The sequence below is a fragment of the Amycolatopsis acididurans genome, assembly GCF_012328925.1.
GTDB classification, from domain to species: domain Bacteria; phylum Actinomycetota; class Actinomycetes; order Mycobacteriales; family Pseudonocardiaceae; genus Amycolatopsis_E; species Amycolatopsis_E acididurans.
The window spans coordinates 1-167,358 of sequence record NZ_JAAXLS010000014.1 but is presented as its reverse complement, the minus strand read 5'-3'; the positions used below and the strand labels follow the sequence as shown (position 1 = coordinate 167,358).

The following is a 167,358-nucleotide window of genomic DNA, read 5'->3' as shown; positions in this document are numbered from 1 at the left end:
CTTCAACCAGCTCAAACACTGGCGCGGCATCGCCACCCGCTTCGACAAACTCGCCACCGTTTACCGCGCGGCCGTCGTACTCCACGCCGTGATCACCTGGACCAACACATTGTCAGACATGACCTAGGCCTGTTCGGCGTCGACGACCAGTACCCGAGCACCGAAGAGGTCAGGCAACTGTCCGCGGAACTGGAACGGCACGGCAAACCGCACGAGTTCCACACCTACGAAGGTGCGGGCCACGCGTTCTTCGCCGTGGACCGCCCGTCCTACCGGCCGGAGGCCGCCAACGAGGGCTGGCGGCGCGTCTTCGACTTCTTCGGCACGAATCTCGCGACGGCGTAAGGGGAACAGTCATGTGCACGTACCAGACCGAGAAGATCGAGATCGACGGCAGCGGCAAGGCGGCCAGGGGCTGGTTCTCCCTGTCGCACGCGACGGTCTACGTCGACCACCCCGTCCACGCGCCCTACGCGCACACCGTCAACATCGACTTCATCAACCCGGGCGAGGGCCCGTCAGCCCGGGTTCCGGTGGAGCTGACGGAGGAAGCGGCACTCGCGCTGGCCGACGCGATCCACCGCGCGCTCGCCGCGGCGCCGGCGGGGCTCGCGTCGGCCGGCCAGAAGTAGCTACGAGTACCGGGCCTGCAGTTCCCGTTCCAGGCTTTCCAGCGAACGGCCCCGCGTCTCGGGTACGCACTTCGTCACGAAGGTGATCGCGCCGACACCGAGCACCACGAAGATGAAGAACGTGCTGGAGATGTGGATCGCGTCCACCAGGATCGGGAACAGCAGGCCCACCGCGAAGTTGGCCAGCCACAACACAAGCGCGCACAGGCCGAAGCCGAAACCACGCAGCCGCAACGGGAAGATCTCCGACAGCATCAGCCAGGTCACGGGCGAGACCGCGCCCTGCTGGAAACTGAGGAACGTCACGGTCAGGGCCAGCACGACGAACGCGCGGCCCACGCCCTCGGGCAGCAGCAACGAGAACACGCCGATCAGCAGCAGTGCGCTGGTGGTGCCCACCAGCCCGACGGCGAGCATCGGCCGTCGGTTCACCCTGCCCAGCAAGTAGATTCCGACGAACGTGGCGAGCACCGAGATCACGCCGTTCGCGATGTTCGCCGTCAGTGCCCCGTTCGCGGAGAACCCTGCGTCGGTGAGGATCTGCGTGCCGTAGTACATGATCGAGTTGACGCCGGTGATCTGCTGCACGATCGCGATCCCGACGCCGACGAGCACCAGCCGCTTGATCCACGGCGTGGCCAGATCGGCCCAGCCGCCGGCCTGCGTTTGCTTGTCGGCCAGTGCGAGGCGTTGCACCTCGGCCAGTTCCGCTTCGGCGCGTTTGGCCGAGCGGACCTGTTTGAGCACGTCGAGCGCGTCGCCGAAGCGTTCCTTCGACGCCAGCCAGCGCGGGCTTTCCGGCAGCACCAGCGCGCCGAACCACAACACGACGGCGGGCAGCGTCGCCAGCACGAGCATCCAGCGCCACACGCCGCCGGACTCGCCGAACGCGTTGCCGATGATCGCGTTGAACGTGAACGCGAGCAGCTGACCGGACACGATCATCAGCTCGTTCTGGGTCACCAGCCGCCCGCGTCGCTCGGTGGGCGAGACCTCGGCGAGGTAGGTCGGCACGGTCACCGAGGCGCCGCCGACGGCGAGCCCGAGCACGAACCGGCTGACCACCATGACGGCGGTGGACGGGGCGAACGTGCAGCCGAGCGTGCCGACGAGGAACACGACCGCGAGCAGCAGGATCGTGCGGCGGCGCCCACGCCGGTCGGAGAGCCGCCCGCCGAGCACCGCGCCGAGTGCGGCGCCCAGCAGCAGCGAACTGGTGACCAGGCCTTCGGTGAAGGCGGTGAGGCCGAGGTCGTCCTGCATGTAGGGCAGCGCGCCGTTGATCACGCCGGTGTCGTAACCGAACAGCAGCCCGCCGAAGGTCGCCATGACGGTGACGAGTTTCAGCCTGCGGCTGTGCGGCCCTTTTTGGTCGAGCGGGACCGCCGGCGCTGTGACGGCGTCGTCTTTGACGTAGGACATATGGTTCTTTCTCTTAGGCGGCCAATTCCTTGGTTACGCGGTCGAGCATGAACTTGGCGGATTCGACGGCGCGCTCCTCCCAAGCGAAGACGCAAACCGTTGCGATGCCGTCGAAATTGATTTCACGGAGGGTCGAGAAGAACTCGTCCCAGTCGACCTCGCCCTGTCCGATGTCGAGGTGCTGGTGAATCCGCGCGGGGGTGCCCGGCGGGTTCATGATGTACCGCAGCCCCGAGGATCCCTTGTGGTTGAAGGAATCCGCGATGTGCAGGTGCCGCAGCTTCGGGCCGGCGTAGTGCAGCATCTCGGCGATGTTGCCGGCACCGTCGGAAAGGTGGAAGGTGTGCGGGGCGCAGTAGAGGTAGTTCACCCACGGCTTGTTGATGGCGCGCACCAGATCCACCGCGGGATCGTTCAGCTCGCAGAAGTCGTCCGGATGCGCCTCCAGGTTGAGCGCGATGCCCTCGCGCTCGAAGACCGGCAGCAGTTCCTCCATCGACCGCCAGAACGCGGCCTCGCTTTCCGCGGCTCTTTCCGGGCGCCCGTTGAACTCCGAGTTCATCAGCGGGCAGCCCAGTTCGGCGGTCACCTCGATCATCCGCTTCCAGTACCGGACCGCCGCCTGCCGCTCGGTCTCGTCGGTGCTGGACCACCGGTACAGCGGCAGCACACTGGACAGCCGCACCCCGGTCTCGGTCAGCACCTTCTTCAGCTCGGCGACCTTCTCGTCGTCGGCACGCGGGTGCAGGAAGAACGGCATGAACTCCTCGCGCGGCGAGAGTTCGATGTATTCGTAGCCGATCTCGGCGACCGTGCGCACCATCTCGGTCATGGGCAGCTTGCGCAGCATGTACGGATCGAGTGCGATCTTCATGTCAGCTCCCGTAGAACGCGGGCCGGTCCTTGAGCGTCACGGCGACGACCCGGCCGGAGTGCAGTGCTTCGGTGGTGGCGTCGGTGATCACGGCGGCGGCGTAGCCGTCCCACGCGCTGGGCCCGGCCAGCCGCCCGTCGTGCATCGAGGCGACCCACTCCACGAACTCCAGGTCGAACGCCGCGGCGAAGCGCTGTTCCCAGCCCTGCAACACGTTCGTGCGCAGCTGGGCGGAGCTGCGCAGCCACACGTCCGCCGGATCGGGCAGCCGCACGACACCGGTCTCGCCGACGGTCTCGCACTGGATGTCGTAGCCGTACTGGCAGTTGACGAATACCTCGAGGTCGATGCGCGCCCCGCTCGCCGTCTCGAACAGCATGATCTGCGGGTCCTGCAGGTGCTCGAACCGCTTGGTGGTCTTGCGGGGCTTGATGACCTGCGCCGAGACGATCTCGTCGTCGAGCAGCCAGCGGACAGTGTCGATCTCGTGCACCGCGGTGTCCTGCACGGCCATCTCCGAGTGGTAGCTCTCGGGCACGGTCCGGTTGCGGTGTGCGCAGTGCATGACCAGCGGCGAGCCGATCTCACCGCCGTCGATGACCCGCTTCATCGAGCGGTACCCGGCGTCGTACCGGCGCATGAAGCCGACCTGCACGAGCCGCCGTCCGAAGGCCTGCTCGGCCTCGATGATGCGCAGGCAGTCCTCGGCCGTGGTGGCCAGCGGCTTCTCGCAGAACACGTACTTGCCGGCCTCGATCGCGGCCAGCACGTACTCGGCGTGCGTCGGTCCCCACGAGGTGACCACGACCGCGTCGACCAGCGAATCGTTGATCACGTCGTGCCCGGTCGGCAGTGCGCGGGCGTTGATCCCGGACGCGACCTCCTCGGCGCGGTCGAAGTCCACGTCGGCCACCGCGACCACGTCGGCGCCGGTCACCACGTCGGTGATCCGCCGGATGTGGTCCTGGCCGATCATGCCTGTCCCGACCACTCCGATGTGGATGGTCATGCGGAGCCTCCAGGGCGGTCGGTGCGGGCGAGGCCGCGGCTGTTGAGGTACTCCCGGGTGCGGACCGCGATCGGCAGCGGCACCTCGGGTGCGCAGGGGTAGAGGTCCTGTTCGACGATCACGAAGAGCTCGGCGTCCAGTGTGGACAGCGCTTCGATCACGTCGGCCGGGTTGGGCACCCCGGCGGGCGGTTCGACGCAGACACCGAGCTTGACGGCCTCGCCGAAGCCCAGCTTTTCCGTCCAGGCCCGCTCGATGATGTCCGGGTCCATCTGCTTGATGTGCACGTAACCCATTCGTTCGCCGTAGCGGTGGATGAGGTCGACCGCGTCGCCGCGACCGTAGGCGACGTGCCCGGTGTCCAGGCACAGGTTCGCGTAACGCGAGTCGCTTTCGTTGAGGTAGCGCTCGATCTCGTCCTGCGTCTGCACGTGGCTGTCGGCGTGCGGGTGCAGCACCAGCCGCACGTCGTACTCCTCCAGCAGGATCTTGCCCAGCTCGCTCGCGCGGGCACCGAAGGAGTTCCACTGCTCCGCGGTCAGCTCGGGCGGCTCGGTGAAACCACCGGTCTTCTCGTCGCGGTACATCGTCGGAAGGAACACGAGGTGGTGCGCGCCTGCCGCCGCCGTCAGCTCCGCGACCTTGCGGGTGTGCGCGAGCATCTCGTCCCACTCGTGCAGGCGGTGCAGCGCGCCCCAGGTGGTGCCGCCGGAGACGTTCAGCCCACGCGAGCCGACCTCCTCTGCCAGCTGCTTCGGGTCGGTGGGCAGGTAGCCGAACGGGCCGAGCTCGAACCACCTGTAACCGGCCTCGACCAGTTCGTCGAGGAAACGCGTGTACGGAACCTGGTGCTCGTCCTCGGGGAACCACACGCCCCAGGAGTCGGGCGCGCTGCCGAGGCACAGGTTGCCGATGATCGTTCGCGGTGACGCCGTTGTCATGACAGCTCCTAGTTCGCGGTGGGGAAGTTGAAGGCGGCTTCGGTGTGGGGCCAGCGGGTGGTGACGGTCTTGGCGCGGGTGTAGAAGCGGACACCGTCGGGGCCGTGGATGGGGCTGTCGCCGATGAGGGAGTCTTTCCAGCCGCCGAAGGAGTAGTAGGACATGGGGACGGGGATGGGGACGTTGACGCCGATCATGCCGACGGTGACCTCGCGCTGGAACTTGCGCGCGGCTTCGCCGCTGGCGGTGAAGATGGCGGTGCCGTTGCCGTAGGGGTTGTCGTTGATCACGGCGATGGCTTCGTCCACGGTGTCGACGCGGACGATGCCGAGGACGGGCCCGAAGATTTCCTCGCGGTAGGCGTCCATGTCGGTGGTGAGGTGGTCCAAAAGGGAGGGTCCCACGAAGAAGCCTTCCTCGTGGCCTTCGACGGTGAGGCCGCGGCCGTCGACGACGACGGTGGCGCCCTGTCTCGCGCCGGATTCGACGGAGTTGATGACGCGTTCGCGTGCGGCCTGGGTGACGACGGGGCCCATGTCGTTGGAGGCGTCCTGGCCCGGCCCGACCTTCACCTCGCCGGCTTTGCGTCGGAGGATCTGGACGAGATCGTCGCCGGCGGAACCGACGGCGACGCCGATGGAGATGGCCATGCAGCGTTGCCCGGCGGAGCCGAACGCGGCGGCGGTGAGATGGTTGGCGGCGTATTCGAGGTCGGCGTCGGGCAGCACGACGGCGTGGTTTTTCGCGCCGCCCAGTGCCTGCACGCGTTTGCCGGTGGCGGTGCCGCGTTCGTGCACGTACTTCGCGATGGGGGTGGAGCCGACGAAGGAGACGGCGGCGATGCCGGGGTGGTCCAGGATCGCGTCGACGGCGGTCTTGTCACCGTTGACGACGTTGAACACGCCCTCCGGAAGCCCGGCCTCGGCGTAGAGTTCGGCGACCAGGCGGGAAGCGGAGGGGTCGCGTTCGCTGGGTTTGAGGATGAAGGTGTTGCCGGTCGCGATCGCGATCGGGTGCATCCACAGCGGCACCATGATGGGGAAGTTGAACGGGGTGATCCCGGCGACCACGCCGAGCGGCTGGCGGAAGTTGTGCACGTCCACGTCGCGGGAGACCTGGTCGGAGAAGCTGCCCTTGAGCGCGTCGGCGATTCCGCAGGCGTACTCGACGACCTCCCGGCCGCGCACGATCTCACCGCGGGCGTCGTCGATGACCTTGCCGTGCTCGGAGGAGATGATCTTCGCGAGGTCGGTTTCGTGTTTCACCAGCAGCTCGCGGAAGGCGAACATCACCCTGATGCGCTGGGTGAGCGAGGAGTTTCCCCACGCTTGGAATGCCTTGCTCGCGGCGGCGACGGCGGTGTCCACATCGGAGGCTTCGGCGAGCAGGACCCTGGCCTGCTGCTGTCCGGTGGCCGGGTCGTAGACCGGCGCGGTGCGGGTGGATCCGGCGGCGGTGGCGGCGCCGTTGATCCAGTGTTCGATGGTTTTCACGCTGCTCCTAGAGGTAGTGCTTCTGGTTCCGCTTGGTCGCGGAGTAGTTCTCGTAGGCCTTGCGGGTGGAGTCGAGTTCGGAGACCTGGCTCACCGGCACGTCCCACCAGGCGGAGCCGGGCGGGTTGGGGCCGTAGAGGTCGGTTTCGACGTGCACCACGGTGGTGGTGTCCTTCGCCTTGGCCTGGGCGATGGCCGCCGTGAATTCGTCCACTGTGGACGCGGTGAGCACGGTGGCGCCGAGACTGCGCGCGTTGGCGGCGAGGTCGACGGGCAGGGTGGCGCCGTCGAGCAGGCCGGAGTCGCTGCCCCGGTAGCGGTAGGAGGTGCCGAACCGTTGCGAGCCCAGGGATTCCGACAGCGAGCCGATCGAGGCGAACCCGTGGTTCTGCACGATCACGATGATGACCTTCAGGCCCTCGGAGATCATGGTGACGATCTCCTGCGACATCATCAGATACGACCCGTCGCCGACCAGCACCACGACCTCGCGGTCGGGGGCGGCCAGCTTCGTGCCCACCCCGGCGGCGATCTCGTAGCCCATGCAGGAGTAGGCGTACTCGACGTTGTAGGCCTTCGGATCGCGGGCCCGCCACAGCATCTGCAGATCACCGGGCATCGACCCGGCCGCGTTGATCACCACGTCGCGGTCGTCCAGCGCGTCGTTGAGGGCGCCGAGGATCTCGGTCTGCGCCGGCAGCGGACCATGCCCGAGATGGAAACACGCCTCGGCCTTGCGGTTCCACTCGTCGGCCAGCAGCCGCACCCGCGACCGGTAGGCGTCCTCGACCTGCCAGCCGGCGAGTGCGTCGTGCAGGGCCTTGATGCCGAGTTTGGCGTCGGCGAGCAGCATCTCCGCGGAGTGCTTGGCCGCGTCCAGCCGCGTCACGTTCAGGTTGATGAAGGTGGGGTCGCCGAAGAGGGTGTGGCTGGCGGTGGTGAAGTCGGAGTAGCGGGTGCCGATGCCCAGCACCACGTCGGCCTCGGCGGCGAGCGCGTTGGCGGCGGAGGTGCCGGTGGAGCCGAGCCCGCCGACCGCGCACGGGTGATCCCACGGGATCGCGCCCTTGCCGGCGTGGGTGTCGGCCACCGGAATGCCGGTGGCCTCGGCGAAGTCCCGCAGCTCCTGCTCGGCCTCGGCGTACACGACCCCGCCACCGGCGACGATCAGCGGTTTCTTCGCTCCGCGCAGCAGAGCGACCGCGCGGTCGAGTGCGGGGGTTTCCGGCACCGGGCGGCCCACGCGCCACACCCGGCGCCGGAAGAACTCCTCGGGCCAGTCGAACGCCTCGGCCTGCACGTCCTGCGGCAGGCACAGTGTCACCGCCCCCGTTTCGACCGGATCGGTGAGCACCCGCGTCGCGGCCAGCGCGGCCGGGATCAGCTGCTCGGGCCGCGCGATCCGGTCGAAATACTTCGACACCGGCCGGAATGCGTCGTTGACCGACACGTCCCCGCCGCGGGTGTCCTCCAACTGCTGCAACACCGGATCCGGGGTGCGCGTGGCGAACATGTCCGAGGGCAGCAGCAGAACCGGCAGCCGGTTCGTGGTCGCCAGCGCCGCCCCGGTGATCATGTTGGTGGAGCCGGGACCGGTGGAGGCGGTGCAGGCGAAGGTCTGCAACCGGTTGCGCATCTTCGCGAACGCGGCCGACGCGTGCACCTGGCCCTGCTCGTTACGCGCCAGGTAGTAGGGCATCAGCTCCGGATACTGCAGCAGCGCCTGGCCGATCCCGGCGACGTTGCCGTGCCCGAAGATCCCCCACATCCCGGGGATGAACCGCTGCTCGACGCCGTCCCGCTCGGAGTACTGGGCGGCCAGGAAGCGCACGAGCGCCTGCGCCGTGGTCAGTCTCATCGGTTCCTCCCGAAGGGCAGGCGCGCATCGACGTCCTGCGATTGCCAGGTCTGGCGCACCCAGCCGTGCGCGGGGTCGTCGCAGATCAGCCAGGCCCGTTCCGGCCCGGGGCCGGCCATCACGTTGAGGTAGTAGAGGTCGTAGCCGGGGGTGGCCATCGACGGGCCGTGCCAGCCGTGCGGGATCAGCACCACATCACCGCTACGCACCTCGGCCAGCACCTCGATCGGCCGCGCCGGGGTGCCGTACACGCGCTGATAGCCCATGCCCTCCCGCGCGACCTCGAAGTAGTAGATCTCCTCCAGCACGCTCTCCCCGTCGCGGGCCTCGTCGTGCTTGTGCGGCGGATACGACGACCAGTTCCCGCTGGGCGTGAGCACCTCACACACCAGCAACTGGTCGGCCTCGAAGGTGTGCGGCAGGCAGTAGTTGTTCACCTGCCTGCTGCAGTTCCCCGCGCCGCGCAACTCCACCGGAGTCTTGCTCGCCGGCTGATACCGGGCAGGTAAGCGCTTTCCGGTCTTCGCCGCCGGCAGGGCGAACCGGCCCCGGCCGGTGATCGTCGCCTCCGCGTCCCTGGGCAGATACACGAAATCGGTGACCGTATCGAACACGCCGGTGCGGCCCGCCAGCTCGAAACTCTCGCCGTCCGCGCTGACCGTGCAGCCGCCGGACAACGGCAGCACCAACGTCTCGGAGTCCTCTGTGGACACATTCACGCTGCCGTCCAGCGTCAGCACCCGCAGCCCGGAGTACCCCCAGCCCGCGGACTCCGGGGTGATCACGACGTCGAACGGTCCTTCGGCGGTGCTTCCCGCCTCGCGATACAACTTCATAGCAATCCCACCGCTGTGTCGACTGCCCCCGCGACATCCCCATCGTGTGGATAGAGCAGCGAACGCCCCACCACCAGCCCCTGCACCGTCGGCAGGGACAGCGCTTTCTGCCAGGACGCGAACGCCGCGTCCACGTCGGTGACCTCCCCGCCCAGCAGCACCGCCGGCAACGTCGAGGACGCCAGCACCCGCTCCATATCGGCCACCACCGGCAGCTTCAACCACGTATAAGCCGAGGTCCGGCCCAGCCCGGACGCGATCGTGATCGAGGTGATCACCGCCTCCGGCGACAGGTCGTTGACCAGCTTCCCGCCCGACCACGCCGACAGGAACGGCTCCACCATCGCGATCAGTTTGCGCTCGGCCAGCGCGTTGACCGCCTTCGCCGAGTCCTCCAGCACCCCCGGGGTGGCCGGATCATCCAGCGCGATCCTGGTCAGCATCTTGCCGCCGTCGAACCCCATCCGCGCGATCGATTCCGCGTCGTAGCAGGCGAACCGATCATCGATCTCGAAACTCGACCCCGCCAGGCCGGTGCGGTTCATCGATCCGAACACCGACTTGCCTTCCAGCGCCCCCAGCAACAGCAGGTCGTCGAGAATGTCCGCGGTCGCCAGCACCCCCGTCACGCCCGGGCGTTCCAGCGCGATGCACAACCGCTCCAGCAACTCGCCCCGGTCGGCCATCGCCAGCGGGTCCGCGCCGACCTTGTTCGCCCCCCGTGCCGGATGATCCGCCGCGATGATCATCGTCCGGCCGTGCGGCCCGAACAACGAACCCGGCGCGCGCCGCCCGGCCGCCTCCGCGATCGCCTCCGGGTGACCCACCCGCTGCGCGACGATCCTGCTCACCGTGTCAGACACTCCGCTCGAGCCTCTCCAGTACTTGTTCCTCCGTCGGCATCGCGTCCGAGCACGCGAGCTCACCCGCCACATGCGCCCCGGCGGCGTTGGCGAACCGCATCACCCGCTCGGTATCCCAGCCCGCCAGCAACCCGTGGCACAACGCGCCACCGAACGCGTCCCCCGCGCCCAGCCCGTTGACCACCTCCACCGGCACCGGCGGCACCTCCACCTCGCCGGAATCGTCCACCGCCAGCACACCCTTCGGGCCCTGCTTCACGATCGCGAGCGAAATACCCCGCCCCCGCAACGCTTTCGCCGCCTCCCGCGGCTCGCGCGTGGCCACCGCCGTGTCCACCTCATCGAGGTTGCCCACCGCCACCGTCACGTGATCCAGCGCCTTGCTCACCCACTCCCGCGCCTGCTCACGCGAGTCCCAGAACATCGGCCGGTAATCCAGATCCAGCACCGTGATCCCCCGGCGGCCCCGGGCCTCCAACGCCTCGAGCGTCGTCGAGCGGCTGGGTTCACACGACAGACCCGTCACCGTGACCCAGAAAATCCGCGCCTCCCGGATCGCGTCGAAATCCAGATCCTCCGGACGCAGATCCAGATCCGGCGCCTTCGGAAAACGATAGAAATACAACGGAAAATCATCCGGCGGAAAAATCTCGCAGAACGTCACCGGCGTCGGCAGATGCTCACTGGTGCCCACGAACCGGTCGTCGACCCCATAGCCACGCAACGCCCGGCGAATGAACCGGCCGAAGGGATCCGCGCCCGTCTTCGTCACCACCGCCGACGAGCGCCCGTACCTCGCCGCCGCGACCGCCACATTCGTCGCCGTACCACCCAGATACTTGCCGAACGAAGTGACATCCTCCAGCCCGACACCCGTCTGCAACGGGTAGATATCCACCCCGATCCGGCCCATCGTGACGAGGTCGAAGCTCGCGGTCACCCGTACACACCTCCTTGTGCTGGCCCGGTTAGCGCGCTCTACTAGCGCGCTCTAGTAGTCGCTACTATGGAGCGGGCACCGGCCGGTGTCAATACCCGCAGGGGGCGCGCATGACAGCAGGACGACCGACGATGGCGGACGTGGCCGCCAAGGTCGGCGTGTCACGAGCGCTGGTCTCGCTGGTCTTCCGCAACGAACGCGGGCCGAGCGAGGAGACCAGGGCGAGAGTCTTCCAAGCCGCCGAGGAACTCGGCTATCGCCCGGACAGCGCAGCGCAGCTACTGGCGCGCAGCCGCAGCAGAGTGCTCGGCGTGCTGTTCACGCTGCGCCACCTGTTCCACGCCGATCTGATCGAGGCGATCTATCCGGTCGCGCAGGAACTCGGCTACACCGTGCTGCTGTCGGCCACCGCGCCCGGCCGCGACGACCTCAGCGCGCTGGAGGCGCTGCTCGGGCACCGTGCGGAGGGGATCATCCTGCTCGGTTCCAGCGCCGATCCGCAGCTGCTGGCCCAGGCCGGTACACCGGGTGTCGTCGTTGGACGCAGGTATCGCGGCCTCGACGCGGTGCACGTCGCCGAGGCCAGCGGTGCCCGCCAGGTCGTCGACTACCTGGTCGAACTCGGCCACAAGGAGATCGTGCACATCGACGGCGGTGCGGGGGCGGGCGCGGCGGAACGGCTGCGCGCCTACCGTGCCGCGATGCGCAGGCACGGGCTCGCCGACCACATCCGTGTCCTGCCGGGTGACCAGACCGAGGATTCGGGTTCGGCCGCGGCGCGCCGGCTGCTCGCCGAGGGCCTGCCGACCGCGGTGTTCGCGAGCAACGACCGTTGCGCGGTCGGGCTGATGGACGCGCTGCGCCGCGCCGATGTCGACGTGCCGGGCGAGTTGTCCGTCGCCGGCTTCGACGACAGCCCGCTCGCGCAGCTGTCGCACATCGATCTGACCTCGGTGCGGCAGGATCCGGTGCGGCAGGCCGAACTGGCGGTGCGCGCACTCGTCGACCGGCTCGACGGCGACGCGGGAGATCCGAGGGATCTCATTGTCCAGCCGAAACTGATGGTCCGGGGCACGACGGGTAAACCGCGTACGTAGTCAATTAAGTGGAACTACGGGTTCACTCCCACGAGGCCATCGACAATCGTGGGCGGGTGACCGTACCGGTGTTCGAGCCGTTTCTCTACCGTGCACTGCAGCAAGTGTCGCGGGACGAGATCGGTGCCACCAGCGTGACCGGGGCGCTGCGGCACCGCACGATGGACCTTCCGCCCCGGCTGGTCAGCGCGCTTTTCATGCTGTACCGGGACGGCCTGGTGACGCTGCGGGACACGCGCGCGTGGGACGGTTGGTTCTCGGCCGAGCTGACCGCGCCCGGCAAGTGGCTGCTGGGCGAATGGGAGCGCCGGGTGATCGAGGCGCAGGCTCAGGCGGGCTGAAGGCCCGATTCGGTGGGCGTCGGCGGAACCAGTTCGGCCGAGTGATCCGGTCCGAGCTGTGTCCACAGCACGACCTCGCTGCCCTGCTCGGCGCCCGCCGTCGCGACCGGCGCCTGCGCGACGACCACGCCGGTGACCGGTTCCGGCTCACCCTCGGGACCGCAGGGCACGAGACCCGCACGACGGACGATGTCGCACGCGTTCTCGGCGCCCAAGCCGATCACATCGGGCACCTCGGTCACCGGGCGATGTCGGCGCATGTGTCGAGTCTAGGTCAGCCGCGCCGATCCACGAGTCGAACGAGGACACGGCTCATCGAGGGGTGAGCACGACGACCGGGATGGGGCGTGTGGTGGCCTTCTGGTAGGCGCGGAACCGGTTGCTGTTGACGGCGTTGACGATGTCCCAGAGGCGCTCGTACTCGTCGTCGCCCGGCACCACGAAACGGGCCGTGACCTGTTGTTTGCGCGTGCCGACCTGGATCTCGGCAGAGGGATTCGCCCTGAGGTTGTGGTACCAGCCGGGTGCCTTTGGCGCGCCTCCCTTGGACGCGACGACGAGGTAGTCCGACCCGTCGCGCCCGTAGGTGAGGCTGTTGGTGCGGGTCAGACCGGTCTTGGCGCCCACGGTGCGGAGCAGAAGGCACGGAACCCCGAGGATCCGGTGCCCGATTCGGCCGTCGGTGCGCTCGTAGACCCACTGATGCACCGCAAGCAACCGGACGCCGGCCGCCTTGACGATCGGTATCTGCTCGATCGGTCCCAGAGTCATGGGTTCCTCCGGAAGTACTGTCACTATCGGGGCACGTCGAACACTACCGGCCGCAGCCACCCGCAGCGGCTTCTGACCTCGGCCGACCCACCGCGCCCGGCCTGTGTAGAAGGCCCCGCCCCTGCCGTCCCACCCCGCACGCGCGTTGCGTAAACTCTCGCCGTGAGGGCCGTTAGCTCAATTGGTAGAGCTGCGGACTTTTAATCCGTAGGTTCTGGGTTCGAGCCCCAGGCGGCCCACTCTTTCGCCTGGTCAGAGGCTTACACGGTATCGTCTGTTGATCTTGGTGCCCCTTTAGTGCCCCCATTCGATCGTCCGAGGACGCCGAGCACGACTGCTGGTCGACGGGAAACAGAGCCCCGACCGACATAGGTGTCGGTCGTCTGAGACACACGAGAATGACCCAGCAAGTCGCTGGCTTCGCGGGCAGGCAAGGCATCGGTTACTAGCGTCGCCACAGTGCGGCGGAACGTCCGGGGCGTGAACCAGTCACCAATGCCGTGGCGTTCGCGGAAGGCCCGCCAGTCGCGGCGGAGGTTGCTCGTCTCGCGTAATCCGCCGATGCTGTTCGGGAAGACCCAGCCGGTCAGCTCTTGGGGCTCGACGCCGCTTTCAGCCGCCACACGGGCTCGGCGATCGAGGAGCATGGTCACAAGCCAGTCAGCCAGCGCTACACCGCGCCGAGCAGTGCGGGTCTTTCCTCCGTTGATCTTGGCGCCATCGGCTTTCGTGCGGACCATGTTGCCCTCGACCCAGGCCACCTTCTCGTCAAAGTCGATGTCTTCCCAACGCACCGCGATCGCTTCGCCGGTCCGCTCGCCGGTGCCCCCGTAGAACCTCATGATGTCGGGCAAATCCTGCCGACGGGCGGTCTCATCACCGTCGACCTTGACAAAGATGTCGAGCACTTCATCCGCCGTGAGCGCACGAGACTGCCTCCTGCGCTTGCCGTTCTCGACCGGGCGAGCATCCCGCACCGGGTTCGTCTTCAAAGCGCCATGACGGACCGCGAGACCGCACAAGCCGGAGATGATGGCCCGTGCTGTTTTCGCTGTGCTGGCCGAGTACTCCTTGTTGAGACCCTGCAAGACACGATCGATCTGACCAGCCGATAGCTCGCCGATGCTCAGTCCTTCCACGCGTGGCTTGACCAGCGTCCGCCACCGATGTTCGTACGTGTCGAGGGACGTGCCGCTGCGGTTGCCCAGCTCGACCTGGTCGCGGAACTCGGCGAGCCAACGCTCGGCAACCACCACAACCTTCGTGTTCACCTTGATCTGGCCTGACACGCTCTGCCGGTCCACGAGACGCTCACGAAGCTTGCTTTCCGCCTTGGCCTTGGTGTCGGCCCAGCATCGAACCTTGCGGACGTGACCATCGGTGTCACGGTATTTGCACCAGGCTTTCCACCGTGAGCCATCGCGCTTCGCGGTGATCTGGCCGTAGGTGCCGACGGGCAGCGGCGGGCGTCCCAAGGTGAGGGTCCTTTCTCAGGCGGCGTCGGTGTCCAGCGAGTCGAACCAGGCGATGACGTCGGCGGCCCGGTAGCGCAGGTATTTGCCGACACGCTTGCCCGGAGGGCCATACTGGCGAGTCCGCCAGTCGTAGAGAGTGTTGATCGGCACGCCGAGGTATTCGGCGACATCTTCGACGGTCCAAAGCCTTTCCATCTCGTGCGTCCTTTCAATTACAGGCCAAGGGTTTCCTCCATCTCTTCGCGGGCGATGCGTTTGTGCTCACGAGCCTTAGCGGCGGCGGTGTTGGCCAGGGCGGCGTCGCCAATGGTGAGCCAGCCGACGCCGTCGAAGATCCAGGTCAGGGTGACCGCTGAGTCGTCGCCGTCGGCATCGGAATCGGCCGGCGCGGCGGGCTCGGGGTGGTCGGGGTGTTCGCCGAGCTGGAAGGCGCGGCGGACGGCGCGCAGGGCGCCGAGCGTGGTGGAGTACCGGCGGCTTTTCGTGGAGAAATGCCCGCCGAAGCCGAGCATGTGCGCCCACTTCTGAAGCTTGCCCCACCCGTCGGCCCAGGCTTCGCGCTGTGCCTTGCTGGTGTAGTGCTGGGGGCGTTTACCGAGGTACCAGCAGGCCACGAGTTGCCGGGCGATGTGGGTGTCTTGGTCGGCGTAATAGTTGGCGGCCTGCTGGGTGAGCTTCCTCGGGGTGTGCCCGGCTTCCTCGGTGGCTTTGGTGGCGTACTTGGCGAGGTACGCCGCCACGGCGGCGGTGGTCAGGGCGCCGTGGTCGTCGTGGTCACCGGCGTGGAGGTGGACGCGGCGGATATCGGTCTGTCGACCCCAGGCGATCGTCCAGCCGGTGCGCCGCCACGGGTGCGGCTCGGTAGTGAACCGCGTGATGTGCGCGGCGGTGTCCAGGTAGCTGGCCAGCAGCTCCGGTGTGAGAGATGCATCCGGCGCGATGATGCTATCCGGGTCGTCGGGGTTAACGCCATCCAACCGGATCAGGGCATGGAAATGCACCGTGCCGCGCCGCTGGTACTCGGCCACCTTCGCGTAGGACAGCCGCACCCGCACGCCCCGGTCTTTAGCCGCGGCTTTGAGGTAGCGGTTCAACGTGATGGTGGTGCGCCGCCACAGTTCCCCGGCGTGGAAGTTCCATGCCGCTTGGGCTTCGTAGTCGTAGCAGTCCCGGCAGATCGGCTCCCCGACACGCGGGTCGTCGGCGGCGTGGCGGTCCCGGCATTCGGTGGAACGACCGTGGGGGCACAGCGGGGCGAACCGGCGAGGGCGACAGGGCCGCACCTGCCCGTTGCCGCCGACCACGCGGGTGTGCACCGGCCCGAACGCGGGGGCGGTGAGGGTGACGAAGAAGCACGGGTGCTCGGTGACGGTCTCCGGGACACCTTTACCGCCGACCAGGCCCGCTTTGACGAGCTGGTAGGTGTCGGCGCGGTAGGTCTCCGCGCAGGCGGGGCAGATCGAGGCGCGGCGGTTCTTGCAGGCGACGTAGAGCATGCCGTCGGGCATGTCGTCGGTGACCCGCTCGACCTCACCGCCACCCCAGTCGGCCTCCACACGCAGCCGGATCGGGCGCGAGCAGGCGGCGGCGGGCATGACGTGCGAGAGCCACCACTGGTAATCGGGGCGGGCAGCACGGGCCACGGCCGAGAGCCGCAGCTGAGAGTCTGGCGAGGTGCGCTCGGCAACGGCTCCCAGCCCCACCACATGCTGGATGGTGGGGCTGAGGGTCATGGTCGAGACAGACACCAGAATGGATTCCTTGCGGGTTAGGCGGTGAACAGGTCGGCGTTGGCGTCGATGTCGGCGGTGGTGGCCCACCGGAACCCGTCGACGAGCTGCCCGGTCGGTGTGTAGGTGGGCAGCAGCGTGTCCGGGTTGAACGCCTCCACCGGCAGCACGGCGAACCGGTCGGTGCTGGGCGAGTAGGCGACCCGGCCGACGTCGACCGCACCGGTCTCGGAGGCGATGAACACCCACGCCTCATCCGGCGAAGTCACCAGCGGCGGTGTGAAGGTCAACATGATGTAGACAGTCCTCTCCTGCGACAGGAATTCGGGATATAGCGGGAAATGCGGGTTACGCGGCGGTTTTGCGGGTACGTAACTGGCGTGCGTATTCCACGAGGGAATAGATGTCCGCGTCGGTGAGGTACGCGGTTTTCATGCGGCGGGGGAGGCCGCCTTCGGCGAGCAGGAGCGCGACGCCGCGTTCTTCGGGGGCGATGTTGGAGGCGTCGTAGCCCTGCACGGCCCAGCCCCGGCCGAGGATGATGTCGGAGCTGGAGTCAGTGGTGCAGCGGTAGGCCAGCCGGTAGCCGAACAGGTCCCGCAGGCTGGTCGGGATGATGTCGGCTGAGGGGCGTTGGGTCGCGGCGACCACGATCACCCCGGCGGCGCGGCCACGGGCCACGAGATCCCGCAGTAGCCGCACAAACTGTTCTTGCTGGTCCTTGGTGCCCATCGTGGCCGAGAACAGGGCCAGCTCATCGATGACGACCATGATGACGTCCACCCGGTCATGCCGGTCGATCTTGCGGCGCCGGACCCGGTCCAGTTCCCGGTAGCGGCGGTCCATTTCGGCCTGCAACCGTTCCAACGCGAGCAGGGCGCGCTCGATGTCCGGGCCGACGAACAGGTCGGCCACCTCACGCCACAGACCAAGCTCGACCTGTTTGCCGTCGAAGAGCCACAGCGACACATCCGGGCACAACGCGGCATGCGCCACGATGTTGTTCAGCCCCACGGACTTGCCCGCGCCGGGCTCCCCGGCGAGCAGGATGTTGCGCCAGATCAGCTCGATATCCACACCGAAACCGTCTTCATAAATACCCAGATGCACCGGGTCGTAGATCGTGAGACCGGCGACCGGAACCGTGTCCGGGCGAGTCTTCTTGCGGGTCAACATGCCTGATGTCCTTTCCTCCCAAGGGGAAACCCCGGTGACCGCCGCACCACGTCGGGGCGGCGGCCGATCGCCGGGACTAGTCGATGTAGTCGGAGAGGTCTTCTCCGTTGACCACAACCGGTTTCACAGCAGCCTCAGAGGGCTTAGCGGCAGTGGTCGTCTTGCCGGACACGGGCTTGGCCTCACTCGAGGCGTTCCGGTTGACCGGCAGCGGGGTGATCGTCGCCCCGGTGATCGGTTCCGCGCCCTCACCGGCCGTCTTGCCGCCGAAGAGGGACCCGATCTTGGCCAGTGGCGAATCGATCGGCGTGGAACGGTCCAGCGGGTCACGGCGAACCACGTCCACCGCGAACAACGTGGACAGCTTGCGCACCTTGTACACCCGAGCATCACGGGCGTAGCAGGCCGGAGCGATGTACTCCAGCGCCGCCTCCAGATCCCCGGAGGACGAGCCCGCGCGGGACCACATCCAGATCCGCTCCCCCGTCTTCGTCGGGCGAGACCACAACATGAACGGCAACGCGCCATCCAGATTCATCGTGCGCGCCCGAGCCTGCCGCAAACACGTCCGCAACCGGTGACGATCCACCAGACACCAGAACCGGGACCACACAAACCACCGCGTCTGCGGAACCAGCAGAACCAGCACCACAGCACCCGCCATGATCAGCCACGCGTAAACGCCGCCGACCTCGTTACCCAGCCAGACACGCGCGGTGACCAGCACCGCGACCAACACAATCTCGGCACGCCAGCGAATCAGCACACCCAAGACCAGCGCCACCCACGACTGCTTCGGGGTGTGCCACACTTCCATCACATCAACACGTCGCGCACCACGCGACCGGCGACTAGACTTAGCCATTGACTACCGCACCTCCAAGGCGGATACGTCGAGAAACGAGAGGCACGAGACCGGACTGGAACCGCCAAGAACCACACCGGTCCCGTGCCCTCTCACAGGGAATTACCGCTGATCGCGACGAAGATCAGCCACGATCATTTCCAGCGAAACACCTTGCCGCTGCGCCGAATGCAGCGCGAACGCGGCATTGACCTCTGCGGAACAGACGTCCCATGCCCGGTCCATCTCATCGTGAACCCGGCGCCATTCCTCGTAGGAAACCTTGCCAACATCACGATCACGAGTGACCTGGAGACAAACCTCGTTCGTCAAACCAGCCCACGCGTTCGCTACCCTGGCAACATTTAGCCAATCGGCTTGTTCCTCAATGCTTGGCATCCTCAACCCCTAGAACGGTTGCTCACACAAGAGGATCAGGAAGCAGAAGCCGCCGAACCCGACTTCGAACCAGCCACAGCCTTGATCTCGGAAGCGCGAAAAGCCACACCATTACGGCCGTTCTGTGCCCACGGAATCGCCTGCAACTCAACCGGGGTAACAAGGGAACCAATCGCAACCTTCGGCGGCTGGGGAGCCGCCACAGTCACATTGATCACCTCAGCCCCGCCGTCATCCATGGCAACCAGCTGCACAGACCACATAGGAATGTTCGTATTGCGCTCCACCCGCTGCACACCGTTCTGATCCGTCCTCGGCTGAACATCACGACCCACCGTGAACGTCACCTTCGAAGTATCGATAACCAGACGCATCTCTTCGCCCTCCAAGGCAATCACTTCTCTGACAAGCGCCCCGCTCAGCGGCGCGTGAACCAATAGATTGCCGCCGAAGCCGGGGACAGCTTCACCACAAGGAGGGACATCTTGGGACGTCTCTGGTAAACTGGGGACGTCCCAAGTCGTACTGCCAAGGGAGGGAACTTGGGTAACGAGCGGCTCCGCGATGCGTTGCTGTCCCAGGGAATCACGCCCGACGAGTTGGCGGAGCGTATCACCGTCGACCCGAAAACGGTCGAGCGCTGGATTACGCAAGGGCGCACCCCGTACGCAAAGACCCGCCACAAAATCGCCGCGATCTTGCACGAGAGCGAAAGCTATCTGTGGCCAGCCGCCATGACCGAAGCCAAGGCCTCGGAAGTCAGCGGCTCTGAGATCGTGAAGGTCTACGCACACCGCAACTCTGTACCGTCCGACCTTTGGGATCGACTGCTGGCACAGGCCACGACCTATGTGGACATGCTGGTGTACGTCGGCATGTTCATGACGGAAAAGCCTGGGCTGCTTGAGAGCTTGCAGGAGAAGGCCGCGAACGGCGCTCGAATCCGTCTGCTGTTCGGAGACCGCGACGCACCCGCCGTGATCCAGCGCAGCACCGACGAAGGGATCGGCCCGCGCACGATCTCCGCGAAGATCGACCACGCGCTGGCGTATTTCCGCAAGCTCGAGGGAACACCCGGGATTGAGATTCGAACGCACGGCACGGTGCTATACAACAGCATCTTCCGGTTCGATGACGAGATGATCGCCAACCCGCACGTGTACGGCAAGATGGCCGCTCACGCACCCGCCCTGCACCTTCGTCGGCTGTCCGCTGGCGATCTGTTCACGACCTACGCGGACAGCTTCACGGCCGTGTGGGAGTCCGCGAAACCACACACGTCGAAGGGCTGAACATGCCAAAGAAGGACTACTACGACGACCCGAAAGCGCCGGCGCCGAACAGCATCGTCCCTGCGGTTACTGCGATCGTTCGCAATGACGCGGGCGAACTGCTGATGATCGAGCGCACTGACAATGGACTATGGGCCTTACCAGGCGGAGCCCAGGACCTGGGCGAGTCCATTCCGGACGCGGTCCGACGTGAGGTGCAGGAGGAGACCGGTCTAGACATCGAGATCACCGGCATCAGTGGCGTCTACTCGGACCCCAAGCACGTTATCGCGTACGACGATGGCGAGGTACGGCAGGAGTTCTCCCTTTGCTTTCACGCACGACCTAAGGGCGGCGAGTTACGTACCAGCTCGGAGTCGCGCCAGGTGCACTGGGTGGCACCTGATCGGCTCGACAGTCTCAAGATCGACCCCTCAATGCGGCTCCGCATCGACCACGGGATCAAACACTCTGCGACTGTCCACCTTGGATAGACGCGTCAACCGCGACCATCCGCCGTCGAGTCCTTTCAACCGCCCCCAGCAGTTCCGGTGTCGCGCCGGTGATGAACCGAGTGACGAGGTGTTCAGGCCCGTACCGAGCCTTGATCTCGGCAATCCGATGCTCGGCGGTCACCTCGTCGCCGTCCGGTGACGTTGTGATGTCGCAGTACCACAAGGCATCACGGACCGAACCGCGCTCATCCTCGAAATCCGAGAGCTCGTCTTCGAGTCCGCGTAGTTGTGCCTCGTAGATCGCGAACGAATGATGCGCGACCAAATGGACAAGTCGTTGTGGTGCGCCAATTTTGGCTAGATACGTAGCACCGTCAATCGGATGGAAACCTGTATCGGCCAGGTCCGGCGCGTAGCCGATGTCATGGAGAATGGCGGCCGACTCGAGAAGTTCAGCGTCCGAGCCAGCCATTGCCCCGAGCGCACGAGCCTGACGCGCGACCCCTTGGACATGTGCCCAGCGTCGCGGCAGCGCTTTAGCGAGCTTCGCCGCTGAAGTCTCGTACGCCCACGATGTCATTGACATGTCCACACGGTATCGAGTGACGAAGGGGTTCACACAAGGGCCAATCGGGCACGTGAGAACTTTCTTTACGTCTTCAAGCCGCCCTACCGGGCGGGCGCGCGGGCCGAACTGGCGCGCGGCCATGCTTGGCCGCTCCGCTTGGCATGGCCGCGCCGGACGCCGTCGGCCGCCGCGCGCATGTCACGGAGGGCACCAGAAACGTGAAACTTGCTCAACGTCGGCCGCTGGCGGACGGCACACCTTCCCCGCGATCGCCGGATGGTCAAAGCCGGGCCAAGCACTGTCAACCCCGCTTCGCGCCGATCACGCCCCGGTGGTCCCGATGCGCACATACAGTCACGGAACGTACGTCGCCATTAGGGCGTGATCGGTTACAGGGTTGACAGCACTCGTCCCGGCTATGTTCGGCTAGGGATCGCGGGGAAGGTGGCGCCTGGTGGGTGCGCCGTGGGCTCGGACCGCGCGTCCGACGTGGAGCAGCGGCGGTACTGTCCCGTAACTGCCCCCAATCGACCGACTGCGCCGACGCTCGACCCTGAACAACCGGCGTTTGCAGTCGAGAACAGACCAGGTGAGCACGGATGACCGGGGTTGTTCCCGCAGGTCGACAGAAGTTGATCTTCCATCCGTAGGTTCTGGGTTCGAGCCCCAGGCGGCCCACTCTTTCGCCTGGTCAGAGGCTATATTGCCTGGGTTCGTCTTTCTCGCTCATCGTGTGGAGTTGCTGTTCCAGTCGGGTCCAGAGCCCGGCGATGTCGTGGCTCGTGGCGGCGGAGAGACTGAACCAGCCGTTGGTGTCGCTGACCGCGAGGAAGCGTCCGGTGTCGGTGTCGATCCACAGCGGCGGGGTGGTGGTGCGTACTCGCCGCCCGTTGCCGTCGCGGATCCCGGCATACAGCTGCCCGGCGTTGCGGCGGGGCAGCCGCATCAGGGACAGCATGCGTTTCGCGTCCGCGACGCTGGGGCTGGTGGGCATCGACTTGCCCTTCTCGACCGCCTCGTAATCGGCTTGGGAACACGACATCGAGTGCACCCCGGCCGCCGGTGGTATGTCCGGCAGCTGTGCGGCAAGGTCCAGCGCGACCGTATCGGGATGACTGGGCCGCAGATACAGCATGTCGGAATGTGCGGCGACAATGACGGCCTCGCCGCGGCCACGTACGGCCCGCAGGGTGACCTGCCGACCGTCGATCCCGGCGAACGTGTAGTACTCGGCCGGTGGGTTCTGGATCAGCTGAATGGTGTCGAGGAACCCCTCATCCAGACGGCCACCCCGCAACAGGCCGGTGTCGGTCAGTTCCTCGGCGGTCACCGCCTCCAGACGAACACGTTCCTCCGGCGGTAACCACTGCTCCCCGCCGACCAGGGTCGGATGCGGTGCGCCGAGCTGGTAGCGCGCGAGCATCGCCTTATAGGTCTGCAGACTGATCTGCACAGGACCCCGCAGCACAATGAAATCCCCTCGTCTCAGCGCTTATTCGCCGATCACCGGCGGCACGGTCGGAGGCAGGTCCCCGGCGAACACGTCGTCGGGATCGGCCACCGGGATCACGAACTTCCGCTCGTGTTCCTCGTCCTCTCCGCCCTGGCCCTTACCGCCGTGACCCATGCCGCCCATCCCGGAAGCGCCCCGCCCGCCGGAGGCGGCCGTGCCTGCGGCGGCACCCCCGCGAACTGCCGCGCCCTCGACGGCCCCGCCGGCACCGCCGGCACCGACCCGGTTTCCGGCCCCCAGCGCGGATCCGCTGCCCGCTGCCGAACCCCCACCCGAGCCGCCGCCGGAGCCGTAGCCGCGACTTGAGCCGCCGCCGTACGCACTGTCACCACCAGAGCCGCCGGCGCCCAACGGCCCGAATCCGCCGACCGGACCGAATCCGCCGGACGCGGCGATGCCGCCGCTACCGGTCGGACCGAACCCGCCGGAGGGCGATGTGTAGCCGCTCGTGTTGTTCGGAGAGCCGTACCCGGAGGAGTGAGTCGCCTGATCCACGCTCCCTGTGCCCGCGGCCGGTGCCACCGGAGTACCCGAGCCGCCTGGGTGACCGGTCGGGGTGCCACCAGTCGGAGCGCGGTAGGGCTGGGACGACGCGTAGCCGCCGCTGGCACCCGTCGCGGTGGAGGAGCTTCGCCGACCCGTGCCACCCGTCGGGCCGGAATAGGCGCCTGCCGCCACCCCACCGCTGACCGAGCCGACCGACTGCGCGGGCGGCGGAGTCGTCGGGGACGGTGTTTGCGTTGGGGCGGCTTGGATTGTGGTCGGTAACTGTTGCGCGTTGGTGGAGCTGGAGTCCATGTAGCGGTCGTACCACTGGATATTGGCCTGGTTCTGAGCGTCCCAGTTCGAGGCGGCCTTCTCCGCGTCCGTGGTCCACGGCACCAGGTGGGAGTCGTACCACGGCACATCGGGCTTGCTGGCGGCGATCTGCACCACGTTGTTCTTCACGCCGATGAACGCCGCTGACTGGTTCTGTAGCGAACCCTGCGCCTGCGTCAGCGAGCCCTGCGCCGCGTTCATCGAGGCGACCACCGTGCCCAGCGAATTCGTCGCCGCCTCCGACGCACTGCCCGTCCACACCGCGGACATCCCGCCCTGCACCTTCGCCAGCGCCTGCGCCGCTTCGGTGTAGAGCTGCTGCGCCTGCCCGGCCTGCCCTCCGGCGTAGTCGATGCTCTGCGGCCCGCTCCCGCCGTGGATCGCGTCATAGATTTGCGCGCCACTCATCCCCGTGCATACCGGAGCAACCATCAGATTCCCCCTCCACCCTGCTATCCCGTTTTGCTAACGACCACAGTTCGGCGCGTATTTGCTCGAGGGGCAGTAACCGGAGTCCGATTCGCATTCGCCCGCTGAAACATGTTCACATCCCCGAGGGCCGGTTCACTGGTGGGCCTTCAGGTATTGGATCGCGAAGTCCGTCATTTTTGCCGCCGCGTCGCACGGCTTGGGGTAGTAGGGATTGTCGGGACCCAGTTGGGTCTTGACGAAATAGACTTGGGTGTTGCTCAACCCGGTGGCCGTGATGCAGTCCCCTGGTCCCTCGTAGCCGAAGGTGCTCTGGATAGTGGGATAGCCATCCACCGCGGGGAGTTCGCGGAGTGACGGCGGCTTTCCCTGCGAGACATCAGCGGCGTTGCCGCGGTAGAACTCGGTCAAGCCGTATTTCACCGACTGGCCGGGGCCGCCGCCGATCACTCCGAGGCCGTTGGCGAAAACGAAGGCGCAGCCCTCGTTCGGGCCGGTCGTCTGGACGAGTCCGGAGTTGGGACGAACTTGCTTGACTGGGCCGCCGAGTGTCTCGATCTGGGCTTGGCTGGGCGCGGCGCACATGTCCTTGAGTAGCGGTGCCGGGTCGAGGGGGTTGGTCACGTTCGGTGCCCCGCCCTGCGGCAACGCCGTGCTCGACGCGGCCGACGATGAGGTCGTGGTTGACGACTGGCCGCTCACTGCATTGCTGCCGCAGGCCGTGATCGCCGTCAACGCCGCGCCCGCCGCGACCGTTGCCGTCAGGGTGCGATACCGCATTCAGTCCTTCTCCTTGTTGAGACCGGCAAGCGCGTCGAGCGCTTCATGATCCTGCCGCTGATAGGCGTCCCGTACCTGGCCCAACGCCTGCACGTAGCCTCTCAGGTACTGCGTGATTCCCTCATGATGCTGGTTGAACATGGTCAAATACGCCGTTGCGCCGCCCGCTCCCTCGGCATAGCCCCTGCTGGCGTACTCGTTGCCCGGCGGATCCACCCTCGCAGGGACGTTGACGTTGTATAGCGTGCCATCCAAAATGTCCTGAATGTCATTGATCTGCTTGGCCAGGCCGTCGATGTTGACCTCATAGCCCTTGCCGGTATGGGACTGCGCCAAGCTCGCAGTCGCCGCAGCACGACCCGCGGCCATGGCTTGCTGGGGGTCGGTCGGGATCCCAGCTGGCGCGGGCGGTGCACCCGACGGCTGGGCAGGTGCGGGCGCTCCCTGGGTTGTCTGCACGGGTCCGGTCGTGGGCAGTGGGAGTGGCGGGCTGCCTGCCGGTTGTTGCTGGGCCGGTGTGGTACTGGTCAGGTCCCCGATGATCTGACTCGGCCCGTTCGGCTGCGACATGCCTCCCCCTCGGATGCTGTCCCACCTATGTCGTGGAGCAGATTAGCAGCACCCAGGGCGCCCGGGGGGTGACTGAGAGTTTCTTGGCAGATAGACGTCAACCGTTGGTGTCTGCGGTCATGTGCTGTGTCGTTGAACGGCGTGTGCTTATCCGTATGTCCTGTCAGGAGGGTGTCATCGGGACCGACCCATCACCGGATCCACACGTGTCGCGATTGTCCTAATAGGTTTACTCGTTGACGTCTGTCCCGCTGGTGCCCGCCGATCCGATCACTGGTGAGCCTTCAGGTATTGGATCGCGAAGTCCGTCATTTTCGCCGCCGCGTCGCACGGCTGGTTGTAATAGGGGTTCAGGGTGCCGAGCTGGGTCTTAACGAAATACACCTGGGTGTTGCTCAACCCGGTCGCGGTGATGCACGCACCCGGCCCTTCGTAGCCGAAGGTGCTCTGGATGGTCGGGTAGCCGTCCACCGCTGGGAGTTTACGGAGTGACGGCGGCCTCCCCTGTGAGACATCGGCGGCGTTGCCGCGGTAGAACTCACTCAATCCATACTTCACTGATCGCCCAGGGCCGCCGACTATTCCGCCGAGGCCGTTGGTGAAGATGAATGCACAGCCGTCGTTCGGGCCGGTCGTGGCGACCATGCCGTTGTTCGGCCTGACCGTCTTGACCGGGCCGCCGAGTGTCTCGATCTGGGCCTGGCTGGGCGCGGCGCACATGTCCTTCAGCAGCGGTGCCGGGTCGAGAGGGTTGGCCACGTTCGGTGCCCCGCCCTGCGGCAACGCCGCGCCCGCCGCGACCGTTGCCATCAGAATGCGATATCGCATTTGTTCGGCCAGGCCGTCGATGTTGATCTAGTAGCCCTTGCCGGTATGGAACCGCGCCTAGGGGTCAGGTCCCCGACGATCTGAGCACGCCCGTTGGGCTGCGACATGCCTCCCCCTCGGATGCTGTCCCACCCGTGTCGTGGAGCAGATTAGCAGCACTCAGAGCACCCGGCGGGTGACTGAGAGTTTCTCTGTGCAGGGGCGGTCGCAGCCAACCTCACTCTTGCGGCGTGAGCAGGACGATCGGGATCACACGGCTCGTCTTCTGCGCGTATTCGTCGTACAGCGGGAAGATCCGCGCCATCTGCGGCCAAAGGCGCTCGCGCTCATCCAGGGAAGCGACGCGGGCGCGACCGGTGAACCGGCGGGTCCCGACCTGCATCCCGACGCTCGGCTCCGCATGGAGGTTCTTGAACCACGCCGGATCCTCGTCCGCGCCACCCTTTGACGCGACGACGACGTAGTCATCCCCTGCGGTGCCGTAGATCAGACAAGTGCGACGTGGCACGCCTGTCTTGCGTCCGGTTGTGACGAGCACGAGTGTCCGCACACCGTCCGATTCGTGTCCCTCGGTGCCGCCCGAGGCCAGATACCTACGGGTCTGCTCAGCGACCCAGTCCCACTGCGAATCGGTGGCGCGATCGAGATCGTCGGCGACAGCCATGGCTCTGATCCTTTCCTCGGTGCTGGTCGCTTCAGTCGAGCGTCGCGGCGAGCCCGACGATGATGCCTTCGGGTCCGCGGACGTAGCAGAGCCGATGGCTGTCCCCGTACCGCACCACCTCGCCCACGAGCTCGGCGCCATGGGGGCGCAGGCGGGCGATAACGTCCTCGATGTCCTCGACCGCGAACATGATCCGGCGAATGCCAAGGGTGTTGACCGGCGCGTTCGGTTCAGCGGTGCTGGCCGCCGGCGTGTGGTATTTCGTCAGCTCGAGCCGTCCGTGGCCGTCCGGGGTCCGTACCATGGCCACGTCGGCCCGGACGCCCTCGAGTCCGACGATGCGGTCCACCCACGACCCCTCGACCGGTGCCTCGCCCTCGAGTTCCAGGCCGAGTTCGACGAAGAACGCGACAGCCGCCGCCAAATCGTCGACGACGATGCTGATGTTGTCCATGCGCTGGATCGTCATGATTGCCTCCTGTGTCGCTCGTACCCCTGGGACGGAGCCGGCGCCACGTTTTCGACATGCCCGCCGAGGCGGGTTTCGCTCAGGCCGTCCGCCGGAGCCAGTACAGGCCGATGATCGGCAGCACCAGCGGGATGAACAGGTAACCCTGCCCGTAGACCGACCACACGGTCGCGTCCGGGAAGGCCTGGCGGTCGAAGATGCTGAACGTGCCGACGGTGAGCACGCCGACTAGTTCGATGCTGCAGGACACCAGTGCCACGCGCCTCGACGTCGAGCCCGAGCGCGCCAGCGCGATCGTGGCGACGATGTAGAACACCGCGGCCACCGCGGAGAGCACGTACGCCAGCGGCGCTTCGTGGAACTTGGTCGCGATCTGCACGCCGGCGCGCGACGTCGCGGCCAGCGCGAAGATCGCGTACACGGCGACGAGGATCCGGCCGGGGCCGGTCGCGGTCTTCTCAGGCACCGGCCCCACCCCAGATCTGCTGCAGCCGCAGCACCATCACCGCGACCGCGATCCCCGCGATGCCGAGGACGGCCGTACTCGAGCGGCTCCGCTCGGCCAGCGACCACAACGTGCCCACGGGCAGCACCACCGGCGAGATGATCAAATACGCCAGGTATGTGGCCAGGCTCCCCGGCTTCTCGCCCTCGACGAGCAGCACGATGCCGACCACGAGCTGCGCGATCACCAGCAGCTCGACCACAGCCAGCCCGGCGAGCAGTGGCTTTCCCGGCTCCCGGTTCCGCGCGGCGAGTACGAAGCTCCATGCCGCCACGAGCAGCGCGGCTGCCGCGACCGTCACCGCGAACCAAGAGATCACGGTCCGCAGCTTAGTTGCGTGCGAACGACTGACGGCGGGCGGCCGAACCGGGCAGCCTAGGCCGGGGCGTGGCCGGGCGCCAGTTGATGGTCCGGACCACCGCGCGTTCGGCCACGGAGAGTGATCATCGCAGGAAATTAACCCACGGGACGGCCGGTTGACCGATCGGCTGAACGGCTGCGAATTGCACGCTGGTCGGCTCAGCAGGCAGGACGAGTCCGGGATGGAATGTTACATCTCGAACGAGTGATGACACCTCACGCTCGGTTTGGTTACTTCTCGGTAATTGGCATTAATCGCTACCTCGAACAGCCGAGTTGTAAACCCTGGTTGGCGGATTGGCTCACGGGGGGCCGGTAGGGGGAAGATTGGCCATCGCGAAAAAAATGAGGGGCGGTGCCGGATGGATCTGGAGTACGAAGCGTACTGCTTCGCGGATCCGCTGTTTTTCGACGAGCAACGTGGTGCCAGTCACGCCGAAGACGATTTCGCCGCCGTGCTCGCCCCGCTGGCCCACGATTGGGTGACATCCGAAAGTGGCGTATGGCGCCATCTTTGCCCGGTGTGGCACGAACTTCCCGACCAGGGATGGAAAATCCACGTCTCGGGCACGCCGTCCAACGTGGATCGCGTGCTCGCCGTCGTGCACCGCCACTGCCTCGCCCGCGACATCGCCTTCAAACATCTCCGCACTCGCGCGATGGTGCTCGCGCACAATTCCAAATACGCGCCGCGCGAGGGAAGTGGAAAGCTCGCGACGATTTACCCGAAAGACGAAAAGGAACTGGAAAGCACTCTTCTCGCGCTCGATGCGGAACTGAGCGGCGAACCGGGCCCCTACATTCTCAGCGACCTCCGATATGGCGCCGGACCGCTCTACGTCCGGTACGGCGGATTCGCCGAAAGGTGGGTCGAAGCCGGTGGCCGGCGCGTACTGGCGGTCCGCAAACCCGACGGCATGCTGGTGCCCGACGAGCGGCGGCCGGTTTTTCACCTGCCGGATTGGGTCGAACTGCCGGAATGTCTGGCGCCGCACCTGGCCGCGCGGCGGTCCGGTGATCCCCGGCAGTTCCCGTACCGCGTGACCTCTTCGCTGCACTTCTCCAACGGCGGCGGTGTTTACCTCGCCGAGCACAAGGAGACCGGCCGCGAGGTCGTGCTCAAGGAGGCCCGGCCGCACGCCGGCCTCGACCGCGATCACCGGGACGCCGTCGCCCGGCTGCACCGCGAGCACGAGATCCTCGAACGGCTCGAGGGCATCCCGGGCATTCCGGCCGCATACGAGCGCTTCGTCGTCTGGGAGCATCACTTCCTCGCCATGCGCCGGGTCCGCGGCAGGCCGCTGGGCTCGTGGCTCGCCCGCAACTACCCGCTGACCAGGCGCGACGCCGACGAACGCGATCTGCCCGCCTACGCCGACCGTGCGCTGGCGCTGCTCGCCCGGCTCGAGGGCCTGCTCGATGCCGTGCACGAACGCGGCATCGTCTACGGCGACCTGCATCCGATGAACGTGCTGGTCGACGACGACGATCAGGTCTCGCTCGTCGACTTCGAACTGGCCTTCGAGGCGGACGGGCCGGGCAGGCCGACGCTGGGCGCGCCGGGGTTCAAGGCACCGGCCGACCGCTGCGGTTTCGCGATCGACGAGTACGCGCTCGCCGCGCTCAAGCTGTGGATCTTCCTGCCGCTCAACGCGATGCTGGAGTTCGCGCCGGGCAAGTTGCCCGGTTTCGCCGACTTCGCGCGGCGCCGTTTCGGCCTGCCGCCCGCGTACGTGACCGCGGCGCTGGACACCCTCGCGCCGCGCGAGGGCCGCGCCGACACCGAACTGGACAAGGCGGACCCCGACTGGTCGCTCGTGCGCAGGTCGATCGCCGCCGGAATCCTCGCCAGTGCCACCCCGCAGCGCACCGACCGGCTGTTTCCCGGCGACATCGAGCAGTTCCGGGTGGGCGGCGCGTGCTTCGCCGTCGGCGCTGCCGGGATCCTGCACGCACTCCACATCGGCGGCGGGGGACGGCATCCGGAGTACGAGCGGTGGCTCATCGAGTCCGTCCGCCGCGAACCGCCGACGCGACCCGGTTTTCACGACGGCGCACACGGCATCGCGTACGTGCTGGAGAACTTCGGTCACCACGGCGAGGCCGACGAACTCCTGAAAGCCTCGGCCGGGCTGGTCGCCCAGACCGACGACCACGGCCTGTACTCGGGACTGTCCGGCATCGCGCTCAACCTGCTGCACTTCGCCGAGACCAGGGAAGACAAGGGCTTTTTGGCCCAAGCCGTCCGGATCGCCGCGCGGATCGCGGGCCTGCCCGCCGAACCGGTGGGCAAGTTCGCCGAGGCGGGACTGACCAACGGCTGGTCGGGCCCGGCGTTGCTGTTCGTGCGGCTGTACGAGCACACCGGCGACCAGGCCTGGCTCGACCTCGCCGACCGGGCGCTGTGCCGCGATCTCGAGGAATGCGTGACCGGCGACGACGGCTCGCTCCAGGTCCGCGACGGGCAGACCCGCACCTTGCCCTACCTCGGCGTGGGCAGCGCGGGAATCGCGGTCGTCGCCGGTCTGCTCGCCGCCCACCGGCCGGACGCGGAAAGCGCCGCGAAGCTGCCGGGCCTGCGGGAGTCGTGCCGTGGCGAGTTCGTGATCCAGCCCGGCCTGCTGCACGGGCGGGCGGGGCTGACGCCGGCGCTCGGCCGGGACGAGGCCGAGGCGCAGCTGGCCCGGCTCGCGTGGCACGCCGTGCCCTACGGCGGGGGCATCGCCTTCCCCGGCAACAGGTTGCTCCGTTTGTCGATGGACGTCGCCACCGGCGGCGCGGGTGTGCTGCTCGCGCTCGCCGCGCTCGACGGCGCCCCCGCGCTGCCGTTCCTCGGCGGCCCAAGGACTCCGGCCGTGTCGGGCCGGGGAAGGTGAAAGAAGAAAGGTAAGAGAGATGGATCTGGTTCTCGACCTGCAGGCCATGGAGGCGCCGGAAGCGATGGAGGGCCACGGTGGTCACGGCCATGGCTGCCCGATCAGCAACCTGAGCCTGCTGGCGGCATGCGCGCACAGCACGTTGAGCCTGCTCGGCTGTTACTGACATCTGCCCGGAGGCGGGAGCGGCGCAGGCCAAGTGCGCCGCTCCCGCGCCCATTCTCGCACCGGTCGGGTGCGGAACCCCGCGAGATACGGAAAGGACGAACGCGATGAGCCGCGGCCGCGATCGGTTGTCCACCCGACCGGCGCCGCGACCGAGACACCGCGAACCGTCGCGCCGAGGGGGCGCGACGGCCGTGGGGTGGCCGCGGTGAGCCGCGCAGGCGACGGGCTGCTGTCCGAGGTCGCGCGTCTCAACCGCGGCCGAACGGTGCTCATCGTGCTGATCACGGTGCTCGCGGCCGGGGCGGGACTGCTACTGCCCGGCGCGCTCGCCGCCGCCGTCGACTCGGCGATCTCCGGACGGCTCAGCCGGCCGCACGTGTCGTGGGTGCTCGCGCTCGGGCTCGCCGAAGTCCTCGCCGAGGTCATCGGCGGCATCCTCACCGTCCGCGCGACCAGCAGCGCCACCGCCTGGCTACGCCGCACGCTCGCCGACCGCCTGCTCGCGCTCGGCCTGCGCTCCCGCTTCAGCGAGGGCGACGCGCTCAGCCGCCTCACCGGTGACTGCCACAGCGCGGGCGCCCTCACCTCGATCCTCGTGCAGCTGGGCTCGTCGGTCGTGGTCAGCGCCGGGGCGGTGACCCTGCTCGCGCTGCTGGACCTGCGGCTCGCGCTCGTGTTCGTCGCCGGTGTTCCGGTCGCGATGTTCATCGCCCGCTCGCATCTTCGCCACACCGCCGACGACATCCTCACCTACCAGGAGGTCTCCGGCGAACTGTCCGCCCGGCTGCTCGACGCGATGCACGGCCGGCGCACCATCGCCGCGTCCGGCACCGCCGACCGCGAGGCCGGACGCGTCCTGCGCCCGCTGCCCGACCTGGCCGCCGCGGGTGCCGGAATGTGGCGCACGCAGGCCCGCATGGTGTGGCGCGCCGCGCTGCTGTTGCCCGCGGTCGAACTGATCGTGCTGATCGCGGCCGGTCTCGCCGTCTACAACGGACGGCTCACGATCGGCGAGATGCTCGCCGCGCTCGGCTACGTCGCGCTCGGCATGAGCCTGGTCCGCCAGATCCCGCTGCTGACCATGCTGACCAGAGCGCGCTCGTGCGCGCATCGCATCGCCGAAGTGCTCGCCGAACCCGTGTCACCGGCGGGAAAGCTGCTGGGCCCGCTGGGCACGGGCACGATCGCCACCGAGGACATCACGATCCCGGGTGGCACCTTCGTCGCCGTGGTCGGCCGTTCGGGTTCCGGAAAGTCCACTTTGGTCGCCCAGCTCGGCGGCCTCGTCCCGGCCCACGTCCGGCTCGACGGCATGCCCCTCGAGCGCATCCGGCCGGAGGAACTGCGCACGCTGATCTCCTACGCGTTCGAACGGCCCGCGCTCATCGGCGCCACGGTGGCCGACGCGGTCGGCTACGGCACCTGGTCCGGCCGCACCGCGGTACGCGAGGCGTGCCGTGCCGCGCAGGTGCACGACCTCATCGTGCGACTGCCCGGCGGCTACGACACTCCGCTGACCGAAACCCCGTTGTCCGGCGGGGAAGCGCAGCGCATCGGCCTTGCCCGCGCGCTCGTGCGGCAGCCGAGGGTGCTGATCCTCGACGACGCCACCGCGAGCCTGGACACCGTCACCGAGTCCTTTGTGGACGATGCCATCACCGGGCTCGGCTGCACCCGGATCATGGTCACCCACCGCCCGGCGACCGCCGCGCGGGCGGATCTCGTGCTGTGGATGGAAAAAGGCCGCATCCGCGCGATGGCGCCGCACGAGCGGCTGTGGGGCAACCCCGGGTACCGGGCGGTGTTCGAATGAGGCTCTACCGGACCACACTGGCCGCGCAGTGGCGTGGCGCGCTCGCGCTGGCCGCGTGCTCCATCGCCGAGGGGCTGCCCGCGTTCGTGTCCGGCAGGCTCGTGCAGCAGTCGGTGGACCGCGGTTTCGCGGCGCGCGACCCCTACACCGGTGTGCTGTGGCTGCTGGTGTTCGGCGTGGTCGCGCTCATCGGCGCGTTCGGCACCCGGCTCGTCTGGCGGCAGCTCGGCACGCTCGTCGAACCCGTGCGCGACGCGCTGGTCACCGCCGTCGTGCGCGGGGTGTTGCACGATCCGTCGCCGCCGCGCAACCAGCCGGACGCGAGCGCGGTCGCGCGCATCACCCAACACGTCGAGGTGGTCCGCGACGCCACCGCCGGACTGCTGGTGCAGGCGCGGGGCATGCTCGTGACCACGGGTGCCGCGCTGATCGGGCTGCTCACCATCGCCGGGGAGCTGGCATGGCTGGTCGCGATCCCGGTCGTGCTCGCGCTCGTGCTGTTCGCGTGCCTGCTGCCGACGCTGACCCGGCGGCAGCGTGCCGTCACGATGGCCGACGAGGGCACCGCGGAGGTGGCCGGGACGGTGCTCGTCGGCATGCGCGACGTGGTGGCCAGCGGCGGCGAGTCGGTCGCGGCGCTCGAACTGCACGACGTGATCGACCGGCAGGCGAAGGCGGCGACCCGGATGGCGAACGCGACCGGCTTGCGCACGCTGGTGATCGCGCTCGGCGGGCTGGTGCCGCTGGTCCTGGTGCTGCTCGTCGCGCCGGGCATGGTCGCCGCCGGCAGGCTGACGGCCGGTGCCGCGCTGGGCTCCCTCGTCTACCTCTCGACGAGTCTCCAGCCCGCGCTGCAGGGGCTCGCCGCGACTTCGAGCACCGTCATCCTCCGGCTGATGGTGGCGCTGCGCCGGATCGAGGAGGTCACGGTCATCCCGCCGGAACGCGCGGGCACCGGCACCCCGAGGGACGAGACGGTCGAGGCGCGCGGGCTGACCTTCGGCTGGGGACGGCATGCCGAACCGATCGTGCGCGATCTCGACCTGCGGCTGCGCGCCGGCGATCATCTCGCGGTCGTCGGCCCGAGTGGAATCGGCAAATCGACATTGGCCGCATTGCTGACCGGCATGGTCGCGCCGCAGGCCGGACTCGTGCTGCTCGGCGGGGTGCCGGTGCGCGAGGTGCGGCCGTCGTTGCTGCACAAGCTGGTCGCGCTGGTGCCGCAGGAGACCTACCTGTTCGCGGGCACGGTGCGGGAGAACCTGGCGTTGTTCGCGCCGCGCGCCACCGACGAGCAATTGCTGGAGGCCGTGCGCGCCGTGCACGCGGACGAGGTCGTCGCGCGCCTCGGCGGGCTCTATGGCGGAGTCACCGACCTGTCCGCGGGCGAGGCGCAGTTGCTCGGGCTCGCGCGGGTGTACGCGAGCCCGGCACTGGTGGTGATCCTCGACGAGGCGACCTCGAACCTCGATCCCGCCGCCGAAGCACGCGCGGAACGCGCCTTCACCGAACGCGACGGCATCCTGATCGTCATCGCGCACCGGCTTTCCTCGGCGGTTCGGGCGAAGCGGGTGCTGGTCATGGACGGCCGGGAGACCCTGCTCGGCAGCCACGAGGAGCTGCTGAACAGCTCGCCCCGCTACGCCGCGCTCATGCGGGCGTGGACGGATCCGGTGGCGGTTTGAGCGCCTCCAGGCAGGCTCGCAGCTGACCGTCCACGCGCACCGGCCGCCGCGTCGACCGGTCCACGAAGACGTGCACGAAATGCCCCTCGGCGATGACCCGGCCCTCGTGGTGGATGCCGATCTCGTACCGCACGCTCGAATTGCCGAGGTGGGCGACGCGCAGGCCCACGGACAGGACGTCCGGGAACGACACCGAGCCGTGGTAATTGCAGTGCGACTCCACGCACAAGCCGATCACCGGGCTCTTCTCGATGTCGAGCCCGCCCCGCTCGATGAGCCACGTGTTGATCACCGTGTCCATCAGCGCGTAGTGCACGACGTTGTTGACGTGCCCGTAGACGTCGTTGTCCTTCCAGCGGGTCGGGACCTGCTGCCAGTGCTGATATCGGCTCACCACAGGCTCACAGACCGCCGGAAGATGCCCGCCAGGTCGTCCTCGGTGGTCGCACGCGGTGCCGTCGCCAGCAGCCGCTGCTGCTTGACCGTGCCTTCGACCAGACTGTCCACGTCGGACTCGCTGTAGCCGACGGCCCCGATCCCGTTCGGGATCCCGATCCGCGACATCAGCGAACGCAGCACCGTCGGCAGGTAGTCGGCGTCGTCGTTCGGCCGCTCGACGTCGGGCCCGAGCAGTCGCGCGACCCGCAGGTGCCGCTCCGGTGCGGCCTCGAAGGTGAACCGGAACGCCTCGGGCGCGGTCAGCGACACCGCCATTCCGTGCGGCACAAGCGGTTCCTCCGGCGGGTAGCCGTCCGGCACGAAGTCACGGACCTGGCCCGCGATCGGATAGGCGTTGGCATGCGGAATGTGCACACCCGCGTTGCCGAAGCCCATCCCGGCGAACGTGGCCGCGAGCGAGAGGTTCTCGCGCGCCCGCAGATCGTCCCCGTTCGCGACGGCCGCGGGCAGCGCGTCCCGCAGCAGCGTCAGCGCACGCTCGGCGAACATGTCGGCGACCGGGTTCGCCCCGCAGTAGGGCACGCGCTGCTCGGGCTTCTTGCGCTCGAACTGCGTGTACTCCTTGGCCGTGTAGCTCTCCGCGGCGTGACAGAGGATGTCCATGCCGCTCGCGGCGGTCACCCCGGCCGGCTGCGTGATGGTCAGCTGCGGATCGACCACGGCGAGCGTCGGCCGCAGCTTGAGGTGGCTGATGCCGGTCTTGACGCGCAGCGACAGCACGTCCAGCACGCACACCGTGGTGCTCTCGGAACCGGTGCCGGTCGTGGTCGGCACGGCGACCAGTGGTTTGAGCGGGGCGCTCGGTGCCCTGCCGCCGCCGACCGGCGGGTTGATGTAGTCCATCAGCTCGCCGTCGTTGCTGGTCAACAGGTTGACGGCCTTCGCGGTGTCGATGGTGGACCCGCCGCCGACCGCGACGAACGCGTCCCACGGGCCGGTGCCGCGCGCGTACTCGACGGCCTTGCTCATGCTGACGTCGGTCGGTTCGACGTGGACGCCGTCGAAGACCTCCGCGTGCAGTCCGTAGGACTCGAGACCGGTGACTATCCGTTGTGGCCAGCCCGTGGCGGCTATCCCCGGATCGGTGAGCACCAGAACCCGGTTCGCACCGGTCTGCTTGAGGTCGTACCCGATTTCCTCGCTGGCGCCGTTGCCATATTTGAGGGCGGGCGCCCCGTAAGTGAACACGGTTTCGTTCGGCACTCTTCCGAGCTTAGGGGGTTCGGCGCTCTACTCAGAGATGATCGCTTGCCACGGTCGATACCACGATGTCACTTGACCGGACTATTGAACGCTGATTACCTATGACCCATCACGTATCAGCACGCGGGGACCGTTGCGCGCATGGCGGTCCGGGTTTTGGTTCAGGCAGGGGTGCGGCGCGCGTATACCGTGCCCGGCGACTCCTTCCTCGAACTCTTCGACGCCATCCAGGGCGACCCGCAGATGACGCTCGTCCACGCACGGCACGAGCTGGCTTCGGCGTTCATGGCCGAGGCCGAGGGCAAGCTGCGTGACGTGCCCGCTCTGCTGCTCGGCCATCTCGGGCCCGCGGTGATGAACCTGGTCGCCGGGGTGCACAGCGCGTACGAGGACGAGATCCCGCTGCTGGTGGTGATCGCCGATCCACCGTCGCTGAACCTCGTCGGCGGTGGCGGCGACGGTCCCGACCAGCTGGGACTGTTCCGGCCGTACACGAAGTGGATCGCGCGTGCCGAGACCGCGAGCGAGGTGCCGGCGCTGATCGCGGAGGCGCTCGGCGAGGTCCAGCGTGGCCGCCGGGGACCCGCCGTGCTGTCCGTGCCCATGGACTTCTGGGTCGCGCCCTACGACGCCGCGCCGCCCGTCACGGCGCCGCCGCCGAACCGCACGGGCGCGTTGCTGCGCTCGGCGGACGAGGTGGCCGCCCTGCTCTCCGAGGCGCGCTATCCGGTGGTCATCGCGGGCAGCCGCGCCCGGCCGGCGCGTGACGAGCTGATCGCGGCGGCCGACAAGCTGAACTTGAGCGTCTACAACGCGTTCCGCCGGCAGGACGCGTTCCCGGAGACCCATCCCCGCTACGCCGGGCACCTCGGCATCGGCATCCCGCAGCAGCAGCTCGACGCGCTCGACCGCGCCGACGTCGTGCTCGCGATCGGCACCCGGCTGGACGAGGTGACCACGCAGAACTACCGGTACCCCTCGTCGAGCCAGACCCTCGTCGTCGTCGGTACCAGCCCGGTGCCGTCCCGGCGGCGCGGGCTGACCCTGCGTATCGAGGCGGAAATCGGCCCGTTCCTGCGTGAGCTGTCCAACGTCGCCGAACCGCGGGCACGCCGCAGTTCGGCGGCGAACGCGGGCACGCACACGTTCATGACCCCGCCCGACACCAGCGGCAGCGTGCTCGTGCAGCCCGCGGAGGTGGTGCGCGCCGTGCGCAACGCGGTGCCCGAGGACACCGTCGTCACCTGCGACTCCAGCAACTTCGCGCAGTTCGTGCACCGGTACTGGTGCTTCACCGAGCCGCACACCCAGCTCGGTCCCGCCGCGCGCACGATGGGCTACGCCGTGCCCGCCGCGGTGGCCGCGAAACTCGCCGCGCCGAGGCGCACGGTGGTGGCGATGGTCGGCGACGCGAGTGTGATGATGACCGGCCAGGAGTTGGAGACCGCGGTGCGGTACCGGGCGCCGGTGATCGTCGTCGCGATCCAGAACGGCCTGTACGGCGAGATCGCGATGCACCAGGCCCGCACGCACGGCCGGCTGTCCGGGGTGGCGGTGCCGACGGTGGACTTCGCGTCGTGGGCGCGTGCGTTCGGCGCGGTCGGCTACACAGTCGAGTCCCCGGAACAGCTGGAGCCGACGGTCAAGCGCGCGTTGCAGCACCAGCGGCCGAGCGTGATCGACGTGCGCACCGATCCCGACGTGGTCAACCCGGACGTCCGGCTGTCCACGCTGTTCCGGGCGAGCCGCTCCGGTTAGCCGTAGACGAGCTTGGCGAGCAGGCGGGTGAGCTGCTCGCGTTCGGTCGTGCTCAGCGGGGCGAGCAGTTCGTCCTCCAGGCCGGCCAGCAGTTCTTCCAGCGTCCCGAGCCGCTCGTGGCCACGCGCGGTGAGCGTGATGATGTTCTGGCGCCGGTCGGCGGGGTTGGGGGCGCGCTCGACGAGCCCGCGTTCGGCGAGTTCGTTGATCACCGCGACGAGATCGCTGCGATAGATGCCGGTGCGTGAGCTCAGCTCCGCCTGGCTCGCGGGACCGAACTCGGCAAGCGTGGCGAGCGCCGCGTAGTGCCATTTCCGCGCGTCGGCGCGGGTGAGCTCCTCGTGCACCCGGCGGTCGGAGCGCGTGGCGGCCAGGGACAGCAGCCGGGTGGGCAGCCGTCGCAGCCGGGCGGCCACGCGCTGCTGGTCGCTCGGGTCGCTCGGTCGTCTTCCTGCACGGCAATCCCGGCTCGTCTCACCTGTGGCGCAAGGTGCTCGCCGCGCTCGACGTGCCCGTCCGGCTGCTGGCACCCGATCTCGTCGGAATGGGCAGATCCGGCAAGCCGGACATCGGCTACCGGTTCACCGGCGGCGTGCTGCGTCCCGTCGCCGAAGCCGATCTGGCCACCTACCTCGCGCCCTACCCGACGCGGGCGAGCCGCCGTCCGATCCTCGAATGGGCGCGGTCGATGCCGCTGGACGGGCAACCGCCGGATTGTCGCCGAGCGTGTCGCCCGGTACGGCAAGTGGCTCGCGAACAGCGGCGACGTGCCCAAGCTGCTTCTCACGTTCGACTCGTCACCGACCTTGTCGATCGGACAGGACATGGCCGCCTGGTGTGCCGCGAACATCGCCGCCTTGACGACGCATCATTGCGGTCCCGCAGGTCATCACGCCCCCGAGGACCAACCGGAGGCCGTCGCGACGGCGATCGCGGCGTGGTTCGCCGAAAAGATGATCCTTACTTGAACTGTACAATCCGTGTGTGGGCTGCTCGCTTTCGCGCGAGCGCTCCCGTACCGTCGGGATTTCGTTGCGAATTCCCAAAATATGAAACTGGTCTCGCCGCATGTCTGTGGAAACCCCCGTCCGCAAACCCAAACCGATCATTTCGGGTACCCGTTCACTGCCCGAGCACATTCTGGTCAAAGTATTCGTTCTGCTGCCGCTGGTCGCGCTCACGGCCGCGGTGCCATTCGCCTGGGGATGGGGGCTGTCCTGGCTGGACATCGGGCTCGGCGCGGCCTTCTTCGTGGTGTCCGGACTCGGCGTGACCGCCGGGTACCACCGGCACTTCACGCACGGCTCGTTCAAGGCGAAGCGGCCGCTGCGGATCGCGCTCGCGATCGCGGGGAACCTCTCCGCGCAGGGCCCCGCGATCACCTGGGTCGCCGACCACCGGCGTCACCACGCGTTCTCCGACCGGGTGGGCGACCCGCACTCGCCGTGGCTGTTCGGCACCGGCCCGAAGGCACTGGCCAAGGGCTTCTGGCACGCGCACATGGGCTGGCTGTTCGAGCGTGAGGTGACCAACGCCGAGCGGTTCGCCCCGGACCTGCTCGCCGACCGCGACGTCCGCACCGTCGACCGGCTCTTCCCGCTGTGGATCGCGCTGACCTTCCTGCTGCCCGGCATCCTCGGCGGCCTGCTGACCTGGTCGGTCTGGGGCGGGGTGACCGCCTTGTTCTGGGCCGGGTTCGTCCGCGTCGCGCTGCTGCACCACGTCACGTGGTCGGTGAACTCGATCTGCCACATGATCGGCGAGCGCCCGTTCGCCAGCCGGGACAAGGCGGCGAACTTCTGGCCGCTGGCGATCTTCTCCTTCGGCGAGTCCTGGCACAACCTGCACCACGCCGACCCGACCTGCGCCCGGCACGGCGTCAAGCGCGGTCAGATCGACATCACGGCCCGGCTGATCTGGATCTTCGAGAAGCTCGGCTGGGCGAGCCAGGTTCGCTGGCCGACCCCCAAGCGACTCAGCCGGTTGGCGCTCGAGCCCGATCTGTGATGTACTGGTCACGGTCTCAAGCTTTTGTGTTCGTGTTAAACCCACGCTCGCAAGACTTAGCGGGCGTAGTGGTTTCCCATTCGGGAGAGCAAACCGTCTCGCAGTGACCCGGAGCATCGAAACGGTGCTCTGTTGCTTGCTGTATTTGGAGAATATTTTTATGGTTCAGGGCACTGTGAAGTGGTTCAACTCCGAGAAGGGGTTCGGCTTCATCACTCCCGACAACGGTGGCGGCGACGTCTTCGTGCACTACTCGGAAATCGAGGGTCGCGGTTTCCGCAGCCTCGAGGAGAACGCGCGCGTTCAGTTCGAGATCGGCCAGGGCCAGAAGGGCCCGCAGGCCACCTCGGTCTCAGTTCTCTAAGGTAAGACTTCGAGATTGGGCGAATCCTGCTCGCGCAGGCGCTTCGCCGGTATCTCTTCACCGAGCCTTCTGAGGGTCGAACCCCCAGACCCCCGCCAGGGGGCAAGCCCCCTGGATCCCGGGGAAAGGCCGTAGGCTTCGAAACCGGCCCCCGTCTCAGCTGAGGCGGGGGCCGGTTTCGTGCTGCAACCCCGTGCAACTCTTTCGTCCCGCGCCGGCGAGGTGTCCCATTGAGGTGTGACACCGAGCACAGTCGGCATCGTGGCGAACCCGGCCTCCGGACGCGACATCCGGCGGCTGGTCGCCAAGGCGTCGGTGTTCCCGACCGCCGAGAAGGCCAACATGGTGCAGCGCACGCTCACCGCGCTGCACTCGGTCGGCGTGTCCCGCGTGCTGCTGTCCACCGACCTCGGCGGGATCTCCGCGGCGGTCCTCCGCGCGCTGCGCACCCGGCGCGATCCCTGGCCCGACGTCGAGTTCTGTGATCAGGATCCGCTGACCGAGTCCGCGCAGGACACCACCAACGCCGTCCACCGGATGATCGCCGCCGGCGCCCGCGTGATCATCTGCCTCGGCGGCGACGGCACCGCGCGCGTGGCCGCCGCCGCGTGCGGGGACGTGCCCCTGCTGCCGCTGTCCACCGGCACCAACAACGCCTTCCCGCAGATGCGCGAGGCCACCGTCGCGGGGCTGGCGGCCGGCCTGGTCGCGAGCGGCGAGGTCGACGCGACCCGCCGCGCCGCCGTCCTCGAAGTGACCGCGGGTGACCAGGTCGAACTCGCGCTCGTGGACGTCTGCGGTGCGGTCTCGCCGTATGTCGGGTCCCGTGCGCTGTGGGAACCCGGCGGGCTGACCGAACTCTTCTGCGCGTTCGCCGAACCGGACGCGATCGGCCTGTCCAGCGTCGCCGGTCAGCTGTGCCCGAGCGCCCGCGACGATCCGGACGGTGTCGCGATCCGCTTCGCGCCGCCCGAGCGGGCGCGCTGGGTCGTGCACGCGCCCATCGCGCCCGGCCTCGTCGTCCCCGTCGGCGTGCGCGAGTGCCGCGCGCTGCCCGCCGGCGAACGGGTCGACCTCGAACCGTGCGGAGTGATCGCCGTCGACGGCGAACGCGAGATCGAGCGCACCGCGGGCGCCTCGGTCCGGCTGCGGCTGGACGGACCCCGCTGTGTGGACGTCACCGCCGCTTTGACCGAAGCGGCGTCGAAGGGGTTGTTCACGAGAGAAAGGACTGTCAACGATGACGGATACCTTGCCGACGCCGGCGGCGCCCGGCCTTGACGCCGACGCGCTGCTCGACGCCTACCGGATGATGCGCACCATCCGCGCCTTCGAGGAGCGGGTACACGACGAGTTCGCGACCGGTGAGATTCCGGGCTTCGTGCACCTCTACGCGGGCGAGGAGGCATCGGCGACCGGGGTGTGCATGCACCTCGACGACCGCGACTCGATCGCGAGCACGCACCGTGGCCACGGGCACTGCATCGCCAAGGGGGTGGACGTCAAGGCGATGATGGCCGAGATCTACGGCCGCAAGACCGGTTCCTGCCACGGCAAGGGCGGCTCGATGCACATCGCCGACCTGTCCAAGGGCATGCTCGGCGCGAACGGCATCGTCGGCGGTGGCCCGCCGCTGATCTGCGGCACCGCGCTCGCCGCGAAGCAGCAGGGCACCGGCGGCATCGGCGTCGCGTTCTTCGGTGACGGCGCGAGCAACCAGGGCACGACGCTGGAGGCGCTGAACCTCGCGTCGGTGTGGAACCTGCCCGCGGTCTTCGTCGCCGAGAACAACGGCTACGCCGAGGCCACCTCGTCCACCTGGTCGGTGGCCGCGGACAACATCGCCGACCGCGCCGCCGGGTTCGGGATGCCGGGTGTGATCGTGGACGGATTCGACTTCTTCGCGGTGTACGAGGCCGCAGGCGAGGCGATCCGCCGGGCGCGCGAAGGCGGCGGGCCGACGTTGATCGAGGTCAAGTTCACCCGTTACTTCGGGCATTTCGAGGGTGACCAGCAGACCTACCGTGCCGGCGAGGTAGCCGACGCCCGCGACCGGCTGGACTGCCTCAAGCGGTTCCGCGGCAGGGTCACCGAGACCGGTCAGCTCGAAGAATCCACTTTGGACTCCGTGGACACGCAGGTCGCCGACCTGATCGACGCCGCCGTCGAGGAGGCCAAGGCCGCCCCCAAACCCACCTCCGACGATCTCGAAACCGACGTCTACGTCTCGTACTGAAAGGCACGGTCATGGCACGCACGATCAGCTACCGCGAAGCGATCAACGAGGCGCTCACGCAGGAGATGGAACGCGATCCGGCCGTCATCATCATGGGCGAGGACAACGCGGGCGGCGCGGGCAGCCCCGGTGACGACGACGCCTGGGGCGGCGTTCTCGGTGTCACCAAAGGGCTTTACCACCGCTTCCCCGGCCGGGTGCTGGACACGCCGATCACCGAGTCGGCGTTCATCGGTGCCGCGATCGGCGCCGCCACGCGCGGAATGCGGCCGGTGGCCGAGCTGATGTTCATCGACTTCCTCGGCGTCTGCTTCGACCAGATCTTCAACCAGGCGGCCAAGTTCCGCTACATGTTCGGTGGTAAGGCCGAGACACCGGTGGTGATCCGCACCATGTACGGCGCCGGTCTGCGCGCGGCCGCGCAGCACTCGCAGGCGTTGTACCCGATCTTCACCCACATCCCCGGGCTGAAGGTGGTCGTCCCGTCCAGCCCGTACGAGGCGAAGGGGCTGCTGATCCAGTCCATTCGGGACAACGACCCGGTGATCTTCTGCGAGCACAAGGCCATGTACGACACCTCGGGCGAGGTGCCGGAGGACAGCTACACGATTCCCTTCGGTGAGGCAAACGTGGTGCGCGACGGCGACGACGTGACGATCGTCGCGATCGGCCGGATGGTCTCGGTCGCCGAAGCGGCCGCTGCCGAACTGGCGAGCGCCGGGGTCGAGGCGGAGATCCTCGACCCGCGCACGACGAGCCCGCTGGACACCGACACGATCCTGGAAAGCGTCGAGAACACCGGGCGGCTCGTCGTGGTCGACGAGGCGACACCGCGGTGCAATCTGGCCACCGACATCTCCGCGCTGGTGGCGAAGGAGGCCTTCGGTGCGTTGCGCGCACCGATCGAGATGGTCACCGCGCCGCACACGCCGGTGCCGTTCTCCGATGCGCTGGAGGACCTCTACATCCCGGACGCGCAACGCGTCGTCAATGCGGCCAAGGCGGTCATGGAGTGGCAGCGCTGATGGACGAACGCATCGCGAAGGTCGTCATGCCCAAATGGGGCCTGTCGATGACCAGCGGCAAGGTCACCGAGTGGATCGCGAGCGAGGGCGACGAGATCGCCGACGGCGACGAACTCGCCGACATCGACACCGACAAGATCACCGGCTCGCTGGAGGCCTCCGACGAGGGCGTGCTGCGGCGGGTGATCGCCGGGGTCGGCGAGGACGTACCGGTCGGCGGGACGATCGCGCTGATCGCGCCCGCCGACGTGCCGGAGGAGGAGATCGAGCAGGCCGCGCGCCTGGCCCGCGAGGAGATCGACTCCGGTGCGGTCGCCGAGGTCGCCGGGCCGGTCACCGGCACCGTGCAGGTCGACGGCAGAACGCTGTCGTACGCCACCCTCGGCGAGGGCGAGGAACAGGTCGTGCTCGTGCACGGGTACGGCGGCGACAAGAACTCCTGGCTGTTCGTGCAGGAACCGCTGTCCGAAGGCCGCACCGTGCACGCGCTCGACCTGCCCGGGCACGGCGAGTCCACCAAGGACGTCGGCGACGGCTCGCTCGACACGCTGGCGAACGCGGTGCTCGGTTTCCTTGCAAAGAAGGAGATCCCGCGGGCGCATCTGGTCGGGCATTCCCTCGGTGGTGCGGTCGTGGTCGCCGTCGCGGCCAAGGCGCCGGAGAAGGTCGCGTCGCTGACACTGGTGGCACCGGCCGGTTTCGGCAAGGACGTCAACGCCGACTACCTGCGTGGTTTCGCCGCCGCGTCGTCACGGCGTGCACTGAAGCCGCACCTGACGGCGTTGTTCGCCGATCCGTCGCAGGCCACCCGGCAGCTGGCCGACGACCTGATGAAGTACAAACGGCTCGACGGCGTCGACAAGGCGCTCAACACCTTGCTCGACACGTTGCTGGCCCCGCTCGACGTGACCCCGCTCATGTCCAAAGTGGACGTGCCGGTGCGGGTGGTGTGGGGACGGCAGGACGCGGTGCTGCCCGCGGCGCACGGGGCCGCGCTGGCGAACGTGCGGTACGTGGAGGGCGCCGGTCACATGGTGCACATGGAGTCCCCCAATTCCGTGGTGGAGGCATTCACTAGCCCTAACGAGTGACTCAAGCAGGAAACCGGCGAGACACAAACGAATAACGGCTGCTGCGATCCGGCGAAGATCCACGTCAGCGCCAGGGAACCGATGGGAGTCGATGGCGGCCCACATGTCGACTCGGATACCTTCTCCTGGGTGTCCCGCATTGGCACTGGGCGAGGGGTGGATTTCTGATGACGAGCACCGTGACGCGGCCGGGTGCGCCGGGCGGTCCCGGCGTCCAGCCTCCCGTGCCGCTGTCACCTCCACCACAGGAGCCCAGCCGCAGTGGCCTGGCCGGCCTGCTCGACCTGCCGGTCGCGGCCTTCCGTGGAGTGCTGCGCTCGGTGCGCACCAGCCCGGGCAGGCTGACCGCGATCGGTGTCGGGCTGGTCGTGCTGGCACTGGTCACCGGCGTCGTCGGCACCATCGCCGTGCAGGGCAAAAAGGACACGATCAACGACCTGATCGACCGGCGCGAACCGCTGACCGCGGCCTCGCAGGAGGTCTACCGCTCACTGTCCGACGCCGACGCGACCTCGGCCAACGCTTTCCTGGTCATCGGCACCGAACCGCCCGAACTGCGCTCCCGCTACGACGTGAACATCGCGCGGGCGGGCGCGGCGCTGGCGAAGGCGGCGTCGGACTCCGAGGGAGTCGCGGACGCGGCGGTCAAGGTGGACATCATCGCGCGCAACCTGCCCGTCTACACGGGCCTGATCGAGCGCGCGCGGAGCAACAACCGGCAGGGCTTCCCGGTCGGCGCTTCCTACCTGCGCGAGGCGTCGAACCTGATGCGCTCGACGATCCTGCCCGCGGCCTCGGACCTCTATCACATCGACACCGACCGGCTCTCCGCCGAACAGGACGACGCGTCCGGCTTCCCGTGGTTCACCACGATTCTGGTGCTCGGGCTGCTCGGTTCGCTGATCGCGACACAGATCTATCTGACACGCCGCACCAACCGCCTGCTCAACGTCGGCCTCGTCGTCGCCACCGGCTCGACCGTGCTGATCCTGCTGTGGGGCGTGGTCGCGCTGACCGTGCAGAGCCTGCTCGTCGGCACCGGCGACGACGACGGCAGCCACCCGGTGGACGTGCTGGTGCGGGCGCGCAGCGCGGCGGTGCAGGCGCGCGCGGACGAGATGATGACGCTCGTGGCCCGCGGCGACGGCTCCGCGTACGAGACCAACTTCCAGCAGCTCGCACCGATCTTCACCGGCCTGCTCAACGAGGCGCGCGGCCTGCTCGACGGCGCGGCGGGCGCGCAGATCGACGCCGCACAACTGAACGCGAACGCGTGGCTGGCCACGCACAAGGACATCCGCGCGATGGACGACGGTGGCGCGTACGGCGACGCGGTCAAGAAGGCCGTGGACACCGCACTGGCCGACGGGTCCGCGGCGACGTTCGGCAAGCTCGACGAGGCGCTGGTCAACGCCATCAACATCGGGCGGCAGAGCTTTCTCGACGACACCCGCGACGCCGACCGCGCGCTCATCCTGCTGGCACCGGGGGTCGCGGTGCTGGCCGTGGTCGCCGCCGGCGGCGTCACCATCGGCATCCGCGACCGCCTGAGGGAGTACCGGTGAGAAGTTCTGTCCGGAAACGTCTGGCCGTTCTGGTCGCGGGCGTGGGACTGCTCGTCGCGGGCTGCGGCAGTGCGGGTACGCCCGTCGACCCGGCGCCGGTGGGCAGTGTCCAGGCGCCGCAGCCCGCCAACGTCGGCGGCATGGAGGGCGCCGGTGGCGGCGGCCAGGCCGGCAACTGCGACACCCGCAGTCTCGCGCCCAATCCGGCGATCCCGTCCGGTTCGACCATGGCCAAGATCAAGCAGCGCGGGCGGCTGATCGCCGGGGTCGACCAGACCACCTACCTGTTCGGCTTCCTCAACCCCTCCACCGGCAATCTCGAAGGCTTCGACATCGAGATCGTCAAACAACTCGCCACCGTGTTGTTCGGCAGCTGGCAGGGCCACGTGCAGTGGACGGCCATCCCGTCGTCGCAGCGCGAGAACGTGCTGAAGAACAACACCGTCGACGTCGTGGTGCGCACCTACAGCATCACGTGCGCGCGCCTGAAGGACATCAACTTCTCCTCCACCTACTACCAGGCGGGCCAGCGCGTGCTCGTGCCGAGGAACTCCGGCATCAAGGACATGGCCGGTCTCGGCGCGAAGAAGGTGTGCGCCACCAAGTCCTCCACCTCGCTCACCGCGATCGCGCAGGCCCCGTCGCGGCCCATCCCGGTTTCGGTGAACAACTGGTCGGACTGTCTCGTGATGTTGCAGCAGGGCCAGGTCGACGCGATCTCCACCGACGACGTGATCCTCGCCGGAATGGCCAAACAGGACCCGAACCTCGAGGTCGTGGGCGACCGGTTCACGCAGGAGAACTACGGCGTGGGCATCCCCAAGGGGCAGGACGACATGGTCCGGTGGGTCAACTCGGTGCTGGACAACGTGCGCTCCAACGGCACCTGGCAGCAGAACTACAACACCTGGATCGCGCCCGTGCTCGGCCCGGCCGCGCCGCCGAGCGTTTCGTACCAGTGAGGGTTTGAGGAATGACCGAAGAGCCAGGCCGGCCGAGGCACGCCGCGCCGGAACACGAGCCCATCTCGGGCCGGCTGGACGAATCGCCCGTCGAGCGCACCCAGTACATCGCCCCGGTGCGACCCCAGCAGCCACCCGTCCAGACCCCGCCGCCGGTTCCGCCCGCGATGCCGGCCGAACCGCAGGCGACCAGCGTGCTGGCCGCGGCGCCGCCGACCCAGAGCATCATGCCGCCGGCGCCGGTCGCCCAGCCGGACGGCAACGTCGAACTTCCCGACCCCGGCACGGAAAGCGTGCTGCCCGAGAGCACCAGCGGGCGGCAAACCGGTTCGGGCAGCGGCCCAGGCACCGGTCCCGGCACGGGATCCGGCGCTTTCCCCGGCACGTCGCGGCGCACCGGCCGGCGCACCTCGCGCCGCGGCCGTCTCGGTGCCGGTCTGGTCGAGGTGCCGCCGGTGCCCTACCGCGATCCGGCGTCGGCGGTGCTGACCAATCCGGTTGTCTCGGAAGAGAAGCGCTACTGCGGCAACTGCTCGGCGAAGGTCGGCCGCGGCGACGCCGGGCCCGAGGGCACCTGCGAGAAATGCGGGACGGCCTATTCCTTCCTGCCCAAACTCCAGCCGGGCGATCTCGTCGGCGGGCAGTACGAGGTGCTCGGCGCGCTGGCCTACGGCGGTCTCGGCTGGATCTACCTCGCGCAGGACCACAACGTCAACGACCGCTGGGTCGTCCTCAAAGGACTGATCGACACGGGCGATCCCACGGCGACGGCGGCCGCGGTCAACGAGACCAGGTTCCTGGCCGAGGTCGAGCACCCGAACATCGTCAAGATCTACAACTTCGTCCAGCACCCGGACCCGACGACCGGGCATTCGGTCGGCTACATCGTGATGGAGTACGTCGGCGGCCAGTCGCTGCGGCAACTCGCGCTGCAGCACTACCGCGAGGCGGGCAGGCCGGAGCCGCTGCCGATCGGCCAGGTCATCGCGTACGGGCTGGAGATCCTGCCCGCGCTGGGCTATCTGCACAGCCAGAACCTGCTCTACTGCGATCTCAAGCCGGACAACGTGATCCAGACGCACGAGCAGCTCAAGCTCATCGACATGGGCGCCGTGCGGCGAATGGACGACTACTCCAGCCCGCTGTTCTTCACCACCGGTTACAGCGCGCCGGAACTGGCCAAGCAGGGCGCTTCGGTGGCGTCGGACCTCTACACCGTCGGCCGCACGCTGGCCGTGCTGAGCTTCGAGTTCAACGGCTACACCACCAAGTACAAGGACTCGCTGCCGAGCGCGGACGAGGTGCCGCTGTTCAAGCTGTTCGGCTCCTACCACCGGTTCCTCAAGCGTGCCACGCATCCCGATGCCGACCGACGGTTCATCGCGGCCGAGGACATGGCCGACCAGCTGGCCGGGGTGCTGCGCGAAATCATGGCGCTGGGTACCGGAAAACCGCGTCCCGGTGCGTCCACCGTGTTCGGTCCGGAGACCAACAGCTTCGGCGTGGACATCGTGGTGCCCGAACCGGGCGGGCCGGTTCCGCTGCCCGCCGGGACGGATGTGGTGGGTGGTCTGCCGATCCCGCAGGTCGACACGAGCGACCCCGCGGCCGGTGTGCTCGCGACGACCACGGCGCTGGACCCGCAGGGTGCGATCGACGCGCTCGCCGGTGCGCCGCGGCAGTCCATCGAGGTGCGGCTGCGGATCGTCCGCGCGCGCATCGAGCTGGGTGAGCTGGCGGAGGCGCAGCGGCAGCTGCAAGCGGCGCAGTACCTCGCGATCAGGGCCGGTTACCCGCACGACTGGCGGATCGACTGGCACCGCGGCCTGATCGAGCTGGCAGGCGGGCGGCAGCGGGTCGCGCAGATGGCGTTCGAAGCCGTGTACGACGACCTGCCCGGCGAGATCGCGCCGAAGCTCGCGCTCGCGGTGAGCGCCGAGGGCGTCGGCGACCATTTCGCCGCCTCGCGCCTGTACGAGCTGGTGTGGCGCACGGACCGGTCCTACGTCAGCGCCGCGTTCGGCCTGGCCAGGGTCTATCTCGCACAGGGCGCGCGGACGAGTGCGGTCGAGGTGCTGGAGTCGGTGCCGTCCTCGTCGACGCACTACGTGGCAGCGCAGGTCGCCGCGATCAAGATCAAGACGCGTGCGGTCGGCAACGGCTCGGTGTCCGAGGGCGATCTCGCGGACGCCGGGGTGCGGCTGGAACGGCTCAGCCTCGACGCGGAGCGGCGCACCCGGCTGTCCGCGGAGGTGCTGGAGGCGGCGTTCGGCTGGGTGCGCACGGCGCCCTCCGGCTACCAGACCCGGACGAAGGTGCTGGGTTGCGCGCTGGAGGAGCGGGACGTGCGGTTCGGGCTGGAGCGCTGCTACCGCGCACTGGCCCGCCTGGCGCACACCTCCGACGAGCGGATCGACCTGGTCGACCGCGCGAACGCCGTCCGCCCCCGCACGCTGACCTGACGGCCGGCGCGCAGGGCTCAGGGGTTGATGTCCCAGTCGCCTTCGTGGCTCCGGCGGAGCTTCTCCAGCGCGTCGGGGTGCCCGTGCTTGGTGAAGTGCTCGACGCCGACCTGCACGAACAGGCCGCGTGCCCGGAGCGCGAGCGGACCGTCCTCGCCGTCGAGGCGTCCCTCGGCGCTGGCGTAGATCTTGCGGCCGGCGACGCCGTCCACGATCGTGGCGATGAACAGCGTCGAGCCCACCGGCACCGGCCGCAGGAAGTCGGTCTCCAGCTTCCCGGTGACCGCGGGCCGGTGCAGCAGATTGCCGACGGCGGCGCCGAGCGCCTCGTCGAAGGCGCAGGCCAGCAGCCCGCCGTGAGCGAGCCCCGGCGCGCCCTGATGCGCCTCGGTGACCTTGAACTGCGAGAACACCCGCTGCTGCTCGCCGACGGTGGACTGGATGTGCAGTCCGCTCTCCACCTCGCCGCAGCCGAAGCACTCGACGTAGTGCATCGGCAGCTTCGTGCCAGGGCCTGGCGCGTCCGGATGGACCTCGACGGGGTCGGTCGCCACGGGCGGCCACGGGGTGGCCGGCCGGGATCTGGATGCCTCACTCACGAAAACAAACTTAACTCCGCGCGTGTATGAGACCCCCTCAGGGCTGTCTACGAAGAGACAAGAACCACGAGAAGCGCGAAAATTACTACCTAATGCGACGAAGCGACTAGGGTCGCAACCTTGATCGCTGGCACGGAACCGTAGAGGAGGAGGTCGGGGCGCATGGCAGAAGCGACTCAAGAAACGGAAATCGACCAGAGAACGGTCAAAAGGGCGGTCATCGCATCCGCGATGGGTAACGCGACCGAATGGTACGACTACGGTGTGTTCACCTCCGGTGCTATCGCGACGAGCATCGGCACGGTGTTCTTCCCCGGCGAGGGGAACGCGGTACTGAAGTCGTTGGCGCTGGTCGCGATCGGTTTCGTGGTACGGCCGTTCGGCGGAGCGTTCTTCGGTCCTTTGGGCGACAAGATCGGCCGCCAGAAGGTCCTGGCGATCACGATCCTGCTGATGTCGGGCTGCACCTTCCTCGTCGGCTGCATACCCACGTACGCGGCGATGGGCATCGGCGCGCCGGTACTCGTGTTGTTGCTGCGCCTTGTCCAGGGTTTCTCCACCGGCGGCGAGTACGGCGGTGCGGCGACGTTCATCGCCGAGTACGCACCGACGAAACGCCGTGGCTTCTTCGGCAGCTTCCTCGAAATGGGCACGCTGTTCGGTTATGTGCTGGGCAACGTAGTCGTGCTCGCTGTGACGCTGTCGTTCAGCTCGGCGCAGGTCGACTCGTGGGCGTGGCGGATCCCGTTCTTCGTCGCACTTCCGCTCGGCCTGATTGGTCTGTACCTGCGGTCGAAGCTCGAGGACACCCCCGAGTTCCGGCGCATGGAGAAGGCCGGTGAGAAGTCGGAGAAGGCGCCGCTGAAGGAGACGCTCACGCGGAACTGGCGGATGATCCTGAACCTGATCGGGATCGTGCTGCTGCTCAACATCGCGGACTACATGTTGCTGACCACGATGCCGACGTACTTCACGGATACGTTGAAGATCAACGACAACACGTCGACGGTGATCATCATCGGGGTCGAGATCGTGCAGATCGCGTTGATCGCGCCGCTCGGCGCGCTGTCCGACCGGATCGGCAGGAAACCGTTGCTGCTCACCGCGGCCATCGGCTATCTGGTGCTGAGTTACCCGTGCATCAAGCTGATGCAGAGCGGCAGCCTGGCGTTGCTGATCGTCGGTTTCGGCGTGGTGGCCCTGCTGCTGGTGCTGATGCTGGCGGTGATCGGCTCGACGTTCCCGGCGATGTTCCCGACGCGCGTGCGCTACGGCTCGTTCGCGATCGGTTACAACGTCTCGACGTCGCTGTTCGGCGGTACCTGCGGCGTGATCGTCACGGCGCTGGTCCAGGGCACCGGCAACGAGGACTGGCCGGCGTTCTACCTGATGATCGCGGCGGCGATCGCGATCGTGCCGATCCTCAGGATCCCGGAGACGTCCAAGGTGCCGATGTCCCGGATCGAGGAGCTGCACACCGCCCCGGCCGGGGTCGGTACCGCGGCCGGCTGAGCTGCGGGCAAAACGAAAGGACCGCGTCCTCGGCGAGGGCGCGGTCCTTTTTTGTGTCCACTACTCGGCGACCTCAGCGACGGCCTCGGGGCGAGGAGTGAAGCGACGCCGGGACCATGTCACCAGCGCCGCAGCAATACCAACCGCAAGGCCACCTTCCATGAGCAGCGTGGTGAACACCATGGGCTTCCTCCTCAGGATGATCGTCCGGCCGGAGCACGGCCGGTTGCGGGATTGTCCGGACCAAACGGCCCACGTATTTCATCGCCGCAGACCCTCCGTGTATTTCGTGCCAGGGGCGGCGTTGAGCGGTGATGTGCACCACGGCAAGATGGGCGCCCCGCACACGAGGAGACGGCGGCGACATGAGCGACAGAGAGGCACCCGACGTGGCCGAGGCCGCGCGGCTGCTCGACGACATGACCCAGCAGATCATCCCGGTCCCGCCTTTTCTGGACCAGGAAAAGGAAAAGAGGCCCGCCGAGGCCGCGCGGCCAACTGACTCGCGGCTCGACGGGCACGTGCTGTGAAGCCGGGGACGAACCCGCCCCCGGCTTCACGGCATCAGCTGTTCAACGCGGACATCCGGGTCCAGTCCGCCCAGGAATAGGTCCAGTCCGCGTAGTCACCGTCCTTCGCGGACAGTTGCTGCGTGCTGCCGGTGATCTCCACCGGGTCACCGGGAAGCACGCTGTCGTAGTAGATCTTCGCGTTCGCCGGCGAGAGGTTGAGGCAGCCGTGCGAGATGTTCTTCTTGCCCTGCGCCCAAACCGACGCCGCGAGGCCGTGGATGAACTCGCCGTTGTTGGAGATCCGCACCGCCCACGGGACGTTGACGTCGGTGTAGCCGTAGCGCGGATTGCTCATCGAGTAGGTCGCGTGCTTGGACATCACGACGTGGATCCCGCTGTGCGTGACGCGGCCCGGGTCGGAGTCGAGGCCGTAGCTGACCGGGTAGTCCGCGATCTGCTGGCCGTCGCGGATCACCTGCATCCGGTGCGTCGTGGTGTCGCCCTTGACGATCTGCGAGCGGCCGATCGTGAAGGAGGCGTCGACGTCCTGCCTGCCGTAGGTCCCGTCGCCCATCTTGACCCCGTAGATCGCGGCCGTGACGGTGACCTTCGTGTTCGGCTGGAAGTACTCCTTGGGGCGCCAGTGCACCTCGGTGTCGGACAGCCACGCCCACGAGCCCTCGGTCTTCGGCGTGGTCTCCACCGACAGCGCCCGTTCCGCGGCGGCCTTGTCGGTGACCTTGCTCGTGAAGGTCAGCGCGATCGGCATCGCGATGCCGTAGGTCTGGCCGTCACCGACGTTGAGGCTGCCGGAGACCTGCCGCTTCGGCGTGACGGTGCTGAACGAGCCGGACAGCGGAACCGGCTTGCCGTCGGTGCCGGTCGCCGAGCCGGTCCAGGTGTAGGTCTTGCCGTAGCCGAGCGGTTCGGTGGCCGACCAGGTGTGCTTGTCGGCGGACAGTTCGCCGGCGACCTGCTTGCCGTCGGCGTTGGTCAGCGCGATGGACTGGATCTCACCGCTGGCGACGGTCACCCGCACCGGTTCGCCAGGCGCGAAATCCTTGGTGCCCACGGCCGGCTGGACGGTGAACGACGCGGGCGCCGTGGCCTGCCCCGCCGAATCGCCGGCCGCGGGCGTCGGCCCGGCGGCGGCGGTGCTGGTGTCCGGACTACTGGTGCACGCGCTCAGCCCGAGCGCGGCGGCCACCCCGAGGCCGATCAGTGCTACCGGAAGCCGACGTCTGATCTTGAGTTTTCTCACCTGCGCTTGCCCCTTTTCCCCATTTGCCACCCAAGACGCACGACTTGCGCCGAACGTTGACACTCAGGTGTGTGACAGAGCTCACGTTTGGCGAAGCGGCCCGCGTGCTGACCAGCCTATCGGGTAGATCGTTGATCTTTCCGGTCAAGCGTTGGGACATTTTGGTGACATCTCGGATCGGTGGTTTTCAGGGGTTCAGATTTCGCGAGATCCCGGTACGCTGCCCACTAGGCCGTCGTTTTGCGTGTTAGTGGCTTCACACTCGCGGAACTTCTGACGCGGGCTCGGAGCCGCATACGCTCTTTGCTCATCTCGTTGGAACCGCCCGGGGCGGCCCGGGTGTCGCTGCGGTGGCCCCCGATTTTGATGTAACGAGGAGTAAAGCGGTGGCGCAAGGCACTGTGAAGTGGTTCAACGCCGAGAAGGGCTTCGGCTTCATCGCCCAAGATGGCGGCGAGGGCGACGTGTTCGTGCACTACTCGGAGATCGATGGGCGCGGGTTCCGCACCCTTGAAGAGAACCAGCGCGTCGAGTTCGAGGTTGGGCAGGGCCAGAAGGGCCCGCAGGCCCAGAAGGTGCGCGTCATCTGAGACGCTGCCTGCAACGAACGTCGCAAGCCCCCGGCGGGATCTCCCGCCGGGGGCTTGTTCGTTCGCGCTGTGTTTCTACTGGTTCCAGTCCTGGTTGAAGACGTGCTGGTCGGTGTCCGCGGCGCCGGTGTGGTCGGCGAACTGCCGTCGCTCCGACGAGGCGGCCTGGGCCTCCCAGGACAGGCGCTCCAGGATCCATTCCCTGGCCAGGGCCTGCGGGGAGGTGCCGCGCGCCTCGGCGAGGTCACGCAGCTGCGCGCTCGCGACGAGGTTCATCCGGAGCTGGTAGACCTGCGCTTCGCCGAAACGCTTTCCGGTACCGGTGCTCTCCGGTCCCGTTTCGGGTGCGAGGGCCTTGAGGTAGCTCGTGAGCTCGTGGTCCTCGGCAGGCTCCTCGACCTTTTCCGCGTTGCGATGACGCCCCGGGTTCACCGGCTTGAGGTTGGTCCGGGTGTTTCCCCGACGACCGAGTGATGGAAGAGGCACGCGGCCACCATAACGTTTAGATCTCGTAACCCGGCCAACTGTGACCCGCGACACACGGTCGTGCGGCGAAACTACTCCACCTGGCGGACAGTCTCACTCGCACGTCGTAGTCGGCCAGGCAACGCAGCGTAGTCCGCCCAGCTGACCGGACACGTGTCAGGACAGGTTGCCCAGGATGGCCTGGGATTCGATGAGGCCCTCGTCGCTGGGCGCCAGGTGCCGGCCGAACACGCGCTCGCGCTGCTTGGCGCGCAGCGTGTGGTGGGCGTCGGCCGGCTTGTCGTAGCCGTACCGGGCCCGTGCCTGGGCCGGGGTGAGGACCTCGTCCGACTGCGGCGGAATGCCGAGGGCGTAGGGCGCGACCACCGGCACCGCCGACGGGGCGAGCCGGCGAAGCACCGCGAGCTTGACCCGCGGATCGCGTTCGATCCTCGCGTAGCCGAACCTGAGGATCGGGCGCACGAGCAGGTCGACGAAGCGGGGCTGGTCGAAGCCGCTGAGGCGGCGCATCCAGCGCGGCATGGTGGCGATGCAGCCGGCGCGCAGGACCCGGTTCATCAGGCCGACGAGCGGCCGCGCGATCGGCGGGGTGGGCGGCAGGACGACCTTGGCGTTGAGCAGGTGGTCCATCATTCGCCGGGCGGCTTCGCTGACGGCCAGGCGGGGCCGCATCTTCTCGAAGTACTCCCGGACGCCCTCGCTGGTGCGCGGGACGTCGGCGGGGTCGCAGGTCTGGAACTCGGCCGCGATCGCGCACTCCTCCCAGTACCGGTTCTCCTCCTCCCGGGTCAGCCTGCCGCCGCCGTACATCTCGTAGGCGGTGAGCACCGAGTGCCAGCCGGTGAGCAGGATCCACAGCTGCGACCCCGGGTCGTTCGCGTCGTAGGGGCTGCCGCTGACCGGTTCGGTGCCGATCGCCTTGGAGTGCACCTTGACCAGCACGTCGGCGGCCTTGGACACCGACCGGCTGTCGGCGAAGGCGACCATGGCGAAGTAGCGGATCGTGCGGTCGTAGCGGGTGCGCGGGCGGTCGTAGTTCGCGCCGGTGGCGTCCACTGCGGCGATCAGGCCGGGGTCGAGTTCCTCGATCACGACCGCCCGCTGCAGCCCGGTGACGGCGCTGGACGCGCTGCCCCAGACCTTCCAGGTCACCGAGCCGGGGCCGAAGAAGCCGTAGTCCTGCATCGGAGCGATCTCGGTCTTTCGCTTGGTCATGGTCGTTCCCTTCAGGAGTTCATCTCGTAGGCGCCGTCCAGCGCGACGGCCTGCTGCCAGACCCGTTCGAACGCCGCGTCGTCGGTGACCGGTTTGCGCACCGCCGACACCGCCCACCGCTGCTGGGCCTCGGTGGACGAGCGCTTCCCGTGCAACTCGGTCGCGTAGCCGGAGAAGTCCCGGATCAGCACGTCGAACACCGCGCCCAGCACGTCGTCGTCCAGGCCGGTGATCTCGGCCTGTTCGAGGATCAGCTGCCCGTAGACGACGAGGGTGAACAGTTCGCCGAGAGTGAGCGTGAAGTCCATGTCGCCCGCCTGCGTGCCGTCCGGAGGAGCGGTTCGGAGCAGGTCGAGGAAGGCGTCGGCCTGCGCAGTGAACTGGGCGACGTTGGGAATGTCGGCTCGCCGGGCGTAGGTGGCCCGCCAGTCGTGGAAGCGGATCTTGCCCAGTCCGCGGGCCGGGCCTTGGCGGAACAGGAACTCGTCGTCGGCGGCCTCGGTGCGGGCGGGCACCGGCGGGTGGTCCTGCGGCTGGAAGAGATAGGCGGGCATGAACTTCAGGATCAGCGCGAGGTTGACCGCGACGGTGCCCTCCAGCTTGGGCAGCCCGGTGACGTCCTGCTTGGCCAGCGTCAGGAAGTTGTCCGCCTCGAACCCCTTGGCGGCGGCGATCTCACCGAGCAGCGTTATCACCCGCTCGGCCTCGGTGGTGACCTTCATCTTGGTGATCGGGTTGTAGAGCAGGTACCGGCGGTCGTCCGGGTTGGCGCTGCGGAAGTAGTCCACGGCCCGGTCGGAGAACAGCCGCATGCCGATCAGCCGGGCGTAGGCGTCGACGAACTGCCTGCGTACGTGCGGGAACGCGGTGACCGGGTTGCCGTAGAGGATCCGGTTGTGGGCGTGCGTGATCGCCTCGTAGAAGGCGTGGGTCGCCAGGCCGAGCCCGCCGAAGCACAGGTTGAACTTGCCGATGTTGACCGTGTTCAGCGCCGCGCTGAAGGCCTCCGCGCCGGTGTGCAGGATGTCCTCGGCGCGCACCGGGTAGTCCTCCAGGCGGAACTCGGCCACGTACATCTGTGCCGGCACCACGTTCTTCACCACGTGGTAGTTCGGGTGGGTGGCGTCGGCGTAGAAGAACACGTACTGGTCGGGGCCCTCGACGCCGTCGATGCGACCGAACACGGACACGGTCGTGGCGCAGTTGCCGTTGCCGATGTAGTACTTGCCGCCGGTCGCGGTGTAACCACCCGTGCCGTCGGAGGTGAGCACCATGTCCGAGGCGTAGATGTCGGCGCCGTGCTCCTTCTCGGACAGCCCGAACGCCGCGACGCCGCCCGCGTCCAGGGCCGCCGCGGCCCGCCGCCGCGCGCCGGCGTTCTCGCTCTGCCACACGGGGCCGAGGCCGAGCACGGTGACCTGCCACGGGTACCAGTAGTTCAGCCCGTAGAAGCCGAGGATCTCCGACATCGCCGCGATGCGCGCGGTGTCCCAGCGCTTGGCCGGGTGCCCGTCGCCGTCGCGCCCGGGAGTCAGGAAGGTCGCGAAGATGCCCTCCTTGGCCACGAACTCCAGGAAGTCGGCGTAGAAGACCTTGGCGTGGTAGTCCTCGATGAGCTTGCGCTTGCCACGCTGCTCGAACCAGTCGATCGTCGCGCGCAGCAGCCGCCGCGTCTCGCCGTCGAACCACTCCGGGTCGTACCGGTGTGGGTCCAGCAGCCGCGCGCGTGCGTCGCCCTGACCGTTCACGGAACCTCCAACGCCGTCAATTGCTACGTTCGCGTAGTAATATCCTACGGTAGAGTAGCTTTGTCTAGGACGAGTTCACCCGGCCAGAGGGGTTGATGTGGCGACAGGCGCCCGAGCGGGTCGCAAACGCCGCCCGTACGCTGCGCGGGTTCCCGCTGAGCAGCGCCGAGCGCAGTTGCTGGACGCCGCGCTGCATCTGATCGTGACCCAGGGGCACAACGCGGTCACGATGGAGGCGGTCGCCGAGCAGGTGGGGGTCACCAAGCCGGTCGTGTACGGGGTGTTCGCCAACCGGGCGGACCTGCTGGCCGCACTGTTGCGCCGCGAACAGCAGGAGGGGCTTGAGCAGCTGCTCTCCGTCCTGCCCGAGCGGTTCGACGAGCACGAGGAGCCCGCCCGGCTGATCGCACAGGCTCTGGACCGGTTCTTGCAGGCGGTTCGCGATGCGCCCGAGCGGTGGTACTGCATCGTCATGCCGATGGCCGACATGCCGGTCGAGTTCCACACGGCCCGCGAACAGGCCCGCGCGGTCGCACTGGCGCGCGCCGAAGACATGACGCGCCGGCTGCTAGGCGTCCTCGGTGCGGCTCCGGGCCTGGATCCCGAGATCGCCGCGCACACGCTGGTGACGGTGTTCGAGATGGCCGCCCGCCTGGTCCTGACCGACCCGGACCACTTCCACCCCACCCGCTTCACAACCACAATCCACGCCACACTTGCCACCCCCACCCAGACGGCCTAGGGACGTAACGACCACTTTGCGTGGCAAGACGGATGCTGGTGACTACCCAACGAAACCACGTCGCCAACGCAAGAAGCTCACACCGCGGGGGTCCGGGGGCTCGGCCCCGGGAGACACAAGGAACCCTGCGAAGACGCAAAAGCGTCGAGCAGGAATGGAGAGGCCCCCGCGCCAGGGGGAGGAACGCGGGGGCCGGAGGGGATCTCCACAGGCGCTGACCGGGGGTGTGTCAGCAAGTCGATTGTTACACGAGTTCGGTTGCGGATGCGAGTGGTGGACGGCAAAAAATCGGCGGACCCGTTACGCACTGGTCGTCGTTCGTTCATCTCGTGTCGTGGCTGTGCGTGGGCATCGCGGTCGCGCAGGTTCACTCTGCGGGGGGCTGTGGCTGGGCGATTCCGCTCGCTAGCCTCGCGGCCAGATTGCTTGCACCGACAAGGTTTTGGAGGAGCTATGAACGGGTCTGTGGAAGTTCGACAGTTCCTCCTTCGATACGAAGGCGGCGACTCGGGTGGCGGCGGTCTGGCCGGGCTTCCGTCGCAGCGGGCGGGGCAGGCGGATGCGCCGCGGGTGTCGGACGATCAGGTTCGGCGGGCGCGGCTGGCGGTGGCGGCCGGCGCGACGGATGCCGCGGACTGTGCGCAGTTGCTCGACATGCTCGGTCTGCTGCCGGATGACGAAGGTCAGATCCCGGCTCAGCGTTGATCAAGAGGGTCGGCGTGCGGGGTGCACCCCCTGGTGGCACCTCGCAGCCGACCGCGTCGGGAAACTTACCGGCGTGTTCGGGGCCCGGGCAAATGATTTGACTGTCGGCGACAGTCTGTGAAGAAATTTCTTCGGTCGGCGGGGCTTGTCATGGCTCGGCGCCGATGCCTCTCGGGACGACTCCGCGTGACCGGAGGGGCCGATCTTGTGCAGAAGGTCGACGTGACCGGGGACACAGCGCATGTTCGCAGGTCAGACCCGGTTTTCGGGTTTAGGGGATACCGGTTTTGAGAGCGATGTTGGTGTGCCCTATGCTAGTAATCGCTCCCAGGGGGACCTGAGAGCGCGGTCGGTCGGTTCGCCGAAACCGGCCGGGCTCCCATCGTCCAGCGGCCTAGGACTCCGCCCTTTCAAGGCGGCAACGCGGGTTCGAATCCCGTTGGGAGTACGCAGTATTGCAAAGCAAGGCCCTGTGGCGCAGTTGGTTAGCGCGTCGCCCTGTCACGGCGAAGGTCGCGGGTTCGAGTCCCGTCAGGGTCGCAAAAGCGTCTGGCTCGCAGCCGGCGTACGCGGCCAGGTAGCTCAGTTGGTACGAGCGTCCGCCTGAAAAGCGGAAGGTCGCCGGTTCGACCCCGGCCCTGGCCACCCCGATAAGAACCGTTCTGGCGCAGGTCAGGGCGGTTTTTTCATGTCTTGGTTCGATCATGGCCCTGTCCGGTGTTGACCCTGGTTGACCGCCGATCGCCGTCGCTAGTTGCACGTGGGTTGCACGACTGGCGACCCCTCGCTCCCCCATGTCTCCCCCGGCTGAGGTGATCTCCTCGCGGCGCGGGTTCCACCCCTGCCGGGCCGGGTGGTGCCGGTCAAGGGTTTGCCGGAGGCCGCGCAGCGCCCTTGATCGGTGCCGCCCGGTCTGGCAGCCCTCGGGCGCGCTGCGGGGAGATCACCGGACTGGTCCGTTCGGCTGATCTCTGAAGCGGTGCCGGGGTCTGGGGCGGCGCCCCAGGGGTTTCTGGCCCTTGGAGGGCTCGTCGGCTGTATCGTCCGGTGCCTGGTCGTTGGACGGAGTTGAGGCGAGCGAGGAGGAGCAGGACCGCATGACCGCGGATGCCAGCTTCCGAGTCGCCGTGCTCCGGGTTAGCTACCAGACTGAACAGAAGCTGATCCACAAGCATCAGATCACCGTCGACGAGGTGGAAAGTGCCCTTGTCAACGTTCCCGGCTTGCGAGGTAGCTGGGATGATGACCCGGACCGGGGCCTGCGACTCGTGGTTGCGGTAACTATCAGAGGGCGTCGAGCGTTAGTAGTTCTGTATCCGACAGAAGACCCAACGGAGTGGAACCTCGGAAGTGCATACTTCCGGCGCTAGCAATGTCGAGCTGCGGAAGGAAGTGTGGAGGCATGGCGAGGCAAGGCAACTTTTACGAGGACGACGAGCCGTTGCACAAGCTCGAGGCTGCCTTTGAGCGCGGGCGGAAGACCGTGAGCACGGCCGTCGTTGGAGAACTAAAGCAGGGCTGGAACACCACTATCTCACTTCCCGAGGGCGAACCCAGCGACTGGTCGCGGCTCGGCGACACGCAGGCGGCGATCGCTCGATAATGGCGTCACCGATCGAGGCGCAGTTCATCCTCTGTGATGCGGCGCAAGCTGACCCAAGTGGCAAGATGCACATGCTCGGTGCTGGGTGGTCGGTCACGCACACCCCGACGCCGCCGCACGCGTTGGCGATCATGCTAAGGATTCCGTGGGACCGCGCGAACCAGCAGATTCAGGTGAGCGCGGTATTGGAAGACGGCGACGGCAAGCCAGTGCTATTAGGTACCCCACCTGTGCCACTCCGGCAAGATGCACACGTTGAGGTTGGCCGCCCTCCGGGTGTCGCACCAGGCTCGATGCTTCCGGCGTCGTTCGCAGTGAATGTGCCGCCACTCCCGTTGACGCCGGGCCGGTACGAGTGGCGAGTAAGAGTGGCTGAAGAGGAGTCCACGGCGTCGTTTCAGGTGCTGCCACAGCCGCAAGTTCTACCGTCGAGCCGTTAGGGTATGAGACCGAGCGGCTCTTGCGGGGTCGCCGGCCGGAGCGGAGCGGCAGGCCGAGCGACCACAGCGGCGCGCAAGCGCGCCGCTCTTGATCCCATAGAGGCAAGTTCGGCAGGTGTGCAAGCGTCACGACGCAAACGGTCCAACTGCGCGTTACGGTCGCTACTCGAATAACTGGCCTTGCTTTGTGGCGTCGTCTTGGTATAGCTCAACGATCTCTACGTCAGCAGCATCGTAGAGCCAGTAGTAGTTCCCGCTCCGTTCCTGGCGACCGGTAACTCTGATGGCTTCCATGCGGCGATGGGCATCAAGCGCCAATTCGTATTTTTCTGCGGGTAATCGAACCCGCACTTTTCTTGCTGACGTGCCGCGGAGAACGTTTATGGCCACAACCCCGACAGTGCCTACTTTTCGCGTAAGGACTTCAACCGAGCCTACGACTGTTACCGTCGAACTATCGCGAGTGTCAGCCAATCGAATCGATGCGCGTTCAAGGATTGGATAGTCGCTTGGAGTGAACTCTACTTCGGTGATGCCAGTACGCGCGGATTCTTGAGGGAGCACGAGACTATCAAAATCGGTACTCCATTCCACGCTTACCGAGGCCGCATCTACTCCGCGAACCAATTGTTGAATCGCGGTGGTGAGCTCACGAGAAACACCGTGTTCCACTGCATCATCGAACTCTTCGACTCGCTTGGATCGCTGATACAAATCAATTGCCTCACGAGTAACCTTGAGCGCACCGGTCATCACCTCGATAACTTCGCGCCCGGTATGAATCCCCTCTGAGGATCGACGATTAGAAGTCTGCTTCTGACTCTCGCGCTCAAAAAATTCTCGATCCGGCGGAGTGTAGGCGGTAACCACGTAACTACCAACCTCAGTCTGACCCATCAATACTGATTGCAGGAAGTCGCGCGCAATGAACCAATTAGAATTTCGGAACGCTGGCCTTCTGTCGCTTGTCGCCTTGGCGGATGCACTGAGAGTTTCGGTTGCGGCGCCAATTAAACTTTGACCAAGATCCCAGGCGATGGTCCCGATAGGACTATCCGTATGTTTGCGGAATTTCAATTCATCGCCGGGGCGCGACGTTAATGTTCGAAGTACTTGCCGCGCGGAATCGATGTGCAATGCGGCCAGTGACGTCACAGCATCAGTAATGAGTTCGTCGAAGTCTGGCTTGGTCGCATCGAGTGGCACAAGTACACGAGTTGAGCGGTCGTCCCCGTGAAGCCACCGTGTGTACAAACCATCCTTGCCGCCAACCACACGCCAACCGAACTTGCTCAGGGCAGCACTCAGTCTCGTTGGAGTAACCCGACTACGATCGAGTGACGCGGCGAGATCACCGGCGCTGGTCACGGCCTACCTCCCGAACCGATTCGACCCATGATACCGCATAATGCCTCGTCATCGAACACTTGATTCGTTGGTACTCGCACGGTAGTTCGCTTCTCTCCGGAAATCGCTTCACCGGAGAGATTTACCCAGTAGCAACAGTGTCGAAGTTCCAAGTAGTCGCCGCGAGCGACAATCCAATCTTCAATCTTGGGCGGCAACAGCATCACCACCATTATTCGATTCACGGTGGGATTGATATAGTTCAAATACTCAAGATGTTCGTTTTTTAGAGTAAATGGGAATGAGTCGCCTTTTGGGCTGGCCGCCACTTGCTTCGTAGCCTTTAGCGCCAACTTGAGCGTAACTTCGTCGTCTCCGGCGGTATGCGCACTTGATTGATGTGTAACAATCCAGTCAAGCTTCTTGTCCGGATTCGGCGTCGCAATGCTACATTTGGCAGCCGCCGCAACTGCGTGCAAGTACCCAATCTGGAGAATTTCCATTGAGGCGGTGTCAGCCAATTCGCCACGAAGTAGCGTTATTTCTTGTCGTCCTTCGTCCAAGGCGCTCACGCCAGCCGCCCCCTCTGGGTGCTCAAGCTCCGCCAACTCGGATTCATTCACTCGGCAGAGTGAACATCCAAGGTCAAGTATCGCGACGGGGCGTTGGGTGTTACAGGTCCGAGTGGCTGACGATAAGTGACCTCTGCAATCACGCCGTGAAACGCGCGGTCGCGATAGCTTTGTCGTCGTGTTGTTTCGCGCGCGGGAGGAAGCGGGCGCTGGGGTCGCGCACACGCTCCCATTCATGGCACTGTTGCAAGAGGTCGCCGAGGCGACTTGTGTCGGCGCTCGCATATCCTGACCAGTCAGTAAGGCCTACGCGGTCCATCGTGTTGTAGGCGCCATCGGTGGTGAGAACAGCCCAAGCCGTTGATCGTCGATCCCGCGTGAGCGTAATCGAGTGCTGGGCGGCGTCTTGGTCGGCCTCGGCGATCCAGTACCCGTCCTCCCGGTTCCGAAGTTCCGCCTGCTGCGTCTGCAACTCTCGCAACAGCGCCCTGTGTTCGTCGTCGTAGCCGTGCCCGGCCGCCAGGCGTTCGCGATACTTACGGCGGGGTTCGAGGTTGAGGCGGTCCATGCGGTCGTCGGTCAGAATCTCACCGCCGGGGAGGATCACGGTGTTGTCGCCCAAAACGAGCAGGTCCAGATAGTCGTCGCGTTCCCGGGCGATCGTGACCGTGCTGGAGGGGGACTCCCCCGCGCGCAGGTCGAAGTGCGAAGCGGTGGAGCGGATGGCTTCGGCCAGGATGTCGGGCAGGTCCGCGGTGGGGTCCGCGGTGGGGTCGGTGGTGAGGGCGTTGGCGAGGAGGCGGCCGAGGTGGTCGGCGTAGTCCGATGCGGGCACGGGGACGGGGACGAACGCGGAGGCGCCGTCGAGCATGATCACGGCGTGCGGGGTAACAAAGATCTTGTCGGCGCTTTCCTCCATCGGCGGGAGCTGGGCCGTCGTGACGCGCATGTGTTCACCAAACGTAGGGGCCTGCTGCAAGTTCGCTGCCGGTGATCGCCAGCCCGTCGTAGGTCGCTCGCACGACCAGCGACAGGGGCTGGGGCCCGACCTGCCGGAACACTTCGGCGAGATGCGCCCGGAGGTAGTGCGTCGCGCCGAGTGATCCGATGCCGTGGATACCCGCGATGTGCACGATCACACGGTCATCGATCATGTGCCGCGCCACATACGCCACGTCGGCGGGCTGCGGCTGCTGCAGGTCGTCGGCGGGTGAGCCGAAGCGGGTGCCGTCGGTACGGTGCTCGATCCACCAGCGGCCCTCGTCCTCGACCATGCCCAGCACGGGGTCCTTGGCCATGAGGTCGGCGCCCAAGGGTGCGGACTTCGGGCCGCACACCACGATCACGTCACCGGTCGGCGGATCAGTGCGGTCCGGTTCGATCTGAAACCGCGAGGATGCCAGCGACAGGGCTGCGAGCAGGGCTTCGAGCTGGTCGCCGGTCTCGGCGTCCTCCGCTGCGATCAGCGGGCGCTCGCGGTCAGTGGTCTGGTACCGGTACGGCACGCCGACACTGACCGGGCCGACGCCGAAAAACGCGCGCTCGGCAACCGGCGCGGTACTCCTGATCTGCGTGATCCGGCCCTTGGTGATGCCCAGCGCACCGGCAATCTCGGTATAACTCATACCCAGCTCACGATGAGCTTGTTCAATCGCTGCCTTGCGCAGGCGCGCCAGCTCGGCGGCACGTTGCTGATACGTCGTGAGCAGGGCCGTAGCGCGCTTACCCCGCCTGATCGGGTCGGGGTCGCGCCGTACAGCGTCGAAGTCCTCCACATCGCTCACGACACGTAGTTTAGACCCCCTTGACGATCCACTCCACGCTCGCCTACAGTCGTGTTTACACCCCCTAGACACGACAGGGAGCGGCATGCCGCAGGTGTTTAGGGGGCTAAACGGCCCAGGTGGGGCACAACGTGAGGGAGAACCAAGTGGCGATCAGTAGGGGACATCGGTTTCCGGTGGAGTTTGATGAGGCGTTTCCGCAGGGCCTGGTGATGGTCGGCGAGGTGGCGCCGGACAACGAGTATCAGTCGCGTGAGGATCGGGCGGCGGGTCGTCCGGCTCGGCAGCGCGTGGACGAGAGCACGGGTAAGCGGCAGTGGAAGGTCAACGTGACCGACCCGTCGGAGCCGAATGCGAAGCGGGCTTCGTTCGAGGTGACGTTTCTGGCGGATGTGCAACCGGTGCCCACGACCAGTGAGGCGCTGCCGGGGATGCGGCCGATCGAGCTGGAAGGGCTGACGGCAGAGCCGCGTGTGGCTGGGAACGGGGAGTTCAAGTACCAGTCCTACGTCTATCGCGCGACGGGGTTCAAGGCGGCTGCGAATACCGGTGGTCGTTCGGCGAAGTCGGCTGGGGCTGGCGAGCAGCCCTCGGCCAAGGCCGCATGACAGGGGCGGTGAGGGTGATGGAGAACGTGCGGTTGCTGGTCGAGAGTGACAGCACGGTGCACGTCGCGCTTCAGGTCGAGCGCGCATCGCGACTGTATGAGCTGCTCGATGATGCGGTTTCGACGCTCAACGACGTGGAGCGGGCGGTAGCCGAGGTGGGCCGGGACGATCTCGTTACCGACGCCTCGATCGAGATCGAGGAACTCGAAGACCTACGGGTCTGTGTGGATGCGGCGGCACTGGCTACGCGGAATGCCATCCGCGTGACGCTGCCGTACCTCGCGCGGGCCCGGAAGGTGGCAGCGTCATGAGCGCGGCGTGTTTCGATCCGGACCCGGCCCGCTACGTCTATGACGAGTTGGCTCGTCATCTCGCGGGGCGGATCGAGGCGGGCGAGTTCCAGGCGAACACGCGGCTGCCCAGTGAACAGCAACTGGCCGAACAGTACGGCGTATCGCTGGGCACCGCGCGGCATGCGACGCAACTCCTGCGCGAGGCGGGCTTGGTGATCACGGTTCCTGCCAAGGGAACCTACGTCACCGGACGGCGCCCCGACACGGCGAGTGAGTGAGTCCAGCGCGGGGGCGGATGCGGGAGTTGCGGCCTGCCCGTCCCTGCGCTCCACCTCGACGTTGCGAGGGGAGGTGATTGCGGTGACCGCCAGATCAGGGTCTTATCGGCGTCGGTGGCTGGTGCGGCGACGGTGCTTGCTGTGCGGTCGGCAACATCGGCTGATCCGCGACAAAGTCCATGTGTGCCGGGCGTGTTCTGTGCGCCCGTTCGAAAACCTCTAACTCCGAATCCACAGTAGACAGAAACGCACGCGGGAACGTGTGGCGGTGAAGCACGTCCTCGTGCGGGCAAACGCAGAAATGTAAGGCGCAGAAGCGGAATCCGGGCTACCAACCATGATCCGCTCCTGCGCTGTCCACCCCGTGGGAGTAGACAAGTGGCAACCATAGACAACGCGAACCAACGCGTGTCAACGGAGCGCACCCGGACGCGGTGCGCCGCATGCAAGAAATTCGCCCGTCTGGCACCCGGCGACAGCACGTGCGCCGCGTGCGCCGGGCGGCTCGACCTTCCGATCACCCTGCCGACGAGCGGGGGTGGTCGCTGATGAACGCGCACACCTTCGGCGTCCTCTTCCTCGGCGGCGTCGGGCTGGCGGTCGTGGTGTGGGTGCTGCACAAGCTCGGCCGTGCCCTGGCCTCGATCGCGGAAGCCTTAGCGGCCGCGGCCGTGGTGTTCATCGCCCTGTGGTGGCTGCTCAAGGGCCTGGGCTGGATCGTCAAGGAGATCGTCACCCATCCCCGGACCGCGCTCACCGTGCTGGCGGTGGCGGCGTGGCTGCACTGGTGGGGCTGGCTCTCGCTCCTGCTCACCACCTCGACCGTGGCGGCGGTCCTCGGCGTGTGGCGGCTGATCGATCTCGTGTCCTTCGACCAGTGGGCCGGGCGAGTGCTGCGCACGTGGTGGCAGAAGTGGGCCATCTACGTGCCCAAGCTTCCCGGCTGGCTGCACGCTTGCGGGCTCAGCGTCAAGGACGACACCATCCCGGTCGATCTCACGGTGACGCTGGTCGGCCGGAAGAAGATCAGCCGCGACCGGCAACAACCCGGTGTGAGGCTGCCCAAGGTCAAGCACGTGAAGTCCGGGCCGTCGTGGGATGAGGTGCGGGTGGAACTCGTGCCCGGTCAGAAACCCGAGGACTACGACGAGGCCGCGCGGGCGCTGGCGTCGGCACGCAAGGTCGCACGGTGTCAGGTGCGGGAGGTCGCACCGAACGTGGTGTCGATCGACTTCCAGCGCCGTGACCTGCTCGCTCACCCGATTCCGTGCCCGGAGCTGGACGAGGGCGCGGTTGATCTGCGGCGGGTGTGGGCCGGGCGCACCGAATACGGGCAGGACTGGCGGATTCCGCTGCACGGGTCGGGCAGCCACACCCTGACCGCAGGTGCCTCGGGTGCGGGCAAGAACTCGGTCATGTGGTGCCCGCTGGTCGCCATCGCCCCGGCGATCCGGGACGGGCTGGTGCGGGTGTCCGGGATTGACCCCAAGGGCATGGAACTCGCCTACGGGCGCGGGATCTTCCACCGCTATGCCGTCACGCCGAAGGACGCAGTGGCATTGCTGGACGACCTGGTGGCCGCGATGGACGCGCGCAAGGGCGAGTTCGCCGGCCGGGTCCGCACCGTGCCCGTCACGCGCGAGAACCCGCTGGAACTACTGGAATTCGATGAGATCGGGGCGCTGACGAAGTACTGCGACCGCAAGACCCGCGAAGCGATCGTGGAAAAGGTCGCGCTGCTGACCACCCAGGGACGCGCGCTCGGATTCACCGTGCGCGGCTACGTGCAGGAACCCACCAAGGAGACCGTGCCGGTCCGGGAACTGTTCCCGCGCCGAATCTGCCTGCGCGTTACCGCCAAGTCCCACGTCGGCATGGTCCTCGGCGATCAGGCCTACGAACGCGGGGCGTGGGCCAACCGGATCGAGGAATCCGCGGCCGGTGTCGGCTACGTCTGGGGCGAGGGCCTGCGCGAACCGCTTCGGGTGCGGGCCGGGTGGGTGCCGGACGAGACCGTCAAGGCGCTGGAAACCTACGTGTCCAACCCCAACGTCGTCGTCCTGCCGGAACGTCCGGCGGCCGAAGGCGAGGTGGCGGCATGAGTCTGCACACCCAGTTGGAGCGGCTGGCCTCGGCGTTCTGGGCGCACCTGCGTGCCCACCCGTTGCCCGACCCGTGCATGGTCTCGCTGCGGCCTGCCGATGGGGAGGTTGACGTACAGGTCGCTGCCACGGCGGCAGTGATGCATCTGTCGGAACTGCTCGTGTGGGCCTACACCCTCGAATCGGTCACGGCCTCGTGGTGGCGCACCGACCACGGCTCACTCCACCTCACCGTGGAGGGCCGTGCCCAGGGCGTGCGATTCCACGTCTACGGCGGCATCGGATTCCACCATTGCGCAGGACTCGTCCCGCTCGCGGTCGACGCCTCCGAAGGCGTGTCTATCGACGAGCTGTACACCCTGCGGGATCTGCTCGCCCAGGAAACGGAGGTGGCGGCATGACTACCCGAGCAGAACGGATGCGGCTGCCGCTCTCCGGCGAGGTCATGAAGGCCACGGCGGAGAAGCACGGAGTGTGCGTGCGGCCGTTCACGATGGAGGTCGGCGACCCCGACACCGGAGAACTGCGCTACGTGGCCGTCCCGTGCGGCTCCACTGTGGAGAGTGTGTGCGCGCCGTGTGCGAAGAAGGCCAAGGCGCTGCGGATGGCGCAATGCCGGGAAGGCTGGCACCTCACCGAGGAACCCGACTTCACGCCGGAACCGTCGTCGGAGGATCAGAAGGAGTTGATGGCCTTCCGCGCGGACCTCGTGCAGGGCTACCGGCACGCGGTCGAGACCGGGGAAGAGGGGCAGGCCGATGAGCTGCGCGAGGAGATCCGCGGGGTCGATGAGGAACTTCGGCAACTCGGGATGCGCGGCCGACTGCCCTCGCCCGACCTGCCTGGCAAGACCCCCGTCAAACGGTCCACGAAGCGACGGCAGGACGCACCCAACCTGCCCCGCCGCAAGGTCGCCAAGACCACCCTCGGGCGGGAGTTCGCGGGCAAGTTCCGGCCCTCGATGTTCGTCACCCTGACCTGCGACACCTACGGCCGCGTCCGCGACGACGGCACACCCGTCAATCCGGCCGAGTACGACTACCGCAGGGCCGCGCGGGATGCCGTGCACTTCTCGGCTCTGGTGGATCGGTGGTGGCAGAACCTGCGCCGCGTCGTCGGGTGGGATGTCCAGTACTTCGCCACCGTCGAACCCCAGAAACGCGCGGCCCCGCACCTGCACACCGCGTTGCGCGGATCGGTGCCCCATGAGGTGATCCGGCAGGTCACCGAAGCCACCTACCACCAGGTCTGGTGGCCCAACCACGACCAGCCCGTCTACGGCGGGACCCACTTACCCGTGTGGGACATGCGCACCCGGTCCTTTGTGGACCCGGACACGCGGGAACCGTTGACATCGTGGGAAGAAGCCGTGGACGCGGTGGAACAACCGGCGCACGTCGTGACCTTCGGACGGCAAGTGCACTCCAAGGGCATCCTCGGCGGAAGTGAGGAGGCCGGGCGGCACATCGGGTATCTGACCAAGTACCTCACCAAGTCCACCGGGGAAGTGGTCGAGGCCTCGTCGGCGCGGCAGCGGGACCACCACGAGCGGCTCCACGCCGAGCTGGCCCTCACCCCGTGCTCGCCCCGGTGCCCGGTGTGGCTGCTGTACGGGATTCAACCCCTCGGTGCGTCCGTGAAAACCACGCCGGGTCACTGCAAAGGCCGTGCGCATCGGCGGACCACGCTCGGCCTGCCCGGGCGGCGGGTGCTCGTCTCCCGCAAGTGGTCCAGCAAGTCCCTGGCCGACCACAAGGCCGACCGCAAGACCTTCGTCCGGGAAATGCTGGCGGCGGTCGGGATCGAGAAGCCCGAGCAGGACACCTCGCGGCTGATCTGGCGCAAAGTCGCTCCCGGAGACCGGGACGCACCACCGAGGGCACACCTGCTCATGCACGCCATCGCCGAACGGATCACCTGGAAGGCCGAATACGACCGGGCACTACTCGCGGCAGGGCCACCAGGGCGGCCAGAAACTTCGGCAACTCCGCAAGCGGCCTGATCAGAGGGGGAGAAGACCTTGGAAACCAAGTACCTGACTGTCGAAGAAGCCGCGTCCTACCTCAACACCGGGGTGCGGTTCATTCGTCGGCTCATCGCCGAACGGCGCATCGCCTTCCACAAGGTCGGCGTGCACGTCCGGCTTGCCGTGGACGACCTGGAAGCCTTCGTGGAAGCCGGTCGGATCGAGCCGATCGAGGTTCGCTGGTCTGGTGGGAGGGCTGCGTAGTGGCGAAGAAGCCCGCTCGCCGTCGTTTCGGCAACGTGCGGAAGCTGCCCTCCGGTCGTTGGCAAGCCTCGTTCATCGGGCCGAACGGCAGGCGGCAGTACGCGCCGGACACATTCCGCACCAAGACCGACGCTGACCGGTGGCTCGTCGGGGTCGAGGCCGACATCAGTCGCGGCGCGTGGCTGGATGACAAGCTCGGCCGTGAGACGTTCGGCAACTACGCCGATGCCTACCTTCGCGACAACCCGGAGGTTGGGGAGCGCTGGGAGGAAACCTGTCGGCGGAACATGCGGCTGCACATGACGGATCTGCTCGACCTGCCTCTGATCGGGATCACGCCTCCGGTCGTGCGGAGCTGGTATGGCAAGGCCCTTGCTGGCGACGGCGGGAAGACCTCTATCGCCCAGTCGTACCGGTTCCTTCGGGCCGTGATGAACCAGGCCAAGCGGGACGGTGCGATCCAGGTCAACCCGTGCCAGATTCCGGGCGCAGGGTCCGACAAGGCCAAGGAACGGGGCATCGCCACGCCTGCCCAGGTTGCTGAGCTGGTCGAGGCGATCACTCCTCGGTATCGGGCGGCGGTGCTCCTGGCGGCCTGGTGCGGGCTGCGTCGCGGGGAAGTCTGTGGCCTGCGAACCGAAGACGTGGACCTGGTCGGCGGCATGATCACGGTGCGCAAGAACCGCGTGGAGCTGCTGGAGAGTCCGAAGAAGTACGACAAGGACCCGAAGACGGACGCCGGTCGGCGGGAGATCGCGTTCCCGCCGCACCTCAAGCTGTTCTTGGTCGAGCACATGGCGGAGTGGGCGGGAGCGGAGCGATTCTTCGTCGGCCGAGACGGTCAACCGATGCGCGGCAATGCGGTTTACCAGGCGTTCGTCCGTGCTCGGAAGCGGATCGGGGTGGAGGTGTCCTTCCACGACTTGAGGCACACGGGCCAGACCTTGGCCGCGAGTACCGGCGCGACGCTGGCCGACCTCAAGAAACGGCTCGGGCACTCGTCGGCGGCTGCGGCGTTGCGCTACCTCCACGCCGTCGAGGGGAGGGACAAGGAGCTGGCGGGGGAGCTGAGCAAGTTGGCCGAACGTGGCGACGCGATCAAGCTGCCCAAGACCATCATCGTGAAGCACTGATGTTGCACGGGGGTTGCATGACCGGCCCGTGTAACCCCCGTGACCTGCTAAAACGTCTGCGCCTGAAAAGCGGAAGGTCGCCGGTTCGACCCCGGCCCTGGCCACTTCCACTACCAGCGCAAACGGCCCTCACGGTCCCTCCGTGAGGGCCGTTTCGCGTCTGGGGGTGCTCAGTTTGGGTCTCAGTTGGCCTTGAGCGCGAGATACTGGCGGACTAGGTGTCGCGCTCGACAGGTGGTTGTCGGGCGGCGAGTCGGGCTGATCGGTGGTCGGCCCGCGAGGGTGGCGTGGCCGCATCGAGTGTTGTAGTGGTGGACGAATCGGTCAAGGTCGCGGCGGCGGGGGTTGTGTTGGTGGTCCAGGGGCAGCCGGGTTGAAGCGGCGTTTGAGGCCCCAGGCCGTGCAGACCCAGTCCCAGTCGGTGCCGCGTCGGTAGACCAGGATGTCGTCGGTCAGGACGGGCCGCGAACGGATGTTGCGGGCGGCGAGTCAGGCCAGCGCGCGGTGCAGGTGTGGTCCTTCTCGTCGGCGAGGACCTCGCTGTAGGCCAGGCGGGTGTGGTCATCGATCGCGGCCAGGTGCGGCACGCCGTGGCGGGCCAGGATCCGTCCGACCGTCGAGGGGCTGAGACCGAGTTCGCAGGCGAGCGCAACCGCGCCGCGACAGCGGCGTCGCCGCGCGGCCAGCACTCGTTGCTCCACCCGTTTCGGGTTGCCGACAGCTAGCTACCATCTCGGTGGAGCCCCTGGCCTCCGGGGAGTTTGAGGATCGTGCGCGTCTTCTGTGGCGGGTTGGCGGTGCCTGTGGCAACCGAGTGCAGGATCCCGTTGTAGACGAGATCCCGTAGTTCTTGGTTGCGCTGTACGTCCTTGAGCTTGAGCGATCCGATGTCGCGGCCGCTTGAGTCCCGTAGTCGCAACAGCATGTTGACGCCGCTGGCTTGCACGTCGACGACCGTCAGGCTGTAGGTGTTGACCCACTTGACCTTGTTCTGCACCCAGCGTGCACCGGCCGCTAACCACCCACCGCGCGTGATGAGCCAGATCAGCACGCCGGCGAGTGCGATGAATGGCCACCAATACGGTGTGGCAGCCCAGGAGAATCCTTGTGTCTCCAACGTGGGTACGACAGGACGATGACGGCGGCGATGATGCCCGACTGCAGTGCGCCACGTCCGGTGTCTTGCCGCCATTCCAACAGTGGTCCTGCTTCGTCTGGGCTGGGCGGATGCTTTCTCGGGGGCCGGTCCGTGGGCGTAGTCTCGTTTGCCGCGAAATTCGTCGGTGCATGTGGCGGGCGTGGTTGTCCGGTCTCGACGTCTGGTTGCGGCGGCAATCCGGAGGTAGTCATGGCTGGTTAACCTTCGCGCTAGAAGATCGAGGAGAAGAAGTGGCCACGCCGACGCCGACCGCCGCCAGGGTCACTGGACCGCCGGCCAGTCCCACGGCGGCGAAACCGGCCAGCGTGCCTTCAGGAGTACAGCCTGTTACGACTTCTGGTCGAGGGCGGCCGGTGGACAGACTGAAAGATGGCGCCGAGATAGGGCGGTTCTCTTCATGTCTGGGGCCTGCTGCAGGTCGGGGCCTTGCCCGGCTACGGTGGGGCATGGCGCGATATCGGTTCCTCGACGGCATGGGCGACGTGATGGACGAGCGTGACTTTCCCGACCATGCCGCCGCGCTGGCGTGGGCGCGCGACGAGGACGAGCTCGACGACGACGTGCAGCGCGTCGAGTACCTGGGGCCCGAGGGTGACTGGCGCTGGGCCGGCGCCCTCGAAGGCTGAGACGCGACGATGTCTATACCGTCTACCTCATGACAGCTGACTGGCGAGCGGAGACCGTCGACCGCGTGCGTGCGCTCATCGTCAAGGCCGAGCCCGGCGTTGCCGAGGAGGCGAAGTGGCGCAAGGCATCGAATCCGGACGGCGTGCCCACGTTTTCGCACTCGGGTCTGATCTGCACGGTTGAGACCTACAAGGACAAGGTGAAGATCACCTTCGCCAGGGGCGCCTCGCTTGCCGACCCCGGTGGGCTGTTCAACGCGAGCCTGGACGCCGGCAAGCGGCGCGCCATCGACATTCGCGACGGCGACGACCTCGACGAGGACGCCTTCCTCGCACTGGTGCGTGAGGCGGTCGCGCTCAACGAGTCGTGACGTGTTCCGCGTCACACTGGACGCTGTCACGTTCAGCGGCGCTGATCGGTCAGTCGGGTGCTCACCGGCAAAGGAGAAGCACCATGGACAAGCCGATCATCTCGCGCCGAGCCGATCACGAGGAGCTCGGGGCGGCGCCCAACTTCACCTGGTTGATCGCTGATGCCGACCAGACCGACGGTGTGATGAACGTCGTCCGGACCGTCCTTGGCGAGGGCGTGGACGGCCCGCCGCCGCACTACCACAAGCAGTCGCCCGAGATGTTCTACCTGCTCGACGGCGCGTTGCGCGTGCTGCTCGACGACGAGGTCGTGACCATCGAGAAGGGCGACTACCTGCTGGTGCCGCCGCTCACGCAGCACGCGTGGGGCACCCCGATGGGCGTCGGCGCGGACGTGTTGATCGTCAAGGCACCCGGCAACAACCGGTTCGACTACTTCCGGCTCGGCGACCGCATCCGGCGCGGTCTCGCGAGCCCAGGGGAGATCCTGGAGACCGCGGAGCGGTTCGACAACTGGTTCGTGGAGAACGCGGCGTGGCGCCACGAGCTCGCGGTCAGGGAAGGTGAACGCGCCGAATACGTCCCGCTGGACGGGGTTTTCCGCTGAGCACGGGAACGACGGCCGCCGCGTGGCGGACAATCGGGATCGTGGACGAACGGGGCCTCGCGGAGTTCCAGACCCACCGGGCGCGACTGCTCGGGCTGGCCTACCGGATGCTGGGCGAACTGTCCGAGGCGGAGGACATCGTCCAGGACGCCTATCTGCGCTGGCGCACCGCCCACGATGTGGCCACACCGGCCGCCTGGCTGACGACGGTCGTCACGAACCTGTGCTTGAGCCGCCTCACGTCAGCCCGTGCGCGGCGTGAGCGGTACGTGGGTCCGTGGCTGCCCGAGCCGCTGCTCACCGACGACGCGCACGACCCGCAGGACATGGCGGCGCAGAAGGACACGCTGTCGCTCGGATTCCTTGTCCTGCTGGAAAAACTGTCACCACCGGAACGGGCGGCGTTCGTGTTGCGCACGGCTTTCGACTACACCCACCGCGAAATCGCCGACATACTGCGGATCGACGAGGCCCACGCCCGCCAGCTCTACCACCGGGCGCGGGCCCGCGTCGGTGACCCGCGCCGCCGGTTCACGACCTCACCCGAGCAGAGCGCGAAGCTGGTGGAGCGGTTCCTGGCGGCCAGTGTGGACGGTGACGTCGCCGGGCTGGAGCGGGTGCTGACCGACGACGTGACCGTATGGGCCGACGGCGGTGGCAAGGTTTCGGCGGCCGCACGCCCGATCGCCGGCCGCGGCGACGTCGCGCGCTACCTCGCCGGCCTCGCGTCAACGGCACGGGGCCAGGCCGCCACCTTCACGATGGCCGAGGTCAACGGCGCCCCTTCGATCTTCGTGTGGGAGGGCGAGGCGCTGACCGCGGTGCTCGTGCCCGAGGTGCACGGCGAGCGCATCGGCGGGGTCCGCGCGATCCTCAATCCCGACAAGCTCGCGCACCTGGTCAGGCGGTCACGTCAGCTCCTCCACTCCGCACGCTCGGTGCCGAGCAGGTCCTCGAACACGGCGCGGTAGTTCACCAGTGCCTGCCGGTACGCCTCTGTGTCCGAAGTGGACCCGTGCAGCGTCTCGCGGGCGGTGCGGTAGTGCTCCAGCGTCCGGGCGTGCTCGACCGACAGGTCCGCGAGCTGCTGCTCATAGCCCTCGGTCGGGTAGCCGCGCTCGGCCATCAGGTTCGTCAGCACCCGGTCCGCGTCGCTCATCGCCTCGCCGGGGTGGTCCACGAACCGCTGCTGGATCAGCGACCACTGCCGCAGATAGTGCTCCCGAGCGTCTTCCGAAAGCGGGCGGATGTTCAGCTTGTCGTGCCTGCGCTCGCGTTCGGCCAGTTCACGCTCCGCCTTCAACCGGCTCGAGTTGTCCTGCACGGCACGGTCGTACTCCGGGCCGAACCGCTCGCGCAGGTGACGGTGCCGCTGATACCGCACCACCAGCGCCGCGGCGATCAGCACCACGGCCGCGATCACCACGATCAGAATTGCCGTCGACGGGGACATGAAGGGTCTCCTCGATTCTCGGAACCGGCCCCCCGGAACAGGGAACCGGATGCACCGCGGCGGGCGGGGAAAAACGCCGCGGTGCCCGTGAATCGATAAAGGCTCACCTCTGGTGTACATCCAAATCAGTACGCCCGGCCGCCAAATGGGGTAACAGCACAAGATCGGAGTCGTAGTCCCCGCCGTTCTGCGCACGGTACGGGATCGGCTCCGTCGTCTCCAATCTGGCGAGCCGCTCCCGCAGCCCCGACGCCGCCGCGGTGAACTCGGCCGCATCGGTCCGGTCGGCGCTGTACACGACGAACGGCGGCAGCGCGGCCATGCCGGTGTACCAGAAAGTCCCGTGCTGCAACGGAAACAGCAGCTGTTCCAGGTTCCCGTTCACGCCGCGCGGGCCGAGGCTGGACGCGCGTCCTCCGGCCGTCGTGACGATCATCGCGCGCTTACCGGCCAGCATGCCCTCGCCGTACCGCAGAACCCGGCCGTTCTCGTCCTTCAGTCCGTATCCGAAGCCCTTCACGAAGACCCGGTCGAACCACCCCTTCAGAATCGCCGGCATGCCGTACCACCACAGTGGAAACTGCACGACCAACGTATCCGCCCAGCTTATTTTCTCTTGCTCAGCAACGACATCCGGGTCGAACGACGCGATCTCGCGCACGATCGGATCCCATTTCATCTCGTACAGATCGGACTGCACGTACTCGTGCCCCAGTTCGCGCAGGGCGCGCAGGCCCTCGTCGCGCAGGGCCGCGTTCAACGATGCCGGTTCCGGATGAGCGAACAGCCACAACACCTTCATGACCCCAGGATCGGTTCGCCGCCGCACAAGATCGAGTGGCCTGATGGACAACATGTGAAAGAATCGGGCCATGCATCGCATCGTCACGCTTGTCCGGGACGGCGTGCTGCCGATCGAGCTGGGCATCGTGCACCGGCTGTTCGGACAGGCCCGCTCGGCGGAGGGCAACCCGCTTTATGACGTCCTGACCTGCGCACTCGTTCCTGGCGAGGTGCGCACCGACGCCGACTTCACCATCTGCGTGAGGCACGGACCAGAGGTGCTGGCCACCGCGGACACGGTCGTGGTGCTCTCTTCCGACGAGGACTACGAGCCCCAGACCGGCGGCCGGCTGCGGGGCGCGATGGCCGAGGCATTCGGCCGGATCCGGCCAGGCACCCGGATCGCCTCGATCTGCACCGGCGCGTTCGTGCTGGCCGCTGCCGGTCTGCTCGACGGGAAACGCGCCACCACGCACTGGCGCTCCGCCGCGGACCTGCGCGAGCTCTACCCCGGCGTCGAGGTCGAGGAGAACGTGCTCTACACCGACTCCGGCGACGTGCTCACCTCGGCCGGTGTCGCGGCGGGCATCGATCTGTGCCTGCACATGATCCGGCGTGACCACGGCGCCGCGGTCGCCAACGAGGTCGCCCGCGGCACGATCGTCGCGCCGCACCGGGAAGGCGGGCAGGCCCAGTTCATCCAGCGTCCCGTTCCCGAACCGCGGATCTCGTCCACCGCGAAGGCCCGCGCGTGGGCGCTGGAACACCTCGGCGAACCGCTGACGCTGCGCGAACTCGCGGCGCGCGAATCCATGAGCGTGCGCACCTTCACCCGCCGTTTCCGCGAGGAGGTGGGCATCTCGCCGGTGCAGTGGCTGACGATGCGGCGGCTCGAGCGCGCACGGCAGTTGCTGGAGGAGACGGATCTGCCGGTGGACCGGGTCGCCGAAGACGCCGGATTCGGTACGGCGGCGTCGCTGCGCCAGCATCTGCAGGCGGCACTGGGGGTTTCGCCGCGGACTTACCGGGCGACCTTCCGCGGTCCCGCGCTGACGGCAGGCTGAGCCCAGTCCGGCACCCACCCGTCGCCCGGCGAGTACCCCGCGCGCAGGTAGTCCAGGAAGCTCGCGAGCACGGGATGAGGATTGTCCGCACGCCAGACCACGCGCAGCGGGTAGACCAGGGCGGGGCCGGTGATCGGGATCCGGCGCAGGTCGTAGCTTTCCGGCCAGAGGTAGCGCGAGCCTTCGCCGACGAGAGTGGACAGCCGCACCGAATCCGCGATCTCGGCCAGCATCGTCTCGTTGCCGAAGACCGGCCCGACCGTGTCGATGGTGAGCCCGAACGCGTCCGCCAGATCGCGGTAGTAGCCCACCACCTCTGGGTCGGACGGGCCGGGCATCCAGATCGGGTGGCCGGCGAGTTCGGCGGGCGTGACGCTCGCCGCGTCCGCCAGCGGATGGCGAGGGCCGACCATGAGCTGGTGCCGGTCGTCGATGACCCGCGCCGACCGCACGCCGTTCGGGACCTCACGATCGCGCAGGGACCGGAAGGTGGCGTCGAGGGTTCCGGCGTCGATCTCGGCGAGCGCCGAGGTGGCGTCCGGCAGCGTGACGACGTCGAGTTCGATATCCGGATTCCGCTGGTAGAAGGCGTGCAGGAGATTCGAGGGTGCGATCCTGCGGTTGACGACGTCGACCCGCAGCGCCCGGCGGCCCGGCGTCACGGCCGCGGTGGCGCGGTCGGCGACGCGGAGCAGTTCGCGCGCGTGGGGCAGGAACGCCTGCCCGTCGACGGTGAGCCGCACGCCCCGCGCGAACCGCGCGAAGAGCTGAACGCCGAGTTCGCGCTGCAGGGTGGCCACGCGTTTGGAGGCGGCCTGCTGCGTGATGCCGAGATCGTCGGCGGCGGCCTGGAACTGACCGGTCCCGGCGACGTTGACGAAGGTCCGAACCGCATCGAGATCCACGACGGAAGAACCTACTCGCACAACGGAAAGTTGTGACACGCCGTTCGTTCCGTTGTTGGCGGGCCGGGCCGTCGATCGGCTTTGCTTCCCCGGTGCGTACACGTTCGCTGGGCCCGTCGTTTCGCTGGTTGTGGGCCGCCTTCGCGGTCAGCGCCTACGGCAGCGGGCTCGGGTTCGGGGCGCTGTCGATCGTGGCCATCGAGGTCTGCGGCGCCGGTTCGGCGGAGGTGGCGGCCCTGTCGTCGGCCGGGCTGGCGATGGGCGCGCTGCTGGCGGTCCCGCTCGGGCCGTGGATGGAGTTCCGGGCGAAGCGGCCGGTCATGATCACGATGGACATGGTGCGCTTCGGGGCACTGGCGTCCATCCCGCTGGCCTACTGGCTCGGCGCGCTGTCCTTCACCCAACTGCTGGTGGTCTCCGTCGTCGCCGCGGCGGCGAAGATCGCGTTCACCGCGGCCAGCGGCGCCTACCTCAAGACGATCGTGCCCGCCGACGGGCTCGTGGTCGCCAGCAGCCGGTTCGAGTCCACCACCTGGTCGGCCACGATCATCGGGCCGCCCGCGGGCGGTGCGGCCATCGGACTGCTGGGGCCGGTGATCACCGTCGTCTGCGACGCGGTGAGCTATCTCCTGTCCGCGCTCGGCATCCTGGCCATCAGGGAACCGGAGCGGGCCCCGAGCCCGCGAAGCGTCCAAACGCGACGGTGGAGCGACCTCGCCGAGGGATGGCGCTACATCCTCGGTCACGACACGCTGCGCTGGTTCTTCTTCAACACGGTGCTCGTCAACGCGTTGATCATGGCGACGGAACCGCTGCTGTCGGTGCTGATGCTGGCGCACCTCGGCTTCCCGGTGTGGCAGTACGGGCTGGCGTTCGCCGTGCCGTGCATCGGCGGGCTGATCGGGTCACGGCTCGCCCGCCGCGTCGCGTCCCGCTACGGCGAAGGACGGGTGCTGCGGGTCTTCGGCGTGCTGCGGGCCTGCTGGTCGGTGGGGCTCGCGTTCATCCAGCCGGGCTTGGCCGGGCTGCTGATCGTGATGGTCACCGAGTTCGGACTGATCGTCTGTATGAGCATCTTCAACCCGGTTTTCGCGGCGTACCGGCTGAACAACACCGGTGCCGGCCGCCAGGCCAGGGTGCTGGCCTCGTGGTCGATCACCAGCAGCGCCACGATCGCCGCGACCACCATGGTGTGGGGGCTGCTGGCGCAGCTCACCGGCCCGCGAGCGGCGATCGCGCTGGCCGCGGTGCTGCTCGTCGGTACGTCGTTCCTGCTGCCGGCTAGGGCCAGAGTTTGTGCGCGGGCTGAGGTTTCCCGAAGTAGTAGCCCTGCGCCTGATCGCAGTCCAGCGCCTTGAGTACTTCCAGCTGTTTCTCGGTCTCCACACCCTCGGCGACGACCGTCAGGTTCACCGCGTGCGCCATCGCGATGATGCTGGTCACGATCGCCTCCGCGTCGGCGGACTCGCCGAGGCCGGTGACGAACGAGCGGTCGATCTTCAACGTGTCCAGGGTGAGCTTGTGCAGCTGCGCCAGGGACGAGTAGCCGGTGCCGAAATCGTCGATCGCCAGCCGGACGCCCAGATTCCGTAGCGCCGCGAGGGTTTCGCCCGCCAGCGCGGCGTCGCGCATCAGCGCGCTCTCGGTGATCTCCAGGCACAGCGCGGACGGCGGCAGCCCGGTGCTCGCCAGCGCGGCTTCGATGGCCAGCACGAGGCTCGCGTCGTCGAGCTGGCGGGTCGACAGGTTGATCTTCAGATCGACGTCGATGCCGTCGGCCCGGCGGGCCGCGACCTCCTTGGTGGTCTCCCGCAGCACGTGCGCGCCGAGCAGGTTGATCAGGTCGCTCTCCTCGGCCATCGGGATGAACTCGGTGGGCGAGACCGGCCCGTGCACCGGGTGCGTCCACCGCAGCAGTCCCTCGACCGCGACCGTCTCGTTCGTCCGCAGGTCCACGACCGGCTGGTAGGCCGCCCACAATCGCCCGCGCCGCACGGCGTCGCGCAGGTCCTGCTCCAGCCGCAACCGCCGCTGCAACCGCATCCGCAGCTCGACGTTGAAGAACTCGTACCGGCTGCGGCCGAGCGTTTTCGCCTGGTACATGGCCACATCGGCGTCGCGCAGCAGCTCGTCCGCGGTGCGCTGGTCGCCGGGGGTGGCCAGCACGATGCCGATGCTGGCGTCCACGTGCAGCTTCCGCCCGTCCGCCGACACCGGCCGGGTCAGCGAATCGCGTAGGTTCTCCGCGAGCGCCCGCACCTCCGGCTCGCCACGCATGTCGGCGGCCAGCACGACGAACTCGTCGCCGCCGAGCCGTCCCACGACGTCGGTGCTCCGCACGGCGCGGCGCAGCCGGTCGCCGGAGATCTTCAGCACGGTGTCGCCGATGGAATGGCCGAGCGAGTCGTTGATGACCTTGAACTTGTCGAGGTCGATGAACAGCACCGCGGTCGGCTTGCGATCCTGCCCGTGCAGCAGGCCGGTGAGCTTGTCCAGCACGAGCGAGCGGTTGGCCAGCCCCGTCAGCGGATCGTGGGTCGCGTCGTGTTCGAGACGCTCCCCGATCGCGCGGCGTTCGGTGATGTCGGTGAAGGACAGCACGTACGAAGTGGATCCGATGTCTTCGGGGTTGAGCGCGCGGCAGGACAGCGACAGCCACACTTCGCGCCCGTCGCGCCGCCGCACCCGCAGCACCCGGCCCTGCTGCTTGCCTCCCGTGCGCCGCAGTTGCGCCGACGGGTAATCGACCGGGTCGAGCCGCCGCCCGGCTTCGTCGTAGAGCGGCCATTCGTGCGGCGAGGAGCCGAGCATCAGGGACTCGGGCGCGCCGAGGATGCGTTCGGCGGCGGGGTTGGCGGAGACCACGAGGCCGTTCGGGCCGATCACGAGTACGCCTTCGTCGAGCGAGGCGACCACGGTGCTGTACTGCTGCTCGGCCCGGCGGCGGGCGGTTTCGTCCGCGCACACCAGCACGTACCCACCGTCCATTTCGGACGCCGAAACCCGCACCGTCAGCGCCCGGCCGTCGGCGGCGCGATGCGTCGTCTGCACGACACCGCCGTCGGCGACCACGGCGGAGGGATCCAGCGCGGTGCCGACCAGCTCGCCGACCGGATGCCCGCGTGCCTCGTCCGAAGGCAGTCCGTAGATCGCCTCCGCCGCCGGGTTCCAGCTTCGCACCCTGCCCTCGGCGTCGGTGGCGATGATCGCGTCGCTGACGTGCTCGACCAGCGCGGCCTGGTAACGCAGCGCGGCCTCGGCGGCACGCTGTGCGCTGACGTCGCGCATGATCACCTGGTAGGCGGGCTGTCCGGCCCAGGTGGTGCGCACCGACACGACCTCCATGGGGAAGGTGATTTTGTCGGAGCGCACGAAGATCGCCTCGGACGGTTCGCTGGTGGCGCCGGGCACGGTCAGCTTGGCGAGCCGCCCCACCATCTCGGGCACCGACTCCGGCGAGACGAAATCGGTGATCGGCCTGCCGATCAGGTCGTTCCCGGTGGCCAGGCCGGCGAACTTGCCCGCGGCGGGATTGGCGTAGGTGACCAGCCCGTCCTGGTGCACGGCGATCGCGTCCGGGCTCAACTCGATCAGCAGGCGATAGCGGTCGGCGAGGTCGGCGAGTTCCTGGCGGTCCTCGTGCCGGTCGGTGACGTTGTTCACGATGCCGATGAGCTTGTCGTCGCGCCGGCGGGCGCGGAACCGCAGCCACTGCGGCTTGCCGGCCGGGGTCCGGTACTGCTGCTCCAGCTCCAGGTCCTGCCAGGTCTCGGTGGTACGCGCGGCGACCATGAGGGGTTCGGTCAGCCGGATCAGGGTGGTACGCAGCTGTTCCTCGGAAGCACCGGGAAGCTCCAGCAGGGAGTCGAGCCCGTCCCGCCAGGACAGCACATCGGTGGTGAAGTCCAGCTGCCAGATGACCGCACGCTCGGCGGACAGCGCCAGGTCGATCACCTGTTCGTGATCGATGCTGTTGGCGTTTGCCTCCATCGTCCGTCCGATCCGCCGATTACCGCGTGAGCCGCTGCTACTCCGTTTGGAGGAAGCCCTGTGGGTTGAACGCACCCTTCCCGTCGATACCAGCTTGCCACGGCAAAAGCCCCGAAGCCGCTGGTCGTTGGCCCTATAGGTCCATTCGGTCCCGAATGGATCGTAGAGGTAACCACAAGGAGGGGCGAGTGTGATGGACTCGCAACAAGTTGGAATCTGCGGTATCGGCACCGTCACCGGCTACGGCTGGGGCCGGGAGTTGTTCTGGGACGGGTTGACGGAGGGTAAGCACGCGGCCACTTTGGAGGGTGGCTACGGAGCCGACCGGAGCGAATCCGTGTGGGTTGCGAAGGTTGCCGACGGTGGCGACCCGATGGACGGCCCGAGCCGGTTCTCGCGGGCGATGCGGGCCGCGGCGCGGGAGGCGATCGCCGACGCGGGCGACCGTGGCTGGCAGCCCGGAAGGCGCGTGGGCCTGCTGCACGCCGTCGTACTCGGCGAAGTGGACCTGTGGAAGGACTTCTACCTCAAGCGTGAGACGAGCCTCAAACCGAGGGAGTATCTGGCGCTCATGCCGTCGACTCCGATGTCGACGTTCATGCAGGAGTTCGGTTTCCACGGGCCCGCGATGAACGTGTCCGCTATGTGCGCTTCCGGTAACGCAGGGTTGCTCACCGCGAAGGCCTGGCTGGACGCGGGAATCGTGGACGATGTGGTGTTCGTCGCAACCGACCTGTCGGCCACCCCGGAGAACGTGCTGCACTTCGTCCGGCTCGGCGTCGCGGTGGTCGACGACGAACCGCTCGAGGTCTGCCGTCCGTTCCAGGAGGGCAGCCGCGGGTTCCCGGCGGGCGAGGCGGCCGTCTCGTTCGTGCTGTCCCGCCGGGCGAGCCGTCCCTACGCGCTCACCCTCGGCGGGGCGATGTCGCACGACGCGCACCACGTGACGTCGGTCGATCCGGAACTGACCCAGGTCCGCGGCTGTTTCCGGGACGCGCTCGACAACGCGCGCGTGCCGGCATCGGCGATCCGCTACCACAACGCGCACGGCCCGGGCACCGCCCAGTGCGACCGTGCCGAGGCGACGATGCTGGAGGAGTTCTTCAGTCCCGAGACCGGGCTCTACTCGGTGAAACCGCTCGTCGGGCACTGTCAGGGCGCGGCGTCCGCGGTGGAGGTGGCGGTCACGGCGATGAGCTACGACCGCGGCTACGTCCCGGCACCCGTGCCGGTCGCCCCCGGTCATCCGCAGTTGCTGAACGGCCGCACGCCGGTCGGCGACGGGCTCACCGTGAAGTCCTCGCTCGGCATGGGCGGCCACAACTCCGTGGTCGTCATCGGCCCGCCCGCCTGATGAGGATGCCGTGTGGACCCTCTCACACCGCCTGCGTGGTGAGGGGGTCCTCACGGACCTCAGCGGGGACCGGGCGCGGGTGGTAGGTGTGAGGCGTGACAGTGCGGGAATGGCTGCTCGAAGGCGAGCACAAGCGCGCCCAGCAGTTCAAGGGCAGCGGACGCGAGCAGCGGACCGAACGTGACCATCCGTGGTGGAAGGTCATGTGCCTCACCGGCGTCGACTACTTCTCCACACTCGGCTACCAGCCGGGCATCGCGGCCCTCGCGGCCGGGCTGCTCTCGCCGGTCGCGACGATCGTGCTCATCCTCCTGACGCTCGCCGGCGCACTCCCGATCTACCGGCGCGTCGCCGCCGAGAGCCCGCGTGGGCAGGGGTCGCTGGCGATGCTGGAACGCCTGCTGTCGCGGTGGAAGGGCAAGCTGCTGGTGCTGGCCCTGCTCGGCTTCGCCGCGACCGACTTCGTCATCACCATCACGCTGTCCGCGGCGGATGCGGCCGCGCACGCCGTGGAGAACCCGTTCATCCCGAGCTTCCTGCGCGGCGAGAACATGCTCATCACGCTCGTGCTGATCGCGTTGCTCGGCGCGGTGTTCCTCAAGGGGTTCGCCGAGGCCATCGGGCTCGCGGTCGGGCTGGTCGCGGTGTACCTGGTGCTGAACCTGGTCGTGGTGACCGACGCGCTGATCCACGTCATCACCAGCTCGCACCTGATCGTGGACTGGCAGAACATGCTGGTCAGCCAGCACAGCAGCGTGTGGGCCATGATCGGGGTCTCGCTCATCGTCTTCCCGAAGCTCGCGCTCGGCCTGTCCGGCTTCGAGACCGGGGTGTCGGTCATGCCGCTCGTACGCGGGCAGAGCGGCGACACCGACGCCGAGCCGCGGGGCCGCATCCGCAACACGCGCAAGCTGCTCACCACGGCCGCGCTGATCATGAGCGTGTTCCTGATCACCAGCAGTTTCGTCACGACTGTGCTGATCCCGCAGGAGGAGTTCGGCGAGGGCGGAAAGGCGAGCGGCCGCGCGCTGGCTTATCTCGCGCACAACTACCTCGGCAGCGCGTTCGGCACGGTCTACGACGTCAGCACGATCGCGATCCTGTGGTTCGCCGGTGCCTCGGCGATGGCGGGCCTGCTCAACCTCGTTCCGCGGTACCTGCCGCGCTACGGGATGGCGCCCGACTGGGCGGCCGCGACCCGGCCGCTGGTCATCGTGATCTCGGCCATCGCGTTCGTGATCACCTGGATCTTCGACGCGAACGTCGACAAGCAGGGCGGTGCCTACGCGACCGGGGTGCTGGTGCTGATCTCCTCGGCGGCGCTCGCGGTGACGCTGGCCGCCTACCGGCAGCGGCAGCGTGGCGCGTTCATCGCCTACCTCGTGATCACACTGGTGTTCTTCTACACGACGATCGCGAACGTCCTGGAACGGCCGGACGGCGTCAAGATCGCCGCGTTCTTCATCGTCGCGATCATCACGACCTCGCTGGTGTCGAGGGCGACCCGCTCGCTGGAACTGCGCGTCGAGCAGGTCAGCTTCGACGCGGCGGCGAAACGGATCATCGCCAAGGCCAAGGGGCGCGGCAACATCCGGATCATCGCGAACGAGCCGGACGCGCGCGACGAAGCCGAATACCGCGACAAGGCGCGGGAAGCGCGGGAGAACAGCCACATTCCGCGCGATTCGGAGCCGATCTTCCTCGAGGTGACCGTCACCGACGCCTCGGAGTTCGAGTCGACCCTCTACGTCCAGGGCGAGAAGCGGTACGGCTACCTGGTCCTGCGCGTGCAGAGCGCGTCGATCGCCAACGCCATCGCGGCGATCCTGCTGCAGATCCGCGACGAGACCGGGCTGCGGCCGCACGTGTACTTCGGCTGGACCGAGGACAACCCGTTCAAGGCGATCGGCCGGTACCTGATCTTCGGCGACGGCGACATTCCGCCCGTCACGCGTGAGGTGCTGCGGCGCGCGGAGAAGGACCCGGAGCGCAGGCCCCTCGTGCACGTCGGTTGACAAGGGGTTTGCCGCCCCGTGGAAGGCGGGTTGCCCCGGGCCGTGCGCTGTTCCAGGATCGGGCCATGACTGCGCGCACGACACCGCCGTTCCGGGCCGACCACGTCGGCAGCCTGCTCCGCCCCGCCGAACTGCACCGGGCTCGCGAGGAGTACGCGAAGGGAGTGATCACCGCCGAGGCGCTGCGTGAGGTCGAGGACAGCGCCATCCGCGACGTCGTGGAACTGCAGCGTTCCGCCGGGCTGCGGTCGGCCACCGACGGGGAGTTCCGGCGCGCGTCGTGGCACATGGACTTCATCTACCAGCTGCACGGCGTCGGCAAGAGCGAGGAGAAGCTGCACGTCAAGTTCCACAACGCGGCCGGCGACATCGAGTTCAGCCCGGCCGGGCTGAAGGTCGACGACAAGGTCGGCCTCGACGGCGTGATCTTCGGCGAGTACTTCTCCTTCCTGAAGTCCATTGTGGACCCCAGCGTGACGCCGAAGCAGACGATCCCCTCGCCCAGCATGATCTATTACCGCGGCGGCCGGGCCGCGGTGTCGCAGTCGGTGTATCCCGACCTGGAGGAGTTCTACGACGATCTCGCCGCGGCCTACGCCAAGGAGATCGCGGGCATGGCCGAGCTGGGCTGCACGTATCTGCAACTCGACGACACGAGCCTGGCCTACCTCAACGACCCCGAACAGCGCGCGCTCGTGGCGAAGATGGGCGGCGATCCGGACAAGCAGCACGTGCGCAACATCAAGACGATGAACGCCGCACTCGCCGGCCGGCCTGCCGGCCTGACCGTGACGACGCACCTGTGCCGCGGCAACTTCCGGTCCTCCTGGGTCGCCTCCGGCGGCTACGACTTCGTGGCCGACGCACTGTTCAACGAGCTGAACGTGGACGGCTACTTCCTGGAGTTCGACGACGAGCGCTCCGGCGGCTTCGAACCGCTGAGGTTCGTGCCGAAGGGCAAGCACGTGGTGCTCGGCCTGGTCACGACGAAGCGCGGCGAACTGGAGACCGTGGACTCGCTGCGCGCGCGAATCGAAGCCGCGGCCAAGTACGTCGACATCGACCAGCTGTGCCTGTCCCCGCAGTGCGGCTTCTCCTCCACCGAGGAGGGCAACGACCTCACCGTGGACCAGCAGAAGGCCAAACTGGAACGCATCGTGGAGACGGCTCGATCGGTGTGGGGCTGATCTAGCCTGAATCAATGCGGCACAACTCGGCACAGGCGCCAACGGTTGTCGACCGGGTGCTGAACGTTCTCGGGGCGTTCAGCACGGACCGGCCCGCGCTGAGTCTGTCCGAGTTGAGCCGCCGGGCGGGGCTCGCGCTGTCCACGACGCACCGCATCGTCGGCGAGCTGGCCCGGCGGGGTGCGCTGGAGCGCCAGGACGACGGGCTGTACCGCGTCGGCCTGTGGTTGTGGGAGGTCGCCTCGCTCTCGGCGCGGGGGATGGGGCTGCGCGAGAGCGCGATGCCGTTCCTGGAGGACCTGTACGAGGCCACCCACGAGAACGTGCAGCTCGCGGTGCTCGACGTGCCCGATGTCGTCTACGTCGAGCGCATCTCGGGGCGGCATGCGGTGAGCGTGGTGTCCCGGGCGGGCGGGCGTCTCGCCGCGCACGCGACGGGAGTCGGGCTCGTGCTGCTCGCCAACGCGCCGGTCGACGTTCAGGAGGAGTACCTCGGCCGCCCGCTGAAGCGGTACACGCCAAGGACGATCTGCTCGTCCGAACAGTTGCGGCACGCGCTGGCCGACGTGCGCCGGGACGGGTTCGTGATCAGCGACCGGCAGGTGGAGATGGTGTCGATGTCGGTCGCGGCTCCCGTCTACGGCTCGGAGGACGACGTGGTCGCCGCGATCTCGATCGTCGTGCCCGCGGAAGGATTCGATCCGCGCACGCTGGTGCCCGCGGTACGGGCCGCGGCGCGCGGCATTTCCCGCAATCTCGGCGCGCCGCGCGCGGTGCGCCAGCCCGCGTCGTAGTCGGGCCGGCCGCATCGTCGCGACCGGCCCACCCACCCGTTACAGGGCGTTCAGGATGGCGCTGATCGTGTTGATCAACCCGATGACCAGACCGTTGAGGTCCATGACGAATTCCTCCCTCGCTGTTTCCGCGCCCAAATCCGGACGCGGGCATGCAATCGGAGACGTGTTACCGACGAGTTAAGTCACTTTCGAGAAAGTTTCACATTACCCATGACGTGGCTCACAGCACCGGGGCGCCTGCCAGTGTCCGCTTGAGCAGTTCGAGCGCGTCGAGCACGCGGCGCCGCTCGTCCTCGGTGAGGCCGCCGAGCAGCGCCACCTCGATGCCGAGCTGTTCCGGGAACATCGCGTCCACCACCCGCTCGCCCTCCGGCGTGAGCCGCACCAGTGCGGCGCGCCGGTCGGCCGGGTTCGCCTCGCGGCCGACGAACCCGCGATTTTCCAGTCGTGCCAGCGTTTTGCTCATCGCGGCGCGGGAAAGGCCGAGCTGGGCGGCGAGCGTGCGCGCGATGCCGGGCCGCTGCGCGTGCCGGAGCATCATCATCGCCTCCAGCTCGGGCTGGGTCACCGGCGCGCCCTCGTACAGCGGTTCGACCGCCACGCTGTGCAGGGCGAGCAGTTGCTTCAGCAAGCCGATCACGTCCATGGGGGAGGTGTCGAGATCGGGTCGTGCGCGCTGCCGACTGGGAAGGGTGTCATGACCACGGCGGTAAAGGCTCGGCGCGGACCGCGCTGTTGATGATCGTGCTCGCGGGGCTGTCCTCGGTGGCCCCGTTCGCCACCGATATGTACGTGCCGGGATTTCCGGCGATGGCCGATTCACCGCACACCGACAGCGCGAACGTGCAGTTGTCCATGACCACGTTCCTGGTCGGCCTCGCGCTGGGGCAGATCCTGTTCGGGCCGGTCAGCGACTCGCTCGGGCGGCGTCCCGTGCTGCTCGCCGGCAGCGCCGCCTTCGTGGTGTTCTCGGTCGCGTGCGCGGTCGCGCCCAACGTCGAGGTGCTCATCGCCGCCCGCCGGCGCCACCGGCATCGTCGTCTCGCGCGCCGTGTTCGGGGTGCTGCTCGTGCTCGGCGTGTTCGGTGCTGTGCGGGAGTCGCTGCCCGCGGACCGGCGGCACGCCGGCGGTATCGGCGCGACCTTCCGGGCCATGGCGGGGCTGCTCGGGAAGCGGGCGACGATCGGGTACGTCGTGGTCGCCTCCTTCGCGGGGTGTCGCGTTGTTCGGCTACATCGCCGGTTCGACGTTCGTGTTCCAGGATCTCTACGGTGCCTCGGAAACGCAGTACAGCCTGATCTTCGCGACGAACGCGCTCGGCATGCTCGCCAGCGCCACGGTCTTCAACCGGCTCGCCGGGCGAGTGCGGCCACGCGCACTGCTCACCGGCGGTGTCCTTTGTGGACTCGTCCCGTCGGCGGTGCTCGTCGTGCTGTTGCTCGCGGGGTGCCGGCGGGCTCGTTCTCAACTGGGTGCTGCTGTTCCTCGCCGTCGGCTCGCTCGGGTTCGTGCGGCCCTCGGTGACCTCGCTCGGGCAGGAGGCCGGACGCGAGGCCGCCGGCGCGGCGTCCGCGCTCATCGGTGGCGGGCGGTTCGTGTTCGGCGCGATCGCCTCGCCGCTGGTCGGCGCGTTCGGTTCCGGTAGTGCGGTGCCGATGGCCGCCATGGTCCTCATCGGGTTCGCCGGTGGCGTAATCGGGCTCATGGTGTCAACCAAAGGTTGACGACACTGCGGCGTCAACTTAGGGTTGACGCATGACGACACCACTCCGGCTCGACGATCTGATCGAGTCCGTGCGCAACCAGAACCCCGGCGCGGACGCGCTGCAACAGCTGTCCGGCGCGATGCTCATGGCGGAGAAGGTCGGTGAGGTAGCCGATCACCTCATCGGCCACTTTGTCGACCAGGCAAGGCGATCCGGTGCCTCGTGGGCCGATATCGGCGCCAGTATGGGAGTTTCGAAGCAGGCCGCACAGAAACGCTTCGTACCGAAGGAGTTCGACACCGACGCGGCCGAGGCCAAGTTCAGCCGCTTCACCGAGCGGGCGCGGCACGCACTCGTACGCGCCGAGCGCTCGGCCCGCGGCGTCGGCAACGAGCAGATCGACACCCCGCACCTTTTGCTCGGCACGATCGGCGATCCCGAAGGCCTTGCGGCCAAGGCGATCGCCGAGCTGGGCGTGACTCCGGCGCAGCTCGGCGAGCGGATCACCGCCGTGCTCCCGGAACCCGCCGAGCACGTGCCCGAGGTGGTGCCGTTCAGCCCGCGCGCTCGCAAGACGATCGAACTGACCATGCGCGAAGCGTTGCGGCTGGGCCACAACTACGTCGGCACCGAGCACCTCCTGCTCGGCCTGCTCGATCAGGCCGAGGGGCCCGCATATGACGTGCTCACCGAACTCGGCATCACCAAGGATGCCGTGGACGCGCAGATCCGGGCCTATCTGAAGAAGAGCTATCCAGACCTGGCGTGAAGAAGGGCGCTCTCCCCGATGCGGTGAGAGCGCCCTTCGGCCATGAACTCAGGCCGGATGCTCGGCCCGCTCCGGCGTGGCCCACGCCGTGTGGAACGAGCCCTCGCGGTCCACCCTGCGGTAGGTGTGCGCGCCGAAGTAGTCGCGCTGTCCCTGCACCAGTGCGGCGGGCAGGCGCTCCGCCCGCAGCGCGTCGTAGTACGCCAGCGCGGTGGAGAAACCCGGGGTCGGAATGCCGAGCTTGACCGCCGTCGCCACCACCGAACGCCACGCGTCCTGCGCGTCCTCGACCGCCTTGCGGAAATCGCCCGACGTCAGCAGCGTCGGCAGACCCGGCTCGGCCGAGAACGCCGCGGTGACATCGTCGAGGAACTTCGCCCGGATGATGCAGCCGCCGCGCCAGATCTTCGCGACCGCACCGAGGTCGATGTCCCAGCCGTACTCGGCGCCGCCCGCCTGGATCTGGTTGAAGCCCTGCGCGTAGGCCACGATCTTCGACGCGTACAGCGCGCGCTCCACGTCGTCGGCGAAGCCCGTCGCGTCGGCGATCGGCACGCGCGTCGGGCCCGGCAGGCCGCGGCTGGCGGCGCGCAGCCCCGCGCTGCCGGACAACGACCGCGCGAACACCGCTTCGGCGATGCCGCTGATCGGCACGCCGAGGTCGAGCCCGATCTGCACCGTCCAGCGGCCGGTGCCCTTCTGCTCGGCCTGGTCGGTGACGATGTCCACGAAGGGCTTGCCGGTCGCGGCGTCGGTGTGCGCGAGCACCTCGGCGGTGATCTCGATGAGATACGAGTCGAGCCTGCCGGTGTTCCAGGTGCGGAAGACCTCGGCGATCTGCGCGGGCTCGTAACCCAGCGCGCCGCGCAGGAGGTCGAAGGACTCCGCGATCAACTGCATGTCGGCGTACTCGATGCCGTTGTGCACCATCTTGACGAAGTGCCCGGCGCCGTCCGGCCCGATGTGGGTGCAGCACGGCGCACCGTCCACTTTGGCCGAAATGTCCTCGAACAGCGGGCCGAGCGACTCATAGGATTCCTTCGACCCGCCGGGCATGATGCTCGGCCCGTGCAGCGCGCCCTCCTCGCCGCCGGAAACCCCGGTACCGACGAAGTGCAGCCCCCGCTCGCGCAGCGCAGCCTCCCGCCTGCGCGTGTCGGCGAAGTGCGCGTTGCCCGCGTCGACGATGACGTCGCCCGGCTCCAGCAACGGCGCGAACTCCTCGATCACCGCGTCCGTGGGTGCGCCGGCCTTGACCATGATCACGATCTGGCGCGGCCGGTCCAGCGCGTCGACGAACTCCTGTGCGGAGTAGGTCGGAATGAAGTCGCCCTCGTCGCCGAACTGCTCGACCAGTTCGCGAGTGCGCTGCTCGGACCTGTTGTGCAGGGCGACCGTGTGCCCGTGCCGGGCGAGGTTGCGGGCCAGGTTGCGGCCCATCACCGCCAGCCCGGTGACGCCAATGCTCGCCTTCTTGCTCATGAACGTCCTCGTTTCCTCGTGACCTAACCGAACCCTAGCGCTAGACGTTGAACGCGCGAGTAACTAGCGTTCGAGGGCGATTACTGGCATCGTTTCGCTGTTACTGTGGCTATCCGGTGCGTGATTACGGTGAGATCAGCGGCTTACAATCGAGAACGAGAGCGGATGGGGAAGGGCGAGGACCGGGAAGTGAGCAATGGCTAGCACCGTCACCTCCCGGCGAAAGCAGCTCGGCAACGAGCTCCGCCACGCCCGCACCGCCGCGAAGATGACGCAACAACAGGTCGCCGACGTTCTCGGCTGCACCCAGGGCAAGGTCAACAAGATCGAGTCCGGTGCCGTCGGCGTCAAGCTGGGCGACGTGCGGACGATGCTCGACGCGTTCGGCATCAACGGCGAAGAGTCCGAGACGTTGATGAACCTCGCCCGCGCGGCCGCCGGACAGCGTGGCCACTGGTCCGGCTACCGATCCGTGGTGCCGCACTGGTTCCGCACCTTCACCGACCTCGAACCCGCCGCGGCCGAGATCATGACCTGGCACGGCGAGCGCATCCCCGGCCCGCTGCAGTCCGAGCACTACATGCTCAAGCAGTTCACCGAGTTCGGGGCGACGGACGTCACCTCACTGGTGCGCAACCGGCTCGACCGCAAGTCCGTGTTCGACCAGCCGCAGCCGCCGTACTACCGCTTCATCCTCAGCGAGGCCGCGTTGCGCCGCGCGCCGGGCGGGCGCGCGCCCGCCGTGATGCTGGACCAGATCGAGCATCTGATGGAGCTGGACCGGCGGCAGCGCGTCTACATCCACGTGCTGCGTTTCGACGCGCGGCTGGCCGCCGTGCCCAACGACTTCACGATCATGCGTTTTCCCGACCGCACAAGGGATTTCGTCTACATCGAGCATTCGGCCGGTGGTATCTACCTCGACGAGCAGAAGGACTTCCAGCTGTTCGTCGACGCGTGGGACCGGCTGCGTGGTGCGGCGATGGAACGGCAGGAGACCCGGGAGTTCCTCAAGGAGCTCGCCGGAGCCTACCGCGAGCAGCTCGGCGACCGGATCTGAAACCCTTGCCGGGCAACGGTTTGTCAGGCGAGTGACTTCCGCAGCGCGGAGTCGAGGTGGCTCAGCCAGGTGAAATGCTGGGTGCGCTGCGGGAAGCGCGGGCGCCGACGACGGCGGGGAGCAGCGGGTTCGATCGGGCTCTCTTCCCGGCTTTGCGGCACGTACACGGTTTCGCCGATCCTGACGGTCATCGGGGCAGTCCCTCCAGTCTCGGGCGCGTGTCGCTGAGCGCGAGGCAGCATTCGCATGGCATGCCCTGGCCGACGCTCAACCATTCGATCTCCTGCAGGTACAGCTCTGCCCCGCAGCGAGCGGTGACCGAGCCGTAGAGCACTGCACCCGGTTCGAGCGGAAACAAGTGCGCCGTCCGGCGTACCTCGCCGATGAGCCCCGGCGCGGGCCTGCCGACGAGAGTGACCGGCGCGGGCCAGTCCTCGCGCAGGTACCACACGGCGGCCGCGTCGTCGTCCTCGTCGAGCCAGGCGAGCATCGCGTCCAGCGCCTCGGCAGGGGTCTCGGCTCTGGCCGCCCGTTCCTGCTCGCGCACCCGGCCGACGACCATGAACGGCGAGATTCGCCGCGAGATCGCCGGCTCGGTGCAGGACGGCATGTCCCGCCGGGGTGGCGTGAGCACGCTTCCGGCGCTGGCTCCGAGCACGGTGACCTCCCTCGAGAGGCTTGGTTGCAGGTGGCCCAGCCGGGTGCCGCGCCCCCAGGAGCACCCCCGGCCGTTGGAATAATCCTACTACTGGAATAATCTTGGTGTCGAGTGGTCAAGCGTTGCATCACTCAACTGGACCCGGCCCTTGTCCAGTGAAGTAGGGAGTTTGCTCGTTTACGCACGTCAACGGGCTGCTCTCGGCACTCACGGAGGTACCACCTATGACGGAATATCCTCGCCGGCTGGATTACGATCCGGAGACGGCCGCTGCGCTGTTCGACGAGGAAAACTGGGAGAAGTCCTTCGCGAGTGAGCCCAACGGCGGCAACTGTGTCGAAGTCAACATCGGCAGCGCCGGCCTCGTCGGTGTGCGCGACACCAAGCTGCCGAGCAGCCCCGTGTTCGTCTTCGACGCCGGGGAGTGGGAAGCCTTCCTGACCGGCGTCAAAGCGGGTCAGTTCGATCTTCGCGCCTGATCCCGATTAACCGCGTTCGTGTGTTATTGACCACAGTGCGGCAGGCGCCGAAAAAAGTGCGGGCCCACCATCGCCCTCGATGGTGGGCCCGCACGTCGAACGGGAACTACGCGCCCTGGCGCTGTCCCTGACCTGGGAAAGCGGGCATTCCCCCCTGCTGGCCGCCGTTCATGCCGCGGCCGCCGCCGGGCATCCCGCCCTGGCCCTGGAACGAGTTCGAATCGGTGATGGACGTCGCCGTCGCCGAGTTGCCGGAGACCTTCGCCAGCACCATGACATTCGTGCCGGTGGCCAGGTTGTTCGCCTTCTGCGTCGACGAGTCGATCGCGTAGGTCTGCGTGTAGCCGTCGGTGCTCTTGACCGTGATCGACGTGGCGGACAGCGCCGTGACCTGGCCGTTCTGCATGCGCTCGGTCACGTAGGAGCCGTTCTCCGACACCGTGAAGTCGCCGTGCAGCGCGTCACGCATCACCGACATGGCGCCGGTCTGCCCGCCGAAGCCGCCCATCCGGCCCATGCCGCCGCCGGGGCCGCCGAAGCCCTGCTGGTTGCCGGCATTGGACGAGGTTCCGGCGTAGATCGCGACGGCCCCGATGGCGGCGATCGCGATCGCCACGGCCGCGGCCACCAGCGTCTTTCTGCCGGACCACTTCGGCGCCGGGGGCTGCGGGTCACCCCAGGCCGGAGGAGCCTGTTGTGTGGTCGTCGGCTCGGTGCTCATTTGTTCCCTCTCACGAGTGCGCTTACGGCGACCAGGTTTCGCACCCTTTCTGTGTGCGAGCTGTGAACGACATGGGCTGTTGCTGTGTCATCCGTTCACAGCGAGAGCACAGCGTTTCCACAGGCGAACCCAACGCGCGGCCCGCAAGATGGGACCATGAGCAGCATGAACGCCGCCACCTCCGGGCAGGGCAAGGCCGACCTGCAGCGTGCCGACGGTTCGCCGGTGCGCGTCGTCGTCGTCGATGACGAGGAGACGCTCGCCGAACTGGTGTCGATGGCGCTGCGGATGGAGGGCTGGGAGATCCGCAGCGCGGGCAACGGCACGGACGCCGTGCGCGTCGCGCGCGAGTTCCGCCCGGACGCCGTCGTGCTCGACGTCATGCTGCCCGACTTCAGCGGGCTGGAGGTGCTCGCCAAGCTGCGGGCCGAGCTGCCGAACGTGCCCGTGCTGTTCCTCACCGCGCGCGACGCGGTGGAGGACCGGATCGCCGGGCTTACCGCGGGCGGCGACGACTACGTCACCAAACCGTTCAGCCTCGAGGAGGTCGTGCTGCGGCTGCGCGCGCTGCTGCGGCGCTCGCACGCGGTGTCGGCCAGCGCGGGCTCCACGCTCGTCGTCGGCGACCTGACGCTGGACGAGGACAGCCGCGAAGTGCATCGCGCGGGCGAGTCGGTCTCGCTCACCGCGACCGAGTTCGAGCTGCTGCGCTTCCTGATGCGCAACCCCAAGCGCGTGCTGTCCAAGGCCCAGATCCTGGACCGGGTGTGGAGCTACGACTTCGGTGGTCAGGCCAACATCGTGGAGCTCTATATTTCGTACCTGCGGAAAAAGATCGACGCTGGCAGGGAACCGATGATCCACACGATGCGCGGCGCGGGGTATGTCCTCAAGCCCGCGACCTGAGCGACGCAAGCGCTCCGTTCTTCCTTCCTCGCTTCGCGGGAAGCTGATCGCGCAGGTCATCGTCCTGCTCGCGATGGTGTGCCTGGTCGTCGGCCTGGTCACCGACCTGGCCCTGCGCAGCTTCCTGGTCCACCAGCTCGACGACCGGCTGTCCGCGGCGAGCGAACGCGGCCGCAGGCCGCCGCCTCCCGGCACCCCGACCTTCCCGTCCGGCCAGCATCCGCCGGACTCGCTGCGCGTACCGGGACAGGGCATCGGCACGCTCGGCGTGCTCATCCAGCCGAACGGCAGTGTCCGCTCCGGTGTGCTGCTCGGCGGGGTCGCGCCGACGGAGACGAACCCGTTCCCCAGCGAGCAGGTGCCGGCCAAGCAGTTGTCGACGTTGGTCAATCTTCCGCCGGACGGCCAGAAACGCAGCGTCGACCTCGGCGTGCTCGGCGAGTACCGCGTCGTTTCGGTCCGCAACGACGTGGGCGACGTGCTGATCACCGGACTGCCGTTGGACGAGGTCTCGGCGACGCTGTGGCAGCTGTCGTTCATCTTCGGCGGGGTCGCGCTCGGCGGGCTGCTCATCGCGGGCGGCGTCGGTGCCGTGACGATCCGGCGCACCATGCGCCCCCTCGACCGGCTGGCCAGTACCGCCGCGGAGGTTTCGGAACTGCGGCTCGACCGCGGCGAGGTCGCGTTGTCCGTGCGGGTGCCGGAGGTCGACACCGATCCGCGCACGGAGGTCGGCAAGGTCGGCGCCGCCTTCAACCGGATGATCGGGCACGTCGCGGCGGCGCTGACCGCGCGGCACGCGAGCGAGAGCCGGGTCCGGCAGTTCGTGGCCGACGCCAGTCACGAGCTGCGCACCCCGCTGGCCGCGATCCGCGGGTACGCGGAGCTGACCCGGCGCAGCGCCGAGGAGGTTCCGCCGGACATCGCGTTCGCGATGGGCCGGGTGGAATCGGAGTCGGCGCGGATGACGACCCTGGTCGAGGACCTGCTGCTGCTCGCGCGCCTGGACGCGGGGCGGCACCGCGTCCACGAGCCGGTGGATCTGACCCGGCTGGTCATGGACGCCGTCGCCGACGCGCACGCCGCGGGACCGGATCACCGGTGGCTGCTGGACGTGCCGCCGGAGCCGATCACCGTCGTCGGCGACTCCGACCAGCTGCACCAGGTCCTGTTGAACCTGCTCAACAACGCCCGCACGCACACCCCTCCCGGCACCGAGGTGACCACCGCACTGTCCTTATCGGACGGTTCGGTGACACTGACCGTCACCGACAACGGGCCGGGAATCCCCGAGGAAATCCTGCCCGAGGTGTTCGAAAGATTCGCTCGCGGAGACACGTCGCGGTCCCGCGCGGCCGGCAGCACGGGGCTCGGGCTCGCGATCGTGGCCGCCGTCGTGGCGGCGCATTCGGGAGAAGTCGGCGTCCGCAGTCAACCGGGACGAACGGAATTCACGGTGCGGTTTCCGGCGGCGAAACCCGCGGACGATTTCGCACACGTTAATTAGTGCCCAACTAGCGGTACGACATAGCCCGTCGGTGTCGGGCTCACAGGTCGCGCACAGCTAGGCCACATGGTTGACACAACGGTCCGGGCCACGGTTGTTGGCATGACGACCTCCGCAGACGCTTCTCCCGCAGCGCCGCGGGCGCATACCCCCGAAGGCAGCGCCACTCCCGTTCTCGACATCGTCATCCCTGTCCACAACGAAGAAAAGGACATCGCACAGTGCGTGCACAGACTGCACGCCTATTTGCGTGACACCGTTCCGTACAAGTTCCGGATCACGGTGGCGGACAACGCCAGCACCGACGCCACGCTGAGCATCGCGGCCAAGCTCGCGGAGGAGATTCCCGAGGTCGAGGTGGCGCATCTGGACGAGAAGGGCCGTGGCCGGGCGCTCAAGGCGGTCTGGTCGGCATCCGACGCGCAGGTGCTGGCGTACATGGACGTCGACCTCTCCACCGACCTGGCGGCGCTGCTGCCACTGGTCGCGCCGCTGATCTCCGGGCATTCGGATCTGGCGATCGGGTCCCGGCTGGCCAGGGGCGCGCGGGTGGTGCGCGGGCCGAAGCGGGAGTTCATTTCGCGGTGCTACAACCTGATCCTGCGCGGCACGCTCGCGGTCAAATTCTCCGACGCCCAGTGCGGGTTCAAAGCCATCCGCGCGGATGTCGCCAAACAGCTGCTGCCGCTGGTCGAGGACACAGGCTGGTTCTTCGACACCGAACTGCTCGTGCTGGCGCAGCGCGCGGGACTGCGCACGCACGAGGTGCCGGTGGACTGGATCGACGATCCGGACTCCTCGGTCAACATCGTCGCGACCGCGACCGCCGACCTCAAGGGCGTGGCGCGGATGATCAAGGCGTTCGCCACGGGATCGCTGCCCATCAGCGAGATCCGTGCGCAACTGGGGCGGGAACCGATCGGGGTGTCCACCCCCGGTGTGCCGCCGCGGCTTGCCACACAGCTGGTCCGGTTCGCCGCCATCGGCGTCGGCAGCACGCTCGCCTACCTGCTGCTGTACGTGCTGCTGCGGGTCGGGATGAGCGCGCAGGCGGCGAACCTGATCTCGTTGCTGATCACCGCGATCGGCAACACGGCCGCCAACCGGCGGTTCACATTCGGTGTGCGAGGGTCGAGCGGTGCCGGGCGGCACCAGTTCGAGGGGCTGATCGTGTTCGGTCTCGGCCTCGCGCTCACCAGTGGGTCGCTCGCGCTGCTGCACTCCGGTGGCGAGCCGGGAACGGCGGCGGAGCTCATCGTCCTGGTGCTGGCCAACCTGGCCGCGACGGTGTTGCGCTTCCTGCTGTTCCGCAACTGGGTCTTCCGTAAGAACCGATAGGAGAAACTCGCAGATGACGACTGCGTCCGCCGCACCGCCCCTCGACAACGTGGGGTCCGGCCCCGTCGCAGCCACCCGCCGAACGGGCAGACCACGATGGGTTCGCCCGTCGGTGGCCCTGCTGCTGCTCGTGACCGCGGTGCTTTACCTGTGGAACCTCGGCGCGTCCGGCTACGCCAACGACTTCTACGCGATGGCCGTACAGGCCGGCACGAAGAGCTGGGAGGCCCTGTTCTTCGGCTCGCTCGACCCCGGCAACGTGATCACGGTCGACAAACCGCCCGCCGCGATGTGGCTGATGGGGCTCTCCGGCCGGATCTTCGGGTTCAACACCTGGAGCATGCTGGTTCCGGAGGCGTTGTGCGGCGTGGCCTCGGTCGCGCTGCTCTACGCCGCCGTGAAGCGGCTGTCCGGCCCCGCCGCCGGACTGCTCGCCGGTGCGGCGCTCGCCTTCACCCCGGTCGCGGCGCTGATGTTCAAGTTCAACAACCCGGACGCGCTGCTGGTCCTGCTCGAGGTCGCCGGCGCGTACTGCACGGTGCGCGCGCTGGAAAAGGCGAGCACGAAGTGGCTGCTGCTGGCCGGGGTCGCGATCGGGTTCGGTTTCATCACCAAGTCGCTGGCGGCATTCCTCGTGCTGCCCGGCTTCGCCCTCGCGTATCTCGTGGCCGCGCCGACCTCGCTCGGCAAGCGCATCGCACAGGTGGTGGGCGCGGGCGTCGCGGTGCTGGTGTCCGCGGGCTGGTATGTCGCGGTCGTCGCGCTGTGGCCCACGTCCTCGCGGCCCTACATCGGCGGATCGACGGACAACAGCGCGCTGGAACTGGCGTTCGGCTACAACGGCCTCGGCCGGATCTTCGGCGGCGAGGGCAATCGCGGCGGCGGTACAGGCGGCGGCGGTGGTGGCATGTTCGGCGGATCGACCGGCCTCACCCGGATGTTCGGCGCCTCGTTCGGCTCGGAGGTCTCCTGGCTGCTGCCCGCGGCGCTGATCGCGCTCGTGGCCGGACTGTGGTTCACCCGGTACGCGGCCCGCACCGACCGCACCCGCGCCGCGCTGCTGCTGTGGGGCGGCTGGACGCTGGTCACCGGGCTGACGTTCAGCTACATGAGCGGCACCATCCACCCGTACTACACGGTCGCGCTCGCGCCGGGCATCGCCGCGCTGGTCGCCATCGGCGGGGTGGAGCTGTGGCGTGGGCGGCACAACTTCGGCGCCCGGATCTGGCTGGCGGTCATGATCGCGGCGACCGGGGTGTGGGACTTCATCCTGCTGGAGCGGAACTCCTCGTGGCAGCCGTGGCTGCGCTACCTCGCGCTGGTGCTGACCGCGCTCGTGGTGCTGGCGCTGCTGTTCGGGCTCGACCGGTTGCGCAACACCGGCGTCGTGCTGGCGGCCGGGGTGATCTGCGCGGTGATGCTCTCGCCGGTGGCCTACACCATCGTGACCGCGAGCCTCGGGCACAGCGGTTCCATCCCCGCGTCGGGCCCGGTGTCCGCGAGCGGGTTCGGCGGCATGGGCGGGCCCGGTGGCAGTGGTCGTGGCGGTGAGTCCAGCACCGAGGTGATCTCGATGCTGAAGGCGACCAACACCAAGTGGTCGGCCGCGGCGAACGGGTCGATGTCGGCGGCCTCGCTCGCGCTCAACTCGGACACGGCGGTGATCGCGATCGGCGGCTTCAACGGCGGCGACCCGGCTCCGACGCTGGAGCAGTTCAAGCAGTACGTGGCCGACGGCGACATCACGTACTACATCTCCGGCGGAACGGGCGGCTTCGGCGGCGACCGGGGCGGCTCGGGCTCGATCGCGTCGTGGGTGGAGCAGAACTACACGGCGACGACGGTGGGCGGGACGACGGTCTACGACCTGACGAAGCCCCTGTCCCGGTCTTGACCTACACTGGACGGCGGACCCCCGCGGCGTCCACCCTGTGAACCTCCCCAGGGCCGGAAGGCAGCAAGGATAAGCAGGCTCTGACGGGTGCGGGGGTCCCCTTATATCCACCACCCACCTCCGCGAGCCGACGCCAGCCGATGCGCGAGTCGAGCCCAGCGTGCGCCCGAGTCGGGGTCAGCTCGTGCGCGAGTTGGGCTTTCCGTGCGCGCGAGTCGGGGTCAGCGGGCGTGCGAGTTGGGCCGAGCGTGGGCGTGAGTCGGGCTGAGCGGGTGCGCGAGTTGGGCCGAGCGTGGGCGTGAGTCGGGCTGAGCGGGTGTGCGAGTCGAGCTTTCCGTGCGCGCGAGTTGAGGTCAGCCGGAGCGCGAGTCGGGCCGAGCCGGTGCGCGAGTTGAGGGGTCACCTGCGGGTGTGTCCTTGTCAGAACCCCCCGGTACGCTCGCGGCGTGGCTCTGGCTCTTTACCGCAAGTACCGTCCGGCGACCTTCGCCGAGGTCGTCGGGCAGGAGCATGTCACCGAGCCCCTGCGCACGGCTCTGGCGTCGGGACGCATCAACCACGCGTACCTGTTCTCCGGCCCGCGCGGCTGTGGCAAGACCTCCAGCGCGCGCATCATGGCCCGCTCGCTCAACTGCGTGGAGGGGCCCACGCCCGACCCGTGCGGCAAATGCGACTCGTGCAAGGCGCTTGCGCCCGAGGGGCCCGGCAGCATCGACGTCACCGAACTCGACGCGGCCAGCCACGGTGGTGTGGACGACGCCCGCGAACTGCGCGACCGCGCCTTTTACGCGCCCGCCGAGTCCCGCTACCGGGTGTTCATCATCGACGAGGCGCACATGGTCACCACGCAGGGCTTCAACGCCCTGCTCAAGATCGTGGAAGAGCCGCCGGAACACCTGATCTTCATCTTCGCCACGACCGAGCCGGACAAGGTGCTGCCCACCATCCGCTCGCGCACGCACCACTACCCGTTCCGGCTGATCCCGCCGAGCTCGATGCGCGAACTGCTGGAGCGCAACGTCGCGGCCGAGGGCATCGCCGTCGAACCCGCCGTGTACCCGCTGGTCATCCGGGCCGGCGGCGGTTCGGCGCGGGACACGCAGTCGGTGCTGGACCAGCTGCTGGCCGGTGCGGGCCCGGAGGGCGTCACCTACCAGCGCGCGGTCAGCCTGCTCGGGGTCACCGACGTCGCGCTGATCGACGACATGATCGACGGCCTCGCCGCGGAAGACTCGGCAGCGGTGTTCGGCACGGTGGAAAAGCTCGCCGAAGCCGGGCACGACCCGCGCCGTTTCGCCTCCGACCTGCTCGATCGGCTGCGTGACCTGGTGCTGGTGCGCTCGGTGCCGGACGCCGCCGCGCGCGGGCTGGTGTCCGCGCCCGAGGACGAGCTGAGCCGGATGGCCGCGCAGGCCGAACGGGTCGGCCTCGGCACCCTCACCCGATACGCCGAGATCGTCCACAATGGACTTCTGGAGATGCGGGGTGCCACCGCGCCCCGGCTGCTGCTGGAACTGCTGTGCGCGCGGATGCTGCTGCCCGCGGTCGCGGACGACGAGGCCGCGATGCTGCAGCGGCTCGAACGGCTGGAACGCCGGGTCACGCTCGGCGGCCCGGTCGCCGAGGCCCAGGCGCCCGCTGCCTCGGCGCCCGCCGCTTCGGGGCCGGCCCGTGCCGCCGCCTCCGACCGGTTCCAGCGGCCCTCCCAGCGGCAGGCGGAACCGGCGCGCCCCGCTCAGGAACCGGTCCGGCAGGACGCACCCGCGCAGGCACCCGCCCGGCCGCCGCAGACGCCCGCGCGTCCGGCGCCGGAGCCCAGCCGCCCGGCGCCCGAACCGGCACGTGCGCCGGAACCCGTTGCCGTGCAAGAGGAACCGGTGCAGGAGCCCGGCCCGCCCTCACCCGGTGGCGTGGACGCGACCGCGATCCGGCGGGTGTGGCCGGATCTGCTCGCGGCCATCCGCAAGACCAGCCGCAGCACCGAGGCCATGCTCACGAACGCGACGGTGCAGAGCGTCGAAGGGTCGCTGGTGGTGCTGGCGCACACGGCGGAACCTTTGGCGCGCAGGCTTTCCGAGCCCCGCAACGCGGACTTCATCGCCGGGGCGCTGCACGAGGTGCTCGGCGGGACGTGGCAGGTGCGGTGCGTGCACGGCGGCGGGGGCGGCGGTGGTTCCGCGCGCCCGTCGAGCCCGCGCCCGCAGCCGAACCCGCCGCAACGTGAGGCGCCGCAGCAACAGCAGCGGACCTACCAGCGCCCCGCGCCGGCGGCCCAGGCACCCGCCGCGCCGCCGAAGGTCACTCAGACCGAGCCGGACATCCCGTTGCCCCCGGAACCGGAGGACGACGAGGAGGCGATGATGGCCGCCGAGGACGCCAACTTCGCCCCGGTCCCGGAGCTGGCCCCCGCCGTCGATCCGGAAGAAGTGGCGCACAAGCTGCTCGCCGAGCACCTCGGCGCGCGTCCGCTCGACTGACCGTCACCGCTTCGCGGCCCGCCGTTCGTAGCGGGCTCGCGCCCGGCCGTGGGCGTCGCGGAGCAGTTCACCGAGCCGCTCCACAGTGCGCGGACCGGGGTTGACCACCGACAGCCATCCCATCCGGCCGTACAAGGGATGCGGGAACACGACGTCGGCCCCACGGTAGTCGACGTCTTCGTCCATGGTCTTGGCCTTCGCGTCCACGTTCACCCGGAACACACCGGGGCGGTCGAGGCCGGACACGGTGTCGTCCGGGTAATCCTTCGTCACGATGGTCGCGAACGGCTGCGCCTTCGGCACGACCCCGTCGGGTGCGTAGTAGAAGAACACGTCGCCCCAGCTGACCTCCGGTGAGCCGTCGCCGGGCCCGGGACGCAGGGTCAGCACGCCGCCGAGGTTCCCGACCTGGGCGATGATGTCGTCGATCGTCATGTGTTCTAGCGTCACATTGAAGTTTTTGTGGAGACTTCACCTGCGAGGAAACGTGAAAAGTCGCAAGTCGGTGCTCCGGACGGTCGATGTCGCGCGCGGGGCCGGCTACTCGGTCCAGCAGGTGCGCGATCTCGAACGGGCCGGGGTGCTTCCGCCGGCCGCGCGGACGGAGTCGGGCTACCGCGTCTACGCCGAGGAGCATCTGTGCGCCGCGTTCGCGTACCGGGCGTTCGCGAAGGGGCTCGGCCCGGTCGAGGCGAGGAACCTGATGCGAGCCGCACACCGGGCTCCCGCCGCCGACGTGCTCGCCCGCCTGGACGCCGCACACGCGAACCTGCACGCCGAACGGCAGGAGCTGGCGCTGGCCAAGCACGCGGCCTCGTTGATCGCGGGAGAGCCGGTCTCCGACACTCGCCCGTCGGACTCGATGAGCATCTCCGAACTCGCTGACGCGCTCGGGATCCGTCCGTCCACGCTGCGGCACTGGGACGCGGAGGGGCTCGTGGTGCCCGGTCGCACCGGCAACGCCCGCACGTACTCCCCCGAGGCCGTCCGCGACGCCCGCATCGTGCACCAGCTGCGCCTGGCCGGGTACCGGATCGAGCCACTGCGGGCGCTGCTGCCGCGCCTTCGCGCCGGGCGTCGGTGGGAGGAGGTGCTGACTGCGCTCGCGGCACGGGACGCCGATCTCACGACCCGCTCACGGGCGCTGCTCGACGGCGCCGCCGCGCTCGCCGGGGTGCTCGATCAGCCGAGGTAGGACAGGATTCCCGCGGCGATCGAGTCGGCATACCGCTGGCGCCCGTCCGATGTGGACATTTCGGCGGCCTCGGCGGAGTTGCGCATGTTGCCGCATTCGATCAGCGCCGCCGGCCGGGTGGACAGGTTCAGCCCGGCCAGATCGTCGCGCGGGGCGAGCCCGTCGTTGCCGAGGTAGTTCGAGACCGGGAACGTCTCGCGCAACGCGTCGCGCAGCGTTCGCGCCAGGGACATCGACGGCTCGCCCTGCGCGGCGTTGAGCGCCGGGCTGGAGTAGGCGACATGGAAGCCGTGCGCACCCGCCGAGGTCGAACCGTCGGCGTGGATCGAGACCACCGCGGCGGCGTTGGCCTCGTTGCCGATCTCCGCGCGCTTGTCGACGCACGGGCCGACGCCGTTGTCGTCGGCGCGTGTGTAGACGACGCGGATGCCGCGCTCGGTCAGCTTCGCCCCGACCCGCCGCGCGACGTCCCAGGTGAAGGCGTGCTCGGTGTACCCGCCGTTGGTCGCGGTACCGGTCGTGTTGCACGGTTTCGTCCGGCCGCGGCCCGCCGGTACCTGCTTGTTGATGATGCCGGGGTTGCTCGCGTTGCCGCCGTTGTGGCCGGGGTCGATCACCACGACGAGGTTGTGCGCCACCGGGCTCGGCGCCGGTGACGAGGACGACGGAGCCGGAGCCGGCGCCGACGAGGAAGGCGGAGCCGCCGCGGACGTGGCCGCCACCGACGAGGGCGCCGGCGCCGCGGCGCCACCACCACCGGAACACCCGCCGAGCAGCGCGGTACCCAGCAACACAACGAAGAGATGCCATCGCACGGCGAACACAGTGTCACAGCCGGGGCGACTACGCTGGCGGACACGTGTGCAAGTCCCTCGAGGATGGGAAGCGGCAATCATGGTCCAACCCGGTGGTGGAATGCCCGACATGCAGGCCATCCTGCAGCAGGCGCAGCAGATGCAGCAGCAGCTGGTGGCCGCGCAGGAGGAGCTGGCGCGTACCGAGGTGACCGGTAGCGCGGGCGGCGGACTGGTCACGGCCACCGTGTCCGGTGGCATGGAGCTGAAGAGCCTCAAGATCGACCCGAAGGTGGTCGACCCCGAGGACACCGAAACGCTGGCCGACCTCGTGGTCGCCGCCGTGCGCGACGCGTCGAAGAACGCGCAGAAGCTCACCGAGGAGAAGCTCGGCCCGGTGGCGGGCGCGCTCGGCGGCGGCGGCATGCCCGATCTCGGCAACCTCGGCCTGCCCGGGCTCGGCTAGAAGGCGACAAGCTTGTACGAGGGTGTTGTTCAGGACCTGATCGACGAGCTGGGCCATCTGCCCGGCATCGGGCCGAAAAGCGCGCAGCGGATCGCTTTTCATCTGCTGGCCGCCGATCCTGCCGATATCGCTCGGTTGCAGGACGTGCTCGGCAAGGTCCGTGAGGGTGTGCAGTTCTGCGAGATCTGCGGCAACGTCTCCGAGCAGGAGCAGTGCCGGATCTGCCGGGACACGCGCCGGGACGCGTCGCTGATCTGCGTGGTCGAGGAGCCCAAGGACGTGCTCGCGGTGGAACGCACGCGCGAGTTCAAGGGCCGCTACCACGTGCTCGGCGGTGCGCTCGATCCACTGTCCGGCATCGGGCCGGACCAGCTGCGCATCCGCGAGCTGCTGACGAGGATCGGCGGCGAGGAGGTCACCGAGGTGATCATCGCGACCGATCCGAACACCGAGGGCGAGGCCACCGCGACCTACCTGGTGCGGATGCTGCGGGACTTCCCCGGCCTCACCGTCACCCGCCTGGCCTCGGGGCTGCCGATGGGTGGCGACCTCGAGTTCGCCGATGAGCTCACGCTCGGCCGCGCGCTGTCCGGCCGTCGTGCTCTCTGAAGTCGCCGACGCCGCACTCGCCGAGCCCGCACGGCTCGGCGACGTGCGCGTCGTCGCGGTCGACGGTCCCTCCGGTGCGGGCAAGTCGACCTTCGCCGCGCGGTTGTGCGCGGAATTCCGCCGCCGTGGCGTGCGCACGGTCTTGATCAGCTCGGACGAGTTCGCCACCTGGGACGATCCGGTGTCGTGGTGGCCGCTGCTGGCCGACGGCGTACTGGGGCCGCTCGCCCGCGGCGAGTCCGGTCGCTACCGGAAACTGGACTGGACCAGCGGCTTTCCGGTGCCCGGCGAGGAGGTCGCCGTGGCGCCGCCCGAGGTGCTCGTACTCGAAGGCGTTTCGGTCGGCCGAGCGTCGTTCCGATCGCGGTTGTCCATGTTGTGCTGGGCCGGTGGTCCGGACGAGCGAGCTCGGCTGGAGCGCGCTGTCCGGCGCGACGGTGAGGCGTGCCGGGCGAGTCTTCGCCGCTGGCAGGCGTTCGAGCGGGGCTGGTTCGCAGTGGATCGACCCGACGCCGCAGTTCACCCAAAAGGGTTAGTACCACTGGTCTGAACCGGTCCAATTCTCGACGCAGAGCTACCTGGAACCACCTGCGTGCGATGGTTTCATGTTTCGCTGTAGCGCGATCGTAACCTTCGGTCCTCAAAGTTTGACCGCAGTTGGGGCTAGGGTCGTCGGTCACCAACAGCAATTTCTACAAGGAGTTCACATGCTCCCTCAGCGGGTGGCTCGCCTGCGCCGACTCGCCCTGATCGGGCTCGCCGGCGGTCTCGCGGTGGCCATGTCGGCGTGCGCTTCCGAACGCGGTTCGGGTGGCGGCGCGAATGACACGTTCGTCTTCGGCGCCGCCGGCGCGCCGAAGAACTTCGACCCGATCTTCAACGACGATGGAGAGAGCTTCCGCCCCGCGAGGCAGATGTTCGACACCCTGGTCACCTACAAGCCGGGCACCACCGAGCTGGAGGGCGGCCTCGCCACGGCCTGGACCCCGAGCTCGGACGGCAAGTCCTGGACCTTCACCCTGCGCCAGGGCGTGAAGTTCCACGACGGCACCCCGTTCAACGCCGCCGCGGTCTGCTTCAACTTCGACCGTTGGTACAACATGAAGGGCGCCGCCGCGCAGAGCCAGATGATCTACTACGGCGACGTGTTCGAGGGCTTCGCGAAGAACGAGGGCGACGCCAGCGGCCAGCCGGTGTACAAGTCCTGCGAGGCCAAGGACGACCACACCGCCGTGATCAACCTGAACAAGGCCAAGGGCGCCTTCCCCGACGCGTTCGGCCTGACCTCGCTGTCCATCTCCAGCCCCGACGCGCTGAAGAAGTACAACGCGGACAACGTGACGCAGAGCGGCGAGTCCTTCGCCTATCCCGCGTACGCCACGGATCACCCGACCGGCACCGGGCCGTTCAAGTTCGACAGCTTCGACAAGACCAACAACACCATCACCCTGGTGCGCAACGACGACTACTGGGGCCCGAAGGCCAAGGTCGCCAAGCTGATCTTCAAGATCATCCCGGACGAGAACGCGCGCAAGCAGGAGCTGGCGGCCGGCACGATCGACGGCTACGACTTCCCGAGCCCCGCCGACTACTCCTCGCTGGAAAGCAGCGGTAACAAGGTGCTGATCCGCCCGGCGTTCAACATCCTGTACCTGGGCATCAACCAGAAGAACAACCCGAAACTGGCCGACGTGCGGGTCCGGCAGGCGATCGAGTACGCGATCAACAAGGAGCAGCTGGCGAAGAACAAGCTGCCCGCCGGCGCCTACCCGCAGGACCAGTTCCTGCCGAACAACGTTCCCGGCTACACCCAGGCGGTCGAGAAGCACGCCTACGACGTGGCCAAGGCCAAGCAGTTGCTGGCCGACGCCGGCGCGACGGGCACGACGCTGAACTTCTACGTGCCCACCGAGGTCACCCGCCCGTACATGCCCAACCCGGTGGACATCGGCGCGGCGGTCGCGGACGACCTCAAGGCCGCCGGGTTCACCGTCAACGTCGTGCAGGAGCCGTGGAACGGCGGGTACAAGGACGACGTGCAGAAGGCGGGCAAGCAGGACATCCACCTGCTGGGCTGGACCGGTGACTACGCCGATGCCGGCAACTTCATCGGGACGTTCTTCGGCAGGCAGAAGGCGGAGTTCGGGTTCAACAACCCGCAGATCTTCGATGCGCTGTCCAATGCGGACAAGCAGGTCGACCCCGGTGCCAAGGCGAAGGCCTACGAGCAGGCCAGCGTGCTCATCTCGCAGTACGTGCCCGCGGTGCCGTTGACCTCCTCGCCGCCGGCGATCGTGGTCAAGAAGAACGTCAACGGTCTCGTCGCGAGCCCGCTGACCGACGAGCGCTTCTACACGGTCTCCAAGGGCTGACGCACTCGCGGCGGGGGCGGCACCGGGCACACGTCCGGTGCTGTCCCCGTGCGGGCGTCCCGACCAGGGCACGACTTCATGCTGCGATTCACTGTTCGTCGGTTGCTGCAAGCGATTCCGACACTGCTGGTGCTGTCCATACTGGTGTTCGCCTGGCTCCGGGTCCTTCCCGGCGGCCCGGCGGGCGCACTGCTCGGTGACAAGGCGACCCCGGAAAGCCTGGCCGCGATGCGGCGGCTGATGGGGCTGGACGAGCCGATCATCGTGCAGTACTTCAAATTCCTCGGCCGGGTGTTCACCGGCGACTTCGGCAACTCGCTGGCCAGCGGCGACGCGGTGATCAGCGAGATCGGCCGCCGCTTCCCCGCGACGATCGAGCTGTCCGTCTGCGCGCTCGTGCTGGCCATCGTGTTCGGCATCCCGATGGGCTATCTCGCCGCCCGCTACCGGGGCAGGCTGCTGGACAACGCCGCCGTGATCACCACGCTCGTGGGCGTCGCGGTGCCGGTGTTCTTCCTCGGCGTGCTGCTGAAGTACATCTTCGCGCAGAAGCTGGGTGTCCTGCCGCCGTCCGGACGGCAGGACGTGACGATCGACGCCACGCACGTCACCGGCTTCTTCGTGCTCGACGGCCTGCTCACCGGCGAGTTCGACGCCGCGTGGGACGCGATCAAACACCTGATCCTGCCCTCGATCGCGCTGGCCAGCATCCCGTTCGCGGTGATCGTGCGGATCACCAGGGCCTCGGTGCTGGACGTGCAGCAGGAGGACTTCGTGCGCACCGCCGAGTCCAAGGGCCTGACCACGCAGGTGATCCGGCGCCGGCACGTGCTGCGCAACGCGCTGCTCCCGGTGTCGACGACCATCGGCCTGCAGACCGGGCTGTTGCTCGCCGGTGCGGTGCTGACGGAGAAGGTCTTCAACTGGCAGGGCCTCGGCTCGCTGCTCGCCGAGGGCATCGAACGCCGCGACTTCCCGCGCCTGCAAGGGCTTCTGCTGCTGGCGGCCGCGGTGTACGTGCTGGTGAACCTGCTGGTCGACATCTCCTACGCGATCATCGACCCCAGGGTGCGTGTCCGATGACGAAACTGCTGACACGCAAGGCCGAGCGGATCGACGAACTCGCCGAGTCCGGCGGCACCAGTCTGGCCAAGGACGCGCTGCGGCGGATGCGCCGCAGCCCGGTGGCGATCGTCGGGGCCGTCATCACGGTGCTGTTCGTACTGCTGGCGATCTTCTCGCCGCTGCTGGCGCCGAAGGACCCCTACGTCCGCTACGACCAGTTGCGCGAGAACCTCACGCCGAGCAGCATTCCCGGCCCGATGCCGGGCTTTCTGCTGGGCAGCGACCAGAACGGGTTCGACTTCTTCTCGCGGTTGCTCGTCGCCTCGCAACAGACGCTCATCGTCGGCGTCGGCGCGACGATCATCGGCGCGGCGGTCGGCATGCTCATCGGCGGGCTGGCCGGCGCGTTCGGCGGCTGGGTGGACACGCTGCTGATGCGGCTCACCGACATCCTGCTCGCGTTGCCGTCGCTGCTGCTCGCCGTGTCGATCGCGGCGATCTTCCAGCACGGTACACAGTGGACGGTCATCATCGCGGTGTCCGTGGTGAGCATTCCGATCTTCGCGCGCCTGCTGCGCGGGTCGATGCTCGCGCAGCGCTCCAGCGACCACGTGCTCGCCGCGACGGCGCTCGGGGTCCGGCGCACCACCATCGTGTTCCGGCACATGCTGCCGAACTCGCTCGGCCCGGTGATCGTGCAGGCCACCCTGACGCTGGCGACCTCGATCCTCGAAGCGGCCGCGCTGTCCTTCCTCGGCCTCGGCGATTCGGACCCCGACCGGGCCGAATGGGGGCTGATGCTGGCCAAGGCGCAGGGGCTGCTGGACGTCAAACCCGAGCTGGCGTTCTACCCCGCCGTCGCGATCATCATCGTGGCCCTGGGTTTCACGCTGCTCGGCGAGTCGTTGCGCGAGGCGCTCGACCCGAAGAACAGGCGGTAAATCGCAATGGCACTACTGGAAGTTCGCGATCTTTCCGTCGTGTTCCGGCGGAAGGGTACGGAGGCGTTCACCGCGGTGGACGGGGTGAGTTTCGACGTCGAACCCGGCCAGACGGTCGGCCTGGTCGGCGAATCGGGCAGCGGGAAATCGGTGACCGCGCTGGCGATCATGGGCCTGCTGCCCAAACGCGGCGCGGAGGTGACCGGCAGCGTCAAGTTCGCCGGCACCGAGATGCTGCGGCTGTCGGACCGGCAGCTGCGCGACCACCGGGGCCGCGACCTCGGCATGGTGTTCCAGGATCCGCTCTCCTCGCTGAACCCGGTGATCTCGATCGGGCTGCAGATCACCGAGGTGCTGGAACGGCACCGCGGGATGAGCCGCAAGGAGGCCACCGCCGAGGCGGCCGAACTCCTCGGCCGCGTGGGCATCCCCGATCCGAAGCGGCGGCTTTCGGAGTATCCGCACCAGTTGTCGGGCGGGATGCGGCAGCGTGCGCTGATCGCGATCGCGCTCGCCTGCCGTCCGCGGTTGCTGATCGCGGACGAGCCGACCACCGCGCTCGACGTGACCATCCAGGCGCAGATCCTGGCGTTGCTGTCGGAACTGGTGCGCGAGACCGACACCGCGTTGATCATGATCACGCACGATCTCGGCGTGGTCGCCGGGCTGTGCGACGAGGTGAACGTGATGTACGGCGGCCGGGTGGTGGAGCGGGCCGAGCGGCACGCGTTGTTCGCCTCGTCGCGGCACCCGTACACGCACGGCCTGCTCGCGTCGATCCCGCGGCTGGACGCACCGCGCGGCGAACGGCTTTCGCCCATCAAGGGTTCCGTGGCCGACAACATCCCGTGGGAGCACGGCTGTGCGTTCGCGCCGCGCTGCCCCAACGCGCTGGAGGTGTGCCGCGACGTGACGCCCGAGCTGGCGCCGGACAACGGCGGGATGCTGCGCTGTCACAATCCGGTCGGACAGATGAGCGGGGTGCGCTGATGGCCGCGTTGGTGAGTGTCGAAGGCATCGAGGTGCACTTCCCGATCAAACGGGGCGTGGTGCTGGACCGGACGGTCGGGCACGTCTACGCCGTGGACGGGGTCGACCTGGAGATCCAGCGCGGCGAGACCTACGGGCTGGTCGGCGAGTCGGGCTGCGGCAAGACCACGCTGGGCCGCGCGCTGCTGCGGCTGGTCGAGCCGACCGGTGGCCGGGTGGTCTTCGACGGCACGGACCTGTCGACGCTGAAGGGCGAGGCGCTGCGCAAGATGCGGCGCCGGATGCAGATGGTCTTCCAGGACCCGCTCTCCAGCCTGGACCCCCGGCAGTCGGTGGAGTCGATCCTGGTCGAGGGCATGCGCGCGCACGGGCTCGACAAGGACCGGGAGAGCACGCGCAAGCGTTTGCGGGAACTGCTGTCGGCGGTCGGCCTTCCGGAGAGTTCGCTGCGCAAGTACCCGCACGAGTTCTCCGGCGGGCAGCGCCAGCGGATCGGCATCGCGCGGGCGCTGGCCGTGGAACCGGACCTGATCGTCGCCGACGAGCCGGTGTCCGCTTTGGACGTTTCGGTGCAGGCGCAGGTGATCAACCTGCTGGAGGACCTGCAGCAGACGCTCGGCCTGACCTACCTGGTGATCGCGCACGACCTGGCGGTGGTGCGGCACATCTCCGACCGGATCGGCGTGATGTACCTGGGCTCGCTGGTCGAGGAGACCGACTCCGAGACGCTGTACGCCCAGCCGCTGCACCCGTACACGCGGGCGTTGCTGTCGGCGATCCCGGTGCCGGATCCGGAGGTGGAGGACAGCCGCGAGCAGATCCTGCTGGCCGGCGACCTGCCCTCCCCGGCGGCACCGCCGCCGGGCTGCCGGTTTCACACCCGGTGCCCGTGGCGGCAGGAGACCCGGTGCGACACCGAACGCCCCGCGCTGCGGGAGATCGGCGCCGGGCACCGCGTCGCCTGCCACTACGCCGAGGACATCGAGGCCGGCCGCATCACGCCGCACGAGGTGACCGCCGAACTCGTCGAGGCGACATCGACCGGTGGGCCGGAGGTGAGTCACGCCGTCTCGGTCACTGAGATCCCGTGATCCGGGTACCCTGGCGGCTGTGCACATCGACCAGTGGCTGGAGGCCATTCCGCCGCTCCTCGTCTACATCTCGGTAGGCCTGGTGATCGGCCTGGAGAGCCTCGGCATTCCGCTCCCGGGCGAGATCGTGCTGGTGAGCGCGGCGTTGCTGGCGTCCAGCCATCCCGCGCTCAACCCGTGGCTCGTCGGCATCGTGGGCAGCGCGGGGGCGATCATCGGTGACAGCACGGGCTATCTGATCGGCCGCAAGGGCGGCCAGCGGCTGTTCGACTGGGCGGGCCGGAGGTTCCCCAAGCACTTCGGGCCCGCCCACGTCGAGAACGCGGAACGGATCTTCGCCAAACGCGGGGTGTGGGCGGTCTTCTTCGGGCGATTTGTCGCGATTCTCCGGATCCTTTGCGGACCGCTCGCCGGTTCGCTGCACATGCACTACTGGAAGTTCCTCGCCGCCAACGCGCTCGGCGGCATCGTGTGGGCTGGCGGTACGACCGCGCTGGTGTACTCGCTCGGAATCGTCGCCGAGCAGTGGCTGTCCCGGTTCTCCTACATCGCGCTGGGCGTCGCGATCCTCGCCGGCGTGGTCATCAGCTTCGTGATCAAGAGGCGGATGGGGCGGCATCAGGCCGAGGAGACCGGCTCACCGGAGCGGGCGCGCGCCGAGCGTCTCTAGGGAGGGCCGGTCGGGTGCCGAACCCCGCGAGGAGCGCGGCGGTAGCGAGCCGACCAGGACCCCGCCGACCACGACCACGCCCGCCAGGATCTCGACCAGCGCGGGCCGTTCGCCGAGCAGCAGGAACGACGCCGACATCCCGACCACCGGCACCAGCAAGGAGAACGGCGCCACGATGTTCGCCGGGTTGCGACGCATGAGCGTGGTCCAGATCCCGGCGCCGAACACGGTGCCGATCGCCACCACGTAGGCGAGCCCGCCGACGCCGATCCAGCCGTTCGCGGTGCCGATCGTGGCCAGCGACTCCCACTGCGCGCGGGGCCCTTCGAAGATCAGCGACAGCGCGAACATCGGGATGGGCGGGACGACCGACATCCACAACGTCAGGTGCAACGGGTTCTCGGGCCGCGCCTGGCGCGAGCAGATGTTGCCGATGGCCCAGCTGAACGCGCCGAGCAGGGTGAGCAGCACCGGCAGCAGCGCCGCGGCCTCCGCCCGGTGCCACGCGATGACGATCATCCCGGCGACGGCCGCCAGGATTCCGGCCAGCTGCCGCGGGGTCAGCCGCTCCCGCAGGAAGAACGCGCCCAGCAGCACGGTGAACGGCGCCGACGCCTGCAGCACCAGCGAGGCGAGTCCGGTGGGCATGCCGTTGTCGAGCGCGATGAACAGGAACGCGAACTGCCCGGTGCCGAAGCCGAGGCCGTAGCCGATGAGCCAGCGTGCCTTCACCTTCGGGCGGGGGATGAACAGGATCGTGGGGATCGCGATGACGAGGAAGCGCAGCATGCCCGCGAACAGTGGCGGAAAGTGCCCGAGCGTCGCGTGGATGGCGAGGAAGTTCAGGCCCCAGACCATCGCGACGAGCATGGCCAGCAGACGGTCGCGGGTGGTCATACCTCCAGCTTGCGGTACCTAACTGTGTAGCACAATCGAGATTATTTGCATCAACTCTTAAGCTGTCCTTCATGGACATCGCCCGGCTCCGCGTCCTTCGGGAACTCGCCGACCGCGGCAGCGTGACGGCGGCGGCACGCGCGCTGCACTGCACCCCGTCGGCGGTGTCGCAGCAGATCAAGGCGCTGCAGGTGGAGGTCGGCCTGAACCTGACCGAGGCCGCGGGGCGCGGCCTGCGGCTGACCGACGCGGGGCGGCTGCTGGTGGCGCGTGCGGACGAGGTGTTCGCCGCGCTGGAGCGGGCGGAAGCCGAACTGGACACCTACCGCAGCGTGCCGCGCGGCCGGGTGCGGCTGGCGATCTTCCCGTCGGCCGCGCTGATGCTGTTGCCCGGTCTGTTGCGCCGCATCGAGGAGTTGCCGGGACTGGAACTGGACGTGCGGGACATCGACATGACCCCACCCGAGGTACCGGCCCTCACCGGCGACTTCGACATCGTGGTCACCCACCGGGACGAGGTCGCGGACCCGTTCCCCACCGGGCGGCTGGAGGTGACCCACCTGCTGCGCGAACCACTCGACGTGGCCGTGCCGCGCGGGCACCGGCTGGCGGGCCGGGACCGGGTGGAGCTGACCGAACTGGCCGAGGAACGCTGGATCGGTGTGGACGTCGGCTACCCGGTGGACGACGTGCTGCGCTCGCTCGCCGTGCGCACCGGGGTGCGGCCGCGCGTGGTCTACCGGATCAACGACTTCCGGATCACCGAGGCGCTGGTGGCCGCGGGGCAGGGCATCGCGCTGCTGCCGAGGCACACGATGGACCGCAGCCGCCTCGCTCGCCTCGAACTCGCCGGCATCCGCGCCGCACGCCACATCGAGGCGGTCTGCCGGGCGGGCTCGATCACCCGCCCGGCCATCACCACGGTGCTCGATCTGATGCGTCTCGAGGCCGAGTCCCTTACAGCGCCGGGCTGACCGGTGGCGCGCCTCGCCGGCGGGCGACCGCGCCCGGAAACGCCGGGTCCTACCGGTGCGAGCGGTTGACCGCCGATACGACCGCGCGCAGCGACGCCGTCACGATCGACGGGTCGATGCCCACGCCCCAGAACACCTTGTCGCCGATGGCGCATTCGATGTAGGAGGCCGCCTTCGCGTCGTCGCCGGGGGTCAGGGTGTGCTCGCTGTAGTCCAGGAGCCGCAGGTCATATCCCACCGTCGAGAGTGCGTCGAAGAACGCGGCGATCGGGCCGTTGCCGGTGCCCATGATCTCCTGCTCCTCACCGTCGACACGCACGGTCGCGCGCAGGTTGTACTCGCCGTTCGCGGTGACGTGCTGGCTCACCAGCTGCAGCGGCGACTGCGCCTCCAGGTACTCGGCGGAGAACGCGTTCCACATCGTCTCCGGGGCGACCTCGCCGCCCTCGGAGTCGGTGTGCCGCTGGATCACCTGCGAGAACTCGATCTGCAGCCGCCGCGGCAGGTCCAGCTGGTGCTCGGTACGCATGATGTACGCCACGCCACCCTTGCCGGACTGCGAGTTCACCCGGATCACGGCCTCGTAGGTACGCCCGACGTCCTTGGGGTCGATGGGCAGGTACGGGACCTCCCACGGGAACTCGTCCACCGGCACGCCCGCCTTCTCGGCGGCGTTGTTCAGCGCGTCGAACCCCTTGTTGATCGCGTCCTGGTGGCTGCCGGAGAACGCGGTGAACACCAGGTCCCCGCCCCACGGCTGGCGCTCGGGCACCGGCAGCTGGTTGCAGTACTCGACGGTCCGCTTGATCTCGTCGATGTCGGAGAAGTCGATCTGCGGGTCGATGCCCTGGCTGAACATGTTCATCCCCAGCGCGACCAGGTCGACGTTGCCGGTGCGCTCGCCGTTGCCGAACAGGCAGCCCTCGATCCGGTCAGCTCCGGCCTGGTAGCCCAGCTCCGCCGCGGCGACACCGGTGCCGCGGTCGTTGTGCGGGTGCAGCGACAGAATCACGGCGTCGCGGCGCTCCAGGTTGCGGCCCATCCACTCGATTGAGTCGGCGTACACGTTCGGCGTCGCCATCTCGACCGTCGCGGGCAGGTTGAGGATCACCGGCCGCTCCGGCGTCGGCTGCCAGATGTCGGTCACCGCGTTGCACACCTCGGCCGCGTACGACAGCTCGGTGCCGGTGTAGGACTCGGGCGAGTACTGGAAGCGGAAATCGGTGTCGGAGTACTTCTGCGCGTACTCCACGACCAGGTCGGCGGCCTGCAGCGCGATCTTCTTGATGCCCTCGCGCTCCTCGCGGAACACGACGCGGCGCTGCAGGATCGACGTCGAGTTGTAGATGTGCACGATCGCCTGCGGCGCGCCTTCCAGCGCCGCGAACGTGCGCTCGATCAGTTCGGGGCGGCACTGGGTCAGCACCTGGATGCGGACATCCTCCGGGATCGCGCCCTCTTCGATGATCTCGCGGACGAAGTCGAAGTCCGTCTGCGACGCGGCCGGGAAGCCGACCTCGATCTCCTTGTAGCCCATGCGGACGAGCAACTCGAAGAACTTCCGCTTGCGCGCGGGCGACATCGGGTCGATCAGTGCCTGGTTGCCGTCACGCAGGTCCACCGCGCACCACAGCGGGGCGCGCTCGATGCGCCTGCCCGGCCAGGTGCGGTCGGGCAGCTGGATGTCCTCCACCAGGCGGTACCACGGCTGGTAGCGGTGAAAGGGCATCGAGCTGCCGCGCTGCGGATTCCAGGTGGGCTGGTCGGCGGGCGCGGGGCGAGAGGGCGTGCGGACGGCGCTGGTATTGCCGGGCTGGGTGGTGCTCATGCTTGCTGAATCTCCTGCCGGATGTCGGGGTGGGCGACCGGCGGCGTCACGAAGCCCCGCGACGGGGGGCCGGTCCGATCAGGCCCCGTCGCGGCAGCGAAGCAGGAGAGCGCGCGCCACGTCGTTCACTGTAGCCCCGGAGAGTTGATGTTGGAAATGGGGCTCGCGATCCAACCGTGACCTTGTTGCCTACTGGCTGGTAGCGACAGCGCCGTGGACGTGCCACACTTCCGGCATGGCCGAGCACGCCGAAAAGAGCGAGAAGAACCTCACCGACGAGGACTCGCACCCCAAGCGCGGAGTCGATGTCGACTGGCGCCGGGTGAAGGACCAGGTTGTCGCGATCGTCGCCGGGATCGTCCGCTGGGCAGGGCTGCTCTTCGCGCTGATCCTGGTGCTGCACGTGATCTTCACGATCGGTTCGGCGAATCCGGACAACGGCATCGTCTCGTGGGTGCGCGGCTGGGCCGACAGTCTCGCGATGGGATTCAAGGACCTGTTCGAGCCCAGTGACCAGAACCTGCGCGTGCTGGTGAACTACGGCATCGCGGCGCTGTTCTGGCTCATCGTGTCCTCGATCGCGGTGAAGATCATCCGGCGCGTGTTCGGCGGTTCCTCCGCCTAGCGCTACTCCGTTCGCTGGATTTCCGCGCCGGTTCGTATCCGCGCGCGTACCCGCCGCGTCTCATCCGCGTGGATGGCATGGACAGCCTTCGGCATGCGATCGAGACGATCCCGATTCCCGGCGCCCCGCCACGTCTGTCCCAGCAGGGCGCCGCCGTCGGGCTCGCCCTGCTGGACACGTCGCTGCGCCTCAACCACGTGCGCAGACTCACCGAACGGCTCACCGTCGTCGAGCACGGCACGGCCCGGCGCACCACCGAGGTCGACGTCAGCCTGAAGCTCCTCGACGAGGGCCAGCGCGAGGCCACCGCCGGGTTGCAGAACCTCATCGGCCGCGAGCACGGTGAGCGCGTCAGCGCCACCACGCAGCAGCGTTCGCTGTGGGTGCCGTTGGCGAGGCTGCCCCGTCGCGAGATGTCGCCGGTGGACGTGTTCGACGCGGCAGGCCAGAAGCTGCCGCGACTGACCCAGCACGAGGTGTCCAGGCTGGTCGCCTCCGGGCTGTACCGGCTGCTGCGCGGCATCCTCGCCGGCGACGAGCACGCCCAGTCGGCCAAGAACGAGCTGAACATGTTCCTGTTCCAGGTGCACGAGCCGCGCTGGCTGGTGCGGCAGGCGCTGCTGACGTTGCTGACCGAGCGCAACCATCCGGCGGAGGAGTTCACGCTGCCGCCCGCCGAGGGCACCGTGCCCGGCTACGGCAGGCAGTGCCGGGACATCGCGCTGGACGTGCTCGACGGCTATGCGCATCTGCTGGTCGAGTACGCGTACCTGCTGAACGTCGCGATCCGCGACCACCTGCTCGTCGTCGCGCTGGACGACGCGGTCGACGAGCACCGGCTCACCTACGAGACGCCGTTGCACGTGGAGACCCGGCCGTCCCGCGCCGCCGAGCAGTGGCGGCGCCTGCGCGCGAGCCGCCGAGGGTACGTCGTGCGGTACGAGACCGTGGTCCCGGCGACGCTGAAGTCCTATCACCTGGTGGCCAGCACCGCGCCCGAGGCGGAGATCTCGCGGATGTATCTGTCCACCGACGCCGACCAGTACCAGGTCGACAGCCTGGCCGCGGATCTGGTCTCGCTCGCCGAACGGCAGGAGAGCGCCGCACTGCACGAAACCGACGGAGCATCGCACAAGATCCTCGAACTGCAGGCGCAGACGGTGCTGCGCAGGCTCGCGGACCTGTTGCGCCGCCGCAAATGGGAGGCCGGTCAGTCCGAAGTGGAACTGAGCGCGCGCACGATGCCGGCGTGCCATCGCCTCGCGGCCGCGGCGACCACCGGGGACGCGGTGCGCGTCGAGACCAACGAACTGGACAACTCACTGCGGCGCCACCCGGAGTTCACGGTCGCCAACCTGCGCGGCGCGGCCCGCGAGCTGACCGACAGGGAGTTCGGCGAGGATCTGGTGCTGGTCAACAGCATCACCGACAACGAGGCGCGGGCCTACTGGCGCCGTTCCGGAACCGATCAGCGCGGCGACCAGGTCAGGGTGCGGGCGGGACTGGTGCTCAAGGACTCCACGAAATCGGGGCCGCGCAACGTGATGCTCTACGCGCTCGCGGTCGCGCTGGTGTCGTTCGTACTCGGCTGGCTGCTCGTCGGCAGCCCGTGGCCGTACGGCAGAGCGGCCACCGAGGCGCTCGACAAGATCGGCGACGGGCAGTCCGTGATCACGATGTTGTTGCTGGTACCGGGCTTTCTCTACAGCAGGCTGTCGTTGCCGCCCCGGCGCACGGTCGTCGGCTATCTCGGCGCGCTGCCGCAGGTGCTCGGCCAGTTGAGCATCGTCGCGGCGGCCGCGTTCGCGGCGACCGTCGCGACCCAGAGCAAAGGTGTGGTCGTGCAGGTCGCGCTCACCGTCGCGGTGGCGCTGCCGGTGCTCGCCGCGGCGGTGCTCTTCGGTCAGCTTTCCTGGCGTGAACAGGTTCCGCTGTCGAGGATCGGCGTGCCACGCTGGGTGGGCACCGGCGCGCGGGAGGGCGGGAAACCGTTGGAGGCCAACGTCCGCTTCGACTCCTCGGAAGGGTGGTGACCATGGCCTCGCGGCGGATCTCCATCCGGAACGTGGCCGACCTCGCGCGGGCGGGGTTCGAGATCGCGCGGCAGCCATTGACCAAAGTGGACTTCGAGGTGCACCACGTCCAAGCGCGGCAGGGGTATTTGCGTGATCTGTGTGCGGACAGTGCGGTGTTCCTCGAGACGATCTGCTCGGCGACCAACGGCGGCGGGGTCGTGATCGGCACCAGGACCAGGACGCCGGTGACCGGCACCGAGCCGATCGAGCCGCCGGCGGGCCCGCAGGCGGCCGAGCGGCCGCGCATCAGCGACGACGGCTGGATCTTCCACCAGGCGGCCTGGCCCAACCCGACGTTCATCTACGAGTCGGCGCAGACGTTCGAGGGCCTGATCGCGATCGACCCGACCGCACGCGAGGTCAGCGAGTGGCACGGCCTGGCGATCCGGGATCTGGCGAAGGAGATCGCGCAGGCGGCGGCGACGCTGGTGGACGCACCGCTGCTGTCGCTGAACTGTCCCACGCAGCTGCCGACGACGGTGAAGACCCGCAACCACGATCTGCGCACCCGCAAGGAAATCGCCTCACCCTGCTCGTCACTGGCGATCCGGTTCTCCGTCGCGCTGCGCGAGGTGTCCGCCGCCACGCGGTTCGAACTGGCCGACCGCATCCGCGAACTGTGCGAGAAACACGGCTACGGATTCTGGCTCGCCGACACCAGGCCCGGACACCGCCCCGGCAACTGGTTCGAGGTCTGCCCCGCCGAAAGCGAGTTCTCCTCGCTCTACAACGGTGACATCCGCTCCCGCCAGCGGATCGGCACCTGTCTGCCGGTGACCTGCGTCGGCCCGGCACGGGTCGGTTCGACGCACGCGATTCTGACGTTCCTGCAACGATATCCGCAGGTCGGCGTGGTCGGCTGTACCGGATCGACGCTGTCGGACATCGCGTTCGTGCATCTCCAGCTCGCGATCCAGGGGGTGGCCGCGGACCGGCTGAACCGGATCCTCGGCAAACTGCTCGGCGAGTCCTCGGCCCCGGCGCGCCCGCGGAAACTGTTGCGCGAGCTGTTCAAACGCCTGGGCCTGCAGCCCGATCCCGCCGAACAGGGCGGGGCCTCGCCGGATCCGGCCAGCGACTACCAGACCTTCGCCGGGCCTGCGCACGCCTACCGCGCGAACCGGATGCCGCCGGACTCGCTGGCCGTCTGGGTGTCGTGGGAGATCGCGCGCAGCCACGGTGGGCCGGCCGCGCCGCTGGGGTGCCTGTACCGCGCGCTCAGCCAGGTGCTGGTGCCGATGCCGGTGCACGAACCGGTCACCACGGTCCCGGCGAGTGATCTCGCGACCGTGGAGTACCTGATCTGCCGCGCGACCGAGCAGTCGGTGGTGCGCGGCAAGGCCAAGCTCGCGGTCCCGAAGTCGATCCTGCGCCAGTTCGCCACCGGCGGGGTCGAACCGCAGGCGTCGAAACTGTGCGCCTCACTGGAGGAGGCGTGGAAGGCGCGCATCGACGAGTCCGGCGTGGCCGGCGTGAGCGAATGCACGGTCGCCTGGCGCGAATCCTGGCTGGGCCACTGGACCTACGCCTAGAACGCCGCCTTGCCCCAGGTGCCGGCGTAGGCGAACTCCGGCAACGGCATCCGGCGCCGGTCGGCCCGCTCCCGTGACACGTCGCGTTCCTCGCCGAGCACTTCCGCGTCGGCCTGCCTGCCGACCGCGATCGCGACCCTCGGCACCGCCTCGTCCGGCACGTCGAACTCGTGCCGCACCGCATCGGCGTCGAAGCCCGCCATCTGGTGTGCGACCAGGCCCTCCGAAACCGCCTGCAGGACGAGATTCTGGCTGGCCAGCCCGAGTCCGTAGTCCGCGTACGGGATCTCGCCCTTCTCGTTGCGCGTGACCGTCACCGCGACGAGCAACGCGCCCGCGCGGCCCGCCCACGACTGGTTGCGTGGCGTCAGCGTGGACAGGATCCGGTCGAACGTGTCGTCGCCGCGACGGCCCACCAGGAAGCGCGCGGGTTGCGTGTTGCCGAACGAGGGTGCCCACCGCGCCGCTTCCAGCAGCGCGCGGAGCTGGTCCCAGGTCACCTCGCCGGTCTCGTCGAGTGCTCGCGGGCTCCACCGTTGCGCGATCAGATCGGCCAGTGGTGCACTGCTGTCAGCTGGTTTCCGCATCACGCTCCCATTCTCGGCGGCACCGATCGCACAGGGGTTCCGGGTGCCAGGCCTTCGCCTGCGCCCGCAGTTCGCGGTGCACGCGCCAGCGCGTCCGGCCCTGCCGGGACACGCCGAACACGCGCATTTCGGTCCGCCGCTGCCCACAGCGCGGGCACACGACCCGCCGGAACACGCGGCGGACGGCCACGTCCGAATCCATGCACCCCTCCACGGGGATTGTCCGTCAGATCGCGTACTTCCACACGCTGAGCGCGTACGCACCGAACCACGCGCTGACGGCGGCGACGCCCGCCACGGTCCACACGGCGCTCGAGCGGCGCCGGTTCGCCAATCCGAGCGCGACCGGCACGAGCAACGTGAACGCGGGCAGCAACAGCCGTGGTTTCGAATGCATGAGACCGCTGGATGCCAGTGCCATCACGACGATCGCGCCGCCGTAGGTGACCAGCGGCCACTCCAGCCGCCGGGACAGCGCCACCGCCAGCAGCACGAGGTAGCCGAGCAGCACGGCGACGGTGAGCACCGTCATCGCGTCCGGGGAGGTCAGGCTCTGCCACAGGAACCGCGTCGTCGCGACACCGCCGTCGAACCTGGTCGACCAGCCCTGCCGCTCGAGATCGGACCAGGTGCCGAGCCGTTCGGCGAATCCTGCCTCCGGGTGCACGCGCAAACCGGTCCACCACAGGTAACCGACCAGCCCGAGCGGTGCGAGCAGCAGCGCGACGGCAGGTCCGCGGCGTTCGCGGGGAAGGCTCACCAGCGCCGCGAGCGCGACGGCGAGCACGAGCGCGAGTGCGGAGGAGCGCACCAGGCCGGCGAACGCGCAGCAGATCCCGGCCAGGTGCCACCGCCGTTCCAGCACGCCGATCAGTGCCCACACGGCCAGCGCGCAGAACAGCGCCTCGGTGTAGGCCATCGACAGCACGACGCCCATCGGGGCGGCCGCGAACAACGCGACGAGTAGATATCCGGCGCGCCGCGAACCGCCGCGCACGATCCTGCCGAGCCGCGCGAGCCCGTAGGCGGCGACCACTCCGGCCACGGCCGGGACGAGTATCGCGACGGTCGTCTGACTCAATCCGCAGGCACCGGAAATCCAACGGATCACAACGGGAAAACCGGGAAAAAATGCGCGCGGCGTGAACGGATTGAGGTAACCCTCCGCATCCGGCACCGGAGGCAGGTCGTAACCGGACGCCGCGATTTCGAGGTACCACCGGCCGTCCCACGCGGTGAGCCGGTCCACCGGACTTCCGTTGCCGAGCACGGCGAGGACGAGCACGCCGAACGCGCGAATTCCCAGGTAGATCAACGCCGGAACGGCAGGCTGCCATCTCGCCGCGGGTCCGGACGGCGAAAGATCCGGATCTGGGCGCAGCGAAACCTGTCGTTCGGTTGTGAACACGTTGGAAATTTTCGCACGCGAGTGATTACGCAACGTAGCTGGAGTGGGGGGCGCCACACAGAAGAGTGGCCAAGTGCTGTGACCCCGGTAGGCTTTCTCGAAAAGCGCACCTAGGAGGTCCGATAACAGTGGCGCTCGTAGTCCAGAAGTACGGCGGTTCGTCGTTGGAGAGCGCTGATCGGATCAAGCGCGTGGCCGAGCGAATCGTGGCCACCAAGAAGGCGGGCAACGACGTGGTGGTCGTGTGCTCGGCGATGGGCGACACCACCGACGAGCTGCTCGACCTCGCGCAGCAGGTCAACCCGGTGCCGCCCGAGCGGGAGATGGACATGCTGCTCACCGCGGGCGAGCGCATCTCGAACGCGTTGGTGGCAATGGCGATTTCGGCGCTCGGCGCGGAGGCTTGGTCGTTCACCGGTTCCCAGGCGGGCGTGGTCACCACGTCCGTGCACGGCAACGCACGCATCATCGACGTCACCCCCAGCCGCGTCACCGAGGCCCTCCAGCAGGGCTACGTCGCGCTGGTCGCCGGCTTCCAGGGTGTGTCGCAGGACACGAAGGACATCACCACGCTCGGTCGCGGTGGCTCCGACACCACGGCGGTCGCGGTGGCGGCGGCGCTCAACGCCGACGCGTGCGAGATCTACTCCGACGTCGACGGCGTGTACACCGCCGATCCGCGCATCGTGCCCGACGCCCGCAAGCTCGACACGGTGCCGTACGAGGAAATGCTCGAACTCGCCGCGAGCGGTTCGAAGATCCTGCACCTGCGCTCGGTCGAGTACGCGCGCCGATACGGAGTACCGATTCGCGTCCGCTCTTCCTACAGTGACAAGCCGGGTACGACAGTCACCGGCTCGATTGAGGAGATCCCCGTGGAACAAGCGTTGATCACCGGTGTGGCCCATGACCGTTCGGAGGCCAAGATCACGGTGACCGGGGTGCCCGACCACGCCGGCGCCGCGGCGCGGATCTTCCGGGTCATCGCCAACGCCGAGATCGACATCGACATGGTGTTGCAGAACGTCTCCAACACCGCGGGCCGCACGGACATCACGTTCACGCTGTCCAAGGCCAACGGTCCCAAGGCGGTCGAGTCGCTGGAGAAGCTCAAGCCCGAGCTGGAGTTCAACTCCGTGCTCTACGACGACCAGGTCGGCAAGGTCTCGCTGGTCGGCGCGGGCATGCGCTCGCACCCCGGCGTCACCGCCACGTTCTGCGAGGCACTGGCCAAGGTGGGCGTGAACATCGAGATCATCAACACCTCGGAGATCCGGATCTCCGTGCTCATTCGCGACGCGCAGCTGGACGACGCGGTGCGCGCGATCCACGACGCATTCGAACTCGGCGGCGACGAAGAGGCCGTCGTCTACGCGGGGAGTGGTCGCTGATGCGAGTCGGAGTCGTCGGCGCGACCGGTCAGGTCGGCGGCGTGATGCGGAAACTGCTGGCGGAGCGGAACTTCCCGGTCAGCGAGATCCGTTTCTTCGCCTCCGCCCGTTCGGCGGGCACGAAACTTCCGTGGCAGGGCGAGGAAATCGTCGTCGAGGACGCGACAACGGCCGATCCGTCCGGTTTGGACATCGCGCTGTTCTCCGCCGGTGGAGCCACCTCCAAGGCGCAGGCGCCGCGGTTCGCCGAGGCGGGCGTGACGGTCGTCGACAACTCCTCGGCGTGGCGGCTGGACCCCGACGTGCCGCTGGTGGTCAGCGAGGTCAACCCGCAGGCCGTCAAGGACGCACGCAAGGGCATCATCGCCAACCCGAACTGCACCACGATGGCCGCGATGCCGGTGCTCAAGCCACTGCACGACGAGGCCGGTCTGGTGCGCCTGATCGCCAGCACCTACCAGGCGGTCTCCGGCAGCGGGCTCGCCGGGGTCGAGGAGCTGGCGAGCCAGGTCAAGGCCGTCGCCGACCGGGCCGCCGAGCTGACGCACGACGGGTCCGCGCTGGAGTTCCCCGCGCCGTCGAAGTACGTGGCGCCGATCGCGTTCAACGTGCTGCCGATGGCGGGGTCCATTGTGGACGACGGCGAGTTCGAGACCGACGAGGAGAAAAAGCTCCGCAACGAGAGCCGCAAGATCCTCGACATTCCCGCGCTCGCGGTGTCCGGCACCTGCGTGCGGGTTCCGGTGTTCTCCGGGCATTCACTGTCGATCAACGCGGAGTTCGCACGGCCGCTTTCCGTGCAGCGGGCGAAGGAACTGCTGGCGGGCGCGCCCGGCGTGCAACTCGCCGAGGTCCCGACCCCGCTGGAGGCCGCGGGCAAGGACCCGAGCTACGTCGGCCGGATCCGCACCGACCCCGGTGTGCCCGACGGACGCGGGCTCGCGTTGTTCTTGTCGAACGACAATCTCCGCAAGGGCGCGGCTTTGAACACCGTGCAGATCGCGGAGTTGCTGGCCGCTCAAGCCTGATCGGGCGAACTTTCACTCTTTCGGGGCGCGACATCTCCCGCTGATCGACTGTGCCCGCTCTTAGTGTGGGCGCGAACTTTCAGCAAGCTGGTCGGGGGGCCGCGTTGAGAAGGCACGTGATCGTCGCCGCGGTGGCGCTGCTCGTCGCGAGCAGCGCCCCGTGGCAGGCGGCCGCCGATGCCACGGACGGACCGTTGTCGGTGCGCGTGGTTCGGGTGGACGCCAACGGTGTCGGAGTGGGCGGGATCCTCGTCGTCGCGACCGACCCCAGTGGTGCGAGCGCCAGCGGAACGACCGCGCCGGACGGCACGGTCACCATCCCGACCACGGCACTGGCCGGCGGCAAGTACCGGGTGGACGCGTCGATCCCGCCGTCGATGCCCGATCTCAAACCGGCCCCGGAGGCGCCCGGACTGTCCAGCCTCACCGAGTTCGCCGATGTCTCCGGCGGGAAGCCGGTCCAGCTGACGATGGGTGTCGGCGGCGGCACCGGCGACGTCCAGATCGGTGACCGGGTGTGGTTCGACACCGACGGCGACGGCGTGCAGGACGGCGACGAACTCGGGTTGCCCGGCGTGAAGGTCCAGCTGCTCGGCTGTGACGGCGCCGGGGCGCCGATGGCCGAGAAGACCACCGACCCGGCCGGGCACTACCTGTTCGGCCCGGCCGACGGGCTGCGCCCGAACTCTTGCTACACGGTCAAGTTCGACTACTCCGGCCTGGACACCTCACACCTGCCGGGGAATCCGCCCGTCGCGGGTCTGAAGTGGACGACGCCGCTGGCGAGCATCAGCCCGGCCATCGACTCCAATGTGGACCCCAACACCGGCGCCATGCAGGTCAACACCGGCCCGCCGGGTTCGGTCGACGACGGTGAGGACGCCGGTCTGGTCGGCGGGCTCAACAAGATCGGCGATCTGGTGTGGGCCGACGTGAACCGCAACGGCGTGCAGGACCCCGGTGAGCAGGGCGTCGCCGGGGTCACCGTGCGGTTGCAGCACCCCGACGGCGAGGTCGTCGCCACCACCACGACCGGCCCGCACGGCCAGTACACGTTCTCGCATCTGGCGGACGGGATCTACCAGGCCTGCTTCGACATCGCGAAACTTCCCGCGCAGTACGCCGACTACCAGCTCACCCGCAGCCGGGCGGGCAATCCCGGTCAGGACTCCGCCCCGGACGCCGGCACCGGCTGCACCGCGCCGACCGAGCTCAAACCCGGTCACGCCGAGGACCTGACCCTCGACGCGGGACTGGCCCCGCCGGTCAACCGGATCGCGGCGCACGTGTGGTCCGACGTCAACGGCGACGGGCTGCAGACCCCGGACGAGCCGGGAATCGGTGGCGTGCCGGTGAAACTGCGCACCGAGGACGGCAGCCAGTTCGCGCTGACCACGACCGCGCCGGACGGGACCTATGCCTTCGAGGACGTGCCCGACGGCGCCTACCAGGTGTGTTTCGACCTCGGCAACCTCCCGGCGGCCGTCGCCGACTACACGCCGGCCCGCTACGTCAACGACTCCGCCGCGAACCCCGCGACCGGCTGCACCCGCACCGTGACGCTCGGCCTCGGCAAGCGCGAGGACCGCACGCTCAACGCGGGGCTGACCGCGCCGGTCAACCAGATCGGCGACCGGGTGTGGTTCGACAGCAACCGCAACGGCCTGGAAGATCCGGTGGAGACCGGAATCGCCGGGGTGCCGGTGAAACTCGTCAAACAGGGCGGCGGTGACGCGGGCAGCACGACGACCGGCGCCGACGGCAAGTACGACTTCACCGGGATGCCGGACGGCGCGTACCAGGTTTGCCTGGACGCCAAGGCTTTTCCGCCCGCATACGCCGGGGCGCAGTGGGCGCGGCCGGACGCGGGCGATCCGGCGCTGAGTTCCAAAGTGGACCTCGCGAGTGGCTGCACGCCACTGGTGACCGTCGGCGTCGGGCACCGTGAAGAGACCACAATGGACGCCGGTGTCGTGGCCGCCCGCAACCGGGTCGGCGACCAGCTCTGGTTCGACACCAACGCCAACGGCGCCCGCGACCCGGGCGAACCGGGCCTGGCGAACGTCGCGGTCACGATGAGGGACAACGCGGGCCGGGTCGTCGCGACCACCCGCAGTGGGCCCGACGGGAAGTACCTGCTGGACGATCTGCCGGACGGCTCGTACCACGTGTGCGTCGACCTGGCGAACCTGCCGCCGCAGTTCGCGCACTACGGCGTGCCGGGCTCGGGCAACGGATGCACCGGGCCGGTGACGGTGGGGCCGAAGCCCCGTGAGGACCTGTCCGTCCGCATCGGCCTGGTCTCGGCGTCGCCGACCGTCGCCCCGGCGGCGGAGTCCACGGGCAGCAGTGGGGGCGGCGGAAGTTTCCCGACCGGCTGGACGATGCTGACCATCGCCATCGTGGGCGCGGGCGTGGCCTTCACCTGGCGCTGGTGGAAAACTGTTGACCACTAAGCCGCCCGTTTTGTGAATCTTGCGTTCTACAACTAAACACTGGTACACGTGTGAGTAGGTGATCACACGGCGTACCAAAGGGGGCGGTTGTGACGGACGAATTGCGCGATTGGGACATCACCTCGGGCGTCGGCATCACCGCGCTCGCGGTCGCGGCGGCTCGTGCCGTGGACACGACGAGGGAGGACGGCCTGGTCCGCGACCCGTACGCGGCCGATTTCGTGGCAGCCGCCGGCGCACCGGTCCCGATGCCGGTCGACGCGGCGGCGCTCACCACCGAGGACCACATGTGGGACCTCATGTCGACGTTCATGGGCGTGCGCTCCCGCTTCTTCGACGAGTACTTCGCCGAGGCCGCCGAGTACGGGGTGCGGCAGGCCGTGATCCTGGCCGCCGGGCTCGACTGCCGCGCGTTCCGGCTGGACTGGCCCGCGGGCAGCACGGTGTTCGAAGTGGATCAGCCGCGCGTGCTGGAGTTCAAGGACCGGGTGCTCGCCGAACGGAACGCGCGGCCGGGCGCGCGGCGCCGGGTGGTGGCCGTGGACCTGCGCGACGACTGGGCGGCCGCGCTGCTCGCGGAGGGTTTCGACGCGCGGCAGCCGACCGCGTGGCTGGCCGAGGGGCTGCTGCCCTACCTGCCCGACGACGCCGCGATCCGGATGCTCGACATCATCCACGAGCTGTCCGCCCCGGGCAGCACCGTCGCGCTCGAGCACATGGCCAACCCGCGTGCCATGCTCGACGATCCACTGGTCCTGCGCACGGTGGACGAGTTCGGTTTCGACCTCTCGTCGCTGTTCGCGGGCGGTCCGGAGAAGAATCCGGCCGAGTATCTGTCCACATTGGGCTGGGCGATCGGGGATTCGTCGAGCGGGGAGCTGGCGGCGCGCTACGGCAAGGAGTTCGACGACGAACTCGCCGACCTTTTCGCCGACAACGGCCGCTACGTGACGGCCCGCCTCTTGTAGCTTGTCCGCATGAGGATCTCGCGCCTGCTCGCACTCGCCGGGCTCGGACTGCTGCTGACCGCGTGCGACCAGGTCGATTCGGCCGTGTCGCAGGCGAACACCGCCACGGACAAGGCGAGTGCGTGCGCCCAGGCGCTGGGCCTTGCCAACATCAACCCGAACCTGAACGCGGACGAGCTCGCCGCGCAGGCCAAGGACAAGTCCGACCGGTTGCGCGAGCTGGCGAACCGGGTCGCCGATCAGAACCTCAAGCAGAACCTGTTCACCATCGCCGACTCCTATGTGGATCTCGAGAAGCGCAAGGCCGACCACCTGAGCAACCTCAACGACTGGATCCAGCGCAACACCGGCAACCTCGCGAACCTGCGCAGCGCCTGCCTCTAGCCGCGCCGGGCCGGCGTCTGCAGATGCAGGCCCTGCCGTGCGAGTGAGCGGTCGAGGACCGTGGTCTGGTCCCACCCGCGTGGTCCTTCGCGCAGCGCGGCGTGCATGCGCGGCAGGCGGCGGAGGTGACGGGCGAACGAGCCCTCGCGCAGCACGCGGCCGCGAACGCGCTGCCCTTCCGCGGCCTCCTCCGGTGAGGCCTCCACCCACACGAAATGCCGCGACCGCCCGGCCAGCCTGCCGAGCAGCATCAGCCACGTCCGCGTCGCGGCGCCGGTCGCCGGATCGTGCACCACCACCGGTCCCGGCTCCCGCAGCACGCTCGCCGTCACGCGCAGCCGGTGCAGGACGTGGACCACCGGGCGGTATCGCGAGTACGGCGTTCCGGGCGGCACCAGTTCACGCAGCCGGTCCCGCATCTGATCCGAGTCGAGCACCGCGAGAGGCGCGTCGGACTCGGTGGACCGCAGCAACGTGCTCTTGCCCGAGCCGGGTAGTCCCGCGATGACCACCAGCGACTTCGGCTCGATCCTCATGCGCAGCATGCCCTTCCAACGGATGCCGCACCGCTTCGCGTTCCGCGCATACCGGGCGAATCAGGCATTCACAGGTGCTGCACGGGGGACTCGCAGCCGTTGCGCGAGTCCCGCCGCGGCGATGGCCAGGCCGCCCGCGCCGGACGCGGCGAAGCCCCAGCCCGCCGACGAGTGATCCAGCACGAACCCCACGAGCGGGCTGCCGAGGCCCAGCCCGAGCCGGGTCGCCGAGTCGAGCAGGCCCATCGCCTCGCCCCGCACCCGCGCCGGCACCGACGAGGTGACCTCCTCCGCGCCCGAGGTCAGGGTCGGCGCGCAAGCCACGTTCGCGGGCACGAGGGCGATCGCCAGCAGCCACCAAGGCTCGGTGAACAGGCCGATCGGGAGCGTCAGCGCCGCGAGCAGCAGCATCAGCGTGGCCTGCGACAACGACCGCCGCACCGCACCGTGCACGAGTCCGCCGAATGCCGAGGCCACGCACATCACGACCATCAGCACGCCGGTCAGCCCGACCTGTCCGTTCGCCCGTAATGCGGCCAGCGCCGCCAGTTCCATGCCGGCGAGGCAGAACAACGCGCCCGTCGCGATGCACAGCGTCGCCGTGAGCCGGGAGGTCAGCCAGCCTCTTAGCGGCGGCCGGTGCCCGCCGGCGGTCTCGTCCTCGTGCCGGACCGGCGGGTTGAACCAGCACAGGGCGACCGTCACCGCGCCGAAGTAGAGCCCGATCCCGGTGAGCGCTGCCGCCGAGGACACCTGGGTGGCGACCGCGATCCCGGCCGCGGGACCGATCATGAACGCGGTTTCGAGCAGTATCGAGTCGAGCGAGTACGCGGAGCGCCGCTGTTCCGGCGGGACGAGCGCGGTCAGCACCTGGCGGGCGATCGAGCTGACCGGGATGGCGAGGCCGCCGGCCGGAAACGCGATCGCCACGAGTACCGGATACGGCAGATGCGGTGCGCTGATCCAGTACGCCGTCGCCGCCGTGCCGCAGGTCGCGACGACCGGGCACAGCCCGAACCGGTCGATCATCCGCCCGACCAGCGGTGAGCTCAGCGCGCTGCCCGCCATCGTCGCCGTGCCGACCAGTCCGGCCGCGCTGTAGCCGCGGCCGAGCGCGGACACGACGTGCAGCGTGAGCGTCAGTCCCATGGCGGCGACGGGCACACGGGCGGCGAACATCAGCACCAAGGTCGTCGGGACGCCGGGGATCCCCAGGACTCGCCGGTACCGCAACACGTCTCCGATAGTGGCACGCCCGTGCAACTCGTTATCCGCTTGGCATCCGGTAAAAGTGAGGGTAGCTTTCAAAAGAAAGTCACTCTCAGAAAGGGCGCGAAATGACCGCAGCCGACTCGCGGCGCTGGTGGGCACTCGGCGCGCTCGCGGTCGCTCTACTTGCGTTCGGACTCGACGTGACCGTCCTGTCCGTCGCCCTGCCCACACTCGCCGTCGATCTGCACGCCTCGACGAGTGACCTGCAGTGGTTCTCGAACGCGTACACGCTGGTACTGGCCGCGGGCCTGCTGCCGGCCGGTGTGCTCGGTGACCGCTTCGGTCCGAAGCGGGTGCTGATGTTCGCGCTCGCGTTGTTCGGCCTGGCCTCGCTGGCCTGTGCGTACGCGGGATCCACCCCGATGCTCATCGCCGCGCGTGCCGCACTCGGCATCGGCGGCGCGGCCATGGTGCCGATGTCGATGTCCGTGCTCACCGTGCTGTTTCCCGGCAAGGACCGCGCCCGCGCGATCGCCATCTGGGCGGCGGCGATGGCACTGGGCATCCCACTGGGTCCGGTCGTCGGCGGCTGGCTGCTCGACAACTTCTGGTGGGGCTCGGTCTTCCTGCTCAACGTGCCGATGATCGTCCTCGGCATGGGGCTGCTCGCGTTGCTGCTGCCGAGCATTCCCGGCAACCGCGCGCAACACGTCGACTACCTGGGCATCGTGCTGTCCAGCGCGGGGCTCGTCGCGCTGACCTACGGCCTCGTGGAGGCCGGCGAGCGCGGCTGGACGTCGCCGTACGCGCTCGGCCCGATCGTCGCCGGTGTGCTCCTGCTGGTCTCCTTCGCCCTGGGACTGCGCCGTTCCCGCCATCCACTCGTCGACCTCGGTCTGTTCGCCTCGCCCGGCTTCCTGTGGGGCGGCGTACTCGCGACACTCGCGTCCTTCGCGATGATGGGTGCGATGTTCCTGCTGCCGCAGTACTTCCAGGCCGTCGACGCCACCGACGCGCTCGGCACGGGACTGCGCCTGCTTCCGGTCGTCGGCGGGCTGCTCGCCGGCGTCCAGGTCGCCGACCGGCTGCGCCGGATGCTCAGCGCGAAGATCGTGGTCGCGATCGGGTTCGCGCTGATGGTCACGGCTCTCGTGCTCGGCTCACGCACGGCGAGCACGGACGGGTACGGATTCGTCGCCGTGTGGGTTTCGCTGATCGGCGTCGGGCTCGGCTTCTCGCTGCCGCCGTCGATGGACGTCGCGATGGGCGCGCTGAGCCCGGCCCGCAGCGGAGTCGGCTCCGGGGCACTGCAGGCGATGCGGCAGATCGGCGGCACGCTCGGGGTGGCCATACTCGGCACGGTGCTCAACGCGGGCTACCGCGGCGCGCTGCCGGCGCAGGTGCCCGGCGCCGTGCGCGAGAGCGTGGCCGTGGGCGTGCGCGTTCCCGGCCAGGCGGACGCGGCGCGGGCGGCGTTCATGCACGGGATGAGCTCGACGTTATGGGTGTGCGCGGCTTTCGCGGTGCTCGGGGTGGCGGTGGCGCTCGCCTTCCTGCCGCGGGAGGCGCAGGACGTCACCGGGGCACAATCGGAGAATGAGTACGTCGCAGGGTGAGCCCGGGTTGCGAGAGCGCAAGAAGGCGAAGACGAGGGCCTCGATCCAGGACCACGCGTTGCGCCTGTTCATCGAGCAGGGCTACGAGGCGACGACGGTCGAGCAGATCGCCGCGGCCGCCGACGTTTCGCAGAGCACGTTCTTCCGGTACTTCCCGTCCAAAGAGGAAACGGTGGCCTTCGACCGGATGGACCCGGTGTTTCTCGACGCCTTCGTGGCCCAGCCCGCCGGGCTGAGTCCGATCGCGGCCATCCGCGCGTCGATGCGCGAGGTGCTCGGCACGATGTCGAGCGAGGCGTCCGAACTGGAAACCGCGAGGCAGCGGCTGGTCTTCACGGTGCCGGAGCTACGTGCCCGGCTGTTCGAGCAGATGGGCGACGGGGTGGCCATGCTCAACGAGGCGGTGGCGCGGCGCGTGGGCCGCGACCCCGACGACTTCGAGGTGCGGATGTTCTCGGGCGCGGTGGTCGGCATCGCGCTGGCCGCGTATCTCGGCGCTGCCGACGATCCGGACCGGATGATGGCGGAGCTGGACCGCGGACTCGCGCAGCTCGAGCGCGGTCTTCCGCTCTGAGAACGGCCGGCTCGGTCCGCCCACCGACCACTGTGGCCGTTGCGACAAACGTGAGTGACCGTCTCCCCAACGGTGTAGCCGAATCCCATTCACAACGGAGTGATGAAGGGGATAGATCACGGAAACCATCGATGTGGGTGAGCACAGTGGACGGTGGAGTGAACCGAACACTCTCCGCGTTTTCCCGTCTCTGGTGTCTTGATCATCTGGGCTAAGCGCAAACTCAAAGCGTTCATCATTTGCGGGTCAGTTCCCTCTATTCGAATTCGGCACGTAAGGGTGAGAAACCGCCCTACCGAGTGGTCGGCTGGTGAGGGCCTAACACGGTTGGTACGCATGAGTCCTGTTAGGTCCCTAGAGGCCAGGAGGTAAGGAATGAAAGGCAAGATCGCCCGAGTCATCGCGGTAGTGGTGGCCAGCAGCGTGCTTGCGTTGGTCGGGGGCGGCGTGGCCAGCGCGGGGGGCAAGGGTACTTCCAGCACTCAAGCTGCCGGGCAGCAACTGCTGCAGATGCGCGACGACCTGGCGAGGTCCGCCTACGCCGGCGACGTGCAGGGCACCCAGCGCGCGCTGGGCCGGTTCGACCCGTTGCTCGGCGACCTCGCCGCCGGGCAGAAGTACTCCATCCAGTCCGACGCGCAGCAGATGGCGGGCACCGCGCAAGGAGAGTCCACGGAGGCCAGCCGGATCCTGATGGACCCGTCGCAGGCGGCCACGGCCAAGCAGTTGCCCGCGGTGCCGAGCCTGCCTGATCTGCCGCCGCCGCTCAACATCGTGAGCAACCTGCTGAAGAACCTGCTCACCCTCGTGACGAGCCTGCTCGGCTCGCTTCTCGGTGGTGGCGTGCCCTCGCTGCCGGTGCCGGGTCTGCCGGCCGCATAACGAGCCGGTCGAAAGAGGGGGACCGGAGCCCGGCGTGCGCATCCACGCCGGGCTCCGGTTTTTTTCAGGCGCTCCCGATGCCGGAAAGGCCGAGGCGCAGCGCGCCTGCCGCCTCCGCGGTCGCCTCGCGGAAGCGGGTCCCGATGCCGAGGAAGTTCACGTAGCCGTGGATGAGGTCGTGCTGCCTGCTCAACGCCGTCGGTACCCCGGCGTCCCGCAGTTTCGCCGCGTACTCCTCGCCTTCGTCGCGCAGCGGGTCGAAACCGGCGGTCGCGACGTAGGCCGGCGGCAGACCCGAGAAGTCGTTGTTCAGCAACGGCGACAGCCGCGGATCGGTGCGGTCGACACCGGTCGGCGCGTAGTGGTCGAGGAACCACGTCATGTCGGCGTCGGTGAGGAAGAAGCCGTCGCTGAACAGCTCACGCGAGCGGCGCCGCGTCGAGCCGTCGACGCCCGGGTACATCAGCAGCTGGAACGCGGGCATCGGACCGCCGCGTTCCTTGGCCGCGTGCGTGACGACCGCCGCGAGGTTGCCGCCCGCGCTGTCACCACCCACCGCGATGCGATCGGGATGGGCGCCGAGATCGCTCGCCTTGGCGTGGGCGAAGAGGAACGCCGCCAGCGCGTCCTCCGTGGCCGCGGGGAACGGGTGCTCGGGCGCCAGCCGGTACTCGATCGACAGCACGCGCACGCCGGCGTGCCGCGCGAAAAACCGTGCCGTGTTGTCATGGCTCGCCCGCGTGCCGATCACCCAGCCACCGCCGTGGAAGAAGACCAGCAGCCCCGAGGACGACGAGGCGCCCGCCGGGCTGTAGAGCGTCGCCGGGATGTCGCCGTTGCTGTCCGGGATCGTCACCTCGCGTGTGCTGACCGGCTGGATCGGCTTTCCGCTGACCAGGTGCTGGGACGCGGCGAGCATCTCGCGCGCCAGTTCAGGGGTGTTTCTCGCCATCGACACGCCGGCGATCTGCTGTAGCCGGAGCAGTAACTGCGCGTCGAGAGCGAGTTGCTGCCCATCGATCTGGACCGGCCTGCCCGCGATGCTCCTGCGCAACGCCCGTGGCAGGCCGAACACCAGCTGGGCCGCGACCGCTTCGGCGCGGGACCGTAGTGGGTTTGCCATGACCATTGACGTTACCCATCGGTAGGGACGAAGGCCAGATGTGATTCGTGCCTCGGTCCCCGGAGCTGGTCCTCCAGTTAGGTGGAGGGTCTAGCCTCGATCGTGTGACTTCCTCCTCGGTGATCAACGTGGTCGGTATCGGCGGCTCGCTACGGGCCGGATCCCAGTCGGAACGCGCGCTGCGGATAGCGCTGAGCGGCGCCGAAGAGGCCGGCGCGACGACCCGGGCGGTCACCGGAAGCCAGCTGGTCCTGCCCTTCTACGACACGGGTATCCCCGACCGCACCGCCGAAGCCGAGCACCTGGTGGAGACCATCCGCCGGGCCGACGGCCTGATCATCGTCTCGCCCGGCTACCACGGCGCACTGTCCGGCCTGGTCAAGAACGCGCTGGACTACATCGAGGACCTCCGTCACGACACACGCCCCTACCTCGACGGCCGCGCCGTCGGCCTGGTCGCGGCCGCCTACGGCTGGCAGGCCGCCGTCACCACGCTCGACCAGCTGCGCACGATCGCGCACGCGCTGCGGGGCTGGCCGACCCCGCTCGGGGGTGCGGTCAACACCGCGGAGGTCAAGTTCGACGAGACCGGCGGCGCCTCCGACGACAAGATCGTCGCCAATCTGCGCCTGATCGGCAGGCAGGTGACGGAGTTCGCACGACGGTGAGGGTTGCCCGCATCGCCTCCCGGGTAATCCGCCGTTGACAACGGACATTCCTGGCAGTTTCGCGGGATGCGAGACGTTGTTCCTTGTGAAAGCGTGAGGCTTCCGGGAACAGGAGGTGCGAACGAGCATGGTCGAGGTGTTGTACACGGCGATCGCCACCGCCCGCGGTGACGGCCGCAACGGCGAGGTCACCTCGTCCGACGGGGTGATCGACGAGCAGCTTTCCATCCCGAAGGAGATGGGCGGGCCGGGTGGTGAGTACACCAACCCGGAACAGTTGTTCGCCGCCGGCTATTCGGCCTGCTTCCATAGCGCGATCCAGGTGGCGGCGCGACAGGCGAAGGCCGAGCTGTCCGGTTCGACGGTCACCGCCGAGGTGGGAATCGGCAAGGAAGGTGAGGGGTTCGGGCTCACCGTCAAGCTCGTGGCGCACCTGCCGGGGCTGGAACAGGGGAAGGCGAGCGAAATCGCCGCCACGGCACACCAGATCTGCCCGTACTCCCGTGCGACACGAGGAAACATCGAAGTCGAGGTAATCGCGACCACCGAATGAGGTTCGAGGGAAGAGAGGAAAACCAATGGCAAACTCTCCGATCTCCAGTCCGCTGACCGCGAGCGACAAGGAGATCACCGGTAACGTCCTGCAGTCCACGCTGGTCGACCTCATCGATCTGTCGCTGATCGCGAAGCAGGCCCACTGGAACGTGGTGGGTGCGAACTTCCGCAGCGTGCACCTGCAGCTCGACGAGCTGGTGTCGACGGCCCGCACCTACGTGGACGAGGTCGCCGAGCGCGCCAACGCGATCGGCGTATCGCCCAACGGCAAGGCCAAGACCGTGGTGGAGAGCTCGGGGCTGCCCGAGTACCCGGACAACTGGCAGAACGTCGAGGCGACGATCGCGGCGATCGTCGCGGCCCTCGACGAGCTGATCCAGCGGCTACGCAAGCGCATCGACGAGACCGACAAGAGCGACCTCGTCACCCAGGACCTGCTCATCGAGATCACGCAGGCGCTGGAGAAGGCGCACTGGATGTGGCAGGCCCAGCAGGCCTGATCGTTCCGCCGTGAGGGGCTCCCTGATGTGGCATCCGCCGTCAGGGGGCCCCTCGCGGCTTTTTGGGTTAGGTTCCGAGCATGGTCTTGCAATCCGGGAAAGCGCGGCGGGCCGAACGGCGTGGCGGCAGCAATCCGCTGGTGGGCGGCACGAATCCGGCATATGCGGCGGAGCTGACGTTGCCGCATCACCGGCTCGCCGACGAACCGGTGCCCGCCGACACGGCGTTGCAGCTCGTGCGTGACGAGCTGATGCTCGACGGCAACGCGCGCCTCAACCTCGCCACGTTCGTCACGACGTGGATGGAACCGCAGGCGCGCGAGCTGATGGCCGAATGCGCCGACAAGAACATGATCGACAAGGACGAGTACCCGCAGACCGCCGAGCTGGAGCGGCGCTGCGTCAACATCCTCGCCGAGCTGTGGCACGCCCCCGATCCGGAGGCGATCATCGGCTGTTCGACCACGGGTTCGTCCGAGGCCTGCATGCTCGCCGGGATGGCGCTCAAGCGCCGCTGGTCGAAGCTGGGCCGTGCGGGCAAGCCGAACCTGGTCATGGGCACGAACGTCCAGGTGTGCTGGGAGAAGTTCTGCGAGTACTGGGAGGTCGAACCGCGCCTGGTGCCGATGGAGGGCGACCGGTTCCATCTCAGCGCCGAGCAGGCGGTCGCCCGCTGCGACGAGAACACCATCGGCGTCGTCGCGATCCTCGGGTCCACTTTCGACGGTAGCTACGAACCGGTCGCCGAGATCGCCGCCGCGCTGGACGAGCTGGCCGAGCGCACCGGGCTCGACATCCCCGTCCACGTCGACGGCGCGTCCGGCGCGATGATCGCCCCGTTCCTCGATCCGGACCTGGAGTGGGACTTCCGGCTGCCGCGGGTCGCGTCGATCAACACCTCGGGCCACAAGTACGGGCTGGTCTATCCGGGCGTCGGCTGGGTGATCTGGCGGGACAAGGCCGCGCTGCCCTCGGAACTGGTGTTCAACGTCAACTACCTGGGCGGCGACATGCCGACCTTCGCGCTGAACTTCTCACGGCCGGGTGCGGAGGTCGCCGCGCAGTACTACACGTTCGTCCGGCTCGGCCGCGACGGATTCCGCGCCGTGCAACAGGCTTCGCGCGATGTCGCGACCGACCTCGCCGACCGGATCGGCAGGCTGGGCCCGTTCCAGCTGCTCACCCGTGGCGACCAGCTGCCGGTGTTCGCGTTCACCACCAAACCGGACGTGACCTCGTTCGATGTCTTCGACGTGTCGCGGCGGCTACGGGAACGCGGGTGGCTCGTGCCCGCGTACACGTTCCCGGACAACCGCACCGACCTGGCGGTGCTGCGCGTGGTGTGCCGCAACGGTTTCACGCACGACCTCGCCGACCTGCTGATCGAGGACCTGACACGGCTACTGCCCGAACTGGAGCGGCAGCCGGGGCCTAGCCACGATCCCGAGACCAGCACCGCCTTCCACCACTAGCGGTCGCCGGTGTGCCGGATGATCTCGGCGGTCACGACGTCCCACAGCCGCGGCGGCGGGTACTCGTGCCCCATGCCGTCGAGCGGGACCAGCCGCGCGCCGGGAATCTCGGCCGCGAGCGCCGCCCCGTAGGCCGGCGGGAACAGCGGATCGGCCGTGCCGTGCATGACCAGCGTCGGGGCGGCGATGTCGGCGAGCCGGAACGAGGGCGTGTTACCCGCCGCGAGCGAGTGATTGACCGCGCTCGCGGCCATGTCGCGGGTCCGGTCGACGACCTTGCCTGCCAGCCGTCGGACCCGCTCCTCGCCGAACGGCGTGCCGCCGTGGGCGCGCTGGTCCGCGACCAGGTAGTCGATCACCGCCGCCCGGTCGTGCCAGTCCGGCGCCGGCGGGCTCGCCGGTGGGTTCAGCGGCGGCAGCGCTTCGCTGCCGGTCCGCGCGCCGGCCGGCGCGGTCGCGATGAGGGTCAGCGTGCGTACGCGGTCGCCGTGCAGCGCGGCGAGCAGCTGCGCGATGCCGCCGCCCATCGACAGACCGACGAAGTGCGCGCGGTCGATGCCGAGGGAGTCGAGGATCCGCAGCGGATCGGTGGCCAGGTCCGCGGAGGTGTAGCGCGGTTCGCCCGGCGGCGAGCCAGGGGACTGCCCGGTGTCACGGTGGTCGTACCTGATGACGAACCGGCCGGGCGCCGCCAGCCGCTCGCAGAACTCGGTGTCCCACCAGTCCATCGACGAGGACGCACCGCCGATCAGCAGCAGCGCCGGATCGTTCGTCGCGCCGAACGTCTCCAGACACAGGTCCATCGCTACCGCATCCCGAGTGCCCGCAGCGCGAAGAACACCTCCGCCGCGGTTTGCCTGATGGTCTCGGCGATCACGAGCGATCCGTGCCCGGCGTCGTAGCGGTAGAACTCGTACGGCACGTCCCGCGCGGCCAGACGGTCGAGGTAGTTCTCGATCTGCCGGATCGGGCAGCGCGGATCGTTGTCGCCGGCCAGCACCATCACCGGCGCCTTCACCGCCTCGACATAGGTCAGCGGCGAGCACTCGCGGTACACGGCGGGCACGGTCTCCGGCGAGCCGCCGAACAGCGCCCGGTCGAACGCGCGAAGCTGCTCCATCTCGTCCTCGTACGCGGCCACGTAGTCGGCCACCGGCACGCTCGACACCGCCGCCGCCCACCGGTCCGGCTGCGTGCCGATGGCGAGCAGGGTCAGGTAGCCGCCCCAGGACGCCCCGGACACCACGCATTTCGCCGGGTCCGCGAGTCCACTCTGGACGGCCCAGTCGTGCACCGCGGCGACGTCCTCGAGTTCGGTCAGCCCCGGGCGGCCCTCGATCGCGTCGCGCCAGGCCGACCCGTACCCGGTCGAACCGCGGTAGTTGACCTCGATCACCGCGAACCCGGCGTCCAGCCACACCGCGCGGTAGGCGGAGAACCGGTCCTCGTCCGCCGAATGCGGTCCGCCGTGCAGGGTGAACACCGTCGGTACCGGTCCGTCCGGCGCGTTCGCCGGCCGTGCGACCAGCGCGTGCACCCGGCCGCCCGGTCCCTCGACGAACGCGTCCACCACCGGTTGCGAATGCGGGGCGGGCTCGCCGGGCGGGGTGAGCAGCACGCTGTCGGTGCCGTCGGCGGTGCGCGCCCTGATCACCGTGGGCTCGGCCGCGCTGGACCACGAGTATTCGACGGTGCCGTCCGGACGCACCGCGGCACCGCCGATCCTGCCCTTCGGAGTCTCCAAAGAGGACAGTGCGCCGTCGGCGAGGTCGTAGCGGTACAGCGAGCTGCGGCCTTCGTGGAAGTGCACGACCAGCAGCGCGTCGGCCTTCGGATACCACTCGGCGGCGACCTCGCCGGGCAGGTCGAGCGAGACCTCGGTCTCGGTGTCGGCCTCGACGTCCCAGATCAGCAGCTCCTCGTGGCCGCGGCGCTCGTGCAGCATCAGCAGCCGGGGATCGCCCGCGACAGGGGAGAACTCCAGCGGGGTGAGGCCCTTGCCCTCGCCGTCCCATTTGTCCGCGACGGCGGAGAAACCGCCGGTCGCGAGGACGCGCACGGCGGGATGCCGGGAGTCGCCGTGCTCGGAGTGCGAGATGGCCAGCAGCCGCTCGTCGCGGGAGAGCGACGCGACGCTGGCGTCGTCCTTGCTCGCATAGAAGCGGTTGGTCTCGCCGTCGATGTGGGCGAACAGCTCGCTGCCCTCGTCGGTGGACACGCCGACCGCGACCACGCGGTGCCCGATCTCCAGACCGGCCGGGTACCCGTCGTGCACGCCCGGAACCGCGGTCTCGATCACGCCGGGAGCGAAGGGCTCACGAACCCACGAGCCGAACTCGTCGCCGTCGGTGTCGTTGAACCACCAGATCCACGCGCCGTCGGGCGAGGTGGTGGCGTGCAGGGTGCCGTTGGGGCGGTCGGTGACGCGGCGGTGCTCGCCGGTCGACCGGTCCCACGCGTACACCTCCCAGACGCCGCTCGCGTTGGACACGTAGATGTTCGCGTCCGGTGCGTCGAGTGCCCAGCCCGGCGTCGACATGCGCGGGGCATGGAAGCGGGCGCGCCAGCGGGCCTCGGCCTCGGCGTCGTCGAAGAGGCGGTCAGGAATCACTGCGGGCGGGTGCTGGGTAGTCACACCTGAGATCCTGCCAGGCCCGTACGGTGAGTGGGTGCTGGAGGGATACGCGCCCGGGTTTTCTGATGACGCACTGTCGATGATGTCTGCGCGCACGGCGAGCGATCGGGCCCAGTTCGTGGTCCGGTTACTCCGTCCGGGGCAACGGGTGCTCGACGTAGGGTGCGGCCCGGGTTCGATCACGCGTGGCTTCCTCCCCTACGTGGGCGAGGGCCGCGTCGTGGGTTTGGACGCCTCGCCCGGCCAGTTTCCCGCGGAGTCCACTGTGGACCTGGTGGCCGGTTCGGTGTACGACCTGCCGATCGCGTCGGAGAGCGTCGATGTGGTCTTCGCGCACGCCCTGTTCGAACATCTCGCACGTCCCGTGGTGGCGCTGCGCGAGTTGAATCGTGTGCTGCGGCCCGGCGGCACCCTCGCCCTGTCTACTTCGGACTGGAGCCGGGCCAGGATCCGCCCGAAGACGGCGAATGTGACCGCCGCACTGCGGGGGCACTACCTGTTGCGCCGCCGAGCGGGCGGAGATCCCTTTGCCGGTAAGCACATCGCAGGGCTGGTCGCCGACGCGGGTTTCGGTGAGGTGTCCACCCACGCCCGGTATCGGCCGGACATGTCCTACCGCGAACTGGCGCGTTACGTGGAAACCCGTCTGGACGCGGCCCTGCGCACGTCCCCGGACGACCAACTCGCTTCGGCGGCAAGGTCGGCCTGGGCCTGGTCCCACAGCGGCGACGGCGATTTCGCCCAATGCTGGGTGGAGTTGGTGGCCCGGAAGTAGTGGTTGGTGGGTCCTGGTCGGGTCCCCTAGAGATCGCAGGACGAAGGGGCCAGGAGGAGTCTGGACCGACCACCCAAGCCGCGCCGCCACCTCCCCATGGCAACAGCGCCACCAACCCGAAGTCACCACGAAGCGGTCGCTTCGCGAGGCGCGCCAGCGCCAACGCGAGGGGGTCCAGGGGGCTTGCCCCCGGCGGGGGTCTGGGGGTTCGACCCCCAGAAGACACAAAAGAAGATCCCTATCTGCGCATTCCGCAGATAGGGATCTCCCAGATCTTCCGTCGGGGTGGCGGGATTTGAACCCACGACCTCCTCGACCCGAACGAGGCACGCTACCAAGCTGCGCCACACCCCGATGTACTGCTTAACGGGCCGAGGTGAAGTCTAGCGGATGTCGCTGCGGGCTTTGCGGGGGGTTTGCTTTTCGGTCCGTTCGCCGCTCGTGCCCCGTGGGACCAGGGTCAGCAGGCTGGCCTCGGGTGGGCAGGCGAAACGGGCGGGGGCGAAGGGGCTGGTGCCCAGGCCGGCGGACACGTGGAGCCACATGTCGGCGCCCCACCGGGAGACGCCACGGGCCCGGGAGCGATCGAGATCACAGTTGGTCACCAGCGCGCCGATGCCGGGGATACGCAGCTGTCCGCCGTGGGTGTGGCCGGCCATGACCAGGTCGTAGCCGTCGTCGGCGAACGGGTCGAGTACGCGGGGCTCCGGGGAGTGGGTGATGCCGAGGCGGAGTGCCGCGTCGCGGTCGGCGTGGCCTGCGATTTTCTCGTAGCGGTCGCGGCGCAGGTGTGGATCGTCCACTCCGGCGACGAACACCTGCTGCCCGGCCACGTCCACGGTGCGCCGCACGTGGGTCAGGTCGAGCCAGCCGCGCTCGATGAACGCCGCGCGCAGGTCGCGCCACGGTAGGTGCTTGCCGTGAATGCGCTTCTTCTTGCCGCGCGGCATCAGGTACCGCGCCGGGTTCTTCGGCTTGGGTGCGTAGTAGTCGTTGCTGCCGAAGATGAACACGCCCGGCCGGTCGAGCAGCGTCCCGAGTGAGCGCAGCACGTACGGCACGGCCTGCGGATGCGCGAGATTGTCGCCGGTGTTGACGACGAAGTCCGGTTCGAGGTCGGCGAGCCCGGCGACCCACCGCTGCTTCGACTCCTGCCCCGGCATCATGTGCAGGTCGGAGATGTGCAGCACCCGGATGGGCCGCGCGCCGGGCGCGAGCACCGGCAGTTCCGCGCTGCGCAGCGTCCAGTGCCGCCGTTCCACTCCGACGGCGTACCCGAGCGTCGCCGCTCCGGCCGCCGCAACTCCCGCCGCGATCCTGGCGGCGGTCATCCTGTCACGGTCAGTACCCACGCGTCCGAGGATACGGCCACCCCTAATGCTCGTACGCCGGGTCCGAAGGTGGCAGCGGGATCACCGGTTGCCCGTTGAGGATGTTCGTCATCGCGCCGAACCACGTTCGCGCCGGGGTTTTCCCGCCGAACATGTTGCCGTCGGCGGTGCCCCTCGTGGCGGTGACGTTGCCGGGACCGCCGTCGATCAGGCCGCCGAAGGGGTTGTCCGGGCGGAACACCATCGCGGCACCGGCCAGTTGCGGCACGGCCGCCACGAACGCGGCCGAACCGCTGTCCTGGGTGGTACCGGTCTTGCCGATCATCGGCCGGTTCCAGTTCACGGCACGTGCGGCCGTCGCCGAGGTACCCGACGTCGCGTCCTGGCTCATCCCGACCGCGAGCGAGTTGGCAAGGCCTTCGGGCACGGCCTGCTCGCACGGCGCCTCGTTGACCTTCTTCGGGTTGCCGTCGCGGTCGGTGACGGCGCCGATCGGCGTCGGCGGGCACCACACGCCGCCGCTCATGATCGTGGCGGCGACGTTGGCCAGTTCGAGTCCGCTGGTCGGGCTCACGCCGAGGGTGAACGACCCGAGGCCGGCCTGCATGGACCCGCCCGGCCCGAAGTACTTCTGCTGGCTCATGTTGTAGGCCGGGTCCCTGTTGCTCGGATCAACCGTCCCGCCGTTCGCCGCGTTGGACGCCATGGTGTTGCGCATGCCCAGTCGCCGCGCCATGTCGGTCACCGGGCCCATCCCGGCCTGTTCCTCCAGGATCACGAACCCGGTGTTGGGTGATGTCGCCAGCGCCTGCTGCAACGACATCGACGGGCCGTACCCGCTTTCCCCGTAGTTGCTCAGGCAGTACGCGCGGGTTCCCCGTGCCACCAAAGGACAGCTCGGTCCGCCACCCACGAAGACGTTGGACACATAGTTCTGTGGCGTTTGGATGGTCGAATAGATGCCGACCTTGTGTTGTTCCATCGCCGACGCGGTGGTGAAGAGCTTGTAGCTCGATCCGGCACCGGTCACGTTGGAGACGTCCGAGGGCAGTGCGTACGTCGTCTGACCCTTGCTCGCATCCGGCCCGTAGTCCCGGTTGGCCGCGAGCGCGACCACCTCGTGCCGGTCCTTTCCTGGCCGCACAAGGGAAAGCGTGTTCGCGACGTTCTTCTCGGTCTTGTCGACCTGCTGCTCGGCGGAGACCTTCGCCTGGTGGTTGGCGTTCTGGTCCATTGTGGTGCGGATCGTGTAGCCGCCGGTGTAGAGGTCTTCCTTCGTCATGCCGTTGGTGAGCAGGTAGTCCTGCACGTACTGGCAGAAGAAACCGTTCTCCGGCCCGGCACCCGTGCAGTTCGCGGCCGGCTTGCTCGGCCCGCCGGGCACCACGCCCAGCGGCTCGGTCTTCATCTTCGCGGCGTCTTCCGGCGCGAGCTTGCGGTTCTCCACCATGCGGTCCAGCACCAGGTTGCGGCGCTCGGTGGCGCGCTCGGGGTGCGTCCACGGGTCGTAGAACGGCGGGTTGTTCACCATGCCGGCCAGCAGCGCCGCCTGCGGCACGGTGAGCTTGTCCGCGGTGGTGTTGAAGTAGGTCTGCGCGGCCGCGCCGACGCCGTAGATCTTGCGCGAGAACTCGACGACGTTGAGGTAGCTGGTGAGGATGTCGTCCTTGCTCAGCTGGGTTTCGAGCTGGATCGCGATCCGCGCTTCCTTGAGCTTGCGGGCGACCGACTGTTCCTGCGCCTTCTGCTGGCCGACCGGGTCGTCCTTGTAGATGACGTTGATGAGGTAGTTCTTCACGTACTGCTGCGTCAACGTCGACGCGCCCTGCGTGTCGCCACCGGAGCTGTTGGACAGTGCGGCGCGGATCGTGCCCTTCCAGTCCACGCCGTGGTGTTCGTAGAAGCGGCGGTCCTCAACGGACACCAGCGCCCACTTCATCGCCTCGTTGATCTTGTTGCTGGGCGTGGGGATGCGGTACTGGTCGTACAGCGTCGCGATCGGCGCGCCCGCGGAGTCCGTAATGGTCGTGACCAGCGGCGGAGGCACGTTCGCGAGTTCGGTGGACATGCTTTCGACCGTCTCGCTGGCCTTGTTCGAGGCCACCCCGGCCGCTCCCACTATGGGAAACAGCACGCCGGCGACGAGAATGCCCGCGAGCAGGCACAGGCCGAGCAGTTTGAACAGACCATCCGTCTTCCGCACGGAGCCCAGACTAGTAGGACCGATATGTCCGGCGCCCGCGGTCCACGCGCGGAATACCACGTTGCGTCCGCGAATGCGACGTTTTCACGTAACGAATTAACGGTCAGACCTTGGCGGAGGGAACCGAGTGGCCCTACAGTCCGTCAACGTCTCACGAAGAGGGTGCCGGGGAGGCGCCCATCGGGTCGACCGACGTGAGCCGAGCGTTAGGAGCTGGGGGAAGATGGAAGCCAAGCAGCGGACCTGGCGTATGGACGCCCTGTGCCGGGACACCGATCCGGACGAGCTGTTCGTCCGCGGCGCCGAGCAGAACCGCGCGAAACTGGTGTGCATGGGCTGCCCCGTGCGCACGGAATGCCTCGCCGAAGCACTGGACAACCGGATCAGCTTCGGCATCTGGGGCGGCATGACCGAACGCGAACGGCGGGCGTTGCTGCGCCGCCGCCCCGAGGTCGGCTCCTGGGCCGAACTACTGGAATCCGCCAAACGCGAATACGTCCAAGTCTCCTAACCGCGAGTCCGGCGTTCCGGCCGCCCGAGTCGAGGCCTGCCGGAGCCCGAGTCGAGGCTTGCCGGAGCCCGAGTCGGGGCTTGCGGGTGCCCGAGTCGGGGGTTGCCGACCGCGAGTCGGGCGTTCCGGCAGCGCGAGTTGAGGGTTGTGGCGGCGCGAGTCGGGGGTTGCGTGAGTCCGAGTCGGGGCTTGTGGCGCCCGAGTTGGGGGTTCCGTGCGAATCGCGTGCCGGGATGCCGGACTCGACCTCCGGGAAGACTGGACTCGGCCGCCGGGAAAGCCAAACTCGCGCGCCCAGAAGGCTGGGCTCGGCCGCCCGGAGCGACCGACCCGGCCGCACGGAAGGCTGAACTCGGGCGCGCGGAAGGCCCGACTCGGGCGCCGGGATCCCCCGACTCGGGCACCCGGATCCCCCGACTCGGGCGCGCGGAAGGCTGGACTCGCGTTGGGGGGCTTAGGTGGATTTGGCTAGGCGGTCGCCGATGTCGCGCAGGCCTGCCATGTCGTGTACGTCGCTGGGCAGGGCGGGGACCTCGACGATCGGCACCTCGGGGTGCGCCTTGGTGAACCGCGCGAGCAGGCGCTTCTCGCGCTCGGCGAGGGCCACCCGGTCCGCGTGCAGCCGCAGGACCGCGGTGGCCAGCGGCGCACTCGTCTCCACCTTCTCCGCCGCGGACAGCGCCGCCGTGGCGGACAGATCGGCCAGCACCGGATGGGTGCGGTTGGCGATCAGACCCGACAACGGCATCGACTCGCCCGCCAGCCGCTCCACGAAGTAGCTGGCCTCGCGCAGCGCGTCGGGCTCCGGGGCGGCCACGACAAGGAACGCGGTGCCCTTCGAGCTGAGCAGTTCCGCGGTCTTGCGGGCCCGCTCGCGGAACCCGCCGAACATGCTGTCGAAGGCCTGCATGAACGCCGACGCGTCGGCCAGCAGCTGCCCGCCGATGATCGTCGACACGGCCTTGGCGAACATCGAGAACCCGGCGGTGACGACCTTGCGCAACCCCCAGCCGCCCGCCTTCGCCGGGCCGGTGAGCAGCCTGATCATGCGCCCGTCGAGCGCGCTGGACAGGCGCGTCGGCGCGTCGAGGAAGTCCAGCGCGGAGCGGCTCGGCGGGGTGTCCACGACGATCAGGTCCCAGTCGCCGCTCGCCGCGAGCTGGCCCAGCTTCTCCATCGCCATGTACTCCTGCGTACCGGAGAACGACGTGGAAATGGTCTGGTAGAAGGGGTTCGCGAGCAGCTGCTCGGCGCGTTCCGGCCCGGCGTGCGCGCGCACCATGTCGTCGAATGTGCGGCGCATGTCGAGCATCATCGCCCACAGCTCGCCCTTGGGATCGAAACCTTCGATCTTCACCTGACGTGGATGGTTGCCCAGCTCCCGCAGCCCGAGCGCCTGCGCGAGCCGCCGCGCCGGGTCGATCGTGAGCACCACGGTCTGCCTGCCGCGTTCGGCGGCGCGCAGCGCGAGCGCGGCCGCCGTCGTGGTCTTGCCGACCCCGCCGGAACCGCAGCACACGACGATCTTGGTCTCCGGGTCGTCGAGCAAGGCGTCGATGTCGAGGACCATGTCAGCGCACCCCCTGGTCCACGAGCGCTTCGGCGATGTCGTAGAGCGCGGCCACGTCCACGCCGTCGGTGAGTTCGGGCACTTCCAGCGTGGGCAGATCGGCCTCGGCGAGCTGTTCTCGTGCGCGTTGTTCGGCCTCGACCCGGATCGCGTGCTCGACGGTCTCCTCCACCAGGCCGTCCAGCGTGCCCTCGGGCAGTTCCAGCCCGGCCGTGGCCAGCCCGGACCGCACCCGCGAGGCGTCCACGCGTCCGTCCGCGGCGGCGCTGACGGAGCGGGCGGGCAGCCGCGGCGGGCGGACCCGGTTGACCAGCACCGCGCCAGGACGCAGGTCGGCGCCGTCGAGTTCGGCGACCGCCTCCACGGTTTCGCGCACCGGCATCTCCTCCAGCAGGGTCACCAGATGCACCACGGTTTCCCCGGAATGCAGCAGCCGTACCACGCCTTCGGCCTGCGTCCGGATCGGTCCGGTGCGGGCCAGATCGGTCAGGGCCTTGGTGACGTCGAGGAACTTGACCACACGTCCGGTGGGCGGCGCATCGACCACGACGGCGTCGTAGGTGTGCCTGCCGTCGGACTCGGTCCGCCCGACGCATTCCTTGATCTTGCCCGTGAGGAGTACGTCACGTAGCCCCGGCGCGAGCGTGGTGGCGAACTCGATCGCGCCCATCCGCCGCAGCGTGCGACCGGCGAAACCCAGGTTGTAGAACATCTCGAAGTACTCGAGCAGCGCGGCCTCGACGTCGATGTGCAGCGCCCGCAGCTCCCCGCCGCCGGGGGCGGAGGCCATGCGCTGCTCGGCGTAGGGCAGCGGTTCGGTGTCGAAGAGCTGCGCGAATCCTTGCCGCCCCTCGACCTCGATCAACAGCACCCGCCTGCCGCCGCGGGCCAGCGCGAGGCCCAGCGAGGCGGCGAGCGTGGTCTTGCCGGTACCGCCCTTGCCGGTCACGAAGTGAAGCCGTGCGCGGGCGAGCTCGTCGGTCCAGCCGGCCAGGGGTGAGGTCACATACCGCAGAGTAATTCACCGTCCGGGCGTGTGTCGGGCGATGCGCTGGTGGCCTCCGTGACACCGCCGCGTCACCTGATCCGGTCGGTCAGCCCCTTGCCGTTGTCGTTACCCTCCTGGGCATGACGAAGTGGGAGTACGCGACGGTTCCGCTCCTTATCCACGCCACCAAGCAAATCCTCGACCAGTGGGGCGAGGACGGCTGGGAGCTGGTCACGGTGCTGCCGAACCCGAGCGGGGAGCAGCACGTCGCGTACCTCAAGAGGCCCAAGTCGTGAGCTGGTCCGAGCGGCTCGCCGAGCTGGGCATCGCACTGCCCGGCGTGGCCGCGCCCGTCGCGGCCTACGTGCCCGCGGTACGCAGCGGCGCCCAGGTCTACACGTCAGGTCAGCTGCCCTTCGTGGACGGGCAGCTCGCCGCGACCGGCAAGGTCGGCGGCGAGGTCAGCCCCGAGGAGGCGAAGCGGCACGCGCGCACCTGCGTGCTCAACGCGCTCGCGGCGGTGGACGCACTGGTCGGCATCGACGCCGTGACCCGGGTGGTCAAGGTGGTCGGGTTCGTGGCTTCCGCGGAGGGCTTCACCGGCCAGCCCGCGGTCGTCAACGGCGCGTCGGAACTGCTCGGCGAGATCTTCGGGGAATCGGGCGCGCACGCGCGTTCGGCAGTGGGGGTGGCCGAGCTTCCGTTGGGAGCTCCGGTCGAAGTCGAACTGATTGTCGAGGTGAGCTGATGGATCCGGACATCGAAGCGGCGTGTCACGAGCTTCTGCTGCGCCTGGCCGGCCGCATGCCGGACCAGTTGCTGTGGCGCTACCGCGACTGGCTGGGCGAAGGCGCGATGACGACGCTGGCCCGGACGCTGCCCCGTACTTTGCTAAAGCACAATATTGACCTTGACCAACCGGAGTATCGCCTGCTGGTCGCCGGGCTCGTTCCGCACGGCGCCGACTGGCATCAGGTGAGTTCGACCCTCGGGGTAGACGAGGTCACCGAGAACCGGTACACATTCTCCGGGGGAGCACCCGATTGGGTGAACTCCGTAGACTCAGTGTCCGCGTTGGTACACGCAACGTTGCGAGGCCGGCCGGATGTGGGTGAGGTGCGGCAGAGCTGGCGGCACGGCGACGGGTCCCCGAAGCGCGTGCTGCTGATCACCGCGACGGCCGGCCTGCCGAGGCTGACCGGCGAACTGCAGCGGGTACTGCGCGTGCTGGGCGACGAGGAGCCCAGCGTCGAAGTCATGCCCCAGCGGTTCGACCTGCCCGCGTACCACCGCGCCGCGCTGGCCAGCTCCGAGCTGATCTGTACCGGCGCCGTGGACACCGGGCACCGCCTCGCAGCTGCGTAAACGGCTCGCCCCGACCGAGCCGCTGGAGGGAGAATCGTGGAGGTCCACAGCGACGCGGCAGGAATGGGAACCGACGGGTTCGCGGTCCCGCTGCGCTTGCACAATCTGCTGCTCGCACTGGCCGGAAGGCTGGACGACAGCGCGCTGTCCGAGGCCAGGGAGCTGACCGCTCGTGCCCGGCTGGACGAAGCCGCCGAGCTGACCACCGGCGCGTTGATCGCGGGCAAGCTGCCGGTCCGCGAGTCCGAGCAGCACGAACTCGGGCTCGTACTGGAGCTGAGCCGCTCCGACGCGACGCTCGCCGACCACCTCACGGTCAACGACGCCGAGGCCGACAACGGTGTCCTGCACCACTTCACCGGCGAGAACCAGCCCGAGCAGGGCATCGCCGACGCGCTCGACCGGACCCTCCAGGTGCTGCCGGACCTGCGCTCGGTGCACGCGGTGTGGCGCAACACCCCGGCGGGTAGCGTGCCCGGTCCGTTGCCGCAGCGCGTGGTGCTGGTCGAGATCGGACCGGAGGGCAACCCGCCCGCCGCGGCCTACCGGGTCGACGCCGCGCTGCGCCGCGCCGGTATCCGCGCCGTGGTCGAGGTGACCGGTCCCGGCGCCGATCAGCAGCGTTACCACGAGCAGGCGCTGTCCTCGGCCACCGCCGCGTGGCTGGCCGGCACGTCCGCTCCCTCGTCCGAGCCCAAGCGTGCCGCGAGTGCCAAGCCCGCCGCCGCCATGAGCGGCAGCGGACGGCACGTCGCGACCGGCTCCGCCAAACGCGAGGAGCCGGCGCCCGCGCCGGCACCGGAGCCCGAGCCGGAGCCCGAGCCGGAGCCCGAGCCGGAGCCGGAACCCGTCGCCGAGGCGCCCGAGCCGAAGAGCGGTCCCGGCCACATGTTCGGCCCGCGCGCGGAGGTTCCCGCCGAGTCTCGTGCCGAGAACACGATGGACCTGACCTCGGCCGAGGTCGCACAGTTGCGCGCGGCGCTGGCCGAGGAGCCGGAGAAGGGCAAGGCGATCGCCTCGGCGACCATCGGCCCCGGCGAGGTCATCGAGATCCCGGAACTCGACCTCGACGACCCGCAGCTGTCCGACCGTGACCGGCAGCTGCTGCGTGAGCTGCACGCGGAGCTGGCCGAACGCGAGCGCGCGGAGGCGGCGAAGGTCCGGATGAACGGCTCCGGCAACAGTGGCGAGGACAACCCCCGCTGGGTTGACGGTTTCTCTGGCGCCTAGTGGGCGGCTAAGTTCGGACGCGTGTCTGAGCTCAGTTTCCGCCTGCCGGGCGGGATGACGTTCTCCGAAGCCCCGCTGGAGAACCCACCCGTGCCCCGCGACGCCGCCACCGTGATCCTGCTCCGCGATACCGATGAAGGCATGGAGGTCTTCCTCCAGCGCCGGGTCGCGGCGATGGCGTTCGCCGCCGGAATGACCGTGTTCCCCGGCGGTGGGGTCGACAAGCGGGACGCCGACGCGTCGGTGAGCTGGGCGGGACCGCCCGCCGCGGACTGGGCGGACTGGTTCGGCGGCACCGAACCGGTCGGCCGTGCGCTGGTGTGCGCCGCGGTGCGGGAAACGTTCGAGGAATCGGGCGTGCTCCTCGCGGGCACGGCGGAGGCCGTCGTCGCCGACGCCGCGCGCTACGCGCACGCACGGGAGCAGCTGGTGTCCCGGGAGCTGTCCCTGGCCGCCTTCCTCGCGGAGAACGCGCTCACCCTGCGTGCCGACCTGCTCCGCCCGTGGGCCCATTGGATCACTCCGCCGCAGGAGAAACGTCGTTACGACACCCGCTTCTTCGTCGCGGTCCTGCCCGAGGGGCAGCACGCCGACGGCGCGACCACGGAGGCGGAGTCCTCGGGCTGGCAGCGACCCCAGGACGCCCTCGCGGACGCCGAGGCCGGCCGGTCCATGCTGATGCCGCCCACCTGGCACACGTTGACCGAACTGGCCGAGCTCAGCTCCACGGCCGAGGCGCTGGCCGCCGAACGCAAGGTGCGGGCCATCGTGCCGACACTGGTCCGCGAAGGCGACAAGATCCGAGTGATTCTGGGGGACGACGAATGACCCACCCGGACTACGGCAGGCTGCGCGAGGTGTCGCCGCTGGCCTCCGTGCTGCTCGAGAACAACCCCGGCAAGATGACGCTGGAGGGGACGAACACCTGGGTGCTGCGTGCGCCTGGCTCGGCCGAATGCGTGATCGTCGACCCCGGCTATCACGACATGGACCACCTGCCCAAGCTGACCGAACTCGGGCAGATCGCGCTCATCGTGCTGACACACCACCACCCCGACCACTCCGAGGGTGCGCCGTGGCTCGCCGAGCAGGCCGGTGTGCCGGTACGCGCCTTCGACCAGGCACTGTGCCAGGACGCGAAGTCCTTTGTGGACGGAGAGACGATTTCGGTGGCCGGCCTGGACATCGAGGTCGTGCACACGCCCGGCCACACCGAGGACTCGGTGTGCCTACGGGTCGAGGACCACGTGCTGACCGGCGACACGATCCTCGGCCGCGGCACCACGGTGCTTTCCGACCTCGGCTCCTACCTTGGTTCGTTGCGGCGCCTGCTGGACCTGCCCGGCGTGCTGCGGGCGCTGCCCGGCCACGGCCCCGAGATGCCGGATCTGCGAACGGCCGCCCAGGAGTACCTCGATCACCGCGAGCAACGGCTGGACCAGGTGCGTTCCGCGCTGTCCATCCTGGGTGAGGACGCCACCCCGCGGCAGATCGTCGAGCACGTCTACGCCGACGTCGACCAGTCCCTGTGGGAGCCCGCCGAGCATTCGGTGCGGGCTCAGCTGGACTATCTGCGGGCTAGCCGGTCGTAGTCACGCCGGTCGTCTCAGCGAGCTCGGCGGTCACCTCGACCAGCCTGCGCAACGCGGGATTTCCGGCCTGCGGCAGCCAGACGAGCTCGGTCCGCGCGGCCTCGCCGGCCAGCGGCACGAACACCACGCCGGGGACCCGCGCGGACTCCGGCAGCCGCGACACGCCGGTGCCCGCCGAGACCAGGCCGAGCAGGTCCCGCACGTTCGGCGCCCGCTGGACCACGTTCGGCTCGAACCCCGCGTCCCGGAAGTCGTCCTCGTACTTCTGGTGCCACGGCGGCCAAGCGGGACGTTCGACGAGCACCCACTGCTCCTCCGCGAGATCGCTCAGCCGCAGCTCGTCGCGGCCTGCCAGCGGATGCCCGCACGGCAGCACCGCGCACATCCGCTCGGTGACCAGCGTGCGGCTGGCCAGCCCCTCCACCAGCGGTGGGTGGGTGACCCCGGCGTCGTAGCGCCCGGCCCGGAGCCCGGTCACGAGCTGGGAGATGCCGACGTCCTCGACGGCGAGGTCGACATCGGGACAGCGTGCGCGAAACGCCCGCAGGACCGGCGGGAGCAGCTGCTTCGCCGCCGGCAGGAACGCCAGGCTGAGCCTGCCGACCTCACCGCGCGCGGCCCGCTGCACCGTGTGCACCGCCTGCTCCGCGCGTTCGATGACCGTGCGCGCCTCCGGCAGGAACAACCCGCCGACCTCGGTGAGCCGGGTGCCGCGGGTGTCGCGGTCGAACAGGCGGACCCCGAGCGTGCGCTCGAGGACGTTGATCTGCTGGGACAGCGACTGCTGCGCGATGCCCAGCCGTCCTGCCGCGTTGGTGAAGCTGAGCTCTTCCGCGACCATCACGAAATACCGGAGTTGCCGCAGCTCGGGAGTCCTCACAGGAACCGACTGTATCGGCCGGGGGCGGTCGGTGTCGGACTGTTGTTTCCACCAGGCACAAAACTGGGTCGACGGGACTGGCAAAACGTGTCCGGCCGATCACAGACTGCTGTATGTCGGCACCGGCTCCGGTTCCGGTGCGGCCATCGTGCTGCGCAGCGCCCAGACGACGGCCGAGATCACCAGCGCCGCCGCGCCCGCGGTCAGGAACGACGCGTACGGCCCGTGGTGCTCGACGAGGTAGCCGCTGATCGACTGGCCGACCGCGATGCCGAGGGTGACCGCGGTCAGCACCCAGCCGAACGCCTCGGCCGCCGTGCCCTTCGGCGCGACGAGCTCGATCGCCGTCGAATGCGTCGCCGACTGGGGCGTGACCATCGCGCCGGCGACGACCATCGCGATCGCGAGCCCCCACAACGTCGACGGCCAGGCGAGCACCGCGACCATCAGCCCGAACGCGGCCAGCAGCACCGGCAGCCGCGACCCCATCCGCCTCGGCCAGGGCCGCAGGCTGTAGGCGACACCGAACGCGACCGAGCCGACGGAGAAGACCGACAACAGCACGCCGCCGAGCGCCGGGTTGCCCGCCTTCGTCGCCGCGGCGGGCGCCGCGACCTCGACGAACCCGATCACGATGCCGAATCCCAGCGCGGCGAGGGCGAGCGTGCGCATGCCGGCGCCGGCGAGCGCCCCGAGCAACGAACGCGCCTGCCCGCGCGGCGCGGGGCCCCAGGCGCGGACGGCAGGACTGAGGGCGAACATCGACGCGCCGACGATCATGCACACCCCGCCGACGATCATGCCGGTGCCCGCCCATGGCGCGGCGACCAGCACACCGGCCAGACCGGGACCGAGGATGAAGAAGACCTCCATGCTGATCGCCTCGTAGGCGAACGCGGCGTTCTTCACCCGCTCGTCGGCGATCAGCCTGCCCCACAGCGCCCGCGAGGCCGAACCGACCATCGGCTCGGTGATACCGATGCTCCAGCCGAGCAGCACCAGGACCGGGGTCGCCGCGTGCGCCTCGATGGACAGCGACAACGACACGAGCGCGACCGCGAACATCGCCGCGGTGGTCAGCAGCGGGCGCGTCGGCCCGAACCGGTCGATCAGCCGCCCCTGCACCACGGAGCCCATCGCGACGCCGACCAGCGAGCTGGCCGACACCAGCCCGGCGATGGCGAACGAGCCGGTTTCGCGCTGTACGTAGAGCATGGCCGCCAGCCCGGTCATCGCGATCGGCAGGCGCCCGAGCAGGGATGCGATGAGCGGACGGCGCGAGCCCGGGGTGGACAGCGCGGCACGGTAGTCGGCGAGGGACGTGGACTGGGACACGCGTACCAGTATGGCGACTTTGGTACGCAGGTACCACTTATTTTCCGGCGAGCTCCATCACCGACGGCGAGGCCGGTTGTGCCCGTTCGGGGCATGCAGGTCTCGATCAGGTAACGGCGACAGGTTTTCTCTCGGAATCACGCAACGAACCGGCCACGGCGGCGTCCTTTGGGATGAACGGTCTTGAACTTCGGGGTGCAAGCCGTGGCATGGTTGACATAACGAAAAACTCCCTCCGGGCATTGGGTCGGGGCCTAACCGGAGGGCGGGGAGCGCGGTCCGTCGGGGGATGGCCCGCGCAAAGCGAAGGGCCGGTGCGCCACGTCGGGGGTGGCGCCCGGCCCTTCGTTCATCGTGAATCCTGCTTGCTCGCTGCGCTCGCTTCGCCGGGTTCACTTCGGCATCGCATCGGGGGTCGAACCCCCGAACCCCCGCCAGGGGGCTCGCCCCCTGGACCCCCCGCGACATCCGTGCGGGGGCAACCAGGGTGCCGCGCCGGTCGGGCTGCTGGCCTTCGGCCTCGCAGCCTTTGTCCGTAGCGCGAAGGGGCTCGCCTGCGGTGATCAGCGGGCGCGGCGGGCCAGGCGTTCTGGGTCCAGGATCAGGACGCTCTTGCCTTCCAGGCGGAGCCAGCCGCGGTGGGCGAAGTCGGCGAGGGCCTTGTTCACGGTCTCGCGGCTCGCGCCGACATACTGGGCGATCTCTTCCTGGGTCAGGTCGTGCGTGACCCGCAGGATGCCGGCCTCCTGGCTGCCGAAGCGCTGGGCCAGCTGCAGCAGGGCCCGCGCCACACGGCCGGGAACGTCGGTGAAGATCAGCTCGGCGACCATGTTGTTCGTCCGGCGCAGCCTGCGGGCGATCACCCGCAGCAACTGCTCGGCGATCTCCGGGCGCGTCGAGATCCACTTCCGCAGCGACGGCCGGTCCATGCTCACCGCGCGCACCTCGGTCACCGTGGTCGCGCTCGACGTGCGCGGGCCGGGGTCGAAGATCGACAACTCACCGAACATGTCCGACGGACCCGCGATCCACAGCAGGTTCTCGCGCCCGTCCGGGGACTTGCGCCCGATCTTGACCTTGCCGGACAAGATGATGTACAGCTTGTCGCCGGGCTCGCCCTCGGTGAAAATCACGTGACCCCGTGGGAACTCCACGGTCTCCAAGGTCTGTGCGAGCGCCTCGGCCGCGGCCGGTTCCACACCCTGGAAGATGCCCGCCCGGGCCAGGGTCTCGTCCACCTCGTGCCTCCTCATTGCTGGCGACACCGCACCCGATCCAGGAGCGTGTCGCCGATCACTTGCGTGCAGTCTAGGCCGTTCGGGCGAGATCGCTGCACGGGCTCGCCGCCGGGCGCGCCTCAACGCCCACGCGGGTGAGTACGGTCTCGTCCGATCAGCCAGCTTAATGGGCGTGTCGAACGAGTCCGTTGAGGGTGTGGGTGGGGCCGGGAACCGGCACTAGTCGCGCACCCGGCGCGGGCGCAGCTTCGCCGCCCTGCCACCGAGCCTGCGCAGCCGGAACAGCTCCAGCGCGCGGCCGATTCCGTGCCCGTAGAGCGCCCTGACCTCGTTGGGCCGGGCCTGCTCCAGGAACTCCTCGACCTCTTCCTCCTGCACCGCCACATGCTTCAGGCGGCTTTCGACGCGCTCCATGCCGAGCGCGAAGAACATCATGACCAGGGGCACCGCGACTACGAACCAGACCGTCATTGACTTCAGATCCTCGCTTAGTCTTGCTCGGTTCTTGCGCCAAGCTGGGCTGCGGCGTGTCGGCCACCGGGAACGCCCCGACGGGCCTTCCGTAGGCTATCGGGGTGCCACCCGCCGTTCGTTACGCCCCCCGAAAGGGCGACGAGAGCCGGCTTGCTCTGGTAAGACGCGCCCGCCGCATGGTGCGTTGCCTCGCGGAGGCTTATCCGGGCGCGCATTGCGAGCTGGACTTCACCGATCCCCTCGAGCTGCTGGTCGCCGTCGTGCTGTCCGCGCAGACCACCGACGTGCGGGTCAACGAGGTCACCCCGGCCCTGTTCGCGCGCTACAAAACCGCCGCCGACTACGCCGGAGCCGACCGCACCGAACTCGAGGAACTCCTGCGCCCGACCGGTTTCTACCGGGCCAAGGCCAACTCGGTACTCGGACTGGGCGCGGCGCTCGTCGAGCGCTTCGACGGCGAGGTGCCGGGCAAGCTCGAGGACCTCGTGACGCTGCCGGGTGTCGGCCGCAAGACCGCGAACGTCGTGCTCGGCAACGCATTCGACGTACCAGGGATCACAGTGGACACCCACTTCGGACGGCTCGTGCGCCGCTGGAACTGGACCAGGGAGGAAGACCCGGTCAAGGTCGAGCACGCGGTCGGTGAGCTGATCCCGCGCAAGGAGTGGACGATGCTGTCCCACCGCGTGATCTTCCACGGCCGCCGTGTCTGTCACGCCCGCAAACCCGCGTGCGGGGCCTGCCCGCTGGCCAGGGACTGCCCGTCCTTCGGCGCGGGCCCGACCGAGTTCGACGAGGCCGCCAAACTGGTCAAGGGACCCGAACGCGATCACCTGCTGGCAATGGTGCGGGACCAGTGACCACCGCGACGAAATGGGCGCTCGCCGTCGGCGTGCTGGTACTCGGGGTGATCATCGCGGTCCTGCCCCGCGACAACGGCGCGCCGCAGCAGACGGCGACGCCCGACCTGTCCGCCGCCCGTGCCGCGGCGGCGCTCCCGCCCTGCCCCGCCGGCACCGGTGAGGTCGCCCAGCTCAGCGGGGTGAACACCCAGTGCCTCGGCGACGGCACCACCCTCGACCTCGGCCGCGCGCTCGCGGGCAAGACGACGCTGGTCAACTTCTGGGCCACCTGGTGCGAACCGTGCAAGACCGAACTGCCGGCGCTCGCCTCCTACGCCGCCCAGCCCGGTGCCGCGAACGTGCTGGCCGTGCAGGTCGCCAGCTCCGCCTCCGACGGGCTGGCGCTGCTCACCCGGCTGGGTGTGCATCTGCCGGCCGTGTTCGACGGCGAGGGCGCCACCGGCCCGGTCCGTGCCGCGCTCAAGGTGCCTTCGGCGCTGCCGGCGTCCTACCTGGTCACCCCGGATGGAAAGGTTCGTTTCATCGAGAACCCACGCGTGTTCGACAATCCTGATCACGTGCGTGCGGTGGTGGGCCGGTGACCGGGCCTCTCGTCCAACCGGACTCCGTGCCGGAATGGCTGCGCCCGCTGGTCGAGACCAGCGGGAAGGTCGACACGGCCACGTTCACCCGCTTCACCCCACCGGAGGGCACCTACACCCGTCCCGCCGCGGTGCTCATCCTCTTCGGGGAGGGCGCGAGCGGGCCGGACGTGCTGCTGCTGCGCCGCGCCGACACACTCGGCTCGCACGCGGGCCAGGTCGCCTTCCCCGGCGGCGGTGCCGAGGAGGTCGACGAGGGTCCGGTGAGCACCGCGCTGCGCGAGGCCGAGGAAGAGACCGGCGTCGACCCGGCCGGGGTGCGGCCCGTCGCCGTGCTGCCCGAACTGTGGGTGCCGGTCTCGCGGTTCGCGGTGACCCCGGTGCTGGCGCACTGGCACGAACCGTCTCCCGTGCACGCCGTGGACCCCGGCGAGACCGCGGCGGTGGCGCGCGTCGCGATGAGCGATCTCGCCGATCCGGCGAACCGGTTCTCCATCACGCGGCAGGGCACCGGCTACCGTGGCCCCGCCTTCACCGTGGACGGCCTGTTCGTCTGGGGTTTCACGGCCGGCCTGCTGTCCGTCCTGCTCTCCCTCGGCGGGTGGGAACGCGAGTGGGATCGCGGCGACGTCCGCGACCTTGACGTAGCGTTGCGCGATCACGAATGGGAGACACGATGAACTGGGTCGACGTCCTGGTGATTGTGCTGGCGCTGCTCGCCGCGATCTCGGGTGCCCGGCAGGGCGTCGTGATCGCCCTGCCCGCGCTCGTCGGGGTCATCGGGGGTGCCATCGGCGGCATCCGGCTCGCGCCGCTGGTGGTGGGGCTGTTCACCAATCCGGCGATGAAGGTCGCCTTCGCGGTGGCGACCGTGGTGTTCCTGGTCGCGCTCGGCGAGACGCTCGGCGTGTGGGTGGGGCGCAAGTTCAAGTACGCGGTCAAGCGCCGGTTCAACACCGACAAGCTGACCGGCATCGACCAGACGCTCGGCGCGATCGTGCAGGGCCTCGTCGTGTTCGTGGTCGCATGGCTGATCGCGGTGCCGCTGACCGGCGTCGCCGCGCTGCCCGGTCTCGCCCGCGCGATCAACAACTCGGCGGTGCTCGGCGCGGTGGACAGGGCGATGCCCGCCGCCGCCGAAGGACTGCCCGCCGACCTGCGCAAACTGCTCGACGCCTCGGGCTTCCCGACGATCGTCGACCCGTTCCAGAAGACCCAGATCAACGAGACCGCCCCGCCGGACACGAGCCTGCAGAACAGCGCGGTGGTGCAGCAGCTGCACGGCAGCGTGCTCAAGATCAGGGGCACGGCGTCGTCGTGCTCGCGGGCGCTGGAGGGCAGCGGTTTCGTCGTCGCACCGCAGCGGGTGATGACGAACGCGCACGTCGTGGCAGGCACCGACGAGACCGCGGTCGAGACGTCGCAGGGCAGGCTGCCCGCGCGGGTCGTCTACTTCGACCCGGAGGTCGACATCGCGGTGCTGGCCGTGCCGAGGCTGCAGGCGCCCCCGCTGGACATCGCGACCACGCCGGGCCGGGCGGGCGACAGTGCGATCGTGCTCGGCTATCCGCTGGACGGCCCGTACACCGCGACCGCGGCCCGCATCCGCAACGAGATCACCTTGCAGGGACCGGACATCTACGACTCGCGCACCGTGCGCCGGGACGTGTTCACGGTGCGGGCGCAGGTCCGCAGCGGCAACTCGGGCGGCCCGCTGGTGAACCCGGAGGGCCAGGTCGTCGGGGTCGTCTTCGGCGCGTCGGTGGAGGACCAGGACACCGGCTTCACGCTCACGCAGAAGCAGGTCCAGTCGGTCCTCGACGCCGCGCCCGCGCTCAGCGCCCGGGTGAGCACCGGGTCCTGCGCGGCTTAGTGACCGAGGAAGTCCAGCAGCGTCTTCGACGTGTGCCGCGGGTCCTCGAGATGCGGGTAGTGCCCCACCTCGGGCAGCACCTCGAACCGTGAGCGCGGACCCCGCCACGGCGCGGAATCGCGGGCGGTCCTTGGCAGGACGCACGAGTCGGCCGCGCCGTGTATCTGCAGTACCGGGGCGGCGACGCGAGTGCCGACGGCGCTGGTGAACCGGCGGCCCTCGCCGCGGAACTGGGCGCGGAAGGCCCACCGGTAGTACTCCAGCGCGCTGTGCGCCACCCCCGGCACGAGCATCGCGTGCCGGAACGTGCGTGCCGTCTCGTCGAAGTCCGCCGAGGCCGTCCACCGTGGACCCGACCACTGGCGCATCAGCTTCTCCAGCGCCGCCGCCTCGTCCGCGACGAGCGTGCGCTCGGGCCGCATCGGCACCTGGAACCGGAACAGGTGCGCCAGCGCCCGCGCCTGGTTCTGCCTGCGGCGGAACACGCCGCGGCGGACGGCCTCGCGCAGCGCGAGCGGATGGGCGCCGCCGAGCACGGTCACCGATTCGACCCACCGCGGATGCATCGACGCCACCGTCCACGCGAGCATCCCGCCCCACGCGTGCCCGACCAGATGCGCCCGCCGTTCGCCGAGGGCGCGGACGAGCCCGGCGACGTCACCGGCGAGGGTCCAGGCGTCGTAGCCGCGGGGCGGCTTGTCGGAGTCGCCGTAGCCACGCAGGTCGGCGGCCACCGCGCGATACCCGGCCTCGGCCAGCGCGCCGAGCTGGTGTCGCCACGCCCACCAGAACTCGCCGAAACCGTGCAGGAGCAGCACCAGCGGCCCGCTGCCGGCCTCGGCGATGTGCAGGCGGATCCCGTTGGCCGACACGTCACGGTGCGTCCACGGTCCGTCGATCCGGACGGTGGACGGGTCGGGGGGTCGCACGGAACTGCCCCTGGGGGTCAGCTGTGCTCGGCCACGGCCTCACGCCGGGGCTTGAGCGCCGCGGCGGTGTCCTTCATGCTCGTGATCGTCCGTTCCGGCGCCTTGATCTTCTTGACCTTGCGGTAGCCGAGCAGGCCGAACAGCGCGGTGATCAAGAACATCAGGCCGAACACGATGAGGAACGCGGCCCAGCGCTTGAGCCATTCGGACAGCAGCTCGCCGAGGAAGAAAAAGAAGAAGAACGAGCTGTAGAGCCCGACCACGGCCGCGACGATGAAGAAGATGCTGCCGGTCAGTGCCTTCTTGACCTCACCGGTGACCTCCGACTTCGCCAGCTCGACCTCGGCCCTGACCAGCGTCGAGACGTGCTGGGTCGCTTCGCTCACCAGCGCACCGATCGACTGCCCGTCAGACCCGTTCGATGCCGCGTCGTCGCTCGACAGGGGGATGTAGGGCACGGCCCCGAGGCCGTCTGGGCCGTTGCGTTCGTGCTCCTGGCTGCTCACGGGGGCCATCGTGCCATGTGTCGCTCCTCGCGGCGCGATCAGTCCTCCTCCGACGCGCCGTGCACTTTGTTGCGCCGCAGGAGCACGACCGCCGCGAGCAACGACGCGATCGCCGACGCGAGCAGCACCGCGGCCTTCGCCCGGTCACTGGCCGCACCGGGCAGCGCCAGTTCCGCGATCAGCAGGCTGACCGTGAACCCGACCCCGCCGAGCAGCGACAACGCGGCCAGATCGCGCCAGCCGGTACCCCGTGGCAGCTCCGCGAGGCGGAATCCGACGGCCAGCGCCGACGCGCCGAGAATGCCCACCGTCTTGCCGGCCACCAGGCCGATCAGCACGGCCAGCGGCAGCGCCGTGGTGAACACCTCGCTCAACGACCGCGCGTCGATCTCGACCCCGGCCGCGAACAACGCGAACACCGGCACCGCGACGGCCGCCGACCATGGCTGCAGCCGGTGTTCCAGCCGCAGTGCGGGCGCCTCGTCCTCGCCCGGATCCGGGCGCACCCTGGTCAGCAGCCCGAGCGCGACTCCGGCGATCGTCGCGTGCACCCCGGCCGAGTGCACCGCGACCCAGACGACGACGGCGAGCGGAACGTAGATCCACGGCGTGCGCACCCGGCGGTGCTGCAGCCACGCGTACAGCGCGAGCGCCACCACGGCGACGGCGGCGGCGATGAGGTTGAACCCGCTGGTGAACAGCACCGCGATGACGATGATCGCGCCGAGGTCGTCCACGACCGCCAGCGACAGCAGGAACACCCGCGCGCTGCTGGGCAGGTTCGAGCCGGTGAGCGCGAGCACCCCCAGCGCGAACGCGATGTCGGTGGCCACCGGGATCGCCCAGCCGCGGTCCATGCCCGGCTCGCCCCACGCGACGGCCAGCGCCACCACCGCGGGCACGACCATGCCGCCGACCGCGCCGACGATCGGCAGGATCGCCTGCTTGAGCCGGGACAGCTCGCCGATCACCAGCTCGCGTTTGAGTTCGAGCCCGGCGACGAAGAAGAACAACGCCAGCAGCGCGTCCTTGGCCCAGTCGCCGACGGAGAGGTTCAGGTGCAGGAAATGCGGACCGAGCTCGAAATCCCGCACCGTGCGGTAGACATCGCCGAGCGGGGAGTTCGCCCAGATGAGGGCGATCGCGGTGGCGCCGAGCAGAAGGAGGCCACCGGTGGTCTCGGTACGCAGGAAACGAGCGAACTCTTGCGCGGGGTTGCGCAGCTGGGCCACGTGATCTCCTGACGTCGGGACTGATCGAGTCTTGCCGACCAGACTTCCCGGCGCACCTGCGGCCATTCTACGGTGCCAGTGACAACTAACATGACGCACGTCCTACTATGTCAGACGCCAACGTTGTCTAGACCATAAGGACGTGTCGGCATTGGTCACCTCTACCGAGGTCAGAAGCGACAAAAGGTTCTTCGGGCACCCACTAGGGCTCGCGAACCTCTTCGGCGTCGAGATGTGGGAGCGCTTCTCCTTCTACGGCATGCAGGGGATCCTCGCGATCTACCTGTACTACTCGATCGCCGACGGCGGGCTCGCGATGCCGGAGGCAACAGCGCTCGGCATCGTGGGCGCGTACGGCAGCCTGGTGTACCTGTCGACAATCGTCGGCGCGTGGATCGCCGACCGGCTCGCAGGCTGCGAGCGCACGTTGTTCTACAGCGGCGTCCTGATCATGATCGGGCACATCGCGCTGGCCCTGCTGCCCGGCTACGCGGGCATCGTTGTCGGTCTGTTGTGCGTCGCGCTGGGCAGCGGCGGGCTCAAGGGCAACGCCACCGCGGTGGTCGGCACGCTCTACGACGAGCAGGACGAGCGCCGCGACGGCGGGTTCAGCCTCTTCTACATGGGCGTCAACCTCGGCGGGTTCCTCGGCCCGATCTTCACCGGCCTGCTGCAGGACCACGTCGGCTTCCACTACGGCTTCGGGCTCGCCGCCGCCGGGATGGCCGTCGGCCTGGTCCAGTACACGTTCGGCCGGCGCAACCTCGGTACGCAGGCGCGCGAGGTGCCCAATCCGCTACCCGCCTCGCAGCGTCCCGCGGTCGCGGGGGTGCTGGTGATCGTGGTCGCCGTCGTACTGGTGGCGGTGTTCACCGGTCTGGTGACCGCGGACAACCTCGCCGACGTCGCGACCTGGGTGGCCGGTGGCGCCGCGGTGATCTACTTCCTCGTCATCCTGACCAGCCGCAAGATCTCCAGGGTGGACCGCAGCCGGGTGCTGTCGTTCATCCCGATGTTCATCGCGAGCGCCGCGTTCTGGGCGCTCTACCAGCAGCAGTTCACGGTGCTGACGGCGTACTCCGACCAGCGGCTGGACCGGCACCTGTTCGGCTGGGAGATGCCCGTGTCGTGGGTGCAGTCGATCAACCCGGTGTTCATCATCGTGCTCGCCCCGGTGTTTGCGCTGATCTGGACCAAGCTGGCCGAGCGCCAGCCCTCGACCCCGATCAAGTTCGCGCTCGGCACGGGCGTGATGGGGATCGCGTACCTGCTGTTCCTGCCCTTCGTCGGCGGCGGACCCAACAGCGCGCCGCTGCTCGCGCTGGTCGGGATCCTGCTCGTGTTCACCGTCGCCGAGCTGTGCCTGTCGCCGGTGGGCCTGTCCCTGGCGACGAAGCTCGCGCCGGAGGCGTTCCGCAGCCAGATGGTGGCGTTGTTCTTCCTGTCGGTGTCGCTGGGCACAGCGCTGTCCGGTTCGCTCGCGCAGTACTACAGCGTCGAAAACGAGGGCCCCTACTTCGGTGTGCTCGGCGCCGTGGCGATCGTGATCGGCGTACTGCTGGCGCTGGCCAGCCCGTTCGTCCGGAAGCTGATGGCCGGCGTGCGCTAGCTGGTCGCCACGCCGAACAGGGCGCCGACCCAGTAAGTGATCAACATCGTCAGCACGCCGACGCCGACGTTGCGCAGCACCGCCCGGCGGGCCCGCGCGTTGCCGAGGCGGGCGCTGACGTAGCCGGTGATGAACAGGCCGATGACCACGCCGCCGCCGCACGCCCAGACGCGCCACGACACCGGCGGCAGCACGATCGCCAGCAGCGGGAGCAGGGCGCCGATCGAGAACGACACGAAGGACGCCCACGCGGCCTGCCAGGGGCTCGTCAGATCGTCCGGGTCGATGCCGAGTTCGGCGTCGGCATGTGCGGCCAGCGCGTCCTTCTCGGTCAGCTCCCGCGCGACCTTGGCGGCCAGCTCAGCCGACAGGCCCTTCTCCTGGTAGATCTCGGCGAGTTCGGCTTCCTCGGCCTCGGGCATCGTTTTCAGCTCGTACTTTTCCAGCTTGAGCATGGCTTTCTCGGTATCGCGCTGGGTGCTCACCGAGACGTATTCCCCGCCGGCCATGGAAAGGGCGCCGGCGACCAGTCCGGCTATTCCGGCCATGAGTACCGAAGTCCGGTCGGCGGTCGCGCCCGCGACGCCGACGACGATGCCCGCGACCGACACGATGCCGTCGTTCGCGCCAAGAACCCCAGCTCGCAGCCAGTTCAGCTTGCTGCCGAGGCTCTCGTGATGAGGCTCGTGGGAGTGTTGCGAAGTGGCGTCGCGAGTTTCCGTCACCCTTTTATTCAAACACACCATTCACGGCGCGCAAGAAAAGGCGGACCTCACTTAGATTCGGCTTGCCTAACCAATTCGAATAGTGCGATTCGAGCGAAAAAAAGACGCCGGGCCGGATGCCTGATCGAGGAGCATCCGGCCCGGCGAGCCGGGGTGTCAGCCGTCGAGCTCGGCGAGCGCCTGCTTCGCCTGCTCCAGCTCGGCCTCCAGCTGCGCGACCTTTGCCTTCTGCTGCTCACGCGCCTCGTTGATGACCTCGTCGATGGGGCTCGACAGGTCCTCGTGAAGCTCCTTCGCGGCGCGCGATACGGCAGCCGCGGCGACCGCCAATCCGCGGACCACCCAGTTGCTGCCGTGCTTCAGCTCGGCCTGCCATTCGCCGTCGGCCGTGCCGGTCACGGTGAGCGTCAACTCGACAGTACGCGTTTTGCGCGCGGCGGACGAGCCCTTCGGGCGACCCCGCTTGGGCTTCGAAGTCTCCTCGGTCTGCTCCGCCGGGGCGGTGTCCGTGGGCTCGGTGGCCGCCACCGCGGGGGCGGAGGTCTCCTCGCTGGTTACCTGCTCCTGCGGTGCGGTGGTGGTGTCCAAGCTCATTGCTGGTGCGGTCTCCCTTGTTGTGGGGTCCGGCTACGACGGCGGAATTCTAGAACACGTGTTCGACTTTGGGAACCCCGGGGGCTGGCACACTGTCGGGGTATCGCTCCGAAGGGTGGCAAGTCCGGTTTCCGTTACTCACGTGCACACGATCGGGTGTATCACGCCGATTTCACTGACTTGGGAAAATGCACTATTTCCGCTGGTCAGAAGCTTGAGTGTGAGCTACCTGATAGTTGATCACCTCATCGAGTGCCGATAAGAATGCGCCGCAAGACGCACTTGTGGCGCCGCGTGTCCTCGGGGAGACACGAGTCGGCGATTCGTGTCAACGACGCTCTGAGGATTGGTAGATGCACAAAACCGCGCTCTCGCGCGCCCGGAATATGGCCGCGATCACCGGGGTCGCAATTCTGGTTTCGCTCACCGGCGCCTGCTCGAGCAACGACGGCGCCCCCGCCGCCCCCGTCACTCCGGCGGCCATCAGCCAGGAAACCCTGACGCAGCTGCCCGAGGCCACCACGTTCGGCACCGTCACCGGCGCACCCGGCGACCCCCAGCCGGGCGCGGGCGCCACCGCGGGCAAGGTGCTGCACCCGAAGCAGGAACTGGTCGTCTACACGGCCGCGGGCGGGCAGCCGATCGCGAAACTGCCGACGATCCAGATGGGTTCGCCGACCTGGGTCCCGATCGTCGCCCAGCAGAACGACTGGGCTCAGATCCTGCTGCCGACCAGGCCGAACGCCTCGTCCGGCTGGGTACACCTGACCGACGGTGCCGCCGAGACCGCCGACAACGACTACGCCGTGCACGTCGACCGGGCCAGCTTCAAGCTCGAAATCCTGCAGGGCGGCAAGTCGATCGGGCAGTGGACGATCGGCACCGGCAAGGCCCAGCACCCCACTCCGGCGGGGCGGGCCTACATCATCGCCTCGATCGAGGAGACCAAGAACACCTACAGCCCGATCGTGCTGCCGCTGAGCTACCACTCCGACTCGCTGGAGACCTTCGGTGGCGGCCCCGGCACGGTCGGCCTGCACACCTGGCCGGACAACAGCTTCGTCGGCAAGGCGAACAGCGACGGTTGCATCCGGGTGACCAAGGACGCTTTGGACCAGCTCGTCAAATTACCGCTCGGCACGATCGTGAACATCACGTGATGGCCGGGCAGGCGCGGAAAAATCAGTTCCAGGAAAGGTGATCAGTTGTCCAGAAGAACCCTCGCCGGCGGTGTCGGCGTGCTGTCGGCCGTGCTCACGGCCGGCGTGCTGCTCGTCCCCTCGGCCGGTGCCACCACCGCCGGGGACGGCGTGAACTCGGCCTTCGCGATCTCGGGCAGCGGCCTGCTCGCGATCCCGCCGACCCCGTCGGTCAACGACAAGGAAGGCTTCGCGCAGCAGTCGCTCCTTACGCTGACCGTGCCCGGCGGGCTGGGCACCGTGAAGGCGCTCAACGCGCAGGCGGGCTCGGGCCAGGCGCAGGCCAGCGTCGCCAAGGCGACGATCATCCTCGGCCCCGGCGCCCCGCTGCTGACCGCTTCAGCGATCGAGGCGGAATGCAGCGGCAAGAACGCCTCCTCCTCGCTGGCCAAGGTGAAGATCGGCAACACCCCGCTGGACGTCTCGGTGCCGCCGAACACCGGCATCGCGGTGCCGGGTCTGCTGTCGGTCATGCTGAACAAGCAGGTCAAGCACAGCGACGGCTCGGTGACCGTCACCGCGATCTCGATCAACGTGGACGGCGTCCAGAAGCTCGACATCGCGTCCGCGACCTGCGCGCCCGGTGACGACAACGGTGGCGGCAGCCAGACCCCGACCACTTCGCCGGCCACGTCGACCTCGAACTCCGGCGGTGGCTCCGGCTCGGGTGACACGACCCTGCCGGGCGGCAAGGCTCCGACACCGACACCCGTGAAGGCGCACCTCGACGTCACCGGCTGACCCGGTCCCCCAAAGGAAGGCCCGCCATCACGCGTGTGATGGCGGGCCTTCCCTGGTTTGCTACTCCTCCGCTTTGCCGGACTTCAGCCCACTGGAGATGAGGTCCATGACGCTGGAGTCGGCGAGGGTGGTGACGTCGCCGATGGCGCGGTTTTCGGCGACGTCGCGTAGGAGGCGGCGCATGATTTTGCCGCTGCGGGTTTTGGGGAGTTCGGGCAC

Annotated in this window: 175 protein-coding genes, 5 tRNA genes and 1 other RNA gene; 102 read left to right on the top strand and 79 right to left on the bottom strand. The window is 68.6% G+C overall.

Annotated elements, in window-relative coordinates; genetic code table 11:
* Positions 1-177: 177 nt before the first annotated feature.
* Both HFP15_RS44170 and HFP15_RS21390 read left to right on the top strand, forming a co-directional pair.
* Complete coding sequence (locus tag HFP15_RS44170; RefSeq protein WP_376768885.1) at positions 178-345, top strand: dienelactone hydrolase family protein; 168 nt, start codon at positions 178-180, stop codon at positions 343-345.
* A gap of 11 nt (positions 346-356) precedes the next feature.
* Positions 357-632, top strand: a complete 276-nt coding sequence (locus HFP15_RS21390; protein WP_168518360.1) for a DUF6295 family protein — start codon at positions 357-359, stop codon at positions 630-632.
* Here HFP15_RS21390 and HFP15_RS21385 read toward each other — a convergent pair whose 3' ends face one another.
* The 9 genes from HFP15_RS21385 to iolC are packed head-to-tail and all read right to left on the bottom strand — an operon-like array spanning position 633 to position 10,868.
* Positions 633-2,054 carry a sugar porter family MFS transporter gene (locus tag HFP15_RS21385; RefSeq protein ID WP_168518357.1) on the bottom strand — a complete coding sequence of 474 codons (1,422 nt, stop codon included), beginning with the start codon at positions 2,052-2,054 and terminating at the stop codon, positions 633-635.
* A gap of 13 nt (positions 2,055-2,067) precedes the next feature.
* Positions 2,068-2,928, bottom strand: a complete 861-nt coding sequence (locus HFP15_RS21380; protein ID WP_168518355.1) for a sugar phosphate isomerase/epimerase family protein — start codon at positions 2,926-2,928, stop codon at positions 2,068-2,070.
* 1 nt (position 2,929) lies between these two features.
* On the bottom strand, positions 2,930-3,937 hold the full coding sequence (locus tag HFP15_RS21375) for a Gfo/Idh/MocA family oxidoreductase (RefSeq protein ID WP_168518353.1): 1,008 nt from the start codon (positions 3,935-3,937) through the stop codon (positions 2,930-2,932).
* Entirely contained in the window at positions 3,934-4,878 is a 945-nt protein-coding gene (locus tag HFP15_RS21370) for a TIM barrel protein (protein ID WP_168518351.1), read from the bottom strand. Before HFP15_RS21370 ends, HFP15_RS21375 begins: the two co-directional genes overlap by 4 nt.
* An 8-nt stretch (positions 4,879-4,886) precedes the next feature.
* The gene (locus tag HFP15_RS21365) at positions 4,887-6,371 is read right to left on the bottom strand and encodes a CoA-acylating methylmalonate-semialdehyde dehydrogenase (RefSeq protein WP_168518349.1); all 1,485 of its coding nucleotides are present in this window, start codon (positions 6,369-6,371) and stop codon (positions 4,887-4,889) included.
* 7 nt (positions 6,372-6,378) lie between these two features.
* The gene (iolD, locus tag HFP15_RS21360; protein ID WP_168518347.1) at positions 6,379-8,229 is read right to left on the bottom strand and encodes a 3D-(3,5/4)-trihydroxycyclohexane-1,2-dione acylhydrolase (decyclizing); all 1,851 of its coding nucleotides are present in this window, start codon (positions 8,227-8,229) and stop codon (positions 6,379-6,381) included.
* Positions 8,226-9,065, bottom strand: a complete 840-nt coding sequence (gene iolB / locus HFP15_RS21355; RefSeq protein ID WP_168518345.1) for a 5-deoxy-glucuronate isomerase — start codon at positions 9,063-9,065, stop codon at positions 8,226-8,228. Before iolB ends, iolD begins: the two co-directional genes overlap by 4 nt.
* Entirely contained in the window at positions 9,062-9,928 is an 867-nt protein-coding gene (locus tag HFP15_RS21350; protein ID WP_168518343.1) for a Cgl0159 family (beta/alpha)8-fold protein, read from the bottom strand. The genes iolB and HFP15_RS21350 overlap by 4 nt, the downstream gene beginning before the upstream one ends.
* The gene (iolC, locus tag HFP15_RS21345) at positions 9,921-10,868 is read right to left on the bottom strand and encodes a 5-dehydro-2-deoxygluconokinase (protein WP_312871674.1); all 948 of its coding nucleotides are present in this window, start codon (positions 10,866-10,868) and stop codon (positions 9,921-9,923) included. The genes HFP15_RS21350 and iolC overlap by 8 nt, the downstream gene beginning before the upstream one ends.
* A gap of 110 nt (positions 10,869-10,978) precedes the next feature.
* Between iolC and HFP15_RS21340 the strand changes: the two genes are divergently transcribed.
* Positions 10,979-11,965, top strand: a complete 987-nt coding sequence (locus tag HFP15_RS21340; protein WP_246271894.1) for a LacI family DNA-binding transcriptional regulator — start codon at positions 10,979-10,981, stop codon at positions 11,963-11,965.
* Between the two features lie 56 nt (positions 11,966-12,021).
* Positions 12,022-12,306 (top strand): hypothetical protein, encoded by a 285-nt coding sequence (locus HFP15_RS21335; protein WP_168518341.1) that lies wholly within the window; start codon positions 12,022-12,024, stop codon positions 12,304-12,306.
* Here HFP15_RS21335 and HFP15_RS21330 read toward each other — a convergent pair.
* Together HFP15_RS21330 and HFP15_RS21325 are read right to left on the bottom strand one after the other, a co-directional pair.
* Complete coding sequence (locus tag HFP15_RS21330) at positions 12,294-12,566, bottom strand: PASTA domain-containing protein (RefSeq protein ID WP_210717634.1); 273 nt, start codon at positions 12,564-12,566, stop codon at positions 12,294-12,296. The two genes, HFP15_RS21335 and HFP15_RS21330, sit on opposite strands and share 13 nt — an antisense overlap.
* Before the next feature lie 52 nt (positions 12,567-12,618).
* A complete protein-coding gene (locus HFP15_RS21325) occupies positions 12,619-13,077 on the bottom strand; it encodes a nitroreductase family deazaflavin-dependent oxidoreductase (RefSeq protein ID WP_168518339.1) in 459 nt (152 codons plus the stop codon).
* A gap of 166 nt (positions 13,078-13,243) precedes the next feature.
* Here HFP15_RS21325 and HFP15_RS21320 point away from each other — a divergent pair.
* Positions 13,244-13,316 (top strand) — tRNA-Lys (locus tag HFP15_RS21320).
* A gap of 21 nt (positions 13,317-13,337) precedes the next feature.
* Here HFP15_RS21320 and HFP15_RS21315 read toward each other — a convergent pair.
* From HFP15_RS21315 to HFP15_RS21280, 8 genes are all read right to left on the bottom strand, one after another.
* Positions 13,338-14,552, bottom strand: a complete 1,215-nt coding sequence (locus HFP15_RS21315; protein ID WP_168518337.1) for a site-specific integrase — start codon at positions 14,550-14,552, stop codon at positions 13,338-13,340.
* 15 nt (positions 14,553-14,567) lie between these two features.
* On the bottom strand, positions 14,568-14,747 hold the full coding sequence (locus tag HFP15_RS21310; RefSeq protein ID WP_168518335.1) for a helix-turn-helix domain-containing protein: 180 nt from the start codon (positions 14,745-14,747) through the stop codon (positions 14,568-14,570).
* Between the two features lie 17 nt (positions 14,748-14,764).
* Positions 14,765-16,300, bottom strand: a complete 1,536-nt coding sequence (locus HFP15_RS21305; RefSeq protein WP_168518333.1) for a replication initiator — start codon at positions 16,298-16,300, stop codon at positions 14,765-14,767.
* Between the two features lie 20 nt (positions 16,301-16,320).
* Positions 16,321-16,575 carry a hypothetical protein gene (locus HFP15_RS21300; protein ID WP_168518331.1) on the bottom strand — a complete coding sequence of 85 codons (255 nt, stop codon included), beginning with the start codon at positions 16,573-16,575 and terminating at the stop codon, positions 16,321-16,323.
* 55 nt (positions 16,576-16,630) lie between these two features.
* A complete protein-coding gene (locus tag HFP15_RS21295) occupies positions 16,631-17,458 on the bottom strand; it encodes an FtsK/SpoIIIE domain-containing protein (protein WP_168518329.1) in 828 nt (275 codons plus the stop codon).
* A 76-nt stretch (positions 17,459-17,534) separates the two neighbouring features.
* Positions 17,535-18,275 (bottom strand): hypothetical protein, encoded by a 741-nt coding sequence (locus HFP15_RS21290; RefSeq protein WP_168518327.1) that lies wholly within the window; start codon positions 18,273-18,275, stop codon positions 17,535-17,537.
* 150 nt (positions 18,276-18,425) lie between these two features.
* A complete protein-coding gene (locus HFP15_RS21285) occupies positions 18,426-18,701 on the bottom strand; it encodes a hypothetical protein (protein ID WP_168518325.1) in 276 nt (91 codons plus the stop codon).
* A gap of 35 nt (positions 18,702-18,736) precedes the next feature.
* Complete coding sequence (locus HFP15_RS21280) at positions 18,737-19,090, bottom strand: hypothetical protein (RefSeq protein WP_246271893.1); 354 nt, start codon at positions 19,088-19,090, stop codon at positions 18,737-18,739.
* Positions 19,091-19,243: 153 nt separating this feature from the next.
* Here HFP15_RS21280 and HFP15_RS21275 point away from each other — a divergent pair, with 153 nt between their 5' ends.
* A complete protein-coding gene (locus HFP15_RS21275; protein ID WP_168518323.1) occupies positions 19,244-19,993 on the top strand; it encodes a helix-turn-helix domain-containing protein in 750 nt (249 codons plus the stop codon).
* A 2-nt stretch (positions 19,994-19,995) separates the two neighbouring features.
* The gene (locus tag HFP15_RS21270; protein ID WP_168518321.1) at positions 19,996-20,466 is read left to right on the top strand and encodes an NUDIX hydrolase; all 471 of its coding nucleotides are present in this window, start codon (positions 19,996-19,998) and stop codon (positions 20,464-20,466) included.
* On the opposite strand, the gene HFP15_RS21265 is transcribed toward HFP15_RS21270, so the two are convergent.
* From HFP15_RS21265 to HFP15_RS21220, 10 genes are all read right to left on the bottom strand, one after another.
* Positions 20,435-21,007: an HD domain-containing protein gene (locus HFP15_RS21265; protein ID WP_281355611.1), complete on the bottom strand. Its 573-nt coding sequence runs from the start codon at positions 21,005-21,007 to the stop codon at positions 20,435-20,437. The genes HFP15_RS21270 and HFP15_RS21265 overlap by 32 nt on opposite strands.
* A 679-nt stretch (positions 21,008-21,686) precedes the next feature.
* Positions 21,687-22,463 carry an ESX secretion-associated protein EspG gene (locus HFP15_RS21260; RefSeq protein ID WP_168518316.1) on the bottom strand — a complete coding sequence of 259 codons (777 nt, stop codon included), beginning with the start codon at positions 22,461-22,463 and terminating at the stop codon, positions 21,687-21,689.
* A 24-nt stretch (positions 22,464-22,487) separates the two neighbouring features.
* Complete coding sequence (locus tag HFP15_RS21255; RefSeq protein WP_168518314.1) at positions 22,488-23,735, bottom strand: hypothetical protein; 1,248 nt, start codon at positions 23,733-23,735, stop codon at positions 22,488-22,490.
* A 156-nt stretch (positions 23,736-23,891) separates the two neighbouring features.
* Entirely contained in the window at positions 23,892-24,536 is a 645-nt protein-coding gene (locus HFP15_RS21250; RefSeq protein ID WP_168518312.1) for a DUF3558 family protein, read from the bottom strand.
* Positions 24,537-25,106, bottom strand: a complete 570-nt coding sequence (locus HFP15_RS42210; RefSeq protein WP_210717633.1) for a hypothetical protein — start codon at positions 25,104-25,106, stop codon at positions 24,537-24,539.
* A 270-nt stretch (positions 25,107-25,376) separates the two neighbouring features.
* Positions 25,377-25,916, bottom strand: coding sequence for a DUF3558 family protein (locus HFP15_RS21240; RefSeq protein WP_168518308.1), 540 nt, complete (start codon positions 25,914-25,916; stop codon positions 25,377-25,379).
* A 235-nt stretch (positions 25,917-26,151) separates the two neighbouring features.
* Complete coding sequence (locus tag HFP15_RS21235; RefSeq protein ID WP_168518306.1) at positions 26,152-26,598, bottom strand: nitroreductase family deazaflavin-dependent oxidoreductase; 447 nt, start codon at positions 26,596-26,598, stop codon at positions 26,152-26,154.
* 31 nt (positions 26,599-26,629) lie between these two features.
* Positions 26,630-27,067: a VOC family protein gene (locus HFP15_RS21230; RefSeq protein WP_168518304.1), complete on the bottom strand. Its 438-nt coding sequence runs from the start codon at positions 27,065-27,067 to the stop codon at positions 26,630-26,632.
* Positions 27,068-27,146: 79 nt separating this feature from the next.
* The gene (locus HFP15_RS21225) at positions 27,147-27,500 is read right to left on the bottom strand and encodes a hypothetical protein (RefSeq protein ID WP_168518401.1); all 354 of its coding nucleotides are present in this window, start codon (positions 27,498-27,500) and stop codon (positions 27,147-27,149) included.
* A gap of 25 nt (positions 27,501-27,525) precedes the next feature.
* The gene (locus tag HFP15_RS21220; protein WP_168518302.1) at positions 27,526-27,891 is read right to left on the bottom strand and encodes a hypothetical protein; all 366 of its coding nucleotides are present in this window, start codon (positions 27,889-27,891) and stop codon (positions 27,526-27,528) included.
* Between the two features lie 403 nt (positions 27,892-28,294).
* Here HFP15_RS21220 and lanKC point away from each other — a divergent pair, with 403 nt between their 5' ends.
* The 4 genes from lanKC (at position 28,295) to HFP15_RS21200 (ending at position 34,474) form a co-directional block, all read left to right on the top strand.
* A complete protein-coding gene (gene lanKC, locus HFP15_RS21215; protein WP_168518299.1) occupies positions 28,295-30,808 on the top strand; it encodes a class III lanthionine synthetase LanKC in 2,514 nt (837 codons plus the stop codon).
* A 19-nt stretch (positions 30,809-30,827) separates the two neighbouring features.
* The gene (locus HFP15_RS21210) at positions 30,828-30,974 is read left to right on the top strand and encodes a SapB/AmfS family lanthipeptide (protein ID WP_168518297.1); all 147 of its coding nucleotides are present in this window, start codon (positions 30,828-30,830) and stop codon (positions 30,972-30,974) included.
* Between the two features lie 207 nt (positions 30,975-31,181).
* Positions 31,182-32,789: an ABC transporter ATP-binding protein gene (locus HFP15_RS21205; protein ID WP_168518295.1), complete on the top strand. Its 1,608-nt coding sequence runs from the start codon at positions 31,182-31,184 to the stop codon at positions 32,787-32,789.
* Complete coding sequence (locus HFP15_RS21200; protein WP_168518293.1) at positions 32,786-34,474, top strand: ABC transporter ATP-binding protein; 1,689 nt, start codon at positions 32,786-32,788, stop codon at positions 34,472-34,474. Before HFP15_RS21205 ends, HFP15_RS21200 begins: the two co-directional genes overlap by 4 nt.
* Here the strand turns inward: HFP15_RS21200 and HFP15_RS21195 are convergent.
* Both HFP15_RS21195 and HFP15_RS21190 read right to left on the bottom strand, forming a co-directional pair.
* The gene (locus HFP15_RS21195) at positions 34,440-34,871 is read right to left on the bottom strand and encodes an acyl-CoA thioesterase (protein ID WP_376768883.1); all 432 of its coding nucleotides are present in this window, start codon (positions 34,869-34,871) and stop codon (positions 34,440-34,442) included. The two genes, HFP15_RS21200 and HFP15_RS21195, sit on opposite strands and share 35 nt — an antisense overlap.
* Positions 34,865-36,136: a hydroxyacid-oxoacid transhydrogenase gene (locus HFP15_RS21190; RefSeq protein ID WP_168518289.1), complete on the bottom strand. Its 1,272-nt coding sequence runs from the start codon at positions 36,134-36,136 to the stop codon at positions 34,865-34,867. The genes HFP15_RS21195 and HFP15_RS21190 overlap by 7 nt, the downstream gene beginning before the upstream one ends.
* A 141-nt stretch (positions 36,137-36,277) precedes the next feature.
* Between HFP15_RS21190 and HFP15_RS21185 the strand changes: the two genes are divergently transcribed.
* Positions 36,278-37,894 (top strand): thiamine pyrophosphate-binding protein, encoded by a 1,617-nt coding sequence (locus tag HFP15_RS21185; RefSeq protein WP_168518287.1) that lies wholly within the window; start codon positions 36,278-36,280, stop codon positions 37,892-37,894.
* Here HFP15_RS21185 and HFP15_RS21180 read toward each other — a convergent pair.
* Positions 37,891-38,310 carry a MarR family winged helix-turn-helix transcriptional regulator gene (locus tag HFP15_RS21180; protein WP_168518285.1) on the bottom strand — a complete coding sequence of 140 codons (420 nt, stop codon included), beginning with the start codon at positions 38,308-38,310 and terminating at the stop codon, positions 37,891-37,893. The two genes, HFP15_RS21185 and HFP15_RS21180, sit on opposite strands and share 4 nt — an antisense overlap.
* Before the next feature lie 351 nt (positions 38,311-38,661).
* On the opposite strand from HFP15_RS21180, the gene HFP15_RS42895 reads away from it, so the two are divergent.
* The 10 genes from HFP15_RS42895 to HFP15_RS21130 all read left to right on the top strand — a co-directional run bounded on the left by HFP15_RS42895 (position 38,662) and on the right by HFP15_RS21130 (position 49,606).
* Positions 38,662-38,862, top strand: a complete 201-nt coding sequence (locus tag HFP15_RS42895) for a hypothetical protein (protein WP_246271891.1) — start codon at positions 38,662-38,664, stop codon at positions 38,860-38,862.
* Positions 38,863-38,962: 100 nt separating this feature from the next.
* Complete coding sequence (locus tag HFP15_RS21170) at positions 38,963-39,901, top strand: acyl-CoA desaturase (RefSeq protein ID WP_168518283.1); 939 nt, start codon at positions 38,963-38,965, stop codon at positions 39,899-39,901.
* A 160-nt stretch (positions 39,902-40,061) separates the two neighbouring features.
* On the top strand, positions 40,062-40,265 hold the full coding sequence (locus HFP15_RS21165) for a cold-shock protein (protein ID WP_168518281.1): 204 nt from the start codon (positions 40,062-40,064) through the stop codon (positions 40,263-40,265).
* Between the two features lie 237 nt (positions 40,266-40,502).
* On the top strand, positions 40,503-41,546 hold the full coding sequence (locus tag HFP15_RS21160) for an ATP-NAD kinase family protein (RefSeq protein WP_168518278.1): 1,044 nt from the start codon (positions 40,503-40,505) through the stop codon (positions 41,544-41,546).
* Positions 41,506-42,501, top strand: a complete 996-nt coding sequence (locus HFP15_RS21155; RefSeq protein WP_168518276.1) for a thiamine pyrophosphate-dependent dehydrogenase E1 component subunit alpha — start codon at positions 41,506-41,508, stop codon at positions 42,499-42,501. Before HFP15_RS21160 ends, HFP15_RS21155 begins: the two co-directional genes overlap by 41 nt.
* Positions 42,502-42,512: 11 nt before the next feature.
* Complete coding sequence (locus HFP15_RS21150; RefSeq protein ID WP_168518274.1) at positions 42,513-43,526, top strand: alpha-ketoacid dehydrogenase subunit beta; 1,014 nt, start codon at positions 42,513-42,515, stop codon at positions 43,524-43,526.
* Entirely contained in the window at positions 43,526-44,617 is a 1,092-nt protein-coding gene (locus tag HFP15_RS21145; protein WP_168518272.1) for an acetoin dehydrogenase dihydrolipoyllysine-residue acetyltransferase subunit, read from the top strand. Before HFP15_RS21150 ends, HFP15_RS21145 begins: the two co-directional genes overlap by 1 nt.
* A 167-nt stretch (positions 44,618-44,784) precedes the next feature.
* The gene (locus HFP15_RS21140) at positions 44,785-46,182 is read left to right on the top strand and encodes a GlnX family signal transduction membrane protein (protein WP_168518270.1); all 1,398 of its coding nucleotides are present in this window, start codon (positions 44,785-44,787) and stop codon (positions 46,180-46,182) included.
* A complete protein-coding gene (locus HFP15_RS21135) occupies positions 46,179-47,144 on the top strand; it encodes a glutamate ABC transporter substrate-binding protein (protein WP_312871673.1) in 966 nt (321 codons plus the stop codon). Before HFP15_RS21140 ends, HFP15_RS21135 begins: the two co-directional genes overlap by 4 nt.
* 11 nt (positions 47,145-47,155) lie before the next feature.
* Positions 47,156-49,606 carry a serine/threonine-protein kinase gene (locus tag HFP15_RS21130; RefSeq protein ID WP_168518268.1) on the top strand — a complete coding sequence of 817 codons (2,451 nt, stop codon included), beginning with the start codon at positions 47,156-47,158 and terminating at the stop codon, positions 49,604-49,606.
* Between the two features lie 17 nt (positions 49,607-49,623).
* Here the strand turns inward: HFP15_RS21130 and HFP15_RS21125 are convergent, their stop codons facing one another.
* Positions 49,624-50,100, bottom strand: coding sequence for a PaaI family thioesterase (locus HFP15_RS21125; RefSeq protein ID WP_210717657.1), 477 nt, complete (start codon positions 50,098-50,100; stop codon positions 49,624-49,626).
* 267 nt (positions 50,101-50,367) lie between these two features.
* On the opposite strand from HFP15_RS21125, the gene HFP15_RS21120 reads away from it, so the two are divergent.
* The gene (locus HFP15_RS21120) at positions 50,368-51,717 is read left to right on the top strand and encodes an MFS transporter (protein WP_246271890.1); all 1,350 of its coding nucleotides are present in this window, start codon (positions 50,368-50,370) and stop codon (positions 51,715-51,717) included.
* A gap of 60 nt (positions 51,718-51,777) precedes the next feature.
* On the opposite strand, the gene HFP15_RS43515 is transcribed toward HFP15_RS21120, so the two are convergent.
* On the bottom strand, positions 51,778-51,900 hold the full coding sequence (locus HFP15_RS43515; RefSeq protein ID WP_281355608.1) for a hypothetical protein: 123 nt from the start codon (positions 51,898-51,900) through the stop codon (positions 51,778-51,780).
* Between the two features lie 182 nt (positions 51,901-52,082).
* Here HFP15_RS43515 and HFP15_RS21115 point away from each other — a divergent pair, with 182 nt between their 5' ends.
* Complete coding sequence (locus HFP15_RS21115; RefSeq protein WP_168518062.1) at positions 52,083-52,247, top strand: hypothetical protein; 165 nt, start codon at positions 52,083-52,085, stop codon at positions 52,245-52,247.
* A gap of 34 nt (positions 52,248-52,281) precedes the next feature.
* On the opposite strand, the gene HFP15_RS21110 is transcribed toward HFP15_RS21115, so the two are convergent.
* On the bottom strand, positions 52,282-53,490 hold the full coding sequence (locus HFP15_RS21110) for a L,D-transpeptidase (protein ID WP_312871672.1): 1,209 nt from the start codon (positions 53,488-53,490) through the stop codon (positions 52,282-52,284).
* 386 nt (positions 53,491-53,876) lie between these two features.
* On the opposite strand from HFP15_RS21110, the gene HFP15_RS21105 reads away from it, so the two are divergent.
* Complete coding sequence (locus HFP15_RS21105) at positions 53,877-54,080, top strand: cold-shock protein (protein ID WP_027941311.1); 204 nt, start codon at positions 53,877-53,879, stop codon at positions 54,078-54,080.
* Positions 54,081-54,155: 75 nt separating this feature from the next.
* Here HFP15_RS21105 and HFP15_RS21100 read toward each other — a convergent pair whose 3' ends face one another.
* The 3 genes from HFP15_RS21100 to HFP15_RS21090 form a co-directional block, all read right to left on the bottom strand.
* Positions 54,156-54,566, bottom strand: a complete 411-nt coding sequence (locus tag HFP15_RS21100) for a hypothetical protein (RefSeq protein ID WP_168518266.1) — start codon at positions 54,564-54,566, stop codon at positions 54,156-54,158.
* Between the two features lie 156 nt (positions 54,567-54,722).
* Positions 54,723-55,781: an oxygenase MpaB family protein gene (locus HFP15_RS21095; protein ID WP_168518264.1), complete on the bottom strand. Its 1,059-nt coding sequence runs from the start codon at positions 55,779-55,781 to the stop codon at positions 54,723-54,725.
* 11 nt (positions 55,782-55,792) lie between these two features.
* Positions 55,793-57,529 (bottom strand): acyl-CoA dehydrogenase family protein, encoded by a 1,737-nt coding sequence (locus HFP15_RS21090; RefSeq protein ID WP_168518262.1) that lies wholly within the window; start codon positions 57,527-57,529, stop codon positions 55,793-55,795.
* Between the two features lie 97 nt (positions 57,530-57,626).
* On the opposite strand from HFP15_RS21090, the gene HFP15_RS21085 reads away from it, so the two are divergent.
* The 7 genes from HFP15_RS21085 (at position 57,627) to HFP15_RS44165 (ending at position 61,019) form a co-directional block, all read left to right on the top strand.
* Positions 57,627-58,271, top strand: coding sequence for a TetR/AcrR family transcriptional regulator (locus HFP15_RS21085; RefSeq protein WP_168518260.1), 645 nt, complete (start codon positions 57,627-57,629; stop codon positions 58,269-58,271).
* A 453-nt stretch (positions 58,272-58,724) separates the two neighbouring features.
* A complete protein-coding gene (locus HFP15_RS21080) occupies positions 58,725-58,976 on the top strand; it encodes a hypothetical protein (protein ID WP_168518258.1) in 252 nt (83 codons plus the stop codon).
* A 375-nt stretch (positions 58,977-59,351) separates the two neighbouring features.
* A tRNA-Glu gene (locus tag HFP15_RS21075) sits at positions 59,352-59,424 on the top strand.
* Positions 59,425-59,442: 18 nt separating this feature from the next.
* Positions 59,443-59,516, top strand: a tRNA-Asp gene (locus tag HFP15_RS21070).
* 31 nt (positions 59,517-59,547) lie between these two features.
* A tRNA-Phe gene (locus HFP15_RS21065) sits at positions 59,548-59,621 on the top strand.
* A 757-nt stretch (positions 59,622-60,378) separates the two neighbouring features.
* Complete coding sequence (locus HFP15_RS21060) at positions 60,379-60,579, top strand: hypothetical protein (RefSeq protein WP_168518256.1); 201 nt, start codon at positions 60,379-60,381, stop codon at positions 60,577-60,579.
* Positions 60,579-61,019, top strand: coding sequence for a DUF6941 family protein (locus HFP15_RS44165; RefSeq protein WP_376768882.1), 441 nt, complete (start codon positions 60,579-60,581; stop codon positions 61,017-61,019). The genes HFP15_RS21060 and HFP15_RS44165 overlap by 1 nt, the downstream gene beginning before the upstream one ends.
* A 162-nt stretch (positions 61,020-61,181) precedes the next feature.
* Here the strand turns inward: HFP15_RS44165 and HFP15_RS21055 are convergent, their stop codons facing one another.
* The 4 genes from HFP15_RS21055 to HFP15_RS21040 form a co-directional block, all read right to left on the bottom strand.
* Positions 61,182-62,387 (bottom strand): hypothetical protein, encoded by a 1,206-nt coding sequence (locus HFP15_RS21055; RefSeq protein WP_168518254.1) that lies wholly within the window; start codon positions 62,385-62,387, stop codon positions 61,182-61,184.
* The gene (locus HFP15_RS21050; protein WP_210717632.1) at positions 62,384-62,989 is read right to left on the bottom strand and encodes a DUF4365 domain-containing protein; all 606 of its coding nucleotides are present in this window, start codon (positions 62,987-62,989) and stop codon (positions 62,384-62,386) included. The genes HFP15_RS21055 and HFP15_RS21050 overlap by 4 nt, the downstream gene beginning before the upstream one ends.
* 88 nt (positions 62,990-63,077) lie before the next feature.
* Complete coding sequence (locus tag HFP15_RS21045) at positions 63,078-63,887, bottom strand: hypothetical protein (RefSeq protein WP_168518252.1); 810 nt, start codon at positions 63,885-63,887, stop codon at positions 63,078-63,080.
* 4 nt (positions 63,888-63,891) lie between these two features.
* The gene (locus HFP15_RS21040; protein ID WP_168518250.1) at positions 63,892-64,722 is read right to left on the bottom strand and encodes a hypothetical protein; all 831 of its coding nucleotides are present in this window, start codon (positions 64,720-64,722) and stop codon (positions 63,892-63,894) included.
* A gap of 146 nt (positions 64,723-64,868) precedes the next feature.
* Here HFP15_RS21040 and HFP15_RS21035 point away from each other — a divergent pair, with 146 nt between their 5' ends.
* The 8 genes from HFP15_RS21035 (at position 64,869) to HFP15_RS43900 (ending at position 71,366) form a co-directional block, all read left to right on the top strand.
* Complete coding sequence (locus HFP15_RS21035; RefSeq protein ID WP_168518249.1) at positions 64,869-65,330, top strand: hypothetical protein; 462 nt, start codon at positions 64,869-64,871, stop codon at positions 65,328-65,330.
* A gap of 17 nt (positions 65,331-65,347) precedes the next feature.
* Positions 65,348-65,641, top strand: coding sequence for a hypothetical protein (locus HFP15_RS21030; RefSeq protein WP_168518247.1), 294 nt, complete (start codon positions 65,348-65,350; stop codon positions 65,639-65,641).
* Positions 65,638-65,901 (top strand): winged helix-turn-helix domain-containing protein, encoded by a 264-nt coding sequence (locus tag HFP15_RS21025; protein ID WP_168518245.1) that lies wholly within the window; start codon positions 65,638-65,640, stop codon positions 65,899-65,901. The genes HFP15_RS21030 and HFP15_RS21025 overlap by 4 nt, the downstream gene beginning before the upstream one ends.
* Before the next feature lie 548 nt (positions 65,902-66,449).
* Positions 66,450-68,003 carry an FtsK/SpoIIIE domain-containing protein gene (locus HFP15_RS21020; protein WP_168518243.1) on the top strand — a complete coding sequence of 518 codons (1,554 nt, stop codon included), beginning with the start codon at positions 66,450-66,452 and terminating at the stop codon, positions 68,001-68,003.
* Positions 68,000-68,404: a hypothetical protein gene (locus HFP15_RS21015; RefSeq protein WP_246271889.1), complete on the top strand. Its 405-nt coding sequence runs from the start codon at positions 68,000-68,002 to the stop codon at positions 68,402-68,404. Before HFP15_RS21020 ends, HFP15_RS21015 begins: the two co-directional genes overlap by 4 nt.
* Positions 68,401-70,005: a replication initiator gene (locus tag HFP15_RS21010; protein ID WP_168518241.1), complete on the top strand. Its 1,605-nt coding sequence runs from the start codon at positions 68,401-68,403 to the stop codon at positions 70,003-70,005. The genes HFP15_RS21015 and HFP15_RS21010 overlap by 4 nt, the downstream gene beginning before the upstream one ends.
* Before the next feature lie 18 nt (positions 70,006-70,023).
* A complete protein-coding gene (locus tag HFP15_RS21005; protein ID WP_168518239.1) occupies positions 70,024-70,233 on the top strand; it encodes a helix-turn-helix domain-containing protein in 210 nt (69 codons plus the stop codon).
* Positions 70,233-71,366 (top strand): tyrosine-type recombinase/integrase, encoded by a 1,134-nt coding sequence (locus HFP15_RS43900; protein ID WP_168518236.1) that lies wholly within the window; start codon positions 70,233-70,235, stop codon positions 71,364-71,366. Before HFP15_RS21005 ends, HFP15_RS43900 begins: the two co-directional genes overlap by 1 nt.
* A gap of 452 nt (positions 71,367-71,818) precedes the next feature.
* Here the strand turns inward: HFP15_RS43900 and HFP15_RS20995 are convergent, their stop codons facing one another.
* Positions 71,819-72,067, bottom strand: coding sequence for a hypothetical protein (locus tag HFP15_RS20995; protein WP_168518234.1), 249 nt, complete (start codon positions 72,065-72,067; stop codon positions 71,819-71,821).
* A gap of 20 nt (positions 72,068-72,087) precedes the next feature.
* Positions 72,088-72,417, bottom strand: coding sequence for a hypothetical protein (locus HFP15_RS20990; RefSeq protein ID WP_168518232.1), 330 nt, complete (start codon positions 72,415-72,417; stop codon positions 72,088-72,090).
* A gap of 554 nt (positions 72,418-72,971) precedes the next feature.
* On the opposite strand from HFP15_RS20990, the gene HFP15_RS20985 reads away from it, so the two are divergent.
* The 4 genes from HFP15_RS20985 to sigJ all read left to right on the top strand — a co-directional run bounded on the left by HFP15_RS20985 (position 72,972) and on the right by sigJ (position 75,101).
* A complete protein-coding gene (locus HFP15_RS20985; RefSeq protein WP_168518230.1) occupies positions 72,972-73,151 on the top strand; it encodes a hypothetical protein in 180 nt (59 codons plus the stop codon).
* Between the two features lie 29 nt (positions 73,152-73,180).
* Positions 73,181-73,522 (top strand): DUF1801 domain-containing protein, encoded by a 342-nt coding sequence (locus HFP15_RS20980; RefSeq protein ID WP_168518228.1) that lies wholly within the window; start codon positions 73,181-73,183, stop codon positions 73,520-73,522.
* Positions 73,523-73,605: 83 nt separating this feature from the next.
* Complete coding sequence (locus HFP15_RS20975; protein ID WP_168518226.1) at positions 73,606-74,130, top strand: cupin domain-containing protein; 525 nt, start codon at positions 73,606-73,608, stop codon at positions 74,128-74,130.
* A gap of 41 nt (positions 74,131-74,171) precedes the next feature.
* On the top strand, positions 74,172-75,101 hold the full coding sequence (sigJ, locus tag HFP15_RS20970; protein WP_168518223.1) for an RNA polymerase sigma factor SigJ: 930 nt from the start codon (positions 74,172-74,174) through the stop codon (positions 75,099-75,101).
* Here the strand turns inward: sigJ and HFP15_RS20965 are convergent.
* Positions 75,044-75,583: a hypothetical protein gene (locus tag HFP15_RS20965; protein ID WP_168518221.1), complete on the bottom strand. Its 540-nt coding sequence runs from the start codon at positions 75,581-75,583 to the stop codon at positions 75,044-75,046. The genes sigJ and HFP15_RS20965 overlap by 58 nt on opposite strands.
* A 103-nt stretch (positions 75,584-75,686) precedes the next feature.
* Complete coding sequence (locus HFP15_RS20960; protein ID WP_168518219.1) at positions 75,687-76,385, bottom strand: NAD(P)H-dependent oxidoreductase; 699 nt, start codon at positions 76,383-76,385, stop codon at positions 75,687-75,689.
* 70 nt (positions 76,386-76,455) lie between these two features.
* Between HFP15_RS20960 and HFP15_RS20955 the strand changes: the two genes are divergently transcribed.
* Complete coding sequence (locus tag HFP15_RS20955; RefSeq protein WP_168518216.1) at positions 76,456-77,430, top strand: GlxA family transcriptional regulator; 975 nt, start codon at positions 76,456-76,458, stop codon at positions 77,428-77,430.
* Here HFP15_RS20955 and HFP15_RS20950 read toward each other — a convergent pair.
* On the bottom strand, positions 77,388-78,335 hold the full coding sequence (locus tag HFP15_RS20950; protein ID WP_168518214.1) for a LysR family transcriptional regulator: 948 nt from the start codon (positions 78,333-78,335) through the stop codon (positions 77,388-77,390). The genes HFP15_RS20955 and HFP15_RS20950 overlap by 43 nt on opposite strands.
* Before the next feature lie 92 nt (positions 78,336-78,427).
* On the opposite strand from HFP15_RS20950, the gene HFP15_RS20945 reads away from it, so the two are divergent.
* Positions 78,428-79,693, top strand: coding sequence for an MFS transporter (locus tag HFP15_RS20945; protein WP_168518212.1), 1,266 nt, complete (start codon positions 78,428-78,430; stop codon positions 79,691-79,693).
* Here the strand turns inward: HFP15_RS20945 and HFP15_RS20940 are convergent.
* Positions 79,617-82,325 carry a sensor domain-containing protein gene (locus tag HFP15_RS20940; RefSeq protein WP_168518210.1) on the bottom strand — a complete coding sequence of 903 codons (2,709 nt, stop codon included), beginning with the start codon at positions 82,323-82,325 and terminating at the stop codon, positions 79,617-79,619. The two genes, HFP15_RS20945 and HFP15_RS20940, sit on opposite strands and share 77 nt — an antisense overlap.
* 193 nt (positions 82,326-82,518) lie before the next feature.
* On the opposite strand from HFP15_RS20940, the gene HFP15_RS20935 reads away from it, so the two are divergent.
* From HFP15_RS20935 to HFP15_RS20920, 4 genes are all read left to right on the top strand, one after another.
* Positions 82,519-83,679 (top strand): beta-ketoacyl synthase N-terminal-like domain-containing protein, encoded by a 1,161-nt coding sequence (locus HFP15_RS20935; protein WP_168518208.1) that lies wholly within the window; start codon positions 82,519-82,521, stop codon positions 83,677-83,679.
* A gap of 95 nt (positions 83,680-83,774) precedes the next feature.
* Positions 83,775-85,694, top strand: a complete 1,920-nt coding sequence (locus tag HFP15_RS20930; RefSeq protein ID WP_168518206.1) for an APC family permease — start codon at positions 83,775-83,777, stop codon at positions 85,692-85,694.
* Between the two features lie 65 nt (positions 85,695-85,759).
* The gene (locus HFP15_RS20925) at positions 85,760-86,881 is read left to right on the top strand and encodes a 5-methyltetrahydropteroyltriglutamate--homocysteine S-methyltransferase (RefSeq protein ID WP_168518203.1); all 1,122 of its coding nucleotides are present in this window, start codon (positions 85,760-85,762) and stop codon (positions 86,879-86,881) included.
* 14 nt (positions 86,882-86,895) lie between these two features.
* Positions 86,896-87,675, top strand: coding sequence for an IclR family transcriptional regulator (locus HFP15_RS20920; protein WP_168518201.1), 780 nt, complete (start codon positions 86,896-86,898; stop codon positions 87,673-87,675).
* 223 nt (positions 87,676-87,898) lie between these two features.
* Here the strand turns inward: HFP15_RS20920 and HFP15_RS20915 are convergent, their stop codons facing one another.
* Positions 87,899-88,324, bottom strand: a complete 426-nt coding sequence (locus HFP15_RS20915; RefSeq protein ID WP_168518199.1) for a MarR family winged helix-turn-helix transcriptional regulator — start codon at positions 88,322-88,324, stop codon at positions 87,899-87,901.
* Between the two features lie 92 nt (positions 88,325-88,416).
* On the opposite strand from HFP15_RS20915, the gene HFP15_RS44160 reads away from it, so the two are divergent.
* The 3 genes from HFP15_RS44160 to HFP15_RS20900 all read left to right on the top strand — a co-directional run bounded on the left by HFP15_RS44160 (position 88,417) and on the right by HFP15_RS20900 (position 90,154).
* Positions 88,417-88,977, top strand: coding sequence for an MFS transporter (locus HFP15_RS44160; protein ID WP_376768884.1), 561 nt, complete (start codon positions 88,417-88,419; stop codon positions 88,975-88,977).
* Positions 88,978-89,079: 102 nt separating this feature from the next.
* The gene (locus tag HFP15_RS20905; protein WP_168518195.1) at positions 89,080-89,403 is read left to right on the top strand and encodes a hypothetical protein; all 324 of its coding nucleotides are present in this window, start codon (positions 89,080-89,082) and stop codon (positions 89,401-89,403) included.
* A 31-nt stretch (positions 89,404-89,434) separates the two neighbouring features.
* On the top strand, positions 89,435-90,154 hold the full coding sequence (locus HFP15_RS20900; RefSeq protein WP_168518193.1) for a Clp protease N-terminal domain-containing protein: 720 nt from the start codon (positions 89,435-89,437) through the stop codon (positions 90,152-90,154).
* Positions 90,155-90,202: 48 nt separating this feature from the next.
* Here HFP15_RS20900 and gnd read toward each other — a convergent pair whose 3' ends face one another.
* Entirely contained in the window at positions 90,203-91,636 is a 1,434-nt protein-coding gene (gnd, locus tag HFP15_RS20895; protein WP_168518191.1) for an NADP-dependent phosphogluconate dehydrogenase, read from the bottom strand.
* 196 nt (positions 91,637-91,832) lie between these two features.
* Here gnd and HFP15_RS20890 point away from each other — a divergent pair, with 196 nt between their 5' ends.
* Positions 91,833-92,696 carry a helix-turn-helix domain-containing protein gene (locus HFP15_RS20890; RefSeq protein ID WP_168518189.1) on the top strand — a complete coding sequence of 288 codons (864 nt, stop codon included), beginning with the start codon at positions 91,833-91,835 and terminating at the stop codon, positions 92,694-92,696.
* A gap of 23 nt (positions 92,697-92,719) precedes the next feature.
* On the opposite strand, the gene HFP15_RS20885 is transcribed toward HFP15_RS20890, so the two are convergent.
* Both HFP15_RS20885 and HFP15_RS20880 read right to left on the bottom strand, forming a co-directional pair.
* Positions 92,720-92,887: a hypothetical protein gene (locus HFP15_RS20885; RefSeq protein ID WP_168518187.1), complete on the bottom strand. Its 168-nt coding sequence runs from the start codon at positions 92,885-92,887 to the stop codon at positions 92,720-92,722.
* On the bottom strand, positions 92,884-93,354 hold the full coding sequence (locus HFP15_RS20880) for a hypothetical protein (RefSeq protein WP_312871671.1): 471 nt from the start codon (positions 93,352-93,354) through the stop codon (positions 92,884-92,886). Before HFP15_RS20880 ends, HFP15_RS20885 begins: the two co-directional genes overlap by 4 nt.
* Positions 93,355-93,578: 224 nt before the next feature.
* On the opposite strand from HFP15_RS20880, the gene HFP15_RS20875 reads away from it, so the two are divergent.
* Complete coding sequence (locus tag HFP15_RS20875) at positions 93,579-93,833, top strand: DUF397 domain-containing protein (protein ID WP_168518185.1); 255 nt, start codon at positions 93,579-93,581, stop codon at positions 93,831-93,833.
* 106 nt (positions 93,834-93,939) lie between these two features.
* Here the strand turns inward: HFP15_RS20875 and HFP15_RS20870 are convergent, their stop codons facing one another.
* Entirely contained in the window at positions 93,940-94,554 is a 615-nt protein-coding gene (locus HFP15_RS20870; protein WP_168518183.1) for a VCBS domain-containing protein, read from the bottom strand.
* Between the two features lie 156 nt (positions 94,555-94,710).
* Here HFP15_RS20870 and HFP15_RS20865 point away from each other — a divergent pair, with 156 nt between their 5' ends.
* The 6 genes from HFP15_RS20865 to HFP15_RS20840 all read left to right on the top strand — a co-directional run bounded on the left by HFP15_RS20865 (position 94,711) and on the right by HFP15_RS20840 (position 102,676).
* A complete protein-coding gene (locus tag HFP15_RS20865) occupies positions 94,711-95,460 on the top strand; it encodes a response regulator transcription factor (RefSeq protein WP_168518181.1) in 750 nt (249 codons plus the stop codon).
* Positions 95,438-96,967, top strand: coding sequence for a sensor histidine kinase (locus tag HFP15_RS20860; protein ID WP_168518179.1), 1,530 nt, complete (start codon positions 95,438-95,440; stop codon positions 96,965-96,967). Before HFP15_RS20865 ends, HFP15_RS20860 begins: the two co-directional genes overlap by 23 nt.
* 102 nt (positions 96,968-97,069) lie before the next feature.
* A complete protein-coding gene (locus tag HFP15_RS20855; RefSeq protein ID WP_168518177.1) occupies positions 97,070-98,305 on the top strand; it encodes a bifunctional glycosyltransferase family 2/GtrA family protein in 1,236 nt (411 codons plus the stop codon).
* 13 nt (positions 98,306-98,318) lie between these two features.
* Positions 98,319-100,199: a glycosyltransferase family 39 protein gene (locus HFP15_RS20850; protein WP_210717630.1), complete on the top strand. Its 1,881-nt coding sequence runs from the start codon at positions 98,319-98,321 to the stop codon at positions 100,197-100,199.
* 10 nt (positions 100,200-100,209) lie between these two features.
* Positions 100,210-100,306: signal recognition particle sRNA small type (ffs, locus tag HFP15_RS20845), an RNA gene on the top strand.
* A gap of 339 nt (positions 100,307-100,645) precedes the next feature.
* Positions 100,646-102,676 (top strand): DNA polymerase III subunit gamma and tau, encoded by a 2,031-nt coding sequence (locus HFP15_RS20840; RefSeq protein ID WP_168518175.1) that lies wholly within the window; start codon positions 100,646-100,648, stop codon positions 102,674-102,676.
* 3 nt (positions 102,677-102,679) lie between these two features.
* Here HFP15_RS20840 and HFP15_RS20835 read toward each other — a convergent pair whose 3' ends face one another.
* Positions 102,680-103,111, bottom strand: coding sequence for a DUF6194 family protein (locus HFP15_RS20835; protein ID WP_168518173.1), 432 nt, complete (start codon positions 103,109-103,111; stop codon positions 102,680-102,682).
* Between the two features lie 52 nt (positions 103,112-103,163).
* On the opposite strand from HFP15_RS20835, the gene HFP15_RS43510 reads away from it, so the two are divergent.
* Positions 103,164-103,871 (top strand): MerR family transcriptional regulator, encoded by a 708-nt coding sequence (locus HFP15_RS43510; RefSeq protein WP_312871670.1) that lies wholly within the window; start codon positions 103,164-103,166, stop codon positions 103,869-103,871.
* Here the strand turns inward: HFP15_RS43510 and HFP15_RS20825 are convergent.
* Positions 103,859-104,695 carry an N-acetylmuramoyl-L-alanine amidase gene (locus tag HFP15_RS20825; protein ID WP_312871669.1) on the bottom strand — a complete coding sequence of 279 codons (837 nt, stop codon included), beginning with the start codon at positions 104,693-104,695 and terminating at the stop codon, positions 103,859-103,861. The two genes, HFP15_RS43510 and HFP15_RS20825, sit on opposite strands and share 13 nt — an antisense overlap.
* Positions 104,696-104,765: 70 nt before the next feature.
* On the opposite strand from HFP15_RS20825, the gene HFP15_RS20820 reads away from it, so the two are divergent.
* The 9 genes from HFP15_RS20820 (at position 104,766) to HFP15_RS20780 (ending at position 112,869) form a co-directional block, all read left to right on the top strand.
* Positions 104,766-105,131 carry a YbaB/EbfC family nucleoid-associated protein gene (locus tag HFP15_RS20820; RefSeq protein WP_168518167.1) on the top strand — a complete coding sequence of 122 codons (366 nt, stop codon included), beginning with the start codon at positions 104,766-104,768 and terminating at the stop codon, positions 105,129-105,131.
* 12 nt (positions 105,132-105,143) lie between these two features.
* A complete protein-coding gene (gene recR / locus HFP15_RS20815; protein ID WP_168518165.1) occupies positions 105,144-105,740 on the top strand; it encodes a recombination mediator RecR in 597 nt (198 codons plus the stop codon).
* Positions 105,694-106,290 (top strand): uridine kinase family protein, encoded by a 597-nt coding sequence (locus tag HFP15_RS20810; protein WP_168518163.1) that lies wholly within the window; start codon positions 105,694-105,696, stop codon positions 106,288-106,290. Before recR ends, HFP15_RS20810 begins: the two co-directional genes overlap by 47 nt.
* A gap of 157 nt (positions 106,291-106,447) precedes the next feature.
* Positions 106,448-108,112 carry an ABC transporter substrate-binding protein gene (locus HFP15_RS20805; protein WP_168518161.1) on the top strand — a complete coding sequence of 555 codons (1,665 nt, stop codon included), beginning with the start codon at positions 106,448-106,450 and terminating at the stop codon, positions 108,110-108,112.
* Positions 108,113-108,190: 78 nt separating this feature from the next.
* Positions 108,191-109,195: an ABC transporter permease gene (locus HFP15_RS20800; protein WP_168518159.1), complete on the top strand. Its 1,005-nt coding sequence runs from the start codon at positions 108,191-108,193 to the stop codon at positions 109,193-109,195.
* Complete coding sequence (locus HFP15_RS20795; protein ID WP_168518157.1) at positions 109,192-110,118, top strand: ABC transporter permease; 927 nt, start codon at positions 109,192-109,194, stop codon at positions 110,116-110,118. The genes HFP15_RS20800 and HFP15_RS20795 overlap by 4 nt, the downstream gene beginning before the upstream one ends.
* Before the next feature lie 6 nt (positions 110,119-110,124).
* On the top strand, positions 110,125-111,108 hold the full coding sequence (locus HFP15_RS20790) for an ABC transporter ATP-binding protein (protein ID WP_168518155.1): 984 nt from the start codon (positions 110,125-110,127) through the stop codon (positions 111,106-111,108).
* The gene (locus HFP15_RS20785; protein WP_168518153.1) at positions 111,108-112,199 is read left to right on the top strand and encodes an ABC transporter ATP-binding protein; all 1,092 of its coding nucleotides are present in this window, start codon (positions 111,108-111,110) and stop codon (positions 112,197-112,199) included. The genes HFP15_RS20790 and HFP15_RS20785 overlap by 1 nt, the downstream gene beginning before the upstream one ends.
* A gap of 19 nt (positions 112,200-112,218) precedes the next feature.
* On the top strand, positions 112,219-112,869 hold the full coding sequence (locus HFP15_RS20780) for a DedA family protein (protein WP_168518151.1): 651 nt from the start codon (positions 112,219-112,221) through the stop codon (positions 112,867-112,869).
* Here the strand turns inward: HFP15_RS20780 and HFP15_RS20775 are convergent.
* Entirely contained in the window at positions 112,837-113,766 is a 930-nt protein-coding gene (locus HFP15_RS20775) for an EamA family transporter (RefSeq protein ID WP_168518149.1), read from the bottom strand. The genes HFP15_RS20780 and HFP15_RS20775 overlap by 33 nt on opposite strands.
* Positions 113,767-113,837: 71 nt before the next feature.
* Here HFP15_RS20775 and HFP15_RS20770 point away from each other — a divergent pair, with 71 nt between their 5' ends.
* A complete protein-coding gene (locus HFP15_RS20770) occupies positions 113,838-114,740 on the top strand; it encodes a LysR family transcriptional regulator (protein WP_168518147.1) in 903 nt (300 codons plus the stop codon).
* Between the two features lie 49 nt (positions 114,741-114,789).
* Here HFP15_RS20770 and leuA read toward each other — a convergent pair whose 3' ends face one another.
* Positions 114,790-116,568 carry a 2-isopropylmalate synthase gene (leuA, locus tag HFP15_RS20765; protein WP_168518145.1) on the bottom strand — a complete coding sequence of 593 codons (1,779 nt, stop codon included), beginning with the start codon at positions 116,566-116,568 and terminating at the stop codon, positions 114,790-114,792.
* Positions 116,569-116,803: 235 nt separating this feature from the next.
* Between leuA and HFP15_RS20760 the strand changes: the two genes are divergently transcribed.
* The 3 genes from HFP15_RS20760 (at position 116,804) to HFP15_RS20750 (ending at position 120,800) form a co-directional block, all read left to right on the top strand.
* Positions 116,804-117,193: a hypothetical protein gene (locus tag HFP15_RS20760; protein WP_168518143.1), complete on the top strand. Its 390-nt coding sequence runs from the start codon at positions 116,804-116,806 to the stop codon at positions 117,191-117,193.
* Positions 117,194-117,270: 77 nt separating this feature from the next.
* Positions 117,271-119,226, top strand: a complete 1,956-nt coding sequence (locus HFP15_RS20755) for a hypothetical protein (protein WP_210717629.1) — start codon at positions 117,271-117,273, stop codon at positions 119,224-119,226.
* Positions 119,227-119,228: 2 nt separating this feature from the next.
* Positions 119,229-120,800 (top strand): hypothetical protein, encoded by a 1,572-nt coding sequence (locus tag HFP15_RS20750; protein WP_210717628.1) that lies wholly within the window; start codon positions 119,229-119,231, stop codon positions 120,798-120,800.
* Here the strand turns inward: HFP15_RS20750 and HFP15_RS20745 are convergent.
* Genes HFP15_RS20745 through HFP15_RS20735 form a run of 3 tightly spaced genes read right to left on the bottom strand, consistent with a single transcriptional unit; the run spans position 120,797 to position 122,795 of the window.
* On the bottom strand, positions 120,797-121,387 hold the full coding sequence (locus HFP15_RS20745; RefSeq protein ID WP_168518138.1) for a nitroreductase family protein: 591 nt from the start codon (positions 121,385-121,387) through the stop codon (positions 120,797-120,799). The two genes, HFP15_RS20750 and HFP15_RS20745, sit on opposite strands and share 4 nt — an antisense overlap.
* Entirely contained in the window at positions 121,371-121,589 is a 219-nt protein-coding gene (locus HFP15_RS20740) for a hypothetical protein (RefSeq protein ID WP_168518136.1), read from the bottom strand. The genes HFP15_RS20745 and HFP15_RS20740 overlap by 17 nt, the downstream gene beginning before the upstream one ends.
* A gap of 24 nt (positions 121,590-121,613) precedes the next feature.
* Complete coding sequence (locus HFP15_RS20735; protein ID WP_312871667.1) at positions 121,614-122,795, bottom strand: putative hexosyltransferase; 1,182 nt, start codon at positions 122,793-122,795, stop codon at positions 121,614-121,616.
* Between the two features lie 128 nt (positions 122,796-122,923).
* Here HFP15_RS20735 and HFP15_RS20730 point away from each other — a divergent pair, with 128 nt between their 5' ends.
* The 5 genes from HFP15_RS20730 to HFP15_RS20710 all read left to right on the top strand — a co-directional run bounded on the left by HFP15_RS20730 (position 122,924) and on the right by HFP15_RS20710 (position 129,022).
* On the top strand, positions 122,924-124,186 hold the full coding sequence (locus HFP15_RS20730; protein ID WP_168518134.1) for an aspartate kinase: 1,263 nt from the start codon (positions 122,924-122,926) through the stop codon (positions 124,184-124,186).
* Positions 124,186-125,214, top strand: coding sequence for an aspartate-semialdehyde dehydrogenase (locus HFP15_RS20725; RefSeq protein ID WP_168518132.1), 1,029 nt, complete (start codon positions 124,186-124,188; stop codon positions 125,212-125,214). The genes HFP15_RS20730 and HFP15_RS20725 overlap by 1 nt, the downstream gene beginning before the upstream one ends.
* Positions 125,215-125,318: 104 nt before the next feature.
* Positions 125,319-127,670 carry an SdrD B-like domain-containing protein gene (locus HFP15_RS20720; protein ID WP_246271887.1) on the top strand — a complete coding sequence of 784 codons (2,352 nt, stop codon included), beginning with the start codon at positions 125,319-125,321 and terminating at the stop codon, positions 127,668-127,670.
* 89 nt (positions 127,671-127,759) lie between these two features.
* Positions 127,760-128,638: an SAM-dependent methyltransferase gene (locus HFP15_RS20715; RefSeq protein WP_168518130.1), complete on the top strand. Its 879-nt coding sequence runs from the start codon at positions 127,760-127,762 to the stop codon at positions 128,636-128,638.
* A 9-nt stretch (positions 128,639-128,647) separates the two neighbouring features.
* The gene (locus HFP15_RS20710) at positions 128,648-129,022 is read left to right on the top strand and encodes a DUF8711 family protein (RefSeq protein ID WP_168518128.1); all 375 of its coding nucleotides are present in this window, start codon (positions 128,648-128,650) and stop codon (positions 129,020-129,022) included.
* Here the strand turns inward: HFP15_RS20710 and HFP15_RS20705 are convergent.
* Both HFP15_RS20705 and HFP15_RS20700 read right to left on the bottom strand, forming a co-directional pair.
* Entirely contained in the window at positions 129,019-129,558 is a 540-nt protein-coding gene (locus HFP15_RS20705) for a P-loop nucleotide/nucleoside kinase family protein (RefSeq protein WP_246271886.1), read from the bottom strand. The two genes, HFP15_RS20710 and HFP15_RS20705, sit on opposite strands and share 4 nt — an antisense overlap.
* A 60-nt stretch (positions 129,559-129,618) precedes the next feature.
* Entirely contained in the window at positions 129,619-130,737 is a 1,119-nt protein-coding gene (locus tag HFP15_RS20700) for an MFS transporter (protein WP_168518379.1), read from the bottom strand.
* A gap of 158 nt (positions 130,738-130,895) precedes the next feature.
* Here HFP15_RS20700 and HFP15_RS20695 point away from each other — a divergent pair, with 158 nt between their 5' ends.
* From HFP15_RS20695 to HFP15_RS20685, 3 genes are all read left to right on the top strand, one after another.
* Positions 130,896-132,386 carry an MFS transporter gene (locus HFP15_RS20695; RefSeq protein WP_168518123.1) on the top strand — a complete coding sequence of 497 codons (1,491 nt, stop codon included), beginning with the start codon at positions 130,896-130,898 and terminating at the stop codon, positions 132,384-132,386.
* The gene (locus tag HFP15_RS20690; protein ID WP_168518121.1) at positions 132,367-132,960 is read left to right on the top strand and encodes an acyl-CoA-like ligand-binding transcription factor; all 594 of its coding nucleotides are present in this window, start codon (positions 132,367-132,369) and stop codon (positions 132,958-132,960) included. The genes HFP15_RS20695 and HFP15_RS20690 overlap by 20 nt, the downstream gene beginning before the upstream one ends.
* Before the next feature lie 375 nt (positions 132,961-133,335).
* Positions 133,336-133,842, top strand: coding sequence for a hypothetical protein (locus HFP15_RS20685; protein ID WP_168518119.1), 507 nt, complete (start codon positions 133,336-133,338; stop codon positions 133,840-133,842).
* Positions 133,843-133,906: 64 nt separating this feature from the next.
* Here HFP15_RS20685 and HFP15_RS20680 read toward each other — a convergent pair whose 3' ends face one another.
* The gene (locus HFP15_RS20680) at positions 133,907-134,965 is read right to left on the bottom strand and encodes an alpha/beta hydrolase (RefSeq protein WP_168518117.1); all 1,059 of its coding nucleotides are present in this window, start codon (positions 134,963-134,965) and stop codon (positions 133,907-133,909) included.
* A gap of 104 nt (positions 134,966-135,069) precedes the next feature.
* Here HFP15_RS20680 and HFP15_RS20675 point away from each other — a divergent pair, with 104 nt between their 5' ends.
* The 4 genes from HFP15_RS20675 to gad all read left to right on the top strand — a co-directional run bounded on the left by HFP15_RS20675 (position 135,070) and on the right by gad (position 138,160).
* Entirely contained in the window at positions 135,070-135,633 is a 564-nt protein-coding gene (locus HFP15_RS20675; protein ID WP_168518115.1) for an NADPH-dependent FMN reductase, read from the top strand.
* A gap of 127 nt (positions 135,634-135,760) precedes the next feature.
* Positions 135,761-136,186 carry an organic hydroperoxide resistance protein gene (locus tag HFP15_RS20670; protein ID WP_168518113.1) on the top strand — a complete coding sequence of 142 codons (426 nt, stop codon included), beginning with the start codon at positions 135,761-135,763 and terminating at the stop codon, positions 136,184-136,186.
* A gap of 25 nt (positions 136,187-136,211) precedes the next feature.
* Positions 136,212-136,688 carry a Dps family protein gene (locus HFP15_RS20665; RefSeq protein WP_168518112.1) on the top strand — a complete coding sequence of 159 codons (477 nt, stop codon included), beginning with the start codon at positions 136,212-136,214 and terminating at the stop codon, positions 136,686-136,688.
* An 80-nt stretch (positions 136,689-136,768) separates the two neighbouring features.
* Positions 136,769-138,160, top strand: a complete 1,392-nt coding sequence (gene gad / locus HFP15_RS20660; RefSeq protein ID WP_168518110.1) for a glutamate decarboxylase — start codon at positions 136,769-136,771, stop codon at positions 138,158-138,160.
* Here gad and HFP15_RS20655 read toward each other — a convergent pair.
* Positions 138,157-138,963: an alpha/beta fold hydrolase gene (locus HFP15_RS20655; RefSeq protein ID WP_168518108.1), complete on the bottom strand. Its 807-nt coding sequence runs from the start codon at positions 138,961-138,963 to the stop codon at positions 138,157-138,159. The genes gad and HFP15_RS20655 overlap by 4 nt on opposite strands.
* Positions 138,964-138,965: 2 nt before the next feature.
* Complete coding sequence (locus tag HFP15_RS20650; protein ID WP_168518106.1) at positions 138,966-140,795, bottom strand: S9 family peptidase; 1,830 nt, start codon at positions 140,793-140,795, stop codon at positions 138,966-138,968.
* A 34-nt stretch (positions 140,796-140,829) separates the two neighbouring features.
* On the opposite strand from HFP15_RS20650, the gene HFP15_RS20645 reads away from it, so the two are divergent.
* A complete protein-coding gene (locus HFP15_RS20645) occupies positions 140,830-141,570 on the top strand; it encodes a methyltransferase domain-containing protein (RefSeq protein WP_168518104.1) in 741 nt (246 codons plus the stop codon).
* 280 nt (positions 141,571-141,850) lie between these two features.
* Here the strand turns inward: HFP15_RS20645 and HFP15_RS20640 are convergent.
* From HFP15_RS20640 to HFP15_RS20630, 3 genes are all read right to left on the bottom strand, one after another.
* Positions 141,851-141,924, bottom strand: a tRNA-Pro gene (locus tag HFP15_RS20640).
* A gap of 29 nt (positions 141,925-141,953) precedes the next feature.
* Positions 141,954-142,901, bottom strand: a complete 948-nt coding sequence (locus HFP15_RS20635; protein ID WP_168518377.1) for a metallophosphoesterase — start codon at positions 142,899-142,901, stop codon at positions 141,954-141,956.
* 43 nt (positions 142,902-142,944) lie between these two features.
* A complete protein-coding gene (locus HFP15_RS20630; RefSeq protein ID WP_168518102.1) occupies positions 142,945-145,104 on the bottom strand; it encodes a transglycosylase domain-containing protein in 2,160 nt (719 codons plus the stop codon).
* Between the two features lie 223 nt (positions 145,105-145,327).
* Between HFP15_RS20630 and HFP15_RS20625 the strand changes: the two genes are divergently transcribed.
* The gene (locus HFP15_RS20625; protein WP_168518100.1) at positions 145,328-145,615 is read left to right on the top strand and encodes a WhiB family transcriptional regulator; all 288 of its coding nucleotides are present in this window, start codon (positions 145,328-145,330) and stop codon (positions 145,613-145,615) included.
* Between the two features lie 454 nt (positions 145,616-146,069).
* On the opposite strand, the gene bagB is transcribed toward HFP15_RS20625, so the two are convergent.
* Together bagB and bagA are read right to left on the bottom strand one after the other, a co-directional pair.
* Positions 146,070-147,185, bottom strand: coding sequence for an ATPase BagB (gene bagB, locus HFP15_RS20620; protein WP_168518098.1), 1,116 nt, complete (start codon positions 147,183-147,185; stop codon positions 146,070-146,072).
* Between the two features lies 1 nt (position 147,186).
* Positions 147,187-148,191: an ATPase BagA gene (bagA, locus tag HFP15_RS20615; RefSeq protein WP_168518096.1), complete on the bottom strand. Its 1,005-nt coding sequence runs from the start codon at positions 148,189-148,191 to the stop codon at positions 147,187-147,189.
* Between the two features lie 116 nt (positions 148,192-148,307).
* Between bagA and sp36 the strand changes: the two genes are divergently transcribed.
* The 6 genes from sp36 to HFP15_RS20585 are packed head-to-tail and all read left to right on the top strand — an operon-like array spanning position 148,308 to position 152,360.
* Positions 148,308-148,469: a Sp36 family protein gene (sp36, locus tag HFP15_RS20610; RefSeq protein WP_168518375.1), complete on the top strand. Its 162-nt coding sequence runs from the start codon at positions 148,308-148,310 to the stop codon at positions 148,467-148,469.
* Positions 148,466-148,921 carry a RidA family protein gene (locus tag HFP15_RS20605; RefSeq protein ID WP_168518094.1) on the top strand — a complete coding sequence of 152 codons (456 nt, stop codon included), beginning with the start codon at positions 148,466-148,468 and terminating at the stop codon, positions 148,919-148,921. Before sp36 ends, HFP15_RS20605 begins: the two co-directional genes overlap by 4 nt.
* A complete protein-coding gene (locus HFP15_RS20600; protein WP_168518091.1) occupies positions 148,921-149,538 on the top strand; it encodes a hypothetical protein in 618 nt (205 codons plus the stop codon). Before HFP15_RS20605 ends, HFP15_RS20600 begins: the two co-directional genes overlap by 1 nt.
* Before the next feature lie 33 nt (positions 149,539-149,571).
* Positions 149,572-150,768 (top strand): hypothetical protein, encoded by a 1,197-nt coding sequence (locus tag HFP15_RS20595; protein ID WP_312871675.1) that lies wholly within the window; start codon positions 149,572-149,574, stop codon positions 150,766-150,768.
* Positions 150,769-150,822: 54 nt separating this feature from the next.
* Positions 150,823-151,596 (top strand): NUDIX hydrolase, encoded by a 774-nt coding sequence (locus HFP15_RS20590; protein ID WP_168518370.1) that lies wholly within the window; start codon positions 150,823-150,825, stop codon positions 151,594-151,596.
* Positions 151,593-152,360 (top strand): MBL fold metallo-hydrolase, encoded by a 768-nt coding sequence (locus tag HFP15_RS20585; RefSeq protein ID WP_168518089.1) that lies wholly within the window; start codon positions 151,593-151,595, stop codon positions 152,358-152,360. Before HFP15_RS20590 ends, HFP15_RS20585 begins: the two co-directional genes overlap by 4 nt.
* Here HFP15_RS20585 and HFP15_RS20580 read toward each other — a convergent pair.
* The 4 genes from HFP15_RS20580 to HFP15_RS20565 form a co-directional block, all read right to left on the bottom strand.
* A complete protein-coding gene (locus HFP15_RS20580; RefSeq protein ID WP_168518087.1) occupies positions 152,347-153,240 on the bottom strand; it encodes a LysR family transcriptional regulator in 894 nt (297 codons plus the stop codon). The two genes, HFP15_RS20585 and HFP15_RS20580, sit on opposite strands and share 14 nt — an antisense overlap.
* 99 nt (positions 153,241-153,339) lie before the next feature.
* Positions 153,340-154,575: an MFS transporter gene (locus HFP15_RS20575; protein ID WP_376768881.1), complete on the bottom strand. Its 1,236-nt coding sequence runs from the start codon at positions 154,573-154,575 to the stop codon at positions 153,340-153,342.
* 563 nt (positions 154,576-155,138) lie between these two features.
* Positions 155,139-155,813 carry a Crp/Fnr family transcriptional regulator gene (locus HFP15_RS20570; RefSeq protein WP_027942814.1) on the bottom strand — a complete coding sequence of 225 codons (675 nt, stop codon included), beginning with the start codon at positions 155,811-155,813 and terminating at the stop codon, positions 155,139-155,141.
* A gap of 219 nt (positions 155,814-156,032) precedes the next feature.
* A complete protein-coding gene (locus tag HFP15_RS20565; protein WP_168518085.1) occupies positions 156,033-156,284 on the bottom strand; it encodes a hypothetical protein in 252 nt (83 codons plus the stop codon).
* Between the two features lie 179 nt (positions 156,285-156,463).
* Between HFP15_RS20565 and nth the strand changes: the two genes are divergently transcribed.
* From nth to HFP15_RS20545, 4 genes are read left to right on the top strand one after another with little or no spacing between them, the layout of a single operon-like run.
* On the top strand, positions 156,464-157,147 hold the full coding sequence (gene nth / locus HFP15_RS20560; RefSeq protein ID WP_168518083.1) for an endonuclease III: 684 nt from the start codon (positions 156,464-156,466) through the stop codon (positions 157,145-157,147).
* Positions 157,144-157,731, top strand: a complete 588-nt coding sequence (locus HFP15_RS20555; RefSeq protein ID WP_168518081.1) for a TlpA family protein disulfide reductase — start codon at positions 157,144-157,146, stop codon at positions 157,729-157,731. Before nth ends, HFP15_RS20555 begins: the two co-directional genes overlap by 4 nt.
* Complete coding sequence (locus tag HFP15_RS20550) at positions 157,728-158,411, top strand: NUDIX hydrolase (RefSeq protein WP_168518078.1); 684 nt, start codon at positions 157,728-157,730, stop codon at positions 158,409-158,411. Before HFP15_RS20555 ends, HFP15_RS20550 begins: the two co-directional genes overlap by 4 nt.
* On the top strand, positions 158,408-159,604 hold the full coding sequence (locus tag HFP15_RS20545) for a MarP family serine protease (RefSeq protein WP_168518076.1): 1,197 nt from the start codon (positions 158,408-158,410) through the stop codon (positions 159,602-159,604). The genes HFP15_RS20550 and HFP15_RS20545 overlap by 4 nt, the downstream gene beginning before the upstream one ends.
* Here the strand turns inward: HFP15_RS20545 and HFP15_RS20540 are convergent.
* Genes HFP15_RS20540 through nhaA form a run of 3 tightly spaced genes read right to left on the bottom strand, consistent with a single transcriptional unit; the run spans position 159,601 to position 162,271 of the window.
* Positions 159,601-160,533: an alpha/beta fold hydrolase gene (locus tag HFP15_RS20540; RefSeq protein WP_168518074.1), complete on the bottom strand. Its 933-nt coding sequence runs from the start codon at positions 160,531-160,533 to the stop codon at positions 159,601-159,603. The genes HFP15_RS20545 and HFP15_RS20540 overlap by 4 nt on opposite strands.
* Before the next feature lie 17 nt (positions 160,534-160,550).
* Positions 160,551-161,048: a phage holin family protein gene (locus tag HFP15_RS20535; RefSeq protein WP_210717626.1), complete on the bottom strand. Its 498-nt coding sequence runs from the start codon at positions 161,046-161,048 to the stop codon at positions 160,551-160,553.
* Positions 161,049-161,077: 29 nt separating this feature from the next.
* Positions 161,078-162,271 (bottom strand): Na+/H+ antiporter NhaA, encoded by a 1,194-nt coding sequence (nhaA, locus tag HFP15_RS20530; RefSeq protein WP_312871666.1) that lies wholly within the window; start codon positions 162,269-162,271, stop codon positions 161,078-161,080.
* A 151-nt stretch (positions 162,272-162,422) separates the two neighbouring features.
* Between nhaA and HFP15_RS20525 the strand changes: the two genes are divergently transcribed.
* Positions 162,423-163,880, top strand: coding sequence for a peptide MFS transporter (locus HFP15_RS20525; protein WP_168518366.1), 1,458 nt, complete (start codon positions 162,423-162,425; stop codon positions 163,878-163,880).
* On the opposite strand, the gene HFP15_RS20520 is transcribed toward HFP15_RS20525, so the two are convergent.
* A complete protein-coding gene (locus tag HFP15_RS20520) occupies positions 163,877-164,605 on the bottom strand; it encodes a VIT1/CCC1 transporter family protein (RefSeq protein ID WP_168518068.1) in 729 nt (242 codons plus the stop codon). The genes HFP15_RS20525 and HFP15_RS20520 overlap by 4 nt on opposite strands.
* 156 nt (positions 164,606-164,761) lie before the next feature.
* Positions 164,762-165,199, bottom strand: a complete 438-nt coding sequence (locus tag HFP15_RS20515) for a DUF6319 family protein (RefSeq protein WP_168518066.1) — start codon at positions 165,197-165,199, stop codon at positions 164,762-164,764.
* 353 nt (positions 165,200-165,552) lie between these two features.
* Here HFP15_RS20515 and HFP15_RS20510 point away from each other — a divergent pair, with 353 nt between their 5' ends.
* Together HFP15_RS20510 and HFP15_RS20505 are read left to right on the top strand one after the other, a co-directional pair.
* On the top strand, positions 165,553-166,359 hold the full coding sequence (locus tag HFP15_RS20510; RefSeq protein WP_246271885.1) for a protein-sorting L,D-transpeptidase LdtCP: 807 nt from the start codon (positions 165,553-165,555) through the stop codon (positions 166,357-166,359).
* Positions 166,360-166,404: 45 nt separating this feature from the next.
* Positions 166,405-167,139, top strand: coding sequence for a choice-of-anchor P domain-containing protein (locus tag HFP15_RS20505; protein ID WP_168518064.1), 735 nt, complete (start codon positions 166,405-166,407; stop codon positions 167,137-167,139).
* Positions 167,140-167,358 lie beyond the last annotated feature (219 nt).

Bases quoted from the DNA above. Each gene is read 5' to 3' on its own strand.
- HFP15_RS21390 (WP_168518360.1), top strand. From the start codon at position 357: ATGTGCACGTACCAGACCGAGAAGATCGAGATCGACGGCAGCGGCAAG.
- HFP15_RS21385 (WP_168518357.1), bottom strand. From the start codon at position 2,054: ATGTCCTACGTCAAAGACGACGCCGTCACAGCGCCGGCGGTCCCGCTC.
- HFP15_RS21380 (WP_168518355.1), bottom strand. From the start codon at position 2,928: ATGAAGATCGCACTCGATCCGTACATGCTGCGCAAGCTGCCCATGACC.
- HFP15_RS21375 (WP_168518353.1), bottom strand. From the start codon at position 3,937: ATGACCATCCACATCGGAGTGGTCGGGACAGGCATGATCGGCCAGGAC.
- HFP15_RS21370 (WP_168518351.1), bottom strand. From the start codon at position 4,878: ATGACAACGGCGTCACCGCGAACGATCATCGGCAACCTGTGCCTCGGC.
- iolD (WP_168518347.1), bottom strand. From the start codon at position 8,229: ATGAGACTGACCACGGCGCAGGCGCTCGTGCGCTTCCTGGCCGCCCAG.
- iolB (WP_168518345.1), bottom strand. From the start codon at position 9,065: ATGAAGTTGTATCGCGAGGCGGGAAGCACCGCCGAAGGACCGTTCGAC.
- HFP15_RS21340 (WP_246271894.1), top strand. From the start codon at position 10,979: ATGACAGCAGGACGACCGACGATGGCGGACGTGGCCGCCAAGGTCGGC.
- HFP15_RS21330 (WP_210717634.1), bottom strand. From the start codon at position 12,566: ATGCGCCGACATCGCCCGGTGACCGAGGTGCCCGATGTGATCGGCTTG.
- HFP15_RS21325 (WP_168518339.1), bottom strand. From the start codon at position 13,077: ATGACTCTGGGACCGATCGAGCAGATACCGATCGTCAAGGCGGCCGGC.
- HFP15_RS21310 (WP_168518335.1), bottom strand. From the start codon at position 14,747: ATGGAAAGGCTTTGGACCGTCGAAGATGTCGCCGAATACCTCGGCGTG.
- HFP15_RS21300 (WP_168518331.1), bottom strand. From the start codon at position 16,575: ATGTTGACCTTCACACCGCCGCTGGTGACTTCGCCGGATGAGGCGTGG.
- HFP15_RS21295 (WP_168518329.1), bottom strand. From the start codon at position 17,458: ATGTTGACCCGCAAGAAGACTCGCCCGGACACGGTTCCGGTCGCCGGT.
- HFP15_RS21290 (WP_168518327.1), bottom strand. From the start codon at position 18,275: ATGGAAGTGTGGCACACCCCGAAGCAGTCGTGGGTGGCGCTGGTCTTG.
- HFP15_RS21285 (WP_168518325.1), bottom strand. From the start codon at position 18,701: ATGCCAAGCATTGAGGAACAAGCCGATTGGCTAAATGTTGCCAGGGTA.
- HFP15_RS21270 (WP_168518321.1), top strand. From the start codon at position 19,996: ATGCCAAAGAAGGACTACTACGACGACCCGAAAGCGCCGGCGCCGAAC.
- HFP15_RS21265 (WP_281355611.1), bottom strand. From the start codon at position 21,007: ATGACATCGTGGGCGTACGAGACTTCAGCGGCGAAGCTCGCTAAAGCG.
- HFP15_RS21255 (WP_168518314.1), bottom strand. From the start codon at position 23,735: ATGAGTGGCGCGCAAATCTATGACGCGATCCACGGCGGGAGCGGGCCG.
- HFP15_RS21250 (WP_168518312.1), bottom strand. From the start codon at position 24,536: ATGCGGTATCGCACCCTGACGGCAACGGTCGCGGCGGGCGCGGCGTTG.
- HFP15_RS42210 (WP_210717633.1), bottom strand. From the start codon at position 25,106: ATGTCGCAGCCGAACGGGCCGAGTCAGATCATCGGGGACCTGACCAGT.
- HFP15_RS21240 (WP_168518308.1), bottom strand. From the start codon at position 25,916: ATGGCAACGGTCGCGGCGGGCGCGGCGTTGCCGCAGGGCGGGGCACCG.
- HFP15_RS21235 (WP_168518306.1), bottom strand. From the start codon at position 26,598: ATGGCTGTCGCCGACGATCTCGATCGCGCCACCGATTCGCAGTGGGAC.
- HFP15_RS21230 (WP_168518304.1), bottom strand. From the start codon at position 27,067: ATGACGATCCAGCGCATGGACAACATCAGCATCGTCGTCGACGATTTG.
- lanKC (WP_168518299.1), top strand. From the start codon at position 28,295: ATGGATCTGGAGTACGAAGCGTACTGCTTCGCGGATCCGCTGTTTTTC.
- HFP15_RS21210 (WP_168518297.1), top strand. From the start codon at position 30,828: ATGGATCTGGTTCTCGACCTGCAGGCCATGGAGGCGCCGGAAGCGATG.
- HFP15_RS21200 (WP_168518293.1), top strand. From the start codon at position 32,786: ATGAGGCTCTACCGGACCACACTGGCCGCGCAGTGGCGTGGCGCGCTC.
- HFP15_RS21185 (WP_168518287.1), top strand. From the start codon at position 36,278: ATGGCGGTCCGGGTTTTGGTTCAGGCAGGGGTGCGGCGCGCGTATACC.
- HFP15_RS21170 (WP_168518283.1), top strand. From the start codon at position 38,963: ATGTCTGTGGAAACCCCCGTCCGCAAACCCAAACCGATCATTTCGGGT.
- HFP15_RS21165 (WP_168518281.1), top strand. From the start codon at position 40,062: ATGGTTCAGGGCACTGTGAAGTGGTTCAACTCCGAGAAGGGGTTCGGC.
- HFP15_RS21155 (WP_168518276.1), top strand. From the start codon at position 41,506: ATGACGGATACCTTGCCGACGCCGGCGGCGCCCGGCCTTGACGCCGAC.
- HFP15_RS21150 (WP_168518274.1), top strand. From the start codon at position 42,513: ATGGCACGCACGATCAGCTACCGCGAAGCGATCAACGAGGCGCTCACG.
- HFP15_RS21145 (WP_168518272.1), top strand. From the start codon at position 43,526: ATGGACGAACGCATCGCGAAGGTCGTCATGCCCAAATGGGGCCTGTCG.
- HFP15_RS21140 (WP_168518270.1), top strand. From the start codon at position 44,785: ATGACGAGCACCGTGACGCGGCCGGGTGCGCCGGGCGGTCCCGGCGTC.
- HFP15_RS21130 (WP_168518268.1), top strand. From the start codon at position 47,156: ATGACCGAAGAGCCAGGCCGGCCGAGGCACGCCGCGCCGGAACACGAG.
- HFP15_RS21125 (WP_210717657.1), bottom strand. From the start codon at position 50,100: ATGCACTACGTCGAGTGCTTCGGCTGCGGCGAGGTGGAGAGCGGACTG.
- HFP15_RS21120 (WP_246271890.1), top strand. From the start codon at position 50,368: ATGGCAGAAGCGACTCAAGAAACGGAAATCGACCAGAGAACGGTCAAA.
- HFP15_RS43515 (WP_281355608.1), bottom strand. From the start codon at position 51,900: ATGGTGTTCACCACGCTGCTCATGGAAGGTGGCCTTGCGGTTGGTATT.
- HFP15_RS21115 (WP_168518062.1), top strand. From the start codon at position 52,083: ATGAGCGACAGAGAGGCACCCGACGTGGCCGAGGCCGCGCGGCTGCTC.
- HFP15_RS21095 (WP_168518264.1), bottom strand. From the start codon at position 55,781: ATGACCAAGCGAAAGACCGAGATCGCTCCGATGCAGGACTACGGCTTC.
- HFP15_RS21080 (WP_168518258.1), top strand. From the start codon at position 58,725: ATGAACGGGTCTGTGGAAGTTCGACAGTTCCTCCTTCGATACGAAGGC.
- HFP15_RS21060 (WP_168518256.1), top strand. From the start codon at position 60,379: ATGGCGAGGCAAGGCAACTTTTACGAGGACGACGAGCCGTTGCACAAG.
- HFP15_RS44165 (WP_376768882.1), top strand. From the start codon at position 60,579: ATGGCGTCACCGATCGAGGCGCAGTTCATCCTCTGTGATGCGGCGCAA.
- HFP15_RS21045 (WP_168518252.1), bottom strand. From the start codon at position 63,887: ATGCGCGTCACGACGGCCCAGCTCCCGCCGATGGAGGAAAGCGCCGAC.
- HFP15_RS21030 (WP_168518247.1), top strand. From the start codon at position 65,348: ATGGAGAACGTGCGGTTGCTGGTCGAGAGTGACAGCACGGTGCACGTC.
- HFP15_RS21025 (WP_168518245.1), top strand. From the start codon at position 65,638: ATGAGCGCGGCGTGTTTCGATCCGGACCCGGCCCGCTACGTCTATGAC.
- HFP15_RS21020 (WP_168518243.1), top strand. From the start codon at position 66,450: ATGAACGCGCACACCTTCGGCGTCCTCTTCCTCGGCGGCGTCGGGCTG.
- HFP15_RS21015 (WP_246271889.1), top strand. From the start codon at position 68,000: ATGAGTCTGCACACCCAGTTGGAGCGGCTGGCCTCGGCGTTCTGGGCG.
- HFP15_RS21010 (WP_168518241.1), top strand. From the start codon at position 68,401: ATGACTACCCGAGCAGAACGGATGCGGCTGCCGCTCTCCGGCGAGGTC.
- HFP15_RS20985 (WP_168518230.1), top strand. From the start codon at position 72,972: ATGGCGCGATATCGGTTCCTCGACGGCATGGGCGACGTGATGGACGAG.
- HFP15_RS20980 (WP_168518228.1), top strand. From the start codon at position 73,181: ATGACAGCTGACTGGCGAGCGGAGACCGTCGACCGCGTGCGTGCGCTC.
- HFP15_RS20975 (WP_168518226.1), top strand. From the start codon at position 73,606: ATGGACAAGCCGATCATCTCGCGCCGAGCCGATCACGAGGAGCTCGGG.
- HFP15_RS20965 (WP_168518221.1), bottom strand. From the start codon at position 75,583: ATGTCCCCGTCGACGGCAATTCTGATCGTGGTGATCGCGGCCGTGGTG.
- HFP15_RS20960 (WP_168518219.1), bottom strand. From the start codon at position 76,385: ATGAAGGTGTTGTGGCTGTTCGCTCATCCGGAACCGGCATCGTTGAAC.
- HFP15_RS20955 (WP_168518216.1), top strand. From the start codon at position 76,456: ATGCATCGCATCGTCACGCTTGTCCGGGACGGCGTGCTGCCGATCGAG.
- HFP15_RS20940 (WP_168518210.1), bottom strand. From the start codon at position 82,325: ATGGAGGCAAACGCCAACAGCATCGATCACGAACAGGTGATCGACCTG.
- HFP15_RS20935 (WP_168518208.1), top strand. From the start codon at position 82,519: ATGGACTCGCAACAAGTTGGAATCTGCGGTATCGGCACCGTCACCGGC.
- HFP15_RS20925 (WP_168518203.1), top strand. From the start codon at position 85,760: ATGACTGCGCGCACGACACCGCCGTTCCGGGCCGACCACGTCGGCAGC.
- HFP15_RS20920 (WP_168518201.1), top strand. From the start codon at position 86,896: ATGCGGCACAACTCGGCACAGGCGCCAACGGTTGTCGACCGGGTGCTG.
- HFP15_RS20915 (WP_168518199.1), bottom strand. From the start codon at position 88,324: ATGGACGTGATCGGCTTGCTGAAGCAACTGCTCGCCCTGCACAGCGTG.
- HFP15_RS44160 (WP_376768884.1), top strand. From the start codon at position 88,417: ATGATCGTGCTCGCGGGGCTGTCCTCGGTGGCCCCGTTCGCCACCGAT.
- HFP15_RS20900 (WP_168518193.1), top strand. From the start codon at position 89,435: ATGACGACACCACTCCGGCTCGACGATCTGATCGAGTCCGTGCGCAAC.
- gnd (WP_168518191.1), bottom strand. From the start codon at position 91,636: ATGAGCAAGAAGGCGAGCATTGGCGTCACCGGGCTGGCGGTGATGGGC.
- HFP15_RS20890 (WP_168518189.1), top strand. From the start codon at position 91,833: ATGGCTAGCACCGTCACCTCCCGGCGAAAGCAGCTCGGCAACGAGCTC.
- HFP15_RS20885 (WP_168518187.1), bottom strand. From the start codon at position 92,887: ATGACCGTCAGGATCGGCGAAACCGTGTACGTGCCGCAAAGCCGGGAA.
- HFP15_RS20875 (WP_168518185.1), top strand. From the start codon at position 93,579: ATGACGGAATATCCTCGCCGGCTGGATTACGATCCGGAGACGGCCGCT.
- HFP15_RS20870 (WP_168518183.1), bottom strand. From the start codon at position 94,554: ATGAGCACCGAGCCGACGACCACACAACAGGCTCCTCCGGCCTGGGGT.
- HFP15_RS20865 (WP_168518181.1), top strand. From the start codon at position 94,711: ATGAGCAGCATGAACGCCGCCACCTCCGGGCAGGGCAAGGCCGACCTG.
- HFP15_RS20860 (WP_168518179.1), top strand. From the start codon at position 95,438: ATGTCCTCAAGCCCGCGACCTGAGCGACGCAAGCGCTCCGTTCTTCCT.
- HFP15_RS20855 (WP_168518177.1), top strand. From the start codon at position 97,070: ATGACGACCTCCGCAGACGCTTCTCCCGCAGCGCCGCGGGCGCATACC.
- HFP15_RS20850 (WP_210717630.1), top strand. From the start codon at position 98,319: ATGACGACTGCGTCCGCCGCACCGCCCCTCGACAACGTGGGGTCCGGC.
- HFP15_RS20835 (WP_168518173.1), bottom strand. From the start codon at position 103,111: ATGACGATCGACGACATCATCGCCCAGGTCGGGAACCTCGGCGGCGTG.
- HFP15_RS20820 (WP_168518167.1), top strand. From the start codon at position 104,766: ATGGTCCAACCCGGTGGTGGAATGCCCGACATGCAGGCCATCCTGCAG.
- HFP15_RS20810 (WP_168518163.1), top strand. From the start codon at position 105,694: ATGAGCTCACGCTCGGCCGCGCGCTGTCCGGCCGTCGTGCTCTCTGAA.
- HFP15_RS20805 (WP_168518161.1), top strand. From the start codon at position 106,448: ATGCTCCCTCAGCGGGTGGCTCGCCTGCGCCGACTCGCCCTGATCGGG.
- HFP15_RS20800 (WP_168518159.1), top strand. From the start codon at position 108,191: ATGCTGCGATTCACTGTTCGTCGGTTGCTGCAAGCGATTCCGACACTG.
- HFP15_RS20795 (WP_168518157.1), top strand. From the start codon at position 109,192: ATGACGAAACTGCTGACACGCAAGGCCGAGCGGATCGACGAACTCGCC.
- HFP15_RS20790 (WP_168518155.1), top strand. From the start codon at position 110,125: ATGGCACTACTGGAAGTTCGCGATCTTTCCGTCGTGTTCCGGCGGAAG.
- HFP15_RS20785 (WP_168518153.1), top strand. From the start codon at position 111,108: ATGGCCGCGTTGGTGAGTGTCGAAGGCATCGAGGTGCACTTCCCGATC.
- HFP15_RS20775 (WP_168518149.1), bottom strand. From the start codon at position 113,766: ATGACCACCCGCGACCGTCTGCTGGCCATGCTCGTCGCGATGGTCTGG.
- HFP15_RS20770 (WP_168518147.1), top strand. From the start codon at position 113,838: ATGGACATCGCCCGGCTCCGCGTCCTTCGGGAACTCGCCGACCGCGGC.
- leuA (WP_168518145.1), bottom strand. From the start codon at position 116,568: ATGAGCACCACCCAGCCCGGCAATACCAGCGCCGTCCGCACGCCCTCT.
- HFP15_RS20760 (WP_168518143.1), top strand. From the start codon at position 116,804: ATGGCCGAGCACGCCGAAAAGAGCGAGAAGAACCTCACCGACGAGGAC.
- HFP15_RS20755 (WP_210717629.1), top strand. From the start codon at position 117,271: ATGGACAGCCTTCGGCATGCGATCGAGACGATCCCGATTCCCGGCGCC.
- HFP15_RS20750 (WP_210717628.1), top strand. From the start codon at position 119,229: ATGGCCTCGCGGCGGATCTCCATCCGGAACGTGGCCGACCTCGCGCGG.
- HFP15_RS20745 (WP_168518138.1), bottom strand. From the start codon at position 121,387: ATGCGGAAACCAGCTGACAGCAGTGCACCACTGGCCGATCTGATCGCG.
- HFP15_RS20740 (WP_168518136.1), bottom strand. From the start codon at position 121,589: ATGGATTCGGACGTGGCCGTCCGCCGCGTGTTCCGGCGGGTCGTGTGC.
- HFP15_RS20725 (WP_168518132.1), top strand. From the start codon at position 124,186: ATGCGAGTCGGAGTCGTCGGCGCGACCGGTCAGGTCGGCGGCGTGATG.
- HFP15_RS20710 (WP_168518128.1), top strand. From the start codon at position 128,648: ATGAGGATCTCGCGCCTGCTCGCACTCGCCGGGCTCGGACTGCTGCTG.
- HFP15_RS20705 (WP_246271886.1), bottom strand. From the start codon at position 129,558: ATGAGGATCGAGCCGAAGTCGCTGGTGGTCATCGCGGGACTACCCGGC.
- HFP15_RS20700 (WP_168518379.1), bottom strand. From the start codon at position 130,737: ATGTTCGCCGCCCGTGTGCCCGTCGCCGCCATGGGACTGACGCTCACG.
- HFP15_RS20695 (WP_168518123.1), top strand. From the start codon at position 130,896: ATGACCGCAGCCGACTCGCGGCGCTGGTGGGCACTCGGCGCGCTCGCG.
- HFP15_RS20690 (WP_168518121.1), top strand. From the start codon at position 132,367: ATGAGTACGTCGCAGGGTGAGCCCGGGTTGCGAGAGCGCAAGAAGGCG.
- HFP15_RS20685 (WP_168518119.1), top strand. From the start codon at position 133,336: ATGAAAGGCAAGATCGCCCGAGTCATCGCGGTAGTGGTGGCCAGCAGC.
- HFP15_RS20680 (WP_168518117.1), bottom strand. From the start codon at position 134,965: ATGGCAAACCCACTACGGTCCCGCGCCGAAGCGGTCGCGGCCCAGCTG.
- HFP15_RS20670 (WP_168518113.1), top strand. From the start codon at position 135,761: ATGGTCGAGGTGTTGTACACGGCGATCGCCACCGCCCGCGGTGACGGC.
- HFP15_RS20665 (WP_168518112.1), top strand. From the start codon at position 136,212: ATGGCAAACTCTCCGATCTCCAGTCCGCTGACCGCGAGCGACAAGGAG.
- gad (WP_168518110.1), top strand. From the start codon at position 136,769: ATGGTCTTGCAATCCGGGAAAGCGCGGCGGGCCGAACGGCGTGGCGGC.
- HFP15_RS20655 (WP_168518108.1), bottom strand. From the start codon at position 138,963: ATGGACCTGTGTCTGGAGACGTTCGGCGCGACGAACGATCCGGCGCTG.
- HFP15_RS20635 (WP_168518377.1), bottom strand. From the start codon at position 142,901: ATGACCGCCGCCAGGATCGCGGCGGGAGTTGCGGCGGCCGGAGCGGCG.
- HFP15_RS20625 (WP_168518100.1), top strand. From the start codon at position 145,328: ATGGAAGCCAAGCAGCGGACCTGGCGTATGGACGCCCTGTGCCGGGAC.
- bagB (WP_168518098.1), bottom strand. From the start codon at position 147,185: ATGGTCCTCGACATCGACGCCTTGCTCGACGACCCGGAGACCAAGATC.
- HFP15_RS20600 (WP_168518091.1), top strand. From the start codon at position 148,921: ATGGATCCGGACATCGAAGCGGCGTGTCACGAGCTTCTGCTGCGCCTG.
- HFP15_RS20590 (WP_168518370.1), top strand. From the start codon at position 150,823: ATGACGTTCTCCGAAGCCCCGCTGGAGAACCCACCCGTGCCCCGCGAC.
- HFP15_RS20585 (WP_168518089.1), top strand. From the start codon at position 151,593: ATGACCCACCCGGACTACGGCAGGCTGCGCGAGGTGTCGCCGCTGGCC.
- HFP15_RS20565 (WP_168518085.1), bottom strand. From the start codon at position 156,284: ATGACGGTCTGGTTCGTAGTCGCGGTGCCCCTGGTCATGATGTTCTTC.
- nth (WP_168518083.1), top strand. From the start codon at position 156,464: ATGGTGCGTTGCCTCGCGGAGGCTTATCCGGGCGCGCATTGCGAGCTG.
- HFP15_RS20545 (WP_168518076.1), top strand. From the start codon at position 158,408: ATGAACTGGGTCGACGTCCTGGTGATTGTGCTGGCGCTGCTCGCCGCG.
- HFP15_RS20535 (WP_210717626.1), bottom strand. From the start codon at position 161,048: ATGGCCCCCGTGAGCAGCCAGGAGCACGAACGCAACGGCCCAGACGGC.
- HFP15_RS20515 (WP_168518066.1), bottom strand. From the start codon at position 165,199: ATGAGCTTGGACACCACCACCGCACCGCAGGAGCAGGTAACCAGCGAG.
- HFP15_RS20510 (WP_246271885.1), top strand. From the start codon at position 165,553: ATGCACAAAACCGCGCTCTCGCGCGCCCGGAATATGGCCGCGATCACC.